The 228,768-nt window shown below is 57.7% G+C and carries 211 protein-coding genes and 4 pseudogenes (2 of these 215 running past the window's edge); 100 read left to right on the top strand and 115 right to left on the bottom strand.

Translation table 11 applies throughout. The features are described from left to right. The 4 genes from ACP7C6_RS12620 to ACP7C6_RS12635 form a co-directional block, all read right to left on the bottom strand. Positions 1-1,322 carry the 5' portion of an AMP-binding protein gene (locus ACP7C6_RS12620; protein ID WP_426108819.1) on the bottom strand. The gene continues 328 nt to the left of window position 1, outside the view, so the window shows 1,322 of its 1,650 coding nt (coding positions 1-1,322); the start codon lies at positions 1,320-1,322; its stop codon lies beyond the left edge, outside the window. A gap of 85 nt (positions 1,323-1,407) precedes the next feature. Next, the gene (gene sixA, locus ACP7C6_RS12625; RefSeq protein WP_353631648.1) at positions 1,408-1,857 is read right to left on the bottom strand and encodes a phosphohistidine phosphatase SixA; all 450 of its coding nucleotides are present in this window, start codon (positions 1,855-1,857) and stop codon (positions 1,408-1,410) included. Then, a complete protein-coding gene (locus ACP7C6_RS12630; RefSeq protein ID WP_028615729.1) occupies positions 1,854-2,201 on the bottom strand; it encodes a DUF4389 domain-containing protein in 348 nt (115 codons plus the stop codon). The genes sixA and ACP7C6_RS12630 overlap by 4 nt, the downstream gene beginning before the upstream one ends. A gap of 10 nt (positions 2,202-2,211) precedes the next feature. Then, positions 2,212-3,237, bottom strand: coding sequence for an NAD(P)H-dependent glycerol-3-phosphate dehydrogenase (locus ACP7C6_RS12635; RefSeq protein ID WP_028615728.1), 1,026 nt, complete (start codon positions 3,235-3,237; stop codon positions 2,212-2,214). Between the two features lie 195 nt (positions 3,238-3,432). Here ACP7C6_RS12635 and ACP7C6_RS12640 point away from each other — a divergent pair, with 195 nt between their 5' ends. The 5 genes from ACP7C6_RS12640 to fabB all read left to right on the top strand — a co-directional run bounded on the left by ACP7C6_RS12640 (position 3,433) and on the right by fabB (position 10,379). Next, the gene (locus tag ACP7C6_RS12640) at positions 3,433-5,553 is read left to right on the top strand and encodes a TonB-dependent receptor plug domain-containing protein (RefSeq protein ID WP_323625025.1); all 2,121 of its coding nucleotides are present in this window, start codon (positions 3,433-3,435) and stop codon (positions 5,551-5,553) included. A 1-nt stretch (position 5,554) separates the two neighbouring features. Next, positions 5,555-6,484, top strand: a complete 930-nt coding sequence (locus tag ACP7C6_RS12645) for an ABC transporter substrate-binding protein (protein WP_028615726.1) — start codon at positions 5,555-5,557, stop codon at positions 6,482-6,484. Then, positions 6,481-8,382 carry an ATP-binding protein gene (locus tag ACP7C6_RS12650; protein WP_028615725.1) on the top strand — a complete coding sequence of 634 codons (1,902 nt, stop codon included), beginning with the start codon at positions 6,481-6,483 and terminating at the stop codon, positions 8,380-8,382. Before ACP7C6_RS12645 ends, ACP7C6_RS12650 begins: the two co-directional genes overlap by 4 nt. A 249-nt stretch (positions 8,383-8,631) precedes the next feature. Then, complete coding sequence (gene fabA, locus ACP7C6_RS12655) at positions 8,632-9,147, top strand: 3-hydroxyacyl-[acyl-carrier-protein] dehydratase FabA (protein ID WP_010211704.1); 516 nt, start codon at positions 8,632-8,634, stop codon at positions 9,145-9,147. A gap of 11 nt (positions 9,148-9,158) precedes the next feature. Then, positions 9,159-10,379 carry a beta-ketoacyl-ACP synthase I gene (fabB, locus tag ACP7C6_RS12660; protein ID WP_016979549.1) on the top strand — a complete coding sequence of 407 codons (1,221 nt, stop codon included), beginning with the start codon at positions 9,159-9,161 and terminating at the stop codon, positions 10,377-10,379. A 170-nt stretch (positions 10,380-10,549) separates the two neighbouring features. Here fabB and ACP7C6_RS12665 read toward each other — a convergent pair whose 3' ends face one another. From ACP7C6_RS12665 to ACP7C6_RS12675, 3 genes and pseudogenes are all read right to left on the bottom strand, one after another. After that, a complete protein-coding gene (locus tag ACP7C6_RS12665; protein ID WP_371923951.1) occupies positions 10,550-11,413 on the bottom strand; it encodes a methyl-accepting chemotaxis protein in 864 nt (287 codons plus the stop codon). After that, a pseudogene (locus ACP7C6_RS12670) lies at positions 11,405-12,175 on the bottom strand (MCP four helix bundle domain-containing protein); the annotation flags it as partial. The gene ACP7C6_RS12665 and the pseudogene ACP7C6_RS12670, both read right to left, overlap by 9 nt. Positions 12,176-12,270: 95 nt before the next feature. Further along, entirely contained in the window at positions 12,271-13,293 is a 1,023-nt protein-coding gene (locus ACP7C6_RS12675) for an amidohydrolase family protein (protein WP_426108820.1), read from the bottom strand. 141 nt (positions 13,294-13,434) lie between these two features. On the opposite strand from ACP7C6_RS12675, the gene ACP7C6_RS12680 reads away from it, so the two are divergent. Continuing rightward, on the top strand, positions 13,435-13,851 hold the full coding sequence (locus tag ACP7C6_RS12680) for an OsmC family protein (protein ID WP_028615722.1): 417 nt from the start codon (positions 13,435-13,437) through the stop codon (positions 13,849-13,851). Between the two features lie 64 nt (positions 13,852-13,915). Then, complete coding sequence (locus ACP7C6_RS12685) at positions 13,916-14,782, top strand: pirin family protein (RefSeq protein WP_122686747.1); 867 nt, start codon at positions 13,916-13,918, stop codon at positions 14,780-14,782. Positions 14,783-14,880: 98 nt separating this feature from the next. Here ACP7C6_RS12685 and ACP7C6_RS12690 read toward each other — a convergent pair whose 3' ends face one another. The 4 genes from ACP7C6_RS12690 to ACP7C6_RS12705 form a co-directional block, all read right to left on the bottom strand. Beyond that, positions 14,881-15,609, bottom strand: a complete 729-nt coding sequence (locus ACP7C6_RS12690; RefSeq protein WP_426108821.1) for a dienelactone hydrolase family protein — start codon at positions 15,607-15,609, stop codon at positions 14,881-14,883. Between the two features lie 66 nt (positions 15,610-15,675). Further along, positions 15,676-17,580 carry a molecular chaperone HtpG gene (gene htpG, locus ACP7C6_RS12695; protein ID WP_028615719.1) on the bottom strand — a complete coding sequence of 635 codons (1,905 nt, stop codon included), beginning with the start codon at positions 17,578-17,580 and terminating at the stop codon, positions 15,676-15,678. Between the two features lie 89 nt (positions 17,581-17,669). Next, a complete protein-coding gene (locus tag ACP7C6_RS12700) occupies positions 17,670-18,122 on the bottom strand; it encodes a PaaI family thioesterase (RefSeq protein ID WP_426108822.1) in 453 nt (150 codons plus the stop codon). After that, entirely contained in the window at positions 18,119-18,595 is a 477-nt protein-coding gene (locus ACP7C6_RS12705) for a PaaI family thioesterase (protein WP_028615717.1), read from the bottom strand. Before ACP7C6_RS12705 ends, ACP7C6_RS12700 begins: the two co-directional genes overlap by 4 nt. A gap of 156 nt (positions 18,596-18,751) precedes the next feature. Between ACP7C6_RS12705 and ACP7C6_RS12710 the strand changes: the two genes are divergently transcribed. Next, positions 18,752-19,003: a hypothetical protein gene (locus ACP7C6_RS12710; RefSeq protein ID WP_012723095.1), complete on the top strand. Its 252-nt coding sequence runs from the start codon at positions 18,752-18,754 to the stop codon at positions 19,001-19,003. 90 nt (positions 19,004-19,093) lie between these two features. On the opposite strand, the gene ACP7C6_RS12715 is transcribed toward ACP7C6_RS12710, so the two are convergent. The 11 genes from ACP7C6_RS12715 to sdhC form a co-directional block, all read right to left on the bottom strand. Further along, positions 19,094-19,831: a DUF599 domain-containing protein gene (locus tag ACP7C6_RS12715; RefSeq protein WP_028615716.1), complete on the bottom strand. Its 738-nt coding sequence runs from the start codon at positions 19,829-19,831 to the stop codon at positions 19,094-19,096. Positions 19,832-20,039: 208 nt separating this feature from the next. Then, positions 20,040-21,353 (bottom strand): branched-chain amino acid transport system II carrier protein, encoded by a 1,314-nt coding sequence (brnQ, locus tag ACP7C6_RS12720; protein ID WP_028615715.1) that lies wholly within the window; start codon positions 21,351-21,353, stop codon positions 20,040-20,042. Between the two features lie 430 nt (positions 21,354-21,783). Next, positions 21,784-22,665, bottom strand: a complete 882-nt coding sequence (sucD, locus tag ACP7C6_RS12725) for a succinate--CoA ligase subunit alpha (RefSeq protein WP_003210566.1) — start codon at positions 22,663-22,665, stop codon at positions 21,784-21,786. Then, positions 22,665-23,831, bottom strand: a complete 1,167-nt coding sequence (gene sucC, locus ACP7C6_RS12730; RefSeq protein WP_016979559.1) for an ADP-forming succinate--CoA ligase subunit beta — start codon at positions 23,829-23,831, stop codon at positions 22,665-22,667. Before sucC ends, sucD begins: the two co-directional genes overlap by 1 nt. 204 nt (positions 23,832-24,035) lie before the next feature. Next, positions 24,036-25,472, bottom strand: coding sequence for a dihydrolipoyl dehydrogenase (gene lpdA, locus ACP7C6_RS12735; protein WP_028615714.1), 1,437 nt, complete (start codon positions 25,470-25,472; stop codon positions 24,036-24,038). Positions 25,473-25,578: 106 nt separating this feature from the next. After that, the gene (gene odhB, locus ACP7C6_RS12740) at positions 25,579-26,802 is read right to left on the bottom strand and encodes a 2-oxoglutarate dehydrogenase complex dihydrolipoyllysine-residue succinyltransferase (protein WP_426108823.1); all 1,224 of its coding nucleotides are present in this window, start codon (positions 26,800-26,802) and stop codon (positions 25,579-25,581) included. A 44-nt stretch (positions 26,803-26,846) separates the two neighbouring features. Beyond that, positions 26,847-29,678: a 2-oxoglutarate dehydrogenase E1 component gene (locus tag ACP7C6_RS12745; RefSeq protein WP_016979562.1), complete on the bottom strand. Its 2,832-nt coding sequence runs from the start codon at positions 29,676-29,678 to the stop codon at positions 26,847-26,849. A gap of 262 nt (positions 29,679-29,940) precedes the next feature. After that, positions 29,941-30,645 carry a succinate dehydrogenase iron-sulfur subunit gene (locus ACP7C6_RS12750; RefSeq protein WP_003172807.1) on the bottom strand — a complete coding sequence of 235 codons (705 nt, stop codon included), beginning with the start codon at positions 30,643-30,645 and terminating at the stop codon, positions 29,941-29,943. An 11-nt stretch (positions 30,646-30,656) separates the two neighbouring features. Then, positions 30,657-32,429 (bottom strand): succinate dehydrogenase flavoprotein subunit, encoded by a 1,773-nt coding sequence (gene sdhA / locus ACP7C6_RS12755; RefSeq protein ID WP_010211741.1) that lies wholly within the window; start codon positions 32,427-32,429, stop codon positions 30,657-30,659. 3 nt (positions 32,430-32,432) lie between these two features. Beyond that, positions 32,433-32,801, bottom strand: a complete 369-nt coding sequence (gene sdhD, locus ACP7C6_RS12760) for a succinate dehydrogenase, hydrophobic membrane anchor protein (protein WP_003172805.1) — start codon at positions 32,799-32,801, stop codon at positions 32,433-32,435. Beyond that, complete coding sequence (gene sdhC, locus ACP7C6_RS12765; RefSeq protein WP_003190005.1) at positions 32,795-33,169, bottom strand: succinate dehydrogenase, cytochrome b556 subunit; 375 nt, start codon at positions 33,167-33,169, stop codon at positions 32,795-32,797. Before sdhC ends, sdhD begins: the two co-directional genes overlap by 7 nt. A gap of 364 nt (positions 33,170-33,533) precedes the next feature. On the opposite strand from sdhC, the gene gltA reads away from it, so the two are divergent. Next, a complete protein-coding gene (gene gltA, locus ACP7C6_RS12770) occupies positions 33,534-34,823 on the top strand; it encodes a citrate synthase (protein ID WP_028615712.1) in 1,290 nt (429 codons plus the stop codon). Positions 34,824-34,979: 156 nt separating this feature from the next. Here gltA and ACP7C6_RS12775 read toward each other — a convergent pair whose 3' ends face one another. The 3 genes from ACP7C6_RS12775 to ACP7C6_RS12785 all read right to left on the bottom strand — a co-directional run bounded on the left by ACP7C6_RS12775 (position 34,980) and on the right by ACP7C6_RS12785 (position 38,015). Further along, positions 34,980-36,638 (bottom strand): cation acetate symporter, encoded by a 1,659-nt coding sequence (locus ACP7C6_RS12775; protein WP_028615711.1) that lies wholly within the window; start codon positions 36,636-36,638, stop codon positions 34,980-34,982. Beyond that, entirely contained in the window at positions 36,635-36,946 is a 312-nt protein-coding gene (locus tag ACP7C6_RS12780) for a DUF485 domain-containing protein (protein WP_003190001.1), read from the bottom strand. Before ACP7C6_RS12780 ends, ACP7C6_RS12775 begins: the two co-directional genes overlap by 4 nt. A 217-nt stretch (positions 36,947-37,163) precedes the next feature. After that, complete coding sequence (locus ACP7C6_RS12785) at positions 37,164-38,015, bottom strand: glycine betaine ABC transporter substrate-binding protein (protein WP_025857941.1); 852 nt, start codon at positions 38,013-38,015, stop codon at positions 37,164-37,166. Positions 38,016-38,347: 332 nt separating this feature from the next. Between ACP7C6_RS12785 and ACP7C6_RS12790 the strand changes: the two genes are divergently transcribed. Continuing rightward, positions 38,348-39,901: a glycosyl hydrolase family 17 protein gene (locus ACP7C6_RS12790; RefSeq protein ID WP_426108824.1), complete on the top strand. Its 1,554-nt coding sequence runs from the start codon at positions 38,348-38,350 to the stop codon at positions 39,899-39,901. A gap of 97 nt (positions 39,902-39,998) precedes the next feature. Here ACP7C6_RS12790 and ACP7C6_RS12795 read toward each other — a convergent pair whose 3' ends face one another. After that, positions 39,999-40,367 carry a hypothetical protein gene (locus ACP7C6_RS12795; RefSeq protein ID WP_426108826.1) on the bottom strand — a complete coding sequence of 123 codons (369 nt, stop codon included), beginning with the start codon at positions 40,365-40,367 and terminating at the stop codon, positions 39,999-40,001. Between the two features lie 236 nt (positions 40,368-40,603). Here ACP7C6_RS12795 and ACP7C6_RS12800 point away from each other — a divergent pair, with 236 nt between their 5' ends. Continuing rightward, complete coding sequence (locus ACP7C6_RS12800; protein WP_028615708.1) at positions 40,604-41,902, top strand: serine/threonine protein kinase; 1,299 nt, start codon at positions 40,604-40,606, stop codon at positions 41,900-41,902. Continuing rightward, the gene (locus tag ACP7C6_RS12805; RefSeq protein WP_122686737.1) at positions 41,895-42,683 is read left to right on the top strand and encodes an MlaA family lipoprotein; all 789 of its coding nucleotides are present in this window, start codon (positions 41,895-41,897) and stop codon (positions 42,681-42,683) included. The genes ACP7C6_RS12800 and ACP7C6_RS12805 overlap by 8 nt, the downstream gene beginning before the upstream one ends. A 52-nt stretch (positions 42,684-42,735) precedes the next feature. On the opposite strand, the gene ACP7C6_RS12810 is transcribed toward ACP7C6_RS12805, so the two are convergent. Then, positions 42,736-43,650, bottom strand: coding sequence for a DUF808 domain-containing protein (locus ACP7C6_RS12810; RefSeq protein WP_068935708.1), 915 nt, complete (start codon positions 43,648-43,650; stop codon positions 42,736-42,738). A 134-nt stretch (positions 43,651-43,784) separates the two neighbouring features. On the opposite strand from ACP7C6_RS12810, the gene ACP7C6_RS12815 reads away from it, so the two are divergent. Further along, a complete protein-coding gene (locus tag ACP7C6_RS12815; protein ID WP_068935710.1) occupies positions 43,785-44,390 on the top strand; it encodes a TetR/AcrR family transcriptional regulator in 606 nt (201 codons plus the stop codon). Between the two features lie 98 nt (positions 44,391-44,488). On the opposite strand, the gene ACP7C6_RS12820 is transcribed toward ACP7C6_RS12815, so the two are convergent. Next, positions 44,489-44,929, bottom strand: a complete 441-nt coding sequence (locus ACP7C6_RS12820; RefSeq protein ID WP_068935712.1) for a GlcG/HbpS family heme-binding protein — start codon at positions 44,927-44,929, stop codon at positions 44,489-44,491. A 256-nt stretch (positions 44,930-45,185) separates the two neighbouring features. Between ACP7C6_RS12820 and gcl the strand changes: the two genes are divergently transcribed. The 8 genes from gcl to ACP7C6_RS12860 all read left to right on the top strand — a co-directional run bounded on the left by gcl (position 45,186) and on the right by ACP7C6_RS12860 (position 54,479). Beyond that, entirely contained in the window at positions 45,186-46,961 is a 1,776-nt protein-coding gene (gcl, locus tag ACP7C6_RS12825; protein WP_028615702.1) for a glyoxylate carboligase, read from the top strand. 10 nt (positions 46,962-46,971) lie between these two features. Further along, on the top strand, positions 46,972-47,754 hold the full coding sequence (hyi, locus tag ACP7C6_RS12830) for a hydroxypyruvate isomerase (protein WP_028615701.1): 783 nt from the start codon (positions 46,972-46,974) through the stop codon (positions 47,752-47,754). Next, a complete protein-coding gene (locus tag ACP7C6_RS12835; protein ID WP_323990650.1) occupies positions 47,754-48,662 on the top strand; it encodes a 2-hydroxy-3-oxopropionate reductase in 909 nt (302 codons plus the stop codon). Before hyi ends, ACP7C6_RS12835 begins: the two co-directional genes overlap by 1 nt. Before the next feature lie 169 nt (positions 48,663-48,831). Continuing rightward, positions 48,832-50,112, top strand: a complete 1,281-nt coding sequence (locus tag ACP7C6_RS12840) for a glycerate kinase type-2 family protein (RefSeq protein ID WP_426108827.1) — start codon at positions 48,832-48,834, stop codon at positions 50,110-50,112. Further along, positions 50,102-51,517, top strand: a complete 1,416-nt coding sequence (pyk, locus tag ACP7C6_RS12845) for a pyruvate kinase (protein WP_016979579.1) — start codon at positions 50,102-50,104, stop codon at positions 51,515-51,517. Before ACP7C6_RS12840 ends, pyk begins: the two co-directional genes overlap by 11 nt. Before the next feature lie 120 nt (positions 51,518-51,637). Further along, positions 51,638-52,513 carry an urea transporter gene (locus ACP7C6_RS12850; RefSeq protein WP_028615698.1) on the top strand — a complete coding sequence of 292 codons (876 nt, stop codon included), beginning with the start codon at positions 51,638-51,640 and terminating at the stop codon, positions 52,511-52,513. 31 nt (positions 52,514-52,544) lie between these two features. After that, on the top strand, positions 52,545-53,369 hold the full coding sequence (locus ACP7C6_RS12855) for an ion transporter (RefSeq protein ID WP_028615697.1): 825 nt from the start codon (positions 52,545-52,547) through the stop codon (positions 53,367-53,369). A gap of 105 nt (positions 53,370-53,474) precedes the next feature. Then, positions 53,475-54,479 carry a sulfate ABC transporter substrate-binding protein gene (locus tag ACP7C6_RS12860; RefSeq protein ID WP_016979582.1) on the top strand — a complete coding sequence of 335 codons (1,005 nt, stop codon included), beginning with the start codon at positions 53,475-53,477 and terminating at the stop codon, positions 54,477-54,479. Positions 54,480-54,608: 129 nt separating this feature from the next. Here ACP7C6_RS12860 and ACP7C6_RS12865 read toward each other — a convergent pair whose 3' ends face one another. Then, a complete protein-coding gene (locus ACP7C6_RS12865; RefSeq protein ID WP_323989805.1) occupies positions 54,609-55,223 on the bottom strand; it encodes a DUF5666 domain-containing protein in 615 nt (204 codons plus the stop codon). A 171-nt stretch (positions 55,224-55,394) separates the two neighbouring features. On the opposite strand from ACP7C6_RS12865, the gene ACP7C6_RS12870 reads away from it, so the two are divergent. After that, the gene (locus ACP7C6_RS12870; protein ID WP_073859992.1) at positions 55,395-56,591 is read left to right on the top strand and encodes an MFS transporter; all 1,197 of its coding nucleotides are present in this window, start codon (positions 55,395-55,397) and stop codon (positions 56,589-56,591) included. Between the two features lie 155 nt (positions 56,592-56,746). On the opposite strand, the gene ACP7C6_RS12875 is transcribed toward ACP7C6_RS12870, so the two are convergent. Further along, positions 56,747-57,151 carry a type II toxin-antitoxin system HicB family antitoxin gene (locus tag ACP7C6_RS12875; protein ID WP_426108828.1) on the bottom strand — a complete coding sequence of 135 codons (405 nt, stop codon included), beginning with the start codon at positions 57,149-57,151 and terminating at the stop codon, positions 56,747-56,749. An 11-nt stretch (positions 57,152-57,162) separates the two neighbouring features. Next, on the bottom strand, positions 57,163-57,351 hold the full coding sequence (locus ACP7C6_RS12880) for a type II toxin-antitoxin system HicA family toxin (RefSeq protein ID WP_073859991.1): 189 nt from the start codon (positions 57,349-57,351) through the stop codon (positions 57,163-57,165). 182 nt (positions 57,352-57,533) lie between these two features. Here ACP7C6_RS12880 and ACP7C6_RS12885 point away from each other — a divergent pair, with 182 nt between their 5' ends. Beyond that, positions 57,534-58,412 carry a LysR family transcriptional regulator gene (locus ACP7C6_RS12885; protein ID WP_426108829.1) on the top strand — a complete coding sequence of 293 codons (879 nt, stop codon included), beginning with the start codon at positions 57,534-57,536 and terminating at the stop codon, positions 58,410-58,412. Positions 58,413-58,448: 36 nt separating this feature from the next. Here the strand turns inward: ACP7C6_RS12885 and phnP are convergent, their stop codons facing one another. The 13 genes from phnP to ccmA all read right to left on the bottom strand — a co-directional run bounded on the left by phnP (position 58,449) and on the right by ccmA (position 67,979). Next, a complete protein-coding gene (gene phnP, locus ACP7C6_RS12890; protein ID WP_426108830.1) occupies positions 58,449-59,198 on the bottom strand; it encodes a phosphonate metabolism protein PhnP in 750 nt (249 codons plus the stop codon). Next, positions 59,189-59,761, bottom strand: a complete 573-nt coding sequence (gene phnN, locus ACP7C6_RS12895; protein ID WP_068935727.1) for a phosphonate metabolism protein/1,5-bisphosphokinase (PRPP-forming) PhnN — start codon at positions 59,759-59,761, stop codon at positions 59,189-59,191. Before phnN ends, phnP begins: the two co-directional genes overlap by 10 nt. Further along, a complete protein-coding gene (locus tag ACP7C6_RS12900; RefSeq protein ID WP_410525306.1) occupies positions 59,761-60,537 on the bottom strand; it encodes an alpha-D-ribose 1-methylphosphonate 5-triphosphate diphosphatase in 777 nt (258 codons plus the stop codon). The genes phnN and ACP7C6_RS12900 overlap by 1 nt, the downstream gene beginning before the upstream one ends. A 92-nt stretch (positions 60,538-60,629) precedes the next feature. Further along, entirely contained in the window at positions 60,630-61,025 is a 396-nt protein-coding gene (locus tag ACP7C6_RS12905) for a hypothetical protein (protein WP_028615689.1), read from the bottom strand. A 14-nt stretch (positions 61,026-61,039) separates the two neighbouring features. Then, positions 61,040-62,227 carry a c-type cytochrome biogenesis protein CcmI gene (ccmI, locus tag ACP7C6_RS12910; RefSeq protein ID WP_122686725.1) on the bottom strand — a complete coding sequence of 396 codons (1,188 nt, stop codon included), beginning with the start codon at positions 62,225-62,227 and terminating at the stop codon, positions 61,040-61,042. Next, complete coding sequence (locus tag ACP7C6_RS12915) at positions 62,220-62,693, bottom strand: cytochrome c-type biogenesis protein (protein WP_028615687.1); 474 nt, start codon at positions 62,691-62,693, stop codon at positions 62,220-62,222. The genes ccmI and ACP7C6_RS12915 overlap by 8 nt, the downstream gene beginning before the upstream one ends. After that, a complete protein-coding gene (locus tag ACP7C6_RS12920) occupies positions 62,690-63,226 on the bottom strand; it encodes a DsbE family thiol:disulfide interchange protein (RefSeq protein ID WP_068935731.1) in 537 nt (178 codons plus the stop codon). Before ACP7C6_RS12920 ends, ACP7C6_RS12915 begins: the two co-directional genes overlap by 4 nt. Continuing rightward, complete coding sequence (locus ACP7C6_RS12925; protein ID WP_236318031.1) at positions 63,223-65,211, bottom strand: heme lyase CcmF/NrfE family subunit; 1,989 nt, start codon at positions 65,209-65,211, stop codon at positions 63,223-63,225. The genes ACP7C6_RS12920 and ACP7C6_RS12925 overlap by 4 nt, the downstream gene beginning before the upstream one ends. Positions 65,212-65,214: 3 nt before the next feature. After that, entirely contained in the window at positions 65,215-65,670 is a 456-nt protein-coding gene (gene ccmE, locus ACP7C6_RS12930) for a cytochrome c maturation protein CcmE (RefSeq protein WP_426108831.1), read from the bottom strand. Continuing rightward, positions 65,667-65,843 carry a heme exporter protein CcmD gene (ccmD, locus tag ACP7C6_RS12935; RefSeq protein ID WP_010211791.1) on the bottom strand — a complete coding sequence of 59 codons (177 nt, stop codon included), beginning with the start codon at positions 65,841-65,843 and terminating at the stop codon, positions 65,667-65,669. Before ccmD ends, ccmE begins: the two co-directional genes overlap by 4 nt. Further along, positions 65,840-66,595, bottom strand: coding sequence for a heme ABC transporter permease (locus ACP7C6_RS12940; RefSeq protein WP_028615683.1), 756 nt, complete (start codon positions 66,593-66,595; stop codon positions 65,840-65,842). The genes ccmD and ACP7C6_RS12940 overlap by 4 nt, the downstream gene beginning before the upstream one ends. Positions 66,596-66,678: 83 nt before the next feature. Next, on the bottom strand, positions 66,679-67,347 hold the full coding sequence (gene ccmB, locus ACP7C6_RS12945; RefSeq protein ID WP_003189951.1) for a heme exporter protein CcmB: 669 nt from the start codon (positions 67,345-67,347) through the stop codon (positions 66,679-66,681). Then, positions 67,344-67,979: a cytochrome c biogenesis heme-transporting ATPase CcmA gene (gene ccmA / locus ACP7C6_RS12950; RefSeq protein ID WP_426108832.1), complete on the bottom strand. Its 636-nt coding sequence runs from the start codon at positions 67,977-67,979 to the stop codon at positions 67,344-67,346. Before ccmA ends, ccmB begins: the two co-directional genes overlap by 4 nt. A 200-nt stretch (positions 67,980-68,179) precedes the next feature. Between ccmA and ACP7C6_RS12955 the strand changes: the two genes are divergently transcribed. Further along, the gene (locus ACP7C6_RS12955) at positions 68,180-69,757 is read left to right on the top strand and encodes a flagellar hook-length control protein FliK (RefSeq protein WP_068935754.1); all 1,578 of its coding nucleotides are present in this window, start codon (positions 68,180-68,182) and stop codon (positions 69,755-69,757) included. Beyond that, positions 69,754-70,083 carry an EscU/YscU/HrcU family type III secretion system export apparatus switch protein gene (locus ACP7C6_RS12960; protein WP_028615680.1) on the top strand — a complete coding sequence of 110 codons (330 nt, stop codon included), beginning with the start codon at positions 69,754-69,756 and terminating at the stop codon, positions 70,081-70,083. Before ACP7C6_RS12955 ends, ACP7C6_RS12960 begins: the two co-directional genes overlap by 4 nt. Position 70,084: 1 nt before the next feature. On the opposite strand, the gene ACP7C6_RS12965 is transcribed toward ACP7C6_RS12960, so the two are convergent. The 3 genes from ACP7C6_RS12965 to moaB form a co-directional block, all read right to left on the bottom strand. Further along, a complete protein-coding gene (locus ACP7C6_RS12965) occupies positions 70,085-71,341 on the bottom strand; it encodes a hypothetical protein (RefSeq protein WP_353631659.1) in 1,257 nt (418 codons plus the stop codon). Between the two features lie 102 nt (positions 71,342-71,443). Then, entirely contained in the window at positions 71,444-72,670 is a 1,227-nt protein-coding gene (glp, locus tag ACP7C6_RS12970; protein WP_122686718.1) for a molybdopterin molybdotransferase MoeA, read from the bottom strand. Further along, entirely contained in the window at positions 72,654-73,193 is a 540-nt protein-coding gene (gene moaB, locus ACP7C6_RS12975) for a molybdenum cofactor biosynthesis protein B (protein ID WP_099586781.1), read from the bottom strand. Before moaB ends, glp begins: the two co-directional genes overlap by 17 nt. Positions 73,194-73,269: 76 nt before the next feature. On the opposite strand from moaB, the gene mobA reads away from it, so the two are divergent. Next, on the top strand, positions 73,270-73,872 hold the full coding sequence (gene mobA / locus ACP7C6_RS12980) for a molybdenum cofactor guanylyltransferase MobA (protein ID WP_426108833.1): 603 nt from the start codon (positions 73,270-73,272) through the stop codon (positions 73,870-73,872). 79 nt (positions 73,873-73,951) lie between these two features. Next, the gene (locus ACP7C6_RS12985) at positions 73,952-74,173 is read left to right on the top strand and encodes a YgdI/YgdR family lipoprotein (protein ID WP_010211805.1); all 222 of its coding nucleotides are present in this window, start codon (positions 73,952-73,954) and stop codon (positions 74,171-74,173) included. A gap of 55 nt (positions 74,174-74,228) precedes the next feature. Here the strand turns inward: ACP7C6_RS12985 and ACP7C6_RS12990 are convergent, their stop codons facing one another. The 3 genes from ACP7C6_RS12990 to ACP7C6_RS13000 all read right to left on the bottom strand — a co-directional run bounded on the left by ACP7C6_RS12990 (position 74,229) and on the right by ACP7C6_RS13000 (position 75,838). Further along, complete coding sequence (locus tag ACP7C6_RS12990; RefSeq protein WP_426108834.1) at positions 74,229-75,119, bottom strand: pseudouridine synthase; 891 nt, start codon at positions 75,117-75,119, stop codon at positions 74,229-74,231. Positions 75,120-75,192: 73 nt separating this feature from the next. Further along, positions 75,193-75,528: a hypothetical protein gene (locus ACP7C6_RS12995; RefSeq protein WP_028615675.1), complete on the bottom strand. Its 336-nt coding sequence runs from the start codon at positions 75,526-75,528 to the stop codon at positions 75,193-75,195. Positions 75,529-75,601: 73 nt separating this feature from the next. Continuing rightward, the gene (locus ACP7C6_RS13000) at positions 75,602-75,838 is read right to left on the bottom strand and encodes a glutaredoxin family protein (RefSeq protein WP_426108835.1); all 237 of its coding nucleotides are present in this window, start codon (positions 75,836-75,838) and stop codon (positions 75,602-75,604) included. A 146-nt stretch (positions 75,839-75,984) separates the two neighbouring features. Between ACP7C6_RS13000 and ACP7C6_RS13005 the strand changes: the two genes are divergently transcribed. Next, positions 75,985-77,709, top strand: coding sequence for a cation:proton antiporter (locus tag ACP7C6_RS13005; protein WP_084651046.1), 1,725 nt, complete (start codon positions 75,985-75,987; stop codon positions 77,707-77,709). On the opposite strand, the gene ACP7C6_RS13010 is transcribed toward ACP7C6_RS13005, so the two are convergent. After that, positions 77,696-78,904 (bottom strand): ammonium transporter, encoded by a 1,209-nt coding sequence (locus tag ACP7C6_RS13010; protein WP_028615672.1) that lies wholly within the window; start codon positions 78,902-78,904, stop codon positions 77,696-77,698. The genes ACP7C6_RS13005 and ACP7C6_RS13010 overlap by 14 nt on opposite strands. 341 nt (positions 78,905-79,245) lie before the next feature. Here ACP7C6_RS13010 and ACP7C6_RS13015 point away from each other — a divergent pair, with 341 nt between their 5' ends. The 8 genes from ACP7C6_RS13015 (at position 79,246) to ACP7C6_RS13050 (ending at position 88,037) form a co-directional block, all read left to right on the top strand. Continuing rightward, positions 79,246-79,560 (top strand): DUF883 family protein, encoded by a 315-nt coding sequence (locus ACP7C6_RS13015; protein ID WP_010211812.1) that lies wholly within the window; start codon positions 79,246-79,248, stop codon positions 79,558-79,560. Between the two features lie 2 nt (positions 79,561-79,562). After that, positions 79,563-79,946, top strand: a complete 384-nt coding sequence (locus ACP7C6_RS13020) for a phage holin family protein (RefSeq protein WP_012723020.1) — start codon at positions 79,563-79,565, stop codon at positions 79,944-79,946. Further along, positions 79,943-80,284 (top strand): hypothetical protein, encoded by a 342-nt coding sequence (locus tag ACP7C6_RS13025; protein WP_028615671.1) that lies wholly within the window; start codon positions 79,943-79,945, stop codon positions 80,282-80,284. Before ACP7C6_RS13020 ends, ACP7C6_RS13025 begins: the two co-directional genes overlap by 4 nt. Positions 80,285-80,376: 92 nt before the next feature. Next, entirely contained in the window at positions 80,377-81,540 is a 1,164-nt protein-coding gene (locus ACP7C6_RS13030) for an EAL domain-containing protein (protein WP_028615670.1), read from the top strand. A 71-nt stretch (positions 81,541-81,611) separates the two neighbouring features. Further along, the gene (locus ACP7C6_RS13035; RefSeq protein WP_028615669.1) at positions 81,612-82,943 is read left to right on the top strand and encodes a deoxyguanosinetriphosphate triphosphohydrolase; all 1,332 of its coding nucleotides are present in this window, start codon (positions 81,612-81,614) and stop codon (positions 82,941-82,943) included. Between the two features lie 172 nt (positions 82,944-83,115). Beyond that, entirely contained in the window at positions 83,116-83,517 is a 402-nt protein-coding gene (locus ACP7C6_RS13040; RefSeq protein ID WP_236318046.1) for a response regulator, read from the top strand. A 249-nt stretch (positions 83,518-83,766) separates the two neighbouring features. Further along, entirely contained in the window at positions 83,767-84,393 is a 627-nt protein-coding gene (locus ACP7C6_RS13045; RefSeq protein WP_028615667.1) for a response regulator transcription factor, read from the top strand. An 8-nt stretch (positions 84,394-84,401) separates the two neighbouring features. Next, positions 84,402-88,037: a transporter substrate-binding domain-containing protein gene (locus ACP7C6_RS13050; RefSeq protein WP_068935744.1), complete on the top strand. Its 3,636-nt coding sequence runs from the start codon at positions 84,402-84,404 to the stop codon at positions 88,035-88,037. A gap of 26 nt (positions 88,038-88,063) precedes the next feature. Here the strand turns inward: ACP7C6_RS13050 and ACP7C6_RS13055 are convergent, their stop codons facing one another. Together ACP7C6_RS13055 and ACP7C6_RS13060 are read right to left on the bottom strand one after the other, a co-directional pair. Then, positions 88,064-88,546, bottom strand: coding sequence for a GAF domain-containing protein (locus ACP7C6_RS13055; RefSeq protein WP_028615665.1), 483 nt, complete (start codon positions 88,544-88,546; stop codon positions 88,064-88,066). Beyond that, on the bottom strand, positions 88,543-89,433 hold the full coding sequence (locus ACP7C6_RS13060) for an ATP-binding protein (RefSeq protein WP_028615664.1): 891 nt from the start codon (positions 89,431-89,433) through the stop codon (positions 88,543-88,545). The genes ACP7C6_RS13055 and ACP7C6_RS13060 overlap by 4 nt, the downstream gene beginning before the upstream one ends. A gap of 164 nt (positions 89,434-89,597) precedes the next feature. Here ACP7C6_RS13060 and ACP7C6_RS13065 point away from each other — a divergent pair, with 164 nt between their 5' ends. Next, positions 89,598-91,907 carry a response regulator gene (locus ACP7C6_RS13065; protein WP_426108836.1) on the top strand — a complete coding sequence of 770 codons (2,310 nt, stop codon included), beginning with the start codon at positions 89,598-89,600 and terminating at the stop codon, positions 91,905-91,907. On the opposite strand, the gene ACP7C6_RS13070 is transcribed toward ACP7C6_RS13065, so the two are convergent. The 3 genes from ACP7C6_RS13070 to msrB form a co-directional block, all read right to left on the bottom strand. Further along, the gene (locus ACP7C6_RS13070; RefSeq protein WP_028615662.1) at positions 91,861-92,340 is read right to left on the bottom strand and encodes a MarR family winged helix-turn-helix transcriptional regulator; all 480 of its coding nucleotides are present in this window, start codon (positions 92,338-92,340) and stop codon (positions 91,861-91,863) included. The genes ACP7C6_RS13065 and ACP7C6_RS13070 overlap by 47 nt on opposite strands. Continuing rightward, on the bottom strand, positions 92,337-92,822 hold the full coding sequence (locus tag ACP7C6_RS13075; RefSeq protein ID WP_033901385.1) for a glutathione peroxidase: 486 nt from the start codon (positions 92,820-92,822) through the stop codon (positions 92,337-92,339). The genes ACP7C6_RS13070 and ACP7C6_RS13075 overlap by 4 nt, the downstream gene beginning before the upstream one ends. A 146-nt stretch (positions 92,823-92,968) precedes the next feature. Then, the gene (gene msrB / locus ACP7C6_RS13080; protein WP_311895377.1) at positions 92,969-93,361 is read right to left on the bottom strand and encodes a peptide-methionine (R)-S-oxide reductase MsrB; all 393 of its coding nucleotides are present in this window, start codon (positions 93,359-93,361) and stop codon (positions 92,969-92,971) included. A 201-nt stretch (positions 93,362-93,562) separates the two neighbouring features. On the opposite strand from msrB, the gene ACP7C6_RS13085 reads away from it, so the two are divergent. Continuing rightward, a complete protein-coding gene (locus ACP7C6_RS13085) occupies positions 93,563-94,774 on the top strand; it encodes a pyridoxal phosphate-dependent aminotransferase (protein WP_016978462.1) in 1,212 nt (403 codons plus the stop codon). A 304-nt stretch (positions 94,775-95,078) separates the two neighbouring features. Then, positions 95,079-95,966, top strand: coding sequence for a protease HtpX (gene htpX / locus ACP7C6_RS13090; RefSeq protein WP_016978461.1), 888 nt, complete (start codon positions 95,079-95,081; stop codon positions 95,964-95,966). Between the two features lie 56 nt (positions 95,967-96,022). Here htpX and ACP7C6_RS13095 read toward each other — a convergent pair whose 3' ends face one another. After that, a complete protein-coding gene (locus tag ACP7C6_RS13095) occupies positions 96,023-96,679 on the bottom strand; it encodes a thiopurine S-methyltransferase (RefSeq protein ID WP_305384308.1) in 657 nt (218 codons plus the stop codon). Between the two features lie 103 nt (positions 96,680-96,782). On the opposite strand from ACP7C6_RS13095, the gene ACP7C6_RS13100 reads away from it, so the two are divergent. After that, positions 96,783-97,550 carry a DODA-type extradiol aromatic ring-opening family dioxygenase gene (locus ACP7C6_RS13100; protein WP_028615658.1) on the top strand — a complete coding sequence of 256 codons (768 nt, stop codon included), beginning with the start codon at positions 96,783-96,785 and terminating at the stop codon, positions 97,548-97,550. 79 nt (positions 97,551-97,629) lie between these two features. Here the strand turns inward: ACP7C6_RS13100 and ACP7C6_RS13105 are convergent, their stop codons facing one another. Both ACP7C6_RS13105 and ACP7C6_RS13110 read right to left on the bottom strand, forming a co-directional pair. Further along, positions 97,630-98,649 (bottom strand): hypothetical protein, encoded by a 1,020-nt coding sequence (locus ACP7C6_RS13105; RefSeq protein ID WP_426108837.1) that lies wholly within the window; start codon positions 98,647-98,649, stop codon positions 97,630-97,632. 291 nt (positions 98,650-98,940) lie between these two features. Continuing rightward, positions 98,941-100,614 carry a DEAD/DEAH box helicase gene (locus ACP7C6_RS13110; RefSeq protein WP_028615656.1) on the bottom strand — a complete coding sequence of 558 codons (1,674 nt, stop codon included), beginning with the start codon at positions 100,612-100,614 and terminating at the stop codon, positions 98,941-98,943. A 422-nt stretch (positions 100,615-101,036) separates the two neighbouring features. On the opposite strand from ACP7C6_RS13110, the gene ACP7C6_RS13115 reads away from it, so the two are divergent. After that, the gene (locus ACP7C6_RS13115; protein ID WP_122686705.1) at positions 101,037-101,828 is read left to right on the top strand and encodes a crotonase/enoyl-CoA hydratase family protein; all 792 of its coding nucleotides are present in this window, start codon (positions 101,037-101,039) and stop codon (positions 101,826-101,828) included. A 35-nt stretch (positions 101,829-101,863) separates the two neighbouring features. Here ACP7C6_RS13115 and ACP7C6_RS13120 read toward each other — a convergent pair whose 3' ends face one another. Then, positions 101,864-102,619 carry a spermidine synthase gene (locus tag ACP7C6_RS13120; RefSeq protein WP_068932292.1) on the bottom strand — a complete coding sequence of 252 codons (756 nt, stop codon included), beginning with the start codon at positions 102,617-102,619 and terminating at the stop codon, positions 101,864-101,866. Between the two features lie 124 nt (positions 102,620-102,743). Here ACP7C6_RS13120 and ACP7C6_RS13125 point away from each other — a divergent pair, with 124 nt between their 5' ends. Continuing rightward, positions 102,744-104,090, top strand: a complete 1,347-nt coding sequence (locus ACP7C6_RS13125) for a class II 3-deoxy-7-phosphoheptulonate synthase (protein ID WP_016975387.1) — start codon at positions 102,744-102,746, stop codon at positions 104,088-104,090. Positions 104,091-104,254: 164 nt separating this feature from the next. On the opposite strand, the gene ACP7C6_RS13130 is transcribed toward ACP7C6_RS13125, so the two are convergent. Then, a complete protein-coding gene (locus ACP7C6_RS13130) occupies positions 104,255-105,469 on the bottom strand; it encodes a winged helix-turn-helix domain-containing protein (protein WP_426108838.1) in 1,215 nt (404 codons plus the stop codon). 45 nt (positions 105,470-105,514) lie between these two features. Beyond that, entirely contained in the window at positions 105,515-105,721 is a 207-nt protein-coding gene (locus ACP7C6_RS13135; protein ID WP_028615652.1) for a DUF1127 domain-containing protein, read from the bottom strand. A 70-nt stretch (positions 105,722-105,791) separates the two neighbouring features. On the opposite strand from ACP7C6_RS13135, the gene ACP7C6_RS13140 reads away from it, so the two are divergent. Further along, positions 105,792-106,673 carry a LysR family transcriptional regulator gene (locus ACP7C6_RS13140; RefSeq protein ID WP_068932289.1) on the top strand — a complete coding sequence of 294 codons (882 nt, stop codon included), beginning with the start codon at positions 105,792-105,794 and terminating at the stop codon, positions 106,671-106,673. Here the strand turns inward: ACP7C6_RS13140 and ACP7C6_RS13145 are convergent. Continuing rightward, complete coding sequence (locus ACP7C6_RS13145; protein WP_426108839.1) at positions 106,663-107,412, bottom strand: sulfite exporter TauE/SafE family protein; 750 nt, start codon at positions 107,410-107,412, stop codon at positions 106,663-106,665. The genes ACP7C6_RS13140 and ACP7C6_RS13145 overlap by 11 nt on opposite strands. Before the next feature lie 109 nt (positions 107,413-107,521). Here ACP7C6_RS13145 and ACP7C6_RS13150 point away from each other — a divergent pair, with 109 nt between their 5' ends. The 4 genes from ACP7C6_RS13150 (at position 107,522) to ACP7C6_RS13165 (ending at position 110,644) form a co-directional block, all read left to right on the top strand. Next, positions 107,522-108,472 carry a LysR family transcriptional regulator gene (locus tag ACP7C6_RS13150; RefSeq protein ID WP_028615649.1) on the top strand — a complete coding sequence of 317 codons (951 nt, stop codon included), beginning with the start codon at positions 107,522-107,524 and terminating at the stop codon, positions 108,470-108,472. Positions 108,473-108,552: 80 nt separating this feature from the next. Next, the gene (locus ACP7C6_RS13155) at positions 108,553-109,005 is read left to right on the top strand and encodes a MarR family winged helix-turn-helix transcriptional regulator (protein ID WP_028615648.1); all 453 of its coding nucleotides are present in this window, start codon (positions 108,553-108,555) and stop codon (positions 109,003-109,005) included. A gap of 174 nt (positions 109,006-109,179) precedes the next feature. Next, positions 109,180-109,599 (top strand): organic hydroperoxide resistance protein, encoded by a 420-nt coding sequence (locus ACP7C6_RS13160; RefSeq protein WP_010176159.1) that lies wholly within the window; start codon positions 109,180-109,182, stop codon positions 109,597-109,599. 28 nt (positions 109,600-109,627) lie between these two features. After that, positions 109,628-110,644: an alpha/beta hydrolase gene (locus tag ACP7C6_RS13165; RefSeq protein ID WP_068932287.1), complete on the top strand. Its 1,017-nt coding sequence runs from the start codon at positions 109,628-109,630 to the stop codon at positions 110,642-110,644. A gap of 65 nt (positions 110,645-110,709) precedes the next feature. On the opposite strand, the gene ACP7C6_RS13170 is transcribed toward ACP7C6_RS13165, so the two are convergent. Both ACP7C6_RS13170 and earP read right to left on the bottom strand, forming a co-directional pair. Continuing rightward, positions 110,710-111,282, bottom strand: a complete 573-nt coding sequence (locus ACP7C6_RS13170; protein WP_028615646.1) for an elongation factor P — start codon at positions 111,280-111,282, stop codon at positions 110,710-110,712. 49 nt (positions 111,283-111,331) lie between these two features. Beyond that, positions 111,332-112,465, bottom strand: coding sequence for an elongation factor P maturation arginine rhamnosyltransferase EarP (gene earP / locus ACP7C6_RS13175; protein ID WP_426108840.1), 1,134 nt, complete (start codon positions 112,463-112,465; stop codon positions 111,332-111,334). Positions 112,466-112,597: 132 nt separating this feature from the next. Here earP and ACP7C6_RS13180 point away from each other — a divergent pair, with 132 nt between their 5' ends. Together ACP7C6_RS13180 and ACP7C6_RS13185 are read left to right on the top strand one after the other, a co-directional pair. Beyond that, entirely contained in the window at positions 112,598-112,966 is a 369-nt protein-coding gene (locus ACP7C6_RS13180) for a hypothetical protein (RefSeq protein WP_028615644.1), read from the top strand. Positions 112,967-112,972: 6 nt separating this feature from the next. Continuing rightward, positions 112,973-113,455 (top strand): GreA/GreB family elongation factor, encoded by a 483-nt coding sequence (locus tag ACP7C6_RS13185; protein ID WP_028615643.1) that lies wholly within the window; start codon positions 112,973-112,975, stop codon positions 113,453-113,455. Positions 113,456-113,478: 23 nt separating this feature from the next. Here the strand turns inward: ACP7C6_RS13185 and cysB are convergent, their stop codons facing one another. From cysB to ACP7C6_RS13210, 5 genes are all read right to left on the bottom strand, one after another. Next, positions 113,479-114,453 (bottom strand): HTH-type transcriptional regulator CysB, encoded by a 975-nt coding sequence (gene cysB / locus ACP7C6_RS13190; protein ID WP_010211864.1) that lies wholly within the window; start codon positions 114,451-114,453, stop codon positions 113,479-113,481. A 103-nt stretch (positions 114,454-114,556) separates the two neighbouring features. After that, on the bottom strand, positions 114,557-115,057 hold the full coding sequence (locus ACP7C6_RS13195) for a universal stress protein (protein WP_028615641.1): 501 nt from the start codon (positions 115,055-115,057) through the stop codon (positions 114,557-114,559). A 71-nt stretch (positions 115,058-115,128) separates the two neighbouring features. Further along, positions 115,129-116,034 carry a 5'-nucleotidase gene (locus ACP7C6_RS13200; protein ID WP_068932284.1) on the bottom strand — a complete coding sequence of 302 codons (906 nt, stop codon included), beginning with the start codon at positions 116,032-116,034 and terminating at the stop codon, positions 115,129-115,131. 17 nt (positions 116,035-116,051) lie between these two features. After that, positions 116,052-117,005 carry a putative 2-dehydropantoate 2-reductase gene (locus tag ACP7C6_RS13205; protein ID WP_068932283.1) on the bottom strand — a complete coding sequence of 318 codons (954 nt, stop codon included), beginning with the start codon at positions 117,003-117,005 and terminating at the stop codon, positions 116,052-116,054. Next, complete coding sequence (locus ACP7C6_RS13210) at positions 117,002-117,388, bottom strand: thioredoxin (protein ID WP_068932282.1); 387 nt, start codon at positions 117,386-117,388, stop codon at positions 117,002-117,004. The genes ACP7C6_RS13205 and ACP7C6_RS13210 overlap by 4 nt, the downstream gene beginning before the upstream one ends. Here ACP7C6_RS13210 and ACP7C6_RS13215 point away from each other — a divergent pair. Then, a complete protein-coding gene (locus tag ACP7C6_RS13215; RefSeq protein WP_028615637.1) occupies positions 117,387-117,821 on the top strand; it encodes a PilZ domain-containing protein in 435 nt (144 codons plus the stop codon). The two genes, ACP7C6_RS13210 and ACP7C6_RS13215, sit on opposite strands and share 2 nt — an antisense overlap. Before the next feature lie 131 nt (positions 117,822-117,952). Next, positions 117,953-119,029 carry a 3-deoxy-7-phosphoheptulonate synthase gene (locus tag ACP7C6_RS13220; protein ID WP_016975370.1) on the top strand — a complete coding sequence of 359 codons (1,077 nt, stop codon included), beginning with the start codon at positions 117,953-117,955 and terminating at the stop codon, positions 119,027-119,029. Between the two features lie 64 nt (positions 119,030-119,093). Here the strand turns inward: ACP7C6_RS13220 and ACP7C6_RS13225 are convergent, their stop codons facing one another. Next, positions 119,094-119,375 (bottom strand): GNAT family N-acetyltransferase, encoded by a 282-nt coding sequence (locus tag ACP7C6_RS13225; RefSeq protein WP_003189869.1) that lies wholly within the window; start codon positions 119,373-119,375, stop codon positions 119,094-119,096. Positions 119,376-119,988: 613 nt separating this feature from the next. On the opposite strand from ACP7C6_RS13225, the gene oprI reads away from it, so the two are divergent. Continuing rightward, positions 119,989-120,240, top strand: a complete 252-nt coding sequence (oprI, locus tag ACP7C6_RS13230; RefSeq protein ID WP_003172710.1) for an outer membrane lipoprotei OprI — start codon at positions 119,989-119,991, stop codon at positions 120,238-120,240. Positions 120,241-120,362: 122 nt separating this feature from the next. Here the strand turns inward: oprI and ACP7C6_RS13235 are convergent, their stop codons facing one another. From ACP7C6_RS13235 to ACP7C6_RS13245, 3 genes are all read right to left on the bottom strand, one after another. Further along, on the bottom strand, positions 120,363-121,331 hold the full coding sequence (locus ACP7C6_RS13235; RefSeq protein ID WP_078047546.1) for a L,D-transpeptidase family protein: 969 nt from the start codon (positions 121,329-121,331) through the stop codon (positions 120,363-120,365). Between the two features lie 73 nt (positions 121,332-121,404). After that, complete coding sequence (locus ACP7C6_RS13240) at positions 121,405-121,698, bottom strand: hypothetical protein (RefSeq protein ID WP_010211879.1); 294 nt, start codon at positions 121,696-121,698, stop codon at positions 121,405-121,407. A 58-nt stretch (positions 121,699-121,756) separates the two neighbouring features. Then, a complete protein-coding gene (locus ACP7C6_RS13245) occupies positions 121,757-122,362 on the bottom strand; it encodes an arylesterase (protein ID WP_028615635.1) in 606 nt (201 codons plus the stop codon). A 10-nt stretch (positions 122,363-122,372) separates the two neighbouring features. On the opposite strand from ACP7C6_RS13245, the gene ACP7C6_RS13250 reads away from it, so the two are divergent. Together ACP7C6_RS13250 and ACP7C6_RS13255 are read left to right on the top strand one after the other, a co-directional pair. Continuing rightward, positions 122,373-123,056, top strand: coding sequence for an ABC transporter ATP-binding protein (locus ACP7C6_RS13250; protein ID WP_005786391.1), 684 nt, complete (start codon positions 122,373-122,375; stop codon positions 123,054-123,056). After that, complete coding sequence (locus ACP7C6_RS13255; protein ID WP_426108841.1) at positions 123,056-125,566, top strand: ABC transporter permease; 2,511 nt, start codon at positions 123,056-123,058, stop codon at positions 125,564-125,566. Before ACP7C6_RS13250 ends, ACP7C6_RS13255 begins: the two co-directional genes overlap by 1 nt. Positions 125,567-125,609: 43 nt before the next feature. On the opposite strand, the pseudogene ACP7C6_RS13260 reads toward ACP7C6_RS13255, so the two are convergent. Continuing rightward, positions 125,610-125,942, bottom strand: a pseudogene (locus ACP7C6_RS13260) (GreA/GreB family elongation factor); the annotation flags it as partial. Between the two features lie 1,664 nt (positions 125,943-127,606). Between ACP7C6_RS13260 and gmtY the strand changes: the two are divergent. The 6 genes from gmtY (at position 127,607) to ACP7C6_RS13290 (ending at position 136,824) form a co-directional block, all read left to right on the top strand. Beyond that, positions 127,607-129,049, top strand: coding sequence for a gamma-mobile-trio recombinase GmtY (gmtY, locus tag ACP7C6_RS13265; RefSeq protein WP_426108842.1), 1,443 nt, complete (start codon positions 127,607-127,609; stop codon positions 129,047-129,049). A 128-nt stretch (positions 129,050-129,177) separates the two neighbouring features. Further along, a complete protein-coding gene (gmtZ, locus tag ACP7C6_RS13270) occupies positions 129,178-133,200 on the top strand; it encodes a gamma-mobile-trio integrase GmtZ (protein WP_426108843.1) in 4,023 nt (1,340 codons plus the stop codon). Next, entirely contained in the window at positions 133,197-133,793 is a 597-nt protein-coding gene (gene gmtX / locus ACP7C6_RS13275; RefSeq protein ID WP_426108844.1) for a gamma-mobile-trio protein GmtX, read from the top strand. The genes gmtZ and gmtX overlap by 4 nt, the downstream gene beginning before the upstream one ends. 326 nt (positions 133,794-134,119) lie before the next feature. Beyond that, a complete protein-coding gene (greB, locus tag ACP7C6_RS13280) occupies positions 134,120-134,617 on the top strand; it encodes a transcription elongation factor GreB (RefSeq protein WP_426108845.1) in 498 nt (165 codons plus the stop codon). A gap of 1,030 nt (positions 134,618-135,647) precedes the next feature. Then, positions 135,648-136,343: a hypothetical protein gene (locus tag ACP7C6_RS13285; protein WP_426108846.1), complete on the top strand. Its 696-nt coding sequence runs from the start codon at positions 135,648-135,650 to the stop codon at positions 136,341-136,343. A 103-nt stretch (positions 136,344-136,446) separates the two neighbouring features. Next, entirely contained in the window at positions 136,447-136,824 is a 378-nt protein-coding gene (locus tag ACP7C6_RS13290; protein ID WP_426108847.1) for a hypothetical protein, read from the top strand. A 348-nt stretch (positions 136,825-137,172) separates the two neighbouring features. Here ACP7C6_RS13290 and ACP7C6_RS13295 read toward each other — a convergent pair whose 3' ends face one another. From ACP7C6_RS13295 to tnpA, 3 genes are all read right to left on the bottom strand, one after another. Continuing rightward, the gene (locus ACP7C6_RS13295; protein ID WP_426108848.1) at positions 137,173-137,361 is read right to left on the bottom strand and encodes an MbcA/ParS/Xre antitoxin family protein; all 189 of its coding nucleotides are present in this window, start codon (positions 137,359-137,361) and stop codon (positions 137,173-137,175) included. A gap of 131 nt (positions 137,362-137,492) precedes the next feature. Beyond that, complete coding sequence (locus ACP7C6_RS13300) at positions 137,493-137,627, bottom strand: hypothetical protein (RefSeq protein WP_426108849.1); 135 nt, start codon at positions 137,625-137,627, stop codon at positions 137,493-137,495. Positions 137,628-137,802: 175 nt separating this feature from the next. Beyond that, a complete protein-coding gene (gene tnpA, locus ACP7C6_RS13305) occupies positions 137,803-138,126 on the bottom strand; it encodes an IS66-like element accessory protein TnpA (protein WP_426108850.1) in 324 nt (107 codons plus the stop codon). A gap of 254 nt (positions 138,127-138,380) precedes the next feature. Here tnpA and ACP7C6_RS13310 point away from each other — a divergent pair, with 254 nt between their 5' ends. Beyond that, on the top strand, positions 138,381-138,590 hold the full coding sequence (locus ACP7C6_RS13310) for a hypothetical protein (protein ID WP_426108851.1): 210 nt from the start codon (positions 138,381-138,383) through the stop codon (positions 138,588-138,590). Positions 138,591-138,976: 386 nt separating this feature from the next. Here the strand turns inward: ACP7C6_RS13310 and ACP7C6_RS13315 are convergent, their stop codons facing one another. Together ACP7C6_RS13315 and ACP7C6_RS13320 are read right to left on the bottom strand one after the other, a co-directional pair. After that, positions 138,977-139,414 carry a methyl-accepting chemotaxis protein gene (locus tag ACP7C6_RS13315; RefSeq protein WP_426108966.1) on the bottom strand — a complete coding sequence of 146 codons (438 nt, stop codon included), beginning with the start codon at positions 139,412-139,414 and terminating at the stop codon, positions 138,977-138,979. A 105-nt stretch (positions 139,415-139,519) separates the two neighbouring features. Continuing rightward, positions 139,520-140,290, bottom strand: a pseudogene (locus ACP7C6_RS13320) (PAS domain-containing protein); the annotation flags it as partial. 271 nt (positions 140,291-140,561) lie between these two features. Between ACP7C6_RS13320 and ACP7C6_RS13325 the strand changes: the two are divergent. The 7 genes from ACP7C6_RS13325 (at position 140,562) to ACP7C6_RS13355 (ending at position 149,825) form a co-directional block, all read left to right on the top strand. Continuing rightward, positions 140,562-141,029, top strand: a complete 468-nt coding sequence (locus ACP7C6_RS13325) for a thiol-disulfide oxidoreductase DCC family protein (protein WP_426108852.1) — start codon at positions 140,562-140,564, stop codon at positions 141,027-141,029. After that, positions 141,022-142,560, top strand: coding sequence for a cryptochrome/photolyase family protein (locus ACP7C6_RS13330; RefSeq protein WP_426108853.1), 1,539 nt, complete (start codon positions 141,022-141,024; stop codon positions 142,558-142,560). The genes ACP7C6_RS13325 and ACP7C6_RS13330 overlap by 8 nt, the downstream gene beginning before the upstream one ends. Further along, on the top strand, positions 142,557-142,697 hold the full coding sequence (locus tag ACP7C6_RS13335; protein WP_426108854.1) for a DUF2256 domain-containing protein: 141 nt from the start codon (positions 142,557-142,559) through the stop codon (positions 142,695-142,697). The genes ACP7C6_RS13330 and ACP7C6_RS13335 overlap by 4 nt, the downstream gene beginning before the upstream one ends. A gap of 719 nt (positions 142,698-143,416) precedes the next feature. Further along, the gene (locus ACP7C6_RS13340; protein WP_426108855.1) at positions 143,417-145,675 is read left to right on the top strand and encodes an ATP-binding protein; all 2,259 of its coding nucleotides are present in this window, start codon (positions 143,417-143,419) and stop codon (positions 145,673-145,675) included. An 18-nt stretch (positions 145,676-145,693) separates the two neighbouring features. Further along, positions 145,694-146,155: a response regulator gene (locus ACP7C6_RS13345; protein ID WP_426108856.1), complete on the top strand. Its 462-nt coding sequence runs from the start codon at positions 145,694-145,696 to the stop codon at positions 146,153-146,155. Between the two features lie 30 nt (positions 146,156-146,185). Beyond that, positions 146,186-148,567, top strand: a complete 2,382-nt coding sequence (locus tag ACP7C6_RS13350) for a response regulator (protein ID WP_426108857.1) — start codon at positions 146,186-146,188, stop codon at positions 148,565-148,567. A 130-nt stretch (positions 148,568-148,697) separates the two neighbouring features. Further along, complete coding sequence (locus tag ACP7C6_RS13355; RefSeq protein ID WP_426108858.1) at positions 148,698-149,825, top strand: HWE histidine kinase domain-containing protein; 1,128 nt, start codon at positions 148,698-148,700, stop codon at positions 149,823-149,825. A gap of 120 nt (positions 149,826-149,945) precedes the next feature. On the opposite strand, the gene ACP7C6_RS13360 is transcribed toward ACP7C6_RS13355, so the two are convergent. From ACP7C6_RS13360 to ACP7C6_RS13370, 3 genes are all read right to left on the bottom strand, one after another. Continuing rightward, positions 149,946-150,308, bottom strand: a complete 363-nt coding sequence (locus tag ACP7C6_RS13360) for a histone-like nucleoid-structuring protein, MvaT/MvaU family (protein WP_426108859.1) — start codon at positions 150,306-150,308, stop codon at positions 149,946-149,948. Between the two features lie 450 nt (positions 150,309-150,758). After that, entirely contained in the window at positions 150,759-151,976 is a 1,218-nt protein-coding gene (locus ACP7C6_RS13365; RefSeq protein ID WP_426108860.1) for a DUF1444 family protein, read from the bottom strand. Between the two features lie 262 nt (positions 151,977-152,238). Further along, positions 152,239-153,021, bottom strand: coding sequence for a DUF4253 domain-containing protein (locus ACP7C6_RS13370; protein ID WP_426108861.1), 783 nt, complete (start codon positions 153,019-153,021; stop codon positions 152,239-152,241). A 213-nt stretch (positions 153,022-153,234) separates the two neighbouring features. On the opposite strand from ACP7C6_RS13370, the gene ACP7C6_RS13375 reads away from it, so the two are divergent. Beyond that, positions 153,235-153,471 (top strand): hypothetical protein, encoded by a 237-nt coding sequence (locus ACP7C6_RS13375; RefSeq protein WP_094774137.1) that lies wholly within the window; start codon positions 153,235-153,237, stop codon positions 153,469-153,471. A gap of 141 nt (positions 153,472-153,612) precedes the next feature. Further along, a complete protein-coding gene (locus ACP7C6_RS13380; RefSeq protein WP_426108862.1) occupies positions 153,613-154,017 on the top strand; it encodes a hypothetical protein in 405 nt (134 codons plus the stop codon). Between the two features lie 103 nt (positions 154,018-154,120). Here the strand turns inward: ACP7C6_RS13380 and ACP7C6_RS13385 are convergent, their stop codons facing one another. The 4 genes from ACP7C6_RS13385 to ACP7C6_RS13400 all read right to left on the bottom strand — a co-directional run bounded on the left by ACP7C6_RS13385 (position 154,121) and on the right by ACP7C6_RS13400 (position 156,790). Further along, positions 154,121-154,420 carry a hypothetical protein gene (locus tag ACP7C6_RS13385; RefSeq protein WP_426108863.1) on the bottom strand — a complete coding sequence of 100 codons (300 nt, stop codon included), beginning with the start codon at positions 154,418-154,420 and terminating at the stop codon, positions 154,121-154,123. A gap of 466 nt (positions 154,421-154,886) precedes the next feature. Continuing rightward, the gene (locus ACP7C6_RS13390; protein ID WP_426108864.1) at positions 154,887-155,357 is read right to left on the bottom strand and encodes a hypothetical protein; all 471 of its coding nucleotides are present in this window, start codon (positions 155,355-155,357) and stop codon (positions 154,887-154,889) included. Between the two features lie 372 nt (positions 155,358-155,729). Further along, entirely contained in the window at positions 155,730-155,945 is a 216-nt protein-coding gene (locus tag ACP7C6_RS13395; protein WP_426108865.1) for a hypothetical protein, read from the bottom strand. Between the two features lie 398 nt (positions 155,946-156,343). Beyond that, a complete protein-coding gene (locus ACP7C6_RS13400; RefSeq protein ID WP_426108866.1) occupies positions 156,344-156,790 on the bottom strand; it encodes a hypothetical protein in 447 nt (148 codons plus the stop codon). A 198-nt stretch (positions 156,791-156,988) separates the two neighbouring features. On the opposite strand from ACP7C6_RS13400, the gene ACP7C6_RS13405 reads away from it, so the two are divergent. Beyond that, positions 156,989-157,483 carry a hypothetical protein gene (locus ACP7C6_RS13405; protein ID WP_421560372.1) on the top strand — a complete coding sequence of 165 codons (495 nt, stop codon included), beginning with the start codon at positions 156,989-156,991 and terminating at the stop codon, positions 157,481-157,483. Positions 157,484-157,653: 170 nt separating this feature from the next. Next, complete coding sequence (locus tag ACP7C6_RS13410) at positions 157,654-157,989, top strand: hypothetical protein (protein ID WP_426108867.1); 336 nt, start codon at positions 157,654-157,656, stop codon at positions 157,987-157,989. Between the two features lie 96 nt (positions 157,990-158,085). Here ACP7C6_RS13410 and ACP7C6_RS13415 read toward each other — a convergent pair whose 3' ends face one another. Both ACP7C6_RS13415 and ACP7C6_RS13420 read right to left on the bottom strand, forming a co-directional pair. Next, positions 158,086-158,745 (bottom strand): hypothetical protein, encoded by a 660-nt coding sequence (locus tag ACP7C6_RS13415; RefSeq protein ID WP_426108868.1) that lies wholly within the window; start codon positions 158,743-158,745, stop codon positions 158,086-158,088. Between the two features lie 129 nt (positions 158,746-158,874). Then, the gene (locus tag ACP7C6_RS13420) at positions 158,875-159,585 is read right to left on the bottom strand and encodes an SOS response-associated peptidase (protein ID WP_426108869.1); all 711 of its coding nucleotides are present in this window, start codon (positions 159,583-159,585) and stop codon (positions 158,875-158,877) included. 99 nt (positions 159,586-159,684) lie between these two features. Here ACP7C6_RS13420 and ACP7C6_RS13425 point away from each other — a divergent pair, with 99 nt between their 5' ends. From ACP7C6_RS13425 to ACP7C6_RS13435, 3 genes are all read left to right on the top strand, one after another. Beyond that, complete coding sequence (locus tag ACP7C6_RS13425; protein WP_137201163.1) at positions 159,685-160,116, top strand: LexA family protein; 432 nt, start codon at positions 159,685-159,687, stop codon at positions 160,114-160,116. Beyond that, entirely contained in the window at positions 160,103-161,383 is a 1,281-nt protein-coding gene (umuC, locus tag ACP7C6_RS13430; RefSeq protein WP_426108870.1) for a translesion error-prone DNA polymerase V subunit UmuC, read from the top strand. Before ACP7C6_RS13425 ends, umuC begins: the two co-directional genes overlap by 14 nt. 724 nt (positions 161,384-162,107) lie before the next feature. Continuing rightward, positions 162,108-163,481 carry a transposase gene (locus tag ACP7C6_RS13435; RefSeq protein ID WP_426108871.1) on the top strand — a complete coding sequence of 458 codons (1,374 nt, stop codon included), beginning with the start codon at positions 162,108-162,110 and terminating at the stop codon, positions 163,479-163,481. A gap of 194 nt (positions 163,482-163,675) precedes the next feature. On the opposite strand, the gene ACP7C6_RS13440 is transcribed toward ACP7C6_RS13435, so the two are convergent. Then, on the bottom strand, positions 163,676-165,667 hold the full coding sequence (locus tag ACP7C6_RS13440; RefSeq protein ID WP_426108872.1) for a DUF4209 domain-containing protein: 1,992 nt from the start codon (positions 165,665-165,667) through the stop codon (positions 163,676-163,678). 305 nt (positions 165,668-165,972) lie between these two features. Between ACP7C6_RS13440 and ACP7C6_RS13445 the strand changes: the two genes are divergently transcribed. Together ACP7C6_RS13445 and ACP7C6_RS13450 are read left to right on the top strand one after the other, a co-directional pair. Continuing rightward, positions 165,973-169,359, top strand: coding sequence for a P-loop NTPase fold protein (locus tag ACP7C6_RS13445; protein ID WP_426108873.1), 3,387 nt, complete (start codon positions 165,973-165,975; stop codon positions 169,357-169,359). 398 nt (positions 169,360-169,757) lie between these two features. Further along, entirely contained in the window at positions 169,758-171,413 is a 1,656-nt protein-coding gene (locus ACP7C6_RS13450; RefSeq protein WP_426108874.1) for an ABC transporter substrate-binding protein, read from the top strand. A 101-nt stretch (positions 171,414-171,514) separates the two neighbouring features. Here the strand turns inward: ACP7C6_RS13450 and ACP7C6_RS13455 are convergent, their stop codons facing one another. Next, positions 171,515-172,228, bottom strand: a complete 714-nt coding sequence (locus tag ACP7C6_RS13455; RefSeq protein WP_426108875.1) for a hypothetical protein — start codon at positions 172,226-172,228, stop codon at positions 171,515-171,517. Positions 172,229-174,178: 1,950 nt separating this feature from the next. Here ACP7C6_RS13455 and ACP7C6_RS13460 point away from each other — a divergent pair. Next, the gene (locus ACP7C6_RS13460) at positions 174,179-175,147 is read left to right on the top strand and encodes a toll/interleukin-1 receptor domain-containing protein (RefSeq protein WP_426108876.1); all 969 of its coding nucleotides are present in this window, start codon (positions 174,179-174,181) and stop codon (positions 175,145-175,147) included. An 833-nt stretch (positions 175,148-175,980) separates the two neighbouring features. After that, positions 175,981-176,133: a hypothetical protein gene (locus ACP7C6_RS13465; protein WP_426108877.1), complete on the top strand. Its 153-nt coding sequence runs from the start codon at positions 175,981-175,983 to the stop codon at positions 176,131-176,133. Positions 176,134-176,377: 244 nt separating this feature from the next. On the opposite strand, the gene ACP7C6_RS13470 is transcribed toward ACP7C6_RS13465, so the two are convergent. After that, positions 176,378-176,875 carry a hypothetical protein gene (locus ACP7C6_RS13470; protein ID WP_426108878.1) on the bottom strand — a complete coding sequence of 166 codons (498 nt, stop codon included), beginning with the start codon at positions 176,873-176,875 and terminating at the stop codon, positions 176,378-176,380. A gap of 653 nt (positions 176,876-177,528) precedes the next feature. On the opposite strand from ACP7C6_RS13470, the gene ACP7C6_RS13475 reads away from it, so the two are divergent. Next, positions 177,529-178,164, top strand: coding sequence for a helix-turn-helix domain-containing protein (locus ACP7C6_RS13475; RefSeq protein WP_099586472.1), 636 nt, complete (start codon positions 177,529-177,531; stop codon positions 178,162-178,164). Positions 178,165-178,388: 224 nt separating this feature from the next. On the opposite strand, the gene ACP7C6_RS13480 is transcribed toward ACP7C6_RS13475, so the two are convergent. Genes ACP7C6_RS13480 through ACP7C6_RS13495 form a run of 4 tightly spaced genes read right to left on the bottom strand, consistent with a single transcriptional unit; the run spans position 178,389 to position 183,229 of the window. Beyond that, complete coding sequence (locus ACP7C6_RS13480; RefSeq protein WP_099586471.1) at positions 178,389-179,432, bottom strand: hypothetical protein; 1,044 nt, start codon at positions 179,430-179,432, stop codon at positions 178,389-178,391. After that, entirely contained in the window at positions 179,432-180,970 is a 1,539-nt protein-coding gene (locus ACP7C6_RS13485; RefSeq protein WP_426108879.1) for a hypothetical protein, read from the bottom strand. Before ACP7C6_RS13485 ends, ACP7C6_RS13480 begins: the two co-directional genes overlap by 1 nt. Position 180,971: 1 nt before the next feature. Then, positions 180,972-181,781 (bottom strand): hypothetical protein, encoded by an 810-nt coding sequence (locus ACP7C6_RS13490; RefSeq protein ID WP_065926148.1) that lies wholly within the window; start codon positions 181,779-181,781, stop codon positions 180,972-180,974. Between the two features lie 11 nt (positions 181,782-181,792). Next, on the bottom strand, positions 181,793-183,229 hold the full coding sequence (locus ACP7C6_RS13495; RefSeq protein ID WP_426108880.1) for a hypothetical protein: 1,437 nt from the start codon (positions 183,227-183,229) through the stop codon (positions 181,793-181,795). A gap of 591 nt (positions 183,230-183,820) precedes the next feature. Here ACP7C6_RS13495 and ACP7C6_RS13500 point away from each other — a divergent pair. Further along, positions 183,821-184,903 (top strand): hypothetical protein, encoded by a 1,083-nt coding sequence (locus ACP7C6_RS13500; RefSeq protein WP_426108881.1) that lies wholly within the window; start codon positions 183,821-183,823, stop codon positions 184,901-184,903. 3 nt (positions 184,904-184,906) lie between these two features. Then, positions 184,907-187,024, top strand: a complete 2,118-nt coding sequence (locus ACP7C6_RS13505; protein WP_426108882.1) for a hypothetical protein — start codon at positions 184,907-184,909, stop codon at positions 187,022-187,024. A 1,003-nt stretch (positions 187,025-188,027) separates the two neighbouring features. On the opposite strand, the gene ACP7C6_RS13510 is transcribed toward ACP7C6_RS13505, so the two are convergent. The 4 genes and pseudogenes from ACP7C6_RS13510 to ACP7C6_RS13525 form a co-directional block, all read right to left on the bottom strand. Next, complete coding sequence (locus tag ACP7C6_RS13510; RefSeq protein WP_426108883.1) at positions 188,028-189,611, bottom strand: hypothetical protein; 1,584 nt, start codon at positions 189,609-189,611, stop codon at positions 188,028-188,030. Beyond that, positions 189,580-190,632, bottom strand: a complete 1,053-nt coding sequence (locus ACP7C6_RS13515) for a hypothetical protein (protein ID WP_426108884.1) — start codon at positions 190,630-190,632, stop codon at positions 189,580-189,582. Before ACP7C6_RS13515 ends, ACP7C6_RS13510 begins: the two co-directional genes overlap by 32 nt. Positions 190,633-191,697: 1,065 nt before the next feature. Then, positions 191,698-191,841, bottom strand: a pseudogene (gene greB / locus ACP7C6_RS13520) (transcription elongation factor GreB); the annotation flags it as partial. A gap of 113 nt (positions 191,842-191,954) precedes the next feature. Next, positions 191,955-192,944 (bottom strand): hypothetical protein, encoded by a 990-nt coding sequence (locus ACP7C6_RS13525; protein ID WP_305384285.1) that lies wholly within the window; start codon positions 192,942-192,944, stop codon positions 191,955-191,957. 217 nt (positions 192,945-193,161) lie between these two features. Here ACP7C6_RS13525 and ACP7C6_RS13530 point away from each other — a divergent pair, with 217 nt between their 5' ends. From ACP7C6_RS13530 to ACP7C6_RS13540, 3 genes are read left to right on the top strand one after another with little or no spacing between them, the layout of a single operon-like run. Continuing rightward, the gene (locus tag ACP7C6_RS13530) at positions 193,162-194,088 is read left to right on the top strand and encodes an ABC transporter ATP-binding protein (RefSeq protein WP_028615632.1); all 927 of its coding nucleotides are present in this window, start codon (positions 193,162-193,164) and stop codon (positions 194,086-194,088) included. Continuing rightward, a complete protein-coding gene (locus ACP7C6_RS13535) occupies positions 194,085-194,810 on the top strand; it encodes an ABC transporter permease (protein WP_068934673.1) in 726 nt (241 codons plus the stop codon). Before ACP7C6_RS13530 ends, ACP7C6_RS13535 begins: the two co-directional genes overlap by 4 nt. Before the next feature lie 15 nt (positions 194,811-194,825). After that, on the top strand, positions 194,826-196,556 hold the full coding sequence (locus ACP7C6_RS13540; RefSeq protein WP_426108885.1) for a Gldg family protein: 1,731 nt from the start codon (positions 194,826-194,828) through the stop codon (positions 196,554-196,556). Positions 196,557-196,560: 4 nt separating this feature from the next. Here the strand turns inward: ACP7C6_RS13540 and ACP7C6_RS13545 are convergent, their stop codons facing one another. From ACP7C6_RS13545 to ACP7C6_RS13555, 3 genes are all read right to left on the bottom strand, one after another. Beyond that, complete coding sequence (locus tag ACP7C6_RS13545; protein WP_016975361.1) at positions 196,561-196,869, bottom strand: hypothetical protein; 309 nt, start codon at positions 196,867-196,869, stop codon at positions 196,561-196,563. 247 nt (positions 196,870-197,116) lie between these two features. Then, positions 197,117-197,551, bottom strand: coding sequence for a DoxX family protein (locus tag ACP7C6_RS13550; protein ID WP_028615629.1), 435 nt, complete (start codon positions 197,549-197,551; stop codon positions 197,117-197,119). A gap of 103 nt (positions 197,552-197,654) precedes the next feature. Beyond that, positions 197,655-199,076 carry a transglycosylase SLT domain-containing protein gene (locus ACP7C6_RS13555; protein ID WP_028615628.1) on the bottom strand — a complete coding sequence of 474 codons (1,422 nt, stop codon included), beginning with the start codon at positions 199,074-199,076 and terminating at the stop codon, positions 197,655-197,657. A 237-nt stretch (positions 199,077-199,313) separates the two neighbouring features. Between ACP7C6_RS13555 and ACP7C6_RS13560 the strand changes: the two genes are divergently transcribed. From ACP7C6_RS13560 to ACP7C6_RS13585, 6 genes are all read left to right on the top strand, one after another. Then, complete coding sequence (locus ACP7C6_RS13560; protein WP_426108886.1) at positions 199,314-200,120, top strand: TatD family hydrolase; 807 nt, start codon at positions 199,314-199,316, stop codon at positions 200,118-200,120. Between the two features lie 96 nt (positions 200,121-200,216). Further along, positions 200,217-201,698 carry a methyl-accepting chemotaxis protein gene (locus ACP7C6_RS13565; RefSeq protein ID WP_308908559.1) on the top strand — a complete coding sequence of 494 codons (1,482 nt, stop codon included), beginning with the start codon at positions 200,217-200,219 and terminating at the stop codon, positions 201,696-201,698. 198 nt (positions 201,699-201,896) lie between these two features. Then, positions 201,897-206,612, top strand: a complete 4,716-nt coding sequence (locus ACP7C6_RS13570; RefSeq protein WP_426108887.1) for an RHS repeat-associated core domain-containing protein — start codon at positions 201,897-201,899, stop codon at positions 206,610-206,612. Beyond that, the gene (locus tag ACP7C6_RS13575) at positions 206,609-207,013 is read left to right on the top strand and encodes an Imm50 family immunity protein (RefSeq protein ID WP_311895261.1); all 405 of its coding nucleotides are present in this window, start codon (positions 206,609-206,611) and stop codon (positions 207,011-207,013) included. Before ACP7C6_RS13570 ends, ACP7C6_RS13575 begins: the two co-directional genes overlap by 4 nt. 78 nt (positions 207,014-207,091) lie before the next feature. Further along, positions 207,092-207,505 carry a hypothetical protein gene (locus ACP7C6_RS13580; protein WP_154670149.1) on the top strand — a complete coding sequence of 138 codons (414 nt, stop codon included), beginning with the start codon at positions 207,092-207,094 and terminating at the stop codon, positions 207,503-207,505. A 138-nt stretch (positions 207,506-207,643) separates the two neighbouring features. Continuing rightward, positions 207,644-208,006 (top strand): Mpo1-like protein, encoded by a 363-nt coding sequence (locus tag ACP7C6_RS13585; RefSeq protein ID WP_010566540.1) that lies wholly within the window; start codon positions 207,644-207,646, stop codon positions 208,004-208,006. A gap of 2 nt (positions 208,007-208,008) precedes the next feature. Here the strand turns inward: ACP7C6_RS13585 and ACP7C6_RS13590 are convergent, their stop codons facing one another. From ACP7C6_RS13590 to ACP7C6_RS13600, 3 genes are all read right to left on the bottom strand, one after another. Next, the gene (locus tag ACP7C6_RS13590; RefSeq protein ID WP_028619504.1) at positions 208,009-208,806 is read right to left on the bottom strand and encodes an acyl-CoA thioesterase; all 798 of its coding nucleotides are present in this window, start codon (positions 208,804-208,806) and stop codon (positions 208,009-208,011) included. Between the two features lie 90 nt (positions 208,807-208,896). Further along, a complete protein-coding gene (locus tag ACP7C6_RS13595; RefSeq protein ID WP_426108888.1) occupies positions 208,897-209,658 on the bottom strand; it encodes a CHAD domain-containing protein in 762 nt (253 codons plus the stop codon). Positions 209,659-209,702: 44 nt separating this feature from the next. Further along, a complete protein-coding gene (locus ACP7C6_RS13600; RefSeq protein ID WP_426108889.1) occupies positions 209,703-209,981 on the bottom strand; it encodes a hypothetical protein in 279 nt (92 codons plus the stop codon). Between the two features lie 217 nt (positions 209,982-210,198). On the opposite strand from ACP7C6_RS13600, the gene ACP7C6_RS13605 reads away from it, so the two are divergent. After that, entirely contained in the window at positions 210,199-211,236 is a 1,038-nt protein-coding gene (locus tag ACP7C6_RS13605; protein WP_028619502.1) for a patatin-like phospholipase family protein, read from the top strand. A 132-nt stretch (positions 211,237-211,368) separates the two neighbouring features. Here the strand turns inward: ACP7C6_RS13605 and ACP7C6_RS13610 are convergent, their stop codons facing one another. The 6 genes from ACP7C6_RS13610 to kdpF all read right to left on the bottom strand — a co-directional run bounded on the left by ACP7C6_RS13610 (position 211,369) and on the right by kdpF (position 219,251). After that, entirely contained in the window at positions 211,369-212,058 is a 690-nt protein-coding gene (locus ACP7C6_RS13610; RefSeq protein WP_308908556.1) for a response regulator, read from the bottom strand. Between the two features lie 37 nt (positions 212,059-212,095). Continuing rightward, positions 212,096-214,747: a sensor histidine kinase gene (locus ACP7C6_RS13615; RefSeq protein ID WP_028619500.1), complete on the bottom strand. Its 2,652-nt coding sequence runs from the start codon at positions 214,745-214,747 to the stop codon at positions 212,096-212,098. Positions 214,748-214,777: 30 nt separating this feature from the next. Continuing rightward, complete coding sequence (kdpC, locus tag ACP7C6_RS13620) at positions 214,778-215,323, bottom strand: potassium-transporting ATPase subunit KdpC (RefSeq protein WP_122686654.1); 546 nt, start codon at positions 215,321-215,323, stop codon at positions 214,778-214,780. A 64-nt stretch (positions 215,324-215,387) separates the two neighbouring features. After that, positions 215,388-217,445, bottom strand: a complete 2,058-nt coding sequence (gene kdpB, locus ACP7C6_RS13625) for a potassium-transporting ATPase subunit KdpB (protein ID WP_028619498.1) — start codon at positions 217,443-217,445, stop codon at positions 215,388-215,390. A 12-nt stretch (positions 217,446-217,457) separates the two neighbouring features. Beyond that, positions 217,458-219,152 carry a potassium-transporting ATPase subunit KdpA gene (kdpA, locus tag ACP7C6_RS13630; RefSeq protein ID WP_122686652.1) on the bottom strand — a complete coding sequence of 565 codons (1,695 nt, stop codon included), beginning with the start codon at positions 219,150-219,152 and terminating at the stop codon, positions 217,458-217,460. Positions 219,153-219,161: 9 nt separating this feature from the next. Continuing rightward, on the bottom strand, positions 219,162-219,251 hold the full coding sequence (gene kdpF, locus ACP7C6_RS13635) for a K(+)-transporting ATPase subunit F (protein WP_003218754.1): 90 nt from the start codon (positions 219,249-219,251) through the stop codon (positions 219,162-219,164). Between the two features lie 393 nt (positions 219,252-219,644). Between kdpF and eat the strand changes: the two genes are divergently transcribed. After that, a complete protein-coding gene (gene eat / locus ACP7C6_RS13640; protein ID WP_016975347.1) occupies positions 219,645-221,009 on the top strand; it encodes an ethanolamine permease in 1,365 nt (454 codons plus the stop codon). A 112-nt stretch (positions 221,010-221,121) separates the two neighbouring features. Next, positions 221,122-221,289, top strand: coding sequence for a DUF2897 family protein (locus ACP7C6_RS13645; protein ID WP_003172675.1), 168 nt, complete (start codon positions 221,122-221,124; stop codon positions 221,287-221,289). Positions 221,290-221,297: 8 nt separating this feature from the next. On the opposite strand, the gene ACP7C6_RS13650 is transcribed toward ACP7C6_RS13645, so the two are convergent. Both ACP7C6_RS13650 and ACP7C6_RS13655 read right to left on the bottom strand, forming a co-directional pair. Continuing rightward, on the bottom strand, positions 221,298-222,146 hold the full coding sequence (locus ACP7C6_RS13650) for an urea carboxylase-associated family protein (protein ID WP_426108890.1): 849 nt from the start codon (positions 222,144-222,146) through the stop codon (positions 221,298-221,300). 15 nt (positions 222,147-222,161) lie between these two features. Beyond that, the gene (locus ACP7C6_RS13655) at positions 222,162-222,806 is read right to left on the bottom strand and encodes a GntR family transcriptional regulator (protein WP_028619495.1); all 645 of its coding nucleotides are present in this window, start codon (positions 222,804-222,806) and stop codon (positions 222,162-222,164) included. A gap of 121 nt (positions 222,807-222,927) precedes the next feature. Here ACP7C6_RS13655 and ACP7C6_RS13660 point away from each other — a divergent pair, with 121 nt between their 5' ends. Then, positions 222,928-223,506 carry a TetR/AcrR family transcriptional regulator gene (locus tag ACP7C6_RS13660; RefSeq protein WP_353631674.1) on the top strand — a complete coding sequence of 193 codons (579 nt, stop codon included), beginning with the start codon at positions 222,928-222,930 and terminating at the stop codon, positions 223,504-223,506. 18 nt (positions 223,507-223,524) lie between these two features. Here ACP7C6_RS13660 and ACP7C6_RS13665 read toward each other — a convergent pair whose 3' ends face one another. Then, positions 223,525-223,857 carry a ComEA family DNA-binding protein gene (locus tag ACP7C6_RS13665; protein WP_028619493.1) on the bottom strand — a complete coding sequence of 111 codons (333 nt, stop codon included), beginning with the start codon at positions 223,855-223,857 and terminating at the stop codon, positions 223,525-223,527. A gap of 582 nt (positions 223,858-224,439) precedes the next feature. Between ACP7C6_RS13665 and ACP7C6_RS13670 the strand changes: the two genes are divergently transcribed. The 5 genes in view from ACP7C6_RS13670 to ACP7C6_RS13690 are tightly spaced (at most 24 nt apart) and all read left to right on the top strand, a layout consistent with a single transcriptional unit that may run on beyond the window. Next, entirely contained in the window at positions 224,440-225,429 is a 990-nt protein-coding gene (locus ACP7C6_RS13670) for an FAD-binding oxidoreductase (RefSeq protein WP_028619492.1), read from the top strand. 12 nt (positions 225,430-225,441) lie between these two features. Continuing rightward, complete coding sequence (gene rfbF, locus ACP7C6_RS13675) at positions 225,442-226,215, top strand: glucose-1-phosphate cytidylyltransferase (RefSeq protein ID WP_028619491.1); 774 nt, start codon at positions 225,442-225,444, stop codon at positions 226,213-226,215. A gap of 2 nt (positions 226,216-226,217) precedes the next feature. Next, complete coding sequence (rfbG, locus tag ACP7C6_RS13680) at positions 226,218-227,303, top strand: CDP-glucose 4,6-dehydratase (RefSeq protein WP_308908553.1); 1,086 nt, start codon at positions 226,218-226,220, stop codon at positions 227,301-227,303. 24 nt (positions 227,304-227,327) lie between these two features. Further along, positions 227,328-228,641, top strand: a complete 1,314-nt coding sequence (gene rfbH / locus ACP7C6_RS13685; protein ID WP_028619489.1) for a lipopolysaccharide biosynthesis protein RfbH — start codon at positions 227,328-227,330, stop codon at positions 228,639-228,641. 3 nt (positions 228,642-228,644) lie between these two features. Continuing rightward, positions 228,645-228,768, top strand: the 5' portion of a protein-coding gene (locus ACP7C6_RS13690; RefSeq protein ID WP_308908552.1) for a thiamine pyrophosphate-binding protein. The gene runs 1,592 nt beyond the window's last position; the window shows 124 of its 1,716 coding nt (coding positions 1-124); its start codon is at positions 228,645-228,647; its stop codon lies beyond the right edge, outside the window.

Here is a 228,768-nt window from a genome sequence, read left to right on the forward strand (position 1 = left end):
TTTTCAATCGGCGCCGGCGCCACGTATTTGCCTTTGCTGGTCTTGAAGATCTCCTTGAGCCGTCCGGTCAGGCGCAAACGCCCCTCGGCGTCCTGCTCGCCTTTGTCGCCCGTGCGCAGGAAACCCTCGGCGGTGATGGTTTCGGCGGTTTTCTGCGGGTCCTTGTAGTAGCCGAGCATGGTCGCGCCGCTGCGGACCTGGACTTCGCCTGTCGGGTCGATACGCACTTCCACCCCGGGGCACGGCAAGCCGATCCAACCGAGGGTCTGCTGGCCGGGGCGGCAGACATGGGAGTAGCCGCAACTCTCGGTCATGCCATACACCTCAAGCACATCCAGGCCCAGGCGTTGATACCAGCGCAGCAACGCCTCAGGCACAGGCGCCGCTCCCGAAAGCGCGATACGCAACGCGTCCAGGCCCAAGCCGGCGAGTACCTTGTGGCCCACACGCTTACCGATGAAGGGCAGGCGCAACAAGGTGTCCAGGCGCTTTGCGGGAATCTTGGCGTAGACGCCGATCTGGAATTTGGTCCAGATACGCGGCACGCCAAACAGTGCGGTCGGACGTGCCCTACGCAGGTCCGTCAGAAACGTCTCCAGGCTTTCGGCGAAAAACACGGTTTGCCCGGTATAGATCGAGGCCATCTCGACAAACATCCGCTCCGCCACATGGCACAGCGGCAGGTAGGACAACAACCGGTCGCCCTCACCCAAGCCAAACAACTCCGTACCACGGGTGGCGGCAAACCCCAACGCGCCGAAGGTGTGCATCACGCCCTTCGGCAGGCCAGTAGTGCCGGAGGTATAAATGATGGTGGCCAGGTCCGAGGCCGCAGGTGCCGGCTCATCCTGGATCGGCGAGCAGGCTTGCAGATCGGCCCAACTGAAATCGAATTCGCCCGCTGGGCACAACGGCAGGCTGATGGTCGGCACATCCGCAGGCACGCCGGGCGCCATGGCTGGCCAATCATCAAGCTTGCCGATAATCACCAGCGCCGCCTCGGAATGGGTCAGCACATGGGCGACAGAATCAGCGGTGAGATTGGGATACAGCGGCACCGAGACATGCCCGGCCATCCAGATCGCCAGGTCGGCAATGATCCAGTGGGCGCAGTTTTTCGAAATCAGCGCAATGTGCGAGCGGGGAGGCAACTCCCGGGCGCGCAGCCAGTGCGCGGCGCAGCGGGCCTGGTGGCCGACGTCGCCCCAGGTGAGGCTTTGCACGTCGCCACCACCGACCGGCTGCACCAGAAAGGTTTGGCGCGGATGTCGCGCTTCACGTTCGAAGAAGACCTGCAACGGCAAACGAAAAGCGACGGGCATGGGACGCGCTCCTTTGTGGTCCGACGATAGCCAACCAAGCACTTGCTTGGTTGACTATATAGCACACACAAAGCCGCGATAAAGCCTACGGGTTGTTCACACTGACCAAGCTCATCAGCCCCGCCAGCGGGAAATCCCCTTCCAGTTCCGCCAGGCTGGCGGTGTGCATCGGCTGCGGCTGGCGCTGGTGGCCGTGCTGCAGAAAGCTGATCAGGCTGCCCACCAACGGCTGGTGGCTGACCAGCAGCACATTGTCATCAGTGTCGAGCTTTTCCAGCACCTGCGACGGATTACCCTCGGGCGTCAGCCACGGCACTGTGCGAATCTCAGGCTCAAAGCCCAAGGCCTCACGCACCAGCTGCGCGGTCTGCTGCGCCCGCACATAGGGGCTGGCAATGATCGCGCTGAGGGGCTGGCCGATCAGTTGCGCAGCACTGCGCAACACTTCGGCGCGGCCATGCTCGGTGAGGTTGCGCTCGGCATCGGTACGCGCCTGCCCTTCGGCCTCACCGTGGCGCAGGATCCACAGCTTCACAGTTTCGGCTCTTCATCGCGCACCGGGTGTGGCGCCGGCGGCACGCTGTGGGCGGCTTCGCCCTCGGGTGCGCGCGGGGTCGGCCAGTCGGCGAACGGCCACGGCTTCTGGTCGGTGTGGAAGCTGCCGAAGCGGCCGATCTGCGCCAGGAACTGGCTGAGGCTGTCGCCAAAGTTCATCAGGCCCAGGTTCGGGGCGCCGTAGACCAGGCGGTAGATCAACTGCACCACCACCAGCGCGCCGAGCAGGAACTGCGCCACTTGCCACACCAGGGCAAACACCAGCATCCACAGAATGCGCAGGCCAATGGATTCGTACTTGGGAGCTGCTTTCGGATCGTTCATGACGCGTTCCTCAGTTGAAACCACTGGTGGAAATAAAGTCGACATCGGTTTTCGGCTCGGCACGCATCAGCAACTCGATGACCTGGTCCAAGGTGCGCCCTTCAAACAGGATCGCGTGCAACCCGGCGACCAGCGGCATATACACACCGACTTCCTGGGCCTTGGCCTTGAGCACCTTGAGCGTGTTGACCCCTTCGGCGACTTCGCCCAGGCGCGTGACCGCGTCTTCCAGGCTCAGGCCCTGGCCAAGGGCGAAACCCACCTGGTAGTTGCGGCTTTTCGGTGAGGAGCAGGTGACGATCAAGTCGCCCACGCCCGCCAGACCCAGGAAGGTCATTGGGTTGGCGCCCTGGTTCACCGCAAAGCGGGTCATCTCGGCCAGGGCGCGGGTGATCAACATGCTCTTGGTGTTTTCGCCCATGCCCAGCGCGACGGCCATGCCGGCGATGATCGCGTAGACGTTTTTCAGCGCACCGCCGAGCTCGACGCCAAAACGGTCGCTGCTGGCATAGACGCGGAAAGTGCGGCCATGCAACACGGCCTGGACACGTTCGCAGAGTTCTTCGTCTTCACTGGCGACTACGGTGGCGGTCAACGCGTGTTCGGCCACTTCCCGTGCCAGGTTCGGCCCGGACAGCACGCCAATGCGCGCTTGGGGAGCGATTTCCTCGAGGATTTCGCTCATCAGCTTGAAGGTCTGCGCCTCGATGCCCTTGGTCAGGCTGACCAGCAACTTGCCGGCCAGACGCTCGGCGTGGGGCGCCAGCACCGAGCGCAAGGCGCTGGAGGGCAGCGCGACGAAGCACAGGTCGCACGCCGTGAGGGTTTCGAGCAGGTCGGTGACCGGCTCGACCGCCGGATGAATCTTGATGCCTTTGAGGTAACGCGGATTTTCCCGGTGCACCCGAATGGCCTCGGCCTGTTCGGGGTCGCGCATCCACTGGCGCACAGCGTGGCCGTTCTCGGCCAGCAGGTTTGCCACGGCGGTACCAAAACTTCCGCCTCCCAGGACCGCAATAGGGCGCTGTTCAGTCATATGCAATCCGTTAATCCATACCAGTGGCGATGGCGGCATTATACGGGCCGACCCGCTGGCGGCCAGCCCCCGTATCAATTCGTGCGTTTGTCGGAAAATGCCACATTTACATGGAGTAATTGCAAGTCCGGCGACTGGCAAAAGGCCCCACCTCAGTTAACATGGGCGGCTATCCGCAATTATCAAGGCCGTGCCGTGTATTTGGGCCCTCCTCCCCGTTCATCTCTGTGGCTGATGCTGTTGTGCTGCGCGCCTGCCATGGCCGACGACCTGTTCCTCGACAGCCAGCCGCTGCCCCAGGTATTGACGGCCACGCGCCTCAAGCAATCGGCCGCCGCCGTGCCCGGCAGCATGACCGTGATCGACAGCGAGCTGATCAAAGCCAGTGGCGCGCGGGATATCAGTGAGTTGCTGCGCCTTGTGCCGGGGATGATGGTCGGCTACACCAGCGGCAATCAGGCGGCGGTGAACTACCACGGCACCAGTGCCAGCGATGCGCGGCGCATGCAGGTGTTGATCGACGGCCGCTCGGTGTACCGCGCGGGCCTGGCCACCGTGGACTGGAGCGACATTCCGGTGGCCATGGAGGATATCGAGCGCATCGAAGTGTTCCGTGGCCCCAATACCGTCAGCTACGGCGCCAATGCCTTGATGGCGGTGGTGAACATTCTTACGCGCTCGCCGGCCAACAGCCACGGCACGCGGGTAAAAGTGGTACGCGGCGAACGCGGCATCAATGATTTCTATGCCAGCCAGGGCGCGGGCTGGGAAACCGGCGACTTGCGCCTGTCCCTGTCCGGGCAGCAAGACGACGGCTTCGACAGCGATGCATCCGGGGCCGACCGTCGTGACAGCCGCCGCCTCAGCCGCTTCAGCCTGGCGATCAGCCAGACGCTGAACACGCAGCAAAGCATCGACTTGCAACTGGATGCGAAAGAAGGCACAAACCAGCGACCGTATACCTACAGCCCGGTCTTTGCCGGGATTACCGAGGGCGGTAACAATTCCGACGTTACCGCCAAGGATTATGCCGGCTCCCTGCGCTGGAACTTCGACTTCAACCCGGATCACAGTCTGTATATCCAGGGCTCCGCCCAGCAGTGGGACCGCCAGCAAATCTGGAAGGCATGTGACGCCAAGGTCTCGTTCAGCCCCGAGCTGACCCAGTTGTGGCAGATGAATCCCAACTACGCCGAACTGCTGGCCCGGCACATGGACACCTACAGCCAGGGCAGCGCACCACCGGGCAGCGCAGCCGAGCAGGCGTTGGCCAACCAGGTGCTGCAACAGTGGCGCGACGGTGCCAGTCAAAGCGTGTGCGGCGACATCGACCAGAGCACCCGCGAAAGCCGCTACGACCTGGAGATTCAAGACACCCTCAGCCTGTCCGACAGCCTGCGCCTGGTCAGCGGCATGAACTACCGCTACGACCGCGCCGACTCCGACACTTACTTCAACGGCACGTTGGACGACACCACCTGGCGCCTGTTCGGCCAGTTGGAGTGGCGCGCCAGCGAGCATTGGCTGCTGCAAGGCGGCGCCATGTATGAAGACACCCACCTGAGCGGCAACTCGCTGACGCCACGGGTGGCGGTCAACTACCTGATCAACCCGCGCCACGGCCTGCGTGCGGTGTACTCCGAAGCGATCCGCTCGCCGGACATGTTCGAGAACAACGTCAACTGGAGCTACCGCGTCACCAACCTCAGCTCCCCGGCCTACGGGCAGACCACCGGGCAATACTTCGTAAAGACCCGGGGCCCGGGTAACCTCGATAAAGAGATGATGAAGTCACGGGAACTGGGGTACAACGGCTTCTTTGCCGACATCGGGCTGAACATGGACGTGAAACTGTTCTACGACGAGATCACCGACATGATCAGCTCGCCGCTGCGCAATAACCAGTACATTGCCAGCAACGCCAACAGCGCCCGGTTTACCGGCGCAGAGTCCCAATTCGACTGGCGTGTGAGCAACGCCGACCGCCTGCGGCTCACCTATGCTTACGTCGACGCCAGCACCAGCAACCCGCTGGACAAAGCCCAGACCGCGCGCAACAGTGGCTCCGCCGGCTGGTTGCGTGAGTGGGGCCAGGGTTGGTCCAGCGCGCTGTTCTACTATGGCGATGACGCACTCAACCAATATCGCTTCGAACGGGTCGACCTGCGGGTCGCCAAGCGCATTGCCCTGGGCAAAGCCAACGTGGAGCTGGCCGGCATGTTGCAAGAACGCCTCGACAACCAGCCCACCACCTGGGCCGACAACAATTATGACCATCGCCACGTGCTCTACTTCAGTGCCGAGCTAGAGTTCTGACATGGGCGACTCGTCACGGATGACTGGCGTGTTGATCACTCGGCTTTGGCGGCGTGCCGTGCTGCTCGCCTGCCTGCTGTTGGCCGCGCCGGCGTGGAGTGCCGATATCCTGCTGACCGCCGCTGAAGACGGCGCCGGTGTGCAAGCCTTTGCCCAGGCCCTGGCACAGCAACGCCCCGAAGACCGTGTCACCTTTACAGCCCTCAAAGACTTGCCGGCACCCGGCCGCCTGCCGGCAACCACGCGCTTGATCCTGCTGGACCTGCCCGGCCTCGACTGGCGCCTGCAAGAGCCTCAGGGCCCACCGACCCTGGTGCTGCGCATCAGCCGCCTGCAAGCCCATCAGCGCCTGGGCAGCATGCCGCACCCACGCATTAGCCTGCTGTGGAGCGACCCGCCGCTGGATCGCCAATTGCGCCTGATCGCGGGCATCCTGCCGCAGGCGCGGCGTATCGGCGTGCTTTATGGCGCCGACAGCGAATTCCTGCTGCCCGAGCTGAAACAGCACTCCACCTCGCTAGGCCTGGAGATCGTGCCCCAGCTCTGGGACAACATTAATGACAGTCGACCGCTCCAAATCCTGTTCCGCAACAGTGATGTGCTGCTCGGCCTCGACGACCCGCAGCTGTACAACCCGAAAACCGCGAAGAACCTGTTGCTGAGCAGTTACGCCCAGCAATTGCCGCTGATAGGCCCGAACGCGGGCTTCGTACGAGCCGGCAGCCTGGCCAGCACCTACAGCGACCAGGCTGACTGGCTGGCCGTGCTTGACCGTCTACTCGACCATTCGCCGGCCAACTGGCCGCGCTCGCTGTACCCGGATCGCTTCAAAGTCGTGGGCAACCCGCAAGTCGCGCGCTCACTGGGGATCGAACAGGTGGACGAAGCCAGCGTCGCCACCCGATTGGCCGAAGGAGAAAAACGCCCATGACCTTGCGTCGTCGTTGGGACATCAACACCCGTACCCAGCTCATCACCCTGGGCCCGGCGCTGTTGCTGACGTTGCTGTTGATCAGCTTCTTCACCTTTGTGCGTATCCAGGATTTGCGCCAGGAACTGGACCACACCGGCCAACTGATCGCCAACCAACTGGCGCCGGCCACCGAATACGGGGTGATTTCCGGCAACAATGACGTGCTCGACAGCCTGTTGCGCGCGACGCTGGCCACGCCGCACGTGCGCTTCCTGGAGATCCAGGACAGCAGCGAGAATATCCTGGTGTATGTCGAGCAACCGTCGGAGAAGCACGACCGCTCACTGTCGGTGAAAGTGTTCCAGGCACCGATTCGTCTGCAACACATTCAACTGGGTAACGATTTCTTCCAGGACAACCTCAACGAATCCAAGGCACCGCGCGCCGATTACCTGGGCCGGGTGATCGTCGGCATGTCCAACGACGCGTTCAGCCAGCGCCAGCAGGAGATCCTGTTCAAGGCCGGCATCCTCGCGCTGTTTGCCCTGCTGTTTACCTTCCTGCTCGCGCGGCGCCTGGCCGCCAGCCTGTCCCAGCCGATCAGCGCCATGGGCCATGCGGTGAAGGCGATCCAGCAAGGCGACTACCAGACGCCGCTGCCGATTGTGGATGACTCGGAGCTGGGCGACCTGTCGCGGCATATCAACAACCTTGCCGAAGGCCTCAACCAGGCCAGTCGCGAACAACAGCAGGCCATGGCCCAGTTGATCCAGACCCGCGAAGAAGCTGAGCGCGCCAACAACGCCAAGTCGGAGTTCCTGGCGATGATGAGCCATGAACTGCGCACGCCCATGAATGGCGTGCTGGGCATGTTGCAGTTGCTGGAAACCACGGAGATGACCGAGGAGCAGACCGAGTACGCGGCACTGGCTTCGGAGTCCACCGAGCATTTGCTCAAGGTGATCAACGATATCCTCGACTTCTCGCGTATCGAACGCGCCGCCCTGGAACTGGAGCATATTCCGTTCAACCTGGCGGACCTGATCAACAGTTGCGCGCAGGCCTTCCAGCACAGCGCCCAGCAACGTGGGCTGGCGCTGAAACTGGCGATCCCGCTGGGGATGGACGCCTTGCAGGTGCAGGGTGACCCGACGCGGATCCGTCAGATCCTGGTGAACCTGATCGGCAACGCCTTGAAGTTCACCGAGCACGGCAGCGTCAGTGTCGAGCCCCACTGGCAGACCCTCGACCATGAACTGGTGTGGTTCACGTGCACCGTGCGTGACAGCGGCATAGGCATTTCCGCCGAACGCCTGGAGGCGATGTTCGACGCGTTCCAGCAGGCTGACAGTTCCATTTCAAGACGTTACGGCGGCACCGGCCTGGGCCTGCCCATCGCCCGCACCCTGGCCGAACGCATGGGCGGCACCCTGCGTGCCCAAAGCGAAGAAGGCCGCGGCTCGGTGTTTACCCTGGAAATTCCCCTGGCCATCGACCAGCACAGCGTGCCGCCGATTGCCAGCGACGCCGACGGCAAAGCCGGCGCGGGTGATGGTCGTCATGTGCTGCTGGTGGAAGACAACCCGGTCAACCGCACGGTGGTTGAGGCCATGCTGCGCAGCCTGGGCTTCGAAGTGAGCCTGGCCACCGACGGCGCCGAAGCGATCCGCAGCGCCGAGAGCCTGATTTTCACCGCAATCCTGATGGATTGTCGGCTGCCGGTCATCGACGGCTATGAAGCCACCCGGCAAATCCGTCAGTTACCGGGCTGTGCCGATCTGCCGATCATCGCCCTGACCGCCAACGCTTTACAGGGCGACCGTGAAGCCTGCCTGGCAGCGGGAATGAACGATTACCTGGCCAAGCCGTTCAAACGCACGGATTTGCAGCAAATCCTGCAGCGTTGGGTGCAATAGCGCCGCGCCATCAGCCAACTCCGACTGGCGTGAAAGGCGAAAGTGCGGCAGTCTTAGGCACCCGAACGGGCCCATAAACAGGCCCGGTTTAAAATTTCAGTGAACAAGTGTACATTCAGTGCCTTGCCGCTGTGACTTTCACTACAACGCAATAGTCTATGTGTAGGCTGCCGACATGAGGCATGAACGCTTCATTCGGTTCGGGAAGATTTACCCTACCCTGCCGCATGGGATTATTGAGGAGCTCGCATGACCAAACAAAACGCCTTTACTCGGGAAGACCTGCTGCGCTGCAGTCGCGGTGAGCTGTTCGGCCCAGGTAACGCGCAACTGCCCGCCCCGAACATGCTGATGGTGGATCGCATCACCCATATCAGCGAAGAGGGTGGCAAGTACGGCAAAGGTGAATTGGTCGCCGAGCTGGATATCACCCCGGACCTGTGGTTCTTCGCCTGCCATTTCGAAGGCGACCCTGTGATGCCAGGCTGCCTGGGCCTTGACGCCATGTGGCAACTGGTCGGTTTCTTCCTCGGCTGGCAAGGCCTGCCGGGCCGCGGTCGTGCCCTGGGTTCGGGCGAAGTGAAGTTCTTTGGCCAGGTCCTGCCGACCGCCAAGAAAGTCACCTACAACATTCAAATCAAGCGCGTCCTCAAGGGCAAGCTGAACCTGGCCATCGCCGATGGTTCGGTGAGCGTCGACGGTCGCGAGATCTATACTGCCGAAGGCCTTCGGGTCGGCGTATTCACATCCACTGACAACTTTTAAGGGTTATCCGCATGCGCCGCGTCGTTATCACTGGTCTGGGCATTGTTTCTTGCCTGGGCAATGACAAAGAGACCGTCACCGCTAACCTGCGTGCAAGTCGCCCTGGCATCCGCTTCAACCCGGAATATGCCGAAATGGGTCTGCGTAGCCAGGTTTCCGGCTCCATCGACCTGCCCCTCGAAGAGCTGATCGATCGCAAGATCTATCGCTTCGTCGGCCACGCTGCCGCCTACGCCTACCTGGCGATGAAAGACGCAATCGCCGACTCCGGCCTGAGCGAAGACCAGGTCTCGAACGTACGCACCGGCCTGATCGCCGGCTCCGGCGGCGCATCGACCCTGAACCAGATGGAAGCGCTGGACATCCTGCGCGAAAAAGGCGTGAAGCGTGTCGGCCCGTACCGTGTCACGCGGACCATGGGCAGCACTGTGTCGGCCTGCCTGGCCACGCCTTTCCAGATCAAGGGCGTGAACTACTCGATTTCCTCCGCCTGCGCCACCAGTGCACACTGCATCGGTACTGCGGTTGAGCAGATCCAGTTGGGCAAGCAGGACATCGTGTTCGCCGGCGGCGGTGAAGAAGAACATTGGAGCCAATCGTTCCTGTTCGACGCCATGGGCGCACTGTCCACCCAGTACAACGAAACCCCGGAAAAGGCCTCCCGCGCCTACGACGCCAAGCGTGACGGTTTCGTCATCGCCGGCGGTGGCGGCATGGTGGTGGTCGAGGAGCTGGAACACGCTCTGGCCCGTGGTGCCAAGATCTACGCGGAAATCGTCGGCTACGGCGCCACTTCCGACGGCTACGACATGGTTGCCCCAAGCGGTGAAGGCGCCATCCGTTGCATGCAGATGGCCATGTCCACTGTAGATACCCCAATCGACTACCTGAACACCCACGGCACCTCGACTCCGGTCGGCGACGCCAAGGAAATGGAAGGCGTGCGTGCAGTATTCGGCGACAAGGCTCCGGCCATCAGCTCTACCAAGAGCCTGTCCGGTCACTCCCTGGGCGCCGCCGGCGTTCACGAAGCGATCTACTGCCTGCTGATGATGGAAGGCAACTTCATGGCCGGTTCGGCCAACATCGACGAGATTGATCCGGTGGTGGCTGACATGCCAATCCTGACCAAGACCGTTGAGAATGCAAAAATCGACACCGTGATGAGCAACAGCTTCGGCTTTGGTGGCACTAACGCTACCCTGGTGCTGAAACGCTGGCAGGGTCAGTAAGACCTGTAGCTTGATTGCATGAAAAAGCCCCGACTGGTTCGGGGCTTTTTTGTGGGTAATGGATTTGAGACCGAGTCGGCTTCATCGCAGGCAAGCCAGCTCCCACATTTGAAACGCATTCCCCCGTGGGAGCTGGCTTGCCTGCGATAGCGCCAACTCGGTACCCGGCCCTACACCGAAAATCGCGCCACCATCGTGTTCAGGTCCACCGCCAAGCGCGACAACTCCTGGCTCGCCGCACTGGTCTGATTCGCCCCGGTCGATGTCTGATGCGCCAGGTCGCGGATGTTGATCAAGTTGCGATCCACCTCCCGCGCCACCGCCGCCTGTTGCTCGGATGCGCTGGCGATCACCAGGTTGCGTTCATTGATCAAGGTGAACGCCGAGGCGATTTCCTCCAATGCCGTGCCCGCCGACTTGGCGATATCCAAGGTCGAGCGTGCTCGCGTATTGCTCTGCTGCATCGAGCTGACCGCCTGATCGGTGCCTTGCTGGATCCCGCTGATCATCTGCTCGATTTCCTGGGTCGACTGCTGGGTGCGATGAGCCAAAGCCCGCACTTCGTCGGCTACTACCGCAAACCCACGCCCAGCATCCCCGGCGCGCGCCGCTTCAATCGCCGCGTTCAACGCCAGCAAGTTGGTCTGCTCGGCAATCGAGCGGATTACGTCCAGCACCTTGCTGATGCCATAAACCTTCTGCGCCAGATCCTCGACCTGCGTCACGTTGTCGGTCACGTCAGTGGCCAGCGCCTCGATCGACACCACAGTCTGATGCACTTGCTCGCGCCCATGCTGGGCAATGCGGTCGGACTCGCGGGACGCCTGGGACGTGGCCACTGCGTTGCTTGCCACCTCCTCCACGGCTGCCGTCATCTGGTTCACCGCCGTGGCGGCCTGCTCGATTTCCTGATTCTGCTGGTGCAAACCACGGGTGGCGTCTTCAGTCACGCAGCTAAGCTCCTCCGAGGCGGACGCCAACTGGTTCGACGACTCGGAGATACGCCGGATGGTATCGCGCAGGTTCTCCTGCATACCCTTGAGCGCCTGCTGCAGGCGCGCCGGCTCATCATTGCCACTCCCATGGATCTCGCCGGTCAGATCGCCGCTGGCCACGCCCTGGGCGACTTTCAGAGACTGGGCCAGGGGCAACACGATGCTGCGTGTCAGCCACACCGCCAGGCCGATGGTAATCAGCGCCGTAAGCACGATCATGCCGACCACCCAGCTGCGCGACTGGCTGAACACGCTTTGCGCCAAGCTTGCAGCTTGATTGGCATTGGCTTTGTTGAGGTTGACCAGTTCGTGCAGGGTCGTGGCCATTTCATCGGCGATCTGGTTCATCTCGCCATTGACCACCCTGATCGCGTCTTCCAGCTGGTTGGCCTTCGAAAACCCCATGACCTGCTCCTGGCGTTGCAGGTATTGCTGCTCCTGGGCCTTGAAGCGATCAAACAGCGTGCGTTCCTCGGGCAGCACAATCAGCGCCTCGTAGAGGGTCTGCGCATGATGCAGGCCGCTTTTCAGCTCGCCCAGTTTCTGTTCGTTCTGCGCCAGCGCCTGGGAATCGCGATTGACCAGCAGGCGCAAGGTCAGCGCCCGAACACGCAGCAAGTCCTGACTCATCTGCCCCACCGCCATCACGCTGGGCAGCCAGTTATTCTCCACCTGGTCCGATTGCTGGCGCATATTGGCCATCTGCAACAGGGCAAAGCCGCCCAGGGCAAATACCATCAACGCCAATAGGCCAAACCCCAAGCCCGCGCGCGGGGCGATATTCAGACTTCTGATACTCATGCCTTGGCTCCTTCCAATTGCGCTGCATCCATTTGCAGCTGGCTCTTGAAAGGTATCGGCCTATTGCTCGTTTTGCGTAAGACGAAAACGCGATATCAACGTGCTACACCATCGCGGGGCGCTTTAGGCAGGATCGCCAAAAAGTTGTCCCGTGCGACTTTGCGAGCGACGTCCTCCGGCAGGGCATCCAGGAACGGGTCGAAGCGGCGCATTTCCTTACCGAGCTTGTTGAACCGCCCTACAACGTCCGAGCCCAGCATAAACCGCTCCGGGAAACGCTCCACCAGCTTGACCCACTCCGGGCGCGGCTGCCCTGCGTCATCCAGCAAATACGGCGTGAGCATGCTCCAGGACAGGTCGATGTACAGGTTGGGGTAAGCCTCCAGCAGGCGGCTCAGGGTCGGCAGCAAAAAGTCCATCTGCACCTGATGGCGGTGGATTTCCTTGCTGGTGCCGGCGTGGGCCCAGATAAAGCGGGTGTGCGGATGGTTGCGCAGCGGCTCTTCCACTTCAGCCAGGTACAGCGGATTGCGCTCACGCTTGGAGGTGATGTTGGAGTGCAGCATCACCGGCAGGTCGTTTTCTGCCGCCAGGTGATAGATGCGGGTCATGGCTTCGTTATTGGCACGCGGGGTGTCGCCTGCGGTGATGGCGGTAAGGTCGTCATGGCGGGTGAAGACCTCGCCGATGCCTTGCCACAGCCCTGGGTTGAGGTCGAGCATGCGCTGGATATGGGCGGCCGAGTTCTTGTCGTTGGGGTTGAAACCGGACAGGAACGGATGAAAATACTGGCGTTGCTCTAGGCTCAGTTTATTGACCGCTGCGGCCACAATCACATCGGTGGCGCTGTACCAGTAGGCATCGGCATCGTCACCGGCGTAGTAGCGCGGCCGCTTGGGTTCATCTTCGTGCCATTTCTTGGCGACCGGGATGCCGGAAATCATCACATGCTCGATGCGGCTGTCAGCCATGGCCTTGAGCAGCTTGTCCATGCCCGCGGTTTCCTGGAAGAAATCCACGTAATGCAGGTGCGCGTCGCTGTAGGCATAGTCGCGGGCCTGCGCAGCAAGGCTGCTGGCGGTGAGCAACAGGGCAAGCGTCAGGCGGGTCAACGGCACGATAAAACCTCGATAAGGGCTGATACGGGTAGACCTTGCTCAGGCTGCCAGGGTTCATCCGGCAAAAAAACGCGGAACACCGAAGTGCCAGCATGCTCTATAACTGCATGACCTTCATCCTGCCACCCTGTGAGGTTTACCATGCCTGTTACCGTGAATACCCTGAACCAGGACAACTTCCGTCATAGCGTCAATATCAATAACCATGAGTTGTTTACCGACCTGCCTAAAAGCCTGGGCGGCGACGATTCGGCGCCCTCACCCCATGACTACTTCGATGCCGCGCTGGCGTCGTGCAAAGCGCTGACGGTCAAGCTCTACGCGCAGAAGAAAGACATTCCGCTGACCGGCGTGACTGTGGAAGTCACCCACGACGCCACCGAAGAGCAAAAGGGCAAATACAAGCTCAACGTCAAGCTGACGCTCAAGGGCGTGCTCACCGACGAGCAACGCGACGAACTGCACCGTGTGGCAGATCGCTGCCCGGTGCACAAGCTGATGACCACCGCCGACGTCACCATCGAGACAAAGCTGTCGGAAGGCGCCTTCAGCCAGTAGCGGCAACATCCTTCCGAGCGGGTTATGCTCAGCAGCATCTAACCCGCTCAGACTGGGACGCACCATGACCACCCTCACCGTGATCCGCCCTCGCCCCGAAGATGTCGAAGGCCAACCGATCCTGCGCCCGCTGCCGTCGCGGGAATGCCGCAGCGTCGGGCCTTTTGTGTTCTTCGACCATATGCTGCTCACTCGTTATGCACCGGGCGATGGCATGAATATCCGCCAGCATCCGCATATCGGGCTGTCGACCCTCACCTATTTGTTTGAAGGTGCGCTGCAGCACAAGGACAGCCTGGGTTCGGATCAGGTGGTGCAGGCCGGTGATGTGAGCTGGATGACGGCCGGCAGCGCGATTGCCCATGTCGAACGCACCCCTGAGCCGCTCAAGGCCAGCGGTTTTAGCCTGCATGGGTTGCAAGTGTGGCTGGCCTCACCCAAGGACCACGAGACCGGGCCGGGACATTACAGCCATCACCCGGCAGCCAGTCTGCCGGTGAGTGACAATCTGGGCGTGCAGATACGCCTGATCGCGGGCGATGGGTTCTGCCTCAAATCGCCGGTGCCGGTGCTGTCGCCCACGCTGTATGCCGAGGTGCAGATGCAAACGGCCACAACCCTGCTGATTCCGGATGAGCATGAGGAACGCGCGGTGTATGTGCTGGAGGGGGAAGCGCAGTTGGACGGCGAGACGCTTGAAGTGCACAGCCTGGTGGTGCTGCCGGCTGGTCAGGAGATGACACTGTTTGCCGAAAGCGATTGCCACCTGGTGGTGTTTGGCGGCGCGCCGCTGGATGGGCCTCGGCGGATCAATTGGAATTTTGTCGCGAGTGATCCAGCGGTGATCGAACAGGCCAGGCAGCGGTGGGCGGCTGGGGATTGGCCGACGGTGCCGGGTGAGTCTGAAAGAATTGAGTTGCCGGTGAGGTAGCATTCGCGAGCAAGCCCGCTCCCACATTTTGACTTGTGAACAGCGTCAAATGTGGGAGCGGGCTTGCTCGCGAAGAGGCCAAAACAGGCGCTGAAAAATCAGCCCTTGAACACTTCATCCAGCAAGTTATGCATCGACTGGAACGCCCGTTTGGCCGTCTTCGCGTCGTACATCATCTTGCCCGGCACATTCGCATGCGGGTCGGTGAACGAATGCACCGCGCCGCCGTAGCTCAGCAATTGCCAATCCACACCGGCCGCGTTCATTTCATCTTCGAACGCCGGCAGTTGCTCTTTAGGGACCAATGGGTCAGAAGCGCCATGCAGCACCAGCACTGAGCCCTTGATGTTCTTCGCATCCGCTGGGTTCGGCGTGTCGAGGGTGCCGTGGAACGAGATGGCAGCCTTGACCGGCGCACCGGTACGCGCCAGCTCCAGGGAGCAGCACCCGCCGAAGCAGAAACCAAAGGTCGCCAGTTTCGAGGTATCAACCGCTGCCTCAGTCTGGCCCTGCAACTGCTCGAAGGCCGCCTGCATACGCTTGTTCAACAACGCACGGTCGTTCTTCAACGGCATCATCGCCGCACCGGCTTCATCGCCATTCGACGGACGCACGGTCTGCCCGTACAAATCGGCAATCAGCACCACATAGCCCTTGCTGGCGACGCTCTTGGCGATCTCTTCGGCACCCGCACTCACTCCCATCCAGTTCGGCGCCATCAGCAGGCCCGGCAGCGGGCCCTTGTGGCAGGCATCGAACGCGAGACGGCTTTCGTAAGACTGGCCATCAATCTGATAGACCACGGAACGTACTGTGACTTGGCTCATCATTTACTCCAGTTGAGGTGCACTAGAACGAAAAAACCCGCCGAAGCGGGTTTTTCTACGTCAGGGTCAAACCGACAGTTCAACCAACAGCTTGTTCAGGCGGCGCACATAGGCGGCCGGGTCTTTCAAGCTGTCGCCAGCGGCCAGGGCCGCTTGGTCGAAGAGGATGTGCGACAGGTCGCCAAACCGCTCTTCGCTTTGCTCGCCGTCGAGTTTCTCGATCAGCGGGTGAGCCGGGTTGAATTCGAAGATCGGCTTGGAATCCGGCACTTTCTGGCCGCTGGCCTCGAGGATCTGGCGCATTTGCATGCCCAAGTCCGCTTCGCCGATGGCCAGGATCGCCGGGGAGTCGGTCAGACGGTGGGAAACCCGCACTTCGCTGACCGCATCGCCCAGGGACGCCTTGATACGCTCAACCAAGCCTTCTTTGGCCTTGGCGACTTCTTCGGCTTCTTTCTTCTCTTCTTCGGAATCCAGGTTACCCAGGTCCAGGTCACCGCGGGCCACGTCGACGAAGGATTTGCCGTCGAACTCGTTGAGGTAGCTCATCAGCCACTCATCGATACGGTCGGTCAGCAGCAGCACTTCGATGCCTTTCTTACGGAAGACTTCCAGGTGCGGGCTGTTTTTGACCTGAGCGTAGGTTTCGCCGGTCAGGTAGTAGATCTTGTCCTGACCTTCCTTGGCGCGTGCCAGGTATTCGGCCAGGGACACCACTTGCTCGCCGCCTTCTTCGTGAGTCGAAGCAAAACGCAGCAAGCCAGCGATTTTTTCTTTGTTGGCAAAATCTTCCGCCGGGCCTTCTTTCATGACCTGGCCGAAGTTTTTCCAGAAGCCTTTGTATTGCTCAGGCTCGTTCTTCGCCAGTTTTTCCAGCATGTCGAGTACACGCTTTGTCAGCGCCGACTTCATGGAGTCGATGATCGGGTCTTTCTGCAGGATTTCCCGCGACACGTTCAGAGACAAATCGTTGGAGTCGACCACACCTTTGATGAAGCGCAGGTACAACGGCAGGAACGATTCCGCCTGGTCCATCACGAAGACGCGCTGTACGTACAGCTTCAGGCCTTTCGGCGCTTCACGCTGGTACAGGTCGAACGGAGCGCGGGCCGGTACATAGAGCAGCGAGCTGTATTCCAGCTTGCCTTCGACCTTGTTGTGGCTCCAGCTCAGCGGGTTTTCGTAGTCGTGACCGATGTGCTTGTAGAACTCCTGGTATTCCTCGTCCTTGATCTCGGTACGCGGACGGGTCCACAGCGCGCTGGCGCGGTTGACCACTTCCCATTCCTGGGCAGGTGCCTCTTCGCCTTCGGCGGCCGCTTGTTCTTTCGGCAGCTCGATCGGCAAAGCGATGTGGTCGGAGTACTTCTTGACGATGTTGCGCAGGCGCCAGCCATCGGCGAATTCGTCTTCACCGGATTTCAGGTGCAGGACGATGCGGGTACCACGGTCGGCCTTGTCGATAGTGGCGATTTCGAACTCGCCCTCGCCTTTGGACGACCAATGCACGCCTTCGCTGGCGTCGAGGCCGGCACGGCGGCTGAATACTTCCACTTGGTCGGCGACGATGAAGGCCGAGTAGAAGCCCACGCCGAACTGGCCGATCAGGTGCGAATCCTTCTTCTGGTCGCCCGACAGGTTCTTCATGAAGTCGGCAGTACCGGATTTGGCGATGGTCCCCAGGTGGGTGATCGCATCTTCGCGGCTCATGCCGATACCGTTGTCTTCGATCGTGACGGTCTTGGCGTCCTTGTCGAAGCTCACACGGATTTTCAGTTCGGCGCCACCTTCCAGCAACTCAGGCTTGGACAGGGCTTCGAAACGTAATTTGTCGACAGCGTCAGAGGCGTTCGAGATCAATTCGCGAAGGAAAATTTCCTTGTTGGAATACAGCGAATGGATCATGAGGTGCAGCAGTTGCTTCACCTCGGTCTGGAAGCCCAGGGTTTCCTTTTGAGTTTCCACACTCATGGTCATCAAACTCCAATTGGATGGCAGTGGCCGCGCCCTTGAGGGTTGGCGGCGGGTTGTCATCAAAGTTGGGGGCTAAGACCAGGATTTCAAGGGCGGCTCTGTTCCTCGATCTTGAAATGCGCGCGGGCGGTGGCGATAGGTTCTGCGGCCGTGCTCTGCCAGGCGGTGATAGCCACGTTCGCCACCCGTCGACCCTGGCGCCACACCTGGCATTTGGCATAGGTGTCGCGAAACTGCCCGGCGCGCAGGTAATCCAGGGAAAAGTCGATGATTTTCGGGATGCCCGGCGCGCCCGTGAACACCAACAGGTGCAGCGCCGCCGACAGCTCCATGAAGCCCGCAATCACGCCACCGTGCAGCGCTGGCAATATGGGGTTACCAATATTGTCCTTGTTGGCCGGCAGGCGGAACAGCAATTCATCCCCCAGTCGCGTGCATTCAATGCCGATGAGCTTGGCGTAAGGAATGAGGTTGAGCAGCGCCTCGTAATCACCGCGCTCATGGGCATGTTCCAGGCGGGTCTTGAATCGGTGCGTCATGCCTGTTCTCCCTTTATCGCGCTGCCCAATCCTTGTGTGCCCCTGAGGCGTTTGCCCATGCGCATGAACGTGCCCACCACATGGGCGATGGGTTGCTGGGGGTCATCCTGGAAGGCAAAGCCGCGGGTGAAGATGACGTCGGTGGTCACCCGGTAGCATTGGGCGAAGCCATACACGGGTTTGTGGGGCGCAGCGGGATGCATGTAGTCAACGCGCAAGTCGAGGGTCGGGCACACTTCGAATTCCGGCAGCACACACAGGGTGGCCATGCCGCAGGCGGTGTCCATCAGAGAAGTCAGCGCGCCGCCATGGATCACCCCCGACTGGGGATCACCCACTAAATGCGTGGCGTAGGGCATGATCAAGGTGATGCCCTCCTCGCTGGCCTGATGAGCGGTAATGCCCAGCACCTGACAATGGCGCAAGGCCGAAACAAAGCGCGTCGCGCGCTCTAACAGGGGATTTTCGGTCATTCGTTCCAGACTCTTATTAGTGTTGATTCGCGGAAGGGGTGGGTGGGCAAAAGTTCCGGTTAGTCAGCGATTTATATATCTATGGAATAAAAGGAACTAATGCCGAACCGCCATGCTCGAAAGGCCAGTAGATATCTTCAATAAGGAGAAACACCCATGCGCAAGACTTTAGCTATTTCCATGATGCTCGCCGCTGCCCTCGGTCTCGCTGCCTGCGACAAGAAATCCGAAGACAAAGCCCAAGACGCCGCCGCGCACTCTGAGCAAGCTCAGAAAGATATGGCGAAGGCTCAGGATAAAGTGAACGACGCTGCGAAAGAAAACGCCGATGCTGCCAAAGCTCAGGCTGAATCGAACGCAGCCGCCGCAAAAGAAGCAGCACCTGCTACCCCAGCCACCGGTTCTTGAGACCGCGGCTTGAAATAGCCTGGCTGCAAAAAGAAAGCCCGCTTAGATAGCGGGCTTTACTTTGTCTGGGTTTCTATTTGGAGGCCTTAGTTAGCCCACTTCTTTAGCCGGTTCCGGCGGCGGCGCGTCCGTTTGCGTATACACCATCACTTGCAGCACGTCGGAATGAAACTCCCGACGGTACAGCACCAACACCACCCCGCTGCTCATCAACATGAACAACCAGGGGCTGACAAACCACGCCAGCATCGTCATGCCGAAGTAATAAGCGCGCAGGCCGAAGTTGAACTGGTTAGCGGCCATGGAGATCACCCGCGCCGCGCGCAGGGCAAACGCATTGCGCTCCTGTTCCGACACATGCCGCTCACCGATCATCGGCGCCGAACCCACCAGCACCGCCGCGAAGTTGTACTGGCGCATGCACCAGCTGAATGTGAAGAACGCGTAGACGAACACCAGCGCCAGGCACAACAACTTGATCTCCGACATGCCCTGGGACGCCTGCTGCACCATGGGGATATCCGCCAGCAACGACACCGCACGCTCCGAGGCCCCGAGCACGGTGAGAATACCGGCGAGGATGATCAGGGTACTGGAGGCAAAGAACGAGGCGTTGCGCTCGAGGTTGCCGATCACACTGGCGTCGGCGATGCGGTTGTCGCGCAGCAGCATGCGGCGCATCCAGTCCTCGCGATACAGATGCAGCACGCTGGCCAGGCAGGCCGTGTCGCGGGCTTTCCAGGTGGCATAGCGGGTGTAGCCGCCCCAGCACAGGACGAACCAGAGGGCGGCAAGCAGGTGGATTTGATTGGTCTCGATAAACGACATGCGGGTCCTATTAAGCGGCGATTTGGCAAACACGAGCGATCGTAGGAGCTGGCTTGCCGGCGATGGCAGCATATCAATCACGGAATACGTTGGCTGACACACCGCTATCGCTGGCAAGCCAGCTCCTACAGGATCGTGTTCTATAAGCATAAAAAATGCCCCGTATCGATTGATACGAGGCATTTCCTTGTAACGTAAACCCGCTTGTTTAAGCGATAGCTTCGCTACGCTTGCCGAGCATACGATCAACCACAAACGCCACAGCCAGTGTCATCACCGACGGCACCAGCCACGCCAGGCCCTGCTCGCTCAGCGGCAGGTTGGCCAATTGCGCAGGCATCCAATCCGCGAGGCCAGCGCCCTTGAGCGCATCAATGCAACCAAAGATGAACGACACCAGCATCACCGGACCGACGATGCGCCCCTGCTCCAGCCAGAAGTCTTTGCAGAAGCTCAACGCCACCAGCACGATGCACGGCGGGTAGATCGCCGTGAGTACCGGGATCGAGAACGCGATCAGCTTGGTCAGGCCCAGGTTGGACACGAACAGCGAGAACAGCGCCAGGATCACCACCAGTGTCTTGTAGGACAGCGGCAGGATACGGCTGAAGTACTCGGCACAGGCGCAGGTCAGGCCTACGGCGGTGACCAGGCATGCAAGGGAGATCAGCACGGCCAGGAAGCCGCTGCCCAGGGAACCGAAGGTGTGTTGCACATAAGCGTGCAGCACCGCCGCGCCGTTGCTTGCACCGGCGGCAACCGCGTGGCTGCCAGAGCCGAGGCGGAACAGGCTGATGTACACCAGGGCCAAGCCCACACCGGCGATCAGGCCAGCAATGATCGCGTAGCGGGTGATCAGCTTCGGCGACTCAACACCACGGGACCGGATCGCATTGACGATCACGATGCCAAACACCAGTGCCCCCAGAGTATCCATGGTCAGGTAACCATTGATGAAACCTTGGGAGAACGGCGCAGCCACGTATTCTGGGGTGGCGACACCCACTTCACCGGCCGGCAGGGCAAAGGCGGCGATACCGAGGATGGCCAGCGCAATGATCTTCAGCGGTGCGAGGAAGCGCCCCACGGTGTCCAGCAGTCGTCCTGGGTACAGGGAGACAAAGAACACCACCAGGAAATACACCGAACTGTAGAGGAACAACGCCAGCGGGCTTTCGCCGGTCAACGGCGCCAGGCCCACTTCAAAGGACACGGTGGCGGTACGCGGGGTGGCGAACAGCGGCCCTACCGCCAGATACGCCGCCGCCGCCAGCAGACCACCGGCGATCTTGCCGATCGGGCTGCTCAACGCGTCCATACCGCCGCCGACCTTGGCCAGGGCGATCACAGTGACCACCGGCAGGCCGACGGCCGTGATCAGAAAGCCCAGCGCTGCCATCCAGACGTGAGGTCCGGACTGCAAACCAACGATAGGCGGGAAGATGATGTTGCCGGCGCCCACGAACAGGGCAAACGTCATAAAGCCCAACGCCAGGATATCCTGGCTTTTCAACACTTTCATTTCGGGAAATACCACACTACTGAATCGGAATTTAGAGAGGGATTCCCTATGGATGAGGGAAATACTGCCGGCCCTTATGGGAGCCGACCGGTCTAGCGCGGGGCTTCCTTTTGGGATGCGCACGCATAAAGAGGCGGCTAGGGTACAGAAATTGGCTGACGAACGCACTGTTGCGGGGCGGACTGTCCGATAAGCGACATCTCTATGTCGCGTTTTCATATTTAATCTGGCAATGCAGATAAGTTACTCAGCCATGCCATACAAAAAACTGTAGGAGCTGGCTTGCCGGCGATAGCGTCCTTGAATTCAGCGAAAGGCTGAAGGCCCTATCGCCGGCAAGCCGGCTCCTACAGAAAATGTGGTTACTGAAAGCACAAAGGCCACCCGAAGGTGGCCTTTGTGTTGGTGAAGCGTCAGTTAAGCGCGAGGCTTACTTGACAGCCCAACCGGTCAGCTCGGACAAAGCCTTGCCGATGTCTGCCAGCGAACGCACGGTTTTAACGCCTGCGTCTTCCAGGGCAGCAAACTTCTCGTCTGCAGTGCCCTTGCCGCCAGAGATGATTGCGCCAGCATGGCCCATGCGCTTGCCAGCAGGGGCAGTCACACCAGCGATGTAGGAAACAACCGGCTTGGTCACGTGTGCCTTGATGTAGGCAGCCGCTTCTTCTTCAGCCGAACCGCCGATCTCACCGATCATTACGATCGCTTCGGTCTTCGGGTCTTCCTGGAACAGTTTCAGGATGTCGATGAAGTTCGAGCCTGGGATCGGGTCACCGCCGATGCCGACGCAAGTCGACTGACCGAAACCGGCGTCAGTGGTCTGCTTCACAGCTTCGTAGGTCAGGGTGCCGGAACGGGAAACGATACCGACCTTGCCTGGCAAGTGAATGTGACCTGGCATGATGCCGATCTTGCATTCGCCTGGAGTGATCACGCCTGGGCAGTTAGGGCCGATCAGGACTACGCCCAGCTCGTCGCACTTAACTTTAGCGTCCAGCATGTCCAGGGTAGGAATGCCTTCGGTGATGCAGACGATCAGCTTGATGCCGCCGAATGCTGCTTCCAGGATCGAGTCCTTGCAGAAAGGAGCTGGAACGTAGATCACGCTGGCGGTGGCGCCAGTGGCAGCTACAGCGTCTTTCACGGTGTTGAACACTGGCAGACCCAGGTGCTCGGTGCCGCCCTTACCAGGTGTTACGCCGCCAACCATCTTGGTGCCGTATTCGATGGCTTGCTGGGTGTGGAAACTACCTTGCGAACCGGTAATACCCTGGCAGATAACTTTGGTGTCTTTATTGATCAGGACGCTCATTATTTGCCCTCCGCAGCTTTGACAACTTGTTGAGCAGCGTCGGTCAGGCTGGTAGCCGCGATGATGTTCAAACCGCTTTCTGCCAGTACTTTAGCGCCCAGTTCAGCGTTGTTACCTTCAAGGCGAACAACAACCGGGATTTTAACGCCGACTTCTTTCACTGCACCGATGATGCCTTCGGCAATCATGTCGCAACGAACGATGCCGCCGAAGATGTTGACCAGTACTGCAGCGACGTTGGAGTCGGACAGGATGATCTTGAAAGCTTCGGTTACGCGTTCTTTGGTAGCACCACCGCCCACGTCGAGGAAGTTGGCTGGTTTGCCGCCATGCAGGTTGACGATGTCCATGGTACCCATGGCCAGGCCAGCACCGTTGACCATGCAGCCGATGTTACCTTCCAGGGCTACGTAGTTCAGTTCGAACTTGGCAGCGTGCGCTTCGCGCGGATCGTCTTGCGACGGATCGTGGAAAGTCTTCAGCTTAGGCTGACGGTACATGGCGTTGGCGTCGATGTTGATCTTGGCGTCCAGGCAGTGCAGATCGCCGTCAGCCTTGATCACCAGCGGGTTCACTTCCAGCAGGGCCAGATCGTGATCCTGGAACAGCTTGGCCAGACCGACGAAGATCTTGGCGAACTGGGCAACTTGCTTGCCTTCCAGGCCCAGCTGGAAAGCCAGCTCGCGACCCTGGAATGGCTGAGCGCCAACCAGTGGATCGATAGTAGCTTTCAGAATTTTTTCTGGGGTTTCTTCGGCGATCTTCTCAATGTCCACGCCACCTTCGGTGGAAGCCATGAACACGATGCGACGGCTCGAACGGTCAACGACAGCGCCCAGGTACAGCTCTTTAGCGATATCAGTGCACGATTCAACCAGGATCTTGGTGACTGGCTGGCCATTGGCATCAGTCTGGTAAGTCACCAGACGCTTGCCCAGCCACTGCTGTGCGAAGGCCTTGGCGTCTTCTTTGCTGCGAACCAGCTTAACGCCGCCCGCTTTACCGCGACCACCGGCGTGGACCTGGGCTTTGACAACCCACTCGCTGCCGCCGATTTTGTCGCAAGCTTCTGCTGCTGCTTCCGGGGTGTCTACTGCGTAGCCCTTGGAAACTGGCAGGCCGTATTCAGCGAACAGCTGCTTACCCTGATACTCGTGAAGATTCATGCTTTTTACCGTCTTCGTTAGGTACTGCGCATTCGGCGCTGCGCTCATTATGAGTGCCGCGCCACCTGTGACTGCTGCTTGCGCAACTTGCGGGGCTCAAGGCCCGTAAAGCTGCGCAAGACTGCGTCCAGCGGATATTCCGCGGTGAGTCTTGCGCGCAAGGCTCACGACGGGCAACTCCGCCGTGGTTTCTTATTATCTCGCTTAGCGCTTCTTCTTGTTGGCGATGTGGATGGCGCCGCCATTCACTGCCAACGCGGCTTCATGCAGCGCTTCGGACAGGGTCGGATGGGAGAAGACCATCATGCCCAGATCCTCGGCACTGGTGCCGAATTCCATACCGATCGCGCCTTGCTGAACCAGTTCTGCGGCGCTTGGGCCAATCACGTGGACGCCCAATACGCGGTCAGTCTTGGCATCAGCGATGACCTTGACAAAACCACCGGTGTCGTTGGCTGCCATGGCACGGCCAGAAGCGGCGAACGGGAAGGTGCCGACGTTAACTTCAACGCCTTCAGCTTTCAACTGCTGTTCGTTCTTGCCGACCCATGCAATTTCCGGGTGGGTGTAGATAACCGATGGGATCAGGTCGTAGTTCATCTGGGTCTTGTGGCCCTTGATGCGCTCGACAACCATGATGCCTTCTTCGGAAGCCTTGTGCGCCAGCATCATGCCACGCACCACGTCGCCGATGGCGTAGACGCCAGGCACGGTGGTCGCGCAGTGATCGTCAACGTGCACATAACCGCGCTCGTCGAGGGTCACGCCGCTGTCAGCTGCCAGCAGGTCGGTGGTCACTGGACGGCGACCCACGGCTACGATCAGCTTGTCGAAAGTGATGGTTTTTTCACCATCCTTGTCGGTGTAGTTGACGACAACTTCTTCACCGTTGACTTTCGAGCCGGTCACGCGAGCGCCCAGCTTGATGTCCAGACCTTGTTTGGTCAGGGTTTTCAGCGCCTCTTTCGACACAGCGGTGTCGGCAGCCAGCAGGAACGTGTCCAGGGCTTCCAGCACGGTGACTTCGGAACCCAGGCGGGACCATACCGAACCCAGCTCCAGGCCGATTACGCCAGCGCCGATCACGCCCAGGCGCTTAGGCACTGCTTGGAATTCCAGGGCGCCAGTCGAATCAACGATCACGTTCTGGTCAACTGGAGCAGGCGGGATGTCGATTGGACGCGAACCTGGGGCCAGGATCACGTTCTCGGCTTCGATGATTTCGGTCGAGCCGTCTGGCTTGGTGATTTCAACTTTCTTGCCAGCCAGCAGCTTGCCGTGGCCTTGCAGGGAAGTCACGCCGTTGGCCTTGAACAAGGTGGCAACGCCGGAAGTCAGGCCTTTAACGATGTTGGCTTTACGGCCGACCATTGCTGGCACGTCCATGGTCACGCCAGCATGGTTGATGCCGTGGATCGCGAAGCCGTCTTGGGCTTCGTGGAATTTCCAGGAGCTGTCCAGCAGCGCCTTGGAAGGAATGCAACCGACGTTCAGGCAAGTACCGCCCAGTGCCAGTTTGCCTTCCTTGTCGGTGTATTTTTCGATGCAAGCAGTCGAGAGGCCCAGTTGTGCGGCCTTGATGGCAGCAACGTAGCCGCCAGGACCTGCACCAATCACTACGACGTCAAATTTCTGTGTCATGAAAATAGATCCTCTATTAGCTTCAAGCTTCAAGCTCGGAGCTTCAAGCTGCAAGCCAAACTGCGTTTACTTGCAGCTTGTAGCTCGCAACTTGAAGCTGCTTCAATCAAATATCCAGAAGAAGACGAGCCGGGTCTTCCAGCAGGTTCTTGATGGTCACCAGGAAAGTCACGGCTTCTTTACCATCGATCAGGCGGTGATCGTACGACAGCGCCAGGTACATCATTGGGCGGATCACGACTTGGCCGTTGATGGCCATCGGACGCTGGATGATGTTGTGCATGCCCAGGATTGCCGCTTGTGGTGGGTTGACAATCGGCGTCGACATCATCGAACCGAAGGTACCACCGTTGGTGATGGTGAAGGTACCGCCGGTCATCTCGTCGATGGTCAGCTTGCCGTCACGGGCTTTCTTGCCGAAGGTGGCGATGCCGCCTTCGATTTCAGCCAGGCTCATCAGTTCGGCGTTACGCAGTACTGGAACCACCAGGCCACGGTCGCTGGACACGGCAACGCCGACGTCGGCGTAGCCATGGTAAACGATGTCGTTGCCGTCGATGGAAGCGTTGACTGCCGGGAAGCGTTTCAGCGCTTCGGTGGCCGCTTTCACGAAGAAGGACATGAAGCCCAGGCGCACGCCGTTGTGGGACTTCTCGAACAGATCCTTGTACTTCGAACGCAGGGCCATGACTTCGGTCATGTCGACTTCGTTGAAGGTGGTCAGCATCGCCATGTTCGACTGGGCTTCAACCAGACGCTTGGCCACGGTGGCACGTACGCGAGTCATCGGAACGCGCTTCTCGGTGCGGTCGCCAGCGGCGAACACAGGAGCAGCAGCGGCCGGGGCAGCAGCCTTGGCAGGTGCGGCAGCTGGAGCGTTTTTCTTGGCTTCAACAGCAGCAACCACGTCTTCCTTGGTGATGCGACCGTCTTTGCCGGTGCCTTTGACGGACGCCAGGTTGATGCCGTTCTCTTCAGCCAGCTGACGGGCAGCTGGTGCAGCGATCGGGTCTTCAGCGCGAGCAGCCGGAGCGGCGGCAGGAGCAGCGGCGGCTGCCGGTGCAGCGGCAGCAGGAGCAGCGGCAGCAGCGCTGCCCTCTTCGATCGAGCCCAGTACCTGGTTCGACAGAACGGTAGCGCCTTCTTCGGCAACGATTGCGCCCAGCACGCCGTCAGCTTCGGCCAATACTTCCAGCACGACTTTGTCGGTCTCGATGTCAACGATCAGGTCGTCACGCTTTACAGCGTCGCCTGGTTTCTTGTGCCAAGTGGCAACGGTGCCATCGGCAACCGATTCCGGGAATGACGGGGCTTTGATTTCGATAGCCATTATCTGTGTGTCCTTAAAATTCGGTTTCAGTCAGCGCGAAGGCGTTAAACAGTAAAAGCATCTTGCAGCAGTTTTTCCTGCTGCTCGGCGTGCATCGACGCATAACCACATGCAGGTGCAGCAGAAGCATCGCGACCGGCGTACTCCAGGTTCAGCGCCTTGTTGTGGTTACCCATGCTGCGACGCAGGTGATGCTGGCTGCTGTACCACGCGCCCTGGTTCATCGGTTCTTCCTGGCACCACACCACGTTGGTGAGGTTGGTGTAAGGCGCGATGGCCTCCATCAGGTCGTCTTCCGGGAACGGGTAAAGCTGCTCGATACGCACGATGGCGATGTCTTCGCGGCCTTCGGCACGACGTTTTTCCAGCAGGTCGTAGTAGACCTTACCGCTGCACAGGACCAGGCGAGTCACCTTGGCTGCGTCCAGCGTGTCGATTTCTGGAATAACAGTCTGGAACGAACCATCAGCCAGATCTTCCAGGGTCGAGATGGCCAATTTATGACGCAATAGCGACTTCGGTGTCAGCACTACCAGCGGCTTGCGCAGCGGGCGGATCACCTGGCGACGCAGCAAGTGGTAGATCTGGGCCGGGGTAGTCGGCACGCACACCTGGATGTTGTGCTCGGCGCACAGCTGCAGGTAACGCTCCAGACGGGCCGAGGAGTGCTCAGGACCCTGACCTTCATAACCGTGTGGCAGCAACATGGTCAGACCGCACAGGCGACCCCACTTGTGCTCGCCGCTGGTGATGAACTGGTCGATTACCACTTGGGCGCCGTTGGCGAAGTCGCCGAACTGGGCTTCCCAGATCACCAGCGCGTTTGGCGTGGTGGTCGAGTAACCGTATTCGAACGCCAGAACCGCTTCTTCGGACAGGAACGAATCGTACAGATCGAAACGTGGCTGGCCTTCGTACAGGTTCTGCAACGGGATGTAGGTGCCCGCGTCTTTCTGGTTGTGCAATACCGCGTGACGGTGCGAGAACGTACCACGACCGATGTCCTGGCCGGTCATGCGGATCGGGTGACCTTCGAACGCCAGGGTCGCGTACGCCATGGTTTCGGCGTAACCCCAGTTGATCGGCAGGCCGCCGGCTTGCATCTTCTGACGGTCTTCGTAAATCTTCGCCACTTGGCGCTGAACCACGAAGCCTTCTGGAATTTCCAACAGCTTGGCGGACAATTCCTGCAGGGTTTTCAGATCGAACGAGGTGTCGTGACGCGCAGTCCAGGCGTGGCCCAGGTACGGACGCCAGTCCACGAACAGCTCTTTGTTCGGCTCTTTAACCAGGCTTTTCACTACGTGCAGACCATTGTCCAGCGCGTTGCGGTATTCATCGACCTTGGCCTGAACACGCGCATCGTCAACCACACCGGCCTTGGTCAGGCTTTCGGCGTAAAGCTCGCGGGTGGTGCGCTGCTTGGTGATTTGCTGGTACATCAACGGCTGGGTGCCGCTTGGTTCGTCAGCTTCGTTGTGACCGCGACGGCGGTAGCAGACCAGGTCGATCACGACGTCACGCTTGAACTGCATGCGGTAGTCAATGGCCAACTGGGTCACGAACAACACAGCTTCCGGATCATCACCATTCACATGGAGGATCGGCGCCTGGATCATCTTGGCAACGTCGGTCGCGTACTCGGTGGAGCGCGCGTCCAGCGGATTGCTGATGGTGAAACCTACCTGGTTGTTGATGACGATGTGAACCGTACCGCCAGTCTTGAAGCCGCGTGTCTGCGACATCTGGAACGTTTCCAGGACCACGCCTTGACCGGCAAATGCCGCGTCACCGTGGATGGAAATTGGCAGAACTTTTTCACCGGTGGTGTCGTTACGACGATCCTGGCGAGCACGGACCGAACCCTCGACCACTGGAGAAACGATTTCCAGGTGGGATGGGTTGAAGGCCATGGCCAGGTGAACTTCACCGCCGGTAGTCATCACGTTGGACGAGAAGCCCTGGTGGTATTTAACGTCACCGGAACCCAACTCGACCTTCTTCTTGCCTTCGAACTCGTCGAACAGCTCACGCGGGTTCTTGCCGAAGGTGTTGACCAACACGTTCAGGCGACCACGGTGGGCCATGCCGATCACGATTTCCTTGGTGCCGTAGGAACCGGAACGCTGGATCAGCTCGTCGAGCATCGGGATCAGGCTTTCGCCGCCTTCCAGGCCGAAACGCTTGGTGCCCGGGTATTTGGTACCCAGGTATTTTTCCAGGCCTTCGGCAGCGGTTACGCGCTCAAGCAGGTGGCTGCGTACGTCAGCGGACAATACCGGACGACCACGCACACCTTCCAGGCGATGCTGGAACCAGTGGCGTTGCTCGGAATCGGTGATGTGCGTGAACTCAGCGCCGATGGTGCGGCAATATGTCTGCTGCAACGCTTCGTGAATTTCGCGTAGGCTCGCTTCCTCTTTGCCGATGAACAGGTCGCCGGCACGGAAGGTCGTATCAAGATCGGCATTGGTCAAGCCGTAATGATTGATCGACAGGTCAGCAGGTGCAGGACGCTTCCAGAGCCCCAGCGGGTCAAGCTGGGCCGCCTGGTGGCCGCGCATCCGGTAGGCCTGGATCAGTCGCAATACTTCAACTTGCTTCTTCTCGTGCTCACTGCTCACGCTCCCGGCAGAAACCGGTTGGGCGCGGCGCTGGTTCTTTGCCAGCAGCACAAATTGATCGCGAATCGTTGCGTGCGATACATCGGTGGCAGCGTTGCCGTCTGAAGACAACGTCTGAAATTTGGTGCGCCATTCTTCTGGCACAGCGTTAGGGTCGTGCAGGTAGAGCTCATAAAGCTCTTCCACATAGGCAGCGTTACCACCTGAAAGATAGCCGCTGTTCCACATGCGCTGCATCACGCTTTCTTGCATGCTTGGTCACCCTCGATTTGGGGACACCACCGGCGAAAACACCGAGTTTGCTTGCAAACGGCCAAGTGCAGCGACCAAAACAAGCCACTTAGGATCACGCTGATAGTTCGGGTACCAACCCGAATGCCCCTGCTTGTCTCATTTCTTCAAAATAAGAGCCGCGGCTTTGTAAGTCGCTGCTCAAGTTAAAACTACGGCGCCGGTTGAAGCCTGCGCCGTAGCATTTACGGGCACAACGGTCCTGCTTTTACTACAACGTCAGTTACACGCCGCTCTGCAGCAGCATGTTACGGATGTGACCAATAGCCTTAGTCGGGTTCAGGCCTTTGGGACATACGTTGACGCAGTTCATGATCCCGCGGCAGCGGAATACGCTGAACGGGTCATCCAGCGAAGCCAAACGCTCGGACGTCTTGGTATCACGGCTGTCTGCCAGGAAGCGGTACGCTTGCAGCAGGGCAGCTGGACCCAGGAACTTGTCCGGATTCCACCAGAAGGACGGGCACGAAGTCGAGCAGCAAGCGCACAGAATGCACTCGTACAGACCGTCGAGCTTCTCGCGCTCTTCCGGGGACTGCAGACGCTCGATGGCCGGAGCCGGCGTGTCGTTCTGCAGGAACGGCTTAACTTTCTCGTATTGCTTGTAGAAGATGCTCATATCGACGACCAGGTCACGGATAACCGGCAAACCTGGCAGTGGACGAACGATCAGCTTGTTGCCTTTGACCACGGCGGACAGCGGCGTGATGCACGCCAGGCCGTTTTTGCCGTTGATGTTCATGCCGTCGGAACCGCACACACCTTCACGGCAAGAGCGACGATAGGAGAAACCTTCGTCCTGCTCTTTGATCAGTGCCAATACATCCAGCACCATCAGGTCTTTACCGCCGGTATCGACCTGGAATTCCTGCATGAACGGCGCGGCGTCCTGATCAGGGTTGTAGCGGTAAACACTGACTTTCAACATGGCAGCCACCCTTAGTAAGTCCGAATTTTCGGTTCAAACGTCGGAACCGTCTTCGGCGAGAAGTTCACGGCACGCTTGGTCACGCGCTTGTCACCCGGGAAGTACAGGGTGTGGCACAACCAGTTTTCGTCGTCGCGATCTTCAAAGTCTTCACGGGCGTGGGCACCACGGGATTCCTTACGAACCTCGGCGGCGATTGCAGTCGCTTCGGCCACTTCCAGCAGGTTTTGCAGTTCAAGGGCTTCGATACGAGCGGTGTTGAACGCCTGGCTCTTATCGTTGATCTTGACGTTGGCGATGCGCTTGCGCAGGTCAGCCAGCTGGGCGATACCCTTCTGCATGTATTCGCCGGTACGGAATACACCGAAGTAGTTCTGCATGCAGCTTTGCAGTTCGCGACGCAGGGTAGCCACGTCTTCGCCATCAGTGCGCTCGTTCAGAGCGTTCAGGCGCGCCAGGGCGGCCTCGATGTTGGCGTCGGTAGCGTCGTCGTATTCGATGCCGTCGGTCAGCGCCTTTTCCAGGTGCAGGCCGGCAGCACGGCCGAAGACCACCAGGTCGAGCAGCGAGTTGCCGCCCAGGCGGTTGGCGCCGTGAACCGATACGCACGCCACTTCGCCTACAGCGAACAGACCGTGGATGATCTCGTCCTCGCCTTCGGCGTTCTGGGTGATCGCCTGGCCATGAATGTTGGTCGGCACGCCGCCCATCATATAGTGGCAAGTCGGAACAACCGGCACCGGAGCAACCACCGGGTCAACGTGAGCAAAGGTCTTGGACAGCTCACAGATACCTGGCAGACGGCTGTGCAGTACTTCTTCGCCCAGGTGATCGAGCTTCAGCAGTACGTGGTCGCCATTCGGGCCACAGCCGTTGCCGGCAATGATCTCTTTAACCATCGAACGAGCCACAACGTCACGACCCGCCAGGTCTTTCGCGTTCGGAGCATAACGCTCCATGAAACGCTCGCCGTGCTTGTTGATCAGGTAACCGCCTTCACCACGGCAACCTTCTGTAACCAGTACACCAGCGCCAGCGATACCGGTCGGGTGGAACTGCCACATTTCGATGTCTTGCACCGGTACGCCAGCACGCAGTGCCATGCCGACGCCGTCACCGGTGTTGATCAGGGCATTGGTGGTCGACGCGTAGATACGGCCTGCACCGCCGGTCGCCAGCACGGTAGCCTTGGCGCGGATGTAGGTGGTTTCACCGGTTTCGATGCAGATGGCGATTACACCGACGAATTCGCCCTGGGCGTTTTTCACCAGGTCGACCGCGTAGTACTCGTTCAGGAACGTGGTACCGGCTTTCAGGTTGCCCTGATAAAGGGTGTGCAACAGCGCGTGACCGGTACGGTCGGACGCGGCGCAGGTACGGGCAGCCTGCCCGCCTTTACCGTAATCCTTCGACTGGCCGCCGAATGGACGCTGGTAGATACGGCCTTGCTCGGTACGGGAGAACGGCAGACCCATGTGGTCCAGCTCGAACACCGCGGCCGGGCCTTCCTGACACATGTATTCGATCGCGTCCTGGTCACCGATGTAGTCGGAACCCTTGACGGTATCGTACATGTGCCAGCGCCAGTCATCGTTCGGGTCGGCGGAGGCGATGGCGCAGGTGATGCCACCCTGGGCCGATACGGTGTGGGAACGGGTCGGGAACACCTTGGTGATCACGGCAGTCTTGTGACCGCCCTGGGCCAGCTGCAGCGCAGCGCGCATGCCAGCACCGCCGCCACCAATAATGATGGCGTCGAATGAAATAGTTGGAATGTTAGCCATGAATCAGATACCCCAAAGAATCTGCACACCCCAGACGAAGTAAGCGAACATCGCGACGCCGCATACTGCCTGGAAGAGGAAACGTACTGCAGTCGCGGACTTGCCCAGCGCCATCGGCGTCAGGTAGTCGGTCGCGATGGTCCACATGCCTACCCAGGCGTGTGCGCCCAGGGCAACAAGGGCCAGCAGACTGAAGATTCGCATCGCATTGTGGGAAAACAGGCCGTGCCATTGCTCATAGCCGATGCCCGGGTTTGCGACGAGGTATCCGATCAGGAAAATGAAATAAGCCGCGAGAACGACCGCAGACACACGCTGTGCCATCCAGTCATAGAGGCCCGAACGCGAAAGGTTCGTAACGCTGGTTACCATATCCAAACTCCTGCCAGAACGATCAGCACCACGGAAATGGCGATGATGATTTTCGAGCCCAGGCGGCCGCCTTCCAGCGTCTCACCGATGCCCATGTCCATGATCAAGTGGCGCACACCGGCTACCAAGTGATACAGAAGAGAAGACAGGAGGCCCCATGCTACGAACTTGGCCAGCGGGCTGGTCAAGCATGCCTTCACCTCGGCGTATCCTTCCTCGGAACCCAGGGATTTGCTCAATGCATAAAGCATGATGCCCAAGCCCAGGAACAGGATGATGCCGGAAACACGGTGCAGGAACGACGTAACGCCGGTGATGGGGAGTTTGATGGTCCTTAGGTCTAGGTTTACAGGTCGTTGGCTATTCACGGCTTTTTTTCACACTGAAGAGCCCCTAACAATCAGGGCAAAGTTGTTGGGGAGTGCACTGGTCAGGTAAGCACCACCCAGGGAGTGCGACCCCCAATGAAAGCAAGCCCAAAAGCCCTTGGCGGTCGGTGGCCGAGTATAGACAGTTAGGTTACTAATGACAACGCGCACTCCTCACCCTAATAGCGGATTGCGCTGGGGGAATAAAAGGCGTAAATGGCAGGCAATTTCGAGGAAAAAGTACGGTTAAAGCCTTCTGCTGCAAGACTTTAGGCAAATTGACATCTGGATTTATATCAATATAGTGGTGCGGGCCCTGCGTGGGGGGTCTGTCTGATGATTTGAAGCATAAATAGGAGGCCACATGGCTGACAAAAAAGCGCAGTTGATCATCGAGGGCGCAGCCCCCGTCGAGCTGCCCATTTTAACCGGCACCGTTGGTCCCGATGTTATCGACGTACGGGGCCTGACGGCCACGGGCCGTTTCACATTCGACCCAGGCTTCATGTCGACCGCCTCTTGCGAGTCGAAGATCACCTATATCGACGGTGATAATGGCATTCTGCTTCATCGCGGTTACCCGATCGAGCAACTGGCTGAGAAATCGGACTACCTGGAAACCTGCTACCTGCTGCTAAATGGCGAGCTGCCAACAGCCGAGCAAAAAGCCCAGTTCGTCAGCACCGTGAAGAACCACACCATGGTTCACGAGCAGTTGAAGACCTTCTTCAACGGCTTCCGTCGCGACGCCCACCCGATGGCCGTTATGTGCGGCGTGGTCGGCGCCCTGTCGGCCTTCTATCACGACTCCCTCGACATCAATAACCCGCAGCATCGCGAAATCTCCGCGATCCGCCTGGTTGCCAAGATGCCGACCCTGGCCGCAATGGTTTACAAGTACTCCATGGGTCAACCCATGATGTACCCGCGCAACGACCTGACGTACGCGGAAAACTTCCTGCACATGATGTTCAACACGCCGTGCGAGATCAAACCGATCAGCCCGACGCTTGCCAAGGCCATGGACCGGATCTTCATCCTCCACGCCGACCACGAGCAGAACGCCTCCACCTCCACCGTCCGCCTGGCAGGTTCTTCGGGTGCCAACCCGTTCGCCTGTATCGCCGCCGGTATCGCCGCACTCTGGGGCCCTGCCCACGGCGGTGCGAACGAAGCCGTATTGACCATGCTCGATGAAATCGGCGATGTCTCGAACATCGACAAGTTCATCGCCAAGGCCAAGGACAAGAACGATCCGTTCAAGTTGATGGGCTTCGGTCACCGCGTCTACAAGAACCGCGACCCACGCGCCACCGTGATGAAGCAGACCTGCGACGAAGTGTTGAAGGAACTGGGCATCAAGAACGATCCGCAACTCGAACTGGCCATGCGCCTGGAAGAGATCGCCTTGACCGACCCGTACTTCATCGAACGCTCGCTGTACCCGAACGTCGACTTCTACTCGGGGATCATCCTCAAGGCAATCGGCATTCCAACCAGCATGTTCACCGTGATCTTCGCCCTGGCGCGGACCGTGGGCTGGATCTCCCACTGGAAAGAAATGCTCTCCAGCCCGTACAAGATTGGCCGCCCGCGCCAGCTGTACACCGGCTACGAGTCGCGTGACATCACCCAGCTGGAAGATCGCAAGTAAGCATCGCTTAGTTGCACTGAAAACGGCCTCCCTTAGTGGAGGCCGTTTTTATTTGTGCAGGATTTGAGAAACAGTTTTGTCAGATCAATCCCTAATTTATAGACAAAAAAATACCCCGGCCTTTCGACCGGGGTATTTTCCTATCCAGCTACAACCTTAGTGAGAAACCGCCCCACTCGACCCCAGGCCAGTTTGCGAACGCACAAACTGCGGGAAGTACAGCGCACGCTCTTTCTCTGCCGCCGCCGACTTGTCGGTAATGGAGAAGAACCAGATGCCGACGAACGCAATGATCATCGAGAACAGCGCCGGGTACTCATAAGGGAAGATGGCTTTTTCATGGTGCAGGATCGAGACCCAGATGGTCGGGCCCAGCACCATCAGGCCAACGGCACTGATCAAGCCCAGCCAGCCGCCAATCATCGCGCCACGAGTGGTGAGGTTTTTCCAGTACATGGAAAGCAGCAGCACCGGGAAGTTACAGCTGGCGGCAATGGAGAACGCCAGGCCAACCATGAACGCGATGTTCTGGCTTTCGAACAGGATACCCAGGCCAATCGCCAGGACGCCCAAGGCAACGGTGGTGATTTTCGAAACGCGAATCTCATCCTTGTCGTTGGCCTTGCCTTTCTTGATCACGCTGGCGTACAGGTCATGGGACACCGCCGACGCACCGGCCAGGGTCAAGCCGGCAACCACCGCGAGGATGGTGGCGAAGGCCACGGCCGAGATGAAGCCCAGGAAGATACTGCCACCCACCGCGTTGGCCAGGTGCACCGCCGCCATGTTGTTGCCGCCCAGCAAGGCGCCTGCCGCATCCTTGAACGCCGGGTTGGTGCTGACCAGCAGGATCGCGCCGAAGCCGATGATGAAGGTCAGGATGTAGAAGTAACCGATGAAACCGGTGGCGTAGAACACGCTCTTACGCGCTTCTTTAGCGTCGCTGACGGTAAAGAAGCGCATCAGGATGTGTGGCAGGCCAGCCGTACCGAACATCAGCGCAAGCCCGAGGGAGAACGCGGAAATCGGGTCTTTCACCAAGCCGCCGGGGCTCATGATCGCCTCACCTTTAGGGTGAACCTTGATCGCCTCGGAGAACAGGGCATTGAAGTCGAAGTTGACGTGCTTCATCACCATCAGTGCCATGAACGAGGCACCGGACAGCAGCAATACAGCCTTGATGATCTGTACCCAGGTGGTCGCCAGCATGCCGCCGAACAGTACATACATCACCATCAAGATACCGACCAGGATCACCGCAACATGGTAGTCCAGGCCGAACAGCAGCTGAATCAGCTTGCCCGCACCGACCATCTGCGCGATCAGGTAGAACGCCACCACCACCAGCGAGCCACAGGCCGAGAGGCTGCGAATCTGGGTCTGGCCCAAGCGATAGGACGCCACGTCGGCGAAGGTGTACTTGCCCAGGTTACGCAGGCGCTCGGCGATCAGGAACAGAATGATCGGCCAGCCCACCAGGAAGCCGATCGAGTAGATCAGGCCGTCATAACCAGAGGTGTAGACCAGCGCGGAAATCCCCAGGAAGGACGCCGCCGACATGTAGTCACCGGCAATTGCCAGGCCGTTCTGGAAACCGGTGATCTTGCCGCCGGCCGCATAGTAGTCGGCCGCCGATTTGTTGCGCTTGGAGGCCCAGTAGGTGATGCACAGGGTCGCGCCGACAAACGCGACGAACATCACGATGGCCGAAACGTTCAGGGGTTGCTTGTGCACTTCACCGGTCAATGCATCCGCCGCCCAAACGGCCGGAGCAAAGAGCGAAGCGCCGAATATTGCCAGTAGACGCCGGATCATTGCGCAGCCTCCTTGAGAATCGCATTGTTCAGGTCGTCAAACTCGCCATTGGCCCGGCGCACGTAGATGCCGGTCAGGATGAAGGCGGACACAATCAGCCCGACGCCCAGGGGAATGCCCCAGGTAATCGACGAGCCGGGGCTGATCTTGGCCCCCAGTACTTGTGGCCCGTAGGCGATCAACAGGATGAAAGCGGAGTAAAGCCCTAGCATGATCGCCGAGAGAATCCAGGCGAACCTTTCCCTTTTTCTCACCAGCTCCTTGAAACGCGGGCTGTTTTGAATCGAGAGGTAAATGCTGTCGTTCATTGTTTTTATCCTCGCAGCACAGCTTTTTTATTATTGGAACGTATCCACTGTATGCGGCTGCACAAAGGGTTCCAGACGACCTTAGTATTAGAACGACATAGGCGTTGTCGCCAGTTTTGAACTGATCGAATTGACAGCCTTTGGCACAAAAACGACAAAGCCCGCCTGACGAAAACGCCAGGCGGGCTTGCAAGGTGCTGTCTAGACGCTTCGGGTGTTATTTACCGGTCCACTCGGCGACACGCTCAGGGTGCTTGGCGACCCAATCCTTGGCGGCGGCATCAGGCTTGGCGCCTTCTTGAATCGCCAGCATGACTTCTCCGATTTCATCCTTGGAGGCCCATTGGAATTTCTTCAAGAAGGCCGCGACTTCCGGCGCTTTCTTCTCCAGGCCCTTGCTGCCGATGCTGTTGACGGTTTCAGCAGCACCATAAATCCCTTTTGGATCGTCCAGGAAACGCAGTTTCCACTTGGCGAACATCCAGTGTGGCACCCAACCGGTGACCGCAATGGATTCCTGTTTGTCTTCGGCACGGGTCAGCTCGGCGATCATCGCCGCGCCCGAGCTGGCTTGCAGCTTGTAATCGAGGCCGTATTGCTTGATCGCTTCATCGGTCTTGAGCATCACGCCAGAACCTGCGTCGATGCCGACGATCTTGTTCTTGAAGGTGGTGTCGGTCTTGAGGTCTTCGATGGACTTGGCCTTGACGTACTCCGGTACGATCAGGCCGATCTTCGCGTCCTTGAAGTTGGGGCCGTAGTCGACCACCTTGTCCTTGTTCTTGGCCCAGTACTCACCGTGGGTGACCGGCAGCCAGGCGGAGAGCATGGCGTCGAGCTTGCCGGTGGCAACGCCCTGCCACATGATCCCGGTGGCGACGGCTTGCAGTTTCACGTCATAACCGAGCTTGGCCTTGATCACTTCTGCCGCCACGTGGGTGGTAGCCACGCTGTCGGACCAGCCGTCCACATAGCCGATGCTCAGGGTCTTGCTGTCGGCGCTGGCCAGTGTGGAGCTCATCGCAACTACCAGAGTGGCAGCTGCGCCCAAGAGTCGTCGCATCTTCATAGTACTTCCCCGAAAGTGCTGCGCCCGGCGGATGCCGAGCGACGTCAACCTGTTGTTATGTGGTGCACCGCGCCCCCTTCACGCGCATCGATCACGGTAGTGCGCCGTCAGCGGAGTACTGACACTTCGATCATCAACCTGCTCGGGTGTTGGACCTGCTCTGTCAGCGACATCCTACAAGCAAGGAACGACATCACATCGCCAGTAGGATGTTTTGTAGGACTTGACGCCAAAATCCCGCCCGAACTTTGCATGTCAAAATTATGCAGCCCCACTGAGTCGGGCCAAATCCGGGTAAGATGCGCGCCTTTGCTCTTCCAGATAAGCCGACCATGCCCGCGACTGCCCGCTTCCCTGCCCTGCCCTATTGCTTCGCCTTGATCCTCGGCCTGCTGGCCCTGTTCGCTTACTGGTATGGCCTCGGCCGGCCTGTGGTGCTGCCCGACGTCGCCAGCGCCACGCACAAGATGCAGTGCGCGTCCTATACACCGTTCGATAAAGACCAATCGCCGTTCGACCAGCCATTCACGCTGCGTCCGGAGCGCATGGACGCTGATCTCGCCCTGCTGGCCACGCGCTTCGAGTGCATTCGCACTTACTCTATGACCGGCCTGGAAGCCTTGCCGGACATGGCGCGCAAGCACGGGCTGAAGGTGATGGCCGGGGCCTGGGTGAGCAGTGATCCGGTCGCGACCGCAAAAGAAATCAACGAATTGATCGCATCGGCCAACGCCCACCCGGATGTCGTAACCTCGGTGATCGTCGGCAACGAAGCATTGCTACGCAAGGAAGTGACCGCCAAGCAGCTGGTGGCGCTGATCCAGACGGTCAAGAGCCAGATCAAGCAGCCTGTGACCTACGCGGATGTGTGGGAGTTCTGGCTGCAGCACCCGGAAATCGCCCCGGCGGTGGATTTCCTGACCATCCACCTGTTGCCTTACTGGGAAGATGACCCGTCGGGCATCGACCAGGCCCTCAAGCACGTGGGCGATGTGCGCCAGACCTTCGGCAACAAGTTTGCGCCCAAGGACATACTCATCGGTGAAACCGGCTGGCCAAGCGAAGGCCGCCAGCGCGAAACGGCCGTGCCGAGCCGGGTTAATGAAGCCAAGTTCATGCGCGGCTTCGTGGCCATGGCCGAGGCCAATGGCTGGCGTTACAACCTGATCGAAGCCTTTGACCAGCCGTGGAAGCGTGCCAGTGAAGGCGCCGTGGGTGGTTACTGGGGCCTGTTTGATGCCGATCGCCAGGACAAGGGCATCCTCGCCGGGCCGGTGACCAATGTGCCGTACTGGCCGCTGTGGTTGGGCGTCGGCGGGATTATCCTGCTGGGCACCCTCGCATTGGGTGGTCGAGTACGCAGCGCGCGTGCCGCGCTTGCCCTGCCGTTGTTGGGCGCCGTTGCGGCCTGCTCCATTGGCACCTGGGCCGAGCTGACCCGCGTGACGGCGCGCTTCAATGATGAATGGGTGTGGGCTGGGTTGCTGCTGGTGTTGAACCTGCTGGTGCTGGCCCATGCGGCCTTGGCCTTGAGTGCACAGGAAGGTTGGCGTGAGCGAGCGTTCAACTGGCTGGAGCAACGCGCAGGCTGGCTGGTGGCGATTGCCGGGTTTGCCGGAGCGGTAATGATGCTGGCATTGGTCTTCGACCCGCGCTACCGCAGCTTTCCGAGCGCGGCGCTGGTGTTGCCGGCCCTGGTATACGTGATACGTCCGGTGACGGGACCGCGTCGGGAGATTGCGTTGCTGGCCTTTATCATCGGTGCGGGCATTGCGCCGCAGTTGTACCGTGAGGGGTTATTGAACCAGCAGGCTTGGGGCTGGGCGGTAGTGAGCCTGCTCATGACGGCAGCCTTGTGGCGCTGCTTGCGGGTACGCAAGACTTAAGACCGCTTTCGCGAGCAAGCCCGCTCCCACATTCGACCGCATTCCAAGGATGTACTCGGTCAAATGAGGGAGCGGGCTTGCTCGCGAAGAGGCCCTATCAGGCGCCGCGGGGCTTCCTGACCAACCGCAACCCCGCAATCACCACGGCAAACACCGCAAACGTGGTGTTGTACAACGCCAGTGCCGGCAACCCGAACACCATCCCCAGCACCGCCAACCCCCACCCCCCCCGACCCGGCACGAAAAACGCCAGCACCGACGTGATCAACGCCGTCCAGCCAAGCACCTTGAAGTGGATCATCAACCCTAGGTTCGAACGCAGCTGGCATTCCCAGCGGCTCGCCTCGTCCGCGCAGAGGCCCACCCACTGGCCATCTTCCATAAAGCCATAGCGCGCACCGTAACTGGCGGCCAGCCACAGCGGCAGTGCAATAAGCAGCAAAATCAGCGGCAAACGACGGGACATGGGGTACTCCGATAGGCAAAAACGGCGCTCAGCTTAATGCCCCGGCAGCCGTTAGCAAGGCGCATACACACAATTAGTGTTCACCAAAGCGTGGCAAAGTGTATCGTCTGGCTACTATTACCCCGATTCCGACGTTTTTTTCCGACATTTCGTGCCGCGTGATGGCACTTCGGCGACTGGACGGCGGTCATAGCCTGCGAACTTCATTAAGTACGTTTCCTCCTAGGGATTAAGTCATGCTCCGTTCCTTGCGCTGTGCTGCCTTGCTGGGCAGCCTTTTTCTGAGTGCGTCAGCACTGGCCGTCGACATTGACCAAGCCAGCTATGGCTACCCTTTGACCAACCCGTTTGAAGCCACCATCGCCACCACGCCGCCTGACCTTCGGCCGAAATTGCCGAGCGATGACGAGATCAATCAGTCCGACTACACCCTGAACATGCGCCCCGAGCGCGAATTCAGCCTGCCGGACAACTTTTGGGCGGTGAAGAAACTCACCTACCGCATCGCCAAGCAGGACCGCGCCGCGCCGCTGATCTTCCTGATCGCGGGCACCGGTGCGCGCTTCGACAGCAGCATCAACGAATACCTGAAAAAGCTGTATTACCAGGCCGGCTACCACGTGGTGCAACTGTCGTCGCCCACCAGCTTCGACTTCATCAGTGCCGCCTCGCGCTTCGCCACGCCGGGCATCACCCAGGAAGACGCCGAAGACATGTACCGCGTGATGCAAGCCGTGCGCGCGCAGAACGCTTCGTTGCCAGTGACTGACTTCTACCTCACCGGCTACAGCCTCGGTGCCCTGGATGCAGCGTTCGTCAGCAAGCTCGACGAGACGCGCCGCAGTTTCAACTTCAAGAAAGTCTTGTTGCTGAACCCGCCGGTCAACCTCTACACCTCGATCACCAACCTCGACAAGCTGGTGCAGACCGAGGTGAAAGGCATCAACAACACCACCACCTTCTATGAGCTGGTGCTGAACAAGCTGACCCGCTACTTCCAGCAAAAGGGCTACATCGACCTGAACGACGCCCTGCTCTACGACTTCCAGCAATCCAAGCAGCACCTGACCAACGAACAGATGGCCATGCTGATCGGCACCTCGTTCCGCTTCTCGGCAGCCGACATCGCCTTTACCTCGGACCTGATCAACCGCCGCGGACTGATCATCCCGCCGAAGTACCCGATCACCGAAGGCACCAGCCTCACGCCATTCCTCAAGCGTGCACTGCAGTGCGACTTCGACTGCTACCTCACCGAACAAGTGATCCCAATGTGGCGCGCCCGTTCCGACGGCGGCAGCCTGCTGCAACTGATCGACCAGGTCAGCCTGTATGCCCTCAAGGACTACCTGCACACCAACCCGAAGATCGCCGTCATGCACAACGCCGACGACGTGATCCTCGGCCCTGGCGACCTCGGCTTCCTGCGTAAAACCTTCGGCGATCGCTTGACCGTCTACCCGCTGGGCGGCCATTGCGGCAACCTCAATTACCGCGTCAACGCCGACGCTATGCTGGAGTTCTTCCGTGGCTAAATATCTTCTGCTGCTTGCCGCCCTGATGTGCGCAGGCGTGGCCAATGCCGACAACAGCAAGGCCCACGAGCCAGTCAAAGTCGATTCCGATGGCTTCAAGGAACCGCTGACCAAACTCAAGTTCAACCCCGGCCTGGACCAGCGCGAGTTCGAACGTTCATCGCTCACCGCGCTCAACGTGTACGACCCGTTGGAGTCGTGGAACCGTCGCGTGTACCACTTCAACTACCGCTTCGACCAATGGGTGTTCCTGCCGGTGGTCGACGGCTACCGCTACGTCACCCCGAGTTTCCTGCGCACCGGCGTGAGCAACTTCTTCAACAACCTGGGCGACGTGCCCAACCTGTTGAACAGCCTGCTGCAACTCAAGGGGCATCGCTCCCTGGAAACCACCGGCCGCCTGTTGGTCAACACCACTATCGGCATCGCCGGCCTGTGGGACCCGGCGACCGCCATGGGCCTGCCGCGCCAGAGCGAAGACTTTGGCCAGACCCTGGGCTTCTACGGCGTACCCGGCGGCGCGTATGTGGTGCTGCCGATCTTCGGCCCATCGAACCTGCGCGACACCACCGGCCTGATCGTCGACTACGGTGCCGAAACCCAGATCAACTTCCTCAATGTGTCCGAAGTCAGCTCCAACCACCCGGAAATCTGGGCATTGCGCGCAGTGGACAAGCGTTATCAGACCAGCTTCCGGTATGGCCAGATGAACTCGCCGTTCGAGTACGAGAAGGTGCGCTACATCTATACGGAATCGCGAAAGCTGCAGATTGCCGAGTAAACGCCCACAAAAAAGGCCATTCGATTGAATGGCCTTTTTTATTGTCGCGCGATCAAGCCTTAGCAGTTTTCCAGAGCTTGCCCACCCCGCTGACCACCGCCAAAACCACCGCCCCGGCAATGATCCCCGCCACGCCATTCAGCAGCGTCGGCACCAACCACGCCACCCCGCCTGCGCCCTGGCTGACCGTCTCGATCCAGTGATGCACCACCGGCACGCCGTGGGTGAGAATCCCGCCGCCCACCAGGAACATCGCCGCCGTACCGATTACCGACAGGCTCTTCATCATGTACGGCGCCGCACGCAGGATGGCACCACCGATGCTGCGCGCCGCCTGGCCAGGTTTCTGGGTGAGCCAAAGACCCAGGTCATCCAGCTTGACGATGCCGGCCACCAGCCCGTAGACACCCACGGTCATGACGATGGCAATGCCGGACAGCACGATCACCTGCTGCATCAAGGGCGCATCGGCCACGGTGCCGAGGGTGATGGCGATGATTTCGGCGGAGAGGATGAAGTCGGTACGGATGGCGCCTTTGATCTTATCCTTTTCGAAGGCTACCAAGTCGGTTGCCGGGTCCGAGACGGCCTCGACCAACTGCACATGTTGCGCATGGTCTTCATCTTTGCTGTGCAGGAATTTATGCGCCAGCTTCTCGAACCCTTCGAAACACAGGTAGGCACCGCCGAGCATCAACAACGGCGTCACCGCCCACGGTGCAAACGCGCTGATCAATAAAGCCGCTGGCACCAGGATCAGCTTGTTGACGAAGGAGCCCTTGGCCACCGCCCACACCACGGGAATTTCCCGCTCGGCACGCACGCCGGAAACCTGTTGGGCATTGAGGGCGAGGTCATCACCCAGGACGCCAGCGGTCTTCTTTGCCGCCATTTTTGTCATCAGGGCAACGTCATCGAGTACTGCGGCGATATCGTCGATCAACACCAACAAGCTGCTTCCTGCCATGAATCGCGCTTCCGTAAGAGTGGGATGACGCGAGCATAGCGCGGCGCAAGGCCCGGCGGGCAGATTGTTGAGGCTCGCAGATGGCCGGTGCTACCATGCGCAACCGCCAGTCTTGGCAAGGAAACTCCAGGTTTATGAGCACCATTCGCGAGCGCAACAAAGAAAAGATCCTGCGGGCGGCCAGCGAGGAGTTTGCCGACAAGGGCTTCGCCGCGACCAAAACCAGCGACATCGCCGCCAAGGCCGGGCTGCCCAAGCCCAACGTCTATTACTACTTCAAGTCCAAGGACAACCTCTACCGCGAGGTGCTCGAGAGCATTATCGAGCCGATCCTGGCCGCTTCCACGCCGTTCAACCCGGACGGCGCGCCCAAGGAAGTACTGAGCAACTACATCCGCTCGAAAATCCGTATCTCCCGCGACCTGCCATTTGCCTCCAAGGTCTTTGCCAGCGAAATCATGCACGGCGCCCCGCACCTCAGCGCCGACCAAGTCGAACAGCTCAACGCCCAGGCCAAGCACAACATCGCCTGCATCCAGGACTGGGTAGATCGCGGCCTGATTGCGCCGATTGACCCCAATCACTTGATGTTCAGCATCTGGGCGGCGACGCAGACCTATGCGGATTTCGACTGGCAGATCTCGGCAGTGACCGGGAAGGCCAAGCTGGATGAGGCGGATTACGAGGCGGCGGCGCAGACGATCATCCGGCTGGTGCTCAAAGGCTGCGAGCCGGACTGACCTTGGTAGGAGCCGGCTTGCCGGCGATGAGACTTTCGTATTCTGCGGCGCTCTTTCGAGCGCCATCGCCGGCAAGCCGGCTCCTACAAAGGGTGGTGTCAGGCTGATACGCCGGCGTCTGCCAACAGCCCGATCTCCTCAATCGCCGTGATCGCACACTGCTCATCAATGTCCGACGTATCCCCGCTGATCCCGATCGCCCCCAGCACCGCGCCTTCCTGATTTCGAATCAATACCCCACCCGGCGCAGGCACCACGCTGCCCTGCCCCAAACTGTTCAACGCCGCGATAAACGCCGGTCGCTGCTGCGCGTCCAGTGCCAGCAGGCGCGAGCCCTTGCCAAGGGCAATTGCGCCCCAGGCCTTGCCGATGGCGATTTGCGGGCGCAGCAGGCTGGCGCCGTCTTCGCGTTGCAGGGTGATCAAATGGCCGCCGCTGTCGAGCACGGCGATGGTCAGCGGTGCAGCGCAGATGGTACGCCCTGCACTGAGGGCCTGGCTGGCCAGTTGGGTGGCGAGTTTCAAGGTTAAAGCGCTCATGGTGCCGTCCTTCTTTTGTTATTGGGAAAGCGATGGAGGTCTGAATGATCAGATGCTCGATCAAACAAATAGAACACAATGACTTTTAATTTTGTATACAATATTTTCGCACAAAGGCTCCATACGTCGAAAAAAGCCGTTCCGACGAACGCATAGGCCAGTTTATAAAATGCATTGACCTACGCCGCTCGCCGTGAATACACTTTGTCCAGACACCACTTGTATACAATTACAAAACGCAAGAGGCACCAATATCATGAGCAAAATGAGAGCAATCGAAGCCGCCGTCCTGGTGATGCGTCGCGAAGGTGTGGACACCGCCTTCGGTATCCCAGGCGCCGCGATCAACCCGCTGTATTCGGCCTTGCAGAAAGTGGGTGGCATCGATCACGTCCTTGCTCGCCACGTTGAAGGCGCCTCCCACATGGCCGAGGGTTACACCCGCACCAAGGCCGGCAATATCGGCGTGTGCATCGGTACCTCGGGCCCGGCAGGCACTGACATGGTCACCGGCCTGTACAGCGCGTCGGCCGACTCGATCCCGATCCTGTGCATCACCGGTCAAGCGCCCCGCGCCCGGATGCACAAGGAAGACTTCCAGGCCGTGGACATCACCAGCATCGTCAAGCCGGTGACCAAGTGGGCAACCACCGTCCTGGAACCTGGCCAAGTGCCGTACGCGTTCCAGAAAGCCTTCTATGAAATGCGCTCCGGCCGCCCAGGCCCGGTGTTGATCGACCTGCCGTTCGACGTGCAGATGGCCGAGATCGAATTCGACATCGACGCCTACCAACCCCTGCCCCTCGCCAAGCCGCTGGCAACCCGCGTGCAGGTGGAAAAAGCCCTGGCGCTGCTGGACCAGGCCGAGCGCCCACTGCTGGTCAGCGGTGGTGGCGTAATCAATGCCGACGCCAGCGAGCTGCTGGTTGAATTCGCTGAACTGACCGGCATCCCGGTGATCCCGACCCTGATGGGCTGGGGCACCATTGCGGACGATCACCCACAGATGGTCGGCATGGTCGGTCTGCAGACGTCCCACCGTTATGGCAACGCGACGATGCTCAAGTCGGACGTGGTGCTGGGCATCGGTAACCGTTGGGCCAACCGCCACACCGGTTCGGTCGAGGTGTACACCGAGGGCCGCAAGTTCATTCACGTCGACATCGAGCCGACCCAGATTGGCCGCGTCTTCACCCCGGACCTGGGTATCGTGTCCGACGCCGGTTCCGCGCTGACGATGTTCATTGAAGTGGCCCGCGAGTGGAAAGCCGCCGGCAAGCTCAAGGACCGCAGCGCCTGGCTCAATGACTGCCAGCAACGCAAAGCCACCCTGCACCGCAAGACCCATTTCGACAACGTGCCGGTCAAGCCACAGCGCGTGTATGAAGAAATGAACCAGGTGTTCGGCAAAGACACCTGCTACGTCAGCACCATCGGCCTGTCGCAGATTGCTGGCGCGCAGTTCCTGCACGTGTATAAGCCACGCCACTGGATCAATTGCGGGCAGGCCGGCCCGTTGGGTTGGACCATCCCCGCCGCCCTCGGCGTGGTCAAGGCTGACCCGAGCCGCAAAGTGGTGGCGCTGTCCGGCGACTACGACTTCCAGTTCATGATCGAAGAACTGGCCGTGGGCGCACAGTTCAAGCTGCCGTACATCCACGTGGTGGTGAACAACTCCTACCTCGGCCTGATCCGCCAGGCTCAGCGCGGGTTTGAAATGGACTACTGCGTGCAGCTGTCCTTCGACAACCTCAACGCCCCGGAACTCAATGGCTATGGCGTGGACCACGTGGCCGTTGCCGAAGGCCTGGGTTGCAAGGCCTTGCGTGTGTTCGAGCCGAGCCAGATCGCGCCGGCCCTGCGCCGCGCCGAGGAAATGATCGAAGAATTCAAGGTTCCGGTAATCGTTGAGATTATTCTGGAGCGCGTGACCAATATTTCCATGGGCACCGAGATCAACGCCGTCAACGAATTCGAAGATCTGGCCTTGGTCGGCAACGATGCGCCGACTGCCATTTCCCTGCTCGATTAAGGAGAACCTTATGCCGCGTTTCGCCGCCAACCTGTCCATGCTGTTTACCGAACAGGACTTTCTTGCCCGTTTCAAAGCGGCCGCCGATGCGGGCTTCGAAGGTGTCGAGTACCTGTTCCCCTATGAATTCAGCTCTGCCGAAATCAAGGCGCAACTCGACGCCCACGGCCTGACCCAAGTGCTGTTCAACCTGCCGGCCGGTGACTGGGCCAAGGGCGAACGCGGCCTGGCCTGCCACCCGGACCGGGTCGAAGAATTCCGTGCCGGGGTCAAGCTGGCCATCGCCTACGCCCAGGTGCTGGGCAATACCCAGATCAACTGCCTGGCGGGCATCCGGCCACAAGGCGTTGACGACGAAACCCTGGAAAAAACCTTCGTCGCCAACCTCAAGTACGCCGCTGAAAAACTGCAAGCGGTGGGCATCAAGCTGGTGATGGAAGCGATCAACACCCGAGACATCCCAGGCTTCTACCTGAACAACACGGCGCAAGCCCTGTCGATTCGCGAACAGGTGGGCAGCGCCAACCTGTTCCTGCAGTACGACATCTATCACATGCAAATCATGGAAGGCGACCTGGCCCGCACCATGGCCGCGCACCTGGGTGAGATCAACCACATCCAGCTGGCGGACAACCCAGGGCGCAACGAGCCGGGTACCGGTGAGATCAACTACCGCTTCCTGTTCGAACATTTGGACCGCATCGGCTACACGGGTTGGGTCGGCTGTGAATACAAGCCGTTGACCACCACCGAAGCGGGTTTGGGTTGGTTGAAGACCCACAACGCCATCTAATAAAAGAGGATTCTTTCATGGCTAAAATCGGATTCATCGGCACTGGCATCATGGGCCAACCCATGGCCGCGAACCTGCAGAAAGCAGGTCACCAACTGTTCCTTTCCGAGCACCATGGCAAGGCGCCGCAAGCGCTGATCGACGCAGGCGCCGTGGCCCTGGCCAACCCGCAGCAAGTGGCGCAGGAAGCCGAGTTCATCATTGTGATGGTCCCGGACACCCCGCAGGTCGACGACGTACTGTTCCGCAAAGACGGCGTCGCCGCCGGCCTGTCGCCGAACAAGGTGGTGATCGACATGAGTTCGATCTCTCCCACCGCCACCAAGGCGTTCGCCGCCAAGATCAACGAGACCGGCGCGCAGTACCTGGATGCACCGGTGTCCGGTGGTGAAGTCGGCGCCAAGGCCGGCACCCTGAGCATCATGATCGGTGGCGAGCCGCAGACCTTCGAACGCGCGCTGCCGCTGTTCCAGGCCATGGGCAAGAACATCACGTTGGTGGGCGGCAATGGCGATGGCCAGACCGCCAAGGTCGCCAACCAGATCATCGTCGCGCTGAACATCCAGGCGGTGGCGGAAGCGCTGCTGTTCGCCGCCAAGAACGGCGCCGACCCGGCCAAGGTGCGTGAAGCGCTGATGGGTGGGTTTGCTTCGTCGAAAATCCTCGAAGTGCATGGCGAGCGCATGATCAAGGGCACTTTTGACCCGGGCTTTCGCATCAACCTGCACCAGAAGGACCTCAACCTGGCGTTGGCCGGTGCCAAGGAACTGGGGATCAACCTGCCGAATACCGCCGGTACGCAGCAGGTGTTCAGCACCTGCACGGCGATTGGCGGCGGCAATTGGGACCACTCGGCGCTGATCAAGGGCCTGGAACATATGGCGAATTTCTCGATTCGCGATAAGTAAGTGTTCACTTGAAATGCAATCCAGTGTGGGAGCTGGCTTGCCTGCGATAGCGGTCTTCCAGCTAGAGATTTGCTGCCTGACACACTGCTATCGCAGGCAAGCCAGCTCCCACCTTTAATCCCTATTCCAAGTCTCACCCCTAATAACAAGAATCCCCGGGAGCCCGCTTATGTCGGTCGATCCGCAACATCTGCTTCGCGAGCTGTTTGCCACAGCCATCGACGCCGCCCACCCCCGGCAAGTCCTTGAACCCTACCTGCCCGCCGACCGCAGCGGCCGTGTGATCGTGATCGGTGCCGGCAAAGCCGCCGCCGCCATGGCGCTGGTCGTGGAGAACTGCTGGCAGGGCGAAGTCACCGGCCTGGTCGTCACCCGCTACGGCCACGGCGCGCCGTGCAAGACAATCGAAGTGGTCGAAGCCGCTCACCCAGTACCCGATGCTGCCGGCCTGGCCGTGGCCCAGCGCGTGCTGGCACTGGTCAGCAACCTGACGGAAGACGACCGCGTAATCTTCCTGTTGTCCGGCGGTGGCTCTGCGCTGCTGGCGCTGCCCGCCGAAGGCATCACCCTGGCCGACAAACAGGCCATCAACAAAGCCCTGCTCAAATCCGGCGCGACCATCGGCGAGATGAATTGCGTGCGCAAGCACCTCTCGGCCATCAAGGGAGGCCGATTGGCGAAAGCGGCATGGCCCGCGACGGTCTATACCTACGCGATTTCCGATGTGCCCGGCGACCAAGCCACGGTGATCGCGTCCGGCCCCACGGTCGGCGACCCGAGCACCTCGCAACAAGCCCTGGCGATTCTCAAGCGCTACCACATCGACGCCCCCGCCTCGGTGCGCAGCTGGTTGCAGAACCCGGCCTCGGAAACCGTCAAGCCCGGCGACCCGGTGCTCGCCCGCAGCCACTTCCAACTGATCGCACGTCCCCAGCAATCCCTCGAAGCGGTGGCGGTAAAAGTCCGCCAGGCCGGGTTCAGCCCGTTGATCCTCGGCGACCTCGAAGGCGAAGCGCGGGACGTGGCCAAGGTACACGCCGGCATCGCCCGACAGATCGTGCAGCACGGCCAGCCGCTGGCGGCGCCGTGCGTAATCCTCTCCGGCGGCGAAACCACGGTGACCGTGCGCGGCAATGGCCGTGGCGGGCGCAATGCGGAATTCCTGTTGAGCCTCACCGACAGCCTCAAGGGCCTGCCCGGCGTGTACGCCCTGGCCGGTGACACCGACGGTATCGACGGCTCGGAAGACAACGCCGGCGCGATCATGACGCCGTGCAGCTATTCGCGCGCCGAAGCCCTCGGACTGTCGGCCAGCGATGAGTTGGATAACAACAACGGCTACGGCTATTTCGCCGCCCTCGACGGTTTGATCATCACCGAGCCCACGCGCACCAACGTCAACGACTTCCGCGCCATCCTGATCCTTGAGACTGCCAAACATGACGCCTGACAAGAAGGTCAAAATCCTCGCCACCCTGGGCCCCGCCACCGACGGTATCGACGACATTCGCGAGCTGGTGGAAGCCGGGGTGAACATCTTCCGGCTCAATTTCAGCCACGGCGACCACGCCGACCATGCCCAGCGCTACCAATGGATTCGCCAGGTCGAGCGCCAGCTGAATTATCCGCTGGGCATCCTCATGGACCTGCAAGGGCCGAAACTGCGCGTCGGACGCTTTGCCGAGGGCAAGGTGCAACTGGTGCGCGGCCAGGCATTGCGCCTGGACCTGGACGAAACACCGGGCGACCAGCGGCGGGTCAACCTGCCTCACCCGGAAATCATCGCGGCGCTGGAGCCCGGCATGGACCTGCTGCTGGACGACGGCAAATTGCGCCTGCGGGTGATCACCAAACATGCCGACGCCATCGACACCACCGTGCTGAATGGCGGCGAATTGTCGGACCGCAAAGGCGTGAACGTCCCACAAGCACTGCTGGAACTGAGCCCACTGACCGCCAAGGATCGGCGCGACCTGAGCTTCGGCCTGGAACTGGGTGTGGACTGGGTGGCGCTGTCGTTCGTGCAGCGCCCGGAAGACATTCGCGAAGCCCGCGAGCTGATCGGCGACAAGGCGTTCCTCATGGCCAAGATCGAGAAACCCTCGGCCGTGCAGCGCCTGCAGGAAATCGCCGAACTGAGCGACGCGATCATGGTTGCAAGAGGCGACCTGGGCGTTGAAGTGCCCGCCGAGAGCGTGCCGCAGATCCAGAAGGACATCATCAGCACCTGCCGCCAACTGGGTAAACCGGTGGTGGTGGCGACGCAGATGCTGGAGTCGATGCGCTTCTCGCCTGCACCAACCCGTGCCGAAGTCACCGATGTCGCCAATGCCGTGGCCGAAGGCGCGGACGCGGTGATGCTGTCGGCGGAAACCGCCTCCGGCGAATACCCGCTGGAAGCCGTGCAGATGATGAGCAAGATCATCCGCCAGGTGGAAAACGGCCCGGATTACCAGGCGCAACTGGATGTCAGCCGACCGAAGGCGGATGCCACGGTATCGGACGCCATCAGCTGCGCGATCCGCCGTATCAGCAGCATCCTGCCGGTAGCGGTGCTGGTGAACTACAGCGAGTCGGGCAGCTCCAGCCTGCGCGCGGCGCGGGAACGGCCGGTAGCGCCGATCCTCAACCTCACGCCCAACCTCTCCACGGCGCGGCGGTTGAGCGTGGCCTGGGGCGTGCATTCGGTGGTCAATGATCGGCTGCGCCAGGTGGATGAGGTGTGTTCCACCGCGCTGGAGATTGCCCAGGCACAGGGGATGGCGGAGCGTGGGGATACGTTGGTGATTACCGCCGGAGTGCCGTTTGGGCAGCCGGGGTCGACGAACTCTTTGCGTATAGAGACATTGATCTAGCGCCTGTTCGGGCCCCATCGCGGGCAAGCCCGGCTCCCACATTTTGATCTGCGAACACAGTCAAATGTGGGAGCTGGTTTGCCTGCGATGGGGGCAACTCAGTCTCACTGACTAACCACCATGCACAACCCCACCTGCCCCGACTGGGCCGAAGCGCTGCTCAACGGCTTCAGCCAGATCTTCCTGCAACGCCAGCCGCTGTGCGGCCTGCTGTGCCTGCTGGCGATCCTGATCGGCGCGCCGACCTTGCTCGGCGGCGCCTTGTTGGGTGGCGTCGCGGGCTTGCTCACGGCCCAGCGCCGGGGCTATCCCAAGGCCGAGCGCCAGGCCGGGTTGTATAGCTACAACGGCGTGCTGCTGGGCTTGTTGATCAGCCAGCACTTCGCCTGGTCGGCATTGCTGCCGCCGCTGATCCTGGCGGGCGGCGGCTTGAGTGCGATCCTCACGCGGCAATGGTTGAAGCACGCCAGCCAGCCGGATGACTTGCCGGCCTATACCGCGCCGTTTGTCCTGCTCGGCTGGTTGCTGATAGGCACAGTGCCTGACAGCACCTTTAGCCTGAGCGAACCCGACACCCTGGCCGCGCTCACCGCGCCCTTCACCGGGCTGGCGCAAATCATGCTGCTGAACCAGCCAGTGGCCGGTGCCTTGATTGCACTGGGCCTGTGGCTGGCCAACCGCCGCGCCGCCGTATGGGCCTTGGTCGGCTCCACCGCCGGCGTGCTGATAGCGCTGTGGCTGCAAGAACCCGCCAGCGCCCTGCTCGGCCTGCACAGCTACAACCCGGCATTGGCGGCGCTGGCCCTGAGCCAGGTGCGTCGCCACCCCTGGTTGCCGCTGCTCGGCATCCTGCTGGCGATCCTTCTCACCCCAGGCTTCGCCGCCCTGCACCTGCCGGCATTGACCGCACCGTTCATCCTCGCCTGCTGGCTGGTGCGCGCAGGCGGTCGCGTGCTTCAGAAACCCCGCATGGACAGGCCCTTCGAATCCCCCTAGGCTTGCTCGAACTTCGTTTCAGGCGGGATTTATGGACAGCAACAACGACTGGCGCCAGCGGCTCTACGTCATGGTTTTTCAAAGTGACACGGTCGCCGGGCGGCGCTTTGACGGCATCTTGCTGCTGATCATCCTCGCCAGCCTGGTGATCGTGATGCTCGACAGCATCGACCAGATACACCAGAACTACGCCGATGTGCTGGCCTATATCGAATGGGGCTTCACGCTGATCTTCCTGATCGAATACGGGTTGCGCCTGTATTGCTCGCCGAAGCCGTTACGCTATGCCTTCAGCTTTTATGGGCTGGTGGATTTGCTTGCCATCGTCCCCGGCATCCTCGCGCTGTATTACAGCGACGCGCAGTACCTGCTGATCATCCGCATCATCCGGATGTTGCGGATCTTCCGCGTGCTCAAGCTCAGCCCGTACCTCAAGCAGGCCAACTACCTGATGGCGGCGCTGCGCGGCAGCAAGCAGAAGATCGTGGTGTTCCTGGTCAGCGTGTGCACCCTGGTGACCGTGTTCGGCACCTTGATGTACGTGATCGAAGGCCCGGAGCATGGCTTTACCAGCATTCCCAAGGGCATCTACTGGGCCATCGTGACCCTGACCACCGTTGGCTTTGGCGACATCGTGCCAAAGACGCCGCTGGGCCAGGTGATCTCGTCGCTGGTGATGATCACCGGTTATTCGATCATTGCCGTGCCCACCGGGATTTTCACCGCTGAACTGGCGAGTGCCATGCGCGGCGAACAGCTGCAAACCGACTGCCCAGTGTGCAAGAAGAACAGCCATGAGCCGAATGCCGCCTTCTGCTCGCGCTGCGGGAGTAACCTTTTCCGTAAAGTGGAATAAGCAAAGTACGTTTTAATCTTTAAACGTCTATGCGGCGCCCGCTATAGTCGCTGGCAAATTGCCCCTACTCAATCGACCACCTTCTCGAACAACAAGGAATGAGCAGTGAAAAAACTCGTTAGCGCCTCCCTCCTGGCCGCCGGCCTTGCCCTGGCGGGCGCCGTCCAGGCCGCCCCCGTCACACTGCTCAACGTCTCCTACGACGTGATGCGCGATTTCTACAAGGACTACAACGCTGCGTTCCAGAAGCACTGGGAAGCCGAGCACCCGAACGACAAACTGACCCTGCAGATGTCCTTCGGCGGCTCCAGCAAACAAGCGCGCTCGGTGATCGACGGTCTGCCGGCTGACGTGATCACCATGAACATGGCCACCGACATCAACGCGTTGGTCGACAACGGCAAACTGGTGCCGGACAACTGGGTCACCCGCCTGCCGAACAACAGCGCACCGTTCACCTCCGCCACCGTATTCATCGTGCGCAAAGGCAACCCGAAAGCTCTGAAAGACTGGCCGGATCTGTTGAAAGACGGCGTGCAGGTGATCGTGCCCAACCCGAAAACCTCGGGTAATGGCCGCTACACCTACCTGTCGGCCTGGGGCTATGTGCTGAAGAACGGCGGCGACGAAAACAAGGCCAAGGCCTTTGTCGGCAAGCTGTTCAAACAAGCACCGGTGCTGGACACCGGCGGCCGTGCCGCTACCACGACCTTCATGACCAACCAGATCGGCGACGTGCTGGTGACCTTTGAAAACGAAGCGGAAATGATCGCCCGTGAATTCGGCCGCGATCAGTTCGAAGTGATCTACCCAAGCGTCTCCGCCGAAGCCGAGCCACCGGTATCGGTGGTCGACAAAGTGGTCGAGAAGAAAGGCACCCGCGTGGCGGCTGAAGACTACCTGAAGTACCTGTGGTCGGCGGAAGGCCAGGAAATAGCGGCCAACAACTACCTGCGTCCACGTGATCCCAAGGTGCTGGCCAAGTACACCGACCGCTTCCCGAAAGTCGACTTCCTGTCGGTAGAGAAGACCTTTGGTGACTGGCGCACGGTGCAGAAGACCCACTTCAATGATGGTGGGGTGTTTGACCAGATCTACTCCGGTCAATAACTGAATAAACGCAGTAAAACAGTGGGAGCGGGCTTGGTCGCGAATGCGGTGTGTCAGTCAACAGATTCATTGGCTGATCCACCGCATTCGCGAGCAAGCCCGCTCCCACATTTGGTTCTGCGCCAGACTTTACATTGGCGGTGTCACACCATCTTTACCGGCTGAGATGGCCTGCGCGGTAATGGTCCCATCCGCCCCCTGCGCCGCAAACAACACCACCTTTACCCCCGCCTTGAGCAAACTGCGATCCCCCGGCTCCAGGTTGACGATCGGCACATCCTCCGGCACCACGATCTTCTGTTCGCCGCCTTTGTACTTCACGGTCAAGGTGCGCCCGTTGCTCACAACCAGGTCGCCGACGGTGCCGTTGGTCATGCTGCTGCCTTCTTTGAGGTCGAACGCGCGATGCCCGTCGCCCGTGCCGGCCATGGCCGGTGGGAAGACGTGCACTTCCAGCGCGGTCAGAGTGCCATCGGCGTTGGGCATGGCGGCGGAGCCAATATAGCTGCCCGGCTTGATCTCATCGATCTTGGCCAGGGTAACCGCGCGCACCTGAGTGCCTGGGGTCAGGTGCACGATGACGTCTTCGCCGCTGTTGACCTTGACGTGCATCGCGTCGCCTTCCATCGCGGTAATGGCCCCGCGTACGCCCACGCGGGGAGCCTCGGCAGCCTGGGCCAGGCCTACGGCCATCGCAGCGGCCAGGGTGGAAGCCAGGAGCATCTTGTTCAACGTGATCTTCATGGGATTTCCTGTTTCGGCAGTTGTTTCTGAATGTATCATTACCCTTCGCGCAGAAAGTTAACGATTCACTCATCATTACCGGGCATGAGTGTTATCACTGCCAGCGGCCTACCCGGGCTACGGTGTTGTCTTTAGGCTCGCCCCACTTTCCTTCGCATTTATGAGAACACCATGAACGCTACCTCCCACGCTACAACCACCATGACCCGGAGCATGGTGATGCTGTTTGCGTTTTGCTGCGGCGCCATCGTTGCCAATATCTACTATGCCCAACCGATCATCGAGCTGATCGCGCCGGACATCGGCCTTACGCCTGCGATGGCCAGCCTGATCGTCTCCTTGACGCAGATCGGTTACGCCCTGGGCCTGTTTTTCCTGGTGCCACTGGGTGACCTGTTGGAAAACCGCAAGCTGATGATCGCCACCACCGTACTGGCCATCGCCAGTCTGCTGGGTGCGGCGTTTACCGAGCAGCCGAATCTGTTCCTGTTGGTATCGCTGCTGATCGGCTTCAGTTCGGTGTCGGTGCAGATCCTGATCCCGCTGGCTGCGCACCTGGCGCCCGCCGAATCCCGTGGCCGCGTGGTCGGCAGCATTATGGGTGGCCTGTTACTCGGCATCCTGTTGGCTCGGCCGGTGTCCAGCGTGGTGGCGGACCACTTCGGCTGGCGCGCGATGTTCATGGCGGCGGCGGCGTTGATGGCGTTTATCAGTGTGGTGTTGCTGATCACCATCCCCAAGCGCCAGCCCGACCACAGTGCCACCTATGGCCAGTTGCTGCGCTCCCTCGGCACCTTGTTGCGTGAGCAACCGGTATTGCGCCAACGGGCGTTTTATCAGGGTTGCATGTTCGCCACCTTCAGCCTGTTCTGGACCGCTGCCCCACTGGAGCTGGCGCGCAACCACGGATTGAGCCAAAGCGAGATCGCGCTGTTTGCTTTGGTCGGCGCGCTGGGCGCCATTGCCGCGCCCATCGCCGGCCGCCTGGCCGATGCCGGCCATACCCACCGCGCGTCGTTGCTGGCCATGCTGTTTGCGGCGCTGAGTTTTCTGCCGGCCTTCGTGCACCCGTTGTACAGCGTGATTGGCCTGGCCGTGACCGGAGTGGTCCTGGACTTCTGCGTGCAGATGAATATGGTGCTGGGCCAACGCGCCATCTACGCGCTCGACGCCAACAGCCGCAGCCGCCTGAACGCGCTGTACATGACCAGCATCTTCATTGGCGGCGCCTTCGGCTCCGCGATTGCCAGCAGCGTGTATGAACACGGCGGCTGGCTGGGCGTGATGCTGGTGGGCAGCGCGTTCCCCTTGATCGCGCTGCTGCGGTTCGTGAGTGCTTCACGTCAGGCCACGGTTGCCACTGCTTGAGGGACCGGAATTCCTTTGTAATTGAAACACTCGACAACACAAAGGCCCGGGCGGCATCGCGTTGTTTTGACGAGAGAAAAACAAAATCTAAAACAGCACCTCTCGCTCAACTACGCGATTTTCCCAACGGTCAGGACATATCCCTTAACGCTCCCTCAGGACCGCACCAGCTTCTCCAGCGCGGCATCCGCCAGGAAGGAGGAGCGGCTCTTGACCTTGTGCTCACGCACATACCGGTCGATGCGCTGGATGACGTAACCGGGCAAGGTCACATTGACCTTCTCGGTCTTGCCCAGGTAGGGCGAGATGTCCAGCTCCAACATCCCCCAGCCCATGCCAGCGTAGTCCTCGTGCGCGTGATGGTTGGCCACCGACGTCGGCATCGGAATCGTCCCGACTTCTGCGGCAATCTCTTGAAGCATGATGTGCGCGACTTCGACTGCGGCGTTGTAGGCCTCTTCAAAACTGTCCCCGGCGGTGACTGCGCCTGGGATATCGGGGATCTGGATACCGGTGGCGGTGAAGTCATCGCCCCATTCGATACAGATTGGGTATTGCATGAATGTTCTCCTTAAAACTGAAACAAGCCGGCGCGTTTCCTGATGCTTCTGACGGTGCCCAGCGGCAAGTCCTTCTTTGGATGGGGCACTGGAAGGGTGTAAGGGCTATAGCGATGAGTAAAAATATGATGACTTCCCGTGACCCGATCCAGCACCCAACCTGCCTCTTGCAGTTCCTTGATCAATAACCTGCTTTGCACCCGAGCCTCCTTGGCTTGGCCTGAATAAAAGTAACCCTAGAGTTATCTTTACTCAAGCACAAAATTCACACCCCTGACTGACGGCTGTTTTACTGAATATTGAAAGTACAACACGGGAAACGCATGACACCGGCAGCCCATCGCCTTAGGCTTGAGCGCCGCCCAGCCAACAGGAACACCCGATGGACCGTCTCACTGCCATGGAAACCTTCGTTCACGTCGTGGAGACCGGCTCCTTCTCGGCCGCTGCCAAGCGCCTGGGCATCGGCCAACCCGCCGTGTCCAAAAGCATCGCGCAATTGGAAGCACGCCTGGCCGTGCGGTTGGTGCTGCGTTCGACCAGGGGTCTGACGCCCACCGAGGCAGGCCTGGCGTTTTTCGAAAAAGCCAAGAGCGCGATTTTCGAAGCCGACGAAGCTGACGAGGCCGCCCGGGGCGCGGGTGCAGGATTAACGGGCAACCTGCGGGTCAGCGCCGGCGTGACATTCTCCCGTATGCGGATCATTCCCAACCTGGGCCCCTTCCTTGACCAGCACCCTGGCCTGAACATCGACGTGTTGCTCGACGACCGCATCCTCAACCTGGTTGAAGACGGCATCGACGTCGCCCTGCGTATCGGCAACCTGAGTGACTCCGGTCTTACTGCTCGCCGGCTTGGCCAAAGCCCAAGCCGGGTGTTCGGCACACCAGCCTACTTCGAACGTTTCGGCGAGCCACAAAGCCCGGCGGATATCCTCAACCACCAGGCCGTTATCTACAGCCTCGGGGAGAGCCCGCTCTGGCCCTTCAAACAAGGCCCTCACGAGCAGGCCATAGCTGCTCACGGGCGCTTGCGCGTCACTTCTTCCGAAGGCTTGCGCGCTGGCGTGCTCGCCCACCACGGCCTGGCGATGACGTCCGAATGGATGTTCGGCCCGGAATTGGCCAGGGGTGAGGTGAAGGCCGTGTTGACCGACTGGGAACTCCCGCCGAAGGATCTCTGGGCGGTATTACCGACGGGTCGAATGCCGAGTGCCAAGGCCAAGGCGTTTATCGAATACGTTGAAGGTTTAATGGTGTAGCGCCGGCAAGCCGGCTCCTGCGGGGTTGGAGGGTGTTCAGATGATCCGGTCATCCCAGCCGACCGTGACATGCCGTGGCAACGCGTGGCGATGCTCCAGCAACCACGCATCCAACGTATGCCCCACATGGGTCAGCACCCCCAATTGCGCACCGGTTTCCTCAATGCTCTGCAACGCCAGCGTCAGGTCATTGTGATTTCGCGGCGCTTGCGGCTGCGGCGGCATGGAGCAATCCAGCACCAGCACGTCCAGCGGTTCGCGTTGCAACCAGGCCAGGGTCTTCGGTGGCAGGCCGACGGTGTCGGTGAGGTAGGCGATGCGTCGCCCCTCGCCTTCCAGCAGGTAGCCCAGGGTTAGCTTAGAATGCTGCAACGGCAACGCTGTGACGCTCAACTCGCCAAATTGGCGTGTTTCAAACTCGGCAAAGGGCTGGCTGAAATCCAGGATGCCCGGATGCTTGTACAAGTCCGACAACCCCTCCGGATCCGCTGGGCCGTGCACCGGAATCACCCACCCGTGCCCCCAGCGCAGGTGCAGCAAACCCTGGGCATGATCGGCGTGGTAGTGGGTCTGGAAAATCCCGTTGAAGCTGCGCGGCGGGAAGCGTTCGGTGAGGTCGGGCAAACCGCTGTCGATCAGCCAGCGCTGGTCGCCGCATTCGATCAGTGCACTGCACGGGCGGCGGCGCAGGCTTTCGTCGCTGTGCGCCAGACCGCACGAGGGGCATTCGCAGCCGTACACCGGGACTTGCCGCGCGTCACCGGTGCCGAGCAGCGTCAGGCGCATGCCGAGTGCCCGTGGTCGAGGCAGCACAGCAGGCGTTCGACCGTCTGTTCCAGCGGCCCGGAGTTGTCCAGTATGAACAACCCCGCCCCATGCCCCGCGATCAACTCAGCGGTGAACCGCGTATTGCGTGCCAGACGCGCCTCGATATCCGCCAGGGCCTCACGCCCGCGTGCGATCAAACGCTGGCGCAACACCGCCTGATCTACCGTCAACAGCAACACCAGCGACGTCGGATAACGCGCGCGCGTCTGTGCCAGGTGCGCGCGCGAACCGTTGACCAGCACGTCGTCCCCCGCCGCCAGCCACTCGTCGATCTCCTTGGGAATGCCATACGACAAGCCATTCGCCTGCCAGCTGAGGGCAAATGCACCCTCGGCCTGCAGCGCGGCGAACTGCTCCGGGCTGACCCCTTGCGCCGCCTCGCCCACCGCTTCCGCCGAGCGGGTGATAACGCGGCGCACGACGCGGCAACCGCGCTCGGCCAGGCGTGGGCGTGCAGCATCCAGCAGGCTGTCCTTGCCCGAGCCGGAGGGCCCGATGAGATAGATCAACCTGCCTGCCATCAAAACACCCTCTTCGCTTGTCGCCATACTTGTTGCACCACAGGCAGCCCTTCGCGGCTGCGGGCCTGGACCAGGTCGGCACGCAGGCCGATGGCGATTTCGCCGCGATCGCCCAGGCCGGCAGCTTTTGCCGGCGCCAGGCTGATCATCTTGACCGCTCGCGACAGGTCGCCGTCGTCCTGCTGGTCCGCCAGCACGAAGGCTGCCTGCAACAGGCTGGCCGGGTAATAGTCGCTGGAAAGTATATCCAGCAATCCCTCGGCCGCCAGGCCGGCGGCGGCCACATTACCTGAGTGCGACCCGCCGCGCACCACGTTCGGCGCGCCCATCAACACTTTCATGTCCAGCGCCTGGCAGCCCTTCGCCGCTTCCAGGGTAGTGGGGAATTCGGCGATGGTCATGCCGTAGCGCGCCGACTCTTGCACATGGGCCAATGTCGCATCGTCGTGGCTGGCGACGGACAGGCCGCGCGCCAGGCAATGCTCGACGATGGCGGCGCGATAACGGTCGCTGTACGCCAGGGAGTTGGCATCGAGCACCGTGGTGATGCCCGCTGCGATGATCTGCGCATCGTGGCTGAGCACGGCCGAGGTCGACGGCCAGTCCACGCCGGGGCGCGGGGTCATGTGTTTTTCCAGGTTGTCGGTGTGCAACTCCACCAGGCCAGGCAAGAGGAAATCGCCGCCCAGGTCTTGGGCCTGGGGCAACTGGCTACGGCCTTCGGCGAGGTCGACGATCTTGCCGTCGCGCAGATTCGGTTCCTGACACGCCGCCATCGCGGGCAAGCCCGGCTCCCACAGGTGATCTTCATTGGATTGGAGAACGTGTTTCACAGGCATGAAAAAGGCGACCCTAAGGTCGCCTTTTGTCATTGTGCGTATTGCTTGCTCAGTCCCGGCGGCACGCCTTGCACGTCGGTCTCTTCCCACGGCCCGTTCGGGCTGATCGAGCGGCTCCAGCCGTTGCTCCAGCGGTAATACGTGCGCTGGCGGTAAAAGGTGTCGGGCTGTTCTTCCAGCACATACACCTGCATCTTGCCGTCCCAGTGGCTGGCAGCGCCCGGTGGTGGGGCGAAGGTCGGCGATTTGGTCGGCACGGGTTTCGGTGCTGGAGTCACCGGGCCCGAGGGCTTGGTGCTCGGCTGGGTCGACGGGCCTGACGGAGGAATGGTCGGGCCGGTGGGCGCGGGAGGTGGGCGGTGGACCGCACAAGCGCTCAGGCCGAGTACCAGGCTGAGCAAGGTGATGCGTGCAAATGCGGTCATAGGCGTTTCCTCGATTACTTGTCCGGACTGTCGATGGTCAGCTGCTGCACGGCAGTGGTGCTGCTGGCCAAGGGTTGGCTGCGGCCGATCCATTCGCCAGCGGTCGGAACACCAGCCCGGGATATGCGCGCAACCAGTTGGACTTCGGGGAAGTTGGACAGTTTCAATTGCGGCATCATCGCGTCGGCATCGCCGAGTTCGACGGTGATCGGCAGCTCGGCGACGGTGACGCGCTTGGCCGCCAATGGCGCCGGTGGGCCGGAGACCGCGCGGGCGAAGATGAATACGCTGTCAGTGGGCAGGGCTTTGGCCTTCACGTCGGCGCTCAGATCCACCCGAACTTTCATCGCGGCTTTTTGAGGGGCGACGGTGCCGCCGTTTTCTTTCAGCTTCTCAGCTGCGCGATCAATGCCACCTTGCAGGGCTGCACGGGAATTGTCTTCCGGTGGCAGTTGCGCCAACAGCCGGTTCCAGTAGTCGATCGCTTCCTGATAACGCTGGCCTTCAAACGCCGCAATACCGAGCAGACCAAGGCTGGTGACTTCCTTCGGATCCAGCTTCAACGCTTCATCGGTCAGCGCCTGAACCTTGGGCGACCACTGTTTATTGTCGGCAAAGTATTGCGCCTGGGCCCACTGGCCGAGCAGTTCCGGCTGGCGTCCGGCCAGCGCTACGGTGCGTTCGAAGACTTTGGCCGCATCGGCGGAACGGTCCTGGGCCATGTAGGCGCGACCGAGGAAGTACAGGCCTTCCGCCGAGTCCGGCTGGGCGGCGGCGGCGCGTTCCAGGCGCTGGGTCATGTCTTCCATAGACACTGGCGGCTGGGAGAATTCGCGGGTCAGTTCAACCTTGTCGCTGGCGCCGTAATGCAGGTACAGCGCAACGCCCAGGACAGGCACCAAAAACGCCGCCAAAAATGGCAATGGCTTGCCCAGGCGCGATTCGCGGGGTTTTTCCACGCCTTCGGTATCGGCCAGCAATTCGCGGGCGGCTTCGGCGCGGCCCGTGTCGAGTTGAGCGGCGTTGAGCACGCCTTCGTCCTGCTGCACTTGCAACTCGGCCACTCGTTCTTGGTAGAGCGCAACGTTCAGCGCGGTGCGATCCTCTTCACGCTGGGCACGACGGCCGCGCAGTACAGGGATCAGCAGGAAACTCAGGGCAATCAGAAGCAGCAAACCGGCTGCGAGCCAGAAATCAATCATCAGTCTTGGTGTCCAGCAATTGGTCGAGGCGTTTACGCTCATCTAAGGACAGCGCGTCGGAACCGTCAGTCGGCGCGGCGCGGCGGCGGCGCACGATCACGGCCATGACGACGACGCCAGCCAACAATAGTCCGGCAGGGCCGAACCACAGCAGCGCGGTCTTGCCGGTGAGGGCCGGCTTGTAGCGCACGAAATCACCGTAGCGGTCGACCATGAAGTCGATGATCTGCTGGTTGTCCTTGCCCTCCCCCAGCATGCGGAAAATCTCTTTGCGCAGGTCGGCGGCGATGGGTGCGTTGGAGTCGGCGATGTCCTGGTTCTGGCACTTGGGGCAGCGCAGTTCCTTGGTCAATTCGCGAAAGCGCTCGCGGTCACCGTCCTTGGCGAATTCGTAGGTGTCGATGGCGGCGTGGGCGACGCCGACCAGTCCAAGCGCCAGCACCGCAGCGGCTAACAGACGCTTCATGGCTTGGCCTCATCGACTAGCGCCTGGTACTTGGCGGCCAGTTGCTCGCGCCACACCACCTCGTCGATCACGCCGACGTACTTGTCGCGGATCACGCCTTTGGCATCGATGAAGAAGGTTTCCGGGGCGCCATAGACGCCGAGGTTCAGGCCGAGGTTGCCGTCTTCATCACGGATATCCAGCTGGTACGGGTTGTGGAACTCGGCCAGCCACTTCAAGGCCGCCGCATTGTCGTCCTTGTAGTTGATGCCGTAGATCACTACGCCCTTCTCAGCGAGCTTATTCAGCACCGGGTGTTCGACGCGGCAGGAGATGCACCAGGTGCCCCACACGTTGACCAGTGCCGGTTTGCCCAGCAGGTCGGCCTGGGTAAGGGTTTTATCGCCCTGCACGGCCGGCAACGAAAACGCTGGGAACGGTTTGCCGATCATCGCCGAAGGCAGCTCGGCCGGGTCCAGGTACAGACCGCGGTAAAGGAACACGGCCACCAGCAGAAACATCGCCAGCGGCACAACCATCAACCAACGCTTCATACCGCCGCTCCTTGCAGGCCCAGCGCTTCACGCACCCGGCTCTTGACCTTGACCCGATAACGCCGGTCCAGCGCGGCCAGCAAACCACCGAAACCGGTGAGCAGGCCGCCGAACCAGATCCAACGAACGAACGGTTTGACGTGCACGCGCACGGCCCAGGCGCCGTCGCCCAAGGGTTCGCCCAACGCCACATACAGGTCGCGGGTGAAACCGGCGTCGATGCCGGCTTCGGTCATCATCGAACTCTGCACGGTGTACAGGCGTTTTTCCGGGTGCAGCACAGCGATTTCCTTACCGTTACGGACGACGCGCACCGTGCCTTTGTCCGACGTGAAATTCGGCCCTTCGAAGTGCTTGGCACCCTCGAATATGAAGTGGTAACCGGCCAGGTCCATGGACTCACCCGGCGCCAGGCGCAGGTCGCGCTCGGCGCTGTTCTGGCTGGAGAGCACCACGCCTAGGGCACACACGGCGATGCCGATATGGGCTATCTGCATGCCCCAGTAGCTGCGGGTCAGGGTTGGCAGGCCTTTGATCAGGCCTTTGTGGCGGGTCTTGTCGAAGAGGTCGCGCACGCCGGCCAGCAATACCCAGGCGGCGAGCAGGAAGGTGGCGAGTACGGCCCAGTTGAAGTCGCCGTAGGCAAACCCGGCGAACACCGCCAAAGCCACGCTGCCCAGCAGCACCGGCATCAGCATGCCCGCCAGCCATTTCACCGGGGTGTCTTTCCAGCGCACCAGCACGCCGACGGCCATCACCACCATCAACAAGCCCATCAATGGAATGAACAACGCGTTGAAGTACGGCGGGCCGACAGACAGTTTGGCGCCGCTCAGGGCATCCAGTACCAACGGGTACAGCGTGCCGAGCAGGATCATCGACGCGGCCACCACCAGCACCAGGTTATTGCCCAGCAACAGGGTTTCCCGCGACCACAGGTTGAAACCGACCTGGCTCTTGACCACTGGCGCGCGCAGGGCGAACAGCGTCAGGGAGCCACCGACCACAAACAGCAGGAAGATCAGGATGAACACACCACGTTCCGGGTCGGAGGCGAACGCATGCACGGAGGTCAGCACGCCCGAACGCACCAGGAAAGTGCCAAGCAGGCTGAGGGAAAATGCCGCGATGGCCAGCAACACGGTCCAGCTTTTGAACACGCCGCGTTTTTCGGTGACGGCCAGCGAGTGAATCAGCGCCGTGCCCACCAGCCATGGCATAAAGGAGGCGTTTTCCACCGGGTCCCAAAACCACCAGCCGCCCCAGCCGAGTTCGTAATAAGCCCACCAGGAGCCAAGCGTGATACCAATCCCGAGGAACGCCCAGGCGACGATGGTCCACGGCCGCGACCAGCGCGCCCAGGCCGCATCGAGACGCCCGCCGAGCAGGGCGGCGATGGCGAAGGCGAAGGCCACCGAGAAACCGACGTAACCCATGTAGAGCATCGGCGGGTGCACGATCAGGCCGATGTCTTGCAGCAGCGGGTTGAGGTCATGCCCGTCCGTAGGAATCTGCGGCAGGATGCGGCTGAACGGGTTGGACGTCATGATCAGGAACAGCAGGAAGCCGATGCTGATCATGCCCATCACCGCCAGCACCCGCGCCAGCATGACTTGCGGCAGTTGGCGCGAGAACACCGACACGGCAAAGGTCCAGCCGCCGAGAATCAGCGCCCACAGCAGCAGCGAACCTTCGTGGGCGCCCCACACGGCGCTGAATTTGTAGTACCAGGGCAAAGCGGTATTGGAGTTATTGGCGACGTAGGCGACGGAAAAATCGTCAGTCATGAAGGCGTAGGTCAGGCAGCCAAAGGCGAACAGCAGAAACGCAAACTGGCCCCAGGCCGCCGGTTGCGCCAGGCTCATCCACAGGCGGTCGCCGCGCCAGGCGCCGAGCAGCGGCACCACGGCCTGGACGACGGCAAAGCACAGGGCGAGGATCATCGCCAACTGGCCCAGCTCCGGAATAAACAGTGCGGACGTCATGGCTTAGCCCTCCTTGGCAGGCATTGGCGCGGATTGGCCGCTGTCTTTCAGGGCCTTGGTGACTTCCGGCGGCATGTATTTCTCATCGTGCTTGGCCAGCACTTCATCGGCCACCACCACGCCGTCGGCGTTGAGCTTGCCCAGGGCGACGATACCTTGGCCTTCGCGGAACAAGTCCGGGAGGATGCCGCGATAGGTGATGGTCACGGCTTTGTTGAAGTCGGTGACAACGAAGGTCACGTCGAGGGAATCACCGGAACGCTTCAGCGAGCCTTGCTCCACCATGCCGCCGGCGCGAATCCGTGTATCGACAGGGGCTTCGCCATTGGCGATCTGGGTCGGGGTGTAGAACAGGTTGATGTTCTGCTGCAGGGCACTCAAGGCCAGGGCCACGGCAATGCCAACGCCGGCCAGGATGGCAAGGATGATCAACAGACGCTTTCTACGCAGCGGATTCACTTATCGGTCTCCCGGCGCAGACGACGCGCCTCTTGTTGCAGGTAACGCTTGCGGGCCAGGATCGGCGCGGCGACATTGAGGGCCAGCACCGCCAGGCAGATGCCATAGGCCGTCCAGACATAGAGGCCGTGATGGCCCATGGCGAGAAACTCGCTGAAAGAAGCAAAACTCATGCGCGCGCTCCCAGGCTGTTTTGCACTTCGGCCTTGACCCAGCTGGCGCGGGCTTCACGCTTGAGCACCTCGAGGCGCATGCGCATCAGCAGCACGGCGCCGAAGAAGCAGTAGAACCCCAGCACCATCAATAGCAGCGGCGCCCACATCTCTACCGGCATCGCCGGTTTTTCGGTGAGGGTGAAGGTGGCGCCCTGGTGCAGGGTATTCCACCACTCCACCGAGTATTTGATGATCGGGATGTTGATCACGCCGACAATCGCCAGCACCGCGCAAGCCTTGGCCGCGCTGTCACGATTGCTGATCGCGTTGCCCAGGGCAATCAGACCGAAGTACAGGAACAGCAGGATCAACATGGACGTTAGTCGTGCATCCCACACCCACCACGAGCCCCAGGTGGGTTTGCCCCAGATCGCACCGGTGACCAGCGCCACGGCGGTCATCCACGCACCGATGGGCGCGGCGCATTGCAGGGCCACGTCCGCGAGCTTCATCTTCCACACCAGGCCGACGATGCCGCACACCGCCAGCATCACGTAGCAGGACTGGGCCAGCATCGCGGCGGGAACGTGGATATAGATGATGCGAAAGCTGTTGCCTTGCTGGTAATCCGGCGGCGCGAAGGCCAGGCCCCAGACCAGGCCGATGCCAATCAGCAACACGGCGGCGACGCTCAACCACGGCAGCAGCTTGCCGCTGATGCCATAGAACCATTTGGGCGAGCCGAGCTTGTGAAACCAGGTCCAGTTCATTGCTGTTTCCATCACGGTAGCTTTTCGTCGTTGCGAAAAGCTTAGGGTCTTTACTGGTTAAGACAACGCTTAACCAGACCTCATTATTCGCCGACGCTGATCTTCAGGCCGGCCGCTATAGCAAAGGGTGTCAGGGTTACCGCCAGGGCGGTCAGGCTACCAAGCCACAAGAGGTAACCGGTCGCCGGCATGCCCATGAGCGCGGCCTGCAAAGCACCGCTGCCCAGGATCAACACCGGGATATACAGAGGCAGAATCAACAGGGCCAGTAACAGGCCACCCCGCTTCAAGCCCACGGTCAACGCTGCGCCCACCGCCCCCAACAGGCTGAGCACCGGCGTACCGAGCAACAAGGACAGGAGCAACACCGGCAGGCATTCGACGGGCAAGCCCAGCATCATCGCCAGCAGCGGCGAGAGCAAGACTAGCGCCAAGCCGGAAAAAGCCCAGTGTGCCAGTACCTTGGCCAGTACCAGAAGTGGCAGAGGGTGCGACGAAAGGACCCACTGTTCCAGGGAACCGTCTTCAAAATCACTGCGAAACAGCCCGTCCAGCGAGAGCAGGACCGATAAAAGCGCAGCCACCCACACCAGTCCTGGGGACAAGGTTTGCAACAGTTTAGTCTCGGGGCCGACCGCCAACGGGAACAGCGCGATGACAATCGCGAAGAACACCAGCGGGTTGGCCAGTTCAGCCGGGCGACGGCAGAGCAAGCGCGCTTCACGAGCGACTAACAGGGCGAATACACTCATGCCGACCACCGCCCCAGGTCAAGATCACGATAGCCGGCGGGCATACGCGTCAACGTGTGGTGGGTCGTGAGAACGACCAGACCGCCCCGCTCGCAATGTTGGGCCAGGTGTTCTTCCAACTGAGCCACACCTTGTTTGTCGAGGGCGGTGAACGGTTCGTCGAGAATCCACAACGGCGGGCCCGGCAGATACAGACGTGCCAGGGCCACGCGGCGCTGCTGGCCGGCGGACAAGGTGTGGCAGGAAACGTCTTCAAAACCCTTGAGGCCGACAGCGGCCAGGGCCTGCCAGATGGCATCGCGGGAAGCCGGATGATGCAGGGCGCTGAGCCAGCTGAGGTTTTCTTCAGCGGTGAGCACGTCCTTGATGCCGGCGGCGTGGCCGATCCAGATCAAGTTGCGCGCAAGTTCGGTACGTTGTTCGTGGAGGGGCTTGCCATTGAGCCGAACTTCGCCTGCCGTCGGCTGCATCAGCCCGGCCAACAGGCGCAGCAAACTGGTCTTGCCGCTGCCGTTGGGGCCGCTGACCTGCACCATGTCGCCGCCCGCCAGCCGCAGTTCGAGGTGCTCGAACAGCAGGCGCAGGTCGCGTTCACAGGAGAGCGCTACGGCTTCAAGAAGAGGGCTGGTCAAAAGATCGCGGGCCTTTACGGTTCAAGTCGGCGGTGCAGCGGCCGTTAAAGAGAAATGCACAATAACGGCTTTGGCGACCGATTTTAGAGAGCTGGATCAAATAGTTGTGAGGTTTTTACCGCTCTCTTTGCAGACGGGCGGCATTATACATGTGATGCCCTACTCTAAAGAGGGCAATTTCCCCAGAGACCATGCGCGCGATGACCGGTGAGATCAACCTTCCTACGCTTCCACCCGCCCCGGCAGCCGGGCCCGGCCCTGCGCCTGCGGCCGGCGAGTTACTGAAACTGCTGGAGCCGCAGATCGGCCTGATCGACCCTGGGAAAACCGCGAACGCCGAAGTCATCGCCCTGAAACAAGGCGGTGAAGCCTTTCAGTTGCTGCTCAAGTTGACCCTTGAAGGCGGCCGTCAGACGCTGGTGCAGGCCAGCAGCCCACAGCCGCTGCCGTTGGGCAGCAATGTGGCGGTGAGCCAGACGCCCACCGGCAACCTGACCCTCAGCCTGCAACAGGCCTTGAGCGCCAATGTCGCCGCCCTCACCCGCATCGACACGAACCAGATGCCGGTGGGCACGCTGCTTCAGGCCAAGGTGCTGACCACCCAGATGTTGCCCCAGGGCACGGCGCAACCGGCGATCTATCGCTCGCTGGTTACCGTGCTCAACAGCGCACTGACCGGCGCGACCCTGACCGTGGAGAGCCCGCAGCCGTTGCGCGTCGGCAGCCTGCTCAGTGCCGTGGTACAGAACGCGCAGACTTTAAGCTTTGTGCCGTTGAGCGGACTCAAGGATCAGTTGGCCGTCACCCAACAACTGTCGACCCAGCAAAGTCGCCAGGGCTCGCTGGATGCCGTCTTCACTGCGCTGCAGAACCTGCCACGCGGCGACAGTACTTCCGCCGAGCTGCGCGGCGCCGCCGAGCGTTTACTCGCTGCCCTGCCCGACCTGGCGCAGGTCAGCAATCCCAAGGTATTGGCGCAAGTCATCCAGAACAGCGGTGCCTTTCTGGAAGCCAAGCTACTCGCGGGGCAAAACCCGCAAATCCCACCGCTGGACATGAAAGGCGCCTTGCTGCGCCTGGTCGCCGACTTGCTGCCGGCCCTGCCCGCCAGCACCAACATCAATGCCATCCTCGCTGCCAACACCCTGGCCCAAGTGCTGCCCAACTTCGTGCGCAGCCCTTTGAGCACCCTCGGCCAGGTCAGCGCCCGACAGATACCCGCAGGCTTCCCGCTGCCCGAGCGGCTGATGGCGAAACTGGAAGGCGAAGGCGACCTGGAAAACCTGCTGCGCCTGGCCGCTGGTGCCATCTCGCGGTTGCAGAGCCATCAGCTGTCGAGCCTGGAACAGACCGGCACCACCGCCGATGGCCGCCTGCAAACCACCTGGCAGTTGGAGATCCCCATGCGCACGTTGCAAGACATCGTGCCGTTGCAGGTCAAGTTCCAGCGCGAAGAGCCGGCGCCGGACAAGGATCAGCCTGAGCGCAAAGAGAAAAAGGACGCCAAGCAGATGCTCTGGCGCGTCGAACTGGCCTTCGACATGGAGCCGCTGGGGCCGCTGCAGGTGCAGGCGCAATTAAGCCAGGGCAAACTGTCCAGCCAGCTATGGGCCTCGCGGCCGTTCACCGCCAGTTTGATCGAGAGTCACTTGGGCAGCTTGCGCGAGCGCCTGGTGACATCGGGCATCAATGTCGGCGACCTCGATTGCCACCTCGGCACGCCGCCGCGCGGGCCGAAGACCGGACTGGAGCAACGCTGGGTGGATGAAACTGCATGAAAAACGCCAACCCACCGCGCCAGGCGATTGCCCTCAAGTACGACGGCCAGCAGGCGCCGACCCTGACCGCCAAGGGCGACGATGCCCTGGCCGAAGCCATCCTGAAGCTGGCGCGGGAAAATGAAGTGCCGATCTATGAAAACGCCGAGCTGGTGAAGCTGCTGGCGCGGATGGAGCTGGGCGACAGTATCCCGGAAGAGCTGTACCGCACGATTGCCGAGATCATTGCGTTTGCCTGGACGCTGAAGGGCAAGTTCCCGGTGGGGTATGACCCGCACGCCGCGCCGGTAGAGCGCGACGTGACCGAACGCGGGGATGACTACTGAATCAGCCCGGCACCACACTGGCCAACACGCGGGCCGCTACCGAGGTGGCAACCGGCTTGCGCTGAGCGTGCTGTTTCAACGCCTGCTCGAACGTCTGCCCCTCATACCGCCGCAATGCCGCACCAAACGCACTCGCCTGCGCAGGCGTAAGTGGAGCGCTGAAGGCCTCGATGAACGGCGCGTCAATCACGGTGTTGCGAACACGCTCTACCTCTGCCTGTACGGAACGGCTATCCCGGGCAGTGACCTTATCGAACAGGGCTTGATCCTTGATCACAAAATCCTTGGCACCGGGTGCGCGTTGAGCAACGAGCACATTCTGCTGACCGTTCCAGGCCGACAGTGAATACTCCTTAAGCCTGTCCTGACTGTTCTTGACCGACTCGATACTCGGGCCACGATGCTCCAGACCGGCACTGAAAAACTGGCTCAGGACATTGAAGTCCATCACCGCCTCATCGGTGCCGCGCTTGAGAATCCGACAGCACAAAGTCGCGAGGTCCACCTGGATATCGTGGAAATGCAACTTGGGTTCCTGGCTCAAGCGTGCGATATCGGCGATTTTCTGATTGAAATCGTTTGGCCACAGGTACAACGCATCCCGCGTCAGTGGCTGCCCCAGGCGCTTTTCCATGGGGCTCATGAACTGCTGAACCAACGCCGCGCCCTGGTCGTGCACCTGCAACATGCTCGTGCCGGGCATGCGGTTTTGGATCATGTTCTTGACAACATCGGTGTTGAGCGCGAACTGGCCGGTGAGAAAGGTGGTTTTACCCGCTGATGGCGCCCCCCGAACTATCGAGACATCCTGCAACAAGGCAGGTGCCGGGTCTTGAAGAATGGACTGGAATTGCGTCAGGTATTTTTCTGCCACCTGTGCGGTCAGGTGCTTCAGGATGTTGGCATTGAGGCTATCCACCTCGGGCAGCCAGACATTTTTCTTGCCCAGAGCCTGTGCAAGTGTCGGCAAGGTTTCGTCAGCCGCAGCCGGGTCGGCCCATCGCAGCCGCTCATTGTCCTGCAATCGTTGCAACTGCCCAGGATCACGCGTCAGCGCCTGCCAGGAGGTAATGCTCGGATCGGCGATCATGCAGGCAAGCCGCTCCCGATAAGTATTCTCGGAAAGCGGCGTGCCGATCAGTTGATTCAAAACCCCACGTGCAGTGCTTGAATTGATCGACGCTGCAGTGGGCAAGCCGGGTTCGGCGAGAGCGGGTGCCGCCACGCCAGGAACGGAAGTAGCAGGTTGGATAGTCATCGTCAGGCCTCCAGTAACCAAGACCCAGAAAATTAACCTGCCCGTTCTGGATGGCTCATAGGACTTATCTTGACTGTGCCCCCGCCACCGGTGAATTGTGTGTCAGCTAAATACCTCACTCAACGGAATGAAGTTGACCCGATCGCCGATAGCCAGCGTCGTGCCTTCCAACACCTCCACAAACCCTTCCGCCCACGCCGCACTGCGCAGCACACCGGAGCTCTGGTTGCGGTAGATGATCGCTTTGCCTTGCTCGACGCGACCGCGCAGGTATTCGCGACGGTTGCCTGGCTTGGGCCACTCGAACCCTACCGGCACTTCAAAGCGTAGCGGCTCGACGTCTTGCACCCCTTGGCGGCGCAGCAGATAAGGGCGTGCCAGCAGTGCGAACGTGACCAGCGTCGACGCCGGGTTGCCGGGCAGGCCGATCACCGGCACGCCACGGAAGTGGCCAAAGGTCAGCGGCTTGCCGGGTTTGATCGCGAGTTTCCACAACGCCAACTCACCCTCTTCACGCAGGGCGATCCCAAGGAAGTCCGCCTCGCCCACCGACACACCGCCCGTGGACAGGATCAAGTCGACACGGCCCAAACCGCCCAGGCGCGCGCGGGTTTGCTCCAGGTCGTCAGGCAGGATGCCAGCGTCAATCACTTCGCACCCCATGCGCGTAAGCCATGAGCACAGCACGCGTCGGTTACTGTTGTAGATCTGCCCCGGCCCGAGCGGTAAGCCGGGTTCGATCAATTCATCGCCGGTCGACAACACCGCCACGCGCGGGCGACGTATCACCGCCAAGCGATCATGGCCGAGGGACGCCGCCAGTCCCAGCTCAATCGGGCCCAGACGCGTGCCGGCCGACAATACCAACTCGCCTACGGTAGTTTCCTGGCCCTGGGGACGGATGTTCTGGTCGAGGTGCAGGGGCTCGGTGAAGCTCACGCGCTCATCGGCGTGGACCACGGCGTTCTCCTGCATTTCCACGCAGTCTGCCCCTTCCGGTACTGGGGCGCCGGTGAAGATGCGGGCGCAGGTGCCGGCGGCCAGGGGTTGTGGCGCCTGGCCTGCGAAAATGCGTTGGCTGACCACCAGCGGTTCGCCGGTCCAATCCGCCAGGCGCACGGCATAACCGTCCATGGCACTGTTTGGCCACGGCGGCAGGTCGAGGGTTGAGATCAAGTCTTGCGCCAGTACACGGCCGTCGCACTCCGCCAGCAGCAGGGCGTCCTGCTCACGAATCGGCGCGGCTTCGGCCATGGCCAGCAGTTGGGCCAAAGCGTCCTCTACCGGCAGCAGCGCGCCGGTCTTGCCGGGCTTACCCACGGGATTCACAGGGTTCGGCCTGTTTCAGGTGCGGGACGAAGTTGCATGGGCGGTGACGGTTGTCCAGTTGCTCGGCGAGGATGCCGTCCCAGCCGGTACGCACCGCATTGGTAGAGCCCGGCAGGCAGCACACCAGGGTGCCATTGGCCAGACCGGCCAGGGCGCGGGACTGCACAGTGGACGTGCCGATGTCGGCCACGGAAATCTGGCGGAACAGTTCGCCAAAGCCGTCGACCTGCTTATCCAGCAGGCAGCTCACCGCCTCGGGGGTGCTGTCACGGCCGGTGAAGCCGGTGCCGCCGGTGATCAGCACGACTTGCACCACATCTTCGGCGATCCAGTGGGCGACCTGGGCGCGAATTTTGTAGAGGTCATCCTTGAGCAGCACGCGCTCGGCCAGGTTATGGCCGGCGGCTGTCAGTCGGTCAACGAAGACCTGGCCGGAGGTATCGGTTTCGAGGTTGCGGGTGTCGCTGACGGTCAATACCGCGATATTCAGGGGTACGAAGGGCGCATCTGCCTTGGCTTTCATGGCACGGTCCGGTTGTCGAAGGAACAGCCCGATGTTATATCACAGCCCCCCCTTTTGCTGCCGCTGCGGAACTGCCATGCCTATCGATTCGTCCCCCCTGCCCTGTTCGGTTTTGCTGCTGTCCGGTGGGCGCGGCCAGCGTATGGGCGGCCAGGACAAAGGCCTGCTGGAATGGCGCGGCCAGCCGTTGATTGCACATTTACAGGGCCTGGTGCGGCCGCTCACGGATGACCTGATCATCTCGTGCAACCGCAACACGGAGCACTATGCCCTCTATGCCGACCAGTTGGTGAATGACGACAGCCCGGACTTTCCCGGCCCGCTCGCCGGCATCCGTGCGGGACTCGCCGCCGCACGCCATGCGCACCTGCTGATTTTGCCGTGCGATGTGCCGCTTATCGACGCTGGGCTGATCCAGGCGCTGCGTGAGACCGCGCAACGCGACCCGCTGCTGCCGGTGATGGTGCGCCATGGTGCGTACTGGGAACCGTTGATCTGCATCGTCCCCACCGGCCTGCGCGATGCGGTGGACAGGGCCTGGCACGCCGGCGAGCGCAGCCCGCGCAAGGTCCTCCTGCAACTGGGCGGCGTAGGCTTGGAGTGCCCGGCAGATGACCCGCGCCTGGCCAACCTTAATACGCCAGCGCTGTTACAGACGCCGTCGGGCGTGTCAGAATGAACCTCGCACAAGGAACTTTGTCGGCGCCCCGCGCGTCACAAGGTCAGCAATTAAAAAGTATTCTCTCGGAGACAAACTCATGACTCAACGGACCATCGCCGCTCTCATGCTTGCACTGGGCCTCGCCACCCTCGCCGGTTGCGCTTCGCCAACAGTGATCACCCTGAATGACGGTCGCGAAATCCAGGCCGTCGACACCCCGAAATACAACGAAGATTCGGGTTTCTACGAATTCGAACAACTTGACGGCAAGCGCACCCGCATCAACAAAGATCAGGTTCGCACCGTTAAAGACCTGTAAATCTTAGCGTTTGCCAACAAGGCCCGCCTCGCGCGGGCCTTGTCGTTTCTGGCGGTTACCAGTCGAGGGTGATCTGGCTGCGGAAACTGCGTTCTTCACCCGTAACCGGGTCGATGAACCGCACCCCCTGGGCGAGCAGTTTGAGGGGGTTGGCGTAGTCGTCTACCGCGTCCTTGATCACGTCGGGGTAGAACGGGTCGTTGCAAATACTCGCGCCGAGGGCGCTCATGTGCACACGCAACTGGTGCTTCTTGCCGGTCACCGGGAACAGGCCGTAGCGCCACAGATCGCCGTTTTTCTCGCGCACCTCCACCGCCGTTTCGGTGTTGGCGGTGCCAGGGCCTTCCTGCATGCGAAAGAACGGCTCGCCATCGACCAGTCGGCTTTTATGCTCCCTGGGAAAGGTCAGGTCAGGCAACGCTGGGGCGATGGCTTCGTAGAATTTATCGATCTGACGCGTGGGAAACAGTTGCTGATACGCGGAACGACTGGCCGGATTGACCGAAAACAGTACCAGCCCCGCCGTGTGCCGGTCGATGCGGTGCAAGGGCACCAGTGAGGGATTATCCAGCCGACGAATCAGGCGGCGCAGCAGGGTTTGCTCGACGTACTCGCCTGCCGGAGTCACCGGCAGAAAGTGTGGTTTATCGGCGACCAGCAGATGCTCGTCGGCATACAGAATGGTTTCCTGCACCGGGATGACTTTCTCATTCGGCACTTCGCGGAAGTAATAAATGCACAGGCCTTCCTTGTAGCCAAGGTCCAGCCTGATCGGGTTGCCGTTGATATCCAGCACCCGCCCCCGGGCGATGCGGTCCAGCCAGTGTTCGCGGCTGATCGCCGGGAAGTGCTCGCACAGACAATCCAGCACTGTCGCCCAAGGGCCGGGCGGCAGATACAAGGTGCTGGCTTGGTGCTGGGACGCGGAAAAACCGGAGGTGGACATGAAATGCTCAAAGCCTTTGACCTAACAGGCGGGCATTATCCCGCATTGCGCGGGATTGAGCCTAGGGCGGATCTCAGGCCTTGGCCAACTCTGCCCGCAGAATCTTCGAGGCACTGGCGGCCTCGGTGAACTCCTTGAGCCAACGCAACACGTCAACCGCTTCCCAGCGGCCCGGATCGTACAACGCGTACAACAAGCCCTGGTAACCCACCACATCCAACTGCTTGTGGTAACCGGCGCGCTGGAACAGCGCCTCGATCTCGGCGAAGCAGGTATTGAAATGCACTTTGTTAAACGGCGTCTTGCCTTCCGTGACCAAGCCATCGAGGCGCAGCTCGTTCACCGCGTCGCGCACGACGTTGGCGGACATGCGATTGACGCTGCTTTTCAGTTGTTCGACATTCACCACGGGCGTTCCCTCAATTCAATCGCTGTACAAACATACAGTAACTTAATATTTGGAAACCTGCCATCGCATAAACCTAACGAAGGAAGGCAACAACCTGTTGTGTGTCGAATGGCCAATCCAGTTCCGCCCCGGTGTCTATTCGGCGAAGTACCGGAATCCGCAGGCCGTAGGCATCGGTCAGGTCCTCGGGATCGGTGATGTCCACCAATTCCACCAGCAACCCGTGTTCGACGAGCGGCATGATTTCGACTTCGGCAATCTCACACAGGTGGCAACCCACGGTGCCGAACAACTGGCATTCAGGAAGCATGACGAATGGACCTGATCAGAAAACAGGCACACATTCTAAGCCCGGTGACCGCCGAAGCCCACTCTATAAACCCTGACTCAGGTCACCATGGCCTATAACTGTTTCAGCGATTCTCGCGGCTTTTTGCCTGCCCACCTGCAACGGAGATGCGTGTGTTTGCCAACCTGCTGATTATCCTGGCCTCATCCTTGGTGGTGATTGCGCTGTTTCGTCGCCTGCAATTGCCACCCGTGCTGGGCTACCTGTGCGTCGGCCTGGCCGTGGGGCCCACTGCATTGGATTGGGTGAATGACAGCGAAGAACTGCCCGACCTGGCCGAACTGGGCGTGGTGTTCCTGCTGTTTTCCCTGGGCCTGGAGTTTTCCCTGACCAAGATGCTTGCCTTGCGCCGTGTGGTGTTTGGCCTGGGCAGCTTGCAGGTGCTGGGCTGCGGCGTGTTGCTGGGACTTTTGTTGATGGTCCTGGGGGTGGCGCCTGGGATCGCATTATTGCTGGGTGCAGGACTGGCACTGTCGTCTACAGCCATCGTCAGCAAGGAGCTGACCAGCCTCGGGGAAATCTTCAGTAGCCATGGCCAGAACGCGATTGGCGTGTTGCTGTTCCAGGATGTGGTGGCAGTATTGCTGCTGACCCTGGTGCCGGTGTTCGCTGGCACTGGCGAGCAAGCCTGGTATTGGGCGCTGCCCCTGACACTGGGCAAGACCGTGGTGCTGTTTGTCGGCCTGCTATTGGCCAGTCGCTGGTTGTTGCCGCGCCTGTTTCATGAAGTGGCCGCCTCCCATTCAGCGGAGCTGTTCGTGCTGCTGGCACTGGTGATTGTGTTGTTGACCGCCTGGCTCACTCACCTGCTAGGGCTCTCCCCGGCTCTGGGGGCCTTCCTGGCCGGCATGCTGCTGGGCGAAAGCCACTACCGCCACCAGATCGAGGCGGATATCCGGCCATTTCGCGACATCCTGCTGGGGTTGTTTTTTGTCAGCATCGGCATGCTGATCGACCTGCAATTGTTTGTCAGCCATAGCCTGCTGATCCTCGGGCTAACGCTAACGCTGATGCTGGTCAAAGGTTGTGTGGTCGCCGTGCTGGTCAAGTTGCGCGGCAGCGACAGTGAAACCGCCTGGCGCAGCGGCCTGGCCCTGGCCCAGGGCGGCGAGTTCTGCTTTGCGTTGATGGCACAGATGCAGCAGAGCCGGTTGATACCTGACGAATTCAACGGCTTGCTGCTCGCGGCCACCTTTTGCTCGATGTTGCTCACACCGCTGCTGTTGCGCGCCGCACCCGGCATCGCCCTGCGGCTGCATCGCAAGCCCAACCAGCAGGTGCAGTTGGAAGAAATCACCGCGCTCAACGCTGAGTTGCGCGGGCACGCGGTGATTTGTGGCTATGGACGCGTCGGCCAATCCATCGGACGTTTTCTGCGCAAAGAGCAACAGGTGTTCATTGCATTGGACGACGACCCGGAACGCGTGCAGGAAGCCGCCACCGAAGACAGCAGCGTGCATTACGGCGATTGTCGGCGTGGCGCATTGCTCAGCGCAGTAGGCCTGGAACGTGCGCGACTGGTGGTAATTGCGGTGGACAACACCGATGTCGCACTGGTGGTGTTGAAGGAAGCGCGTCGGATCAACGCCGACGTGCCGATCCTGGTGCGCACCCGCGATGACAGCCAGTTAGCTGAACTGAAAGCCGCGGGCGCCAGTGAAGTAGTGCCCGAGTTGCTGGAGTCGAGCCTGATGCTCGCCTCCCACGCCCTGATCCTGCTGGGCCTGCCGGACCAACAGGTGCAGGCGCGGGTGGATGAAGTGCGGCAGAACCGCTATCGCCTGCTGCACGGTTTTTATCGGCAGGTAGACGAGCCGATCAATCCTGACTGACCGCGCCGATCTTGTGGATCGACAGATCCGCGCCGTAATACTCCTGCTCCTGGCTCAAGCGCAGCCCGGTGACGCGCTTGATCACGCCATACACCAACAGGCCGCCGGCCAGCGCCACCAGCACGCCGAGGGCGGTGCCGATCAACTGGCTGATCAGGCTCACGCCGCCCAGGCCACCCAGGGCGGTCTGGCCAAATATGCCGCAGGCGATGCCGCCCCACACTCCGCACAGACCGTGCAGGGGCCACACACCCAGCACATCGTCGATCTTCCAGCGGTCTTGGGCCGCAATAAAAAACCACACAAACAGGCCACCAGCGATGGCACCCGTGACCAGCGCGCCTACCGGGTGCATCAGGTCGGAGCCGGCGCAAATCGCCACCAACCCGGCCAACGGGCCGTTGTGCAGGAAGCCTGGGTCGTTGCGGCCGATGATCAGGGCCGCAACCGTACCTCCGACCATGGCCATCAGCGAGTTGACGGCGACCAGGCCGCTGACGCCGTTCAACGTCTGCGCGCTCATCACGTTGAAGCCGAACCAGCCGACGATCAGGATCCACGACCCCAACGCCAGGAATGGAATGCTCGACGGTGCAAACGCCACCAGGCGCCCTTCTCGATAACGCCCGTTGCGCGGGCCCAGCAGCAACACCGCCGCCAACGCCAGCCATCCCCCCATGGCGTGCACCACCACGGAACCCGCGAAGTCATGGAAGCTGGCGCCAAAGGTCGCGAGCAACCAGGCCTGCAGACCAAAATTGCCGTTCCACACCATGCCTTCGAAAAACGGATAGATAAACGCCACGATCAACGCGGTCGCGCAGAGCTGTGGAGCAAACCTTGCACGCTCGGCAATGCCCCCGGAAATGATCGCCGGGATCGCCGCCGCAAAGGTCAGCAGGAAGAAAAACTTCACCAGGCCATAGCCGTGATCGGCGCTGATCACCGCCGCCGGTTGCATGAAGCTCACGCCATAAGAGATCCAATAGCCTATAAAGAAATAGGCCAGAGTGGAGATGGCGAAGTCGCTGAGGATCTTCGACAAGGCGTTGACCTGATTCTTCTGGCGCACCGTACCGACTTCGAGGAAGGCGAAGCCGGCGTGCATGGCCAGGACCATGACCGCGCCGATCAGGATAAACAGGGTATTGGAACTATGGACGAGGGTGTCCACTGCACTTTGCACATTTTCCATGGAGATTGGCAGGCCTGCGATAAAGGCAAAAAGCACCAAAGCGGTTCAAGCCTCAATTGCGCGCACTAAATTGGCACCGCCGGCCCCACCCCTCTTTAGAGGGCGTGAACCGCTTTAGCGCAGCGATCAACACAACAGGCCGTTGCCGATAGGGTTTTTCCGCGAATTTCAGTTATTTAGGGTAAGGTTTTTCAAGGCTTCCTGCCTGACCGCCCAGATTCAGCGCACGCCTTCGGGCCTGCGCACCAAGGCAAAGCAAAAGCTGTACCACACAATTGCACTGAACCTTCACCGAAGCCGGTGACTCGAAACCTACAGATCAGCCAATCACGGAGATAACCATGGCCAGAAGAACTGCAAAGACTGCTCAAGAAATACTGATGGCGGATTTTCAAACCCTGGTCAGCGACACCGAAAAGTTGCTGGATGACACCAAGGTGCTGGCGGGTGACCAAGCTGACGAGCTGCGCAGCAAGATCCACGAAAGCCTGCTCAAGGCTCGCGAAACCCTGCAACTGACCGAAGATTCCCTGCGCGAACGCGGTCAGGCGGCGGTCACTGCGACCGAAGATTATGTGCAGGCCAACCCTTGGCAGTCGGTGGGCATTGCTGCCGGCGTGGGCTTTCTGATCGGCCTGCTGGCCACAAGGCGCTAATCATGTCTATCGGCGAAACGGGCTCGTCCACGGGCACCACCTCAAGACGTCTGGGCGCGGCCGTGCTGGGCTTGCTGCATAGCCACGTCGAATTGTTTGGCATTGAATTGCAGGAACAGAAAGCCCGCACCGTCAGCCTGTTGCTGTTTGCCGGCCTGGCGCTAGTGTTTGCGCTGTTGTTGCTGGTGGGGCTGTCGACCCTGGTGATGATCCTGGTGTGGGACACCGGCTACCGACTGACCGGGATCATCTGCCTCTGCGTGTTCTACAGCTTGGCCGCCGCGTTCTGCGGGGTGCGCTTGAAGGCGGCGGTGTTCGATGAATCCACGCCGTTCCACGCCACCCTCGAAGAGCTGGCCAATGACCGGGAGCGCCTGCTGCCATGAGCATCACTGAAATCCCGCAAACCACTTCCCGCCGGGAAATGCGCAAGGCGTTGATCCGCCTGCGCATGGAAATGCACCGTCAGGAGATCCGCCACGAGTCCCAGCAACTGATGCTGCCCCTGAACAAGGTGCGCAACCTGGGGAGCAACTGGCAAGACAGCCTGGGCATCAAGCACGCGCCGCTGTGGGGCGTGGCCGCGGTGACGCTGATGGGTTTCTTTACCGGCAAAGGCGCCAAGGGCGGCGGCATCAGCAGCCTGACGCGCCTGGTGCGCCTCGGCGCCGGCTTGATCCCACTGATCAAACTGGCCATGCAGGGCTCTTCGCGTAAAAGTTGAGCCTGGCTGGCTGCATTCTTGCTAACAGAATCGGCCCGGCCCTCGTTTTCGAGGGCCGGGCCTTTTTTCGCCACCGTTCTTAAGGAGGCCCCGTGATCGACGGGCAACCGCTCGCCTGCTTCCAGCCGTTTATCGACACCGCCACCGGCCGCATTGCCGGCGTCGAGGCCCTGGGCCGTCTGCGCCAGGCTGACGGCCGCCTGCAATCCGTGGGCCCGCTGTTCGCTGACCCGCGCACGCCGGGCGTAACCTTGCGCCGGCTCGACCGGCAGATTCGCGACAACGCGCTGAGCCGCTTGCACGAAGCGCCCGAAGACTGGTTCTTGAGCCTGAACATCTCGCCGCGTTGGATCAATCGGCTGCGTCCAGGTCAAGCCCTGCCAAGCCTGAAACAGATCCACCACCATGGCGTCGACCCGCAGCGCATTGTGTTCGAGATCACCGAACTAGGTGGCGACATCCGGCGCCTGGCAGACGTGGTGGCGCGCTACCGCGAAGCCGGTGCGCGCATCGCCATCGACGACTTTGGCGCCGGCTATTCCCAGCTCGACCGGGTGCTGGCGTTGCAGCCGGATATCCTCAAGCTGGACATGCGCCTGTTCCAGGACGCCGCGCGTGGTGGGCCGAGCAGTGAAGTGGTGCGAGCCCTGGCGCAGATGGCCGAGAAGACCGGCTGCTGGATCATTGCCGAAGGCGTGGAAACCGAGGCCCAGTTGAGCTTCGCCCTGGAGTGCGGCTCGCGCTATGTGCAGGGCTATCTGTTTGCCCAGGCGCAGTTGGACTGGTTCGCCGCCGAGGCCTTCGTGCCGCGTTTCGCCCAGTTGCGCACAACCTACGTCCAGCAGAAGCTGGCGGAACGCGGGCGCGTCATGCAACTGCGCCAACAATTGGCCGAACTGATGAAGATCCTGCAAACCTGGGCCCAGGGGCAATCGCCGCTGAACCAACTGCCGCAACTGCCGGCGTTTCCCTGGCTGCTGCGCTTCTATCAGTGCGACCGGCATGGCACCCAACTCACACCGAACTTCGAGTGGCGCCAGGACGCGTGGCAATCCGACAGCCGCTACCTGGGTCACAACTGGTCGTGGCGCCCGTACTTCTATCATCTGCTGGCCGAGGGCTGGGAAGAGCGCCGCCTGACCCTGTCCTCGACCTACCGCGACGCCACCACCAACCAGTATTGCCTCACCGCCGGACAATTCTTCGATAACGGTCAGCGCTTACTGTTAATCGATATCGATGCGGCCGGGCTGTAGATTTTCGCTTGCCCAGGCCGCGCTGAACCGGGAAGCTGGGAGGGTCATTCACCGCACGGAGAGTACCCGCCTTGGATTGGCCCACCCTGTTGACTCGCGAACGTCTTGGCAAACCGCTGCACAGCCCGGAAGAACTGGGGCGTAGCCCGTTTCACAAAGACCATGACCGTATTATCTTCTCCGGCGCGTTTCGTCGCCTGGGCCGCAAGACCCAAGTGCACCCGGTCTCCAGCAACGACCATATTCACACGCGTCTGACCCATTCCCTGGAAGTGAGCTGCGTGGGTCGCTCCCTCGGTATGCGCGTCGGCGAAACCCTGCGCAGCGCCCTGCCCGACTGGTGCGACCCGAGCGACCTGGGCATGGTGGTGCAGTCGGCCTGCCTGGCCCATGACATCGGCAACCCACCATTCGGGCACTCCGGCGAAGACGCCATCCGCCACTGGTTCCAACAAGCAGCAGGACGTGGCTGGCTGGATGACATGAGCAGCGCCGAGCGCAATGACTTCCTGAACTTCGAAGGCAACGCCCAGGGCTTTCGGGTGCTGACCCAGCTTGAGTACCACCAGTTCGACGGCGGCACCCGGCTGACCTACGCCACCCTGGGCACCTACCTGAAATACCCCTGGACTGCCCGGCACGCCGACTCCCTGGGTTACAAGAAGCACAAGTTCGGCTGCTACCAGAGCGAACTGCCAATCCTCGAGCAGATCGCCCACAAGCTCGGCCTGCCGCAACTCGAAGAGCAACGCTGGGCCCGGCACCCGCTGGTGTATCTGATGGAGGCGGCAGATGACATCTGCTACGCCCTGATCGACCTGGAAGACGGCCTGGAAATGGAGTTGCTGGAGTACGCCGAAGTCGAGTCGCTGCTGCTCAACCTGGTGGGCGATGACCTACCCCAGACCTATCGTCAACTCGGCGCCCAGGACTCGCGCCGACGCAAGCTGGCGATCTTGCGTGGCAAGGCCATCGAACATTTGACCAACGCCGCAGCGAGCGCCTTCGTCGAGCAACAGGACGCCTTGCTCGCCGGCACACTGCCCGGCGACCTGGTTGAACACATGCATGGCCCAGCCAAGCGCTGTGTGCTGGATGCCAAAGACATGGCGCGCAAGAAGATCTTCCAGGACAAGCGCAAGACCTTGCATGAGATTGGCGCCTACACCACCCTGGAAATTCTCTTGAATGCGTTCTGCGGTGCGGCACTGGAGCAGCATGGCGGACGCACGCCGTCGTTCAAGAACCGACGTATTCTCGATCTGCTGGGCAACAACGCGCCGAACCCCGAATGGCCGTTGCACACTTCGTTCCTGCGCATGATCGACTTCATCGCTGGCATGACCGACAGCTATGCAACCGAAATGGCGCGGGAAATGACCGGGCGTTCCAGCCCTCAATAACGAACACGATCAAGCTGCCTGCCCCTTAATGGAGAATCGACCTACGACGGTAACAGAGCAGCCTGATCGAATTCGCACAACCACCCGATGAATAATCACGCACGCTCTGGGCGATCCGGGCCAACTGTTCCTACACGCCCTCCCTCGATGCTTGACTCACCGTGTGGCCCCAATGCCCAGTTACCCGCTCCGTATCCTGCTGGTTGAGGATCATCCGTTTCAACTCCTCGCCACCCAATGCCTGCTCAGAAGCTTCGGGTTCGCACTACTGACTCCGGCCGAAAGCGCCGAGCAGGCAATCTGCTTGATGTCGCAGGCCGAAGTGCCCTTCGACATTATCTTGTGTGACCAATGCCTACCCGACTTACCGGGGCTCGAACTGATTGAAATCGCCAGTCGCCGACGCCTTACCACGACCGCCATCCTGTTGAGTGGTTTACCGGTGACAGAACTTGCCGGCCTGATAACCCAAGCCATGGAACGTGGCCTGCCTCTACTCGGTTATTTATCAAAACCGCTGAACAAGGAAGAGTTTGCGCACTTGCTCCGTCCACTCTTCAAATTAAAAATGTAGGAATTAAACATCATGTGCAGACGAAATATGACTGCAAAGAGCCAGTTAAATCCACAACGGCAGCCTCTAGCTTGTTCACGTCCAAAGCCGTGAGGTAGCGCTTCACTAAGCCTCGCAAACTAGTAGGCCGTTACCTTTTTTGATGTAGGACTTTTCCTGTTTTATATCTACTCAGCCCTTGACTCATGCTCCTCCCTCCTCTTCTGAGCTAATGTGCCCGCTTTATTTGCACTTGTACGGAATGTGATCATGAACTCAGTTTTTATTATCGATGACCACCCGGTTATACGGCTCGCCATTCGAATGTTATTGGAGCACGAAGGCTACAAAGTAGTGGGCGAAACAGATAACGGGTGCGACGCCATACAAATGGTCCGCGAATGCCTGCCTGACCTGATTATTCTGGATATCAGCATCCCCAAGCTGGATGGGCTCGAGGTGCTCTGCCGCTTCAATGCCATGAACACGCCGATGAAAACCCTGATCCTGACAGCCCAGTCACCGACCCTGTTCGCTACACGCTGCATGCGCTCCGGCGCGGACGGGTACGTGTGCAAGGAAGGCGACCTGAGTGAATTGCTGAGCGCCATTCGCGCGGTATTATCCGGCTACAACTATTTTCCCAGCCAGGCACTGAATACCAATGGTGCAGACGGCGTGGAATCCCAAGAACTTGAATTATTCAAAACCGTCAATGACCGGGAACTCATGGTCTTGCAACTTTTTGCACAAGGGCGAACCAACAAGGAAATTGCCAAAGGCATGTTTTTAAGTAACAAAACAGTAAGCACTTATAAAAAAAGGCTGATGCAGAAACTTCAAGCCAAATCCTTGGTAGAACTTATCGAGATGGCAAAACGAAACGCGCTAGTGTGAGAAAGCGGATGCCCAGGCGTATAAAGGACTATCTGATTACATTAAGTGCCGGCTTGTGCTTCAGCGCCGTCGTACTTGCGAACCAGCCGACGGGCTCGGAACATTTCTCCTTGTTGAGCCGTGCAGGCTCGGTTCAACTGGAAACCCACCTGAACAAGGCTCAACGCCAATGGTTGCAAAACAAGCGCGCGTTGGTGCTGGGCACTGCGGCGCCTGATTATCCCCCTTTCGACCTCACCTCCAGCGGTCGCGACTATGAGGGGATCACCGCCGATTACGCCGGCCTGCTGGCCAAGGCGCTGGCCTTGCCGGTGAAAGTCTTGCGCTACCCCTCCCGAGAGGCCGCGATCCGCGCGCTTGAAGCGGGAGATATCGATTTGCTGGGATCTTCCAACGGTTTTGAGGCGGAAAACCCGAACCTCACGTTGTCCGAGCCCTACGCAGTGGACCAGCCGGTCCTGGTCACCCGCGAAGGTGAGACCCGCAGCCTGAACAATGGGTTGGCCGGGATGCGCCTGGCGCTGGTCTACCACTACCTGCCGCTGAGCGAGGTGGAAAAGCTGTACCCCGAGGCGATCATCCGCATCTACCCTTCTTATCAAAATGCCTTGAATGCGGTGGCATTCGACCAGGCGGATGTGTTCCTGGGCGATACCATTTCCACCCATTACATGATCAACAAGGGCTACCTGAAGAACATCCGCATGGCCAATTTCGGCAAGCATGAGGCCTATGGATTCAGCTTTGCCATGCCCCAGCACCAGCAGACGCTGTTGAGTATTGTCGACGCCGTGCTGACGGCCGTGCCCACCAGCGAACGGGAAGCGATCGCCAAACGTTGGAGCGCTGGCAGCGATATCCTGCTGACTGACCAGAAGCTGCAATTGACCGCGCGTGAGGAGCGCTGGCTGAAGGACCACCCGGTGGTCAAGGTGACCGTGAACGAAACCTTCGCGCCACTGACGTTCTTCGATGCCGACGGCAACTTTCGCGGCATCACCGCTGACTTGCTGGAACTGGTTCGCCTGCGTACAGGGTTACGTTTCGAGATCCAGCGTGAGCGCGTCGTTCAGTCAATGATCGAACAGGTCGACGCCGGCAAGGCAGACATCATCGGCGCTATCATTCCCACCGCCGAACGGGAGGCCCAGTTAAACTTCAGTCGCCCCTATCTGGAAAACTCCTACGTGATGTTGACACGCAAGGAAAACCAGGCACCAACCAGTCTGGAGGGAATGGAAGGCAGACGTGTGGCCGTCACCCAAGGCAGCCCAATGGCAAGGTTCCTGCGCGAGAACTTACCAACGATTCAATTGGTGGAAACAGGCGACAATTTCAAGGCCGCCGAGTTGTTGGTGCAAGGGCAGGTCGACGGCGCGGTAAACAGCTTGGTGATCGCCAACTATTACCTCTCTTCCTCCATTTTTCAGGATAAGGTCCAGATCAGCTTCAGTATCGGCACGATGCCCGCTACCTATTCACTGGCTACCTCGCGCAACGCCACCGAACTCAGCTCAATTCTCGACAAGGCCATGTTGAGTATCGCTCCGGATGAATTGGGCATCATCAACAGTCGCTGGCGAGGTTATACGGCAGCCTCCGATAGCTACTGGCGCAACTATCACCAATTGATCGCCCGTATCATCATCGGCACCGGGCTTTTACTGTTGATATCCCTGAGCTGGAACGCCTACATGCGCCGCCAGATCAAGCACCGCAAGATGGCCGAGCGCGCCCTCAGTGACCAATTCGAGTTCATGCGTGCGCTGGTCAATGAAACCCCACACCCGATCTATGTACGTGACCGCAAAGGCCTGTTGCAGACCTGCAACGACAGCTACTTGCAGGTGTTCAACGTCAAGCGCGAAGACGTGATCGGCAAAAACGCCCTCCAGATGAGCACGGCCCTTGAAACCGACGCGACGCAGTACCATGCCGATTACCAGCGGGTGATGGCTGAGGGCAACCCGCTGATCCTGGACCGCACCCTGCATATCCAGGGGAAGAAACTGACGATCTACCACTGGATCCTGCCCTACCGTGACTCTACCGGGGAAGTGCAAGGCATCATTGGCGGCTGGATCGACATCAGCGAACGACGCCAGCTGTTCGATGAAATCCGCGCCGCCAAAGAACGCGCCGATGAAGCCAATCGAGCCAAAAGCACGTTCCTCGCCACCATGAGTCATGAAATTCGCACGCCGATGAACGCAGTGATCGGCATGCTCGAACTGACGCTCAAGCGAGCCGATCAGGGCCATCTTGATCGCCCCGCTATCGAGGTGGCATACAACTCGGCCAAGGACCTGCTAGAGCTGATCGGCGATATCCTCGACATCGCACGCATCGAGTCAGGCCGCCTAAGCCTTGCGCCGGAGCGTGTCAATCTGCGAGAAGTGATCGAGTCGGTGGTGCGTGTTTTCGATGGCCTGGCACGTCAGAAAACCCTCAGCCTGTCCCTTGAGTTCCTACCTGACCTGGATAACACCGAGGTCCTGATCGACCCGCTGCGCTTCAAGCAAGTACTGTCGAACCTGGTCAGCAACGCGATCAAGTTCACCGAGCGCGGCCAGGTGAAAATCAAGGTGCAGGTATTGCCTACCGATTTGGCGCAGCAGGTCGAGATGAAACTGGTGGTCGAGGATACCGGGATAGGCATCAGCCGGGATGATCAGTTGCGCCTGTTCGAACCCTTTGCCCAAGCCGACAACTCCGGACAACTGGCCAGGAGTGGCGCAGGCCTGGGGCTAGTGATCTGCCGCAGTCTTTGCGCAATGATGGGTGGGCAGTTAAGCCTGAGCAGCGTGCCCATGGTGGGCACCCAGGCGCATGTCAGCCTCAACATGACCCGCCTGCAGCCGGAACAGCCAGCGGCTGAGCAGAAACCCGAGGCGCCCGTAGTGGCGCCCGTACTCAACGTGCTGGTGGTGGACGACCACCCCGCAAACCGACTGCTGATGTGTCAGCAACTAGGCTACCTGGGACATCAGTTCACCGCCGCCCAGAATGGTGCCGCCGGGTTCCAGGCCTGGCGCCAGGAACACTTCGATTTGGTGATCGCCGACTGCAACATGCCCATCATGAATGGCTACGAGCTGAGTCGCACGATTCGCGAGTTCGAACAACGCGAGCAACTGGCGTCCTGTGTGGTACTGGGTTTTACCGCCAATGCCCAACCTGAAGAGAAGCAACGCTGCGCCGAAGCAGGCATGAACGACTGCCTGTTCAAACCGATCAGCCTCACGGCACTGGAACGGCAACTGGCGAAGATCGCCCCGCAAGCCACTGACCTGCACCTGGACCTTGGCAACTTCGAGGCGCTGACCGGCGGCGACCCGCAGTTGAGCTGGCGTTTACTGCAAGAACTGTTGAGCAGCAGTCAGCACGATCGCCAGGAAATGACGGCGCTGATCAGCGCTCACGCCCCGCTTCAGGAGATCACCGAACAGGCTCACAAAATCAAGGGCGCTGCACGCATTGTCCAGGCAGGTCCCCTTGCCAGGCAGTGCGAAACCCTTGAACAGGCGTGTACCCGCGGCGATGACTGGGCGTTGATCGAAGCCGGCGCGAAATCCCTGGAAAAGCTCATGCTGGAATTGGAGAGGTTGCTGAAAATGCAACTTCACGGTCTGAAGGGACAGTAGAGGGGCGGGAACCGCCCCTCCCATGATCAGCAGTCGGTCGAGCGAAGGAAAATCGTCGCCAGTTGTTCAATACCGGTCTGATCCTCGAGGGTAAAACGCGCCAGCGACGGGCTGTCGAGGTCAAGGACGCCAATCAGTTTGCCGTCCTTGACCAGGGGCACCACCAGCTCGCTGTTGGACGCGCTGTCACAGGCGATATGCCCTGGGAACTCATGCACATCCTCCACGCGCTGGGTCTGCCGCGAGGCGGCCGCGGCACCGCACACTCCACGGCCAAACGGAATGCGCACACAGGCGATCTGGCCCTGGAACGGGCCGAGCACCAGTTCTTCATTGCGATTGAGATAGAAGCCGGCCCAATTCAAGTCATCCAACTGGTTGAACAGGAACGCTGAGAACTGCGCGCTATTGGCGATGAAGTCCCGCTCATCGGCCAGCAGCGACTCCAACTGCGCGCAGAGCATGGCATAGCCGTCCAGGCCCGTGCCGGCGCTTTGTAGGTCGATCATGATTGACGCTCCAGCAATTTGAGGCCCACCCAGTAACGAGCGAACTGATAAGCACAACGGCCGTTGCGGTTGCCGCGACCGGTGGCCCAGCGTACGGCCAGGATGTCGAGGGCTTCATCGCGCTGCCACTGCAAACCAGCCTTGTTCGCCAGCTCGCCGATCCAGTGCTCCACCACATCCAGGAAATGCTCTTGTGTGAAGGGGTAGAACGACAGCCACAAGCCAAAACGGTCGGATAGGGCAATCTTGTCCTCCACCGCTTCGCTTGGGTGCAACTCGCCATCCACGCGCTTCCAGTTATCGTTGTCACTCTGGTTTTCCGGCACAAGGTGGCGGCGGTTGGAGGTGGCATACAACAGCACGTTTTCCGGGGCTTGCTCCAGGGAGCCGTCGAGCACGCTTTTAAGCACGCGGTAATCACCTTCGCCGGCCTCGAACGACAGGTCGTCGCAGAACAGGATAAACCGCTGCGGCAGCTTGACCAGTTGCTCGACCACACGCGGCAGGTCGGCCAAATGGTCGCGCTCGATTTCTATCAGGCGCAAACCGGCCTTGGCGTGCTGGGCCAGCAAGGCGCGCACCATGGACGATTTACCGGTGCCCCGCGACCCCCACAGCAGTGCATGGTTGGCGGGCAGACCGTCGATGAATTGCTGGGTGTTGCGCGCCAGTGTTTCACGTTGTTTGTCCACGCCGATCAGATCGGACAGGCGCATCTCCAGGCTCACGTCCAGCGGCAACAGGAAACCACTGCGCCCTTCACGCTGCCAGCGGGCAGCCAGGCATTGGTTCCAATCGATGGTTTGGCGGGGCGCGGGCAACAGGGGTTCCAGGCGGGCGAGCACTGCATCGGCTCGCTCAAGAAAAGCACTCAATCGAGAATCCACAATTATTCCTCTGGCAAGTTCTTGCAAAAGATGGCGTATTGGCAACCCTGCGGCAGACCGCACGAGGCTGCGTAAAAAAACGATTCATGCCGGGTAAGCCAGAGCCTGTGGATGTTCAGCTATGCTTGCCGGGCGAAGGGAAACGTGAAGTGGTTCGACACTCAATGGATATCAAGTTCGCCCACCGCTTGTCTTATAAACAAGCCAGATTGACTGTGCTGGTCGGTTTCGTCTTGGGAACCTTGCTCAGCCTGATCCAAATCGGCATTGATTATGCCAGCGAAGACGCATCCATCAACCGTGAAATTCGCTCGCTGATCGAAATCAGCCACAACCCCGCCTCACGCATCGCCTATAACATCGACGCCGAACTGGCCCAGGAACTGACCTTGGGCCTGCTGCACTCCCCCGCCATCATTCATGCCCAGTTGATCGACAACAACGGCGTGGTGCTGGCCGATGTCGACCGCCCGCGTAAAGAAAGCACTTACCGCCCCGTCAGCGATTTCCTGTTCGGCGCCAACCGTCAGTTTGAAGACCGGTTGTTCCTCAGCCACATGCCCAACGAGTCCCTTGGTGTGCTGCGCCTGGATGTGGACACCTATGCCTTTGGCAGTCGCTTCCTGCACCGTGCCGAGATCACCTTGCTAAACGGCTTCGTCCGCAGCCTGTTGCTGACCGGCATTCTGTTGGGCTTGTTCTACGTGATGCTGACCCAGCCGTTGGTGCGCATCATCCGCGAGCTGAGCAACCGCCGACAGGCACGCCTGGACTGCCCGCCCGGCCACGAGCACGATGAAATCGGCGTGTTGGTGAACGTTGCCAACCAGCAGTTTGAAAACATGGAGACGGAGATCCAGCAACGCCGCCACGCCGAAGATCGGCTGACCGAATACCTGGGGCAACTGGAAGACATCGTGTCCGCACGCACCCTGGAGCTCAAGGCCAGCAACCAGCGGCTGAGCCAGTCCAACGATGAATTGGAAGCGGCGAAGATCCACGCGCTTGGCATGGCCCAAGCACGGGCGGCATTCCTCGCCAACATGAGCCACGAAATCCGCACACCGCTCAACGGCCTGCTGGGGATGATCGCGCTGTCACTCGACAGCCCACTCAACGCCGAGCAGCGTCAGCAACTGTCCATTGCCCATGACTCGGGCAAAGTGCTGGTGGAGTTGCTCAACGATATCCTCGACCTGTCCAAGTTCGACGCTGGCCAATTGGAGTTGGAGCGCATCCCGTTCGACCTGGGTTCTCTGGTGGAAGACACCGCGAACCTGTTGTCGCAGAACGCCGCGCCGAGCGTCGAACTGACGTGCCTGATCGACCCGCAGTTTCCCGCCCAGGTCCTGGGCGACCCGACCCGTGTGCGACAGATCGTCAGCAACCTGCTGTCCAACGCCCTCAAATTCACGCGCTTCGGACGGGTAGATGTTCGCCTCAGCGCGCGGGAGGGCCAGGTACGCATCGAGGTCTGCGATACCGGCATCGGCATTGCGCAGGAAGCCCAGGTAAAGATCTTCCAGCCCTTCACCCAGGCCGGTGCCGGCATCACTCGCCAGTTCGGCGGCACGGGCCTGGGCCTGGCGCTGACGCACAACCTGTGTGAAGCCATGAAAGGCCGACTGAGCATCAGCTCGGAAGTGGGCTTCGGTAGCCAGTTCTGCGCCGATCTGCCGCTGCCAACCCATTTGCCCGCCGTCCAGCCACTGCCGCTCAAGGGTGAGGTCATCGCCATTACCCATGCCGGCAGCGGCCTCACCGAACTGCTTACCACCCTGCTGCCTCACTGGGGGCTGACACCCCGCTGCTACTCGCAAGACGATGACGTGAGCGGGCAAACCCCGGACCTGCTGATCACCGACTGCCCGGAATGCCTGTTTCGCCTGCGCCCCACCCTCAGCGCGCCAATCCTGCTGGTGACCGCCTATGGCAACTTCATGCCCAGCGAGGAAGTCGCCGCACTCGCGCCGCTGCAACAACAGGCGCGACCGCTGAGCCGCAATGCGCTGTATCAGATCCTGCACCGTAACCTGCGCAGCGATACGCAACTGGTCCTCGACCCGATCCAGATGGAAGCCGCGCCCCTGGCGCACAGGGCGCGCATCCTGCTGGTGGAGGACAATCCGGTCAACCAACTGGTGGCCAAGGGCATGCTCAGCAAACTGGGATGTGAGGTAATCGTCGCAGCCCATGGTGGCGAGGCGCTCAAACTCCTTGAGGAACAACGCTTCGACCTGGTGTTGATGGACTGCAATATGCCGGTGATGGACGGCTACGAGGCCAGTCGGCAGATCCGTCGCAGCGGGCGCTGGCCGGACCTGCCGATCGTTGCCTTGACCGCCAACGCGCTCTCCGAAGAGCGCGAGCGTTGCCGGGCCGCGGGCATGAATGACTACCTGGCCAAGCCGTTCCGTCGTGAGGAACTCAGTGGTCTGCTTGAGCTGTGGGTGCCGAAGACGACAACTCTCTGATCTGTCGAAGCAACTGGTCCAAGCCCGCGCGCAAGGCGTCAGCCTGGTTCAGGTCGATGCCGCTGTCGCACAGCAGCCGGGTCTTGAGGCCATGGGTCCGGTCACGCAGCCGCACACCGGTTTCGCTCAGGCTCAGGTGCACCTCCCGCTCATCCTTGGCGCTGCGCTGACGCTTGACCAGACTGAGTTGCTCAAGGCGCTTGAGCAGCGGCGTCAACGTGCCCGAATCCAGCATCAAGCGCTCCCCCAACGCCTTGACCGTGGGCTGCGCCGGCGCTGTGGCGTGCCACTCCCACAACACCAGCATCACTAGGTATTGCGGGTAGGTCAGACCCAACTGATCGAGCATCGGCTTGTACGCGCGGGTCACCGCCCTGGAGGCGGCGTAAAGCTTGAAACACAGTTGATTATCGAGCGCCAGGGAGACGGTCATTTGAGCAGGGCTTCGATCTCTTGGGTCAGGTCCTGCGGCTTGGTGGTCGGCGCAAAGCGCTTGACTACCTGGCCGTCGCGGCCGATGAGGAACTTGGTGAAGTTCCACTTGATACCCTTGGAACCGAGCAAACCCGGCGCCTGTTGTTTCAGTTGCACAAACAACGGGTGGGCATCGCTGCCATTCACGTCAATCTTCTTGAACAGCGGGAAGCTGACACCGAAGTTCAGCTCGCAAAACTCGGAAATCGCGCCTTCGTTACCGGGTTCCTGCTTGCCGAACTGGTTGCAGGGGAAGCCCAACACCACCAATCCCTGGTCCTTGTACTGCTGCCAGAGCTGTTCCAGGCCCTTGTACTGTGGGGTGAAGCCGCACTTGCTGGCGGTGTTGACCACCAGGATGGCCTTGCCGGCGAAATCGGCCAAGGTCTTTTGCTCACCTTTGATGGTGGTGCAAGGGATGCTCAGCAGGTTGTTGCTCATGGCAGTGTCTCGATAACGGAAAGAAAGGATAAACATAGTGGTCAATTCAATTGCGTGCAATTTAATTGACCAGAATGATAGGCCGATATCAAACGATAACCGCTTCTGTGGCGAGGGAACTTGCTCCCTCGCCACAGAAGATATGTTTATCGCGGAACGAGGTCCAGGCACACCGAGTTGATGCAGTAACGCAGGCCGGTCGGCGGCGGACCATCCGGGAACACGTGCCCCAAGTGAGCATCGCATTTGGCGCAGGTCACTTCGGTGCGGATCATGCCGTGGCTGACGTCACGGATCTCGATCATCGCGCTGTCGGCGATTGGCGCGTAGAAGCTCGGCCAGCCGCAGCCGGAGTCGAACTTGGTCTTGGAGTCGAACAACGGCTCAGTGCAGCAAATGCAGTGGTACACACCGTCGGTCTTGGTGGCGTTGTACTTGCCGCTGAAAGGTCGCTCGGTGCCCTTGAGGCGGCACACGTTGTATTGCTCCGGATCGAGCATCGCCTTCCACTCATCAACGGTTTTCTGCAACTTTTCCATCGGTACACCTCGGCAACTGAAAAAGCCTGATCTGTGTCTTTTCCATGGATCAGGCGGCACGTATGATTGCGCCTCTTCAAAACGCCAGTCTGGCACCCGCGCTACCGGCATTCAAACGTATTTATGGGTGCGGGCCCGCAGGATTCGCAGTACGGTAGTGTCCCCACCGTCTGGATCGTTCATTTTCAGGATCACATCGCCATGCAGGTCAGCAAATCGAACAAGCTCGCCAACGTCTGCTACGACATTCGCGGCCCAGTGCTCAAGCACGCCAAACGCCTGGAAGAGGAAGGCCATCGCATCCTCAAGCTGAACATCGGCAACCCGGCGCCCTTTGGTTTCGAAGCGCCGGACGAAATCCTCCAGGACGTGATCCGCAACCTGCCCACCGCCCAGGGCTACAGCGACTCCAAAGGCCTGTTCAGCGCGCGCAAGGCGGTGATGCAGTACTACCAGCAAAAGCAGGTCGAAGGTGTCGGCATCGAAGACATCTACCTGGGCAATGGCGTGTCCGAGCTGATCGTGATGTCCATGCAGGCCCTGCTCAACAATGGCGACGAAGTGCTGGTGCCGGCGCCGGATTACCCGTTATGGACCGCCGCCGTGACCCTGGCCGGCGGCCACCCGGTGCACTACCTGTGTGACGAAGGCGCGGACTGGTTCCCGGACCTGGCCGACATCAAGGCCAAGATCACCCCGAACACCAAGGCCCTGGTGATCATCAACCCGAACAACCCGACCGGCGCGGTGTATTCCAAGGAAGTCCTGCTGGGCATGCTGGAACTGGCGCGCCAGCACAACCTGGTGGTGTTCTCCGACGAGATCTACGACAAGATCCTCTACGACGACGCCGTGCACGTGTGCACCGCCTCCCTGGCGCCGGATCTGCTGTGCCTGACCTTCAACGGCCTGTCCAAGTCCTACCGCGTGGCGGGTTTCCGTTCGGGCTGGATCGCCATCTCTGGTCCCAAACACAACGCCCAGAGCTACATCGAAGGCATCGACATGCTGGCCAACATGCGCCTGTGTGCCAACGTGCCGAGCCAGCACGCGATCCAGACCGCCTTGGGCGGCTACCAGAGCATCAATGACCTGGTCCTGCCTCAAGGCCGCTTGCTGGAACAGCGCAATCGCACCTGGGAACTGCTCAACGCCATTCCCGGTGTGAGCTGCGTGAAACCCATGGGTGCGTTGTATGCCTTTCCGCGGATCGACCCAAAAGTGTGTCCGATCCTCAACGATGAGAAATTCGTGCTCGACCTGCTGCTGTCGGAAAAGCTGCTGGTGGTGCAAGGCACGGCGTTCAACTGGCCGTGGCCAGATCACTTCCGTGTAGTGACATTGCCACGCGTGGATGACCTGGACATGGCCATTGGTCGCATCGGCAACTTCCTCAAGTCCTATCGCCAGTAACGCGAACGACGCTGTACGGCCGACAATCGGTCGTACAGCGAGTATCTAGCAACACTTCTCTGGCTTTTCCCCGTACAGGCCCTTCGCCGTCACTGAAAACGCCAGCGACCCCCTGTATTCACGGGACAGCGAGGTACCGGCGAACCGATTCAGCCCTGTTTTCCCTATCGGAAATGCCCTTCAAGACTCTACATTCAGGCTGTAGGACACAGTTTGAAATAGTCGCTCGGTTGAATCACCCCATGCCGCACCTTATATACCCCGCAGTACGCGACATATTAAGCATGAGGAGAATTCTACAACCATGATGCGCATCCTGCTGTTCTTGGCCACTAACCTTGCGGTCGTGCTGATTGCCAGCATCACCTTGAGCCTTTTCGGCTTCAATGGGTTCATGGCGGCCAACGGGGTTGACCTGAACCTCAATCAGCTGCTGGTTTTCTGTGCGGTCTTTGGTTTTGCCGGCTCGCTGTTCTCGCTGTTCATCTCCAAGTGGATGGCGAAGATGAGCACCAGCACCCAGGTGATCACCCAACCCCGTACCCGGCATGAACAATGGTTGCTGCAGACCGTCGAGGAGCTATCCCGCCAAGCCGGCATTAAAATGCCTGAAGTCGGGATCTTCCCGGCTTATGAAGCCAACGCCTTTGCCACCGGCTGGAACAAGAACGACGCGCTCGTTGCGGTGAGCCAGGGCATGCTGGAACGCTTCTCGTACGATGAAGTGAAGGCCGTGCTGGCCCACGAGATCGGCCACGTGGCCAACGGTGACATGGTCACCCTGGCCTTGGTACAAGGCGTGGTGAACACCTTCGTGATGTTCTTTGCGCGGATCATCGGCAACTTTGTCGATAAAGTGATCTTCAAGAACGAAGGTGGACGCGGTATTGCCTACTTCGTGGCGACCATCTTCGCCGAGTTGGTGCTGGGCTTCCTGGCCAGTGCAATCACTATGTGGTTCTCTCGCAAGAGAGAGTTCCGTGCAGATGAAGCCGGTGCCCGCCTGGCCGGTACCGGGGCGATGATCGCGGCGCTGCAACACCTGCGCTCCGAGCAAGGCCTGCCGGTGCACATGCCGGACAGCCTGACCGCCTTCGGCATCAACGGCGGCATCAAGCAGGGCATGGCTCGCCTGTTCATGAGCCACCCACCGCTGGAAGAGCGTATCGACGCACTGCGTCGCATGGGCTGATAACCCGCAAGGCAAAAAAAGGGGCGATTGGATCGCCCCTTTTTTGTGGACACAATTTAGGCCTTGGTCAGCCGATAAACCCGCTCATCGAGCCGCGTGACACCCTCCTGCACAAACTTCCAGCTCTCCTCCAAGACGTCTTGCTCTTGCAGCGCCCGCAAGGTCCAGTCCGAACCGAACAACACCTTCACCTCATCATCAGTCACTGCAAACGGTGGCCCGGCCTTTTGCGTCTGATCGTAATCAAGGGTGATCAGCAGCCCCTGGCAACCCGACGGCAGCAGGCGGCTCAAATGCTCGGCGTACTGCGCCCGCATCAGCGGTGGCAAGGCGATCAGGGCGGCGCGGTCATACAACGCGGCGCAACCCACCAAAGCTTCGGCATCCAGGGCGAAGAAGTCGCCGCACCACACTTCGATCAAATCAGCCTGGTACACCGTAAAGGCACTTCGCCGAGTGATACGTGGCACGAGGTTCTGCTCGCTGAAAAACGCCTCGACGGCCTGCTCTGACAGCTCCACGCCCATAACCCGCAGCCCATGACTGGCCAGCCACACCAGGTCCAGGCTCTTGCCACACAAGGGCACCAGCACCTTGGAACCCTCAGCAACCGCCAGTTGCGGCCAATGTCGTTGCAGGTAAGGGTTGACCTCGGACAAATGAAAGCCGATCTGATTGCGTGCCCAGCGTTCCTGCCAAAACTTAGGCTCCATAGATCCTCCATAAAATTCGATCAAATGGTACTAAAACTTATATTAGATTTAGATCAATGATCTGACTGAAGATGGGCCCATGTTAACGCTCAGGACCCCCCTTATGCTCCCCAGCCTGTTTATCTCCCACGGCTCGCCCATGCTTGCCCTGCAACCCGGCGCCAGCGGCCCGGCCCTCCAGCGACTCGCTGCCGAGATGCCACGCCCGAAGGCAATCGTGGTGGTGTCGGCACACTGGGAAAGTCACGAACTCCTGGTCAGCGGCAGCGCCGCGCCCGAAACCTGGCACGACTTCGGCGGCTTCCCCCGCGAGTTGTTTGCCGTGCAGTACCCGGCACCGGGTGACCCGCGACTGGCCGCTGAAATTGTCGAGTTGTTGAAGGCCGACGGCTTGAATGCACGCACTGATGACCGTCGCCCCTTCGACCATGGCACCTGGGTGCCGCTGTCGCTGATGTACCCGGCGGCGAATATCCCGGTGGTGCAGGTGTCGTTGCCCAGTAGCATGGGCCCTGCCCTGCAGACCCGCGTCGGGCACGCCCTTGCCAGCCTGCGCGAGCATGACGTGCTTCTGATCGGCTCAGGCAGCATCACCCACAACCTGGGCGAGCTGGACTGGCGTGCGGGGCCCGAGAGCATCGAGCCTTGGGCGCGAGACTTCCGGGACTGGGTGGTCGATAAGCTGGCCGCCGACGATGAAAAGGCGCTGCACGACTACCGCCGCCAGGCGCCGAATGCCGTGCGCAACCATCCCAGTGATGAGCACCTGTTGCCGTTGTACTTTGCACGTGGAGCCGGTGGTGATTTCAGCATCGCGCACCAAGGTTTCACCCTGGGCGCACTAGGCATGGATATCTACCGCTTCGGCTAACAGCGCCCATCGCAGGAATGGGACAGTCCGCAGGTGATAGGCACTAATGCGCTAGCCCGGCAACTACCCAGTCCGCGGCCTAGGCCTTCTTCTCATAACCCACTCCTTTTAAGGAGAAGTGGATTTCCTTTCCTACACCCGAGTCTTTGGTAATCTGCTGGGTACCTACTATCGAGTTCTTATACCTACCGTATAAACCGCTACTGTTGATTTCGCCCACTTTAACAGCGCCCTTATCATCTGTAGTAAAGGGCGCTAAAAAACTGCCGGTCGTTGGAGCAATCTGTGAACTTTTGTTTATCTTTGCGCCATAGTGTTCGACAAACCCAGTGTCTCTACCGGCCAGCGCAACCTTTCTGTCGACATAAAGATCTTTGACGTGGTGTTTGGGACCCGGATTATTCGGATCCGTGACATCCTGGATATAAGCGCTCAACTTCTGGGGATCTTCAGGGTCTCGCACTATCGTCAGATTATACTTATGCCCAAACTTGAAATCGACCAATGTGCTATTGCTGGCACCCTTTTCCCCATCAAACTCAGCGCGACCCTGTGGCGCTTTGAAATGCGGACCGTGTCCAGAAAACACCACCAACGCTTTGCCGTCCCCACGTGGCTGCAGCCCTATATAGCCACGGCCGAGAGGCTTACCACTGTCGTCATTGAGTCCAAACATCATCGCGTAATAAATACCCGCATCCTTGCCTGTTTTTCTTTGAAGGCCTTCATCAATACTCATTGGAAACGTAATGTTGTTTAACCCAGGGGATGGTGCGGGAAGTGAGTAACTCACACCATACAGCCCATTCGGTGCTGTGGCTTCTTTCTTGATTTCGAGTTTTGGATCGCTCACCTTATCAAGCGCTGAGTTATGGCTTGTGATCGATGATGGTACAGCGCCTGGGCTGGTTTCTTTTTTCAGACGCACTAGTGCATCACTCAATAGGCTAGCCCTCCCTGACGACGGAAGACTATTTTCATCTTCTTGGAAGTGATCAACACGTGGCTCGTCCTTCCTATTAATGGACGGTTGCACGGGAGGATGAATATCAGGCTCAGGCATTCTTGATGGGGGACGGAGTGTATAATCAATGCGCATAACAGCTGCAGCCTCTTTCCAGTGAGTTCAATCATCACTCAACAGTAGTGACTCACTTACAAGCAGACTGTCAGACAGGTCACTCATGCGCTCGGAATTTACTTAAACCTGATTTGATCATTACCTGACAACGAAAACCGACCTTTCTGAACTGCGTCACCAGAGTACGCCTCATATGAAGCGCTACCCCACCACGTGAGCAGCCCTTGCGCGCCTACCGAACGCCAGCCAAAAAAAATCCCCGAACCAGTCGGGGATTTTTTACTTGCGATCAATCAGCCCAAGGGCAGATCAATCTTCGCGGTAGCGACGCAGCTTCAGCTGCTTACCGGCAACGCGAGTGTCTTTCAGCTTGGCCAGCAGTTTTTCCAGACCGTCTTCTGGCAGCTCCACCAGGGAGAAGCTGTCACGGACTTGGATACGACCAATGGCCTCGCGTGCCAGGCCACCCTCATTGAGGATAGCGCCCAGCAGGTTCTTGGCAGCGATACCATCACGCGCGCCCAGCGCGGTACGGCAACGAGCACGGCCTTCAGCCAATGGCACCGGAGCGCGACGCTCACGATCACCACGATCTGGACGGTCGCCAGTACGCTCTGGACGATCACCGCGTGGCGCGCTGTTCGGAACCAGTGGACGTTCTTTCTCGATGGCTGCAAGCGTCAATGCTTGACCGTTGGTGGCTTTACGCAGCAAGGCTGCAGCCAGGGCGCGCGGGGTGCAACCGATATCGGCGGTCAGGCGGTCCAGCAGGTCGCCGTGGGTCGATTCAGCGTCAGCCACCAGCGGCGACAGGCTGTTGGTCAGTTTCTTGATGCGCGCATCGAGAACGGCCTGGGCATCCGGCAGGCGGACTTCGGCAACTTTCTGACCGGTTACACGCTCGATCACTTGCAGCATGCGGCGCTCACGTGGAGTCACCAGCAGCAGTGCACGACCTTCGCGACCCGCACGGCCGGTACGGCCGATACGGTGAACGTAGGACTCTGGATCGTAAGGCATGTCAACGTTGAACACGTGGGTGATACGTGGAACGTCAAGGCCACGGGCAGCAACGTCGGTCGCCACAACGATGTCCAGACGGCCATCCTTGAGGGAGTCGATCACGCGCTCACGTTGGTTCTGGGCAATGTCACCGTTCAGCGCAGCGGCTTTGTAGCCTTTGGCTTCCAGGGCGCTGGCCAGGTCCAGGGTCGCTTGCTTGGTGCGCACGAACATGATCAGGGCGTCGAAGTCTTCGACTTCCAGCAGGCTCAATACAGCCGAGGTCTTCTGGTCAGCGTGAACCAACAGGTGAGCCTGTTCGATCGCGGTAACGGTCTGAGTCTTGGTCTGGATCTTCACGTGCTCAGGATCGCGCAGGTGACGCTCGGCGATGGCACGGATCGACTGTGGCAGGGTAGCCGAGAACAGTACGGTTTGACGGGTTGGTGGCAGTGCCTTGAAGATGACCTCCAGGTCATCCATGAAGCCCAGCTTCAGCATTTCGTCAGCTTCGTCCAGAACCAGGTGGTTCACGGTCGACAGGACTTTCTCGTCACGACGCAGGTGGTCGCACAGACGGCCCGGGGTGGCAACAACGATCTGTGCGCCATTACGGATTGCTTTGAGTTGTGGGCCCATAGGCGCGCCGCCGTAAACGGCCACAACGGTTACGCCTGGCATTTGCTTGGCGTAGGTTTCAAAAGCGGTTGCTACTTGCAGCGCCAACTCACGGGTTGGCGCCAGGATCAGGGCTTGCGGTTCGCGCTTGGCAGGATCGATGCAGTGCAGGATTGGCAAAGCGAACGCGGCAGTTTTGCCGGTACCGGTTTGCGCCTGGCCAATCATGTCCTTACCGGCCATGATGATCGGGATCGATTGCTGCTGAATCGCCGAAGGCTCTTCGTAGCCAGTCGCTGCGACGGCTGCAAGAATATTCGGGTTCAGATTAAAAGCGGCGAAGCCGCCGGTTTCCTGGGTCATGGGTCTGCCTCTAAGTGCATCCGCAAAGACCCATGCTCCAAAGCTGCGCATGCCGTGTTGAGACTCAAGAGTCGCCCTGGCTGCTTTGTCGGCGGGGATTTGCGAAAACGAATGAATGAAAAAGATTCGTCAAGGGAGAGTCCGCTGTGCGGACGTGCAGCCGAAGCTGACTTCGGGGAATTGCGCTACCTAAACGCGGCCCGGTTAAAGGCCGGCGCGCACTATACCGGAAATAGCTGAAAAAGGGAGCTTTTTTTATCGGAAAGTACCGATAAACCGCGCTGTGTCACAGTCTTTGCAGATAACACCGGTAAGGTCTATTTTTCAAAGGCCCGGCCCTGCTGGTCATAACGCTTAAACGGTTCACCTGACCTCTCAGACCTTTGGTCCGAAACCTTTTCCCGCGCCCGAGGGCACACCCGATGAATCAAGCCAGTAGCAGCCGCGTCAGCCGTGAACTCCAGGGTCATGTCTTGCTTTTGGGTCTGGACCGGGTCGCCAAACGCAACGCGTTCGACCTGGACCTGCTCAATGAGCTGAGCCTGGCGTATGGCGAATTTGATCGAAATACCGACGCGCGGGTCGCGGTGGTGTTTGCCCATGGCGACCACTTCACCGCCGGGCTCGACCTGGCCAATGTCAGCGGTGTGATGGCCGGTGGCTGGCAGCCGCCGTTGGGAGGTTGCGATCCCTGGGGCGTATTTGCCGGCCCACGCGTGAGCAAACCGGTGATCGTCGCGGCCCAGGGTTACTGCCTGACCATCGGGATAGAGCTGATGCTGGCCGCGGACATCAACCTCTGCGCCAGCAACACGCGTTTTGCGCAGATGGAAGTACAGCGTGGGATCTTTCCGTTTGGCGGCGCGACGCTGCGCTTTCATCAGATTGCCGGCTGGGGCAACGCGATGCGCTGGCTGCTGACCGGCGATGAATTCGACGCCCATGACGCCCTGCGCCTGGGCCTGGTGCAGGAAGTAATGGCCAGCGAAGACCTGCTGCCCCGTGCCGTCGAACTGGCCAACCGCATCGCCCGCCAGGCGCCGCTGGGCGTTCAAGCCACGTTGATGTCGGCGCGGTTGGCGCGGATGGAAGGCGAAACCGTGGCGGCAGCGGCGTTGCCGCCGATGGTGGATAAACTGCTCAACAGCGAAGATGCCAAGGAAGGCGTGCGGGCGATGATCGAGAAGCGGCCCGGCGTATTCAAAGGTATTTGAGTTGGCAGTACCAACGCCATCGTCGTGACAGGCGACTAAGTCGCCGGCCGAATCGCCTTGATCAGCGGTTGCAACGAATACCCAAGGCGCGGTGCCAAGGCTTCAGCGCGAGCGGACAGCGACTCCAGGTCCAGCGCCTGATCCAGCTCCGACGGCACCAGCAAAATCACATTGCCCTCCTTCACCGGCAGTTCCCAATAATGCCGGTGATACAAGCCACGTAACAACGCGGCGCCCAGAGGCTTGCCATCATCGGTGGCCCACTGGTTGATCACCAGCCAGCCCCCGGGGTTGAGCTTTTTCTGGCAGCTTTCCAGGAAGGTCCAGGCCAGGTGCCCGACGCCGGGACCGACGTCGGTGTAGAGGTCAACGAAGATCAGGTCGGCCGATTCGGCACTGTCGAGCAATTGCAGGGCATCGCCAATGCGGATGTACAAACGCGGGTCGTCGTCCAGCCCCAGGTACTCGATAGCCAGGCGCGGCACGTCGGGGCGCAACTCGATGGCTTCCACGTCTTCCAACGGCAGGAACTTCAGGCACGCCTGGGTCAACGTGCCCGCCCCCAAGCCGAGGAACAGCGCGCTTTCCGGCTGTTCATGGCACAACGCGCCGATCAGCATGGCACGGGTGTAGTCGTACTCCAGCCAGCTCGGGTCAGCAGTGAACACACAGCTTTGCTCGATGGCATCGCCGAACTCGAGAAAACGGTAATCGGCCACTTCGAGCACACGGATCATGCCGAAGTCATCATGGACTTCAGCCAGCAGGCGCTCGACACGCTCCTCGGTCATCACTACTCCTAAAGGGTTTACCGCACGGCAAAAGCGCGATTGTCGGCCAACCGGCGGCAACAGGTCACGCACTAATTGCTGATAACATTGGCGCCCCACCGTCAATCAGCCAATCGAGTTCATGATGAGCCAACCCTGGAGCCCCGACAGCTGGCGCGCCCTGCCGATCCAGCAACAACCCCAGTACCCGGACGCTGCGCACTTGTTGCAAGTGGAGCAGAACCTGGCCAGCTATCCGCCACTGGTGTTTGCCGGGGAAGCCCGCGAGTTGCGTCGTCAGTTTGCCGAAGTGACCCAGGGCCGTGCGTTCCTGCTGCAAGGCGGCGATTGCGCCGAGAGCTTTGCCGAGTTCTCTGCGGCGAAGATCCGCGACACCTTCAAGGTGCTGCTGCAGATGGCGATCGTGATGACCTTTGCCGCCGGCTGCCCGGTGGTGAAAGTCGGGCGCATGGCGGGCCAGTTCGCCAAGCCGCGCTCGGCCAACGATGAAACCATCGACGGCATCACCCTGCCCGCCTACCGTGGCGACATCGTCAACGGTATTGGTTTCGACGAAAAAAGCCGTGTGCCGGACCCGGACCGCCTGTTGCAGTCCTACCACCAGTCCACCGCCACCCTCAACCTGCTGCGCGCCTTTGCCCAAGGCGGTTTTGCCGACCTGCACCAGGTGCACAAATGGAACCTGGATTTCATCGCCAACTCCGCGCTGGCCGAGAAGTACAGCCAACTGGCCGACCGTATCGACGAAACCCTGGCGTTCATGCGCGCCTGCGGCATGGACAGCTCGCCGCAACTGCGCGAAACCAGCTTCTTCACCGCTCACGAAGCGCTGCTGCTCAACTACGAGCAAGCCTTTGTGCGCCGCGACAGCCTGACCAACGATTACTACGATTGCTCGGCGCACATGCTCTGGATCGGCGACCGCACCCGCCAACTGGACGGTGCCCACGTCGAGTTCCTGCGCGGGGTGAACAACCCGATCGGGGTCAAGGTCGGCCCGAGCATGAACCCGGATGACCTGATCCGCCTGATCGACATCCTCAACCCGGACAACGACCCTGGCCGCCTCAACCTCATTGCACGCATGGGTGCGGGCAAGGTCGGTGATCATTTGCCAGGCTTGATCCGTGCCGTGCAGCGCGAAGGCAAGCAGGTGCTATGGAGTTCCGACCCGATGCACGGCAACACCATCAAGGCCAGCAGCGGCTACAAGACTCGCGACTTTGCGCAGATCCTGGGTGAAGTGAAGGATTTCTTCCAGGTGCATCAGGCCGAGGGCACATATGCCGGCGGGATCCATATCGAGATGACCGGGCAGAACGTCACCGAATGCATCGGCGGCGCGCGACCGATCACCGAAGATGGCTTGTCGGATCGGTATCACACCCACTGCGATCCTCGGATGAATGCCGATCAGTCGCTGGAGTTGGCGTTTCTGATTGCCGAGACACTAAAGCAAGTCAAGCGCTGACCTTTGAGCGAACGGGCCTCTTGTGGTGAGCGGGCTTGCCCCGCGCTGGGCTGCGCAGCGGCCCCAAACCAGTCACTGTGTTCTATCTGAAGAAATTCAGTGGTCTTACTGGGGCTGCTTCGCAGCCCAGCGCGGGGCAAGCCCGCTCACCACAAAAAGCCCGCTCACAACAACATTGCCACCCGCAACCTGTCGGCACTTGGCCGCTGGCAATTGAGCTGGACCTGTTCCAGTCCAAGCCAGTCGGCCATTTGCAACAGGTTCGACGCCAGCGCCGCCATCCCCTCATCATCCAATCCCGGTTCCTCCTCATGCACGGCGTGCACCGCGAGGCGCCCATTGGCGCGTTCGGCGCGCAGGTCCACACGCGCAGCAATCCGCTCGTTGTGCAGAAACGGCAGCACGTAGTAGCCGTACACCCGCTTGTCTTGCGGGGTGTAGATCTCGAGGCGGTAGCGGAAATCGAACAGTCGCTCAGTACGGCTGCGCTCCCAGACCAACGAATCGAACGGCGACAGCAACGCACTGGCCGGCACTTTGCGCGGCACTTTCGGATCGGGCAGGCAGTAAGCCAGCTGTTTCCAGCCTTGCACTTGGCAAACCCGCAGTTGACCGTCCTCCACCAGTTCGGCAAGACGAATGCGGCTGTCGGCCGGATCGAGGCGGAAGTAGTCGCGCAGGTCTTTTTCAGTCCCCACGCCCAACGCGGTGGCGCTGTGCAGCAACAAACCACGCTGGGCTTGGGCTTCAGTCACAGCGGTTTGAAAGATATCGCTGGGGATGACCCGCTCCGGCAAGTCGTAGAGCCGTTCAAAACCGCGTCGGCCGGCGACCGTCACCAAGCCGGCGGCAAACAGCCATTCCAGTGCATGTTTTTCATCGCTCCAATCCCACCACGGACCGGCGCGCTCCTCACGGGTCGACAAACTGCCAGCCCCCAATGCGCCTTGCTGCTCGACCGCCTGCAACACCCGCTGAATGGTGGCTTGCTGCTCACGGCCAAAACGCGCCATTTGCGAATAGATGCCCCGCCCCTGCTGCGCCCGCTGCATACGCCAGCGCATCAACGGGTACAACGCCATCGGCAGCAAAGAGGCTTCATGCCCCCAATACTCAAACAGGGAACGCCGTCGCCCCTGGCTCCAGGCAGCCTGCTCAAGGATCGACGGGGAGTAGTTGCCCAAGCGGGAAAACAGCGGCAGGTAATGGGAACGTACCACGGCATTGACCGAATCGATCTGCAACACCCCTAGGCGTTCGATCATGCGGTTGAGGTGCACAGCCTTGATCAGTGCCGGCGCCTGGCGCCCGGAAAATCCCTGGGCCGCCAGCGCCATGCGTCGAGCTTGCTTGAGTGAAAAAGACAGATCGGCGGGCATGGGGCTCTCCGTGTGGGCTCGCCGACTACCCTACTGCATCCGCGATCATTTTCGCAGCGGATCCTGCCAGAAATGCAGGTGGCGCTCGTGCTCGACATCGCCGCGGCTGAGGCCGATATCCTTGAGCGCATCATCACTCAAGGTCGCCAGCATCTGGCGCTCCTCATGCAGCGCCTGCCACCGGACAATCTTGTGAACCAGCCCGGCAAACGGACGTTTCGCCATCAACACAAAACCTCTTTGACCTTTCATCTTCTCGCCCTCCAGTGGGGATGGCGCAAGTGTGTGCCTGGGCTTAAGATCAATCCAACGAATGTTTCTTATGCAATACATCTCAGAGATTGATCAATTGTCCAGCTTCCCGAGCATCGACACTGAAGTCCTGCGCACCTTCGTCGCCATCGCCGACCAAGGCGGTTTCACCCGCGCTGGCGAACTCGTAAACCGCACCCAGTCGGCGGTGAGCATGCAGATGAAGCGCCTGGAGGAAGACGTATTGCAGCGCAAGCTGTTCGAGCGCGATGGCCGGCAGGTTCGGCTGACACCCGAAGGCCAGGTGTTGTTGGGGTATGCGCGGCGCATCTTGAAACTGCACAGCGAGGTGTTCAATACCCTGCGTGAGCCGCACATGGTGGGATTGGTGCGCATCGGTACACCAGACGACTACGTGATGCGGTTCCTGCCGGGCATCCTCAAGCAGTTTTCCAAGGCGTACCCGCTGATCCAGATCGAGATGCACTGCGAGGCGTCCACGGTTTTGATGCAGCGCCGGGATTTGGCACTGACCGTTGTCAGTCGCGAGCCTGGCAATGAGATCGGTGAACTGTTGCGCACCGAGCGCATGGTGTGGGCGGCAGCGCCGTGCTTCTGCAGCGATGAGCACGACTCGCTGCCCCTGGCGATGTCCGGCGCCGACTGCCTGTACACCCAGTGGGCCCGCTCGGCACTGGACGCGGCCGGGCGCGATTACCGCCTGGCCTACCACAGCTCCAACGTGTCGGCGATCCAGGCCGTGGTCAATGCGGGCCTGGCGGTGATGGTCAGCATGGAGAGCCTGGTGACCGATGACCTGCGCATACTCGGCCGCGACGAGGGTTTCCCGCCATTGCCGTCAATGAATCTGCATTTGCTGCGTAACACGCGGATGAATTCGCCCATCACCGATTGCCTGGCGGACTACATCATCGAAGGTTTCAGACTTTAAAGGTCAGCATCACCGCGCACACCACCAAGAAGCCGCAGAACAGCCCGCGCAGTACGCGCTCTGGCAGGGCATGGGCGACTTTCACGCCCCAACTGATACTGAGCAGACCACCGACGGCCAAGGGCACGCCGATCATCCAATCCACTTCCTGGTGCCAAGCGTAGGTCACCAGTGTCACGCCGGTACTCGGCAATGCCAGGGCCAGGGACAGGCCTTGGGCAACCACTTGGGTGGTGCCGAACACACTGGTCAGCACGGGCGTGGCAACCACTGCGCCGCCCACACCGAACAGACCGCCCATGGAGCCGGACGCCGCCCCCAGCACCCCGAGCCATGGCCAGGAGTAACGCATCTGCGCCGTTGGTGGCGCATTGCGGGTGAACATGCGCACCAGGTTGTAGGCCGAAAGCGTCATCAGGAAGACAATAAAACCAATGCGCATCTCGCCAGCGTCCAGGCCTACCGCCCAGATCGACCCGAGCCAGGCGAAACTGAATCCCATGACGCCCAACGGCAGCGCATGGCGCAATTCGATACGGTTGCGTTGGTGGTAGCGCCACAGCGCCAGCATTACGTTAGGCACCACCATCACCAGCGCCGTGCCCTGGGCCAACTGCTGATCCAGGCCGAACAACACGCCCAGCACCGGGATCGCGATCAGCCCGCCGCCAATGCCAAACAGGCCGCCCACCGTGCCGAGGGCGGCGCCCAATACCAGGTACATCGCTAAATCCAACACCGCTTGTCACTCCACAATCCCAGGAATTGCATGCTACGCAGTCGACGCTGGCACGGAAACGCACAGCAACGCACAATGGTTGTGCCAATCTCGCATAAGCGATCTTTCGATGAACCCGAATACCCTGACTGATCAACTGAGCCTGTTTCTCGACGTGCTGGAAACCGGCAGTTTTTCCGCTGCCGCACGCCGTCATCCGTTGACGCCCTCTGCCGTGGCGCGGCGTATCGACAGCCTGGAAAGCTCGGTGGGCAGCCGCTTGTTCCAGCGCAGCACCCACGCGGTGGTGGCGACCCCGGCGGGTTTGGCCTTTGCCGAGCGGGCGCGGCGGATCGTCAGCGAATTGCAGTTGGCGCGAGCCGAGGCGGTGTCTTTGAGCCATGCCCCGGAGGGCCTGATTCGGGTGGATGCGCCGGCAGCATTTGGTCGACGGCACCTGGCGCCAGTGATTGCCGACTTCCTGAATGTGTACCCCGGGCTGGACGTGCACCTGCATCTGATCGACAGCTTTGTGGACATGCAAGGCGCACACCTGGGCAAGGTTGATCTGGTGCTGCGTGCCGGGCATCTCGTCGACACGCGGCTGATCGCCACGCCCCTGGCGAGCATCGTGCGTATCGCCTGTGCCAGCCCGGCCTACCTGAAAAGCCGTGGCACGCCAAACCACCCTCGGGAGCTGAGCGAGCACGACGGGCTGGACTGGGATGGCCTGGCGCCCACGTTCGCCTGGCGCTTCGAGCTGGATGGACGCCGCGCGACCTATCGTCCACGTCGCATCCGCATGAGTGCCAACAACGCCGAAGCCTTGCTGTCCGGCGCCCTGGCCGGACTGGGCATTGCCCACCTGCCCACGTGGCTGGCCAGTGAATACCTGGTGCGCGGCGAATTGCTACCACTGTTTTGCGAAAATGGCCTGCCTAGCCCGGAAACCACCGGGATCTATGCGCTGCGCCTGGAACAGCAACCCAACGCACGCAGCCGCTTGTTGCTGGAATACCTCAAAACCCGTTTCAGCCCCGTGCCGCCCTGGGACCTGGCCTTGCAAAGTGGCTTGGTCTGACCGCTCGGACAGAATTATCTGGCGCATTAAAGATTTGCCCGCTAGATTCCAGCACAGATACGTTTTCCGGAGGCACCGCCATGAGCAAAAATCCCGACCCGTGCGAATCCCTGATGCTGGACAACCAGCTGTGCTTCGCCCTGCACTCCACCTCGCTGCTGATGACCAAGGTCTACAAGCCACTGCTGCAAGCACTCGGCCTGACCTACCCGCAGTACCTGGCCATGATGGTGCTGTGGGAAGAGGATGGTTTGACTGTCGGCGAAATCAGCAGTCGCCTGCTGACCGATCCGGGTTCGCTCACGCCGCTACTCAAGCGCCTGGAAGCTGAAGGCCTGCTCAGTCGCACCCGCAGCCGCGAAGATGAACGCGTGGTGGTCGTGGAATTGACTGACGCCGGCCGCGCCCTGCAGGACAAGGCCATGGGCATACCCCAGTGCATCCTCGGCGCCAGCGGCCTGGAGCTGGAGCAATTGCGCAAGTTGCAGGGCGACCTGATTGCCTTGCGCGCCAACCTGCAAGGCAACATTTAACCTCTCCCATCAAGGGCGTCGCGTCCGCAGCGCCCGCAGAAAATGACCGTTCGTCCCCGCCTCAGAATATTTCTATAAATTTATCTTGCGCGCAAAACATTAGCGCTATACATTCGCCTCACCAACTACTTAGCGCGCAAACATTTAGCGCTAATAACCAAAAAGGAAAACACCATGCAAACGCTCTATACCGCAGTAGCTACCGCCACCGGCGGCCGTGATGGTCGTGCTGTTTCCAGCGACAACATCCTCGACGTCAAGCTCTCCACCCCCAAAGAACTGGGCGGTGCCGGTGGCCAGGCCACCAACCCTGAACAACTGTTCGCTGCCGGCTACTCGGCTTGCTTCATCGGCGCTCTGAAATTCGTCGCCAGCCAGACCAAACGCAAAATCCCGGATGACGCCTCGATCACTGCCCACGTCGGCATCGGCCAGATCCCCGGTGGTTTCGGCCTGGATATTGACCTGCACATCAGCCTGCCCGGCCTGGCTCAAGACGACGCGCAAAGCCTGGTCGACGCCGCTCACCAAGTCTGCCCGTACTCCAACGCCACCCGTGGCAACGTCGATGTACGCCTGCACGTGACTGTCTAAATGACCTCGGCCGCCCCTGGAGAACGCAATGAACACAATTGGTAAAGCACTCACCGGCACCCTGCTCGCCCTGTCCGTCACCCACGCCTTTGCGGCGCCAGGTGAAGTTGAACACAACACCCAAGCCTTTCTGGATGTGTTGAACGCCGGCACCGGCAAACCGATGGAACAACTGACGCCCAAGGACGCCCGTGCTGTTCTGACCGGCGCCCAGGCGGGTGTGAAGCTGACCTTGCCAGCCGCAGAGGTGAGCCAGAAGACCATCCAGGTCGATGGCAAGCCGCTGGACCTGACCATCGTGCGTCCGGCCGGGGTCAAGGGCACCTTACCTGTGTTCATGTTCTTCCACGGCGGCGGCTGGGTGCTGGGGGATTACCCGACGCATGAACGCCTGGTGCGGGACCTGGTCGTGGGTTCGGGGGCGGTGGCGGTGTTCGTCAATTACACGCCTTCGCCGGAAGCGCATTATCCGGTGGCGATCAACCAGGCCTACGGCGCCACAAAATGGGTGGCCGAGCATGGCCAAGAGATTAACGTCGATGGCAAGCGCCTGGCGGTCGCGGGCAACAGTGTCGGCGGCAATATGGCAGCGGTGGTCAGCCTGATGGCCAAGGACAAGGGCACCCCGGCCATCAAGTTCCAAGTGCTGTTATGGCCAGTGACCGACGCCAACTTCGACACCGGTTCCTACAACCAATATGCCGAAGGTCACTTCCTCACCCGCAACATGATGAAGTGGTTCTGGGACAACTACACCACCGACGCCAAGCAACGCGCCGAGATCTACGCCTCGCCGCTGCGGGCCAGCATTGATCAGTTGAAGGGCCTGCCGCCCGCCCTGATCCAGACCGCCGGCGCCGACGTGCTGCGTGATGAGGGCGAAGCCTACGCCCGCAAGCTGGACGCCGCCGGTGTGCCGGTGACCGCCGTGCGCTACAACGGCATGATCCACGACTACGGTTTGCTCAACGTGGTCAGCCAAGTCCCAGCGGTGCGTTCGGCACTGCTCCAGGCCTCGGATGAATTGAAGCAACACCTGAAGTAAAACGTAACGCCCACGAAAAAGCCCGACTCAAGGTCGGGCTTTTTTTCGTATCGGCAGGGCCAGAATTACTTCTTGGCGCGACCTTTGTACGAACCGCCTTCGCGGGTGTCGATCTCGATCAGGTCGTCGATTTCGATGAAGTCAGCGACTTGCAGCTCGGTGCCGTTAGCCAGCTTGGCAGGCTTCATGACTTTGCCCGAAGTGTCGCCGCGAGCGGAACCTTCGGTGTAGGCCACTTTACGCACGATGGTGGTCGGCAGCTCTACGGAAACCAGGCGCTCTTCGAAGAAAATAGCTTCGCAGACGTCTTCCATGCCTTCTTCGATGAACGGCAGAACGGCTTCGATGTCTTCAGCGTTCAGCTCGTACATGGTGTAGTCGGTGGTGTCCATGAACGTGTAGGTGTCGCCGCTGATGAAGGACAGGGTCGCTTCTTTGCGGTCGAGGATCACGTCATCCAGCTTGTCATCGGCGCTGTAGACGATCTCGGTCTTGTAACCGGTCAGCAGGTTCTTCAGCTTGGTCTTCATGATTGCGCTGTTACGACCAGACTTGGTGAACTCAGCTTTCTGAACCAGCCAAGGGTCGTTTTCGAGACGGATCACTGTACCGGGTTTCAGTTCTTTACCAGTTTTCATTGCATATATCCGAAATTTGGATGGGATTTACAAAATTCAAGGTGGCGTATCATATCCAACTTTCATAAAACTGCACCAGCGCCGTCGCAAGATCGGCCTGCAAACCCTGTTCCAGACACCATGCTTCGGCGTGCAGATTCACTTCCGGCCAGTGTTCCAGCAGCATTTTCCACGGTTGGGCCATGTCGCCCTCCGTGTTCCAGGCCTGCCAGAGACCGATCAAAGCAGCGCTTGCCGCTGGAGACAAGTCGGCGGTGTACAGCTCCAGGAAGGCATCGAGTTTGTCGAGATGGATGTCTTCGTCCTGTCGGTAAATGTGCCAGAGCAGCGGACGCCCTGCCCATTGGGCACGCACGAACGAGTCTTCGCCGCGCACGGCATTGAAGTCGCAGCACCACAGCAAGCGGTCGTATTGTTCCTGGCGCACGAAAGCGATGACCTGCACCGTCAGCGATCCGCGTTGCTGGATATCCCCTGCGACCAGCCGGTCCACACCGAGCCAGCGCTGCACGTCGCCCAGGATACGTCCCTCGGGGACCAACAGATGAGTGGCACACCCGTCCGTCGATAACACGTCCAGCCAACTGGCGAGCCCCACGTTTTCGTAGGCGAAAAGTGAGATCAGCCGCGCATCCAGTGCGGGAACTATGCCCAAGGCTTGCAGGAAGTCTCGCTGCGCGCCGGCATCCTGCTGAAACGCCCTACGCCGCTCCAGCAATCCCGCCTCACGCAACAGGCCGCCGGTGCCAGGTCGGAACCCAGGAAAGAAGAAGTACTTCTGCACGCCCTTGAATTTCACCGACGGCAGCCGATGGCAGCCCACCACCCAGTCTTGGGCACTCAGGTAATCCAGGTTCATCCACAACGGCACACGTTCGCGCTCGGCCATGGCTTCCATATAGTCGGGCGGCAACTGACAGGCGAACGCGGCAATCACTACGTCGGCTGCCGGCACCTTCACCCACTTGGCGGGCCAGTGGCGCACTTCGACGCCTTCCTGCCATTGCAGGTCTTGCTGCACATCGATTTGCGGGCACATGCGCTCGAATGCCCGCAGGTCATCGACCCACAAGCACACATCGCAGGCGTGCTCCGCCACCAACTGCCGAGCCAGGCGCCAGGTCACGCCGATATCGCCGTAGTTGTCGACGACGCTACAAAAAATATCCCAGCGGGCTTTCATTCCGGGCTCCAATGCTCAAAGGCTCGATTGTCCGCATAAATGCGCGGATGCAGAAGGCTTGATCGCGATTATTCTGCACGGTGGCTGTGCGACAATCGCCGCCACGCCGTTTATGCCCGCCAGGAGGCCATCATGTCCGATCGTCCGTTATCGCTGTTCAAGCTAAGCGCTGCAATCGCGTTTGGCGTGTGGCTGGGGTTTATCGCCCTCGCGCTGACGGCTTGGCTGGCCTCGCGCTACCTGTTCCCGCAAAGCCTGGCGCCGGTGGCCCAAGCCGTGCAGCAATTGGGCAAGCCAGCGGTGGTGGCACCTGAACCGCCAAACCGCATGTTCGAGCAGTACCAGCAGAACTTGCAGAAGCAGGAACAGCAGCAAACCCTGGACCAGGCCCGCAACAATGCGCGCAACCTGTCCAACCCCAAATGCCAGTTCTGGCTGCAACAGGACCAGAACGCCCCCAACGAAAAGACCCGGGCCAATGTCCTGCAATTCTGCGATTGATGACCAATGAATAAACATGCCGTACACCAGCTTGTATTAGAGAAGCTCGCCCTTGATCTCGATATTGCCCAACGCGCAGCGCAGACCGCTTACGAAACCGCGACCCACGAAGAAAACATTGCGGAGAACAAATACGACACCCTGGGGTTGGAGGCTTCCTACCTGGCGGCGGGGCAAGCCAAACGCGTGGAGGAGATCAAGCAGGCGTTGGCGTTATGCCAGAGCATGCAGCTGCGGGCCTTTGATGATCAACGCGGTATAGAAATTGGCGCGCTACTGGGGCTGGAAGACGAGAACGGTCGCCAGCAATGGCTGTTTTTGGCGCCAGATGCGGCAGGTTTGAAAGTGGATGTGGTCGGGCAACCGGTCACCGTCATCACCCCGCGCTCGCCGCTGGGCAAAAGCCTGCTGGGCAAGTTCGAAGGCGATGAGGTGGAGATTCTGGTGGCGGGCGCTCGGCAACACTTCACGGTTACCGACGCCAAATAACCTGTAGGAGCGCATTCATTCACTTAATGAACGGGTAGCTCAACGCCATCAAACAACGCTTCCAGTTCCTGCTTGTTGTGGCACTGGATCGCCTTGGCCATGACTTCACGGGTCAGGTGCGGCGCAAATTTCTCGATGAAATCGCACATGAAGCCACGCAGGAAGGTGCCACGACGGAAACCGATCTTGGTCACGCTGGACTCGAACAGTTCGCTGGCATCCAGCACCACCAGATCTTTGTCGAGCGCCGTGTCGACCGCCATTTTGGCGACGATACCCACGCCCAGACCCAGGCGCACGTAAGTCTTGATCACGTCGGCGTCGGCCGCAGTGAACACCACTTTAGGCGTAAGGCCGCGATGGCTGAAGGCTTCGTCGAGCTTGGAGCGGCCAGTGAAACCGAACACATAAGTCACGATCGGGTATTCAGCCAAGGCTTCCAGGGTCAACTTCGGCAGCTTGGCCAACGGATGACCTTGAGGCACGACCACGCAACGGTTCCAGCGATAGCACGGCATCATCACCAGATCACCGAACAGCTCCAAGGCCTCGGTGGCGATGGCGAAATCGACAGTGCCATCAGCGGCCATCTCGGCGATCTGCATCGGCGAGCCCTGGTGCATGTGCAGCGCCACATCCGGGTACTGCTTGATGAAATCGCGGATCACCGGCGGCAATGCATAACGCGCCTGGGTGTGGGTGGTAGCGATGGACAGGGTGCCTTTCTTCTCGTTGGAGAATTCCTGGGCGATCTGCTTGATGCTTTCGACTTTGCGCAGGATCTCGCCAGCGGTGGTGATAATGCGCTCACCGGCCGGGGTGACGCGGGTCAGGTGCTTGCCGCTGCGCGCGAACACTTCGACGCCCAGCTCGTCTTCGAGCAGGCGGATCTGCTTGCTGATACCGGGTTGCGAGGTGTACAGGCTTTGAGCGGTAGCGGAAACGTTGAGGTCGTGGTGCGCCACTTCCCAGATGTAGCGCAGTTGTTGAAGCTTCATATGTGTCCCTCAAAGCAGATAGACGCCACGGGTATCAGCGACGGTATATAACTATATTAAAGGTTCGATGGATAAATCTAGAACTTTTTATCGTTTTCACCCATCACACGTCATCACTGCGGCGACGTTGCAATGAAGGCACCAGGTAAACCGGCACCGTAGACAGCTGCAGCACCCGTGCAGCGGTGCGCCCCAACGGGGTAGCCGCTGCGGTTGCATGGCTATGACTGCCGACGATCAGCAGGTCCACGGAAAGTTTGCGCAGTTGGTCGAGAATCACCTCGCACGGATCCCCCTGGATCACCCGTACCGAGCGAATCAACTTCAGGTCTTGCTCGCCTTCCCCCAACTCCTCGCGAAAACTGTCCAGCACCCGTTGCTCGATCGTCGCCATCACCGTGGTCAGCCCCTGGCTCTGCCACTCATTCAGGGCCTTCTCATCAAGGTAGCTCTGTAGCACCGATTCGGCGAACAGCCCAATGGGCTCGACCACATGGATCACATACAGGTCCGCCTTGAACGTTCGGGCCAGCGCCAGCGCATGTTGCATCACATAAGGCGCGTACAGACCGAGGTCTGTGGCGTACAGCATCGAACGGATCATAGAACCCCCTGGAACTGCCAGGATGGCGGAGATGAAATCAGCTTAGCAGTGCCTTGCTGACTTCGACTGACTTAGCACTTCACCTCATTACTGATGCCATGGGGAACATGCCCGGTGGCGACGAACTCCATGGCCTTCTCGCAATGCCCGGCCTGGTCATCAAAAAACACATCGGCGGCGAAGGCTTCCAAAAATGCGGATTTTTCCAGGCCACCGAGGAACAACGATTCGTCCAGGCGGATATCCCACTCGCGCAAGGTGCGAATCACCCGCTCATGGGACGGCGCGGAACGGGCGGTGACCAGCGCGGTGCGGATCGGACAGGCTTCGTCCGCAAACTCGCGCTGCAACAGGTTGAGCGCTGCGAGGAAACCTTTGAAAGGGCCGCCATGCAAAGGCTGGCGCGCCGACTCCCGTTCATTGGCCTGGAATGCTTCCAGTCCGCCAGCCTGATAGACCCGTTCGGACTCATCGGAAAACAACACCGCGTCGCCGTCGAAGGCAATGCGCAGTTCTTCGCTGGAGGCGCGGTTCGGGCCGCCGGACAGAATCGTCGCCGCCGCAAACCCGGCATCGAGGGCACTGCGCACATCTTCAGCATGGGTCGAGAGAAACAGATGACAGCCAAACGCCGCCAGATAAGGATAAGGACTACGCCCGCCTACGAAAGCGGCGCGGGAAATGTCCAGGCCGTAATGCTGGATTGAATTGAACACGCGCAGGCCGGTGTCCGCGCTGTTGCGCGACACCAGCACTACTTCGACCCGGGCACGGCCGAGGCTGGCATTGAGGCTGAGCAGCTTCTTGACCAGCGGGAAGGCGTCACCGGGCTCGAGGATTTCCTCCTCGTGTTCGATCTGGTACTGGCGGTAAGTCTCGACCCCTTCGGCCAGGTAGACCTTGTGGCTTTCACTCAAATCGAAGAGTGCCCTCGATGAAATCGCCAGCACCAGTTTGTCGCCCAAACCCTTTGCCATAATGTGTCCCCCCCGACTCAGCGGTTATGCCGATCAATGAAACTCAAGGCCTGGTACAGCGCCTGCATCCGCGGCAGTTCGCAACCTGCAGCCTTGGCGGCAGCGAGTGGCCTTGCGTAGATCGCCTCCAGTTCAAGCGGGCGCTTGTGCACGTGGTCGTGATACATGCTCGGCAGGTAGTCGTCCATGGTTTCGGTCATGGTGAACATCTGCTCGGCGTAACTCTTGGGGATTTCATGGCCGCAGGCGTGAGCGCCCTGAACCACTTCAGCCATCAGCGCCTGGATCAGCTCGCGGCTGGATTCGTCAGCCATCATCGCCGTGGTGCCTGTCCCGAGCAACACGGAGAGGCCGTTGTAGGGCACGTTCCACACCAGTTTGTGCCAACGGGCCTGATGCACATTGGCCATGGCCTGGGACTCGATGCCGGCCGCGTGAAACAGCGCTGCCCCGGCTTCGACAATCGCCTTTTGCGCATCCTCATCATTGGCCGCCGTGCCGCTGTGATAACCCAGGTTGACCCGGCCTAACGCCTGGTGCTCGATCACGCCGGGGGCAGAGCGGTGCACGCCGATGTAGCACAGGCCGCCAAGCAGGTGCAGCGACGCTGGCAGGTGTTCACGCAGACTGTCTTCGACATCGAGGCCGTTTTGCAGCAGCACCACCTTGGCGTCCGGCGCCGCCACTTGGGCGATGGTGGGGGCGAGGTCGACATTGCCGGTGGACTTGGTGCCCACCAGCAACCAGTCGCACGACGGCATATCGGCGGCGCGGGCATATGCCTGCACCGGGTGCAGGTGCAAAGGGCCATGCACCGTGCTATTCAGTTGCAGGCCGTGCTCGCTGACCGCCGCGTATTCACTGCGCAACAGGAAGTGCACATCGAAACCGGCACGCGCCAGCATCAATCCATAAAAACCACCGATGGCGCCGGTGCCGATGATGCCAATGCGGGGGGCTTGTGCGGTCATGGCAGATCCTCTGGAGTGCGGGTAAGCGCTTGATGGATGGAGTCGTTTAGATCGGTAGGTGTAAGACGCGTCTGTAATTGCCCAAGGAATTGACCCTCGCACACCACGAACAGCGCCGGCAAATGAAAGATCTGGTAGCGTTCGACCGCCCCACCGTTATGCCCGGCGTCCACCCAACACACCCGGTCCACTGGCAACGGCCACCCCGGCAACTGCTGGCGCGCCCACCGGCAACTGGAACACCCATGGCTTGTAAACACAACCAGCGAAATACCTGGCAATCCCAGCAATTGCTGGTCAATATCCAGGTCGGTCAATTCCAGTTCCTTCACTATACTGCTGCCACCGCCGTCAATTGGACGGTGCTCGGAGTCCGTGTACATGGGTCGTTTTTTACCTCACCCTGATGATGTCGCTGTCGAGTTAATCCAACGTCCCTCTCCTGCCATCCCCCGCCAACGCCTGCACACGGCCGGTTTGGGCGGCATCGCTTGCCATTGGCCACGTGCCTGGCGCGAAGGCACGGCGGTTGATCTGCATATTCCCTCCCTCGGCGCCAGCGCGCGTTATCCGGGCTACGTGGCATGGTGCCGCAAGGTGGAGAACGGCTACCGTGTGGGTGTCTCGTTTACCGATGAACATGCGCTGTTTGGTGCACGCATGGGTGAACAAGCATGCCGGATAGAGCGCTACTGCCGCCAGCACGAAGACGCCAAACCCACTCCCCAGCAACTCGAAGCCTTGGCCCGCGAGTGGGTATCGCGCCATGCCAGCGAGTTCTCCCATGAGGCCTTTGTGGCGCCAGCGCTGGATTAAAGCGGGCTTTGCCCATTGTCGCGGGCCCGTGTTACGCGCTAAGGTTCCTCCCCCCTGCATTCAAATCATGCTGTGCTCCGCCGCACGGGGATGGCTGGCGGCCGGCACCCGTGACCCTGACGAGTAACACGATGGCTGATTTACCGATCAATGACCTAAACGTCGAATCCAACGAGACTCTGATCACGCCCGATCAGCTCAAGCGCGAGATCCCTCTGAGCGACGCTGCCCTGCAGACCGTCACCAAGGGCCGCGAAGTCATCCGTGACATTCTCGACGGCACCGACCACCGCCTGTTTGTCGTCATCGGGCCTTGCTCGATCCACGACCTCAAGGCTGCCCACGAGTACGCCGAGCGCCTCAAAGTGCTGGCGGCGGAAGTGTCCGACACCCTCTACCTGGTGATGCGCGTCTATTTTGAAAAACCACGCACCACCGTCGGCTGGAAAGGCTTGATCAACGACCCGTACCTGGACGACTCGTTCAAGATCCAGGACGGCTTGCACATCGGTCGTCAGTTGCTGCTGGACCTGGCCGAGATGGGCCTGCCCACAGCCACCGAAGCCCTGGACCCGATCTCCCCGCAGTACCTGCAGGACCTGATCAGTTGGTCGGCCATCGGCGCACGCACCACTGAATCCCAGACTCACCGTGAAATGGCGTCCGGCCTGTCTTCGGCAGTGGGCTTCAAGAACGGCACCGACGGTGGCCTCACCGTGGCGATCAACGCGCTGCAATCGGTCTCCAGCCCGCACCGTTTCCTGGGTATCAACCAGGAAGGTGGCGTGTCCATCGTCACCACCAAGGGCAACGCCTACGGTCACGTGGTGCTGCGCGGCGGCAACGGCAAGCCCAACTATGACTCGGTCAGCGTTGCGCTGTGCGAACAGGCACTGAACAAGGCCAAGATCAAGCCGAACATCATGGTCGATTGCAGCCACGCCAACTCCAACAAGGACCCGGCCCTGCAGCCGCTGGTGATGGAGAACGTCGCCAACCAGATCCTGGAAGGCAACCAGTCGATCATCGGCCTGATGGTCGAGAGCCATCTGAACTGGGGCTGCCAGGCGATTCCTAAAGACCTGGCCGACTTGCAGTATGGCGTGTCGATCACCGATGCCTGCATCGACTGGGCCGCCACCGAAAACACGCTGCGCAGCATGCATGCCAAGCTCAAGGACGTTCTGCCTAAACGCAAACGCACCTGACTTTAAACTGCGCACACAAAAACGCCGGGCTAAGCCCGGCGTTTTTCATGGTGTTGTTTACGGTTTACAGCTTCGCTGCATGGCGCTGATGGCGCTCCATGTAGCGTTCGACATAGGAGCAGGACGGGATCACCGTGTAGCCAGCCTCTTCGGCGAACTTCAAGGCTTCCTCGGTCAGTGCCGCCGCAATCCCCCGGCCCCGCAGTGCGTTGGGCACGAAGGTCCGATAGATATCCAGGGTCTGTTTGCCGAGGTCCATATAGGTCAGATAGGCACGATGACCGTCCACATTGGTCTCGAACTGATGACCAGCCTGGTCATGGTGGATGGACAACGCCTCGCTCATCACTACTCCTCGCGGGTCTTGGTTTCTGACCCCTACCTTACCGATGTTTTTCCGGCGAAGGAACATCTACGCCACCCCGTGCCGGTTTCGACAACGAGAAAACCCTGAGCGCTTACAACCAGCACGTAGGGAATAGTAAGCACCAATCCTGCAATTGCTCAAGGCGCACTCGTCATCCCCTACCGCTGGTGGATATAGAAAGGGCTCCGATCAACCTGGGATCGAAAGCCTGAACATTGCCGGCAGTTGAACCTTAAGACGAACAGGCGCTCTTAAAGTCACCTCTACATGCGTAAAAGATGCTGGGCAACGCAAAGCCAGGCTGAACGAAAGTGTCAGCGTGGATATATAAATTTTCATCTGTTTACAAGGCTTAACACATGCGGGCCGGCCCTTTCAGCCTGGATCCAATTCTTGCCTGTTTGAAAAAAATTGGACGGTTTTTATACAAACCTCCAAAAGATTAGCCAAAATAGATTCGGCGCGAGAATTTTTTTTGCTTCTTGCGCTACGTCAGTTTACTTACTACAAGTAATGGGTAGTATGTACGCCGGCTATTGGCTCACTCTGGGCGAACTAGCCATCTAATAGAAAGTCCTTGAAGGGGAACACGATGAACAACGTTCTGAAATTCTCTGCTCTGGCTCTGGCCGCAGTTCTGGCTACCGGTTGCAGCAGCGTCTCCAAAGAAACCGAAGCTCGTCTGACTGCAACTGAAGACGCAGCAGCTCGCTCCCAGGCCCGTGCAGACGAAGCCTACCGTAAAGCTGATGAAGCTCTGGCTGCTGCTCAAAAAGCACAACAGACTGCTGACGAAGCTAACGAGCGCGCTCTGCGTATGCTTGAAAAAGCTAGCCGCAAGTAATAATCCTTCGGGGTTGTTATCAAGCCGATCCATTTATGGGTCGGCTTTTTTATTGCCTGGGGTTTGTGCCCGAATCGCGGGCAATAAAAAGCCCGCCGTAGCGGGCTGTTGATCAAACAGCGTTACTGCTGCAGATCGATCGGCGCACTGGCGGCCACCGAGGCTGCGCCAGGCACGCCGATTTCCGTCGGCAAGCCGTCTTCCGCCGCAACCACGTCACGCACCTGGTCCCAGTTCACGCGCAATTGGTTGGCCAAGTCTTCACGCTTGAGCAAAGCGTTGATGACGGCGGTGTGTTTGTCGACCACCGACGGCGTCCCGTCATCATTCAACGGCGTATGCGCTTCAAGGTAGACCTTGCCGCCACTGCGACCGAACTTATAGGCGTCGTTGATGATGCGCACCGACGTCCCCACCGGCACCATGCCCGCCATCTCCAGCACGTTGTTGTTGAACATGCGGAAGCAGCCGTGGCTTGTACGCGTGCCGATACCAAATTTCATGTTGGAACCGTGGATCAGGTAACCCGGCGTACCCAGGGTGAACTTGAACGGGCCCAGCGGGTTGTCCGGACCGGCCGGCACCACGTTGGGCAGCGGGTCGCCGTTGGCGGCGTGCTCGGCCTTGATCGACGCAGGCGGCGTCCAGGTTGGGTTGGGGGTCTTGGCAATGATGCTGGTGTGGGCGATGGGCGAACCCCAGCCTTCACGACCGATCCCCAGCGGGAACGTGTAGACCACGTTCTGGCCCTTGGGGAAGTAATAGAGTCGATATTCCGCCAGGTTGATCACAATGCCTTCGCGCGGGCCCGGCGGCAGGATGAAGCGCGTCGGCAACACGATCTCGGTGCCCGCTCCCGGCAACCAGGCATCCACGCCTGGGTTGGCCGCGACCATCTCCGAGTAACCCAGGTCATAGGTGGTGCCCAGGTCGGCAAAGGTGTCTTCGTACTTGGCCTTGATCACCTGGACCTGGCCGACGATGTCTTCACCTGGTGGTGGCAAGGGCAACTGCAGGGCTGACGCAGAACCGGCCGCACAGAGTGCAGCGAGAGACAGGCAGCAGGTGACGACGGAAAGGCGCGACAACATCCGGTAAATCCTTCGCAGAACGACGGGTAGGTAAACATCGATTGTATACGTGAAGCGCGCTTCTAGCTGCCCCCTACAACTCGAAACGCAGCTCCGGCCAGATCGGCGGCGTGCCCCGCTTCTGGGACTCCAGGATGGCGCGGCACAAAGGGCACAGGCGCTGGTCCTGGAAGATCGAACGATCGACCCGCGACCAACGCGGTTGCGCAGGCAATAATGTGCCGCACAGTGTGCGATCAATGGAGCCGCCCAGTTCCAGTTGACGCGCCACCAGATGCACCCGCACTTCCTGGCAGGCGAACAGATCCAGCTGCTCGTCCGGCTCGATCAGTTGGTAGTTAAACAGGGACCAGGCAGGACGCGACATCAGGGGCTCCAAATCGGGGGGGCGCCACCTTAGCCGAAAGCCTGCCGGTAGAAAAGCGTCATAGCAGCGGTTTTAGCGTCGGCCAGACATTTTCCAGCAACTTGCCCTGAGCGCCGACCGCCGGGTGCAGTTGATCGGCCTGCATCAGGTCCGGGTGGCCACCCACGCCATCCAGAAAAAACGGCACCAGTGGAACGTTTTTTTCCTTGGCCAGCACACCATAGACTTCGGCAAATGCAGTGGTGTATCGCGGGCCATAATTGGGTGGCAACTGCATCCCCAACAACAACACCTTCGCCCCGCCGGCCTTGGACTGGTCAATCATCGACGCAAGATTTTGTTGCAATTGCGCAGGCGGCTGCCCGCGCAGGCCATCGTTACCGCCCAACTCGATCACCACCACGTCCGGTTTATGCTCTGCAAGCGCCGCCGGCAGCCGCGCCAGGCCTCCGGCACTGGTATCGCCACTGATGGAAGCATTGACCACTTTATCGTCGAAACCTTCCTGCTTGAGCCGTTGCTGTAACAGGGCAACCCACCCTTTGCTGGTATCCAGGCCGAAACCGGCACTGATACTATCGCCAACGATCAGGACTGTACCCGCCGCTGCGTTCTGGGCCATGCACATCAAGGCCAGGCCAGCACTCAAAAACCACATTCGCATCGGATTCTCCATGGGCGCAAGCATTCTCACCGCGCGGAACCTTAGCAAAGTGGTTCCCAGCGCGGAAGGTGAACTGACTATCCTGCACGAACTGAGCCTGGAACTGAACAAGGGCGATAGCCTGGCTATCGTCGGCAGCTCCGGCTCCGGCAAATCCACCCTCCTCGGCCTGCTGGCCGGCCTCGACCTGCCCAGTAGCGGCGAAGTCACCCTGGCTGGACAGGCGCTCAGTACCCTCGACGAAGACCAGCGCGCGCGCATCCGTGCCGAGCACGTAGGGTTCGTGTTCCAGTCATTCCAACTGCTCGACAGCCTCAACGCCCTGGAAAACGTCATGCTGCCGCTGGAGCTGGACGGCCGCAAAGATGCCCGCGAACGCGCCCGGCACCTGCTGGAGCGTGTCGGGCTGGGCCAACGCCTGACTCACTCGCCACGCCAACTCTCCGGTGGCGAGCAACAACGGGTAGCCATTGCCCGCGCCTTTGCCGCGGAGCCGGACGTGCTGTTTGCCGATGAACCCACCGGCAACCTCGACAGCCACACCGGCGAGCGCATCAGCGACCTGCTGTTCGAACTCAACAAAGAGAGCGGCACGACCTTGGTGCTGGTCACCCACGACGAGCGCCTGGCCCATCGTTGCCGACGCCTGATCCGCCTTGAAGCCGGCCTGATGGTCGCGCCCCTGGAGCCTTGATGGCACGTTTGCCGCTATTGCGCCTGTTCAGCCTTGCCATGCGCCAACTGCTGCGCGACGCCCGCGCCGGCGAATTGCGCGTGTTGTTCTTCGCCTTGCTGGTGGCCGTGGCCGCCAGCACCGCCATCGGCTATTTCGGTGCGCGCCTCAATGGTGCGATGCTGTTGCGCGCCACCGAGTTCCTCGGCGCCGACCTGGTACTTGAAGGCAGCTCGCCAGCACGGCCAGAGCAAATCCGCTCAGGCACTGAACTGGGCCTGGATCACGCCCGCGTCGTGGAATTTTCCAGCGTCATTGCCACCGATAACGGCATCCAGCTCTCCAGCATCAAGGCGGTCAACGAGCAGTACCCGCTGCGCGGCGAACTGAAAAGCGCGGCTGCGCCCTTTGGTGATGAAACTCCAGGCGGCGGACCGAAACCCGGCGAAGCCTGGGTGGAAGCGCGACTGCTGACGGCACTGGACCTCAAGGTCGGCGACAGCATCGATGTGGGCATGAAGACACTGCGCCTGGCCCGCGTGCTGACCTACGAGCCGGACCGTGCCGGCAACTTCTACAGCCTCACACCGAGGGTGATGATCAATCTGGCAGACTTGGACGCCACCGGTGTGGTGCAGCCCGGCAGCCGCGTGAGTTATCGCGAACTGTGGCGCGGGCCACAGGGCAGCACCGTGCTGCAAACCTATCGTGACCTGGTCAAGCCGGGGCTCGCCGCAAACCAACGCTTGCAGGACTCGCGGGACGGCAACCAGCAGATCGGCGGTGCCTTGGGCAAGGCCGAGCGTTACCTGAACATGGCCAGCCTGGTGGCAGTGCTGTTGGCCGGTGTGGCCGTGGCGCTGTCGGCCAATCGCTTCGCCACCCGACGCTTCGACGCCAGTGCCTTGCTGCGTTGCCTGGGATTGTCGCGACGTGAAGCCATGTTGCTGTTCAGCCTGCAACTGAGCGTACTGGGACTGCTGGCGAGCCTCACCGGCGCCCTGCTCGGCTGGCTGGCGCAGTTTGGCCTGTTCTATTTCCTCCATGACCTGCTGCCGGCAGACGTACCTCCCGGCGGGCTGCTACCGGCAATCGCCGGGATCGGCACCGGTCTGGTCGCCCTCGCCGGCTTCGCCCTACCGCCCCTGGCTGCGCTGGGTGGCGTGCCACCGCTGCGGGTCTTGCGGCGCGACCTGCTGCCGATCCCTTCCAGTACCTGGATGGTCTATGGCGCGGCGCTGTTTGCCTTGGGCCTGACCATGTGGCGCCTGAGCCTCGACCTGGTGCTGACCTTCGCCCTGCTCGGCGGCGGCGTGGTGGCTGCGCTGATACTCGGCGGCCTGCTCCTGCTGCTGTTGCAAAGCCTGCGTCGCTTGCTGGCGCGCGCCTCGTTGCCGTGGCGACTGGGCCTGGGCCAACTGTTGCGTCATCCACTGGCGGCAGCCGGTCAATCCCTGGCATTCGGTTTGATCCTGCTCTCCATGGGCTTGATCGCCCTGCTGCGTGGCGAGCTGCTCGACACCTGGCAAAACCAACTGCCCAAGGACGCTCCCAACTATTTCGCCTTGAATATCCTGCCGGCCGACAAGGACGCGTTCGGCGCCCGCCTGCTGGAACTGCAGGCACAGTCCGCGCCGTTGTATCCGGTGGTGCCAGGTCGCTTGATCAGTATCAATGGCGAGCCCGTGCAGGAAATCGTCAGCAAGGACTCCAGCGGCGATCGCGCGGTACAACGTGACCTGAGCCTGACCTGGGCTGCCGACCTGCCACCAGGCAACGCCCTGACCGCCGGTTCGTGGTGGTCACAGCAACCCACCGATGAAATCCCCGGCGTATCGGTCGAGGCCAAGGTGGCGCAAAGCCTCAAGCTAAAACTCGATGATCACCTGGTGTTCACGGTAGGCGGCGAAAACCGTGAAGCGCGGGTGACCAGCCTGCGGACCATCAACTGGGATAACTTCCAGCCCAACTTCTTCATGATTTTCCAACCAGGCACCTTGAAGGACCTGCCCGCCACCTACCTGACCAGCTTTTACCTGGCGCCTGGGCACGACCAGCAGATCGTCGACCTGTCCCGTGCTTTCCCGGCGGTAACCATCCTGCAAGTCGAAGCACTCTTGGAACAATTGCGCAGCATCCTCGCCCAAGTGACCCTGGCGGTGGAATACGTACTGCTGTTTGTCTTGGCGGCGGGGATGGCGGTGCTGTTCTCCGGCCTCCAAGCCACCCTCGATGAGCGTATCCGCCAAGGGGCGCTGTTACGTGCACTGGGCGCGGAACGCAAGCTGCTGGTCAAGGCCAGGCGTATCGAGTTCGGTTTGCTGGGTGCCGTGAGTGGCCTGCTCGCAGCGCTGGGGACCGAGCTGGTGACCTTTGTACTGTATCGCTATGCGTTTGACCTGGCCTGGCAGCCTCATCCGTGGCTGTTGTTGCTGCCGGTAATCGGTGCCGTATTGATCGGCGGTGCCGGTGTATTCGGCACTCGCCGCGCACTCAACGCCAGCCCGCTGACCGTGCTACGCGAAGGATGAAACAGTCGGTCCGCGTTCATCACTGAACGCGGACCGATTTTGCTCACTTCACATACTCGATGCCGGTGATCCACCAGCACACTTCTCCACCCGGGGTCTGCACGATGGCCTCATCGTCTACTTCCTTGCGCAACAACGCGCGGGCCATGGGTGAGTCGATGGAGATGTAGTCCATGCGATCATAAATTTCGTCATATCCGACGATGCGAAAACGTTTGGTCTCACCTTGCTCGTTCTCGATGTCCACCCAGGCTCCGAAGAACACCTTGCCCTCTTGCTCGGGCATGTACTCCACCACCCGCATGTCTTCCAGGCGCTTGCGCAGGTAACGCACGCGACGGTCGATCTCACGCAACAGTTTCTTGTTGTACTGGTATTATCACCCCAACCCCAGAACTACTATTTCCCTCCCCCACTCCCGAATCCACACACAATCCCCACCCACCAACCCAATCCCACTCCGGAAAGCCATTCCCCCCACCCCTCCCAAGCCTGATCGCCCCTCCCAAACTGAATACTCCGTAAGAAATCATCAAGCTCACGGCGCGGTGCGGGCCCAGTAAAATGCCTCGCCCAGAGTGCGCTCCAATCCGAACCCCCTCCCCTGATCACCCCAACAAAAAAATGCCATCTCTAGAAAATGCCATTTTTCTGACACCCACCTCGGAGCGAGAGAGACTGATAAATCAACCCGGAGCGCCCCTCAAAAAAGCATCCTAAGATCCAGCGCCAGACCACCCATCACCCCAGAAACCTCCCCCCATTTTCAAAGCGCCCCCTACCGGAGAGTGTCCCGCCAGAACGAAAGCTATTTATAAATAGAAGCGCTGTGAATGAGGTGCGACTGGAAAGGTGGCATCCATGAAGCCTGTCCTAGGGCTGCTCGTACCAACCCGAAGCAGCTCACCCGCATCAACCGATCCCATCAAGCATTACCTCCAAGAGAAAGGCGCCCAGCACGACACTGACGTTGATCCACCCAAGCTGCTAGAGCCGACTTCACCCTGTTGGCATCAGGAGGGGCACCGGAGAATAAAGTGACCTATCGAGCTCACCCTTCCAGAAGCAGCGTCGCCACTCATCCAGCACACCGCCCACCCGAAGCATGGAACCCGAAAAGTAGCTCCGAGGAGTACATTCCAGAAAAGAAGCCCGCAAAACCATCACGAGGTAGCACGCCCCCTTGTCCTGGCAGACCTCCTAGCTCCACCGCCAAATGCCATCTGCTCCTGGGCCGGAGCATGAAGCGCGACCGGAGCGAACGCCCGCCCCACAGCAGCACCTCAAGTGAACGCTTCCCGACACCACCCCACTGAATCGGAGCAAAACGCATTAATCCGGTGAGCACCTGTCGACAACACCCTCGCCATCGACATGACCACCCCAACCTCTAGCCAGTCGCGAGTCAAATCTCAGCAAGCACGACATCGCCCAGCACTACTCATGATGATGTGCCCACGGCTGCGGGCCTAAGCTGGAAGAGAAAGAGAATGAGGTAACCCAAGTGAGCAGCGACTGGAGCCGACTGGTTCTCAGCGGGTGCGGGTGCGGGTGCGGGTGCGGGTGCGGGTGCGGGTGCGGGTGCGGGTGCGGGTGCGGGTGCGGGTGCGGGTGCGGGTGCGGGTGCGGGTGCGGGTGCGGGTGCGGGTGCGGGTGCGGGGTGCGGGTGCGGGTGCGGGTGCGGGTGCGGGTGCGGGTGCGGGTGCGGGTGCGGGTGCGGGTGCGGGTGCGGGTGCGGGTGCGGGTGCGGGTGCGGGTGCGGGTGCGGGTGCGGGTGCGGGTGCGGCACCTTAGAAGGGTGTATTTTTACGCCGCGCAATGGTAGTATCATAACAGTAATTCAATATATAGTACACCGAGTGTACTTAAGGCGTCAAGCATGATTCCTGATTTTTTTATAATGGCTCCGACCCAGGCTTGTTGTCCTCTCACCGACGGCCCTAGATTTAGGTCAGCACGCGCCACCACGACCGCACATGTCAACTGCTCGACCTTACGTTTTGTCACCCCGCAGCCGACCTGGCAGGGAAGCCTAAGCTGATGCAAGTCGTAACAATGCGAATGAGAACTTCTCTCAAGATTAAGGTGGACTACCAAAGCCCCACCCGGCTCCACAAAATGCGGCTACCTGCCCTGGTCACTAGCCAAGGGATTCTCATTTCTCTGCTCGAATACTTGAGTGAGAAAAAAAGGAGCAATTCATGGCGAAAGAAAGTAACTGCTGCGGTAGCCATGCTGCTGGATTACATAGCTCTGAGCGGAATCTCCTTCAGCAGCCCCACCATACTGTTGAAATCATTTCGCAATGCACTAACAAACGGCACCATTGATTTAGACCTGGAAGACCCGACCGGACTTTACTGGCCCAATCGTCGGCATGAGTATGCAGATGACATAGTTATTCTATTGACTGCCTACGCAGATTGGCTAGCCAAACAACCAGGTCATAGCGGCATAATCATGAATCCTATTAGAGAAGCCACCACCCATGAGGAAAAATTAAATTGGTGCGCGTACCATCATCGCCAGGATGGAAAACTTCTCAACCACTTGACTTCTGAGCACGACAGAAACTCGAATCACTTCACTCGTGAAGTATCCAGAGACAAATCATCGGCAATCATACTCGACGAGGCGAAGCGATTCCCACGGGAGTACTACAATAAACTTCTCGATAAAGGCTTTATCATCGCAAGCTCTCGTAGCCAAGAAAAACATGCTCGTACTGATTACAAAAGCCAAGCAATGACCATTCTCATGAATGCTGGCGGCCTGAGAAAAAGCGAGCTGTTTCACATATACCTTGACGACATCGACATCGACACCACTCGTAATGAAGCGATAGTAAGAGTCCACCACCCCGCATATGGAACTGCTCCGAACGGCTATAGCAATCGCAAAGATTACTTGAATCGAAAGTTCCGTATGAAGCCTAGGAACGAGTATCTAGAAGAAGAGGCGCTGCATGCAGGCTGGAAAGCACCTACCACCAACCAACAAATGTTTTTTGCAGTAGAGTTCTATCCCCCGTCAAAGGCTCAAGAGTTCTTACTTGCATTTCATAACTACATACTCTACCAAAGAGTCGATGCCAAGGGCAGACACCCCTTTGCCTTTACGAATTCTAATGGCAGACCCGAAACCATTAACAACTTCCAACGCCTGCACACAGCAGCTGTAAGAAGAATAGGGCTACCTTGCTCAAAATATGACGGCACAACTGAACACGGTCATAGACACGCCTATGGTTATCGCCTCGCAGAAAACGGCTTTATCCAATCATACATCATGCACGCTATGCACCACGCCCACCCTGACTCCTGCCTTGTTTACATTCAAAGGACAGCAAAAGATTTGAGGGAGAAAATGCGCGCTACGGAAGCTTACGGCAAAACTACACCACAGTCAGACAACGAAGACAATCGCTCTAAAGCTCGACCTATCGTCAGTTATCGAGACACCACATGGGAACGAAGGCAATAGACATCATCCATTCACTATAGCTGAATGGCCTGACAAGCCAAATAACAATCACTTTACTTCTGGGCATACAGCGCAGAAGCGAACCCTCACACCAAAAATTAATCTGCTTCACTTAATAGGTACATCCAATGCCAGCGTTTAGCCTCTACAACACTTACCAAGAAGCTCGTGAAGCCTGCATCAAGCTTGGCATCAATACGGTAGCGGAATACAAAAAACGGCGCTCTGAAGACCCTCTTCTTCCTGCATGCCCGGACGCTCGCTATGCGGAAGCGTGGACAGGTTATGACGATTACTTTGGCAGAGAGAAAGTCAGCATCTATACGTATGAGGAGGCGCAAGCCGCTGCATTTCGACTGGGCATTACCTGTGCACGGGAATATCAGGAAAAATACAAACTTGATCGTAAACTACCTGCTACCCCTCATACAAAGTACCCCAAAGACTGGATATCTTGGGACGCCTTCCTCAACAAAGAAGAAAAATATCAAGATTTTTATGAAGCACGGATGATCGTGCGCAGCCACAAATTCAAAAACATGCAAGACTACAGGAGGAACTGCCAAAAGATTGACACAAGATTGTATGTTGCTCCTGAAAAGGCATACAAAGAATGGATTGATTGGAACGATTATCTTGGAAGCGAGAAACGACCCGCCGCACTGACTTACGAGGATGCACAGGCAATGCTGTTGCAACATGGCGTAGCAAGCAAGCGCCAGTACGACGAGCTGAGAAAGTCTCACCCGAAGCTTCCAAGCTCCCCCTGCCGAACTTATAGAAATCACTGGGTCGACTGGGCCACATTTCTTCAACAGAGGGTAGAGCCTTACGAACTTTACTTTGAAGCGCAGGCGGCTGCCCAGGCGGCAAACATCAGAAGTGCCGAAGAGTATGCTGCATGTTATGCAAACGATGACCCAAGGTTGCCCAAAGATCCTAAAAAGGTATACAAGGACAACTGGAAAGGCTGGGAAGAGTTTCTGGGAGACGCCCCCCTATACAAAGATATAGGCGAAGCTACGGCGGCGGTTCAGCGCCTCGGCATCCGAACCAAAGCGGAGTATTCTGAGCGATTTCATGAAGACTGCATGCTGCCTCGCTGCCCCGACATTATTTACGAAGATCAATGGCCCGCAACGGGCTGGCGACCGTTCTTGGTTGGCGCCTTCTATCCAACGCTTCGCTCAGCAGGAGCAGCTGCTCGCGCACTGGGCATCATTACTTATAAAGACTATCAAGAGCTTGCACCACGTGATCCGAAATTGCCTCTGGCCCCCCGCGAGGTCTACAAGGAATTCACCAGTTGGACGGATTTCATTCTACCAGAGCGCTGCGCATCCTATGAAGAGGCTAAGTTCGCGGTTAAAGTTATTGGTATCAAAAACAGCACTGAGTACAGAAACCAGCAGGCACTTTACCCTTGCCTTCCTTGCAATCCATCACGCGACTTTCATGGCGAATGGAAAGACTGGTACGACTTCTGCGCAATAGAACGCCCCTATAGCTTTGAAGAAGCTAAAGATTTGATTAAGGACTTGGCTCTTCCATCCGCTGCCGACTACAAAAAATACATTATTTCCATCGGAGATCGTCGCCTTCCGCTGACCCCGGACAAAGTCTACCAATCTTCCTGGATCAACTGGCCTGACTATCTGAATCGGGAACAGCCCTATACCATCATCACGATCCCGAAAAGCTATGCCGCTTGGCAGCACGTCATTGGGGCTCACCTTAAAGTGATAAAAGGGGGTAGCAGCAAAGAAAACTATCTTGTGCGATTCGTCCGAGATTTCCTTGCCCCTTTGGGTATTGGCCAGGAACCTACGGCGATTTTCACAACTGACAGATTCACTCTCGCGGAACTTGAGCTATTCGTAGGCACCCTTAAGGAAACCATACAGCGTAAAACTGTTCATGCGCTTCGGGAGTTCGCTGAATACTTCATCAAAGATCATCTCAGCATCACCTGTGAAGACACGGGGGAACGCACTCTGGTTCAGGGTGCGCGCGACCCATTCGCACCGTTCAACAAAGAGCTTGGTGTACAAATCACCCCATCTGAAACAGTTAAATCCGCTCTCGCCTACCATTTCGTTGCCGAACTTAGGGACTGGATTATCCCTGTGACGGCCAATAGCTTCTCAGACCTGACTCACCTTCATAGCTTTAAAGCTGACTGGATGGAGATCGACGAAGACAAAATTGATCGAGACGACCCTGACTGCGTCTGGAAGGTTGAGAAAGGAAAGTACAAAATCTGGTTCCCCGGATTTTGGATGCATACCTATGCGCTAGCATCCGTTCCACTTCGAGGAATACAGTTGGCATACATTGACTCGGGAGAGGGCGATGCTGAAATCCCATTACTGGAAAATGGAAAAATTGTCTGGAAACCGAATCCCTTGCCTTTCCGTGGCAAAAAGAAAAACCAAGGATTTGTAAAAAAATTTCAAGACAATGAACTTGGAATGCATGTTACGACAAATAAAACTTCTCGGAAGAAGCCAGAATATGACATACCATGGATTCCTGAAATGCTGGCGATTTGGTGCATACGATTCAGAGAGTGGCAAACAAAGTACAACCCGATCACTAAACCCATGCAGTGGGAGAATTGCCAAAACACCAATTTAAACTTAGAGGATAGGAAAGCCAAGCAAGAAAACTGTTTTCTTTTCCGAGACTTCAACCTCGAAGAATGCAATGGAAGCTTTGGCGCTCGTCTCGGCTCTCGCATTGCAATTGCCCTGTACAATATCCAACCCGCCAGCATAGCGCTGGCCACCCTCGACGGCGACCCCAACAATATCAGTTCCTACTCCTCTCAATATACCTCTCACACCATGCGAGTCAGCCTAATTACTGCCTATGTAATGGAGTTCAGACTCCCTCTGGAAATTATTATCAAAATCGCTGGGCACAGCTCGGTAGTCATGTCGATCTATTACGTAAAAGTCAACGGAGAGATGCTCCGTATGAAATTTGAAGAAGGTGAGAAGCGGGCTCTCGCCAACAAAGCCAAGGCAACTTGGCAGATGATTGAGCAGGGCCGCGCGAACCAGGTTAAAGGTGACCTCATCACTAACAATGAAGAAGCCATCAGACGATTTACCGGGGAAATTGCCGCCGGAAGCGCTTTATTTCGAGATTATGGGATGTGCATTTTCGCCGCCAGCCGCTGTGGCGACGGATACTTAAATGAACTTGGCAAAGGCATTCCAGTTCCAGCAGGTTATTTGGGGAGTGAAAATTGCGTACGCTGTAGGCATTTTGTTACCGGCCCCGTATTCCTTGGCGGCCTGCTTTCCTTGGCAAATGAAATTTCGCTTTCCGCCAGGATGCAGTTTGATCACTTGGATGCGATGGAACAGGAAATAGCGACCATCAACCAAAAACTACAAGAGCTGGTGATCATGCAATTCGATGCCGAAAACGAAAACCAAAACGAAAATCGAGAATTCGATGAGACGCCAATTAACGAGCTCAAACTGGAGAAGGTCTCCATTAACGGTCAAATAGAGAGCGCTTCGAGGAAAGCCGATATGTACTTGGCAGATATGAACTCCATAAACCGGCTTGCAAAACAATGCCAGGCAATTTTGAACGAGCGTGTGGAAAGCGGCGATAGCTCTGACTCCACTCAATTGATCCTGCAGACTGATCATGAAATCATGATTGAATTCGAAGAATCCTCATTCTTCCATCAACTTAACGAAGTTTGTGAAAACGCCGAAATTTACATCTCGGCAAAAGCAGAACTTGCAGTCACTCCGCGAACGCAATTGCTCGATCGAATGATCCAGTTTAATGACATGACACCTTCCCTCTTTATGCTTGACGCCAGGCAACAGCTTTCAATCGGAAACCAGATTACGAAATATATGCTTTCCCGCTTGAAATCTTGGGCGAAGCTTGACGCCGTAGTCGACGGTCGCATCATGATGCGTGACCTCCCAGCGGATGAGCGCTTGTCAGAATCATCATTCAAAAAATTACTTTCCGGGGTAAAAGCCCAACAAATCTTAATCCTCCAGAACGACGGCAAAAACAAAACCAAAGAAACTATTGGTTTTCTTACTGAGGACGTCAAGGCGTCTCAAGCCAAGAAAAATCATTCTATCATTATTAAGGAGGAGGCCTACGCATGATGTCCCCTGAAGAATTGCTGGAGCAATTAAAGGCAGCGAGCTTACCGCGCGTCCACAAAACCCTCGATGCGGTTTATCTTGCATGTAAGGAGCAGAAGGAACGTAAGAGCACCGACTTCAGTTACGCGATGATCGCGAAAGTAGGTGCAGTCTACGGTGTGCCTTCAAAACAAAGCCTGCATAACGAAGGGGGCGCGCGGTACCGCGCCCTTATCGACGCATTTGCCGCACAAGTCCCACCAAAACCAAAGGCTGTGACTGGGAAGTATTCATGGATCGAAGCATTACCCATGGGCGAGCAAAAGCTGTTAACTAAGATGTTACTCGCCGAACTCAAAGCCGCAGATTTCAAGCTTCGCGAGATCCTACCTCCGAATAAGGTATTATCTCTTGATCTCCGCCAGAAGCCATCTGATCTTTTCAAACTATCACCAGGGGAAAGACGTGCATTGGATTACCTCATGTCTGACGAATTTCTTAGCGACCGGTCTGTCAAGCGAGGTACACGGGGGGACGCTTACGGCCCTAACGGTGAACAACTATTCCGGCCAGGGACGTTCGACGCGTTGAAAAAAGCACTTGAGCACCTTTGAAGCGTAGCGTGCTCAATTGCTTGATTTGCTGCGTGAATATTCTCCGATTTTGACGGCCACCCTTGACAGGGCTGGCCCGAATTCAATGATCGCTACACTAATCGCCCTGCCTTTCCCGCCGCGCTGTTCTTGACTGACAAACGACCCTCGAACCTATCGTACCCGTGCCTATGTACTGCATGATCAGGTCAGCGTGATAGTCTTCCTACAAATGGAAACTAGCCTTGGGGGCTGTAGCGTACTGCGCTACCTGTGATTATTGAGCTCTTTCTGAACCTGGTCTGGGGCTAGCGCCCAGCCACCATTTGAGATTCCAGGAGTAGAGGTTGGCCACCAACATCATCACCCGAGAAGGTCACGTTGCTCTAAAAGCAGAGCTCGATCACCTCTGGCACACCTATCGACCTGAAATTACTCAAAAGGTCACCTGGGCAGCGTCCCTCGGGGATAGAAGTGAGAACGCTGATTACCAGTACAACAAGAAGCTACTGCGTGAGATTGATCGACGCATCCGGTACCTTCGTAAGCGGCTAGAAGACATCCGCGTCGTAGATTACTCGCTGGAACAAGAAGGTCGGGTTTTCTTCGGCGCATGGGTCGAGATCGAAAATGAGGACGAGGAGCGGAAGCGTTTTCGGGTCGTAGGCTATGACGAAATCTACGGACGCAACGACTACATCTCCATCGACTCACCCATGGCCCGCGCCTTGTTGAAGAAAGCCGAGGGTGATGAGTTCGTAGTGCAAACCCCCACCGGGGAAGCGCTTTGGTTTGTGGTGAGTATCCAGTACGGATCAGCTCCAGGTGAAAAGACTGAATTGTAGAATCAAAGTCAGTCCTGGCTCACAGATATGAGCTACGTCGAGCTCAGCCTGCGCCACCAGGACAGGAGGTTGGAATGAGCTCACCGACGTAAATCCGCACCTGCACTATGAACTGCGCAGGAGGCGTGTATGCAGTGTTCAGCTATGCCTCCTTAACCCTCATGTTCTGTATTGGCCTTGGCTGGACAGATGAAACCCTTAGAGACCCGCATGCCGTGAGCAGCTATCGGTGAGAGTGAAATCACCATCCCCCCTGTCGAGCCGGTCAGCGCAGGCTGGTCGAGCCAAATCATTTGGCAATCAAATTTTGAGACTTTCATGACCGAGAGCCTCTGTCCCTGCAAGCCTGAGTTTGTAGCGAACGGCTGCTGCCTGGCGTGCGACGGTACCAAAATCAAGAATGCCAACAGAGAGAAAACACTGGATAGCAATCGGCGCCGGCGAATTCCTAGTTGGGAGGATTACCTGAGCTTTGATGGCGCACATTGCCGCCTGCAGTGGGCCAAGCTTGCCGATTATTGGCGATGCCCGTGCTGCGATCGGGCTCGACTCGAGCTACTGCGTTGGACAATGCTTTACCCGAACAAACCATACAGACGAGAAGACTGGGCGGCAGGTCTTCATGAACACCATGATCATGGAGCAGACCTTAGCGCGAGCAAGCTGCCTCCTGGTCAACCTCGTCGCATCACCTCTTTCGCCCCAGTCATCATTTGCGAACAATGCAACAGCGCTGACGGCACGGCTAAACGACATCTGGGGCTTCCGTCTAGATTCACCTTCGCGCCTGCGGAGATACGTCAGTTCGTGCGGCCAACGCCACACGGGAAGCACATCATCCGCTATGACTTAGCCCAGATGATCTTCGACCAAGTCACGACCCTTACTCCCTTGCCTGCCCCATTCTTCTTCAGCTGACGGGTGGGAAGAGGTACATCGCAGTAAGCGTACGAGCCAAGCCAGACCTGTACTTCTGCGGTGAGCAAACCATATGATCGGAACAGCACCTACCTGAATGGGAGTAACCATTTTGCCGAACGTGTTCTTCTCGTATTGCCATGCTGACGAAGCGCTGCGCGACCAGCTCGAAAAACAGCTTTCCATGCTCAAGCGTCAGGGCGTCATTGAGACATGGCACGACCGCAGAATCGGTGCTGGCCAAGAAATCGATGCAGCGATCGATGATCACATCAACAGCGATGAAATCAATTCTGTTGCTGGTGAGCCCCGACTTCATCGCTTCCGACTACTGCTACAACATCGAGATGACTCGCGCGATGGAGCGTCATGGAGCGGGGGAAGCGATCGTCATTCCTGTAATTCTTGGCCTTGCGATTGGCACCACGCGCCGTTCGGCAAACTGCTTGGCACACCCCAGGACGGTAAGCCCGTGACACTTTGGCCGGATCGAGACGGGGCATTCTTGCAAGTTGCGAAGGAGGTTCGTAAGGCCACTGAGCGATGCAGCCGTGACCGACCGAGTTCTGCTCCCAAGGCCGAGCGCAACGACTTCACTGGCGGTTCAGCGCCCTCCCCTAGTCATGGCGACTCGTTTGGCGGTGGCTCTTACAACGAGGCACTCACCGTAGAGACGGACGACCAATCCATGTACCTGAAGACGTTCGGTATGGCGTTCCACACTCGGCAAGACCAGAAGCTCTCACAAGAAGGCGGCGCCGAAACGTTTTGGAGCCTTCTCATCGCACCACTACAGCGCAATCGTTGAGCACTGCTGGACGCGAATGAGCATGAGCACAGGGGCGAAATGACCTGGTTTACGCTGACGCCCCTGCTACCTAGAAGTCAGACTCACATAGAAGGCACACACCATGGAAGTAGTTCTGCTCGCTTACATCACATTCAACCGCATGGGCTCAGCCAGTGGTGGCGGAGGGTTTAGTAGTCAGCGTCAAGTCAGATTTTCAGCTGAGGTGACCAGCACCGATCAAAAGGTTATACGGGAGTTGGTAATCGAAATCGCCGAGGCAAATGGCGAGGCGATGGGAGCTTTAAAAGGTTTGAGGTACGAGGGAGGCTACGGAGAGGAACTGGTGCTCAACATCCAAGGCCCGAGCACTTCATACAGCACCGCTTATGCCCAATGCCGCATCATCCATGCGTTAAAGACCAACGGGCAATACTTCAGGCTTCAGGAGGTAGACGACAGAGAAGTGAAGCCCTTTGTCTCTTCTCGACAGGCTACGTAACTCCCATCCAGGGTACAGCCGCGCTGCCGTATTATACGATCCGGCAAACTGGGCATGAGATCTTGTAAACCTGTTCTTTGACTTGTAAAGCACTGCAGTTAACAGGTCAACAAAGAGGTTTACGTAGCAATGTTGTCGAGGCTTTTCGCTTCGGACATATAGGTTGCAGTCTCGGTGAGGAACGATACGCAGTTACCATCCCTCCTACTCACCTTGCGCAGTCAGGTCGGCCCGGCGCAGGTACGTACCAGTCATCCAAACGAAATCTAAACTATATTTTCGATTTCGCGGATCATGGAGCAGTTGAACCGAAAATCTAAGCCATAGCTTAGTTTTCAGGGATCCTTTCTAAGGATATCCATGCTCGATCTGGGCCAGCACCTCTATCACCCGCGCCAAGGTTTCTTGATCTCTCACATAGTCGATTGCACTCATGCCATCGAATGAGTGCTTAGGCGTCGACAACCACACAGCTGCCTTGGCTTTGTCACCAAATACCTGCTCAGCCTTTTGCCACATCAGGTCAAAATCTTGCACATCCCACCCCCGTTGATGCCACGCCTTCGAAGACTAGTTTAAGCGCACGTTCAGGTGCGGCATAACGAAAAGCGTCGTAAGCGAATGGCGAACACACCTAGAGTGCTTCCCCTGCATTCCTGAATGCTAAATTACCGGTCTAGCACTTGGCGGATCTTTAGAGCCAATTCGCGCAGGGTAAACGGCTTGGGCAATAATGAGACGCCGCGATCCAGCATGCCGTTATGCACGATGGCGTTACGGGTGTAACCGGTGGTGTAGAGCACTGGCAGATCAGGTTTGGATTGACTTACCTCATCCGATTCGCGCGACGGTTAGCATACAAGTAAGCACAGTGCGGCTTCGCCGCACCGAATACCGCGACCACACGGGCCAATGCCGTTTCGGTACCCGCGCGGATGTCCATAGGTTCGGTGGCGAGCCAGATGGAGTCGATACGAATCATTGAATCAGACCACGGATGAAACGTGCGCAACCGTCAGGATCTGAAGTTGGCCAGCTCACTATGAGTGTTTGCTTGCCGAAACTGATTTCGATATTGGCTACTGCCTGTTGGACTGGTACCGAAGCAGTCTCCAACTTTAATGGCACGAAAGCCGGGAGAGCGGATGGCAATTGGTCACGGAGAACGGGAATCCACTTTCGAACCAGATTGGTGTTGATGCCATGACGCAGGGCAACGCTCGCGATGGATACATCGGGGAGTAGGCATTCCTGAACGACCTGGGCTTTGAACAGTTTGGGATAAGAGGTGCGCTGGCGCATGAGATTCCTTGAATTAAGGGCAATGGTGTCCACGTATTTTTAGGTGGACACCATCGCCCTTAATTTGGGGATTCTGAAGGTGTGTTCGGCAGACGCTTACGGTCGATCATCCATTACTCAAAGATGAACCAGTCTTGGCAAACTTATCTCTCGTCTTCCAGGTATCGTCCTGTTGCCCCGGTTAGCCCACTGAGAGGCACTTAACCATTTCGTATCCTGCGCTATGCTCAGCATCCCAGAAGGAGATCACATCAATGCCTAAGGAATACTCGTTGTCGGATGTGCTGGAAAGGATGTACCAAAACCAACTCGCCCTAGAGGCAGCCCTGATGGAATTGACGCTCCACGTAGAAGCCCACGGACATGTGGAGGTAGGAAACAACGTCCGTGGTGCTCTGGAGACAATCGGCGAGAACGCCGGACACATCAAGCAGGGCCTAGCCCGGCTCAAAAAACTCCCATGAGGTAGCCGCTTTTTTGATTTTGATCTCAAACGCGTCTCACGCGAGCACTACATAACAGGCAAAGCTGCGATCAATTTTCCACACGTGGGGAGTACAATTGGCGGCTGGCATTTTCTATCGTACTTCGACCGCGAGACCTAGGTATCGATGATGTCGCTGGCAGGTATTTACTATCCAGACACCACCGATTTTTTGGTGACGCGGGCGTCATGACGTAACTTAACAACTAGCCAAGCGTGGTTGGTTTGTCGGATATGACTACGACTGGTAACGAGGGCCGGAGCTCAACGACAACCCTAACAAGCCCGAACCGTCGACCTCGCCTCACTTTGCACACACTCGACAACTCCCTAGGGGCGAACTCCAACGCAGTACGATTGAGCGTGCTAAGCCACCTGAGTCGCAAACTTACCAACCGCTTCAACAACTTTCTTGGCTCCGTCCTGAATCTCAACAATAACCTGCCCTGCCTGCGTGGCTAGCCCAAGACCTTGCTCAGCTTGGGACTTACTGTTCGCCATCTCTGCTATGGTTTGATCCACCAGCTTTTGATTTTCCAAAACAACCGATGCGATTTCCTCAGTCGCCGTGCTGGTGCGCCCGGCCAATTGTCGAACCTCATCCGCGACGACTGCAAAACCTCGGCCTTGCTCACCTGCGCGTGCAGCCTCAATCGCAGCGTTCAATGCCAAAAGGTTCGTTTGCTGAGCAATACTACTGATCGTCTGAATGATCGAACTGATTAACAGCGACTGCTTTCCAAGCGCTTCGACGCCTCCCGAGGCAGCCTGCATATCCACAGCGACTTTGCGCATGGTGTGCATCGTATCGTTAACCACTATTGCACCACGCTGAGCAGTGACGTCAGTCTGCTGAGAGATTTCAAATGCCGTTTGTGCGGCCTCACTTACTTGGTGTTCTCGGGCAACCTGTTCGGTAATAACTGTTGCAAACTTAACGACCTTGCGGAGTGTTCCTTCTGTGTCATAGACGGGGTTATAGGTCGCCTCCAGCCATACAATCTGACCTCGACTATCAACACGTTGGAATCGGCCAGCGACAAATTCCCCCTTGTTCAACGTCAACCAAAAATCCCTATATTGCTGGGATGAAGTCTCCTCTGGCCGGCAGAAAATACGATGGTGGCTACCTTGCGCTTGTCCTAGGCTGTAACCCATCGCTTTTAAAAACTGCTCATTCGCCATGAGCACATGCCCGGACAGGTCGAATTCAATGACCGCTGTCGAGCGCAGTAGTGCGTCAATGAAAGAGGCGTTTTCCGATGCCTTTTCCACTCTGGAAGTAATGTTCGTCGCATAGCCTGCAATATGACTCAACCGGCCAGTCGCATCGGTTACGGGCTGCCAATGGGCATGAATCCAAACCAATGAGCCATCAGCATGCAGGTACCTGTATTCATCAGAGATCGATTTCCCGGCGGCGACGGCTGCCCGAAAATTGTGAAAACAGGGGAGCTTGGAAACGTACTGCGGAACAATGTCGGCCATGGCACGACCTATCAGCTGATTCTGGGTGTACCCCAAAGCCTGTGCAAAATTGTCGTTGCAGGCGGTAATCGCAAAATTAGTATCGATACTCAGCGTCAGCATTTCACGGTGGAGGCCATCACGCAGTTGGCGCAACTCCGAAAGCTCAGCTGTTTGAGCCTGGAGCTGGTTCTTGATTTTTGTATTGAACATGGGAAGCAGCCTGTTGGGTGTTAAAAGGTCTATCGGCGTGATCTGCAACACGTTTAGCTATCAGACGAACGAAAAGCAGTGAGGCGACGAACGTCACCATCAAGTCGGCAAGCTGCCGTGGCCACATGTCTTAGCTCCAGCCCCAGAAGCCAACCTGAAATCCCCGAGCAGGCACCGCTTGGAACCTGATTTCGTTTCGAGGATCAGGCCCGGTTGTCTTCGAAGTTTTTTGAGCATATCTTGTCTAAAAACTTATACAAGGTATCAGTAGTTGTACAAGAATGAGCGATGGCCACTGACGCTGTATTTCGACGGCGAGTGCCCTCTTTGCGCCCGGGAGATCAAGCTCCTAAGGGAGCGGGCCTCGCCTAATCGCATTTTATTCATTGATATCAGCGATGGTGCCTTCGACGCAAAATCTCTTGGGCTCACGCTCGTTGAAATGCAGTCGATACTGCACGCCAGGCTGGGCGATGGAACCTGGGTCACTGGCTTAGACGCTACGCTCTGGAGCTGGCGAGCTGCGGGCCTTGGTATCTGGGCCGCGCCGTTATCATGGCGGTTGACCAGGCCACTTTTAAACCTTGGCTATCGCCTATTTTGCCGCTTGCGTCCCCATTTAGCATGGCTGCCCCATCCTGATGGCAGCGCTCGGTGTCGCGATGAGAGATGCGCAGTGCCTGATACCAAACGCGACCCAGGCAGCAAGACGGCGCCTGCCAGAGGTAATGATGAATAGCGCAAGCAGCCTGCGACTGATCTTGGGTGATCAGCTTTCGTTCGATCTTGCTTCACTGCAGGGCTTGGATACACAGCGCGATACGGTGCTGCTTGTCGAGGTAATGGAGGAAGCCAGCCATGTTCCTCATCATCCGCAAAAGATCACCCTCATCTTCAGTGCTATGCGCCACTTCGCCGAGGCGTTGCAGCAACGGGGAGTTAAGGTGCGGTACGTCAAGCTTGATGACCCAAAAAATACTGGATCGGTGTATCGCGAGTTAGAGCGGTGGCACGCACTTTTGCGACCGGATGAAATCCACATCACCGAGTGCGGCGACTGGCGCTTGGAGCAATCGATAAAGGACTGTGGTTTAGCGATAAAATGGCATTCGGATTCTCGCTTTCTCTGCTCCCGTGCCGAGTTCTCTACTTGGGCGAATGGCAAAAAGCAGCTGCGCATGGAGTTCTTCTATCGCGAGATGCGCCGTAAGAGCCGGCTATTACTCAATGGGGACGGCAGTCCGGTCGGAGGCGCATGGAACTTTGATGCGGAAAACAGAAAGGCTTTACCCAAGGGCGTAAGGCCTCCATCCCCCGCGCGTTTTACTCCTGACGCAATCACTCGCGATGTACTGGCGTTGGTGGCCAAGGACTTCACAAGCCACTATGGCACTCTCGACACTTTCGACTACCCGGTAACCCACGCTGAAGCTCAGGCTCTCTGGGATTACTTCCTCGACTGGGGCCTGGCAGCCTTCGGCGACTACCAAGACGCGATGGCCAGTAACGAGCCTTTCCTGTTTCATGCCCGAATAAGCGCCGCGCTGAATATTGGACTGCTGGATCTTCGTCAGCTGTGCAGTGATGTGGAGGAGGCATACCTGTCAGGCAACATCGCGCTGAACGCTGCCGAAGGCTTTATCCGACAACTAATCGGCTGGCGGGAATATGTCCGAGGCGTCTACTGGCTGAAAATGCCTGACTACGCCGATGGCAACGCGTTCGGTAATACGCGGTCGCTCCCAGCGTTCTACTGGACGGGCGACACGCAGATGAATTGCATGCGCCAAGCCATCAACCAGAGCCTTGAGCATGCCTACGCTCACCACATTCAACGTCTCATGGTGACTGGCAATTTCGCCCTGCTGGCAGGTATCGCACCGAGTCAGATATGTGAGTGGTATCTGGCGATCTACATGGACGCTTTCGATTGGGTGGAGCTGCCCAATACACTCGGCATGGTTATGCACGCAGACGGCGGATATCTAGGCTCGAAACCCTATTGCGCGAGCGGGCAATACATCAAGCGTATGTCTGATTATTGCCGAGGCTGCGCTTACAAAGTTTGCGAAAGCACGACAGGCGACGCCTGCCCATTCAACTCGCTCTATTGGCACTTTCTGATGCGCCACGGCAAGCGCCTTCGCGGCAATCAGCGCATGGCCATGATTTATAAAAACCTCGACCGTATGGATGAATCCAAACAGCAGGCGCTGTGGCAACGCGGACAGTGGTTGCTCGCAGAAATGGATGAAGGCAGGGGATTTTGAAAAAGAGTGAGCTTCCAGTCAAAACCTGCATGACCTGTGGCCTACCGTTTACTTGGAGAAAAAAATGGGCACGCTGCTGGCAAGAGGTGCTCTACTGCTCGGAGCGTTGCCGGCGCAACAAAGCAACGACGCGGTGAAAAGAAATAGAGGGCATTCGACATGCCATTTGGTGCACCTGATAAGGCTATCTGTTCTGAATGAATGAAGAAAGATCGAGCAGCTGCATCCGTCAGATGCTCAGAGCATATGCCTTGAAGAAAAGTCAGAAATGGCTCCAGTCATAGCGTCCGAAATTGACTCAATCGTTTTTCAAGCTGAACCTGAAGGAGGACGCGAAAATTATCAGTATCATGGCTTGAAAGAGCTTCCTCCATCTCCAGCCTCCACAGAAGAGCATGAGCGTCACATTCCAGACGGATAACTTCAATTCTATTTTTTGATACCGCAACGCGTGCGAGCAATTCAGTGACCGCACGCCACGCCAGGCTGCAGTCACGCTGTAGTTCCATCATTTGCCACCCGTAGTGGTAATCGTTCGTTGGTGATGCAACGTACACTGTACGCTCATTTGCCACGGTTGCTCGGCGCTACAGCCAGCTGCCATTGAATTGGTGCATCGCCTCAAGATCCTCCAACCACCATGCGCCGGACACTGCGAGTCATTCCGCTTTAATGCGTAGCGCTGTAGCCCCAACCTTGCTTCGTCGGAAACGGCGCTTTAAATACGGAACTCTCAAGGAATCTGTTTTCAAACTTTGATAACGTATGACCGACTTTTTGGAGCGAATGAAATTGGCGACCTAAAGCTTGTTAAGCCTTCGTCAACCGCTTCTGACGCCTTAAAGAGGAAAAGATTTTGACTAGCACCGACAATGCGCAGTCTCTTCAAAACGCTATCGATAACTGCGCGCGGGAACCAATCAGAACGCCCGGTAGCATCCAGCCACAGGGGTTTCTCCTGGCAATCGATGAGTCATCGATGACGATCCTGCAAGCGAGTGCCAACGTGATTGATTGGATTGGCGTCAACGCTGCGGATCTGTTGGGTACTCGGTTCGACGAACTGATCAAACATGGGTCGGCTTTTGTCGATCAGTTGAGTGAGCTTGATGAAGAGCAACTCCAAGCATTCCACGTCGGTGACGCCACCCTCCTGAAAGGAGAGAGAACAGGCTCGCTGGTGGCAATGATGCTTCATCGGAATGACGGTGTATTGATTGCAGAGTTCGAACCTGCCAGCGATGTTGCCGTTGCGCATGGCCGCCTCTACCCCCTAATCCGCTCCTTCATCAGTCAAATGCGTGAAGATGAGAGCGTTGATGATCTGTGCTTACGAGCGGTAGGTTTCGTAAAGCGCATCACTGGCTATGGCCGCGTTAACGCCTACCGATTCGATCAGGCGGGAAACGGCTTTGTGAACGCGGAGCTCGCCGATGAAGGTTTCGACCGATACCTCGGTCTTTGCTTTCCAGCGTCAGACATCCCAAAGCAAGCACGCGAGCTTTATTGCGCGAATCGAATCAGGATTATTGCCGACGTCGATTACCAACCATCTCCGGTTATACCCGTTGAAAACCCCAAGACTGGGCTTTCACTCGACTTGAGTTACGCAACCCTGCGCAGTGTTTCGCCGGTGCACCTGCACTACATGCGGAACATGGGAACAGGTGCATCCATGTCGATCTCCATTGTGATGGACGGAAAGCTATGGGGGCTGATTTCCTGTCACAACAAGTCACCTCGACCCGTCAGTTTTCAATCACGTACTGCCTGCGAATTGCTAGGCCGGGTTTTGTCATTACAGCTGGAGACCAAGGTTGCGCATCTACGCAGCCAAAAGATGCTGAGCCTACGTAAACAAATCGTGCAGATGCTGGCTGCTATGGCAGACCACGACAGTGTTTTAAAAGGCATTCAATCCGTGCCTGACGTTTTTCTTGGCTTCGTCGGAGCATCGGGTGCAGCTGTAGTATCCGACACAGAGTGCGACCTCTACGGAGTGACACCTACCAAGCATCAGGTTAAAGCGCTGACAACCTGGTTGGACGAACGTAAAGGGCCTGAGGTTTTCTCTAGCGATAATGTCGGACGCGATATTCCTAATCTGCCAGGCATTGCGAAATCCGTAGGTGGATTACTTTCCGTATCCATTTCAGAAGTGCATTCAAGCTACATTATTTGGTTTAAGCCTGAACAAGTCCACGTCGTGAACTGGGCCGGAAAACCAAACAAAGTGATTGATGATGGCGGAAAACTGTCACCCCGTCAGAGTTTCGCGATGTGGCATGAGACCGTGGAAGGCTTTTCCACTCCTTGGGACGATAGCGAAATCGAAGGTGTAGCCGAGTTGCGCCTCGCCGTACTCGGAATTGTTCTGCGCAAGGCTGAAGAGCTCGCTCAAATGGCGGATGAACTCAAGCGTTCCAATAAAGAGCTTGAGGCGTTCTCCTACAGCGTGTCACATGACTTACGTGCACCTCTACGCCACATTGCAGGCTACGCAGAGCTTCTCGGTGATATGGAGCAAGGAAACCTCACAGAGCGCGGCCAGCGCTTCCTCGGGACTATCGGCGAGTCGGCTAAATTTGCCGGAACGCTGGTTGATAACCTTCTAAGCTTCTCTCAGATGGGGCGCTCAGCAATGAGGCTCAGCGAGGTCAACCTTGCAGCGATGATCGAATCGATCAAACGTGAGATGGCTCCAGAATACGAAGGCCGTACGATTGAGTGGAAGGTTCTAAATCTGCCGGTGATCATTGCAGACCCTGCCTTTTTGCACCTTGCTCTGCGCAACCTTATTTCCAATGCAATTAAATACACTCGAAACGAGCCGGTAGCCGTGATTCACGTAGAGGCGTTTAGCTCTGCGGACAGTGTAGTAGTGAGTATCAAAGACAACGGTGTTGGGTTCGATATGAAGTACGCGGAAAAACTCTTCGGCGTATTCCAGCGACTGCACCGTTCAGACGAGTTTGAAGGAACCGGAATCGGACTGGCGAATGTCAGGCGCATCATCGAGCGCCATGGCGGCACCGTTCAAGCTGAAGGCAGTTTGAATGGGGGAGCTACTTTCTCATTCTCATTGCCAAAAAAACACCTCAGCCCTGTGCGCTGACGATTAAGAGATCTGATTATGCTTAAACCAATACTGCTAGTAGAAGACGACCCCAACGACCTGGAGCTGACGCTCGTAGCGCTTGAGCGAAGCCAGCTCGCAAACGAAGTTGTCGTGGTTCGAGACGGCGCGGAAGCGCTCGACTATTTATTCAAACGAAACATATTTTCAGATCGGGGGGACGGAAACCCGGCGGTTTTGTTATTGGATTTAAAGCTACCCAAAGTAGACGGTCTTCAGGTATTGGAGGCTATTCGCGCTAGTGAGGATCTTCGCAGCATCCCAGTAGTGATGCTCACATCGTCCCGAGAGGAGCCCGACCTCTCGCGCGCTTATCAGTTAGGCGTCAACGCCTACGTGGTGAAGCCCGTTGAGTTTAAAGAATTTGTGGGAGCGATATCTGATCTCGGCATTTTCTGGGCAGTCTTGAACGAACCACCACCTGGCTCTGTCAGAGCTGTACGCCGTACAAATTCCTGACATCAGCGACTTTAAGAACAGCTCATCTCCATGCCCCTGAACAAGCTGAAAATATTGCTGGTTGAAGACAGCCCGCATGATGCTGAGCTGACGATCCTAGCTTTAGAAGCTAGTGGCTTTAAAGTCGACGCTACCTTAGTGCACAACCACTCTGAAGCTGAGCGAGAGCTTCGTGCTTCTGATTTCGACGTCATTCTGTGCGATTACCTACTTCCAGGCTCCTCCGGTGCGGAAGTTCTGAGCATCGCTCGGGAGCTCTCCCCGGAGACGCCGTTTATCTTCCTGTCTGGGATATTTGGAGAGCAGCAAGCTGTAGAAATGATCCGCATGGGAGCAGTGGATTACGTTCTAAAGCAGAACATGAAAATGCTGCCGAAAGCAGTCCGGCGTGCAGTCTTGGAGGTTCGAGAGCGCAGACAACGGCTTAAAGCTGAGGCTGCACTGCAAGAGGTTGAAGTCCGGGCAAGGCTCGCGATTGAAGCTGCCATGATGGGGGTTTGGGAGCTCGACCTTGTATCAGGCCGGTTGCTTTGGGACGAGCGCTGCAAAGCTCTATACGAGCTACCGCCTACAGCCAATATCGACTTGGAATATTTTTTCAACCGCTGCCACCCTGACGACCGTGCTTTAGTAGAGCTAAACGTTCATAACGCAATCACACTTCAGCAGAACTATCAGGTGGAGTACCGCATATTCCTTGAAGGGAATCGTGAACGCTGGATCTTCGCGAGTGGCAGATCCGTTTTTGAAAATGGCATATGCGTTCGTTTCACTGGGATCGTGCAAGACATAAGCGAACGCAAACGTGCGACCAATGAACTTGTTGAACGCAATGAGGAACTTGGTCAGCGAGTGGTACAGCGGACGCTTGAGAGAGATCGAATCTGGGATCTATCAAGGGAGCTTCTGGCCGTTCTACGATTTGATATGACGCCCATAGCCACCAATCCCGCATGGAGGTCTGCGCTCGGATGGTCTGACTCCCAGATCAACGAAATGAGGTTATGGGAACTCGTACATCCTGATGATCTTGATGCCACTGTCAAAGAAACCCAGAACATCGCACGCGGGATTGTCTCAACCCGTTTTGTGAATCGTCTGCGGCACATATCTGGCGCCTACCGATGGATGTCATGGACAATTGTTCCAGAGAACGGGCTAATGTATGCCGCTGTTCGCGATATCACTGATGAACGAGCCGTGGTTGAAGAACTGGCTGCTGCCAACCAACGCTTACGTGACCAGATCAAAGAGCGAGAACGGGTCGAATCAGCGTTACAGCAATTGCAAAGGCTAGAGGTAGTCGGTCAGCTAACTGCGGGTGTTGCACACGATTTCAATAACCTTCTGACAGTTATCCTGACGAGCACAACGTTTGCCATTCGGGATATTGAGAAGGGAACGATGGCCAAAACAATCAGCCGCCTGACTAACATCAAAGAAGCAGGAGAGCGAGGTGCCAAGCTCACAGCACAATTACTGTCGTTTTCTCGTAGGCAACGCCTAGTACCTGTCGTCATCAATTTGAATGACGTAATAAGAGACATGGGCAGTCTAATAGCCAGGGCGTTAGGTGCAAAAAACTCAATACGGTATGACCTGGCCCCTGAGCTTCGTAATGCTATGGGCGATCCAACTCAGACAGAAATGATCGTTCTCAACCTGGCGATCAATGCGCGAGACGCGATGCCTACTGGCGGGACTATCACTTTTTCGACGTCTAACCTCGTGGTCGAAAATCCTCCGATTCGCCCTGAAGACCCCGAAATCGGCACCTACTCTGTTTTGACCATCAGTGACACCGGTAGTGGAATGTCGGATGAAGCATTGCTTAAAGCCTTCGAGCCGTTTTTCACTACAAAGGGTGTGGGTAAAGGATCAGGTTTAGGACTCGCACAGGTCTTTGGTTTCGCGAAGCAGTCAGGTGGTGGAGTGAACATCGATTCAGAAGAGGGTATAGGCACATCTGTTAGGGTGTATTTGCCTAGCGTGGATGCGTCAACCAAGAAGCAGGCGAATGTCGCTATGCCTCTCTATTCATCAACAAACGCTGCTGAAAAGACTGTGCTTCTGGTCGACGACGACCCGGCAGTACGAGCCGTTACGCTTCAGATGCTTGAATCGCTGGGATATGCCGTAATTGAGGCCTGCGATGGCATTCAAGCCCTGGAAAAAATTGATCAGACCATAGACATTGTGGTCACGGACTTTGCCATGCCTGGCATGACCGGTTCTGAATTAGCCTCAGCTATTCAAATGAAGCGTCCTCAGATGCCCATCGTATTCGTGACAGGATACGCTGACATTGATGTACTGGGACTTGAAACCGCCTCAGTAATCCAAAAGCCATTTGATGAGGCAACCCTCCAAAATCGAATCATCACAGCACTCGGCAGTAACGCATCTGAGTAACAAGACCGCGTATCCGAGACCTCTTACCACGCCGTCAATCCATGAAGTCTGACGAAACGTACCACGCCCATGTGGCACACTGGTCTTCGCTATGTAAAATGAGCGCTGTCTATTTTTAAGGTCTGCCCGCATGCATCAGATGCTTGAGCACTTTCTAAATCGTGCGCTCTATGTCATGTCATCAGGCTCACCGCCAAATCCCCTACTCCACGAAATCGCGTGCATGCTGCAGGTTGAACTTCCTGGATGCATTGTTGGGATCAACGTACTCGATAAGCCGGGAAGAACTTTTCGCCACTCAATTTTCCCCAGCCTGCCTGATGAATTCGCTCGTAGGCTGGAAGGTAATGTCATTAACGGAAAAAGAGGATCGTGCGGTCTCGGCGTACTGACAGGCAAGGTAATCAACGTTCCAGACGTGGCTAACGACGAGCGCTTTTCAGATGAGTGGAAAGGGCTCTTTGCACAGTACGAATTAGCGTCTCTTATCTCTATACCTGCACTCACCTCGGACGGCGAAGCTCATGGCAGTGTTGCCGTCATTCATCCTAAAGCGGCGCCGCTTGACCTAGAGCAAATCGAATTCCTGGGATCATTCGCTGCGCTTTGCGCTAAGATTTGCGCCTACAGTAGAACCAGGGAAACGGCGCAACTCTTGATGGGAGAGCTGGAGCATCGCGTTCGAAACCTTTACTTAACCGTCGGGGGATTAGCCAACCTGACGATCAAACGCTACCCCAATCCTAGCGATTTTCGGAGGGTTTTCGGCGAACGCCTGACAATGATGCATCACGCTCACTCACTTGCTTTCAGTGGGCGAGCGATGGGTTTATCCCAACTAATGGATGAAATCCTAGCGCCCTATTTGAAGGAACATAAGATATCTATAAGCGGGCCTGAAATCCTCTTGTCCCCCGACTCGGCTTGCGCGTTGGCGCTTGCAATCAATGAGTTAGGGACTAATGCGTCGAAGTACGGTTCTCTGTCCAATGTCGGCGGCGTGCTGGAGATAAAATGGAATATTTTGCCGAAGGGTGAGTTAGATACACACTCAGCTTTGAGAATATGTTGGACGGAAAGTGAAGGGCCTACGGTGCAAGAGCCTAGCCGCCAAGGTTATGGGACATTGATGATAGGTGGCACACTCAGAAACGCCTTCGATGGATCAGCGGTGTTTACTTTTAATCCTGCCGGGCTGATCTGCGATATATCTGCACCTTTTACTCCAAAGCTTGGTATCGAAGCCTTTTCAGATTAGCTGCGCAATGTCAATCAACGGTGGTCATAGCGTTCGCTATTGCTTGAAGCGCTGCCGGCGCAACAAAATTTAGGCCCTAAAAAAAGGGCCATCACTGGCCCTCATCTACTCAATTTCAAATCACTTGCCTAGCCAGGACTCGACAGTCGCTGCGCCGTGCTCAGTTTTCCATTCCTTGAGGCCGCGATGGTTTCCGCCTTTCGTTTCGATGACTTCACCGGTGTGTGGGTTCTTATAAACCTTAACCTGGCGGGCTTTACGTGTGGCTTTAGGTTCAGATACTTGAGCGCGACGGCCTGCTTGTGGATCTAGCAGGTTGATCACGTCCTTCAGGCTATAGCCGTATTTTGCGAGCAAATCACGCAGCTTCGTTTCGAATTCGATTTCTTTCTTAAGACCAGCGTCGCCCTTCAGGGCCTCAAGCGCTTCAAGCTGTGCGGCGAGATGTTTTTCAAGCTGGCGAAATTCTGCGAGTTTGGACATGGGAGCTTCCTGAGCAATTAGTATTGTCACGTTACAACAGAACAGACACTTGAATGAAGCAGAAGTATCAATGTTTAGATTCTATAAACTGCTCGGGTACAGAACGTCGAAAAGCGCTGAGTAGCCGACGCAAGCGGAGCGCGCAGGCTGGCACAGCCGAAGGCGTGAAAGATGGACGCCCGCAGGGCCGAGATACGGCGGGACGCGGGAGCTCGGTTCGCCACAGCCTGCCCGCGCACAGCGGCTCGCCAACTGAAGTAAGTCAGTCAGATCTTGCGGCCCGACTCAGTAGCGCTAGAGAAGCCACCAACCCCACATCGGTAAACTCCCAAATTTTCCCACCAGGATAAGCAATCAAAATGGGAGTGTATCGTAATGATAAATTGCGACTGCTGCTTTGCCAGCTCAGCGATACCTACATTGCAGTGCGCCAGAGTAGTAGAGCACTGATTACAAGGTAGTCAGGCGATTAAGCTGCTCAACCGAAGGAAATCCCAGTGTCCGATAGCGACGTGGATAGCCCGCTTCTGTAGCCAGCAGATCGCCAAGCTCGGATTCAAGTTCACTCCAGGAGACGGTTTTGACTGTCGCTTCCCCACCCTCAACAGGTTCAACCAACGCGACGCGATCTGTCTTGGGCAACAGCGTCAGCACACCTTTTGTCCAGGCGCTCATCGATACCGTCTGGTTTGGTTGGTCAGCCATTTGGAAGAGGTTGTAGGAGGCGACGAAGATGTCGATGCCCTTTTCCAGATTGAGCTTGTCGAGCAACTCTTTCTGATTGGCATAATTACTCTGCAGCAGCAAATGCTCCAGTGTAACCAACCGACTGCTGACCCCTTCATCATCACAGTTAAACGGTATGATATCGCGACCTTCGTAGGTGTAAATATCGGTAGAGACAGCACGCCCCCTTTCAAGAGCCTGGAAAGCAAGCTCTACCATCTGACGAATTCCCTGTTCGTCCTTGTCTCCAGTGACCATCAGGACGTCTCGACTGGGCACCATGAACACTGGCCGACCTTTAACTGGCACGCGCTGAAGGACATCTGGCAACAACACCCTGCTGGTGTCGTACCCATCCGCCCACTCCCCAGCGTATAGGCCTGGAATAATCTCCCCGAAGGCTTCGTTTGTCGTATCACGCAGGTTCTCGATGGAGATCTTTACCGCCTCTTCCATCGTCACACCCCAATGTGCTTCGGGGCCATTGGTAAGGGTGGCAGTGGACTCGGGCGAATCGACAGCAAGCAGAATAACGCAGTCTCGGCCCAAAGGCTGTGAAACATAATCGTACTGCTTGTCGCCATTTTTACGGGCGTGTTCCAGTCGAATTTCTTCAAGCATGGCAAGGTTGCGAATCACCGGACGCAGCTGCGCTTTGACATTATCAAACACAGTCTCGGTTTTTCTACCCGCCTCTAACAGCGTCGATACGTATCCGGTCAGAACGGCGGATTTCTGTGCTTTGTCTGCATTTTGATAGTCGCGAAAGGCATTATGGAGATTGAAGTACGATCCATCCCCATGGCGGATGCGGAACTCGTTCTTCTCAAAACTCAGATTCTCGCTGAAGCCAGCTTTACGAGTCGAATCCATAAATTTTTTGGCAAATGCTTCATCAGTTAGCGGTCGATTGAAAAATTTGTCGAGCAGGGAAAAAAGCATGTACAGAATCCTTTTTGTCAGCAGGCAATTGTAAACAGCGGGAATTGGGCAGGCTTAAACTTGTTCAGAGCTTGGGACGGCTGCTCTCCATATCGACAGCTATCAGACGAAATTGACGTTACGTAGCGGAAAACGAGCAGCGCCAATCATGTGCCTGATTGTAGTGGATGTGTGGATACTGCCCTCCTACGAGGCGGCAAAAAGCTCCAGACCTCTCTCAAGCTTTGTTAACTATTCAGCCGGACTTTGGATGCGACGAAGCTCACTCCACGTAACGGAGCCAAAGATGCGTCCGACCGGAGATCGCCTGCGCAACTTTGGAAACACGTCCCTGTAGGTTTTCATCGCTAGTGTTATAGAGCGCACAGAAGTCTTTGGCTACGACGTTAGCAAGTGATGTATCAGGCGGTTCAGCACGAATGAAGCCGATGTAAGAAGCACCTACGCCCATCAACTCATAGCCATGCGCTTCTGAAAAATGACGCGCAACGGCAAAGTTTTTCGCGGGATCCAGATCCGAAGTGAAATAGCCATTCGGAAAAGACGCGAGTGCCTGGCAGGACTGCTGAACGGGTACCAGGAGCGCTGAAAGAGGCTGCTCTAGAAGAGAGATAGGGTTGTTCTGGTAACCGATCCACTCCTGGAGGGCCTGATGATCTAGCGTCAAACCATGAGTACAAGCATCCTCGAAAGACGTGGCTGCAACCAGGGTCATGAAATTGCGAAGACAGATTGCGAACTCCTCTTTCGTAGTCGGATAGCCTATGTATTCACCATTCTCAAAGCACTCTGGAGGCAAGCCCGCTATGTCCTGCTCCGATGCATCGTCCATCCCTAAATTATTGCGCACATGTCCCGAGGTGTAGCGGGCTTGGTGCAGATCATCGAGCGAGAACAGAGGTTTAAAGCCTGGATGCGCCTCAGCAATCTTACGACGAGCTTCGGTCAGATCGTCAAAGCTGGTAATCCCGCTCACGCCGTACTCATCGCATGTACCTACAGACGGATTATCACGCTTGCCGTTACCGCGAAATTCGATATCCATAAACCGTGGCCTGCTCCAGTTTGGTACTGAATTGAGTGAGTAATCCTAAGCGTTTCAGGATCATCATTGAAGGTCTGCCGCCAAGCGACAATAAGTCTTCCTGCCACCACATAGCAGCGCGCTACGCTAACATTGACGTTCGCACTTCGAGGTAATGTTGATGTCCGAAACCGGCCTACCATGCAATTTCTAATCGACTCAGGGAAGAAACTGATGACTACAGATCCGTTATGTCTAGTCTTTGTGCCGGCTCTGGCGGCAGTGCTGCAAGCCGCCGAGGATAAAAAGGGCCAGCCGCTTACCGAGATTGAGGTGTGTGAAATCCGAGACAGATCCACCTGCATCGCTTTGCCTTTTAGCGCAGCCTTGGCAATGGAAGAAGATCGTGGTTATCCAGACATCGTCGCGGAGGACTGCTGGAATGAATGGCAACGTCTACGCTCCCAGTGATTTGCGCCTGTACCAAAACAATGCAGCCCTTCTGTGATCAGACAATCATCCGACTGTAAGCAACCGTTGCTCTCTGTCGGCCACGAGACGCTGGTAGCACACCGAGTACCTCCCTATCTGCCAAAAGTGAGTCATCCCCTAATGAACGAAGGTTGGCAAAACGACGACTATTTCATCATCTTCACGGAGGATGAGAGCTTAGCTGCCATGAAGGCCTACGGATTTGATCATCATCTTCCGGGGTACACGCTATTAGGTCTAAGAGGATGGGACGACTTTATCGTCATCAACTCTTCCGGAGTAATGTTTACCATTCCGACGCTGCCACTCGATGCGTCCTATGCCGCGCCGTTTGCCCTTCCCCAGCAGATTTCCCTTGAGCCGGACGAGCGTTTCGCTGGCAAGATCAAGTGGTATACGAAGCCCTTAGTCTTTGGGGGCGACCCGGCGGACAAAACAAATTTCGCATGGATCACTCACGAGCAACATGCTGAACTTGTCATCTGGTGGAACGAACAGTACAGGAGCGCCAAAGCACAGAGCTAGTGCAATTTGCCCATAAAGCGGAAATCGCAACACATGCTCAAATGGCGTACTGAGGCACTCACGACTAGCCGAGACCCTATTTTTTTACCAGAGCTGCTGGGTGCTATCGATGAGTGTCCGTCTCCTCAGCCGGATAAAACTCGCCTTCCTTCCCCATCTTTTCCAGCCGTTCGCGCACCATCAACTCAACGTTGGCCATAGCAGCGTGATCGCCAGGGTTGACCACCTTCACGCAAAGACGTCTGACATTCTGATCGTGGGTGCCCTCGCTCATCATCTCGTGGGTGAAGACCTGTTCGCCACGCCATAGGCATAGCTGGGTATGAGTCCCGCCGAGCCATATCTCGTTGATTGATCTCAGGTCAGTGGTCGCCAGTTGATCGACGGTGATTGTCTTATCCATTGCACTGTACCTTACCCGTGAGTAGACACAGGTAGACTTACAGGCATAGCGGGTCGTTCCAAGCGTCTGCAGCTCAACCGCGCCAATGGTGGTAAGTACGCCCCGGATCAACGTCGGACAATTGAAGGCGCAAGTACGAACAGACAAGGGGAATCCCATGACTGACCCGCCTGGTTTTACATGCAGATGGCCGCGCTTGGATAAACCTTAACCCACCCTCTCCTGTCCAATACTGCCAGCTCAATAATCAGCACAGCACGGAAGAAAAGCACTGGCTTCAGACGCATTCCGGCACAGTTCACCATGGCGTGCTGCCTATGGAACGACTGACAGCTATTGGCCAGTTTCTGCCGGTCATAACAGGCTTCTATCGACTCATAGCTACCGGTCACCCAAGGTGATTTCAGCTAAGCGGTGACCGTCGCAGCCTTTCAACCCCACTCCTGCGCGAGTAGCGTCTACCCAGCTATAGCTTTTTCTCAATAGCTTCGATGGCTGCTACATAAGCATCATTGCCGATCCCGACTTGGCCCCACACCTCACGTTCTTCTCCACCTTGACGGTCATATTGTTCATCAGCATCCCAAAGCGTGATTATCTGGTTCGGAAAGCGGTACTCATACCGGTCGAACTCATGGGGGCCGGAATCGTCCGAGGCAGCCATTAGTGAAAACAGTTCAGCCGCGGATATCGCAAAAACATCAACCCCTCTAAACGTGAAATTGAGCTGAGAGTTTCCGGTGACGCCTATGAATTGGACTTCATCGCCAGGGCCGTATTCAAGCTGAATGGAAGATTCGCAGAAATAATCGACGCGGCCATAGGATCGTTCAAGCGGGAATCCATTCACAGACATTGCTTCCCTTGCTTCTGCGCGTGGAGCGCCAAGCCGTACGGGGCCGATTGCTTCCAGAGGCAAAATTTCAAAAACAGGCATTCACAATGCTTCCTGAAAATGAACAACCTAATCATTAACAGGGTGCGATTTCAACATGTTAAAGCGTCGATCCCAAAGACCGCTTCTGGCCGACTGCTGCCTTTCACGAAGGTCTACAATCGGCCCAGAGTGTGTAAAAACGCTTCGCCAAAATTGAAGTGCGCGCGTTTACGTTAAATCTGAAATTTATCGGCACGTCAGCAGATGTGGATTTCGCGTAGAAGCGCGATTTCCAGTCCGGTTTTGAGTACCTGTCGCGCGGAAAAACGTTTTCACACAGCCTCGACCAGTAGCGGACATCCGGGAACTACTGCTTCCGGCCAAAAGCGGTCGATGGATGCCCTGCTAACGAGTTGCCCTGATGGCTCACTTCTATCCCAAAAGAGCTTTATATTTCTCTAATACTGAGCTATATGAAAGAACAGCGTCATCTACGTCATGCAAAATACAAGGCCAAGCTTTGGCAAAGCTCAAAAAAACCTTCAAGTACATTAATTTCGCATGTTCAGTATGATCAAGATTAACCTCAATCATCACTTGCGGCACGGCCCCCAAGACATCCTCCCATTCTTGAATGGTCTTCAGCATCGTAGAACTCGTCAATAACATCCTTCGAATGCAAAGCTAACCAAATATCTGAATCACCCCCACTGATGCTACCCCGAAAAGGCTTGCCGGAACTTACATGCCCACCATCGGCCAATATGACTTCTTTAAAGTCTCCGACGGCCAATTGCTCTGAAGAAAATATTATTGCCGATAAGGACATGATTCCTCTCCCCCCAAAAAAATCGTTCCCACTTTCCCTCCTTCTTGTTAACAATGCCTGATTCATCTCAAACCCTGGCTGGGTTATCCGACTGTCTGCTTATGGCCGATTTTTGCCGTTTGTGACGGGCAGCAATCGGCCAAAACTGGTCGAATAGCTCTGGCTTTTTTGCCGCTTTCAAGCACTGGTGTAAGTCAGATTAGGGTAGCTATTGTCCTCACCTTTCACCTATCGAAAGGCAAGAAATCTGGTCATTGCTATCTAAGTAATACATCCCTTCTAGGAAGCCAACCATCGGCGTGAGCCCGAGCAAGGGTTCAGACTTAAATGTGATGGGGAAAGAAATCCGTTTCGCTTCATCTGAGGCTTCATCCCATGAGGGTTTAACAACTCCTCCCCAGAACGAGACAGCTGTGCCGTCATTGAGGAACAGCGTGGGTTGTCGATGGCCAATATGTTCAACCAGACTCCAGTGCACGTAACCCAGATAGCGAGTGCCATCGGCATCGCAAAATTCGGCTCGCACGATCATCGCCAAGCCTACTTCCTCAACACAAGGTCGGACTGTGCATTCATCCTCAACGGATTCGTCCATCGGAAAGCACCATACCCCAACATCGTGCAGATCGCTCGCTGTCAGCTCCCAAATCTGCTTGTCGCGCATCTCACGCCTCCTTGTAGTTTTATTCAGATCCTGCACAGTACAGAGTGCCAGCTTTGTCCTTTAACGAGCTAAGGAGGTCAGGGCTGTTGATCTGGTTTAAGCGTTCGGCTTGAAGCAGGCGCTAAGACGATAGGCGTGATACCAATGGAGTATCATCATTTTCTATGACACAGCCGCACTGCACTAAAGGACTTCGCCATGCACCAAGTTATCAGCGCTGCTTACTACCGACCTGGATTCGCCAGGAGCGCCTGCGCATGGTTAATGATTGACGGCATTGGCATTGAGCAATGGCTGTCCACTCACCTCGAATGGTCAGACGTCGCAAGCCTTGGTCTTTCTCTGATCTGGCTTATCGACGAAGACGAAGACGCTCTTGCGAACCGTCGCATCATCCCGGCGGAGGATGGAAGCTCCACAATCGTGCCGTTACTGGTCTGTAGCGATGACATGAATTTTGACTGTATCGTCTTGGTCGCAGAGCAGGTAATCGATGCTGACACCGTACACTGGCGGCGCTTCGGTCGAAGTATTTCGGACAAGCTGGAAGTTGGAATCTCGACAAAATGGATCGCCGAGAGCAAGCCGGTAAGCTTTGCATTGGAGGATTTCCAAAACGCATTGGAGCAGTTCACTCAGTTGTCGAAGACGAAGCCAGACAACCATTGCGATGAATCCTTAAGCCCTCAATAGCCTAGCTTACGTTGCATCATATTTATCGCTATCAAGCCCACTACCACGTTGAAATGTTGTGACCACGTAGCCCGAATTCTCAGTGGGCATACATGCTTCCAGAGGACACGCTGGAGCAGCAATCCTAGTAGAATTCGTCGAGCTGATTACCGCCCCCTTTGAGATGCTCTATGAACTCTGAATTAACTGAAGAAGAAATGCGTCGTGCCCTATTCGATACGCCTCAGCCCGAAGAGCAGATATCTGCGCCTCTAGTAAATGAGCCTGTGGAAGAAGTTGTGCTCGCGAAACCCGTTGTCGCTTCAGCAGCCAAGAAGAAGGTGGCGAAAGCATTTACGCCCAGGCTGCGGGTCACGCTACGGGTTGGAAACGAGTTCGAGGGAAAAATGACCGAGTTGATTCACGAGGCTGATACGTTGAGCTCGTTGCTCGCCGAACAAGATGCGGTGAAGGCTGCCAAGAAAAAATACAAATACGTGGAAGTGCTATCCGTTAAATCGATGTAGAAAATCCAATTGTGCCCATGAGTTGAAAGGTCGCGCGTCTAGGACTTTCTCTTATCTTGAACGAGCAAGCCCCTCCCGGCCCTGCTCTCTGCCTGCTCAACTCGGTGGCATTGTCGACGAACAGCCCGTCACTTGGGGGTAAGTCTGGCAAACCAGCATAATTTTGTTTTTGGGTTCAAAGCCATGATCAATCATGCAACGCTGCACTTCTGCAGTGCGCCCGATGCTTGCGACGTCCAGATTCGACCCAAGTGGCTTCGCATAGCCGCACGCATACATCACCGGCAGGGCTTCGCTGTCATTAGCTACCTTGAATGAAAAATGGCGTGACGCTCCCGCTCTACGCCATGAGACCTGCATACGTTCATCCCGGCCTGAATTAGGCTTGATTGGGTGAAATGCTTCGTCTTCGACAAACGGTAACGCTTCGAGCTGGGACAAGATGAGCGGCCTCCCCTGCCTTTCTTCAACACAGGCCGGCATATTCTTCATTATGTCGCAGTATTCAAAGCCGTCTTTTCGAGTAAAACCGAGACGTTGCATGCACTGAAAGTGGATTATTTGTTCGTTTATTGGGAAATGGTTTTGTGGCCCTGCTACAGGGTCGCCACATTCTGCCATAGCGGCTTTGACGCCCTCTACAGAGGTCGAAGCACGTTTCCACTGAGTAAACGACGCTGGTGGCGGGCAGCCGGTTAGTAAAAGTACCGATGAGATCAGGACTGGGATGGTAATGATCTGAGATTTGCTGAACATATTTTGTCCTTAATTTATGTCAGGCCACGCGAATGGTGTCCAAATCCTGAGGGCATCAACTGAGTTGAAAGGCTTAGCAACGCCGCAGTTGCCTTCCATCAACATTACGGTACCTACGGCGCAGGCTCATCATTCTTCGACGTCTGACTCCTCCGGGAGCGCCTTAACAAGTTCTAGGCCCTGATTACGAACGCTACCCACAGCTTTGCTTACCTTATACCAATGAAAATCGGTAGCAGGCCGGCATTGTTCCATCGCGATTTCCCGCGCGCGTTCAGGTGTAGTATCTGAGGCGATCCATTCACGGGCGTGCTCAGGTGCCAAGACCAGCGGTTTCCGATCATGAATATCGACCATCCCTTCATCACTGGCAGCAGTGATGATGACAAAGCCATCACGAGGGTCTGGCTCCAGGCTCTGGTGAACCTCAGCTAATCCAGCGAAGAACATCGGAGCCTGCTCTTTCAGGGTTATGAAGTAAGGCTGTTTTTTCTTTGGATCAGCCGGATCTTTGACCCACTCAAACCAACCGTTTGCCGGTGCAAGCACGCGACCGTTTGGCCAGAGCTGACTGAAGAATTTCCCGCTCATGACTGTTTCAACCCTAGCGTTTATCGGATCAGGACGCTTTCCTTTCGCCCAAAATGGCGACCATCCCCACTTCACCTTATCAATGCTCAGCTTTTCTTCTAAGGGCCGAATAATTTCCACGCGGGTCGAGGGTGCGACGTTGTATCGCTCTACTGGCCAAAGATCGTAACCGTTAATCACTAACTGCTCTGGCGCGAGCTCCCTCAGGTAGTGATCCATTGACTCGTAGATCGAGTAGCGTCCGCACATGCTGTCACCCGTCGAATAGTGATGCTTATGAGATTGACCGCAAGCGAAGCAAATCGTTAACTGTATATACGTACAGTCTACAACTTTAAGGCTTGCATCATGAGCATCACCATCCTCGGCCCACTCGCTACTGGCGGTAAGAAGCTTCCCCTTTATTCATCCAAGGTGCCGGCGGGCTTCCCCTCCCCTGCGGCTGATCACATCGAAAAGCACATCTCCCTTGATGAGCTGTTCGATATTCGAGCCCCGCACGTGTACCTGGTGAGAATCGATGGGGACAGCATGCAGGGCGCAGGAATCTATTCAGGGGATCTAGTGGTCGTTGATCGGAGCATCGATGCGGTCAGCGGCGACATAGTCATCGCCGCGCTGAACTCGGAGCCTTTCTGCAAGCGCCTGCTTCTGCGTGAGAACGCCGTGATGCTTGTATCGGAGAACCCAAAATATCCGGCAAGGCATGTCATGGAGGGCGATGAGCTGGTGATCTGGGGTGTGGTGAAATACAGCGTGCGTGATCATGACAACACGTGAACCTGTATTTGCCCTGATTGACTGCAACTCGTTCTATGCGAGCTGCGAGCGAGTGTTCAGACCCGACCTAGCAAAGACACCTATCGTGGTGCTGTCCAACAACGATGGCTGTGTGATTGCGCGCAGCTACGACGCCAAGCCTTTTGTAAAAATGGGCCAGCCGTACTTCCAGATCAAAGACCATCTACGCCGGCATGGAATCATGGCCTTCAGCAGTAATTACGCTTTATACGGCGACATGAGCGAACGCGTCATGACGATCATCGAATCGATGGTGCCAGCGTTAGAGGTCTACAGCATTGATGAGGCATTCGCCGATTTGACTGGCATGCCTGGAGATCTGTCCGCGTTTGGCAGGCACATGCGCTCCACACTTCTCAAGCGCACAGGCATTCCTGTCGGAGTGGGGATCGCGCGCACGAAGACACTCGCCAAGCTCGCTAACCACACAGCCAAACGTCTGCTGGATATTACCGGTGGCGTGGTGGATCTGTGCGACCCGTTCAAACGCGACTGGACGCTGCGTAACACCGATGTCGGCGAGGTATGGGGCATCGGCAGGCGGATGAAGGCGCATTTGGAAGCGATGGGGATCAAGACCGCCATGGATTTAGCGAAAGTTGATCCGACGATGCTTCGCCAGAAATTCAGCGTGGTGATCGAGAAGACGGCACGCGAACTCGCCGGTATTCCATGTCTCGAACTAGGTGAAGCTGACCCACCCAAACAAGAGATTTGCTGTAGCCGAATGTTCGGCACCCGGCTCACACAGATCGAGCCAATCAAGGAAGCCGTCGCGACCTACACCCAGCGTGCGGCGGAAAAGCTCCGCGCGCAGAACTCCCTGTGCATAAAAATCCGCGTGAGCATTCGCACCGGCATGTTCAATCCTGAAGAGGCGAAATATGCGAACGGCGCGCTGGTGGAATTGCCCTACCCGACCAACGATGTGCGCCTGATGACGAAGGCGGCCACCGAAGCAGTCAATCGGCTGTTTCGACCGGGCTTCAAGTACAGCAAGGCAGAGGTTCTGCTGATGGATCTACGGCAGCCCGGCGAATTCACTGATGACCTGTTTGCGCAGTCCCAGCCCGTGATGGCGGACAAGGTCATGAGCGTCCTGGATGAGATCAATGGCCGGTGGGGAAAGGGAGTTCTCAGGGTTGCTAGTGTGCCTGTCGCACCTGGTTGGGCAATGCGTCGGGGGCTGATGAGTCAGAGCTACACGACCAAGGTAAATGAGCTATGGACGGTGAGAGCCCGATAACGGCGCAGCAAAAAGCATTTGCGGTTTAAATAGCGCCGTCATGAATGACGGCTTTCGGCCGATTCTGTTGAAAAAGTCGGCTTCGGTTCCGACGGAAAAAAATAAGCGTCGTAGATTGAAATCATTTTGCGCGGATTTCGAGCAAACCGACGCTTTCGGCAGAATCGGTCGAAAACTGCCCCCCATTCGGTGTAGTGATTTCACTGTGTAACCGGCGCGTCGAGATCAACCAGTAGAGTGCCACACCTAACCGATACGGCCCCCCAATCCCCTGTCAGATGGTAGGTGCGCCCCTCTATCGTGAAAGTGTCTATGTTGCCCAAGTCAACGTTGTCATCTGCATCAGTGAAAACCAGAGCACTTCTTTTGTGCCAAAGAATAAGCTGCGTTTCACGGAAAAGAATGCGGGCTCTGCGATAACAGTACCGCTCACTAGCTTTTGGCTTCTCAAACAGCGGATGTGTTTCCAGGAGCACCAAGTCCATTGTGAATGACAAGGTTGATGCACCTTCCTCAATAGCGAGCACGTAGCTGTCTTCCAGGTAAACGTTGGCTAAGCTGATTTCGTCGTAATAATGCATAAGTCACAGGGACGCGGGTTGTGGAGACTATGGTAGCAGCGGTAGTTTTGACAAACAGCTATCGGCCGATCCTTTGAAAAAGGTAGCTCTCCTGTTTGGCCTGCGACAAAATCACTACATCGGCCGGCGGGAGAGCACGCAGTATGATGGGACAGTTATCGAGTGGGCAGGAGCGACTGTTTTATTCGTTCAACCTTGAAGATCATATCCCCACCAATCACCTTCTACGCAGCATTGATCGGTGCCTCGATCTGAGCGACCTGCGCCATTACCTCGCCGATTTCTATAGCCCGATTGGGCGTCCGTCGATTGATCCTGAGCTAATGATCCGCTTGCTGATCGTCGGCTACTGCTACGGCATTCGCTCCGAACGGCGGTTGTGCGAAGAGGCCCATTTGAACCTGGCGTATCGCTGGTTCTGCCGGTTGAGCCTTGAAGACGAAATCCCCAACCACTCGACCTTTTCCAAAAATCGACACGGCCGTTTTCGGGACAGCGATCTGTTTCGCTGGTTGTTTAATGAAGTGCTGCGTCGCTGCATGGACGCCGGTCTGGTCAAGGGCGAAGGCTTTGCCGTGGACGCCAGCATCATCAAAGCGGATGCGAGTCGGCAGCGCGGCGTCCCGAGAGATGAACAGGTCAACTGGAGCGATCCCCCCCTGAGCATCCGCGCCGTGCGTGAGTACCTTGAGGCACTCGATGAAGAGGCATTGGCCGAAACGCTACCGAAGCGCCTATCGCTGACTGATCCTCAGGCCCGCTGGACAGCTGCTCCAGGCAGCCCAGCTTTCTACGCTTACTCCACGAATTATCTGATCGATACTAAGCACGGCGTGATCATGGATGTGGAACCCACACCAGCTCATCGAACCGCAGAAGTCGAGAGCACCAAGACCATGATCGAACGGGTCGAAGCGCAGTTCGACATCAAACCGGAGCGCCTCATCGGTGATACTGCTTACGGTACCGCGCCGATGCTGGCCTGGATGGTGGAGGAAAAAGACATCGAGCCGCATGTGCCGGTGTGGGACAAAACCGAGCGCAAGAACGACAGTTTTTCGAACACCGATTTCCACTGGAATGAAGAGGCTGAAGAATACTCCTGCCCGGCCGGCAACCCATTGCGCAGCGAATGGCGAGCCTTCAAAAATGAGCGTTCACACGTCACCAAAGCCAACACCATCATCTTCCGATCCAGACAGACCGACTGCGCGACGTGTCCGATAAAAGGCAAGTGCTGCCCGAACACTGCGTTTCGCAAGATCGCCCGCAGCGTCCATGAAGCTGCTCGGGATGTGGCCCGGCGCATTGCAGCAACGGCGGCGTATCAGCGCTCTCGCCACGAACGTAAAAAGGTCGAAATGTTGTTTGCCCACCTCAAGCGCATCCTGAAATTGGATCGCTTGCGAATACGTGGCATGAGTGGCGCGACGGATGAATTCACGCTGGCCGCTGCAGTGCAGAACCTGCGACGGCTGGCCAAGTTTTCATCTCAAGGGCCACCAGTCACGGGATAGGTGCGCCTGCACCAAGCAAAAAACCTCAAATTAACCCAATAACAGAGCAGCAAAGGTCACCGAAGGGCCGAAAAACCACTCAATGTGGTGAGTAGGTTCTCCAGTAGTGGTCGTGCTTGAGTTCAGGCAATCTGAAATCCGACTTTTTCAACAGAATCGGCCAAAAGCAGCCGTTCAGTAAACGCTGACATTGGCTAGAGTGAAGCACGTTCTAGCTGCGGGGCGACATGGGTGTTCCAACACCGCTGCAGCGGCAAGCACATCAGGTAGTACATGAGCCAGCACGCGTAGATGCTGGAATGCAGGTAGCAGGCACCAGATGCCAGCTTGCCGTGTGCTATTTCGTGGCGCAGGCACGGGCCGCCTTTGAGATTGAACAGCAGGTCAATCGTGTAGATCAGGTCGATGCCGAAAACCGACTCTAACTGCTCTCGTCGGTTACTCAGCAGCCCACTGAGCGACCGGTCTTCTTGCAGCAATTCTTCGTCCAGTTTCGATGTATCGATTCCAGCGTCACTGAGCACATGGCGTAGCGAGTTTTCGAGCTGTGGGAACAACAGATGGCAGGCGGACACCATGTCGCCCTGAAGGAAGCGCGCGAGGCCCAGGGCATAAATGTGCTCGAACCCTGACGGCACGAATGGGCTGGCTGACACGATGGCCATCAGGTGTCGATCGTCGACAGAAAATTTGCTCATGAGGATTTGGGCGGCCGGCTTTACTCGGCTTTCAACCCACATTTGGTACTGGATGTCCAAGTAGCGAAGGCTCTCATGGTCATACCACTCAGGTGGCGGCGTGTCGTCTAGATTGATGGTCGGTGCTTGTGTGACGACCCGGCCCAGGACGTCGGTGTAGATCTGTCCGTTGAAGAGGTCGGACAGGAGTGAGTCGCTACGGTCACGGATGATGTCCGTGTGCAGCGCCATTTTCTCCGGTACCTCACAGATCCGGGCAAATGTGTAGAGGAATTCTGGAAGCGTCAGATCCTTGAAGACATTGATGGTGCCTTGGCGCTCCTCGCTCAAATCCATCGGGATCTGGAAGGAAGAGAATTCGTGAGCAGCCTGCGCTTGCAGCTCCAGCAACTCGGCCTTCAACGCTTCCAGTTCTGCTTGCATGCCTGGAATAGCGCGAAGCTCCCGTATGGCATCCCGCGTCCAGCTGGCTCTGGCCATGAAGCTGTCGACGCCTTCTCGCATCCTGAGCGTCTGCTCGATCGACTTTAACTTGCAGCGCTTGAAGCCTGCGTGATCTTTGGACTGATGATGGGCGAGGGCGGCAAGCTCCCACACGACTTTGACGGCCATGGCGTAGTCGCTGGCAGCGGCTGCGCTTGCCGACCTCTCCGCATCCTGTGCAACTTGCGCCCATTCGATCAGGTTGAAGGACTGGCCTAGCCGAGCCAATCGATCAAGCGACGTGAAACACCTCAGTTTCTCGGCATGGGTGTAAAGACTGTTCCACGTTGCGATCACGATCTCGGACGGTGTTTTTCGCTTGCCTGTGCCGGCTACGATGTGGAAAGCCCTTTCGATCAGATCGACGACTTTGGAGGACAGCCCAGAGGGTGGCTCGTACCTGAACGAGAGCTTGTCGTTCAAGTAGAATTCGATCGTTTGACAGTAGGAAGTGATTGCCAAGACGGCGCTTCGATGCAGGTTTCTGTGGTTATACCAAGCCACATCCGCAACCCGAGCTCGCAGGAGGGGGTGGTCAATCATTTCGGCGATAGTGGCAAGCGCCTGGCTCTGCTCTCCAGCGATGTCAGCGGGGATGGGCGTGCGCATGCCATCCCTGATCAGCCTTGGGCCGAAGGCATCTTGGCGATCTACAGAAAAATGGTAAGAGCACACCACCATGAGCACTCTGTAAGCCCGGTAGCCGCTGTAGTTCTTGTTCGCCAGCGCCTGCCTGGAGCGTGCGCTCAGCTCAGAGTCGAACGAGTAGAAGTCGAGCGTATCGACGGTCTCCAGCAGCCGGCTGATCTCGGTCTGCTGGAAATCATTGACAGAAGCAAATTCCAGCCGGGAGCGATCTGGTTCGTTACCGATGACCGTTTCCGGTGGTGCAGGAGCTCCCAGAACCAGCTCCATGTCGGGCTCCCTGCCAGAATTCCTGTCCGGCTCCTGTCCGGCTCCTAGCGCCACGTCCTGATCGTTTGATGGCCCGGTCTGTTCGCTCATTCCCTCTCCCTGCTCTGGATGATTTAACTACGCTGGCGGTGATCTGTAAGGCTGTTTTTGAACGCAAAATCGTTCTACCAGAAGCCTCCAAGCATGACACTTTAGTTTGGCGTTCATGGCAGCTTGCCATACACGCAATATGTCACTATCTTGTGTTTTTTGGCAGATTAATAACTACATATGGTGGTTTTTACAGTGGGCCGTCATATGCGATGTAATCGCTTGGTAAGGGGCAATCGGGCTCTATCGACATTCCTTGCACACGGGGATGAAATGATGCGCAGGGATGGCATAAAAGGACTTCTATGCGGTTGATCAATTTCCATACTGAACACCCTGCAACTCAGGACGTGTTCCCCGGTGGTAGCCATGACAAGGTGGCGAGCGCAATCCACGGTCATTTGCTGAGTGACAGCCCCTCAAAGGTTGTAGGCCTGGATGGTGAGTTTGGCTCCGGTAAGAGCTCCATTCTGAGCATGCTGAAGGCAAAGCTGACGGCTGCTGACTCTGATTTCAGGGTCTGGTTTTTCGACTGCGAGCAGAATTACCAGGGTTCGACGAAGAGCAATTTCATCGAGCTTTTCACCGATGAGGTGCTCAAAGAAGTGCCTCATGTCAGCAGGGCTGCTGAGACCCTGAAAGCCTCTCGCGATCGAGCCCTCGGACGCTTGTTCGAGTACAACAAGCGAACAACGAGCCGTGTCAGTGCCTGGGCGTTGGCACTGGTCGCCAGCCTGTTTTTTGCCGCCAGCTCATTCCGGGAGCTTTTTGCACTTTCGCGTAGTTCCCATGCTGCCATCACAGGGACATCGCCCGAAGCCGCTGCGCTTACCAACACGTTGCAAGACCCGTTTTGGTGGCTTATTGCCGTGCACCTCGTTTCATTTTTCAGCCCGGTGCTGATCCTTGTCGTTGCCAAGTTTTGCCATAGGAAGGTTCGAGTAGGCGCTCAGAAATGGAGCCTTCTGAGTTTGTTTAAAGGCTCTAGTGACGATCATATTGAGGAGAAGATTGAGGTTGGCAAGGAGGTGACGTCCCTTGATCTCAAGAAGACGCTTCTCGAACAGCTGAAGGTGGTTGAAGACCAGCGTTATGTCATCATCCTGGACAACCTTGATCGCCTGCCAAAGGACAGCCTGCGGTCGGTGTGGAGCGACCTGGAGATCTTTATTGAGGTCGCTAGCAAGGCTGCGAATCTGACGGTAATCGTTCCGTTTTGCTCAAACAAGGTTGCGGATTACCTGAAGGCAGAAGGTGATCGACGGTACGATGCCAGGGACTTCATAGCGAAAAAATTTCCGGTGGTTTTCCGTTCTCCACCGGTCATCACCTCGGGCTGGAAAGATGGCTTCCGTCAGTTGTGGAATCATAGCTTCCCGGATGTTGACGGCAACGTCATCGAGCAGTGCGCACAGCTGTTGCAGCGCCACAGTCCCATGGCCAACAATCTGGTCACGCCCCGGCTGCAGAAGAAATTCATCAATGATATCGCCACGACAGCATTGGTAGTGGGGGAGGAGATCAGCCTCCTGGCTATCGCCAGCCATCTTCTGCTCTGCAAATATGCCGACCTTTCGCTGGTGGAGATACTGCGCACGGATGGTTTCTCGGATACCTATCAGAAAGGAATTGGTGAGGAGCAAGCTGGGCTGGTCATGGACACTAAAACCCTGCTAGGTGCCACTCTTGGTGATTCCATGGAGACCGGGTGGCAGATCCAGTTCCTGCAGATTCATTATCTGACTACGGGTGATATCGCAATCGCTGAGCTTTTGGACACGCCATTGGCAGAAGCCTTTGCCAGCGAGGATCACGACGCGTTGGGCGGGCTTACTCCACTGTTCGGCTTCTCTGACGCCATGAGGCGTTTCCTATCTCTGCGTCCATCGCTGGCTTCTCTGCTGCCAACCATATCCGGGGCACATCAGGCACGTGAAGGCGACTGGATTGAGCCTCTCTTGAGGCTTATCAATAGCGCGCAACTTGAACTGTTCGGCGAATCCAAAGCAGGGTCTGAGGAGTTCTACGAATCCGTACGTTATTGCAGAGGCCATGGGTTGAAGGGGCAGCTACTGAGTGCTCATGGCGGCCAGCTGAAAACCAGCCTGATGAAAATTCTGAACGCTGCGTTCGATCCTGAACAGCTGAAGTCGGCCTGGAATTTCATCCAGGAATACGACAATTACCTTCAAGCGCTAGGACTGAAGTTTGAAGAGTTCGTTGTTAAGCGTTCCGAGTGTGTTATGCACCTGCTGCCTGATATCGCACGCCTGAAAGTGATCAAGGCCAGTGGGTTTACCTTTGCGAACGTGGGTCTGCCAGACGCACATGCGCAGCTGGCCAGCTGTGCTGATCACCAGATGGGTGTAGCGGTATTGCCGATTGATTGCGTCGTGCCTGCGCTCGAATGGTTGTACGGCGAGCGCAAATTTGGCGGCGGTATTACCGGTGGTATGTCGGCTGGTGACGTCGCCATCCTGGCAAAATTCACAGGTGCTGCAGGCGAAGTAAATAGCGCGGTGCTGGGACTTGGGTTGGCCGCGAATGTCGACCAGGTCATCGGCGCTGCGACCACAACGTTGCTGGCGAACAATACCAGTCCGCTGATTAAGGCGGTGGCGGCGGTGACATACATTCGGCAAGCCGACGCCGATTTGCTCTCCAAGCTCGATGATCTGGATGGTGTTTTCGAGTCGTCAGTCTTTCGGGCTCTGGCGAACGCATCGCTTACCACAGCTGCTTTGTTCCAACTGGTTGACGACCCCCAAGTGGGCGAGTCGGTTGCTACCTACCTGGCGTACCTGATTCGAGAGCGGCGTATTGGGCCCCTGAGCTGCGACAGGGTTACTACCAAATTTAGTGTAATTTCCCAGGCGCTTTCGAAGGTTGGCCTTGCTGAGGCCGATTTAGCGATTTGGCTCACAGCTTGGGACGTTTTTATTGCAGAAGCCTCCAAAGACGCTCTTAAGGCGGACGTCCGATTGATCAGTGTCGTCATGGAGGCGGATGAAAATGTCCTGCCGAAAACTCGGGCGGGTCTACTCAAGCAGCTCACGAGTGAGGAGCTGACTCGTGATAAGTGGGTACAGATCATCTCGGCAGGGGCCAAACAGCACCAGGTAATCCTGAATGGGATAGTGAGCAATAAAGAGCCCATGCAGTCGATCGCGGCTGTCGGCGATGCCTTGATCGATGTTCTCAACTCCCTCGCGAACGGTACCGTGACTTCGCAGTGGGGAGCGGCCCAGTACGCCGTGATGGATTCGCTGCTCAAGTTGCTTGATGCCCAGCAGCGTGACGTCATAGGTATCCGATTGAGAACGATGCTCTTCGCAGAGTCCGTGGAACCTGACGATTTCGCAATCCCGTTATCGAAGTATGGCCACCTCATTCCGGATGTTCAACCGTCTAATCCGCAAGAGGTTCAACGGATCGTCCTGTTCCTGGCGTACCTGAGCCGCAACCCCGACGGCCTTCCAGCCTTGGCTAAACTTTTCGATGCGAAGGCCGAGCAGATCGCGGCGTTCAGGTACTCGACAGAGCTCAGGAATACGATGGGGGAAGCTGTTGCCAAGTTGTCTGAAATCACCCCGGCTCTCTATAAAAAGTTTGCTCAAACCAAGGGCTTCAAGCGCCTGATCCAGTCGCTCAAAAGGGCCGCGCGTGATCCAGAACCTGAGCAAGACGCGTGAAGGGCTGTTCCTGTTCAGAGCCTAGCATTAGACGGCGGAACAGACAGAGGTCTGAAAGCGTACGGCGACGGTCGTGGTATGACCGTCGCTGTCCGTCTAGAAGCGGTCTAGCACCACTCAGCCGTGCAAATTAGATCATACCCGTCAGTAGCGGTTCCAAGGTAAATGAAGGCATCACGACCTGAGTGATGCCAACCCGAAAAAACGTGTGGGACGAGTGACTGCTTTTGGCCGGTAGCTGTCTGTAGTAGGGAAGCAAACGCCAATCAAGGCGCAAGCGAGGACAACGGTCTGTTTGGCTATCGTGGCGCGCGATTGCTGGCCTCGCATGAGTGATGTCAAAATGACGCACCACTCTTTGCTCGCTCAGCGATAAGCGCGATTCACGGACTATCACCATGCCTAGCCTCTGTTGCTGTTCTAACACGCCAGGCGCGCCGGAGAGACTTCTCCTGGTTCGACTGCGTCGACTGCTTTGTTTTGTGCTGGTCTGGGGTCAGGCTGCGTGGGCGGTTCCTGGCGCTCAACAGAATGGCGCCGAACAGGTGATTGATTTACAGCTACGTTGGAAACATCAGTTCCAGTTCGCGGGCTACTATGCAGCCATCGCAAAGGGCTATTACCGCGAAGAAGGACTGGACGTGCGCTTGCACGAAGGTGGCCCCAGTGTCACACCAGTCGAAGAAGTGCTCTCTGGGCGTGCCCAATATGGCGAAGCCAATAGTGAATTGCTCTACGCACGCCTGCATGGAAAGCCCTTAGTAGCGCTGGCGGTGATTTTTCAGCATTCGCCTTCCGTGCTCGTGGCTCGCACAGACCAAGGTATTCGCACTGTGCACGATCTGATCAGCAAGCCGCTGATGTTGATGGATGCACAGACCGATGCTGATTTTCTGGCGATGTTCCGTAGCGAGGGTATACCCCTCGAAAAACTGCAACTTCTACCCAGCAGCTTTCAAATTGGGGATCTAGCCAGCGGTAAGGTGGCGGCGTTCAACTCGTACCTGACCAACGAGCCCTTCTACCTGCAAGAGCGGGGCGTTGATTACAACATCATCTCGCCCGCCAGTTATGGGATCGACTTCTACAGCGACATCCTGTTCACCAGCCAGGCCGAGATTGACGAAAATCCACAGCGGGTCGAGGCCTTCCGCCGCGCTACCTTGCGCGGCTGGCGTTACGCGATGGATAACCCCGAGCAAATCATAGACCTGCTGCTCAATCAGTATTCGGTGAAGAAAAGTCGCGCCCACTTGCAATTCGAAGCTGAGGCCATGCGTCCGCTGGTGGTATCTGACCTGATAGAGATCGGTCATATGAACCCAGGGCGTTGGCAACGAATGGCTGAAACCTTTCTCGAACTGGGTATGGTCGACAATATCGCCGGTCTGGAAAACTTCATTTACGATCCAAACCCGCCTCAACTGGTCGAGCGGCTGCGCAAGACCATTGTGCTGATCAGTATTGGCTGTGTGCTTGTCTTTATGTTTGCTCTGGTTCTTTTAAATGCCCAGCGCCATCTGCGCAACGAGATCAAGTTGCGCAAACTCGCCGAAGAGGCAGTACACAAGCTGGCCTTTTATGACAGCCTGACTGGCTTACCCAATCGCAATAGTTTTATTCCCTTTGCTAGTCAGAAGCTACTGGCCGCAAAGAGACGTGGGGAACATCTGGCCCTGTGCTATATCGACTTAAATCACTTCAAGCAGATCAATGATCGTTTTGGCCACCAGGCAGGCGATGCCATCCTGATCCATGTAGCCACGGCCATCAAATCCAATATTCGCGAGTTCGAAATAGCTGCGCGCATGGGTGGTGACGAATTCGTAGTGCTGCTCGACGGCGCGCATCACAGAGGCAATATCCAGCGCATCACCCATGAAATCTGCAAGGCCGTCAACCTGCCCATTCCATGGAAAAACAGCCAGCTCAAGGTCAGCGCCAGCCTAGGGGTCGCGTGGTATCCCGAAGATGGCGAGGGTCTGGATGATCTGATTTTCAAGGCCGACACCGCCATGTTCCAAAGCAAAGCAAGTATCGCTGCGCAGGCTTGAGGCTGCTTGTGTGGTGTCCCTGCGAAAAGACTTGGTAATGAAAAAACCATCGCACACCACTGCGGCTTGCGTCTGCGTCGTCCTTCGCATGACGCTGCTAGTCAGCGCCGTGACAGCCCCGGATTGTAGAAGGTGAATGATCTAAAGCCGCCTACGGTAATCCACCGTCCGCTTCTGGCCGGTTGCTGCCTGCAGCGGAGGGTTGCAATTGGCCAATAACAGTCCTTCAGGAGAGTGCCCCCATAAAGTTCGCGGAGATGATGCAAGACTTCAGCGAAGCGGGTGTATCGATTAAACAGCTGCGATCGAAATCGGACAAAGGGATTGCCACAACTGATGACGACCAGCACCGCCGTGACCCAATGCGCGACTAGTCGCATCACCGGGACAAACTCGAAGCCCAAGTCTGCCGCAAAACGCTGGTCGCGGATTGAAGCAGAGGCATGCCCAACGATGATCAGCTTCTGCTGCAGATGGCGTACAAGATGCCAAGCCAAAGGTTCGCGGATCTCCAAGCAACCTTGGATCTGATGGAAACCATTCGAACGCTGTGTAACTAGGGCCTCTCGAAGCGCTGTAACACCATCAACGCCGATGACCGACTTGTGAGCACGGATAGGATTATTCAGCCCAGGACGACGCTCGTAGGCGCTTACATTCGATCGAAGGATTACAGGGAGATCATCCCCATAGGCTTCGCAGACGATAGAACAGAGCTGACGATCAGACAGTGGGGCCATAGGATCCGATGTCGGGCTCGCACTCATCAATAAATTGGCAACATCGTCCGAAGCGCGGCGAGAATCCAGATCCACCTGTAAACCAATTTTTTGACGTGTTAACCGCCGAGGTTTACAGATCAAAAATTTAGTTTACAGATCCGAATTTTCGAAGCGCGCAGTAGGTCACCGGGTGCGTCTTGCTAGAACATTGAAGGGGATGGACGCTTGCAGACGCCTGTTGTACGAGACGGGTGGAATTTCAGACGGACTGATCCCAGCAAAAAAGCCCTATTGGTTTGACGTCAAAGCGTAAGCAGCAGCCTGCGGCTGCAAAGTAAGCGATTTCTCTTTGCCCCCCACGACCCGCCATTCCAACCTCAGCTTCACTCTAAATTCTCAAACCCGTGTGATCCAGAAGCCGTAAATATCAGACCTAAAAGCCGGTGTGATCCTGTGGGAAAAGCGGCGTCTGGGCCACTGCGGCTTTACTCTTGCTCTCAAATATAAGAACTCCGTCTCGCTTAAAAATTTTCAAGAGGGGGGGGGTGAATAAATTGTCGCAAATTTGAATCTTTTGTCGCATATATGAACGTTTGTCTGAAGCCGTCCGAGAAATTCACCGATCCGAACTATCGAGGATGACTTCAAATGGACACGACCAGGCGGATCACGTTCTAGTGTCGAGCCTCATCCCGGATAGTGAAGAACAGCCTTAGCTAAACGATACCTTGAGCAGCGAACTGCGATGACCGGGGGATTGACGGGGGCATATTTGACGCTTTGTGCCGCGCTCCGACGAGACCAGGAAATGGCTGCCATGCCCCAATCCGCCCGGCCAAATCCGACGGTTGTTGAGTGTCAGCGTCAACTGGGCACTTATGACCAAGTGCGCGAGCGGGTGTCGTCAGCCAACTCAACGCTAAGTGAGGTGCAAAATTTCCACCTTTCACACGCCCAAATCAGCAGCAAACAGGAAGTCTCGGAGCGCCGGCACGACTTGATTGCCTAGGACGAGGCGGCGAAGCAGATACTGTTCGACGTGCTCTCTAAGGCGACCTCGCAATTCAACATAAGCGTGCGAGCTCTGACCATGGCCGTGGGGCCACTGGCGCACTAGCGCTTGCCTTAAAACCTGAATAGCCTCGTCACCTACTGCACTCGGGTACAGGCGCTGCATCTCATCGAACCCGGCGCTGCGCCTATAGCAAGCCAAGGCCTCACCTAACACCGTGCTCAGAGACTCGCCGAAGACCTGCCAAGACTGTTCCCAGAGCAACTTTACTACCTCATCCTGCACGCCAAACCTCGTTTATTATATTTAGCCGTTCCCAGCCCACAGCTGGTCGCCCTTCACTTACTCAGAGCAAGCTGATGAAAATCGAATTCGATCTTAACCAGAACGATCTAGAGGCCCTCTTACATCACTGTCAGTCGCACACGCCTGCAAGCGGTGATCCTCGGGAAGACCGACGTTTGGAGTACGCCCTCGCAGTTCTTAAAGAAGCGCTACTCGAAGCTAACGCACTGAAGTGACCATGAAGCCCGCCCAATATATCGAAAACCAGAACTACGTCGATTTAGGCATCGTGAATCGCTCAGCAACTTGCACTTTGCCTGACACGCAAAAGTTTCCAGACAGACTTACCCCGGCCAAAAAGTTTGCGAGATTGCGATGTGTCTTGTAATGAAAGCAAAAGCAACGTCTTTTGGCAGAAATGACGATCCCCCGGCCAGCCCCTTGCCTTGCCTGCTGGCAAGACGTGCAAGGGCCGGAAAAACCAAAGACCAAATCAACTTTCATATACCGCGTGGTGATCCATACTCGGCACTTGATCGAGTTCCACCCTAAAGCCCGCTCGCTACCGATCCCCGACTGCGTGTGCTCGGGGCCATCGCACTATCAACTCGGGCCAGGGTTGGGAGGAAAGTAATTGGCCCATTTGCGTGCCTGTAGTCCCGCACGTCTCTGCGGCTAATGTCTGTACTTCGGCATAGGACAGACCCTAAGATCTCAAGTCATCAAAAACCCATGGAGTGTTGATCTTGCCAAGCGTATTTTTTTCATACTGCCATGCCGATGAAGCGCTCCGTGATCAGCTGGAAAAGCAGCTATCGATGCTCAAGCGCCAGGGCGTTATCGACACCTGGCACGACCGCAGGATCGGCGCAGGTCAAGAAATCGATTCAGCCATCGACAACCATATCAACAGTGACGAAATCGTCCTTCTCCTGGTTAGCCCGGACTTCATCGCCTCAGATTATTGCTACAACATCGAGATGACTCGCGCTATGGAGCGCCACTCGGCAAATGAAGCGATCGTCATTCCTGTGATTTTGCGCGCGTGTGATTGGCACCATGCTCCGTTCGGCAAGCTGCTTGCTACGCCCGAGGATGGTAAGCCCGTCACCCTTTGGCCTGACCGTGATGTAGCTTTCCTGCAAGTAGCGCAAGCGGTACGCAAGGCTGCAGAACGATGCCGCCAGGATATGCCCAGTCCTGCATCGCAAATCTCGCGCGCGGCACCGGCTCCTCCACAGCCCCCCTCCCAGTCAGCGACCACTAGCCCCCGGTCGAGTAACCTTCGAGTTGCAAAAAGCTTCACCCAGCGGGACAAAGATCAGTTCTTGCTGGACACCTTCGAGTACATCGCACGCTACTTCGAGAACTCCCTGCAAGAGCTTCAAGCCCGTAATCCTGGCTATGAGGGCGTGTATCGTCGAGTCGACGCCAATCGCTTTTCTGCGGTCATCTACAAGGACGGACGGGATGTTGCTAGGGGGACGGTGTTTACAGGAGGTCAGATGGGTGCCGGGATTTACTACAGCCAAGGCGACACGTTCGCGGGCAATAGCTACAACGAATCCCTTTCGGTAAATGCAGATGATCAAACCCTGTACTTGAAAACTCTGGGCATGTCCCACTATTCCGGACACGACCAGAAGCTGTCTCAAGAAGGTGCTGCGGAGGCGCTCTGGGGAATCGTCATCACACCATTGCAACGCGGGAGGTAACCCTTCCTGATCAACCTCAGGGGCGTAGTCATGCCGTGAAGGCGTGACGAGCACCTAGTGTGCTGACCGCTTCGTATGATGTCTACCATCACTTGGGGCGCTTCGAAGCAATAAGGGCATCGAAGGCCTCCTGGCTGGAACGTCCTTCCCGCATCCTTGCGACCAGGAATTCCGCGTCCAACCCCGCTGGGTCAAAATGCGCTCTAGCATGCCGGACTACGGCCAACCAGAGCTCAAAAGGGACTGCTGTGCTATCACCATTTCTGTACCGGTAACTTGGGCGCTGAAGCAACGCCGGCGCTCGTAACACCAGTTCGTCACACAGCCGTTGAAAAATTCGGAAGGGTGTCTCGCTCATCCCGATTAGGGAGGGATGGGTGAGGCGGTTGATTGATTGGATAGCTGACTCGGTATGAACGGTGTGCAGGCTCGATAAAAAACGTACATCGGCCTCGAACGCCGCTGGCCCGATTGACGCTACTAGTCGTTCAACAGATTCGATTTCTGACAGGTTGTCACGGCCCAGCGTTCTTACGTGCTGCTCCATCATTCTCCTCCTGCGGACTAATTCCCTGCTTCCCACGTTCAAGAGACCACTCTGATCCACTGGAGCAACATCGCGGGCATTAGGGGAATTACTGTTACTCGTCATCGAGTGCCAATCGATGTTGTTCCACGTGCGCGACTTCGCGCGCCCAAGCCTCTAGAAAATCAGTCCAATCATGCCAGTAGAATCCTGCCTCCACGCGACCTGCTGGCCCCAGAGCCACCGCGAAGCGGGATCTCCAAGGTTCTGGGATATCTGCGTTCCGAATTATCCAGCACCCTACAGGATGAGCCTCCCTAGGCAGCCGAACAAGCTCAGCGTGGTCGAGATGGCAGGCGCTCAATGGAACTTCATGATCAAGTCGTTCAAGCTCATCCAATCGTTCCAGGATCGCCCGTGCGCTTGGATCGCCTGGTACCAGTTCAGCGAGCTGCCATAGCGCCTTCCTTCGTTCTCGTTCTCGTAGCCAGATATCACTCATCACGACGCCCTGGGAGCACGTAAGTACTGATGGTTAGTTGAGTTGGTGCGGCGCTGTGTCCATTAGCCTTATCCATGGATTGCAAGCCCAGGCTACCCCACACAAGCGAAGATCGGACGGGAGACAGGGAGATCAGCTTCATAAGTTAGCGGCCTCTCGACTACCGCAACCGAAACGCATGTCCAATCGACATTCGTGGAAGTTAACGAACTATGATTCCATGCTGCGCAAAATCGTTAAGGAGTGTCTTGCGACTCAGCATTGCAGGTAGCTTGAAGATGTTCCTGTATCCGTACCAAAGGCCCATAGGAATGATCAATAACCCAAGGCCGAATGTGGCCGTAGCAGCAATAATGGCCGCAGGGATTGAGCCGAGCGAGAACACCACGCCTTTCAATACTGTCGATCTAGCGATCAATCGGATGTCATCCAGATCGTATTCAACTTTTCCAGCTTTGTTTTCAAAAGCCAGCACCACAACGGTCTTTTTGGAGATTCTTTTGAAATACCAGGTTCGTGGGGTCTCGGTCGCCATCGCACCGTGATTTTTCAAGTACTTCGGAACAACCACCTGTTTGAAATAGAATGTTTCTCCATTGACATCTTCAAGTCTCACTCGACTGTAAAGCGCATCAAGATCGCCTTGCGCCTGGACGTCATAATTTTTTATTGTCACTGTTATCTTTTCGAGGTCAGCCATTTTTCATCCTTATGCGCATTGGTTCTCTACAGGCGCGGCTATCTAAAGATCCATCGAACGCTGCCTGATGGCGTCGTTCATGCGGTAAACGTTGGAAATGAAGTTGAGGTTAATTGTCCTATTCTTCATCCGGCTCGGTGCTACAGATAATCTGGGCCTCTAGACTTTCAACATTCGTGCTCGCTTGTGATCACGTAGTGATCTCCTCCGACGGTACGAACCAGCTTGAAGCCATGCCTCTCGTCGACGCATTGCACAGGATGCGTCGCAACTGTCATACCGTTTTCAGAGACTCCCGATTGGTCGCTGTAGACAAGCGCGACGTATCGCTCCCCTACTTTTGCAGCATTGAAAAGATAAGCGTCGACAACGACCGACCAGTCGACGTGCTGTGCCCGGATGACCTCTGGGGGCATACCTGGGAGGGCGCCCTGACGCTCCTCGACCACCCGGCGGTCTGGCACCCAATCACAATTAGACATCTGCTTGATTCTCGACAATTGATAAAACTATTACGAACGACGAGCGATTACACCGCCTCCTCTTCCAGTAGGCTCGCTGTACGCGGTGCGATTTAGTAAATAATTGGAAGAATTGAGTGAGCCTCCAACCGTAGTCACGCTGCGTACGCAAAACCATACCCAAGGCTGTGCATGCTGAGCCCGCAGTGCCCTTACACGCCGCTTATTGGCGCGCCGGCCAGTGCAAGCGAGATCACTGACAGCAACCAGTACAGTTTTATACACCATATAACGTGTAACTGTACACGACAACATGGCTACATCCTCTCTTTTGAGGACATCATCTTGTTGAAGCCAGCACTGGCAGCGGTCGTTCGAGCAGTTCGAGGAAATCTAGGCTTCACTCAGGAAAACCTTGCCCATGCTGCATCGCGCACATACCTGAGCAAAATCGAGAACGCCGAAAGCAGCCCCACCATTGATAAATTCGTAGAGCTTGCCGAGGCTCTCGGCATGAGCCCTTTGGCTTTCATGGCACTGATTCTCTCGACACGGGATAAGACCCCCTCCTCGGCTTTGCTCGCAGAGGCCGCAGAGGAGCTGAAGGCGCTACAAAAACGCGTCAGCGACGACGATATTGCCGCGCATCTTGCTGGAATTGATCTAGTGAAGCGGCCTGCCGCTCGACCAGTGAACCTAGTCAAGCTGAAAAAAGTGCTGGAGTGCAAAGAGATTGGCTTGAGCAAGGCAGAGACCGCTAGGCGGCTCGGGATAAGTCGGTCAACCGTGGGGTTTCTTTGGGAGCGGTCGGTGCCAGCTGAAGGCTGAGTCAGAGTGAAGCTTGCAGCATGCTAGGGCATGCCAAGTCTAAGGAGTAAGCGACCGTTACAACGGAATATGGTCTGCGAACATGGCCACTATCACGTGGGCCAGCAAGCCGGCAGTGGGGATGCCCTTGTCGATCACCTGTGCCGGCACCGGTGCTTGCGCTCTACTCCCAATCAGTAAGGTCAGACCGACTCTTCACAATCACCGTAGCAAAAGATGTAGGCCTAGCGTCTGACTTCCACCTTGTAAAACAAGGTCTCAATCATCAGTCGACGTCGGTCGGACAACACAGCACCATCGATCTGGCTTGCCAGTCGCACGTAAAATTTGCATTCCCGCTGGTTGGCCAGGTCAGAGATTGGACGTGCTGCTTGAAGAAAGTCTTCATAGGAACGCGTCGTTTTGGCCATAAGTGCAGTGAAGTTTGGCAGCGCTTCCGCGTCTGCTGTCCGCGTCGATGGCCAGGCCGGCTCGAAGCTAATGGAGTCATCTTTCAGAAATACTGTGAGGAACATTTCTGCTTTGCCCGCCTCATTAGCCCAGCAAGGCGGGAGATCGCCGCCTTTGCCTTTGTTGAGCTTGTTTTGGAGGAACTGAACCTGCCCCTTCAAATCGCTATTTGTTTTCTGCAACGTCGCAGGGTTGACACCTTGCTTTTCTGCCAATGCGAAAGCGTCAGCATTTTTCACCACTTCTGAAATTTGCTCTGCCGTCAGGTCACCTTTCCGCCCCATGGCGGACTTCAGTGATTGCTCGGTCTCTTGAAGAGCTGCAACTCGCTTAACGACGTCAGTGGGCCGAACACCTCCATCGGGGTCAGCCACCAATTTTTTGAGCTGCTCAAAAGACATCATTGTCTCAAGAACCAACCGCTTGGCCTCCTCTCCTTTAGAACCACCGCTCGCTTCTTGCAACGCCTTGTCGATAGCAACCATCGTTGAGAGTTGCTCATCTTTTTGAGTCAGCAACACCTTCAGCCGGCCAGCCTCTTCTTTGGCTTTGGACGCGTCGATGAGCTTTGAAATGATTTCGTCAGGATTCTTCATTCCTATGGATTTCAGGCGTGCTCTGAGATCATCAGTCGCAGCCTTGATTGCCAGTTCGCGCTCATCAAGACTCTGCACGCTGGCGAGCTTGCCCGCCATCTCGTCGTTTTTCTGGGTAAGTTGCCAAACCTTGTACCCCATGAGCAGCAATAGGATGAAGCAAAGGATGATCCATATTTCGGTGAGCGATAGCTGGAAAACCTGATCATTTTTAGAACTCATCAAGCAGTTCTCACGTCAGCCACGCCATCACTGGTACGCGTTGAATCGACGACATTTTCGCCGCTAGAGAAATGGGCTACCTCATTGATCACGCCTGGAAGAGACACCGGATTGGCGCCCTGCTCAATCGCGCTTCTTAGCTCATCAAGCATTTGAGATTGAGCCGCTCCCAATTGTTGAGTACTGAGCTCAATGTGGCTAACGAGCGTTCTTTGCACTTCGTTGCTGGCTACAACTGCATCGACTAGGGGAGCCAGGTTCGTCTGCATGGAGTCAGCAAGTGTCTCGACATTTTTCATGCCGGTTTCACCGATGGTTTTTAGAGACTCCGCCACTTCACGCGCAAACCCTTCTACAGCTCTGTTATCCGTTACACTGAGGCGCAGCTCATCAATTTTCTGAACGATTTGAGAGAACACCTCTTGGTTGGCTTTCATGTCAGCCATGAATTCCTCCCGTTGATCGTCCAAGGAGTCCAGATACTCTTTCTGAATGCGTTCAACTCGCTCCATGACGTCATGACTCTGAGACTTCATCGATTCGATCAGTCGGTCTTGGCTTTCGACGATCGAGCCGACTGCTACAACGGCGTCGCCGATAGTCTGCGTTTTGGTATTCAGACTGCGGATCGCAGTGCCGACCATACGAGCAGAAGTTTTGACATCCAGGGCTAGCGCGGAGATGTCCTCGTTGAGGCTATCCGTAGCGCCGGATAGGGTAGTTATCGCGGGATTGAGTTTTTGAGTGAACAGATTATCCGGAAAAATCGTGTGCTCCAGCCGCTCACCCGCTTTCTTGCCAAAATCGAGCGCGTGCCCCTCCATAAGCGTTAGCGTAAGCGCGCTCTTCTCAGAAAGCCCAGCGATGGTGTCCAGCATCTGCTCGCTGGCCTCGCTGGCCTGGCTAAGCATGCGCTCAAAAGCTTGGTTGCTTTGAGCGGTCGCGTTGCTGAAAAAAGCATCCATGGAATTAGTGCTGTGTTGAGCGATAGCCGTAATTTGCTCATGAACGCTCTGCACTGCTTCCTTGGAAGCTGCCATCACTTGGTCTCTGAAGACGGCAAGCTGTTGACTCGAAGCGTCAAAAGCCATGGTCAGCTCTTCAGCTGAGCGTACTGCGCGCTCCTCGACACTCTTGACCGCATCGTTGGTATCGACTTTAAAGCCTGTGTGCATCACTCGGGCAAGCATACCCAAAGCAGTACTGCACATGGCTGCGCCGAAACGCATGGCCATGCCATACAGGTTGTCACCCATCGACTCGATGTCGAGCAGGCAGATGATGATGCTGACGACGGTGAATAGAAACCCGAGGTAGTAAACAGAGTCTGCAAATTTGGCGAGGGTGAGTTGAGTATTCCACTTTTCTCTGACGTGAAAACCCACTACCCAATAACCGACCATCACAATCAGCGGGATGATGAATCCGAGCCAGAACGGCTCTTTGAGTGCAAAGCTCGCTGTAGCGAGTAACACCTTGAGTACGAACGCGATGAAAAAATACGTTTGAACTCGCTGCACCAGCTTCTGAGCGTCCAATTTACAGTCCCTCCATGGAGCTGATTCCGTCCACCGACGCTTCGTTGGCATCGAAGTAATTCGCCCAGAAATCTCCGAGGCGATTGGTTTGAGCGGTTTTATGTTCGTTGGCAAGTAGGTTGATCGTCACCACCGCCCCTTTCAATCCTGGTGCCTGCGCATTTCGACCATATGGCGTTTTGGCGAACTCTCCAAAAGACATCAGAGCGCCTTTGTACATCGAAAAATCAGGCATGTTCGCGAGCATGTCCGAGTAGATGATGAGCTTGCGATCGCCGTCTACGTTCGCATGGGAAAAGCCGTTGATCCCCACCAACTGAAGCATCTGAAAAATCGGGGAAAGCTTGCTGTGTTGGTCGAGGGGAATTTTGCGTACAACCTCGTGCAACGGATTCTCAAATTTTTCGTTAAAATCTCGATCTACAAATTTCTTGGTCGCTGTTAACTGACTTCGGTCTTTCCACTGTCCCGGGTTGCAGCGTTCAAAAATCGGCTTTTCATTTTGCTCAAATTTCTCCCCGAGCAGAAAAACGGACAGCAGATATCCCTCAGGAATGTCCGTCGCAATCATGCTTTTGAGGCGCTGGGTGAGAGCAGCCTTCTGAGTGAACGGAAAAGGAGAGGTGTTATCAATCAACACAACGACATGGCCCTTTGGGCCCTTGGTCGGACACAGGGTAACCTTGTCCATAGTGTCTTGCGCGAGCTTGAAATTAACGTAGGCCCATGCTCCAGCCGATAGCGCAATGAGGATCACTACAGCCAAAATCCATGTCCCAGCGTTACTCTTGCGTTTGGCGTAAACCGACATAACTAATTTCCTTACACCAAATCTTGCAATGGTTGAAGCTGGATATTTTGCTGATTGAACGAGGCTTGTATCTTTCCTCTCATCGGCTCGACCTGGGCCACCATCCTGCCCAGCAGGCTCTCTTGCTCTTCGAGTTTTATCTCGTCACGCGAGACATCGAAATCTGGCATCTCAAGCTCACCAAACACGACTGGCTGATCAAAGTACTCGGGCGCAGGGCTGCCTGATGGACGCGCCATCATATTTTCGTTCTGATAAAACCTGGTCAGGCTCTGCAACGTTTCGTCAGCCATAACCAAAGTTTCAGCAACCTGCTTTTTCACGATTGCCTTCTGATTCATGTTGTATCTAAACGCGTTGATCTCTTTTTCGGCCCCCTGTACGGCGTTGTCAATTTTCTGCAAAACGTCGGTTTTCTCAACTTCTAGTCTGCTACGCAACTGGTCAACGAGCTCGATATAAACATGATGGGCTTCAGAATATTGCTTCCAGACGGGTGCATATCCTGGGTAACTATCAAGTAGCCGGTAACCCTTCCATAAGCCGACAACTCCAAAGAGGAGTGTCCCGAAAAACAGAACCAGGGATTCTAAGTCTTGGATGGGAAATGTACCTGACAGAATATTCTGAACTGCGAGTGGCAACGGATTTTGGGAGCTATCTTCACTTACGCTTAGCACATGACGAACAGCGGAAATCAATATCGCGAGCGCCAGCGTCACGGTCGCGGCAAATGAAAAGGACACCCACCCCCAGAATCGAAAAGTAGCTTTGACGTGGTTCTTGTAGCGAAATACAAAACCGCACAAGAAGCAGATGAGAACGTTGAAAAAAGAGAGAGCGAAGGCCATCGAGAAACCGCTGAGCAGTCCCCCCTCAAGACCGGAGCCAAAAAACGTCGCATTGAGCGCACCTTCTGCGACGCAGCATGCGATGACGATCAAGATTTGCAGGAAAATATAGGCGCCGCTTGGGTTTTTCGCAGAGATGTCTAATAACCGATGCTCTTTACGAAAGGCTGTCAAAATTTGAAACTTCGTCTTCACATCGGTGGCGAAACTTGTCATACGCCCTTCCTCACGAGTGAGGTGATGATCAGATGAGCGCACAAACTCATTCCCCAGCTCAATCGCGCGGTTCATGTCCACCGTAATATCGATGGAGTCAAGACGATTTTGGATCTGTTTAATGCGCTGCTCACCGTACTTTACAGTCTGCTCGCGCATCCTTCCGAGCTCTCCCCGGACAGCATGCTCAGCATGAGTCAACTGAGTGGCACTATGTGCGGGAATCCCTTTGGCACCGTTTTCCTTAGCGATCCTCTGAAGATCGAGTTTCTTCTTCAGCTTTTCAGGGTCGATTTTGGGAATGAGGGGCTCGCTAGCTTCTGTTTCTTGTCGTGAAAAAAAAGCGACAATGGCTGCGAGGACTCTTTTAAGAAAACGCATCGAAAATATCCATACTCATTTATTTTTAACGTCGCTTCACATTCCACCGAGCAAGCGAAGCGAGCAGCAGGCCGCCGTTTCGTGTTTTCAGAGGGGGGATTCGGTTGCGCTCGTTGTCCGTAACGCATGAGGCCGGCAAGTGGCCATCATGATATCGAAATGATGACCTCAGCGGTTCCCGGTGGCAAGTGCGAAACGGACATTGTCGACTGATGGCTGCAAATAATGAGCTGCTCGTAGGGGCGCTTCTCGCATCAATGTCTTTTAACTGTCGTCCAAGAGGAACGGTCGTCAAGGGTTCAGAAATCGGTTAATCGACGCGACCAATCCGCTCCACGGCATGCGCCATCTTTGCCAGGAAACACCCACGGCGGGCTGTTTAAGCTTCCCGGCGTATTCGAAATCGGAGAAGCTCACCTGACTCATGGGCAAGGATTACTGGGGTAGCTGAACGACGGTCTATTTCAGCTCAGGTCAGATGGCCTGTGCTGACTTGATCGGAGAAACCCTCGCCAAGCTTACTAGTAAAAGTGTTGAGGCGATCATGATAGGATTCACTAGCGATGTACGCTGACGAGGCAGGAGCTACTTATGAGTGAAATCAGCATAGGTTCAGGTTGTTCAATAGGCTACCTTACAAGAACAATTAATTTTGATGAAACGACAGACTTCACTTTCACCAAGGACGCCAGTTTCACGCTAGGAGCGGAAGGATTTTTTATATCGTGCATCATTGCACTGAGCAGGCGAAAAAAACTGGGAAAAGTTAAAATTCACTTGCGAAAAACTGACTTGGAACAACACGGCATCAGGGATGGTAGTTATCTCAGTTCAGCCTGCATGATCAATATTTGTGCGCAAGATGCTAAGATATATGACAAGTTCAACAATGAAGTTACCGATTTACTGGTAGAGACGGTGAGCAATGCCGTCAATGTAGACTATGGGAAATTTGAGGGCAACCAGTCCTATTCACTCTATGCACTTGACCCATATTTCGTTCACCCCCCTTTTCTCAATTTGGGGGATAACGAGCCTACAGAAATAGACTTTAAGTGCGCCCTTGCCCCGAAAATCCAAAAATGCATATTCGGGGATACCGCTTTAGCAAGAGACTCACTTGATCACATCACGAACTCGATGAGCCTGTATGTTCTCCTTAAAGAAATATGGGAAAACACTATACACCATGCGAGAAGCACCGAAGTATCACTGCGATACATAAAAGTCTCGAAAGCCATTTACAACAACCTCACGCAAATTAAAAATTCAGACCTCCCGGAGTCCCTGAGAAAATATTTGACATTTAGATTTGAAAAGGATACTGCAAAAAAATATCTAATCATAGACATTGTTGACTCCGGCACCGGAATTTACGAAACGCTCAAAAGCGCTCTACCCACATTGGACAGAGTAGAGGTAGTCAGGCAATCCTTCCATAAAAACAGCACTTCGAAGATACAGAGGCAACCTATTAGTCGCGGATTGGGATTATTTGCAGCTATGGAATGTGCAAGAACGCTCAAAGGAATGGTTGTGATGACAACCTCTGGCACCCTGTGCGTGAATTACGATTTCACCACTGATACATTCTTAACTGAAACTCAAGTTTTTGACCTGGGACTTCCGATAGAAGATCTCTCAACATCGCTATCGCTTATCATCCCGGCCTAAATTATGAATCCCGTAATCATTAATTGCATTGGAATGGCTGCGCCAGCCGAGGTTGAGCCACTTCTGGTATCGTCGGTACTACCGTCCGCAAAACCTTATGACAGATGTTACCTTATTATCACAAGCAAAGACTTTCTTGAGGCGATGGGAGATAAAGACAACACTCCAATCCGAGAGAAGCTGCTCGCAAGGGTAAATGTTGAATTCATCGCCGCAATATATTATTGCAAAACAACTAAAAAGTACCACACCTACGAAATCAACACAGACCATATTCGCCTCGTTGATTCTGATTTCGTGACTGCTCCAGCAGCCTCAATAGACCTGCAACGGTTGTTGAACAAACACTCAAGTGATAGCTTCATCCACGGTGGATCTCAGTATCACTTTGCAACACCATCACATAATCATACCAATGCTTTTTTCCGCCTGGGTGACTCGATTCGAAACCGAGATGACCTAGATAGAGTAACGTTCTGGCTCCTCAAGCATATTGACTGCGCCGATTATATATTCATTGACTCTTGGTCAATTGCTGCCATTCCTCTGCGAGCGTTACAGATTCTGGGGAAAGAAACAGAGTTTGACGCATTGCCGGCACACCCTGCAAAAAAAATGGTTGATTGTAGAAACATTGTCTGCGCACCGACACCAGCCCTCAAAGCAGCCCAGGCTCCCCTTCTCCTCGTAAGCGTAGTGAGTAGCGGCAGCCTTGTTGAAAAGTTCAAAGAAATTTTTGATGGGGCTTACGATTCTAAGACACTGTCGACTGTTTCCGTCTACTCTTTTTCTCCGCACAGTTATAGCCTGTGCGTAGTTGAAGACTATAAGATAGTTAACTACAATTTTGCTGACTGCGATTTTTGTAAACAAGGTAGCAAAGCCATTGAAATCCACCCAAGCGCCTACTATGTCAGAGATCCTAAAGATTCAGGCGTAGGTCTCTCTGAAAAAATCGCCAAACTCGGATACGGCTTTTTCGAAAAATATCATGCCCACCTGCCTGACATCGTTACCTTCCACAAAGGCGATACGTCGAAGGGCTTCAAGCACTATGCATATTTCTTAGACTACAACCAGATCATTAAAGTCGATATATTCATTCAGAGCCTTAGAAATAAACTCGCTCAAATCGCCACAGAGCGTTCGGTCGTCCTGACGCTCGTTGATGACCCCGCAATAAAATCTGCAACGATAGAGATAGGCGCCGATTACCGCCATACCGCAGCACCTGAAAATATGCTCGACGAAGAAACGTTAATCGCCATCGAAAGATCGGACAAAGTTTTAATCTATGACACAGTATCAATCAACGGCACTAGACTTAGCAACTTCAACAACTTACTAAGAGTTGAACCGAGACTTAGCAAAGCCATAACAGACGTTACTTTTTTGGTAGGCATTTATCGACCCACATCGGGCAAAGCTCAGAAAGAATTGCGTAGCAGCCTCGCTTACCCAGAAGAAAGAGTGAAGAGAACATTTGACTATATTGAGCACCTTGTACTACCAGATGCAGGCCCACTGGAATGCCCCTGGTGTCTAGAGCTGGGGGCTATCAAAGGTTCAATTCGACCTGCACTGAAAGGTTCAGGTAGTTTTTACCGCCGCATGTCGAAATTGTCGAACCTACAAGATGGAGTCAAAGGCATTGATGCTATATTTCACGTTGACCAGAGCACCGAGAGTGTATTACTGGGCGCCGAGTCATTTTTAGCTCCCCAGGACACGACTATCTGTGGCGTCAACCTAGCGGTAGCATCAGCACTACAACAGATGCGTACCATCGAAGATGATAAAAAGCGACTAGCCCCAGGGTTTCCCTACACCCAGGTTCTCGCCTCAAAAAACTTCTCTAACTACTCAGAGGGGCTTATCAGATCTGCATTGCTTCGGAATGCAGCTGCTATCGAACTTGGAGTTGTGGAAAAAGAAAAAACCCTAAAAATTTTCTTGGAAGTTCTGGGAAGACTTGACCAAGCCTGTCTATTATCCGAGTACATAATCGCCGTAATATGTGGAAAGCTTCCTCCTGCAGTAACGCTGGGCGCATCTGCATCAACCAAACTAGAAAAACTGATTGCTGAAAGCCCCGAGGTAATGCGTCTTGCAGCTAACTAATTACAACAAACCAAGCAGAACTAAGCATTTTCTTTAACTTTTAAAATCACGATAAAAGTCCAGCTTAGAACTTCAGCAAAAGATGTGCCGAGCATGCTCGGCACAGGCCTTAGCCGCTCACCATCTGACACATCGAGATCTTAAGAGTTCATTAGGATAATAAAAATTACAATCTGAACCGAGGGTGAAAAAATTTCTTATAGACATACCAAGCGAACTAGAATTTAGCATTACAGCCGAAAATCTAATTAATAGTGCATGGAACATGCCTCATAAAATTAATTAGCGACTACGAAATACTAGAAGAACTCGATTCCAGCAAAAAAATACTAGAGATCGCCGCGCAGCTCAATGTGCATCCGCTGACGCTTGTTGCCGCGACATGGGAGCCAGCCAGCAGATCTCCCCTTCCGACCTTCTGGAACGAGCCCGGAACGAGCTAGCTGATCTTAATGGCCTGGCTCATCCGATCCCAATCGACGACAAGTCAGCGCCCCACCCAAGAGTACTCGAAGCAGGGAAACTGCGTGACGAAGTTCAGCGCTTGAAATCGCTCGGTCATAACAAAGCCGAGGTTTCAAGGATGATCGGGATTGCCAGGTCGACGACAGCGCGCCACAGGTAGTCTAAGGGGCAATCCTGGCACAGGGCGTGAGAGTGGATTTTGGGCATGTAGACGTTGCGCTTTCCATCATCTGAAGGAAAGACGTCCATGAAGGGTCTGCTGAAAACCGTGGCTGACACGACAGCTGTATGAATATACAGTTAATTCATCAACCCTCGGTTCCCTCTTCAACCGGCGAGCAACACGGCCTTTGCAATGTGCCTGGATAGGATCGCACTACAAACAGGATGTTTGTAACGTATTGAGAAAGCCCCTTTGCGGGGCTGTTTTCGTTTGTGCTTAGCTACTGGCCCAAGCTATCCGATTTTCACGTAGACCTGGCTGGGCTGTACGTAATCGATCGTGCAGCAAATATTCCCTGCTCAAAACTGACCGGGCTTACCCTTTTCCTGAAGGTTTCGACGGGACGTTTTCTTTTGGCTCCGGGTTTGGATGTGGCCTTATCTCAGGCTGAGGCGCCGGCTCTCGCTGCGGTGTAATTTCGGGCTGAGATGCAGGAGCCGACTGAGGCTTAATTTGAGGCTGAGTCACCGTGTCGCTGGCAGACGGCTGCGGGGCTGCTGGAGCTGCTGGAGCTGCTGGAGCTGGAGCTTGGGGCGGAGGAACTACAGACGTCGACGATGATGGTGCAGGGGCGCTGTAGGTAAAGGCATAAATGGAAATACCCAGAGCCGCGACCCCAAGCATCGCAATACCCCGGCAACTCACCTTGTAGAAGAGCCCTTCAGCTTGCTCAATGGGATCCCCTACCATCTTCTTGAATTCGGCTTCAGACAGAAAGCGATACAGCTTTGGCTGCCAGTCCTTGCGAAGCTTTCGCTGGATGTTGATGAACTTACGGCCCGACATTACGTTCAGTACCGTGTAGCCAACTGCGACCGCCATGACGATCGAGATCAGGTACGGGTTGATCTGCAACGTGAGCCTCGCGGCGATGAGGCCCAGGCCAACAGTCAGCGCCGTGGAGATCGCTGCGATTGCTTGCCGGGTCGCGTCTGTGGCCTTCGACGTTTCCTCCGTCACGGCCTTACGAAGATCTGTCAGGGATTTAAGGGTGTCCTTGGTGATCTCCGAGACCGCCATTTGATGGGCGATTCTCGCGCAATCTAAGGCCGCTGCCAGGTTCTCCCTGAAGTACTCCTGTACCTCCCCGTCCGCCCGACCGGAACGCGCGATTTCGGCGGACAACAGGATGTGCTTCACCTCTGCTTCCCGCGCGTTATCGAACACCCATGCCGCTGCTTCCTGGACAACCTCGAAGTCTTTTAGCGAGATGGATGGACTCCCCTCGACCGCCTCTCGGATCGTCAGGTTGAGCTTGGGCGGCCCCTTGAAGGTGAGCTTGCTACCACTGGTGTCGATTTCATTCGCAAAGCAACGGCTCAGGGCACCGAATGCCTGCCCGGCCCAGAGCATGTGTAAAGGATCAGCCTCATCGAGAACGTGCCCTTCTTCGAGCAACCAATGTCGCACATCCTCCGGTACTTTCCGGACGGTCGCTGATTCTTTCACCAAGAGGCGGGGTGACTTGGTCGCCTGTGATTCGGTGTAGTTGCTTCCTTCACCCCAACCACAATATGCCCTCGCTCTTGTATTGAAAGGCTGAGTTAGGCCAAGCAGGTGCCAACGCGCAGCAGAGTGTCCATTGACCAGGAACGCCTTGAAGCCTACTTCCGTCGCCACATAGAGGGCCTGTTCCTGGACATGGGCTTCCGGAAGTGGCTTCTCCAGCTCAACGCGGAACGGCCCGAAATCTTCATCCTCGTCATCGACGTCAGTTTCGCTGCTCGCACAGTCGTAGATCGTGAATGACCAGGCAGCAGTGACAGCGGCTTTCTTGATCGACCGAGCAGTTTCCGCAGATAGGTCGGAAACGATGAGGGTCAGGTTGCCCTCTGTGATTAGCGCCTGACGCTTGCGCGATAGCTCGTTAAGCAGGCTGGCCAGGCTTTGGTGTGACAACGCTGTCCTCCTTGACTCGATCTGTATCGACGATGATTTGTTTCTTATCTCCGTCGAGCTGTATCACCTGGACGTTGGGATTTTCCTTCCGATCGGGGAAGAGAATGGTTACGCCCTCAGCCGTGACGATTTTGCGCATGTAGGGCTGACGGAGGATCCGGCGATCGGGCTTGAAGCTCAGCTCGTGCAGCTTGCTTTTCCTGACACGACTACGCGTCTCACGCTCCAAACGGTTGGCGATTTTCTCATCCTCAGGATGCCCCGCTGCGAGCATCACTGCCTCAACGATCGCCTCTTCATCAATGCGCCGGCGAGTGCCCAGATTGGCTTGGGCCCGCTGCAGCGCCTTGGCTATATCCTGACCGGGCAGGTGCTCAATGCAGGTCTGCAGTGCCGCCTTGAGGACTTTGCGGGTGATCTCGCTCAGCTCGGTGTCCGAGACTGCCCTGCTCACAGCCAAAAAATCGGCGAAGTAGTCGGCAAGATCCACCCCTTGCTTGGTGCGGTCGGTGGCCGAAATGTTCTGGTCGGCAACCCCGCTGACCACCCGAATCAGCGCCGTTTTTTGAATGGCCTTCTTCTCGTCCACCAAAGCATTCACGATACGCCGCAGCTTCTTTCCTGGAGCACCATCGTTCTGCTCCAACGCAAGCTTGTAGTCGTACTTGATCAGGCTGTAAATCTTCACATCCGGATCTGCGACCGACAGCTCGAACATCAACAGAACGCCATCAGCACTGCCACCCACGTGCGCACGGTTGAAACTGGCGGCTAGGGCCTGAGCGCCGGCCACGAAGGACGTGTCCTCACTTGCGATCGCCTCGACCTCGTTACGGGTCACCGATACCGCTTTGAACATGAACACCGGCGCGGTGGCCATGTCCACGATCTTGCCGATGAAGAACGCTTCCTCCTCCAGAGCCCGCTCTGGCATGGCCGCGAAGTCTTTGGTACCCACGACATGCAAGATCATCCGTGTGATCTTGAGTGAATCAATCTCTTCGTCCGAAAAAAAGCTCATGCAATCTCCATGGAATCTGCCCCCTCCTGACCAGGAAGAGGAACCACCTGCCTCGGCATTCACCTAGGCGACAATTACGCATCAATTGCAGCCTGCCTGGCCGATGGCCACTTTCGCGGAGGGCTGGATGTAATGCAGTGGCCGGAGCATATCCGGAAAGGATGGCCAGCAGCCAGCACACCACGCTGCGTGGCGCATTGGCTGACTTAGGCGTACATGAACTTGCATCGCAAAGACACTGGTCAACTTTACGGTGTAAAACCATCGACAGGAGCCAGGCCTCCCCCAGAAGAGTACATTTGTACTCAACCGTATTGAGCTTCTTCTTTGGCTTGTTTTCAACGGCTGGACTCTGCCCGTGCGCCTGATTCTCCATGGATGGCCGAGTGAATACGAGCTTTCACGTCTCAATGACAATGAGAGGTGCTCTGCATCAAACGGTTTGAACCTGGCAGAGATGATGGTGTGGATGGCCGTTACGTCAACCGGAGCGGTGGTGAGTGGGCGCACCTTACGCCGCGCATCAAGAAGGGGAATCAGAAGCCAAACGACAAATTCATGCTGCCCACCTCCGTGCCAGCTTCTCTTGAGAGTTTTCCATCACAAGGGCCTCTTGATAACTACCCCATTGTTCCAAAACCTGAAGCAGCCCATGGACTCATACGTCTCGGCTCGCCTGATATCTCTGAATGACCCTAGGACAACATCGACGTTTTTTTGACAGCCTTTGATCCTGCCGGTTGTAATGATTTTCAGAGATGAGCTTCAGGGCACACCATCCACAATGGGCCTTGCTAGGAGGGCATCATGACCTCGGTTGTTGGTCTGCACAGATTTTAAAAAGCTGCCCAATTGTGCATGGGATTGATGGACTTTTTGGGAGGCGGCTAGAGGATGCAGCCTGGGATTACCAAGAACAACCATAGGTAAGCATCCAAAATATAGGCTGCATCACCTCTATCCCTACTCGAAATAGTAGGTCTGAAATAGTAGGACTAATATTTACGCAGCCCAGGCGTGGCAAGGGTTAGCGAGGAAATAGTAGTGGGGGCAAATGGTTCCAGCATAATCGGCGTTTTCGCTGCGGTCTCCCAGCGAGGCCGCCCAGGTCACTTTGCGCGTGGTGTCCGGGCGCTTTTCGCGCCACAGGTAATCCAGCTCCTTCTTCAGCGCTTCATGACCTTCTTTGGTAATCAGCTTGGTACTCAAACGCTCACATCCCCAGGCAGTGTCCACAGGTGCCGATACGCCCGGATTTCAAACCCGGCCTTCGGCTGGCTGGCGTTGATGATAAATGAACCCGTGAAAGTAGCCAGACCAGTCTAGTTATCCAACACCTGGTCCAGCTCAAGCAGCATGCCCCGCAGGTTCTGTCGCAAGCCCGACACGTGCGACGTCATCACCTTCAAAGACTCTGTTCTCTGGCTGACCGCGAGCGACTGTTCTTGCAGTTGAGTGATGCGCTGCTCCAGTGCTCGAACCTTCTCTTCCAACTGGCCTTGCTCCTGCTGCAATCGCGCCTGCCATTGCTCAAGTGCCGTCTCCCGTTCGATTGCTGCGAGTTTTTGCTGGGTCAACTCTTGGGCTACACGGGCAAGGTTGGTCAACGTGCTGTCCACTTCGAACAACGTGCTGTGGTCCGCGGCTGGCGAGCGCTTCGGTGGCGCAGGTACATCGAGTTCAGGCTGGATAGCGGGTGAGGCGTGCGCCCTGACGATGGGCGCTTCGACAGGCCTCTGTCGAATCTCCTCAACGGGATGTTCATCCACAGGCATATGGGGAGTCTCGGATGCGCTGCCCCGTCTAGCAGGAGGGGAGGTCATTTGCGACGAGAAACGAATGGACGGCACGATCACTGAGGCGTTTTCAATCGCCGGCAGTGTCGGCGCAGACATGCCCAGGGTGATCACTTTCATCACCAGCGCCTTCTTGATGATTACCGAATGATGGTCCTCGGGCCTGGCAGGCGGCAGCTTGCAGCCTTTCAAATCGACAAAATGATAGGGCACCTGGGTTTCCGTCACTCCGCCCGCCTTCATCCCCGAAGCGGCCAACGTCAGAATTTGCTTAAACACATGCAATGCCAACTGCAAATCTTCTCTTGACTCAACTCCACCCAGGAAGTATCGGTCAACTTTCTTACGTAACGAGGCGATATAAACCCTGGAACTTTCCGGTTCAACTTCCTCATCCAGACTATAGACAAGAAAGTTGGAGGCCGTCTGACCTATGGCAAAGCCACAGAGCAATGCACCGTTAACCGGAGCATCTTGGCCATCGCGTTCAAGAACAAGGGTACGTAGCAGCATCATGCTATTAGACCTCACTGAGCAGGGCAGAAATTTATCTAAATAACAGATAAACATTCAAAAATTTGACATTCCGCAACCTATCACATTGTTTCAGCGGCCTGCCCAACTGGCGCGTAGGACTTCTCTTATTAAGAGTTATCGGCGTTCCCAAAAACGGCCATTACCCGTACCCTTTTTTAACGCCCCCTACGTCATGCCAAACTTTTTCGGTAAAAAAATGATCGAAATAAGCAATCTGACAAAACACACGGGTAACACAACTATACTCAGCGACCTTTCATTCAGCGCCAATCAACAAGAATGCCTGGGATTGTTCGGAAAGGATCATAGGGCCAAAACAACTCTGCTCGACCTAATGGCAGGTTCAACGCAGCCGTCCAGCGGTTATATAAACATCCAGGGTTTGGATATCCAAACCCGTGCACTTAAAGCAAAGCAACTCGTTGGCTATCAACTGTCCATGGACCTTGGCCATCCCACGATGTCCGTCAAAGTGTTCCTTGGATTCATCGCCGCCGTTCGCGGCTTCCACGGCGCCGAAAAACGCGCGCGGCTGGAGCAGGCTGTCGCGCGACTGGATCTGTTTCCGGTGCTCGATGCCCCCCTCGATGCCCTCTCCATCGGCTGGAAACGCAAAGTCGCCATCGCCCAGGCCGTCCTGCATAACCCTGCCTTGTTGCTGCTGGATGAGCCAACCGAAGGGCTCGCACCTGAACAGAAGCATTCCTTCAGGGCACTTATCCAGTCATTGACGCAAGAAATGACAGTGATCATCGCCTCTCGTCACTGCGATGAACTGTCCGAGTTGTGCAAACGCGCACTCGTCATCGCGGGCGGTCGCCTGGTCGCCGACACCCCACTGCCCGATCTACAACGCGACTCACGTCATTTCCAGGCAGTGACCCTGGCCGCGGACACTCCACTGGATCTGCTGGCCTTGGCCGTACTGCCCGGCGTGGCTGGCATCGAAGAGCATCGACATGCACCCGGTACAGTGACGGTACTCGCCATGCCGGGGCACACCATCTATCCCCATATCAACACGCTGATTGCCAGTCGCCGCTGGAAAATCAACTCATTGAGCCTGGAACCAGGTCGCCTGAATGATGTGGTCCACCACCTGAGCCAGGAGGCGCCCCTTTGAAACTACTGCCCATCATTTTAAAGCGCCAGCTCGCCAGCTATGCCTGCACACCCAGTACTTACCTGCACATCGCCGCCTTTCTCATCCTGTCAGTGACATTGGCAAGATACGTGAGCCCGTGGCCGGAACAGAACAGCAGTGACTTGCAGGTATTCTTCCAATTTCACCCCTGGTTGTACTTATTGCTGATTCCCGCCTTGGCCACGCGACTCTGGGCGGATGAGTGCAGTGCAGGGTTTCTCGGGCTGATGAAAACCATGCCCATCACTACCTATGAATGGGTGATTGGAAAATTCCTCGCTGCCTGGCTGGTGGTAGGCACAGCCCTATTGCTGATGCTTCCTCTCGTCATCATTGCCAATTACTTGGGCAAGATCGATAACAGTGTTATTGCTTCGCAATTTTTCGCAAGTTGGTTGCTGGCGGGCAGTTATCTGTCGGTCGGTTGTTTTATCTGTACGCTTGTACGCCAGCGCACAGTTATCTTCGTACTGACCCTGGGCCTGCTTCTGACAGCCAGTGGTCTTTCTTCCATCTTGGACTCACTTGAACATCAAGCGCCTATCGGATTGATCGACAGCTTGGCCGCCCTCAGCCCTTCTTTGCGATTCAGCAGCATCGATGATGGGAAACTCACACTTCGTGGCACGCTTTACTTCCTCAGTATGATCCTCGCCTTTCTCACCGCGACGATAGTCAAACTCAACTATACACACAGCTGAGAAGGGAAATCCTCAATGCGGTCCTCGCTGCGCACCAGCATGACACTCGCCGTCACCTTCCTGCTTTTCCTGGCGTTCAACCTGGTTTGGATAGGCAAACTTCCCGATATACGGTGGGATCTTTCTGAACACAAAATTCATACCTTCGCGCCTGCGGTAAAACAGCTGCTCACTACGCTGGAAGACCCAGTGGACTTGTATTACTTCAACTCCAGCAACGACCCGAAAAGAAGCTACGCGGTGCAACGCTACAGCAAGCGTATTGAAGACCTGCTCAAGGAGTACGAGAAAACGGCCAACGGCATGATTAACCTGCACCTTATTGAGCCGGCCCCTTTTTCGGAGGATGCCTACAAGGCCCGACTGTCCGGGCTAGACGACAATGCTGGGTTTCTCGGCCTTATCGGCACCCGTGTTGGTCACGGTGTACGACGTATTGGCTCCTTCAGCCTCGACCAGGAGCCCTTGCTTGAGTATGAAATCGGCCATCTGCTGTATAAATTGCAGCACCCCGAGCGCCCGGTCATCGCGCTATTGTCGGGATTGGCGATGGACAAATCCGCAAGCCGGCTGTTGCAGGAACTGCAGCAGGAATTCGACCTGGTCAATCTGGAACCTGCTGCCGCATCCATCCCCCAGCAGATCAAAACACTGATGGTCGTGCACCCTCAGGCGTTGCCTGAGCGAACTGTGTATGTCATTGAACAATTTGTATTGAAGGGCGGCAGGTTGATGATGTTTATCGACCCTTTGACTGAACAACGCCCAAACCTCCCTTCAGGCAACACTCGGCTGAGCGAGTTGCTGGCCGCCTGGGGTATCCAGATGCCGGCGAACCAGCTGGTGGTGGACGACGTCTACACGCCAAGGGAGACACAGGGTGCGCCCAATCAGGTCCGATTGAACCTGCCTCGCCAGGCAATGAACACCCATGACATCAGCACATGGAACCTCAGCAGGGTGACGGTATCGAGCAGTGGCGCCCTCTCCCCCTTGAGCAAGAGCCGCACGACCTTCACCCCGCTCCTGCAAAGTTCCGAACAGTCTGTCCTGTTGGACGTTAATGGCCTCACAAGCGCGACTGCGATCGACGCATTGATTGAAGAGGCAGCGAAGCAGGAACGACAGCATGTGATTGCTGCGCGCATCGAGGGGCCGAGTTATTCGGTGTTTCCCGATGGCATCAAGGGGCAGCCGCCCGGTTTGCAGAAAGCGGCACAGATTCATGTTGTAGTGGTTGCCGATACGGACATGCTCATGGATAAGGTCAACGATTCGGCGCCCGACGGCAACGCGCTGTTTGTCTTGAATACCCTCGACAATCTGTCCGTCCCCGACACACTCGCCGCCATTCGCCCGCGCGCGCCTCAGGAAACGTCGCCAAACAGGTTGGAGCGCATGCGCAACGTCGCGAAACAGGCCTATCGTCTGAAAGCCGGCGAGCTGGAGCGGCGCCTGCAACGCACTGAGCAGGAATGGCAGCGGCTTAGTCCGTGGACAACCGCCCTTGGCACCCAGGCAGTGGACACCACCACTCAGCTGCAGGCACTCAACAAGGAACGTCTGCGCTTGCCCATGGAACTGCATACCCTGGAGCACGAAGCCTATGCCCAGGTGCGTCGATTGGAGTGGGTTATAAAACTGACGGTGACCTTTGCGATACCCGTGACCTTATGCCTGATCGCCTGGCTGGTCTTTCTGGGCCAACGCCGTCGCCGGCTGAAAGCCGGCAACCTCATTCACTGAACGCTCAACGACGGGCGATCAGCCCTTGCCGGGCAATGCGAGTCAACTGACGGATGACCTCATCGGCGTCGCCAGCACTGGGCGCCTGGATAACCGCAAGGTCAAAACTGTTGCTGGCAAACCGCGCAAGAGAATCGCCATCTTCGACAAACTGGATCAGGAACGCGGATGGTCGGCCCGTACGACGCGGCCAGCCGTCCAGGTAGCGCAACAGCGTCGGCTGGTGTTTGCCGCCCAAGAGAATTTTAGGATTGCGTTGAGTGAGGTCCGCGGTGATCGGGGCCAGGCGTATCAGGGGGCGTAGTGCATTCATCGTGTCGTGTCTCTGCCTCAAAAGTCTGCGGGCAGGTGAGAGGCAACACCGAACCAGCGCTTTAGCGGAATTTCGAAGCATGGAACATGCTTCTGTCGGGACCGATAACGATCACCCATGGCGCCCCGCAATTAGCTGTTTAAATCGGCGCATGAGCGGCATCCTAGAGAAGCCGGAGGGGCGGTGTCAAGAATCCCGATCAGCAAAAAGCCCGCACAGGGCGGGCCTCTTGAAGGTTCTACGGGGATCAGTTGGCGATGGCGCGATCCGCAGACAGCTTGCCGGCACCTTCCAGCAGTACCGCCAGCGAGCCACCGAGCAAGGCCAGGGCGAACTCATAACCGTTGTTGGCCATGAACAGGCCGTTATGGATGTGCACCGAGAAGATCGCCACCAGCGACAGAATGGTCAGGCCCAATGCCGCAGGACGAGCCAGCAGGCCGATGATCAAAGCCAAACCAGCAAAGAATTCGGTGCCACCCGACAGCAATGCCATCAGGGTACCTGGCGCCAGGCCAATGCTTTCCATCCACTGGGCAGTACCCGCCAGGCCGTAGCCGCCAAACCAGCCAAAAAGTTTTTGCGAACCGTGGGCGGCAAAGATTATGCCGACAACGATACGCAGAATGGTCAGGCCGTAACCGGCGCGGGTGGACAGGATGCTTTTGATCAGTGGGCTCATCGTGATAATCCTTTTCTAAGTAGGGGTTGATTGGCCGCTATATTAATCAGTTTAGGTAATGATAAAAGCCGAAAAAATGCCTGATTAACATCGATAAAATCGATTACTTCCGTGAGGCGATTTTCGGCGTTGGCGGCTCCAGAGACTCCCGCTCCCGATCGAACGCCAAATAGTACTTGTTGACGCTATTAACATAGCTGACGCCGCCCATCCCTACCTGCTCCATGGCAATACGCTCAACCTGGAAGAACCACTGATTGGGGTTCAGCCCCCGGCGCTTGGCTTCGGTGCGCATACCCTGCACCCGCTCCGGCCCCATGTTGTAGGCCGCCAGCACAAACGCCATGCGCTCGCGCTCGTTGAGCTTGGGGCTGGCGAAGAACTTGCGGCGGATCATCGCCAAGTAGCGCGCGCCCGCCTGCACGTTACTGTCGAGGCTCTCGATATTGTTGACTCCCACTCGCTGCGCTGCCGAGGGCGTGATCTGCATCAGGCCGGTGGGACCGCCACTGTTGCGGGCGCCAGGATCAAGCGCCGACTCTTTGAAAGCGAGTGCCGCCAGGTTCAGCCAATCCATGCCCTGCTCACGGGCGTGCTTTTGCAACACCGGGCGCAGTTTTTCCAGGCGCTGACGGTCGACGCGGGCCAGTGGATTGCGTACTTGATAGAGGCGACGGTAGATACGTTGGAAAGCCACATCCTGGTCGGAAGGCGTCCGGTAGGTCTTGAGGAATCGATCAATACTGGCCCGCAGCATTGAGGCATCCTGGCGCACGAACCAGTACTCGTCGCCCGGCTCGCTGATCGCCACCTGCTTATCGAAGCGCAACTTGGGCAGGATTTTCGACCAGCGTTCAGCAATCGGCTTTTCAACAATCGTCAGGTGAAAAATGCCGGCCTGGACCATTTCCAGTACGTCTTCCACCGCCAGTGTCGGGTCCACCCACTCCACTTTCACCGGCGGTTGCTTGTGCAGGGCCAGTTTCTGGTTGACCTGGCTGATGGCGTCCGCCGCCGCGCTGCCGGTGGTCAATGCCAGGGTGCGACCGGACAGTTGTTCCAATTTGGTAAACCGCCGCTCGCCCTTCACACCCACCAGCCAGAGCGGTACATCGCTGACAATCGGGTCGCTGGCGCTGATCTTGTGCGCAGCCTTCACATCGAGCAATTCACCCGGCGCCACTAGGTCGCCTTCGCCACGGGCCAGCGCGCCGAGCAACTGGTCCTTGGCCTTGGGAATGATCTTGAGGTTGATTTCCTGGCCATCGCGGGCATGACCATTGAGGTATTGCTCGAAAGCGCGCAGGCGATGGTATTCGACACCAATAGCCTGGCCCTGGACCTCGCCGGAACTGTTACGGCTCTGGTTGACCAATACGCGCAGGGTGCGGCTGGAGCGAATCTCCGCCAGGTCGCGAACCTTGCTGGGCTTGGTGACTTCCAGCGGCCCGTCCAGACGCGCGACCGCCGCCATGGGCAGCAGCAACGTCAGGCACAACATAAGCAACGCCGAGGGTCGGATCATCCGCTCTCCGGAAAAGAATACTGGCCAACGCCCTCGCGAAAAACGAGGCGGTGGGAGTCAGAAACAGAGCGCTTTATGCGCTGGCAAGGCGCGCAACGGTGGCAGGGTGAAAGGCGGCTGGCCGACCACAATGTCACTTGCGACGTTCAAAGACAGCTATAACTCGTTGTAGTTCTTCGTTTTTCTTATAAATCTACAGCTCTGATATGCTTTCCGGCCGCAGGCGGAGATAGCACCATGCAACTCATTGATATCGGCGTCAACCTGACCAACCCTAGTTTCGACGAGAAGCACCAAGCGGTACTCGACCGCGCCTATGCTGCCGGCGTACAGCAATTAGTGCTCACCGGCACCAGCATCGAGGGCAGCGAACAGGCCCTGGCGTTGTGCGAAAAACTCGATGACAGCGGCCAACGCCTGTTCAGCACCGCCGGTATCCACCCCCACTCCGCCAGCGACTGGAACGGCGACAGCGCCCAGCGTCTGCGCGCTTTGCTCAGCGAAGGCCGCGTGCGTGCGGTGGGTGAATGCGGGCTGGACTTCAACCGGGACTTTTCCCCGCGCCCGCAGCAGGAAAAAGTCCTGGAAGAACACTTGGCCCTGGCCGTCGAGCTGAAATTGCCGGTGTTTCTCCACGAACGTGACGCCAACCAGCGCCTGCTGGAAATTCTCAAGGACTACCGCGACCACCTCACCGCCGCCGTGATGCATTGCTTCACCGGTGAACAGGCGGCGTTGTTCAGCTACCTCGACCTCGACTTGTACATCGGCATCACCGGCTGGATTTGCGACGAACGCCGTGGGACACACCTGCATCCACTGGTCAGGGAAATTCCCCGTGACCGTCTGATGCTGGAGAGCGACGCCCCCTATCTGCTGCCGCGCACCCTGCGCCCCAAGCCGAAAAATGGCCGGAATGAGCCGGCATATCTGCCGGAAGTCCTGCGCGAAGTCGCCCTGCACCGCAACGAAAGCATGGAAGACCTCGCCCGTAACAGCACGGCATGCGCCCGCCGCTTCTTTGGGCTGCCTGAAGTGGTTTGATGCGGCGCATTGACCCACGTCAAAACCGTCTCCCTGAATAGCGGCACAATAATGGCACCTTGCCAATGCTGTTTCCGCTATCAGAGAAAACCTTCCATGGGTGCCTGGCTTAGCAATATCTCGCTGAAATATAAATTCTGGGCCGTCAACGCGGTCGCGTTCATTACGACCCTACTGCTGGTGCTGTATGCCGTGCAGCTTGAACAACAGGCGCGCAGCACAGCCTCCCACGCCTCGGCGCAGGCACAAGCGCGGCTGCTTGGCGCCTGGCCGGCTGGGGAAGCACTGCCCAAGGGCGAGCACTGGCTGACGTTCAAACGCGGCCAAGTCCCACAACTGGCGGACCAGGATCTGTCAGCCCTTGGCAGCGCCACGGGCTGGATCGAGCTCAATCACATGCCTGTGTTCGGCGAGAACCCGCTGATGGGCGCCGAAGTCGTCGCCCGCCCTGATGGTCAATATGCTGCCGTCCTTGCCTACGCGCCCAGCCTGAGCCAGGTGTTCGAAGAGCGCTTCGCCAACTATGCGGTGGCGGTCATGATCCTGATGCTGGCGATGCTCGGTGCCTCGCAATTGCTGATCCGCTTCCTGCTCAGCCAACTCAACACTCTCAAGGACGTGATGCTGCACGTAGAGAAAACCGGCGACCTGTCGGCCCGCGTGCCTTTGGCGTGCAAGGACGAAGTCGGCCAGATGGCCAGCGCGTTCAACGCAATGCAGGCCGGCTACCAGAGAGTGGTCAGCACCGTAGCGCGTACCGCCCAACAGCTGGACGACGGCGCCGCGCGCCTCGCCAGCAGCATGAACGAGGTGCAACACGGCATGCTCGGCCAGCAAAGCGAAACCGACCAGGCCGCCACCGCCATCAACGAAATGACTGCAACGGTTTATCACATTGCCCAGCACGCAGGCGCCACAAGGGATCTGTCCCAGACCGCCGACACCCTTGCCGGTAGCGGCCAGGAAGTGGTCACCCGCGTGCAACGTTCGATTGCCGGCCTGTCCACCGGTGTGCAACAAACCGCCGAAATGATTCAGAAGCTCGCCGAGGACAGCCAGAAAATCAACGGCGTGGTCAGCGTGATCCACAGCATCGCCGAGCAAACCAACCTGCTCGCCCTCAACGCCGCCATCGAGGCCGCCCGCGCCGGGGAAATGGGCCGTGGCTTTGCCGTGGTCGCCGACGAAGTGCGCAACCTGGCCAAGCGCGTGCAAAGTTCCACCGACGAAATCACCCGCATGGTCTCGGCCCTGCAAGCCGGCACCCGCGACGCGGTGGACTTCATGCAGGAAAGCTCGTTCAAGGCCGACGACTGCGTGCAGCAGGCCCAGGAAGCGGGCGCAGCCCTCGCCGAAATCACCGGTGCAGTGGCGCAGATGCGCGAAAGCAACACCCAGATCGCTGTCGCCGCCGAACAGCAAAGCCACGTGGCCGAAGAAATGAACCGCGCGGTCGTCAGCATTCGCGACGTAACCGAAAACACCGTGCAACAGACCGTTGACTCGGCGACCACCAGCAATGAACTGGCCACACTGGCCGGGGAGTTGAGCAAAGCGATTGGGCAGTTGAAGCTGTAGGACTGTTCACCCTGTAATCCACCGCCTACAACATAGCCTCGGTTTGCCCGAAGTTTTGGCGAAACTTCCTAGCCCTCCCTGCGAATAACGCCGACTTCTTTTCTCAGCCAACCTCTCCAAAGTCTCTCGCCTGACCAATCAGCGCGAGGGACCGCCGATGCACCTTTCTATCAGTGCCCCACCCAATGGGGTCGTTTCATGATTCCGGTTATCGCGCAGTTCGTCCTGTCACCCATGAATGCCGAAAAGCCGGACGTGGAAAGCGTCTTTCGTGACTTCAGCGCGTGCTTGAGCTCATTTGACGAATGGGCCGAGAGCTTCTGGAGCGGCTCGGCGCTGGACGTGGAGCAGGTGTTCAAGGTCGGCCAGGAAGTTTCCCTCGTCGCTCCCGCGTCTTCCAAAAAACCCAATCGCACCGTGGCCGTTTGCAAAGCCCAGGGCTCGTTGACCCTGGTGCATATGTTTGAAAGTACGCGGTTTGTGCCCATCGGTAATACGCCGGTGATGCTGCAAACCATCGGGTCGGACGGCACGCCATTCGGTGACCCTATCCGTCGAACCATCGACGCCAGCGGCATTCTTGAAGTCAACGATTGCATCCGCGACCAGCGTTACCAGATCACTTTTTACCCCAACGTTTCCAAGGCACACGTCAAAGCGCTGTATGCGTCTTATCAGTCAGTGATCGCCGGGCTGGAAGAGCGTTTGCGTGATGAATGGACGAAGACCTTCAAACCGCGATGGAAGGACTTCGCCAACGCCACGCCGTTCGAGCGCAGTGCGATGCAAGGCGTGGCGTTGGCGGGTGGGATTGGCAAGGCGCTCTATAACCTCTGGGATAACGTCACACAGCTGTACGACCTGTTGGCGGACCTCGAGGCCAATAGCGAGAAGTTGCTGAAGTACATCACCCAGGTCGAGCTGGACGAGCTACTGAAACTGGGCAAGGACGCCATCGCCCATGGCCTGCTGGTGCTCAGCGATGAGCCGCTGCTGTTCATCTATCTGTCGGCAATGGTCGCCTGGACACGCATGCTACCGCCGCCGGATATGTATGAACTGGTGGGCGAGATTACCGGCGAGATTCTGATCAATCTGTTTTTGATCTGGGCGACGCGGGGCATGGGCGTGCAGGTTCGGCTGGGTATGCAGGTGTTGGGGCATATCAAGTCGGGTCGGGTGCGCAAGTGGCTGGCGATGTTGGCCGATCAGTTGGTTGGGCCTCGGTTGGACGCGCATGTCGAAACGGCCAAGCCGCTGTTGCTGGGTAGCCCGGCGACACCGATTCGGACGGTTCCGGATGTGCCGTTGAAGGCTGGGGATCAGGTGGTTTCCAACGCGGTGCCGGTGGTGCGGGACAAGTCCCAGCGGACGGTGTTGGTGCGCCAGGAACATGTGGATGATGCGCCTGCTGTTGGGAAGAATCCGGCTGGGGATGCGGCGGCGTCGTCGGACAAGACGGCCACTAACGGCTGCCCGGTGTCGATGGTCACCGGCGAGGAGTTGCTGACGCTCACCGATGGCGCGCTGGACGGGATCTTGCCGTTTGAGTGGACCCGGTTGTATCGCACCAGCGCGGTGGAAGTGGATTGTGGGTTGGGGTTTGGCTGGAGTCACTCGCTGGCGCATCGGTTGAGTGTTTCCGGGGATTCGGTGGTGTGGACGGATCATGAGAATCGGTCGACTACCCTGCCCCTGCCTTCTAACTCTCGACCGGCGATTACCAACAGCCTGGCCGAAGCGGCGATCTACTTGGGGTCATTGCCCGATGAGTTAGTCCTGTCTCAAGGGGCGCGCTTCTACCATTTTCGCGACGGTGTGCTGACGGCGATCAGCGATGCGTATGACAACCGGTTGCGCATTTCCCGGAATTATCTGGGGCAGATTGAGCGGCTGGATAACGGCGTCGGGCGCTCGTTGTTTTTGCGCTATGCGTTGGGTCGCATTGTGGCGGTGGACTACCAGATTGAGCGGGCCGTCGATGACGGTCCGTTTGTCTGGGTGACGGAGCAGAACGTTGTTTCCTACGCCTATGACGTGGCGGGTCGGTTGGTTTCTGCGACCAATGCGGTAGGCGAAAGCGAGGTTTATCGGTACGACGAGCAGCACGTCATTCTTGAGCGTGGTTTGGCGGGTGGGGCTAGTTTCTTTTGGGAGTGGGAAAGGTCTGGTAAGGCGGCGCGATGTGTCCGGCATTGGGCCAGTTTCTCGCAGATGGACACGCGCTATGCCTGGGACGATAACGGCCAGGTCACGGTGTTTAACGCCGATGGCAGCCAGGAAGTCTATGTGCATGACCAGCGGGCGCGGCTGGTGCAGCGGGTGGATCCTGACGGCGCTGAGCACTTCAAATCCTACGATGAGAAAGGCCGGCTGACGGTTGAGCAGGACCCTCTCGGGGCGATCACGGCCTACCAGTACGACGAAGCTGGGCGTTTGGTGGCGTTGTTTCCGGGGGATGATGAGCCAACGACCTACGAGCATGACAATGGGTTCGTACGGGTTGTGCGGCGTGGTGAAGCGATTTGGAAGTATGAGCGTAATGACCAGGGCGACGTTACGCGTAAGACCGGTCCTGACGGCCATTCGACTGACTACAGCTACAACAAACGCGGGCAACTGACGCAGGTTTGGCTGCCGGATCATAGCTGTCATCGGCTGGTTTGGAATGAGCGTGGGCAATTGCTTGAGGAGCAGTTGCCGAATGGGGGCGTTAAGCGCTATCGCTATGACAACCTTGGACGGCAAGTTGCGCGTGAGGATGAACATAGCTCGCTGACCCAGTATCAATGGGATGCAGCAGGCCGCTTACTGAAACTGACTCAGCCCGACGGTGCCACACGGGAATACAGCTACAACGCGTACGGAAAAATCACCTCCGAACGCGATGAACTCGGCCACGTCACTCGCTACGAATACGCCGATGGCCTGCACCTGATCAGCCGTCGCATCAACGCTGATGGCACTCAGGTCAAATACCGTTACGACAATGTGCGGTTATTGCTGACCGAGATCGAAAACGAGGTTGGCGAAACCTACCGACTCCAGTATCACGCCAATGGCCTGATCCAGCAGGAGACCGGCTTTGACGGCCAGCGCACGGCTTACCTCTACGACCTCAACGGCAACCTGCAGGAAAAGACCGAACACGGCGATGACGGCAGTCAGCTAGTTACCCGCTACGAGCGCGACTATGCCGGTCGGCTCGTAAGAAAAACCCTGCCCGACGACAACCATGTCGATTACACCTACGACCGTCAAGGCAATCTCCTAAGTGTCGAGGATGGCCATTCGGCCCTCGCCTACGAGTACGACACGCAAAACCGCCTCACCGCCGAACACCAAGGCTGGGGCACGCTCCGCTACGGCTACGACACGTGCGGTCAGCTGCAAAAACTACGTCTACCGGACAACAACCGTCTCACCTTCAAACACGACAAAGGTGGTCACCTTTCCACGGTTGAACTGAACGGCGCGGTACTGACCTCACATCAATTCAACGCCGACCGCGAACAGCAGCGCGCGCAAGGAAAACTGCTTAGCAGCTACCAACACGATGACCAAGGACGCCTGTTCAACCAAAACATTGGCGATGCCGAAGGCCCGATGTACCGCCGTCATTACGACTACGACAAAACCGGCAACCTCACCCGTGTGCTCGACACCCGCAAAGGCGAACACCACTACCACCACGACCCGCTAAACCGCCTCACCCGCGCCGACCACTCCCAACACGTGCAGGAACGCTTCGGCCACGACCCGGCTGGTAACGTTCTCATGCAAGACCGCCCGGGCCCGGACATCGTGGCCGGCAATCGCCTGATGATCCAAGGCGACCATCATTACGACTATGACGCCTTCGGCAACCTTATCCGCGAACGACGCGGCAAAGGCCATCAACTCGTCACCGAATACCGCTACGACTGTCAGCACCGCCTGATCGGGATTAAAAAACCCAACGGCCAGACCGCCAGCTATTGCTATGACCCGTTTGGCCGCCGTATCAGCAAAACTGTTGATGGCATTACCACCGAGTTCTTCTGGCAAGGCGACAAACTCATCGCCGAACACCACGCAGACCGTCACCGCAGCTATCTCTACGAACCCGACACCTTCCGGCCGTTGGCGCTGCTGGAAGGCTTCGGTCCAAAGGAAACCAGTCACTACCACTACCAACTTGACCACCTGGGCACCCCACAGGAACTCACCGCTCAGGATGGCGAAATCGTCTGGTCCGCCCATTACCGCGCCTATGGCGAAATCACCCGTCTAGACATCAACAAAATCGACAACCCACTGCGTTTCCAAGGTCAATACTTCGACCCGGAAAGCGGACTGCACTACAACCGCCATCGCTACTACAATCCGGATATTGGTCGCTACCTGACGCCGGACCCGGTGAAGCTGGCGGGTGGGATCAACGCGTACCAATACGTGCCGAATCCTACGGGATGGATTGACCCACTAGGGTTGAATGCCAACTGCCCACCTAAAGGTACGAAAAGCCCAGAATGTGGCACACCTAAAGAGCCGTCTGCGCCGGAAGTATCAAGGAATGGAGCGTTCAAACAAGCCAAGGCCGATGCGGGAATACCGCGTGCACAACACCCAGATGCCGTACTCGATCCCAGATTAGGGACAATGAGGCAATATTCACATGTATCAATGAAAGATCAGCAGAAAAACGAAATTCTGGATGCACAAGGAAGGCCTGTGATGACTCGAGAGTACGAATTCACCCGGGCGGACGGTTCAAAGGTTCTAATTCAAGATCATGGAGCTGGTCACAAGTTTTCAGCACCTGACGGAAAGGGTGATCAAACCGCGCATTTCAATCTTCGACCGAAAAACAGGCCGAGAAATGGAAAATTAGATGGCGCTAGAGACCATTATTATTTCAAGGATAAAAAATGAAATATTGGAACGAGCTAGAAAACACGATTTTCTTCAACAAGGTATTCACTTACCCGGTAGAAATAGGCGAAATAACGCTTTTCTCCGTGACCATTGACAATGACCGACCCAATATCGGTTTAGGTTTCGACATATCTGAAATTCCTGACACCCCCCCGGAAAAGTGGATTAAAAAGGGGTTTAACACATGCAGAATAGGCCTGGATTGCGGCGGATTGAGCGATGTCAAAATCAAAAACATTCCGACTAGAGAAACGCTAAAAGTCGTGATAACTAAACACGAAACCTATTATGAGTTGCAAGCTACTTCCAAGTCTTCGGCAATCGAGTTGAAAGCCAAATATATTTCTCTCTGCGGTCCAGCCGTATACATCAACGCCCCAGACTCAGCTTGTGGCTAGGTATGCAAAGCTGTTAAACGGTCACAGAAAGACGATTTCTGCATAGCAAAATCGAAAAAAACTTCTGGAGAATGATAAATGGCAACCCCTCTGACAAAACAATCAGACCTTACAACAAATAACTATAAGCGGGTGCGCGTTTTAGCACTCAATGATCAGATACAAGAAGACATTACGCTGCTCATAGAGGGGACGATCATAAATTGCTTTATTAGTTACTGCCCCTATCAAATAGAAGTTGGGAAATTCTATGATGTGGAGCTGACCATAAACATTCCTGAAGATTATGTGCTTGAGCGTGCTGAGCCGAGCAGCGTGTTGGCCGAAAAGATAGATCCTGGCTATTCCTACATCCTTTACGGCGAACTCTGTGACGAGAGACTTCTCACCTTCACATCGCTGAACGACGAAGGCATACATTATGACCATCCAGAATTGAATGGGAGTTTTGTCAAATTAACGGTCGAGAGAATCGACGCCAGCTTTCACTGAAAAACTTAAAATCGAGCAGTCGTTTACATGGCAGGAGCTTGCAGTCTATGACCCCAATAGCCAGCCCCAATTCGCCCCTCCCCCCAACCCCACCTAAACTCTCTCCATGCTATTTCAACGGACAGAGGATTCACCATCATGGGCAAACGTCACCCCAATCTCCCCGCCTGGCAATGGCGTAACTACCCGCAGAACCACCAACACCCGACCAACCTGGCGTTGCACCTGATTGCCGTGCCGCTGTTCATCATCGGGTTTCTGTTGATCGTGTCCGGGGTTTTCAGCCTGAGCCTGGCCAGTTTTGCCGTGGGTGTGGTCGGGATCCTGGCCGGCTTGGCGTTGCAGCGTCATGGCCATAGCCTGGAAGCCCAGGCTAGTGAGCCGTTCAGTGACCGTAAAGATGCGGTGCAGCGCCTGGTGGTCGAGCAGTTCGTGACTTTTCCGCGCTTTGTACTAAGCGGCGGCTGGTGGCGCGCCTGGCGGCAGCGCCACCGACATTGAGGTCAGGCGAAGACCACCACGGTCTGGCGGCTGATGGCGATCAACTCGCCGGCCGGGCTCCAAAGGGCGGCAGCGGCATGGCCGTAGCCATCGCGGGCGTGTTCGATGTTGACGTAATACTGGCACCAGTCGAGGGTCGTCAGATCCTGCAAGGGCTGGATGAATTCGATGGTCCAGGTCAGGGTGCTGCCGGGTGCTGGTTTTTTCAGGTGCGGCAGCAAGGCTGGGGGCCAGGCGTCAACCAGGGCGAGGATATGCGCCTCAGTCAGTGGCTCTTCTTTGACATCGCCGCGTAAGCGAACCCAACCGCCCATGTCTCGGGATTTATTGCCGGTAAAGGGTAAGCCGCCGACACTCCAGCGCATCGCCAAATGACGCATGAACTCGGGGGTAACGCCCTTTATATAGGGCAGTTCCTGGCATTCATCCCAATGTTTGAACACCGGCGGCGCTTCGCTTTCAACCGCGATTTCCGACTCGCGGGACGCACCGAAACTGGCCTGTACCAGTGTCGCCACTTCACCGTTCTGCACCACACGGCCAAGCAATTGGCTGACGGCCTTGCCTTCGCGCAACACTTCGACTTGATAACAGGCAGGAACGTCTGGCGCTACAGGGCCGACGAAGGTGATAGCCAGCGACCGTAGCGGACGATCGGCAGGCACCTGGGCGCGCAGGGCCTCGTATTGTAACGCAGCCACCAGGCCACCAAAGGTCGCGCGGCCCTGGGCCCATTCGGCGGGGATGGTGACATCCAGCGGGTTGCTGCGGGCGGCGTCGAGCAAATCACTAAAGCGCATGGCGGTCTCACATCAAAAGAAACAGGTGAGGAATCTTAACCATCGGGCCAGCCAGGTACAGCGCCTATTCCGGCCAAAAGCCGGACCGGTTTAGAAACAATCGGCGCTGAGTTTGTCCAGCACGCGGTCCGCCTGCCCTTCTGCCTTGGCCATGGTGCGATGCCACACCGCAACACAAGGTTGCAGGTCCGCCTGATGCTCGGCCTGGACCAACCATTGCCAGCAATCGTGCCAATCTCCTAAAGCACCCTGGGCTTTTTTCAGGCGCGACATCGCGTTGGCCGGCAACTTATCCAATTCGGGATAGGCTTCGGCGGCATAACGCACCCGCTTGATCAACAACCGCAGGCGGTGTCGGTCATGATCAGGGTCTTTCAAGGCCTCACCGAGTTTCTGCCATTGTTTAGCCAGACGTTTTTCAATGCGTGGGCGCAGGCCTTTGAGCAATCCCTGATGTTCAGATGCACGGATGAAACGCGGAAAGGCATCTAGGATCAGCAGCAAATGCGCAAGCTCCGGGCTTTGCGCTACCTGACGATAGGCCTCAGATTGCAGACGCAGGCGCCGGTTGGCGGCCTCGTGATGACCATGCTGGTGCAAATACGCCGCCAGGACCTCACGGTCACGTAGCGGCGTCGTCAATTGGCCGACAGTGCTGGCGGCCAACTCAAGCTGTTCCACCCCTGGCAACCCCCGCAAGGGGCGCAACAAGCTGCGCAGACGGCGCACGGTGGTGCGCAGGTCATGCAAGGCTTCATCGTCGGTGACGGCGGCGAGGCGAGCCTGGCAGCTCAGTAACCCTACTTCCAGGCCAATGACCTGAGCGACTAACTGATCGACCAAAGCTGACATCCTGCCCTCACTGCCTGATAAAAAATCCTACTCGCTGCTGCAGGTCAAAGCCCGGCGCGAGACTCACGAATATAGAACCGCGCTTTCTCGGCTTTGTTGGAGCAGCCTTCAAACGCTTCAAACTGTTGCTGGGTCTTGGCGCCCGTCAGCAGCGACAAGGCTTTAGAGTAGCTCACCGTGCCAGCAAAGCCTTCAGCCTTGGCAAGATCCAGCTCCTTCCAGGCAGCGTCCAATTGGCTGCCGCAGCTGTCGCGGTATGCGGTCTTCCCGGCACAACCGGCCAGGGCCAGCATGATCACAGGTACACACATCCAGGCTTTCATCGATGACACCTCAAAAAGAAAAAAACAGTCGTACGTTGTAGACGTTGCCTACATGGAAAAGTGCCTGTCCTTAGCCTGAAATCGATTGTACCTACAGACCAGAGCATACCCGAGCACCGTGGCTATTCTGGAAAAATTTCGCAGGTCGCCCGCGAAGATTGAAGCCGCCCCCTCAATGGGTGCATTGTGAGACCCTGCCTTGGGGAGGACATGGACCATGAAGAAGCGTGTTGCCTTGGTGCTGGGTTCCGGCGGGGCCCGGGGCTACGCCCACATCGGCGTGATCGAAGAAATCGAGCGGCGCGGCTACGACATCGCTTGTATCGCCGGCTGTTCCATGGGAGCCGTGGTCGGCGGGATCTACGCCGCCGGTAAGCTGGATGATTATCGGAACTGGATTGAAAGCCTCGATTACCTCGACGTGCTGCGCCTGGTGGACGTGAGTTTTCGCCTGGGGGCGATTCGCGGTGAGAAAGTCTTCGGGCAGATCCGCAAGATTGTCGGCGAGATCAACATCGAAGAGCTGCGCATTCCCTACACCGCCGTCGCCACAGACCTGACCAACCAGCAGGAAATCTGGTTCCAGGAAGGTTGCCTGCATCAGGCCATGCGCGCCTCGGCGGCGATTCCCAGCCTGTTCACCCCGGTGATGCAAGGCAACCGCATGCTGGTCGACGGCGGCCTGCTCAACCCGCTGCCCATCGTGCCGGTGGTGTCGAGCCATTGCGACTTGATCATCGCGGTCAACCTCAACGCCACCAACCAGAAGCACTACCATCTGCCGGTGATCCAGCGCCCGCCCGCCTTCAAGAGCCGCTTTAATAACCTGGCCAAATCACTCGGCTCGCACCTGCCATTTCGCCGCAAACAGGCCGAACAATTAATGAAGTTGGAGCAGGAAGCCTTAGAAGCCCAAGCGGCGGAGATCAACCCGTGGTTGGAGTCGGCCGAGCCGGAATCCCAACAACCCGCCGCCGCACCGGAAAAGCCGGGAGCACCAAAATCAGCGACCGGCTCGTTCATCATCGATAACGTCGGCCCGGCGTCACTGCTGGATTTGATCAACCAGAGCTTCGAGGTGATGCAGACGTCGCTGGCGCAGTACAAGATTGCCGGCTACCCACCCGACGTGCTGATCAACGTACCGAAGCGGGTCTGTCGGTTTTTCGAGTTCTACAAAGCGCCGGAGCTGATCGCGCTCGGGCGGGAAATCGCCAGTGACACGTTGGACCGGTATGAAAGTGAGCAGAGCTGAAAGAGTTGGTGTTGCTGATGGCCTCTTCGCGGGCAAGCCCGCTCCCACAGTTGACCGCGTACAGCCTGAAGAAACTCGGTCGAATGTGGGAGCGGGCTTGCTCGCAAAGAGGCCCGCCCAGACGCCTACAAGCTAAGCACTCAACAACCGATACCCCACTCCCGCCTCGGTCACGATAAACCGCGGCTGGGTCGGATCATCTGCCAGTTTCTGCCGCAGGTGGCCCACGACAATGCGCAGGTAGTGGCTGTCCTCGGTATGAGTCGGCCCCCAGATGTCCTTGAGCAATTGTTGCTGGGTAATCACCCGCCCTGGATACCGCGCCAATTGCGCCAGCACCGCGTACTCCTTGCGGGTCAGCGCCACTTCGGCACCGTCCAGCAGCACGCGGCGATAAGCCAGGTCTACCGTCAGCGGGCCAAAACGCAAGGCCGCTTCCTGGGCTTCGCCCGCTGGCGCCTGGCGTAGCAAGGCGCGCACGCGGGCGAGAAACTCCTGAATGCCGAAGGGTTTGGTGACGTAGTCATTGGCGCCACCGTCGAGAGCTTCGACTTTCTGCACTTCGCTCGCGCGTACTGACAGCACCAGCACCGGCACCGTCGACCATTCTCGAAATTCACGCAGCACTTGCTGGCCATCCATGTCCGGCAGGCCGAGGTCGAGCACCAGCAGGTCCGGTTTGCTCAACGCGGCCTGGGCCAAGCCTTCGTTGCCAGTGCCAGCCTCGATCACTTTGTAACCCTGGGAGGCCAGGCTGATGCGCAGGAATTTGCGGATCTGCGGTTCGTCATCAATGACTAAAATCGTCGCGGTCTGGCTCATGGTGTCCCATCAAAATCCGTGAAGAAAACAGGGTAGCTCATGCCTCGCGCTCCAGGCCAGGCTGCGTCGGCAGCGGCAGGAACAAGGTGATGCAGGTGCCACGCCCGTCGATACCGTCGGCCACACTGATATGTCCGCCGTGGGCCCCGACCATGCCCTGGCAGATCGCCAGGCCCAGGCCCGTGCCCTGCCCACCACGATCGCCACGGGCGGCGGTGTAGAACATGTCGAAGATCTTTGCCCGTTCTTCCTCGGGAATGCCTGGCCCCTCATCGGCCACGGCAAAAAACAGCTGATTTTCCGTAACGCCGGCGCTCAGTTGCAAGCGGCCTTGCGGGGGTGAGAAACGTGCGGCGTTTTCCAGCACATTGACCAACGCTTGCTCGATCAACGCGGCATGCACATACAACAAGGGCAACTCAGGTGGCACATCGGTGCTCACCTGCAACGGCGCCAGCACCGCACGCAGACGGCCGAGGGCGCTGCCGACGATATCGCCCGGTGACACCCAGTCCCGTGCCAGTTTCAACGCGCCATGGCCGAGGCGTGTCATGTCGAGCAAGTTCTGGATATAGCGGTCCAGGCGCTCAGCCTCATCACGGGTGCCTTCAAGCAACTCGCGGCGATCCTCCAGCGGGATGGCTTCACCGAGCGCCAGCAGGCTGTCGATGCTACCGCGCATGGACGTCAGCGGCGTGCGCAAATCGTGGGACACCGAGGCCAGCAAGGCACTGCGCAGTTGCTCGGTTTCGCCGTGCAATCGAGCGGATTCCAGCTCTTGGGCCAGTTGCGCACGCGCCAGAGCCTGGGCCAGCGGTTGGCTCAAGGCCGTGAGCAATCGACGACGTTGTCCGCTCAGCTCCAGGCCGGGTTTTGGACTGACGCCCAGCAACCCCAGCGGGCCCTCTTCGCCCGACAACGGCCACCACCACCAACGCCCGAACGGCAAGGTGCCGGTGCCCATACCCGCCGGCTGATCATGCTGCCAAGCCCAATCAGCCGCGGCGCGCTCGGCCTCGGTGAGGGTCAGCGGGCCGCCAGTTTCGATCGTCCAACCACCCTGCCCATCACGATTGACCAGGCACAGGTCCAGGTCGCTCCAGCCTTCCAAATGATGCGCAGCCGCGCTGACCACCGCCTGGCGATCGGTGGCAGCGGTGAGTTTGCGCGACAGGTCGAGCAGCTCGCTGGTTTCTTCCTGAGTGTCGCGCAACGCCTGCAATTGGCGGCGTTGGCGCGCGGCCAGGTTGCCAGTCAGCGCCGCCATCAGCAGGAAGAACAACAGCGTCAATACGTCTTCTTCACGCTGGATGGCGAAGGAAAAATTCGGCGGGATAAACAGAAAGTCATAGGTCAGGAACGACAACGCCGCGCACACCAGCGATGGCCCCAAACTACTGCGCACCGCCACCAGCAACACGGCGGCGAGAAACACCAGCGAGATATTCGGCAGCGGCAAGACGCTGGACACCGCCCACGCCACCGCAGCCGCCACCACCGTCGCTACGATCGCCAGTGCATAGTCGAACCACACCAGCCCCCGTACATCCGGCAAGCGCGGCGGTGCCGGGACGTCATCGCTGTCGAGGACGTTGATTTCCAGGCCGCGTGCATTGCGCAACAACCGCGCAGCCAAGCCACCGCCAAACAAGCGACGCCGCCAACGCATCCGCGACTGTCCCACCAGCAACAGGCTGGCGCGACGTTCAGCGGCGTGCTGGATCAGCGTCTTGGCCACCTCCCCCGCCCGCAGCAGCACTACCTCGCCCCCTAGACGCTCGGCCAGTTGCTGAGCATTCTGCAAACGCAACCGGGACTGCTCATCGCGCGCACGGCCGTTATCGATATGCACCAGGCTCCACGGCAAATGCCGACGCTGGGCAACCCGGCTGGCATGCCGCACCAGGCGCTCGGCCTGTGCATCGCCATCCACCCCCACCAACAAGCGACCACGCACCGCCGGAGCGGCCTGGCCGAGTTGGCGATAGCCCTGGGCCAAATCGTCATCCACATGGGCGGCGGCGGTTTGCATCGCCAACTCGCGCAAGGCCATGAGGTTGGTCTGGGTGAAAAACGCATCGATGGCCGCGCGGGCCTGTTCGGGCACATAGACCTTGCCGTCGCGCAGGCGCTCCAGCAGCTCGCGGGAAGGCAGGTCGATCAGCAGCAGTTCGTCAGCCTCTTGCAACACCCAGTCCGGCAGGGTTTCACGCACCTGCACGCCGGTAATGCCGCGCACTTGGTCGTTGAGGCTTTCCAGGTGCTGGACGTTGACCGTGGTGAATACGTTGATGCCGGCGGCAAGCAGTTCCTGAATGTCTTGCCAGCGCTTTTCATGGCGACTACCGGGCGCGTTACTGTGGGCCAGCTCGTCCACCAGCACCAGCTTGGGCTTGGCGGCGAGCAGGCCGTCGAGGTCCATTTCTTCAAGCATCACGCCACGGTATTCGCTGCGCAGCAAAGGCTGTTGCGGCAGGCCGCTGAGCAAGGCCTCGGTCTCGGCGCGGCCATGGGTCTCGACCACACCGGCAATCAGCCGCACGCCTTGGCGCAACTGAGTGTGCGCAGCCTGGAGCATGGCGTAGGTCTTGCCCACCCCCGGTGCGGCCCCGAGGAAGACTTTGAGCCGGCCACGGCCGTCCCGTGGCAGATCGGCTAACAAGGCATCGGCGCGGCCGGAGTCGCTCATGCGGGCAGTGTCCTTCAGGTATTGATCGGGTTACAGCTTTTCCAGGGCCATGTTCAGCGCCAGCACATTCACCACCGGCGGCCCCACCAACGGGCTTTCGATATGCTCATCGAGCAAGCGCTGCAAGGTCGACACCGGCACATTCCGTGCCGCCGCCACCCGCGCCAGTTGATAGCCAATCGCTTGTGGTGGCAAGTGTGGATCAAGACCGCTGCCAGAGGTAGTCAGCGACGCCAAAGGTACGGGCCCCTGGCCGGGTACCAACTGCTTGTTTGCGTCATCGAAGATGCGCGTCGCCAGCGCCGGGTTACTGGGACCAAGGTTGCTGGCACTGCTGGAAACCGTCGCGTAAGCGCCCGCAGATGGGCGTGGGTGGAACCAGCTGTCACCGGTAAAATCCTGGGCGATCAGGCTGGAGCCGCGCACCTTGCCACTGTCATCGCGTACCAGGCTGCCATTGGCCTGGTCCGGGAAGGCGACTTGGGCGACGCCAGTCACGACCAGTGGGTAGGCGACGCCGGTGATCAGGGTCATGAGTACCAGCAGGCTCAGGGCCGGGCGGATCATGTTGGACATTTCGGATTCCTCAATTCGGTCATTGCAACCTGTGGGCACCCAGCTGGCACCCACAGGATTCGGGTCAAACCAGGTGCAACGCAGTCAGCAGCATGTCGATCGCCTTGATGCCCACGAATGGCACCAGGATCCCGCCCAGCCCGTAGATCAGCAGGTTGCGGCGCAGCAACGCCGCCGCACTCGCCGCTTGCACACGCACACCGCGCAGCGCCAACGGAATCAGCACCACGATGATCAATGCGTTGAACACAATGGCCGAGAGAATCGCGCTCTGTGGGCTCTGCAGGTGCATCACGTTGAGCACGCCCAATTGTGGGTAGATTGAGGCGAACAGCGCCGGCAAGATCGCGAAGTACTTGGCCACGTCGTTGGCAATGGAGAAGGTGGTCAGCGCGCCACGGGTCACCAGCAATTCCTTGCCGATCTGCACCACGTCCAGCAGCTTGGTCGGATCGCTGTCGAGGTCGACCATGTTGGCGGCCTCGCGGGCGGCCTGGGTGCCGTCATTCATTGCCATGCCGACGTCAGCCTGGGCCAGCGCCGGGGCGTCGTTGGCGCCGTCGCCACACATTGCCACCAAGCGGCCGTCGTTCTGTTCATGACGAATGCGCGCGAGTTTTTTCTCCGGGGTGGCTTCGGCCAGCACGTCGTCGACGCCCGCTTCGGCAGCAATCGCTGCAGCGGTCAGCGGGTTGTCGCCAGTGACCATCACGGTGCGAATGCCCAGCTTGCGCAGCTCGGCGAAACGCTCACGGATGCCGGGCTTGACCACGTCCTTGAGGTGAATCGCACCGAGCAACTTGCCATCAGCACACACCAGCAACGGTGTACCGCCGCTTTGGGCGATCTTGTCGATTTCGCGCGACAGTGCTGGCAGCAAGTCGCGCCGTTGCTGACCGATGAACGCCAGCAGCGAATCCACCGCGCCTTTGCGGAACACACGGCCCTGGTAGTCGACCCCGGACAAACGGGTTTCCGCACTGAACGGCACAGCGGTCAGCTCATCCGCAGAGGGCTCGGCCTGCGGATGCAAGGCGCGCAGGTATTCGACAATGGATTTACCTTCCGCCGTGTCATCCGCCAAGGACGCAAACAACGCGCCTTCGGCCACTTCCTTGCCGGTGACGCCAGGCGCTGCGACCACCGCCGCACACCGACGGTTACCAAAAGTGATAGTGCCGGTCTTGTCCAGCAGCAACACATGCACGTCACCCGCCGCTTCCACGGCGCGGCCGGACTTGGCGATCACATTGAGGCGCACCAGGCGGTCCATGCCGGCGATGCCGATGGCCGACAGCAAACCACCAATGGTTGTAGGAATCAGCGTGACCAGCAGTGCGACTAGGAACACCAGGGGCAAGCTGCCATTGGCGAAGTGGGCGAAGGGTTGCAGGGTCACCACCACCAACAGGAAGATCAGGGTCAGGCCGATCAGCAGGATATCCAGCGCGACTTCGTTGGGGGTTTTCTGGCGTTTGGCACCTTCCACCAAGGCGATCATGCGGTCCAGGGTCGACTCACCCGGGTTGGCGGTGATGCGGATCAGCAGCCAGTCCGACACCAGGCGGGTGTTGCCGGTGACGGCCGAACGGTCGCCACCGGACTCGCGGATCACCGGTGCGGATTCGCCGGTGATCGCCGCTTCGTTGACCGCCGCGATCCCTTCGATGACTTCGCCGTCACCGGGGATCATTTCCCCGGCGGCAACGCGCACCACGTCGCCTTTGCGCAGGCTGGTGGCCGGTACGACCTTGAAGCTGCCATCGGCCTCTTTGCGGCGAGCGCTCAGGCCTTCACTGCCAGCCTTGAGGCTGTCGGCACGGGCCTTGCCACGCCCTTCGGCCAAGGCTTCGGCGAAGTTGGCGAACAGCACGGTGAACCACAGCCAGACCGCGATTTGCACCGCGACATAGGTGGGCACGGCGGTGTCAGGCACGAAGCACAGCACGGTGGTGAGAATGGCCGTCAACTCGACCACCAGCATCACCGGCGAGCGTTGCAGTTGACGCGGATCCAGCTTGACGAACGCCTGGACCAGCGCCGGACGCCACAGGGCGGAGATGGCAGTTTTGGCAGGCTCCTGGGTTTGCACCGGAGCCGCATTTTTTGCAGGCATATTCATTTTCATATCCCCTTAGAAGCCCATGCTCAAGTGTTCAGCAATTGGGCCCAGTGCCAGCGTCGGCAGGAAGGTCAGGCCGCCCACCAGCAAAATGGTCACGGTCAACAGGGTCACGAACAGCGGGCCATGGGTTGGGAAGCTGTTCTGGCCAATCGGTGCGGTCTTCTTCATCGCCAGGCTGCCGGCCAGGGCCAGTACCGGGAGGATGTAGCCGAAGCGGCCGATCAACATGCCCAGGCCCAACATCAAGTTGTGAAACGGCGTGTTGGCACTGAAGCCGCCGAACGCCGAGCCGTTGTTGGCACTGGCCGAGGTGTAGGCATAAAGCAACTGGCTGAAACCATGAGGGCCAGGGTTACTGATGGCACCGGCCGGACCTGGCAGGCTCGCGGCAATGGCGCCGAGCACCAGCACGCCCACCGGCATGACCAGCAAGGTCACCACCAGCAATTGCACTTCCTTGGCCTGCAGTTTCTTGCCCAGGTATTCCGGCGTGCGACCAATCATCAGGCCGGCGAGGAACACCGCGATCAGCACGTTGAGCAACATGCCGTACATACCTGCGCCGACGCCGCCAAAGATCACTTCGCCGACCATCATGTTGACCAGCGCAACCATTCCGCTAAGGGGGCTGAGGCTGTCCTGCATGCCGTTGACCGAACCGTTGGACGCCGCCGTCGTGGTCACCGACCACAGCACCGTACCGGTGGTGCCAAAGCGTGCTTCCTTGCCTTCCAGCGGCGCGGTTTGCTCCACGGCGGGATTGTTCAGGGTCGGGTTGGGCTGGTATTCGGCCCACAGCGAGGTCGCGCCCCCAATCAGGAACAGAGCCAGCATGCAGCCAAGGATCGCGCGGCTTTGGCGCAGGTCCTTCACGTAGTGGCCGAAGGTGAACACCAGCGCCACCGGGATCAGGATGATTGCCGCCAGCTCGAACAGGTTGGCCCAGGCAGTCGGGTCTTCAAACGGATGCGCCGAGTTGACGCCGAAGAAGCCACCGCCGTTGGTGCCCAATTGCTTGATCGCAATCTGGCTGGCCGCCGGGCCCAGGGGGATCACTTGATCCGCACCTTGCATCGTCACGGCATCTACATAGTGAGCGAAGGTTTGCGGTACGCCCTGCCACACCAGGAACAACGCCAGCACCAGGCACAACGGCAGCAGGCCATAGAGGGTGGCGCGTGTCATATCAACCCAGAAGTTACCCAAGGTCTTGGTGGATTTGCGACCGATCCCACGACACAAAGCGACCAGCACTGCCAGACCGGTGGCCGCACTGACGAAGTTCTGCACGGTCAGGCCCGCCATCTGGCTGAGATAACTCAGGGACGCCTCACCGCTGTAGGACTGCCAGTTGGTGTTGGTCATGAAACTGACCGCCGTGTTGAAGGCCAAGGTCCATTCCTGACCTGGCAATTTCTGCGGGTTCAGTGGGAGATAGTCCTGGAACAATAGGATCGCGAACAACAGCACAAAGCCTGCGAGGTTGAACGCAAGCAAGGCCAGCATGTATTTCTGCCAGCTTTGTTCTTGATGCTCATCCACGCCGGACAGGCGATAACAGGCACGCTCCACCGGGCCAAATACCGGCGTGAGCCAGGTGCGCTGCCCTTCCATCACCTTGTAATAGAACCGCCCCAGGAACGGGGCCGGCACCAGCACCACCGCAAAGAAGGCAATGATCAGCCAATAGTCATAACTGTGCATGGCCCGCTCCTAGTTCCGATCCGCGCGTAACAGCGCAACCAGCAGATAAATGAACAGCGCCACGGCCAATAGCAGTGACACCCCGTCCAGAACGCTCATGGAAGTCTCTCCGTTTAGCGGCGAGTGCCGCGTGTGGGGCAATTGTCGGCAGGAGTGGTGTAAAGGAACGAGAGCGAGGGTATGGGCGGGGCGTAAAGACGGCGTAAAGAGTGGGTTTATGCGGGGTTTACAGGGAGATTTGTAGTGGATGGGAAGGCCTCATCGCGGGCAAGCCCGGCTCCCACAGCGGAATGCGCTCAAGTGTGGGAGCCGGGCTTGCCCGCGATGACGGCAGTTGCAACACCACCGCACTCAACTGGTGCAAGGCTGGAAAGATTCAAACGCTAAACCATCCCCCACACGACAGTTGCTCCGCTTTACGACAATGATTCTCAGGCTGGCATGCACGCTGCAACACCTTGAATCATTCCAAACCGTTCAGGGAGCAACACAATGAATACACAACTCAAACCCACCTTGGGCACCCTGCATTTATGGGGCATCGCCGTGGGGCTGGTGATTTCCGGCGAATACTTCGGCTGGAGCTATGGCTGGGGCGTCGCAGGGACCCTGGGCTTTCTGGTCACGTCCTTGATGGTCGCTGCGATGTATACCTGCTTTATCTTCAGTTTCACCGAACTGACTACGGCGATTCCTCACGCAGGAGGGCCTTTTGCCTACAGCCGTCGCGCTTTTGGTGAAAAAGGCGGACTGATCGCGGGACTCGCAACCTTGATCGAATTTGTCTTCGCACCACCTGCGATCGCCTTGGCCATCGGCGCCTATCTTAATGTGCAATTTCCGGCGCTGGACCCGAAACATGCGGCCGTCGGTGCTTATATTGTGTTCATGGGCCTGAACATCCTCGGCGTCAAACTCGCCGCCACCTTTGAACTGGTGGTGTGTGTGCTCGCCGTCGCCGAGTTGCTGGTGTTCATGGGCGTCGTCGCACCTGCGTTCAGCTTCAGCAACTTCGCCCTGAACGGCTGGGCCGGCTCAGACACCTTTGGCGCACCCGCAATTGCCGGAATGTTTGCCGCGATTCCGTTCGCTATCTGGTTCTTCCTCGCCATTGAAGGCGCGGCCATGGCGGCTGAAGAAGCGAAAGATCCGAAGCGCACCATTCCAAAAGCCTACATCAGCGGCATCCTGACCCTGGTGATCCTGGCCATGGGCGTGATGTTCTTCGCGGGCGGCGTGGGCGACTGGCGCACCCTGTCCAACATCAACGATCCCTTGCCACAAGCCATGAAAACCGTGGTGGGTGACAGCTCCGGCTGGCTGCACATGCTGGTGTGGATCGGCCTGTTTGGCCTGGTAGCCAGTTTCCACGGCATCATCCTCGGCTACTCGCGGCAGTTCTTCGCCCTGGCACGCGCCGGCTACCTGCCGTCTTTCCTCGCCAAACTGTCGCGTTTTCAGACACCGCACCGGGCAATTATCGCCGGGGGCGTGGTCGGCATCGCAGCGATCTATAGCGACGGCCTGATCAACCTGGGCGGCATGACGTTGACCGCAGCGATGATCACCATGGCAGTGTTCGGCGCCATCGTGATGTACATCATGAGCATGCTCAGCCTGTTCAAACTGCGTAAGAGCGAACCGCTGCTGGAGCGTACCTTCCGCGCACCGGGTTACCCCATCGTGCCGGGCATTGCATTGGTACTGGCGGTGGTGTGCCTGGTAGCCATGGCCTGGTTCAACGCGCTGATCGGGCTGATCTTCCTGGGCTTTATGGTGGTGGGGTTTGCCTACTTCCAGATGACTGCGCAAGACCGTGCCGATGCACCGGCAGATGCGATGTTGACCGGGCTCTGATCTACTGAGAGGCAGAACGGGCCTACACTGAACTAGTAAGAAAGCCCGTCACTCAAAGCAGTTATTCCCGTGGGAAAGTTCTCCCACGGCAATCTGCCTCAAGGAGAGCCTTATGCCGTGGTATGCGTGGTTGATTATGGTAGTTGCGATCGGATCGATCGTCGGTGGGCTGATGATGCTGCGAGACAGCGCCAACAAAGTCGAACTCACCGACGAACAGCGCAAGCGCGTGGCCGAGCGCAACGCCCAGGCGGATGCCAAGGACGCGCAGGACCGCTGAACCTTGGGTTACTCCCAAGCCGCCTTGGCAATATGCAACCCGTGCTGCCCCTTATAGGCGGCACGTTCCGGCTGGCTCCAGCAGTTAAGCAACTCATCCTCCAGCTTGTATATCTCAACCCCCAGCGGACGGCACACCGTCAGCGGATCCTGTGCCTGCGGCCCCCACATCGGCAGCGACAGGTCCCCGCCGGGGCACGTCGACAACGCACACAGCAAATCAATCTCGGCAAAGAACTCAAGGTAATCGCCCTTCTGTGCCGGGCAAGCCTTCATGAAATACATGTCGTCATGATTGAGGCCGGTGCACTGGAAAATATTCAATACGTCATGCACGTCGAACTCGGTCAGACCGTGGGGCAAAACCGCGCGGGTCAGGTTCGAATGGCAATGGTGGTGGAAGTCTTCGCCGGTCAGCATGCGGTTCACATAGGGATCGCAACGCGTACCCAGCAAGTCGTGCAAGCGCCCGCCATGTTCGTCTATACCGTAGCTGGCCAGGCTATCGTCAGTGATTGTCACCAAAGGCCGCAGAAATGGCAGGTTCGACCATAACCGGTCATGGGTGCTGACATGGGCGCCCTGCAATTGGCGTGTACGTGCAGCCCACAATCGCTCGCGAGGGTCGTTGGCGTTCCACACATTGAAATCACCCACCTGCGGGCCGACCGGCGTGGTCACGCGGAACACGTGCCCGGCCGGCACTTTCCACGCCCTCCCCGTACGGATCGGCACTTCGAACTGCTCGATCAATGTGCGTTGCTGTTTTCGATCACGAATACGCTCGTAAAACGCCGTGTCGACCTGCAGCGCCGAACCTTTACTGACTTGGTACGCGGCCGGATAGTCTTTGTACATGGTGCAGATCCTCAATCAGGGGCGGTTAAACAAGGCCAACGACAGGCGTTCCGAATCATCCAGGTACAGGCTCATTGCCTCCCCTGCCGCCGGTTTATCCTGTTGGGCCAATAAGGTGAAAATTTCACGATCGCGCTCCAACCACGGTGATTGAAAACGCTGTTCATCAGGCGCGGCGCAAAACACCAGACGCAGTTGAGCGATGACTTGGGCAAAAAACTCATCGAACAAAGGGCTGCGCATCAACCCGACAATCTGCTGGTGAAACACCAGGCTGTGAGTGGCGACCGCACGCCAGTCCTCGCGCTCACGGGCCAGGGTGGTTGCGTCGATGGCGTTTTGCATGTGTTCGGATTGGGCCGCTGTCAAAGGACCGCTTTGGGCGATGGACTGCAGTTCCAAGGTGCGACGGACTACGAACAAATCACGCACTTCCTCTCGTTCCAGTCGTCGGACCATGACCCCTTTGTTGCGCACATAGCGGGTCAACCCTTCTTGCCCCAAACGGTGCAACGCCTCGCGGATGGTGTTGCGTGAGGCGTTGTAGGCCTTCACCAGCTCCACTTCGACCAACGGCATGCCGGGCAGCAACCGCCCACCGATGATGTCAGCACGCAGCTCCAGGGCGATCTGGTCGGCTAAAGACAAGCTGAGTGTCATGACCACCTCGCGATTGTTGAACAATCTTCTGCGTTAGAGGTAATCACGTTTCATGCCAATGTGCATGGATGAAAAAAGGCCCAAGTTGGTTAAGATGCCAGCCTGTAACCGAGGCCACCCCATGCGTTATTCATCTGACCACAAAGCCCAGACTCACCAACGCATTATCAAAGAAGCCTCCGACCGCTTTCGTCGCGACGGTATTTGCGCGACTGGCTTACAGCCGCTGATGAAGGCGCTGAACCTTACTCATGGTGGGTTTTATGCGCATTTCAAATCCAAGGATGAGTTGGTGGAGAAGGCGCTGCAGTCGGCTGCGGCAGAGCTGGATGCCCATTGCGAAATGCTGTTCAGCCAGGAACGGCCGCTGGAAGCATTTATTGACAGTTACCTCTCGGAATGGCACCTGACGTCTCCAGACCAAGGCTGCCCGCTGCCGACCATGTCGTCCGAACTGGGCCTGAGGGGCCAGCACAGTCCGACGACGGATGCGGTGCTTAAGGCTCGACTGAATCAGATTGAAGCCGCGCTGGAAAACCCGAATGCCGATCGGCAGAGCCTGGTAATGATGTCGACGCTGGTGGGTGCATTGGTGCTGGCTAGAAGTGTCAAAAGCACAGAGTTGGCGACGCGCATCATGGACGTGGTGCGGGAAAGCTTGAAGACGCAAGTGCACAATGTTGAAAAGGCCGATCAATGACCGGCCTCGTTTCTTGCCTTACTTGATCACGATCCTTTCGCGGTTCTTCTCCAGCAAAGCCTTGCCGATACCTTTTACTTCCAGTAACTCGTCCACCGCGGTGAACGGACCGTTGCTTTCGCGATAGGCGATGATCGCCTTGGCCTTGGCAGCCCCGATGCCGAAGAGATCACGGCGCAGGGTTTCAGCATCGGCGGCGTTCAGGTTGACCTTGGCGGATTGCTCGGCCTGACGCGTTTGCGCGGAGAGGGGGGCTGGCGCTTCAGGCTTGATGGACGGCGCTGCGGTGGTGGCTACGGAGATGCTGGTGAGAAAGGCAAAGATAAGGGAGGAAATATAGATGTTTTGCATTGGTGACGCTCCATGACATCGATAAGAGAAAAGCAGCTTTTCCGAAGCTGCCTTTCTACGTTAGGTCATGTTTGGGACGAGTCAAAAATGGGAAGATTACTGGGTATTACTCTGCCGACCCTGCAGTCAGTAGAGCCTGCATTTCCAGTTAAGGCCCCAAGCAGGTAGAATCGCGATTACTTACGGAAAAATCAGCTCGAACGCACATGAAAATTGCCCCCTTGTGCGATCGTGCTGATCTTGAAACCTATTACTTCTGGCAGCCGGGCGTTTGAATATCCGGCGCTAGGCACATTAAAAACACCGTCCGTCGGACAGTACACTGACGGCCAAATGCCGCCATGGAACAACCGTTCCCGGGCAGCCTGGTTTTCTGCCTTAACCTATATCAAAAATGCCCTAGGCCTGGGTATGTAGTCTGCGCGCTGAATGCCTTATGCCTTCGCACTTTCAGCGCAACGACGAGAGGAGATGTAAACGTACATGGGTATCAAAAGTATGTCGCAGGTGTGTGCAAGAGCCTACGTCCAATGGGATGGACGGATCTCTTATGACGCCCTCCCCGAGCGTGGTGTCTGACACATGTCGATTGTCACGCTCTCGAACCACAAGACATTTACGGCGGAATCCGGAAAAAGCCTTCTGGATTGTGCGAAGTCCCAAGGGACTGTACTCGAGTATAGCTGCCGTAACGGTCGATGCGGCGTATGCAAGGCTAACGTTATCCAGGGCGAAACTGAGCTGGTTCAGCCCGAACTGGCACTGACGGAAGAAGAGCGTTCTTCGGGAACCATCCTGACATGCTGCCGAGCCGCGATCACCGACGTTGAACTGGATATCGAAGACCTTGGGTTATTGGCTGATATTCAGATCAAAACCATGCCTTGTCGCCTCGACACCTTGGAACGCCTTGCAGACGATGTCGTACGAGTAGTGCTTAGAACACCGCCCAGAAGTGCGTTGTTCTACCTTCCCGGGCAATACATCGATGTCATTGGAAAGGACGGCGTACGCCGTAGTTACTCCATTGCCAACGCCGTCCGTGAGGATGCCAAGCTCGAACTGCATATTCGCCAAGTCGCCAATGGGGTCATGAGTCAATATTGGTTTGACGAAGCCCAAGCCAACGATCTACTGCGGCTGGAAGGCCCTCTGGGAACGTTCTGCCTGCGCGATGCCCGGACTACGAACCTGGTGTTCATGGCTACCGGAACGGGGATTGCACCTGTCAAGGCCATGCTCGAAGCATTGGCGGCCGCGCCTGAATCAATTAGCAATAAGCGTATCTATGTATATTGGGGCGGTCGCACGGAGGCAGACCTGTATTGGCACCTCGACTTCCCGACACTGGACCTGATCTACCGGCCCACTCTTTCTCGTGCGAATGCACAGTGGTCAGGTGCAACGGGCTACATCCAACAAGCAGTACTTGCAGAAAACCTTGACCTCGCGGATACCTCGGTCTACGCGTGTGGCTCTGAAGCCATGATTCATACGGCGCGCGAAGTGCTGACACAGGCTGGCCTGCCCCTCAAACATTTCCATTCTGATGCCTTTGTAAGCTCGAATTGAACCGGAGACAGCATGAAAGCAGTTATTTTGGCCGGTGGCCTGGGAACACGGCTCAGCGAAGAAACCAGTTTGCGCCCAAAACCAATGGTGGAAATCGGCGGCAAGCCTATCCTCTGGCACATCATGAAGATGTACTCCGCACACGGCATCAATGACTTCATTATCTGCTGTGGCTACAAGGGATATGTGATCAAGGAGTACTTTGCCAACTACTTCCTCCACATGTCCGACGTCACTTTCAACATGCGCGACAACACCATGAAGGTGCACGACCAACGTGCTGAAGACTGGAACATCACTCTGGTCGACACCGGCGACGAGTCCATGACCGGTGGTCGCCTGCGTCGTGTCGCCGACTATGTCAAGGACGAAGAAGCTTTTTGCTTCACGTATGGTGACGGCGTCAGCGACATCAATATCAGCGCCACCCTGGACTTCCACAAGTCACATGGCAAGGCCGCGACACTTACCGCGACCTATCCGCCTGGTCGTTTCGGTGCCTTGGATATCCAGCAGGGCCAAGTGATGAATTTCAAGGAAAAACCCAAAGGTGATGGCGCACTGATCAACGGCGGTTTTTTCGTGTTGAAGCCTGAAGTACTCCAGTACCTGAAGGACGACAGTACGACCTGGGAACAGGAACCACTGATGAACCTGGCAGCAGAGGGCCAACTGATGGCCTATGAACACCCAGGGTTCTGGCAACCGATGGACACGCTGCGCGACAAACACTACTTGGAAGAGCTTTGGCAGTCCGGCAAAGCCCCTTGGAAAACCTGGGCTTGAACATGACGTCGACCGTTTCCCCAGCCTTTTGGCGAGGCAAAAAAGTCTTCCTGACCGGCCACACTGGATTCAAGGGCAGTTGGCTGTCTTTATGGCTGACCAGCATGGGCGCACAGGTGAAAGGTTTTTCCCTGGCACCACCGACCCACCCTGCCCTGTTCGTCGAGGCCAAGGTGGCCCAAGGCATGGAGTCGGAGCAAGGCGATATTCGTGATCGCGCGGTAATCGCCCAAAGCATGGTGAGCTTTAACCCCGACGTGCTGATCCATATGGCAGCGCAACCGTTGGTCCGTTTGTCCTACCGCGAACCGGTCGAGACCTACGCTACCAACGTGATGGGCACCCTGCATGTGCTGGAAGCCGCCCGCCAATGCCCGAACCTGCGGGCTATCGTCAACGTCACCACCGACAAATGCTACGAAAACCGTGAATGGGAATGGGGTTATCGTGAAGACGAACCCATGGGCGGCCATGACCCGTACAGCAACAGCAAGGGGTGCGTGGAACTGATCACCAGCGCCTACCGCAAATCGTTTTTCAACAACCCGCAAGGTACCGCGCTGGCGTCCGGCAGGGCCGGCAACGTGATTGGCGGCGGCGATTGGGCAGAGGACCGGCTGATACCTGATATCCTCAGTGCCTTCGAGAAAGGTCAACCCGTCACAATACGCAATCCAAAATCGACCCGGCCATGGCAACACGTGCTGGAACCGCTGAGTGGTTACCTTGTGTTGGCTGAACATCTCTGGACCCATGGGCATCGTTTTGCCCAGGGCTGGAACTTCGGCCCCAAGGATGAAGACGCACGCCCAGTGGAGTGGATCCTTGACCACATGGTGCAGGCTTGGGGTAAAGACGCCCATTGGCAACTGGATCAGGACGCGCAACCGCATGAGGCCAACTACCTCAAGCTGGATATTTCCAAGGCGCGCGCCCACTTGCACTGGGCACCCAGCTGGAACCTCGAGACCACGCTCGCCCGAATAGTTAACTGGCATCGCGCCTGGTTGAGCGGCAACGACATGCAGGCCCATTGCCTGGAAGAAATCAATGCCTACATGCTCGCCATGCAGGCCGGCAACAACTAACTCTATTTTTTAGCAGGATTTTTCATGACCCCCGATATGCTCCGCCAGGAAATCAGCAAGCTCGTCGAGCAGTACGCCAACGTTGCATTGGCGAGCAAGCCGTTCGTGGCTGGCGAAACCATTATCCCGCCGTCCGGCAAAGTGATCGGTGCGCGTGAGTTGCAGTTGATGGTCGAAGCCTCCCTGGATGGCTGGCTGACCACTGGCCGTTTCAATGCCGAATTCGAGAAAAAGCTGGCAGAATTCCTCGGTGTCAAATTCCTGCTGTCGGTCAACTCCGGCTCTTCCGCCAACCTGGTTGCTTTCAGCACGCTGACCTCACCCAAACTCGGTGAGCGCGCGATCAAGAAAGGCGATGAAGTGATTGGCGTGGCCGCGGGCTTCCCAACCACGGTCAACCCAATCGTTCAATTTGGCGCGATCCCGGTGTTCGTTGACGTTGACATGGCTACCCACAACATCAACGCTGACCTGATCGAAGCGGCCATCACACCGAAAACCAAGGCGATCATGCTGGCCCACACCCTGGGCAACCCGTTCAACCTGGGCAAGGTCAAGGCGCTGTGCGAAAAGTACAACCTGTGGCTGGTGGAGGACTGCTGTGACGCCCTCGGTGCGACGTATGACGGCAAGCTGGTAGGTACTTTCGGCGACATCGCCACCCTCAGCTTCTACCCTGCGCACCACATCACCATGGGTGAAGGTGGTGCAGTGTTCACCAACAACCCGATGCTCAAGGTGATTGCCGAGTCGTTCCGCGACTGGGGCCGCGATTGCTACTGCGCACCCGGTTGCGACAACACTTGCGGCGACCGTTTCGGCCAGCAATATGGCAGCCTGCCTCAAGGTTATGACCACAAGTACGTATACGCGCATTTGGGCTACAACCTGAAAATCACCGACATGCAAGCCGCCTGCGGCCTGGCCCAACTCGAACGAGCCCAAGACTTCATCGATACTCGCAAGCGCAACTTCAAACTGCTCAAGGACCGACTGTCCAGCCTGTCCGAGTTCCTCGAAATCGCCGAAGCAACTCCCAACAGTGACCCATCGTGGTTCGGCTTCCCGGTGACACTCAAGGAAAGCAGTGGCGTCAACCGTGTTGATTTGTTGAAGTACCTTGACCAGCACAAAATCGGCACACGCCTGCTATTTGCAGGCAATTTGACTCGCCAACCGTACTTCCAGAACCTGGAGTACCGTGTAGTGGGTGAATTGACGAATACCGACCGCACCATGAACCAGACTTTCTGGCTCGGCGTACAGCCGTCGCTAGGCCAGGAGCATTTTGAGTTTGTCGGTGAGAAGCTGGAAGAATTCTTTGGGATTGGTTTCTAAACAATGAAAGCATCGGATGCGGTTGCGTTAGTTCTTGCTCAGAACAAGGTGTTGTATGGCTACGAGTTGATCGGAGGGATGATCACCCACCTGGTTGACAGCATCAATCAGTTGGGTGAGACCAAGC

It is taken from the genome of Pseudomonas sp. TWR1-1-4 (assembly GCF_049897165.1).
In the GTDB taxonomy this organism is placed as follows: domain Bacteria; phylum Pseudomonadota; class Gammaproteobacteria; order Pseudomonadales; family Pseudomonadaceae; genus Aquipseudomonas; species Aquipseudomonas canadensis.

Excerpts from the sequence above, each read along its gene's own strand:
- mobA (WP_426108833.1), top strand. The coding sequence starts at position 73,270 with ATGCCTATCGATTCGTCCCCCCTGCCCTGTTCGGTTTTGCTGCTGTCC.
- ACP7C6_RS13140 (WP_068932289.1), top strand. The coding sequence starts at position 105,792 with ATGCAATACATCTCAGAGATTGATCAATTGTCCAGCTTCCCGAGCATC.
- ACP7C6_RS12710 (WP_012723095.1), top strand. The coding sequence starts at position 18,752 with ATGCGCAAGACTTTAGCTATTTCCATGATGCTCGCCGCTGCCCTCGGT.
- ACP7C6_RS13660 (WP_353631674.1), top strand. The coding sequence starts at position 222,928 with ATGCGTTATTCATCTGACCACAAAGCCCAGACTCACCAACGCATTATC.
- ACP7C6_RS12865 (WP_323989805.1), bottom strand. The coding sequence starts at position 55,223 with ATGAAGATCACGTTGAACAAGATGCTCCTGGCTTCCACCCTGGCCGCT.
- ACP7C6_RS13475 (WP_099586472.1), top strand. The coding sequence starts at position 177,529 with ATGCTGAGCCCGCAGTGCCCTTACACGCCGCTTATTGGCGCGCCGGCC.
- ACP7C6_RS13415 (WP_426108868.1), bottom strand. The coding sequence starts at position 158,745 with ATGTTCAGCAAATCTCAGATCATTACCATCCCAGTCCTGATCTCATCG.
- ACP7C6_RS13050 (WP_068935744.1), top strand. The coding sequence starts at position 84,402 with ATGCCCAGGCGTATAAAGGACTATCTGATTACATTAAGTGCCGGCTTG.
- ACP7C6_RS13290 (WP_426108847.1), top strand. The coding sequence starts at position 136,447 with ATGGAAGTAGTTCTGCTCGCTTACATCACATTCAACCGCATGGGCTCA.
- ACP7C6_RS12840 (WP_426108827.1), top strand. The coding sequence starts at position 48,832 with ATGTCGGTCGATCCGCAACATCTGCTTCGCGAGCTGTTTGCCACAGCC.
- phnP (WP_426108830.1), bottom strand. The coding sequence starts at position 59,198 with ATGCGCCTGACGCTGCTCGGCACCGGTGACGCGCGGCAAGTCCCGGTG.
- ACP7C6_RS13310 (WP_426108851.1), top strand. The coding sequence starts at position 138,381 with ATGCCTAAGGAATACTCGTTGTCGGATGTGCTGGAAAGGATGTACCAA.
- ACP7C6_RS13600 (WP_426108889.1), bottom strand. The coding sequence starts at position 209,981 with ATGAAAGCCTGGATGTGTGTACCTGTGATCATGCTGGCCCTGGCCGGT.
- ACP7C6_RS13095 (WP_305384308.1), bottom strand. The coding sequence starts at position 96,679 with ATGGAGCCTAAGTTTTGGCAGGAACGCTGGGCACGCAATCAGATCGGC.
- ACP7C6_RS13245 (WP_028615635.1), bottom strand. The coding sequence starts at position 122,362 with ATGCGAATGTGGTTTTTGAGTGCTGGCCTGGCCTTGATGTGCATGGCC.
- ACP7C6_RS13515 (WP_426108884.1), bottom strand. The coding sequence starts at position 190,632 with ATGAGCTTTTTTTCGGACGAAGAGATTGATTCACTCAAGATCACACGG.
- ACP7C6_RS13565 (WP_308908559.1), top strand. The coding sequence starts at position 200,217 with ATGGGTGCCTGGCTTAGCAATATCTCGCTGAAATATAAATTCTGGGCC.
- ACP7C6_RS13250 (WP_005786391.1), top strand. The coding sequence starts at position 122,373 with ATGGGCGCAAGCATTCTCACCGCGCGGAACCTTAGCAAAGTGGTTCCC.
- ACP7C6_RS12815 (WP_068935710.1), top strand. The coding sequence starts at position 43,785 with ATGAGCACCATTCGCGAGCGCAACAAAGAAAAGATCCTGCGGGCGGCC.
- ACP7C6_RS13025 (WP_028615671.1), top strand. The coding sequence starts at position 79,943 with ATGAGCATCACTGAAATCCCGCAAACCACTTCCCGCCGGGAAATGCGC.
- ACP7C6_RS12775 (WP_028615711.1), bottom strand. The coding sequence starts at position 36,638 with ATGATCCGGCGTCTACTGGCAATATTCGGCGCTTCGCTCTTTGCTCCG.
- ACP7C6_RS13500 (WP_426108881.1), top strand. The coding sequence starts at position 183,821 with ATGAGTGAAATCAGCATAGGTTCAGGTTGTTCAATAGGCTACCTTACA.
- ACP7C6_RS13055 (WP_028615665.1), bottom strand. The coding sequence starts at position 88,546 with ATGATCGACCTACAAAGCGCCGGCACGGGCCTGGACGGCTATGCCATG.
- ACP7C6_RS13210 (WP_068932282.1), bottom strand. The coding sequence starts at position 117,388 with ATGTACACGGACTCCGAGCACCGTCCAATTGACGGCGGTGGCAGCAGT.
- ACP7C6_RS13185 (WP_028615643.1), top strand. The coding sequence starts at position 112,973 with ATGAATAAACATGCCGTACACCAGCTTGTATTAGAGAAGCTCGCCCTT.
- ACP7C6_RS12985 (WP_010211805.1), top strand. The coding sequence starts at position 73,952 with ATGACTCAACGGACCATCGCCGCTCTCATGCTTGCACTGGGCCTCGCC.
- ACP7C6_RS13040 (WP_236318046.1), top strand. The coding sequence starts at position 83,116 with ATGCCCAGTTACCCGCTCCGTATCCTGCTGGTTGAGGATCATCCGTTT.
- rfbH (WP_028619489.1), top strand. The coding sequence starts at position 227,328 with ATGACCCCCGATATGCTCCGCCAGGAAATCAGCAAGCTCGTCGAGCAG.
- ACP7C6_RS13530 (WP_028615632.1), top strand. The coding sequence starts at position 193,162 with ATGATCGAAATAAGCAATCTGACAAAACACACGGGTAACACAACTATA.
- ACP7C6_RS12680 (WP_028615722.1), top strand. The coding sequence starts at position 13,435 with ATGCCTGTTACCGTGAATACCCTGAACCAGGACAACTTCCGTCATAGC.
- ACP7C6_RS13120 (WP_068932292.1), bottom strand. The coding sequence starts at position 102,619 with ATGACCGAGGAGCGTGTCGAGCGCCTGCTGGCTGAAGTCCATGATGAC.
- kdpF (WP_003218754.1), bottom strand. The coding sequence starts at position 219,251 with ATGAGCGTTCTGGACGGGGTGTCACTGCTATTGGCCGTGGCGCTGTTC.
- msrB (WP_311895377.1), bottom strand. The coding sequence starts at position 93,361 with ATGGAAAAGTTGCAGAAAACCGTTGATGAGTGGAAGGCGATGCTCGAT.
- ACP7C6_RS12965 (WP_353631659.1), bottom strand. The coding sequence starts at position 71,341 with ATGACTATCCAACCTGCTACTTCCGTTCCTGGCGTGGCGGCACCCGCT.
- ACP7C6_RS12650 (WP_028615725.1), top strand. The coding sequence starts at position 6,481 with ATGACCTTGCGTCGTCGTTGGGACATCAACACCCGTACCCAGCTCATC.
- ACP7C6_RS12920 (WP_068935731.1), bottom strand. The coding sequence starts at position 63,226 with ATGAAGCGTTGGTTGATGGTTGTGCCGCTGGCGATGTTTCTGCTGGTG.
- ACP7C6_RS13255 (WP_426108841.1), top strand. The coding sequence starts at position 123,056 with ATGGCACGTTTGCCGCTATTGCGCCTGTTCAGCCTTGCCATGCGCCAA.
- gmtZ (WP_426108843.1), top strand. The coding sequence starts at position 129,178 with ATGCCAGCGTTTAGCCTCTACAACACTTACCAAGAAGCTCGTGAAGCC.
- ccmD (WP_010211791.1), bottom strand. The coding sequence starts at position 65,843 with ATGAGTTTTGCTTCTTTCAGCGAGTTTCTCGCCATGGGCCATCACGGC.
- ACP7C6_RS12705 (WP_028615717.1), bottom strand. The coding sequence starts at position 18,595 with ATGACCGAAAATCCCCTGTTAGAGCGCGCGACGCGCTTTGTTTCGGCC.
- ACP7C6_RS12665 (WP_371923951.1), bottom strand. The coding sequence starts at position 11,413 with ATGCAGGAGAACCTGCGCGATACCATCCGGCGTATCTCCGAGTCGTCG.
- ACP7C6_RS12990 (WP_426108834.1), bottom strand. The coding sequence starts at position 75,119 with ATGTCCACCTCCGGTTTTTCCGCGTCCCAGCACCAAGCCAGCACCTTG.
- gcl (WP_028615702.1), top strand. The coding sequence starts at position 45,186 with ATGAGCAAAATGAGAGCAATCGAAGCCGCCGTCCTGGTGATGCGTCGC.
- umuC (WP_426108870.1), top strand. The coding sequence starts at position 160,103 with ATGACAACACGTGAACCTGTATTTGCCCTGATTGACTGCAACTCGTTC.
- ACP7C6_RS13470 (WP_426108878.1), bottom strand. The coding sequence starts at position 176,875 with ATGGCTGACCTCGAAAAGATAACAGTGACAATAAAAAATTATGACGTC.
- kdpB (WP_028619498.1), bottom strand. The coding sequence starts at position 217,445 with ATGAATATGCCTGCAAAAAATGCGGCTCCGGTGCAAACCCAGGAGCCT.
- ACP7C6_RS13590 (WP_028619504.1), bottom strand. The coding sequence starts at position 208,806 with ATGCGCTTTAGTGATTTGCTCGACGCCGCCCGCAGCAACCCGCTGGAT.
- ACP7C6_RS12690 (WP_426108821.1), bottom strand. The coding sequence starts at position 15,609 with ATGAGCCAAGTCACAGTACGTTCCGTGGTCTATCAGATTGATGGCCAG.
- ACP7C6_RS12800 (WP_028615708.1), top strand. The coding sequence starts at position 40,604 with ATGCTCCGTTCCTTGCGCTGTGCTGCCTTGCTGGGCAGCCTTTTTCTG.
- ACP7C6_RS13015 (WP_010211812.1), top strand. The coding sequence starts at position 79,246 with ATGGCCAGAAGAACTGCAAAGACTGCTCAAGAAATACTGATGGCGGAT.
- ACP7C6_RS12915 (WP_028615687.1), bottom strand. The coding sequence starts at position 62,693 with ATGAAGCGTCTGTTAGCCGCTGCGGTGCTGGCGCTTGGACTGGTCGGC.
- sucD (WP_003210566.1), bottom strand. The coding sequence starts at position 22,665 with ATGAGCGTCCTGATCAATAAAGACACCAAAGTTATCTGCCAGGGTATT.
- ACP7C6_RS12630 (WP_028615729.1), bottom strand. The coding sequence starts at position 2,201 with ATGAACGATCCGAAAGCAGCTCCCAAGTACGAATCCATTGGCCTGCGC.
- ACP7C6_RS13400 (WP_426108866.1), bottom strand. The coding sequence starts at position 156,790 with ATGCGCGACAAGCAGATTTGGGAGCTGACAGCGAGCGATCTGCACGAT.
- ACP7C6_RS13045 (WP_028615667.1), top strand. The coding sequence starts at position 83,767 with ATGAACTCAGTTTTTATTATCGATGACCACCCGGTTATACGGCTCGCC.
- ACP7C6_RS13195 (WP_028615641.1), bottom strand. The coding sequence starts at position 115,057 with ATGATCCGTTCGATGCTGTACGCCACAGACCTCGGTCTGTACGCGCCT.
- ACP7C6_RS13560 (WP_426108886.1), top strand. The coding sequence starts at position 199,314 with ATGCAACTCATTGATATCGGCGTCAACCTGACCAACCCTAGTTTCGAC.
- rfbF (WP_028619491.1), top strand. The coding sequence starts at position 225,442 with ATGAAAGCAGTTATTTTGGCCGGTGGCCTGGGAACACGGCTCAGCGAA.
- ACP7C6_RS12810 (WP_068935708.1), bottom strand. The coding sequence starts at position 43,650 with ATGGCAGGAAGCAGCTTGTTGGTGTTGATCGACGATATCGCCGCAGTA.
- ACP7C6_RS13125 (WP_016975387.1), top strand. The coding sequence starts at position 102,744 with ATGAGCCAACCCTGGAGCCCCGACAGCTGGCGCGCCCTGCCGATCCAG.
- gltA (WP_028615712.1), top strand. The coding sequence starts at position 33,534 with ATGGCTGACAAAAAAGCGCAGTTGATCATCGAGGGCGCAGCCCCCGTC.
- ACP7C6_RS12850 (WP_028615698.1), top strand. The coding sequence starts at position 51,638 with ATGCACAACCCCACCTGCCCCGACTGGGCCGAAGCGCTGCTCAACGGC.
- lpdA (WP_028615714.1), bottom strand. The coding sequence starts at position 25,472 with ATGACACAGAAATTTGACGTCGTAGTGATTGGTGCAGGTCCTGGCGGC.
- ACP7C6_RS13575 (WP_311895261.1), top strand. The coding sequence starts at position 206,609 with ATGAAATATTGGAACGAGCTAGAAAACACGATTTTCTTCAACAAGGTA.
- pyk (WP_016979579.1), top strand. The coding sequence starts at position 50,102 with ATGACGCCTGACAAGAAGGTCAAAATCCTCGCCACCCTGGGCCCCGCC.
- fabA (WP_010211704.1), top strand. The coding sequence starts at position 8,632 with ATGACCAAACAAAACGCCTTTACTCGGGAAGACCTGCTGCGCTGCAGT.
- ACP7C6_RS13020 (WP_012723020.1), top strand. The coding sequence starts at position 79,563 with ATGTCTATCGGCGAAACGGGCTCGTCCACGGGCACCACCTCAAGACGT.
- gmtY (WP_426108842.1), top strand. The coding sequence starts at position 127,607 with ATGCAAGTCGTAACAATGCGAATGAGAACTTCTCTCAAGATTAAGGTG.
- ACP7C6_RS12685 (WP_122686747.1), top strand. The coding sequence starts at position 13,916 with ATGACCACCCTCACCGTGATCCGCCCTCGCCCCGAAGATGTCGAAGGC.
- ACP7C6_RS13205 (WP_068932283.1), bottom strand. The coding sequence starts at position 117,005 with ATGACCGCACAAGCCCCCCGCATTGGCATCATCGGCACCGGCGCCATC.
- ACP7C6_RS13570 (WP_426108887.1), top strand. The coding sequence starts at position 201,897 with ATGATTCCGGTTATCGCGCAGTTCGTCCTGTCACCCATGAATGCCGAA.
- rfbG (WP_308908553.1), top strand. The coding sequence starts at position 226,218 with ATGACGTCGACCGTTTCCCCAGCCTTTTGGCGAGGCAAAAAAGTCTTC.
- ACP7C6_RS13665 (WP_028619493.1), bottom strand. The coding sequence starts at position 223,857 with ATGCAAAACATCTATATTTCCTCCCTTATCTTTGCCTTTCTCACCAGC.
- ACP7C6_RS12870 (WP_073859992.1), top strand. The coding sequence starts at position 55,395 with ATGAACGCTACCTCCCACGCTACAACCACCATGACCCGGAGCATGGTG.
- ACP7C6_RS13525 (WP_305384285.1), bottom strand. The coding sequence starts at position 192,944 with ATGATGCTGCTACGTACCCTTGTTCTTGAACGCGATGGCCAAGATGCT.
- ACP7C6_RS13150 (WP_028615649.1), top strand. The coding sequence starts at position 107,522 with ATGAACCCGAATACCCTGACTGATCAACTGAGCCTGTTTCTCGACGTG.
- ACP7C6_RS13465 (WP_426108877.1), top strand. The coding sequence starts at position 175,981 with ATGAGCCTCCCTAGGCAGCCGAACAAGCTCAGCGTGGTCGAGATGGCA.
- fabB (WP_016979549.1), top strand. The coding sequence starts at position 9,159 with ATGCGCCGCGTCGTTATCACTGGTCTGGGCATTGTTTCTTGCCTGGGC.
- ccmB (WP_003189951.1), bottom strand. The coding sequence starts at position 67,347 with ATGAGTGTATTCGCCCTGTTAGTCGCTCGTGAAGCGCGCTTGCTCTGC.
- ACP7C6_RS13370 (WP_426108861.1), bottom strand. The coding sequence starts at position 153,021 with ATGGATATCGAATTTCGCGGTAACGGCAAGCGTGATAATCCGTCTGTA.
- ACP7C6_RS13420 (WP_426108869.1), bottom strand. The coding sequence starts at position 159,585 with ATGTGCGGACGCTACTCGATCTACGAGTCAATGGATCACTACCTGAGG.
- kdpC (WP_122686654.1), bottom strand. The coding sequence starts at position 215,323 with ATGTCCAACATGATCCGCCCGGCCCTGAGCCTGCTGGTACTCATGACC.
- ACP7C6_RS13010 (WP_028615672.1), bottom strand. The coding sequence starts at position 78,904 with ATGGAAAATGTGCAAAGTGCAGTGGACACCCTCGTCCATAGTTCCAAT.
- ACP7C6_RS13330 (WP_426108853.1), top strand. The coding sequence starts at position 141,022 with ATGAATAGCGCAAGCAGCCTGCGACTGATCTTGGGTGATCAGCTTTCG.
- sdhD (WP_003172805.1), bottom strand. The coding sequence starts at position 32,801 with ATGGTAACCAGCGTTACGAACCTTTCGCGTTCGGGCCTCTATGACTGG.
- ACP7C6_RS12955 (WP_068935754.1), top strand. The coding sequence starts at position 68,180 with ATGACCGGTGAGATCAACCTTCCTACGCTTCCACCCGCCCCGGCAGCC.
- brnQ (WP_028615715.1), bottom strand. The coding sequence starts at position 21,353 with ATGAAAGTGTTGAAAAGCCAGGATATCCTGGCGTTGGGCTTTATGACG.
- eat (WP_016975347.1), top strand. The coding sequence starts at position 219,645 with ATGAATACACAACTCAAACCCACCTTGGGCACCCTGCATTTATGGGGC.
- ACP7C6_RS12940 (WP_028615683.1), bottom strand. The coding sequence starts at position 66,595 with ATGAACTGGACCTGGTTTCACAAGCTCGGCTCGCCCAAATGGTTCTAT.
- ACP7C6_RS13555 (WP_028615628.1), bottom strand. The coding sequence starts at position 199,076 with ATGATCCGACCCTCGGCGTTGCTTATGTTGTGCCTGACGTTGCTGCTG.
- ACP7C6_RS13545 (WP_016975361.1), bottom strand. The coding sequence starts at position 196,869 with ATGAATGCACTACGCCCCCTGATACGCCTGGCCCCGATCACCGCGGAC.
- ACP7C6_RS13200 (WP_068932284.1), bottom strand. The coding sequence starts at position 116,034 with ATGGCAAAGGGTTTGGGCGACAAACTGGTGCTGGCGATTTCATCGAGG.
- ACP7C6_RS13350 (WP_426108857.1), top strand. The coding sequence starts at position 146,186 with ATGCCCCTGAACAAGCTGAAAATATTGCTGGTTGAAGACAGCCCGCAT.
- ACP7C6_RS13425 (WP_137201163.1), top strand. The coding sequence starts at position 159,685 with ATGAGCATCACCATCCTCGGCCCACTCGCTACTGGCGGTAAGAAGCTT.
- ACP7C6_RS13085 (WP_016978462.1), top strand. The coding sequence starts at position 93,563 with ATGCAGGTCAGCAAATCGAACAAGCTCGCCAACGTCTGCTACGACATT.
- ACP7C6_RS13225 (WP_003189869.1), bottom strand. The coding sequence starts at position 119,375 with ATGAGCGAGGCGTTGTCCATCCACCATGACCAGGCTGGTCATCAGTTC.
- ACP7C6_RS13490 (WP_065926148.1), bottom strand. The coding sequence starts at position 181,781 with ATGTCGGTTTACGCCAAACGCAAGAGTAACGCTGGGACATGGATTTTG.
- moaB (WP_099586781.1), bottom strand. The coding sequence starts at position 73,193 with ATGAAAGCCAAGGCAGATGCGCCCTTCGTACCCCTGAATATCGCGGTA.
- ACP7C6_RS13160 (WP_010176159.1), top strand. The coding sequence starts at position 109,180 with ATGCAAACGCTCTATACCGCAGTAGCTACCGCCACCGGCGGCCGTGAT.
- ACP7C6_RS13440 (WP_426108872.1), bottom strand. The coding sequence starts at position 165,667 with ATGAGCGAACAGACCGGGCCATCAAACGATCAGGACGTGGCGCTAGGA.
- ACP7C6_RS13345 (WP_426108856.1), top strand. The coding sequence starts at position 145,694 with ATGCTTAAACCAATACTGCTAGTAGAAGACGACCCCAACGACCTGGAG.
- ACP7C6_RS13410 (WP_426108867.1), top strand. The coding sequence starts at position 157,654 with ATGAACTCTGAATTAACTGAAGAAGAAATGCGTCGTGCCCTATTCGAT.
- ACP7C6_RS13075 (WP_033901385.1), bottom strand. The coding sequence starts at position 92,822 with ATGAGCAACAACCTGCTGAGCATCCCTTGCACCACCATCAAAGGTGAG.
- ACP7C6_RS13365 (WP_426108860.1), bottom strand. The coding sequence starts at position 151,976 with ATGCTTTTTTCCCTGCTCGACAAATTTTTCAATCGACCGCTAACTGAT.
- ACP7C6_RS12700 (WP_426108822.1), bottom strand. The coding sequence starts at position 18,122 with ATGACGCACCGATTCAAGACCCGCCTGGAACATGCCCATGAGCGCGGT.
- ACP7C6_RS12785 (WP_025857941.1), bottom strand. The coding sequence starts at position 38,015 with ATGAAGATGCGACGACTCTTGGGCGCAGCTGCCACTCTGGTAGTTGCG.
- ACP7C6_RS13390 (WP_426108864.1), bottom strand. The coding sequence starts at position 155,357 with ATGCCTGTTTTTGAAATTTTGCCTCTGGAAGCAATCGGCCCCGTACGG.
- ACP7C6_RS12960 (WP_028615680.1), top strand. The coding sequence starts at position 69,754 with ATGAAAAACGCCAACCCACCGCGCCAGGCGATTGCCCTCAAGTACGAC.
- ACP7C6_RS12750 (WP_003172807.1), bottom strand. The coding sequence starts at position 30,645 with ATGTTGAAAGTCAGTGTTTACCGCTACAACCCTGATCAGGACGCCGCG.
- htpG (WP_028615719.1), bottom strand. The coding sequence starts at position 17,580 with ATGAGTGTGGAAACTCAAAAGGAAACCCTGGGCTTCCAGACCGAGGTG.
- ACP7C6_RS12885 (WP_426108829.1), top strand. The coding sequence starts at position 57,534 with ATGGACCGTCTCACTGCCATGGAAACCTTCGTTCACGTCGTGGAGACC.
- ACP7C6_RS13580 (WP_154670149.1), top strand. The coding sequence starts at position 207,092 with ATGGCAACCCCTCTGACAAAACAATCAGACCTTACAACAAATAACTAT.
- ACP7C6_RS13180 (WP_028615644.1), top strand. The coding sequence starts at position 112,598 with ATGTCCGATCGTCCGTTATCGCTGTTCAAGCTAAGCGCTGCAATCGCG.
- ACP7C6_RS13585 (WP_010566540.1), top strand. The coding sequence starts at position 207,644 with ATGGGCAAACGTCACCCCAATCTCCCCGCCTGGCAATGGCGTAACTAC.
- ACP7C6_RS12635 (WP_028615728.1), bottom strand. The coding sequence starts at position 3,237 with ATGACTGAACAGCGCCCTATTGCGGTCCTGGGAGGCGGAAGTTTTGGT.
- ACP7C6_RS13380 (WP_426108862.1), top strand. The coding sequence starts at position 153,613 with ATGAACGAAGGTTGGCAAAACGACGACTATTTCATCATCTTCACGGAG.
- cysB (WP_010211864.1), bottom strand. The coding sequence starts at position 114,453 with ATGAAGCTTCAACAACTGCGCTACATCTGGGAAGTGGCGCACCACGAC.
- oprI (WP_003172710.1), top strand. The coding sequence starts at position 119,989 with ATGAACAACGTTCTGAAATTCTCTGCTCTGGCTCTGGCCGCAGTTCTG.
- ACP7C6_RS13000 (WP_426108835.1), bottom strand. The coding sequence starts at position 75,838 with ATGCTTCCTGAATGCCAGTTGTTCGGCACCGTGGGTTGCCACCTGTGT.
- ACP7C6_RS13655 (WP_028619495.1), bottom strand. The coding sequence starts at position 222,806 with ATGACACTCAGCTTGTCTTTAGCCGACCAGATCGCCCTGGAGCTGCGT.
- ACP7C6_RS13650 (WP_426108890.1), bottom strand. The coding sequence starts at position 222,146 with ATGTACAAAGACTATCCGGCCGCGTACCAAGTCAGTAAAGGTTCGGCG.
- ACP7C6_RS13435 (WP_426108871.1), top strand. The coding sequence starts at position 162,108 with ATGATGGGACAGTTATCGAGTGGGCAGGAGCGACTGTTTTATTCGTTC.
- ACP7C6_RS13540 (WP_426108885.1), top strand. The coding sequence starts at position 194,826 with ATGCGGTCCTCGCTGCGCACCAGCATGACACTCGCCGTCACCTTCCTG.
- ACP7C6_RS13170 (WP_028615646.1), bottom strand. The coding sequence starts at position 111,282 with ATGAAAACTGGTAAAGAACTGAAACCCGGTACAGTGATCCGTCTCGAA.
- ACP7C6_RS13115 (WP_122686705.1), top strand. The coding sequence starts at position 101,037 with ATGAATCAAGCCAGTAGCAGCCGCGTCAGCCGTGAACTCCAGGGTCAT.
- ACP7C6_RS13445 (WP_426108873.1), top strand. The coding sequence starts at position 165,973 with ATGCGGTTGATCAATTTCCATACTGAACACCCTGCAACTCAGGACGTG.
- ACP7C6_RS13375 (WP_094774137.1), top strand. The coding sequence starts at position 153,235 with ATGACTACAGATCCGTTATGTCTAGTCTTTGTGCCGGCTCTGGCGGCA.
- ACP7C6_RS13405 (WP_421560372.1), top strand. The coding sequence starts at position 156,989 with ATGCACCAAGTTATCAGCGCTGCTTACTACCGACCTGGATTCGCCAGG.
- ACP7C6_RS13615 (WP_028619500.1), bottom strand. The coding sequence starts at position 214,747 with ATGAGCGACTCCGGCCGCGCCGATGCCTTGTTAGCCGATCTGCCACGG.
- ACP7C6_RS12645 (WP_028615726.1), top strand. The coding sequence starts at position 5,555 with ATGGGCGACTCGTCACGGATGACTGGCGTGTTGATCACTCGGCTTTGG.
- ACP7C6_RS12900 (WP_410525306.1), bottom strand. The coding sequence starts at position 60,537 with ATGGCGGCGTGTCAGGAACCGAATCTGCGCGACGGCAAGATCGTCGAC.
- ACP7C6_RS13220 (WP_016975370.1), top strand. The coding sequence starts at position 117,953 with ATGGCTGATTTACCGATCAATGACCTAAACGTCGAATCCAACGAGACT.
- ACP7C6_RS13005 (WP_084651046.1), top strand. The coding sequence starts at position 75,985 with ATGCGTGTGTTTGCCAACCTGCTGATTATCCTGGCCTCATCCTTGGTG.
- phnN (WP_068935727.1), bottom strand. The coding sequence starts at position 59,761 with ATGGCAGGCAGGTTGATCTATCTCATCGGGCCCTCCGGCTCGGGCAAG.
- earP (WP_426108840.1), bottom strand. The coding sequence starts at position 112,465 with ATGAAAGCCCGCTGGGATATTTTTTGTAGCGTCGTCGACAACTACGGC.
- ACP7C6_RS12780 (WP_003190001.1), bottom strand. The coding sequence starts at position 36,946 with ATGAACGACAGCATTTACCTCTCGATTCAAAACAGCCCGCGTTTCAAG.
- ACP7C6_RS12745 (WP_016979562.1), bottom strand. The coding sequence starts at position 29,678 with ATGCAAGAAAGCGTGATGCAGCGCATGTGGAACAGCGGCTATCTTTCA.
- ACP7C6_RS13070 (WP_028615662.1), bottom strand. The coding sequence starts at position 92,340 with ATGACCGTCTCCCTGGCGCTCGATAATCAACTGTGTTTCAAGCTTTAC.
- ACP7C6_RS13355 (WP_426108858.1), top strand. The coding sequence starts at position 148,698 with ATGCATCAGATGCTTGAGCACTTTCTAAATCGTGCGCTCTATGTCATG.
- ACP7C6_RS13065 (WP_426108836.1), top strand. The coding sequence starts at position 89,598 with ATGGATATCAAGTTCGCCCACCGCTTGTCTTATAAACAAGCCAGATTG.
- ACP7C6_RS13110 (WP_028615656.1), bottom strand. The coding sequence starts at position 100,614 with ATGACCCAGGAAACCGGCGGCTTCGCCGCTTTTAATCTGAACCCGAAT.
- ACP7C6_RS12795 (WP_426108826.1), bottom strand. The coding sequence starts at position 40,367 with ATGTCCCGTCGTTTGCCGCTGATTTTGCTGCTTATTGCACTGCCGCTG.
- ACP7C6_RS12925 (WP_236318031.1), bottom strand. The coding sequence starts at position 65,211 with ATGACGTCCGCACTGTTTATTCCGGAGCTGGGCCAGTTGGCGATGATC.
- tnpA (WP_426108850.1), bottom strand. The coding sequence starts at position 138,126 with ATGCGCCAGCGCACCTCTTATCCCAAACTGTTCAAAGCCCAGGTCGTT.
- ACP7C6_RS12820 (WP_068935712.1), bottom strand. The coding sequence starts at position 44,929 with ATGAGCGCTTTAACCTTGAAACTCGCCACCCAACTGGCCAGCCAGGCC.
- ACP7C6_RS13105 (WP_426108837.1), bottom strand. The coding sequence starts at position 98,649 with ATGCGCATTGATTATACACTCCGTCCCCCATCAAGAATGCCTGAGCCT.
- ACP7C6_RS12790 (WP_426108824.1), top strand. The coding sequence starts at position 38,348 with ATGCCCGCGACTGCCCGCTTCCCTGCCCTGCCCTATTGCTTCGCCTTG.
- ACP7C6_RS13135 (WP_028615652.1), bottom strand. The coding sequence starts at position 105,721 with ATGAAAGGTCAAAGAGGTTTTGTGTTGATGGCGAAACGTCCGTTTGCC.
- ACP7C6_RS12855 (WP_028615697.1), top strand. The coding sequence starts at position 52,545 with ATGGACAGCAACAACGACTGGCGCCAGCGGCTCTACGTCATGGTTTTT.
- hyi (WP_028615701.1), top strand. The coding sequence starts at position 46,972 with ATGCCGCGTTTCGCCGCCAACCTGTCCATGCTGTTTACCGAACAGGAC.
- sdhA (WP_010211741.1), bottom strand. The coding sequence starts at position 32,429 with ATGGCTAACATTCCAACTATTTCATTCGACGCCATCATTATTGGTGGC.
- sucC (WP_016979559.1), bottom strand. The coding sequence starts at position 23,831 with ATGAATCTTCACGAGTATCAGGGTAAGCAGCTGTTCGCTGAATACGGC.
- ACP7C6_RS12715 (WP_028615716.1), bottom strand. The coding sequence starts at position 19,831 with ATGTCGTTTATCGAGACCAATCAAATCCACCTGCTTGCCGCCCTCTGG.
- ccmI (WP_122686725.1), bottom strand. The coding sequence starts at position 62,227 with ATGATTGATTTCTGGCTCGCAGCCGGTTTGCTGCTTCTGATTGCCCTG.
- odhB (WP_426108823.1), bottom strand. The coding sequence starts at position 26,802 with ATGGCTATCGAAATCAAAGCCCCGTCATTCCCGGAATCGGTTGCCGAT.
- ACP7C6_RS13670 (WP_028619492.1), top strand. The coding sequence starts at position 224,440 with ATGTCGATTGTCACGCTCTCGAACCACAAGACATTTACGGCGGAATCC.
- ACP7C6_RS13130 (WP_426108838.1), bottom strand. The coding sequence starts at position 105,469 with ATGCCCGCCGATCTGTCTTTTTCACTCAAGCAAGCTCGACGCATGGCG.
- ACP7C6_RS13165 (WP_068932287.1), top strand. The coding sequence starts at position 109,628 with ATGAACACAATTGGTAAAGCACTCACCGGCACCCTGCTCGCCCTGTCC.
- ACP7C6_RS13550 (WP_028615629.1), bottom strand. The coding sequence starts at position 197,551 with ATGAGCCCACTGATCAAAAGCATCCTGTCCACCCGCGCCGGTTACGGC.
- ACP7C6_RS13235 (WP_078047546.1), bottom strand. The coding sequence starts at position 121,331 with ATGTTGTCGCGCCTTTCCGTCGTCACCTGCTGCCTGTCTCTCGCTGCA.
- ACP7C6_RS12875 (WP_426108828.1), bottom strand. The coding sequence starts at position 57,151 with ATGCAATACCCAATCTGTATCGAATGGGGCGATGACTTCACCGCCACC.
- ACP7C6_RS13100 (WP_028615658.1), top strand. The coding sequence starts at position 96,783 with ATGCTCCCCAGCCTGTTTATCTCCCACGGCTCGCCCATGCTTGCCCTG.
- ACP7C6_RS13480 (WP_099586471.1), bottom strand. The coding sequence starts at position 179,432 with ATGAGTTCTAAAAATGATCAGGTTTTCCAGCTATCGCTCACCGAAATA.
- ACP7C6_RS13505 (WP_426108882.1), top strand. The coding sequence starts at position 184,907 with ATGAATCCCGTAATCATTAATTGCATTGGAATGGCTGCGCCAGCCGAG.
- ACP7C6_RS13605 (WP_028619502.1), top strand. The coding sequence starts at position 210,199 with ATGAAGAAGCGTGTTGCCTTGGTGCTGGGTTCCGGCGGGGCCCGGGGC.
- htpX (WP_016978461.1), top strand. The coding sequence starts at position 95,079 with ATGATGCGCATCCTGCTGTTCTTGGCCACTAACCTTGCGGTCGTGCTG.
- ACP7C6_RS13360 (WP_426108859.1), bottom strand. The coding sequence starts at position 150,308 with ATGTCCAAACTCGCAGAATTTCGCCAGCTTGAAAAACATCTCGCCGCA.
- ACP7C6_RS13595 (WP_426108888.1), bottom strand. The coding sequence starts at position 209,658 with ATGTCAGCTTTGGTCGATCAGTTAGTCGCTCAGGTCATTGGCCTGGAA.
- ACP7C6_RS13495 (WP_426108880.1), bottom strand. The coding sequence starts at position 183,229 with ATGCGTTTTCTTAAAAGAGTCCTCGCAGCCATTGTCGCTTTTTTTTCA.
- kdpA (WP_122686652.1), bottom strand. The coding sequence starts at position 219,152 with ATGCACAGTTATGACTATTGGCTGATCATTGCCTTCTTTGCGGTGGTG.
- ACP7C6_RS13155 (WP_028615648.1), top strand. The coding sequence starts at position 108,553 with ATGAGCAAAAATCCCGACCCGTGCGAATCCCTGATGCTGGACAACCAG.
- ACP7C6_RS13610 (WP_308908556.1), bottom strand. The coding sequence starts at position 212,058 with ATGAGCCAGACCGCGACGATTTTAGTCATTGATGACGAACCGCAGATC.
- ACP7C6_RS13395 (WP_426108865.1), bottom strand. The coding sequence starts at position 155,945 with ATGCTGAAGACCATTCAAGAATGGGAGGATGTCTTGGGGGCCGTGCCG.
- gmtX (WP_426108844.1), top strand. The coding sequence starts at position 133,197 with ATGATGTCCCCTGAAGAATTGCTGGAGCAATTAAAGGCAGCGAGCTTA.
- ACP7C6_RS13645 (WP_003172675.1), top strand. The coding sequence starts at position 221,122 with ATGCCGTGGTATGCGTGGTTGATTATGGTAGTTGCGATCGGATCGATC.
- ACP7C6_RS13315 (WP_426108966.1), bottom strand. The coding sequence starts at position 139,414 with ATGCACACCATGCGCAAAGTCGCTGTGGATATGCAGGCTGCCTCGGGA.
- ACP7C6_RS13450 (WP_426108874.1), top strand. The coding sequence starts at position 169,758 with ATGCCTAGCCTCTGTTGCTGTTCTAACACGCCAGGCGCGCCGGAGAGA.
- ACP7C6_RS13385 (WP_426108863.1), bottom strand. The coding sequence starts at position 154,420 with ATGGATAAGACAATCACCGTCGATCAACTGGCGACCACTGACCTGAGA.
- ACP7C6_RS12905 (WP_028615689.1), bottom strand. The coding sequence starts at position 61,025 with ATGACCGCATTTGCACGCATCACCTTGCTCAGCCTGGTACTCGGCCTG.
- ACP7C6_RS13240 (WP_010211879.1), bottom strand. The coding sequence starts at position 121,698 with ATGTCGCGTCCTGCCTGGTCCCTGTTTAACTACCAACTGATCGAGCCG.
- ACP7C6_RS13215 (WP_028615637.1), top strand. The coding sequence starts at position 117,387 with ATGGGTCGTTTTTTACCTCACCCTGATGATGTCGCTGTCGAGTTAATC.